We start from the raw sequence: 224,685 nt of genomic DNA, 5'->3' as shown, positions 1-224,685 counted from the left end.
TTCTCGTTGTCGACAAATACCCCGGCAGACCGGACGTTTCGAGCAGTGTGCGTCAACCCCTTACCCAAAAATGGGCCCCTGCCCATCCCCCGAACCGGTGACTAAATGTCTACATTCCATTACCCCGCGCTACCCTCACACGCGTGAAGCACTCCACTACCCAACAGACGCGACGCGGCCGGGGCGGCCCCGCCCGCCGGGTCGGCCGCACCCTCGCCTTCGTCCTGCCCCTCGTCCTGGTGCTCTCCGGGACCCTCGCGGTCAGCCGAGTCAACTGGTCGGGGAGCTCCTCCGACCCGATGCTCACCGCGGCGGACACCGCCATGTCCGCCGGCACCTCGCGTGCCGCCAAGCGGGCTCCACAGGACGTCCTGCGCGACCAGCTGCTGACCGAGCTGCAGGAGCAGAACCCGGGCGTCGCCCTCACCCACCTCCAGCAGGCCGTCGACGACCGCCCGTCGCTGGCCCGGCACTGCGCCTCCCTCGCCCGCGCCCTCGGCCAGGCCGCCGTCCGGGTCTACGGCCCGACGCGCGCCCAGTCCTACGCCCGCCCGGTCTGCGACACCGCCTTCGCCACAGGCGTCGCCGCCGCACACCGCTGAGCACACCGCCCTGCCACCGGGTGGGACGTCGATCACGGCAGACGCGGGACCCACTCGTCCGCCGCGAAACCCGGGCGGGACGCCCCGTACAGTTCGGTCTCATGAGCGATCCGAGCGCCGCGTCCCGCCCCGTTCAAGCCGTCGTTCTGGCCGGCGGCCAGGGCTCCCGGCTCCGTCCGTACACCGACGACCGGCCCAAGCCGATGGTCGAGATCCCCGGGACGGGGACGCCGATCATCGGCCATCAGCTGTCCTGGCTCGCCGAAGAGGGCGTGACGGACGTGGTGGTCTCCTGCGGCCACCTCGCCGAGGTGCTGCAGACCTGGCTGGACACGGCCGATCTGCCCGTCTCCGTCACCACGGTCGTGGAGTCGGAGCCCCTCGGCCGCGGCGGCGGCCTCAAGTACGCCGCGGCTCATCTGCCCCACCCGGACCAGCCCTGGTACGCCACCAACGGCGACATCTGGACCCGGTTCTCGCTGCGTGACATGGCCGACTTCCACACCGAGCGCGACGCCATAGCAACCCTCGCCCTGGCCCGGCCCCGCCTGCCGTGGGGCGCGGTGCGGACGGACGGCTTCGGCCACATCACCGACTTCATCGAGGCCCCGCCGTCGACCTTCGAGATCAACGCGGGTGTCTACGTCTTCTCCCCCGAGTTCGCGGGCCTGCTGCCGCAGCGCGGCGACCATGAGCGGACGACGTTCCCCCGCCTGGCCCGGGAGCAGCGCCTGGCCGGGTTCACGATCCCGCAGGGCTCCTACTGGCGTGCCATCGACACGGCGAAGGACCTGACGGAGGCGGCGAAGGAACTGGCCGCGCAGGGGCGCTGAGAGCCCCGAGCGACGAGCGAGAGAGCGCGACGAGCGAGAGAGGGCCCGCACCTGATGGTGCGGGCCCTCTCTCGCTGTCGTCGGCCGGCTAGCCCAGCAGGCCGCCCACCAGGCCCGGCTGGCCCGAGGAGGAGCCGTCGCCGGTGCCGCCGGTGGAGCCGGAGCCGCCGCCCGTGGTGGAGCCGCCGGACGTGGGGCCGGAGGTCGTGCTCGGTGCCTCGTCGGCCGGGGAGGACTGCCGGGGCGGGGTCTGGCCCGCGCTGCCCTGGGTCTGGCTGGGCGAACCGCCGGTGACGGTGCCGCTGCCCCGGGTGGCGTCCGGCCGGGTCGTGGTGCCCGCGCTGGGGCTGGCCGTGCCGGCCGTGGCGCCCTGGGTGGGCGACGTGGAGGCCGACGGGGTCTTCTTCTGCTGCCGCTTGGGTTCGCCCGGGAGCGGGGAGCCCGGCAGCTCGTTGCGCGGGGCCTCGCCGGGGCCGGGGACGACGACCCGGTCGGCGTCGCGGACGGCGCCGCCGAGCAGCGAGCCGACGAGCAGGGTGAGGCCCGCGGCGATGGCGGTGACGAGGGCGCCGCGGCGCAGTACGTAGCTGCGCAGGTCCCAGATGTCGGCGCGGGGTCCGAGGCGGCGCCAGGCGCTGCCGGCCAGTCGGCCGTCGACGGAGTAGACGGGGGCGCCGGCGATGATCAGCGGGGACCAGGCGGCGAGGTAGATGATGTCGGGCGTCTCGTAGGCGGGGACGCTCTTCCAGCTCACGGTGACGAGCAGCGCGGCCGAGAGCAGGGCGCCGAAGAAGGCGGCGACGCGCTGCCAGCAGCCGAGGACCGTCAGGACACCGACGATGACCTGGGCGAAGGCGATGACCAGCCCGGAGCCGACCGGGTGCTGCAGGGCGAACTGGCGCAGCGGCTCGGCGACTTCCCAGGGGTGCAGGGTGTTGAGCCACGTGACCATGGAGCCGCGCTTGCCGCCGTCGAAGTAGACGGGGTCGCACAGCTTGCCCATGCCGGCGTAGATGGAGATGAAGCCGAGGAACACGCGCAGCGGGAGCAGGACGACGCCGAGGTTCATCCGGCGGCCCGGGTAGTAGGCGTGCCGCGCCGGGTCGTCGGCGTGGCGCCTGGCGGCCCGCCCGGTCTCGTCCGCGCCGTCGTCGAGGTTCTCGAAGTCCTCGTCCACGTAGGCGGGTTCGTCGTAGGCGCTGCCGACCGTACGCATGGGGGGCAGCAGCCGGGTGTCGTCTGAGTGGGTGCGCTGAGGGCCGACGACGGGGGTCTCGACCGTCTGCTCGAGGTCGTCCTCGTATCCGGCGCCGTAGCCCTCGCCCTGGTATCCGGTGCCGCCGTAACCCGTGGTGCCGTAGCCCGTGTTGCCGTGGCCGGTGCCCGGGCGGGCGATGACCTGGGTGGCTCCGGCGTCGGCGACGGGCTCCTCGGTGTGGCGGACGCTTTCGTGCCGCACGGCCTGGAGGAGCCGGTGGGCGCCGGTGTCGTCGGGCGCTGACTTGCCGCTCCAGACGACGGGCCGGCGACGGGCGGTGGCCCCGTCCGCCCCGCCCCCGGCGGTGGCGACGGGGAAGCGGGCGGTGTCCTCGCTGGCGGTCAGGTGCCGTGCGACCCGTGGGGACTGGACGCGACGCGTCGAGACGCCCAACTGCACGCGGAAAGACGCGTGATTGACGATGACCTGAGCCGGGTCGCTCGGCACCTTCACCATGCTCAGCGCGGGAGCGTCGTCGAGTCCCGACGAGCGGTCCCCCGTGGGAGTGCGGGGTGTTCTGGTGTCCACACTCATCTAACCGAGTGACGTCGCGATAGGACACTGCTTTGACCGGCCGGATCTGTCCGGACCCCGTCAAGCTTGCCCTTGTCGCCCCGACACCTCCGGAATTACCCCGTACGGGTGAAGTTCCGGATGCCTGTTCAGCGACGTCGGCGCGCCGCCTCGTAGAGCACGATCCCCGCCGCCACACCGGCGTTGAGCGACTCGGTGCCGCCCGGCATGGGGATCCGCACCAGGTGGTCGCACGTCTCGCCGACGAGCCGGCCCAGGCCCTTGCCCTCGCTGCCGACGACGATGGCGACGGGCCCGCCGAGGGCCTCCAGATCGCCGAGCTCGGCCTCACCGTCGGCGGCGAGGCCGACGACCACGATGCCGGCCTTCTTGTACTGCTCCAGCGTGCGCGTCAGGTTGGTGGCGCGGGCGACGGGCGTACGGGCGGCGGCGCCGGCGGACGTCTTCCAGGCACCGGCGGTCATCCCGGCGGCACGCCGCTCGGGTACGACGACGCCGTGCCCGCCGAAGGCCGAGACGGACCGGACGACCGCGCCGAGGTTGCGCGGGTCGGTCACCCCGTCGAGCGCGACGATCAGCGGGTCCACGCCCTCGTCGGCGGCGGCAGCGGCCAGGTCCTCGGGGTGGGCGTACTCGTACGGCGGGACCTGGAGCACCAGGCCCTGGTGGTTCAGCCCGTTCGTCATCCGGTCGAGCTCGGGGCGCGGCGCCTCCATGAGGTTGATGCCCCCGCGCTCGGCGGCGAGTTGCAGAGCCTCGCGCACCCGCTCGTCGCTGTCGACGAACTGCTGCACGTACAGCGTGGAGGCCGGTACGCCCTCGCGCAGCGCCTCGACGACGGAGTTGCGTCCGACGACCAGCTCCGAGGTGCCCTTGGCGCGCGGGCCCTTGGTGCGGCTCTGGGCGCGGCGCGACTTGGCCTGGGCGGCGCGCTGCTTGGCGTGCCCCTTGCGCGCCTCGGCGGGCGGCGTCGGCCCCTTGCCTTCCAGGCCCCGGCGCCGCTTGCCGCCACTGCCGACCTGCGCGCCCTTCTTGCCGGACATGCGGCGGTTGTTCGCGGCCATGAGCTACCCGTCTCCGTGAAGTGGTTCGTACGTACGTCTGCGTACGTCTGTTGCGTCTGTGCTTGTTATGTCTCTGCAGTGTGCCGCCCGGAGGCCCGGGCGGCACAGTCGATCAGCCGTGGGCCTTGTCTCAGCGGGGGCCGAGGCTCCAGCGCGGGCCCTGCGGGCTGTCCTCGATGACCAGGCCGGACTGGCCGAGCTGGTCGCGGATGGCGTCCGCGGTGGGCCAGTCCTTGCGGGCCCGGGCGGCCTCGCGCTGGTCGAGGACCATGCGGACCAGCGTGTCGACCACGCCGTGCAGGTCTTCGCCGCGGTCGCCTTCCCCGGCCCAGTGCTCGTCGAGCGGGTCGAGGCCGAGGACGCCGAGCATCGCGCGGACCTCGGCGAGCCGGGCCACGGCGGCTTCCTTGTCGTCGGCGGCCAGCGCGCTGTTGCCCTGGCGGACGGTGGTGTGCACCACGGCGAGCGCCTGGGGCACGCCCAGGTCGTCGTCCATGGCCTCGGCGAAGGCGAGCGGCACCTCGGGGGCGGGCTCGACGACGCCGGCCTTCTCCACCACGCGCTGCACGAAGCCCTCGATCCGCGCGAACGCCGACTCGGCCTCGCGCAGTGCCTCCTCGCTGTACTCGATCATCGAGCGGTAGTGCGGGGTGCCGAGGTAGTAGCGCAGCACGATGGGACGCCAGCGCTTGACCATCTCGCTGACCAGGACCGAGTTGCCGAGCGACTTGGACATCTTCTCGCCGCTCATGGTGACCCAGGCGTTGTGCACCCAGTACCGCGCGAATTCGTCGCCGTAGGCCTTGGCCTGGGCGATCTCGTTCTCGTGGTGCGGGAAGACCAGGTCGAGGCCGCCGCCGTGGATGTCGAAGGCGGTGCCGAGGTACTTGTGCGCCATCGCCGAGCACTCCAGGTGCCAGCCCGGGCGGCCGCGGCCCCACGGCGTCTCCCAGCTGGGCTCGCCCGGCTTCGCCGCCTTCCACATGGCGAAGTCGCGCGGGTCGCGCTTGCCGGTCTCGCCGGCGCCGGACGGCTGCTGGAGGTTGTCCAGCTCCTGGTTGGACAGCTCCAGGTAGCCCGGGAAGGAGCGCACGTCGAAGTAGACGTTGCCGTCGGCCTCGTAGGCGTGCCCGCGCTCGATGAGGCCGCGCATCATCTCGACCATCTCGGTGATGTGGCCGGTGGCACGCGGCTCGTAGGTCGGCGGGAGGCAGCCGAGGGCGTCGTAGCCGTCGTTGAACGCGCGCTCGTTCTCGTAGCCGATGGACCACCAGGGGCGGTTCTGGTCGGCCGACTTGGCGATGATCTTGTCGTCGATGTCGGTGACGTTCCGCACGAACGTGACGTCGTAGCCGCGGTAGGCGAACCAGCGGCGCAGGATGTCGAAGTTCAGGCCGGAGCGGATGTGGCCGATGTGCGGGGCGGCCTGCACGGTGGCACCACACAGGTAGATCGAGACGCAACCCGGCGTGAGCGGGGTGAAGTCACGGATCTGCCGGGCGCTGGTGTCGTACAGGCGAATAGTCACGACACCAGGGTAGTAGGCCGTGGCGTATGTACGGCACCGTTCCCGCGTGCGGGTGCGTGGGGGCTTGTCGCGCAGTTCCCCGCGCCCCTAAGAGTCGGACCGGTCATCCCCGTTTCACGACCAGGGCCGTTGCCACCGCCATCAGGCCCTCGTCGCGTCCGGGGAAGCCCAAACCGTCTGTTGTTGCCCCCGACACCGATACCGGTGCTCCGGCCGCCTCCGAAAGGATCTTCTGCGCCTCGTCCCGCCGCTTCCCGATCTTCGGTCGCGGGCCCACCACCTGTACGGCGATGTTGCCGATGCGGAAACCGGCCTCGCGGACGATGCGGGACGCCTCCGTCAGGAGGGCGACGCCCGATGCGCCGGACCACTCCGGGCGGCCCGTGCCGAAGTGCTGACCCAGATCGCCGAGGCCCGCCGCGGAGAAGAGGGCGTTGCAGGCGGCGTGGGCTACGACGTCCGCGTCGGAGTGGCCTGCCAGGCCAGGGCCCTCGCCCTCCCACTTCAGGCCGGCGCACCACAGCTCGCGGCCGTCCTCGAAGGCGTGGATGTCGGTGCCGATGCCGACCTGGGGCAGCGGGAAGTCGTCAGAAGCCATCGTTGAGCCTCCTGCGGGCCAGGACCGCCTCCGCGAGGACCAGGTCGAGGGGGCGGGTGACCTTGAAGGCCTCCTCGTGGCCGGGCACGGCGACGACGGTGAGGCCGAGCTGCTCGACCATGCCTGCGTCGTCGGTGACCTCGCCGGTCACGGTCTCGTGCGCCCGGACCAGCGTGGCCCGGTCGAAGCCCTGCGGGGTCTGCACGGCGCGCAGCAGCGCGCGCTCCGGCGTGGCGACGACCGGCTCCGGCTCGCCGGGGGTCCGCGCGGGCTCGACCTGCTTGACGGTGTCGGCGAGCGGCAGCGCCGGGACCACGGCCGGGGCACCGTCCCGTACGGCCTCGATCACGGCGTCGACGGTGTCCACCGGCACCAGCGGGCGGGCCGCGTCGTGCACCAGGACGATGTCGTGGCCGGACGGCAGCGCGTCCAGGCCGAGCTTCACGGACTCCTGGCGGGTCTGCCCGCCCGGGACGACGAGGAAGTCCGTCCGCTCGGGCAGCGCGTGCGCGTCGAGCAGCGACCTGACCTCGGCGGCACCGTCGGGCGGGGCCACCACGACGACCAGGGAGACGGCACGGGAGGCGGCCAGCGCGCGGACCGCGTGGATGAGCATGGGCGTGCCGCTCAGCGCGCGCAGCGCCTTGGGGGCGCCGGGGCCGAGCCGTACACCGCGGCCGGCGGCCGGGATCACGGCCGCCGTACGGGCTGCCGCGGGGGCGGCCGGCGGCGCAGGGCGTGATTCGTCAGACATCGGTTCCTGTCAGGTTTGTGTTCTGGCCTGGCGTGGGTATGGCCTGGAGGAGTGCCGGGCGCGACGCGCTCGACCGGACCCTTCCGTGACGCTGGTCGAGCCGGCTGCCCGGGCCCGGCACGCCAAACAACCGGGGCGTGAGTGATAACACATCCCGGAGTGGCGGTGCACCGGCATCCGAGTACGAACATGCCGCAGCGCCCGGCGACAGGAAATTCGTCATCGGGCACCGCGGCATTTCGATGTGCAGCGTGGATCAAGCATCAAGCAGAGTGCTGATCGACGGGTTTCGCCTCAGGAGGCGAGCACCTCGTCGAGCAGGGCCTCGGCCTTGTCCTCGTTGGTGTTCTCCGCGAGGGCGAGTTCGCTCACCAGAATCTGGCGGGCCTTGGCGAGCATGCGCTTCTCGCCCGCGGAGAGTCCGCGCTCGCGCTCACGACGCCACAGGTCACGCACGACTTCCGCGACCTTGATGACATCGCCGGAGGCGAGCTTCTCCAGGTTTGCCTTGTATCGACGGGACCAGTTCGTGGGCTCCTCGGCGTACGGTGCGCGCAGCACCTCGAAGACCCGGTCCAGCCCGTCCTGACCGACCACATCACGCACGCCGACGAACTCCGCATTGTCCGCTGGCACACGCACCGTCAGGTCGCCCTGGGCGACCTTCAGCACCAAGTAGGTCTTGTCCACGCCTTTGATCTGACGAGTTTCGATAGCCTCGATCAGCGCGGCCCCGTGATGGGGATAGACCACGGTGTCGCCAACCTTGAACGTCATGTGACAGGTACCCCTTCCGTGGCTATCCAGGGTAACACGGAAACTGCGGGTTCTGAATGGCGTTTTCGCAGGTCAGGGCATATCTCGGGGCTTGACAAGTCCGACAGGAACGTGCTTCGACAAGGGGATGGAAGAAGGTATTCGCAGGTGGGAGCGGCTGTCCGGGGCGAGCGAAACGCGTACGTTACACGCATCCGAAGCACCCTCCAGACGGCTGAACATCCCGATATGTCCCGTTCCGTATGATCGACTTCCGCTACTCCGTTCGGACGGCCGAGCGGGGTTCAGGTCGAATCCGGAATTGATCACAGGGCCTCCGGAGGAGCCGTCGGTGATCAATTCCGAGGTGGTCCGCGCATTCCTTCACGGAAGTTTTGCGGTACCGCGCGGGGCTCTTATGTGAATGCCGGACGAGCACTCCGCCAATGTGACCCAGGAGTCACATGTGATGCGGGAGTCAGTTGTGACAGAGGTGGGATCAGAGGTGCCGGGGGGTCGGGTGCGGCCGCGCGGGAACGGCTCGGTAACCTGAGGCCTGCTGACACACACTTAGGGCGGCTTTATCGGCCGCCCTGCTCGAGTCAAGGAGTTGCCGCCGCCGTGAGCAGCAGCCTTCGACGTGGCGCCCTCGCCGCTGCCGCCGTCGCGTTCTCGATCGCCTCGCTCGCCGCGTGCGGCGCCGGCAACAGCGCCCAGACGCTGGAGATCAAGCCGGACAACGCGGCGACCAGCGTCGGCGACATCAAGATCCAGAACGCGATCGTGATCACCCAGCCCGACCTGGAGTCGACCGGCCCGGCCGCGATCTCCGCGACCTTCTTCAACTCCGGCAAGTCCGCCGAGACGCTGGAGTCCATCACCCTCCCCGGCACCGGCAAGACCGCCGAGCTCAAGCCCGCCAAGGGCGGCAGCCTCAGCATCCCGGCCGGCGGTTCGCTGATCCTGGGCGGCAAGGGCAACGCCACGGCCAGCCTGGCGAGCAGCCGTGAGGCCGTCCAGGACGGCAACGCCCAGAAGGTCACCTTCACCTTCAGCAAGACCGGTGACGTGAGCCTGCGCGCGTTCGTCGTCCCCGCCGAGCACTACTTCGCCGAGTGGGGCCCGAGCGAGGTCCCGGCCGCGCCGGGCGCGTCGGGTGCCCCGTCCGGTTCGCCGTCCGGTTCGCCGTCGGGTTCGCCCGCCGAGGGCGAGTCGGGCGCGCCGGCCGGTACGGAGAGCCCCGCCGGTGGTGAGACGCCGGGCGGTCACGAGTCGCCGGGCACGCCGACCGACGCGGCCTCGGCGAGCGCGACGGGTGGCGCGGGCGCCGGGCACTGAGCGGCCGTAGACGCCGTCAGAGACGGAGAAGGGGCGGGACCTCCTGGAGGTCCCGCCCCTTCTGTTTCCGTCTGTCTCCGCCCGCTTCCGCCGCCGGCGTGCGGCTCACGGCTCGGACCGTGCGGCGGCTTACGGCTCGAACTTGTAGCCGAGGCCGCGGACCGTCACCAGGTAACGCGGGGCGCCCGGGTCCGGCTCGATCTTGGCGCGCAGGCGCTTGACGTGGACGTCGAGGGTCTTGGTGTCACCGACGTAGTCGGCGCCCCAGACCCGGTCGATGAGCTGCATGCGGGTCAGGACACGCCCGGCGTTGCGCAGCAGCATCTCCAGCAGGTCGAACTCCTTCAGCGGCAGGTCGATCTTGGTGCCGCCGACGGTGACCACGTGCCGGTCGACGTCCATACGGACCGGGCCGGCCTCCAGCGCGGCCGGGGTGACCTCCTCGGGCTCGCCGCGGCGGCGCAGCACGGCCCGGATACGGGCGACCAGCTCGCGCGAGGAGAAGGGCTTGGTGACGTAGTCGTCGGCTCCTATCTCCAGGCCGACCACCTTGTCGATCTCGCTGTCCTTGGCGGTCACCATGATGACGGGGACGTTGGAGCGGCCGCGCAGCTGGCGGCACACCTCGGTGCCCGGCAGGCCGGGCAGCATCAGGTCGAGGAGGACGAGGTCGGCGCCGTTGCGCTCGAACTCGTCGAGTCCGTCGGGGCCCGTGGTCGCGACCGCGACCTCGAAGCCCTCCTTGCGGAGCATGTACGACAGGGCGTCGGAGAAGGACTCCTCGTCCTCGACGACGAGCACTCGGGTCACGGAAGGACCTCCGGGGCGGGAAGCGTTTCGTACGCGGTTGATTCGGGGGATGTGGGGGTGGACCGCCCGGCCTCCTCGTCGAGGCCCGCGCCTCCTGCGCGTATCTCTCGGGCGGGCTGCTGTGCGCGGTCGCGGGCCACGCCCGCCTCCGGCAGCCGCAGCGTGAAGGTGGAGCCCTGGTTCTCGGCGCTCCACACGGAGACCTCCCCGCCGTGCGAGGCGGCCACGTGCTTCACGATCGCCAGCCCCAGTCCCGTACCACCGGTGGCACGGGAGCGGGCGGGATCGACGCGGTAGAAGCGCTCGAAGATGCGCTCCTTGTCCTTGTCGGAGATGCCGATGCCCTGGTCGGTGACGGCGATCTCGATGTGTTCCCCGCCGGACGCGTTCACCCTGCGGGCGGCTATGCCGACGCGGGTCCGGGCGGGCGAGTAGTTGACCGCGTTCTCGACGAGGTTGCCGAGGGCGGCGGCGAGCTGGCCGCGGTTTCCCCATACGTGCAGGTCGGCGGTGCCGCCCGCGGCCATGGTGATCTGTTTGGTGCCGGCCTGGTGCCGGCAGCGGTCGATGGCCTCGGCGACGAGTTCGTCGACGCGGACCGGCTCGGCGTCCTCCAGCGGGTCGTCGTTCTGCACCCGGGAGAGGTCGATGAGCTCCTGCACCAGGCTGGTCAGCCGGGTGGCCTCGATCTGCATGCGTCCGGCGAAGCGCTCCACGGCCTCGGGGTCGTCGGAGGCGTCCATGACGGCCTCGGAGAGCAGGGAGAGGGCGCCGACCGGGGTCTTCAGCTCATGGCTCACGTTGGCGACGAAGTCGCGCCGGACCGCCTCGATCCGGCGGGCCTCGGTGAGGTCCTCCACGAGCAGCAGCACCAGCCGGGACCCGAGCGGCGCGACCCGCGCGGAGACGGCCAGGGCCTCTCCGCGTCCGGTACCGCGCCGCGGCAGGTCCAGCTCCACCTGGCGTATCTCCCCGTCGCGCCGGGTGTCCCGGGCCATCTGCAGCATCGGCTCGACGGCGAGCTTGCCGCCGCGGACCAGCCCGAGGGCGTACGCCGCCGAGCTCGCCTTGACCACCGCGTCCGCCTCGTCGAGGACGACGGCGGAGGACCTCAGGACCGACAGGACGGTGTCCACGCCCGGCGGAAGCACCGGGTCCGTGTGCAGGGAGGTACGGGTGGGGCGCTTCTGCTCGCGCTCGCTCCACCGGAACGCCAGCATGGCGATGACACCGGTGAGCACCCCGGCGATCGCAGCCACTGCGGCGACCGCCGCGTTCACGTCCATGCACCCAGGTTAGGCATGGCACGGGCACGGGCCACAGCCGTCGGACTGCGACCTCGAACACTCGTCGCCCAGAGTTCACCTTGGAGCCAGTATTGGTTCATTTGGGATGACGGAAACGGACGCGTACGGGCCGGAACGTGGGAGCGTGGGGTTCGGGCCGTCGGTCATACGACGGTCGTACCGCCGGTTGTTCGGTGGGCCCTGGCTCGATGGGTGGGCCACGGCTCGTTCGGTGGGTCTGGCTCGCTCCGTGGGCCACCGCCCTCGAACCCCCGACACAGACGCACGAGAGGGAAGCCTGATGCGGGACGCGTACCACGAGGAACTGGACTCGATCAGCGACAGTCTGGTGGAAATGGCCCGGCTGGTCGGATCGGCGATCGGGCGCGCCACCACCGCCATGCTCGACTCCGACCTGAAGCTGGCCGAGGCCGTCATCGAGGCCGACCAGAAGGTCGACGAGCTCCAGCACGACCTGGAGGCCCGGGCCATAGCCCTGCTGGCCCGCCAGCAGCCCGTCGCCACGGACCTGCGCATCGTCGTCACGTCGCTGCGGATGTCGGCCGACCTGGAGCGCTCGGGCGACCTCGCCCAGCACGTCGCGAAGCTCGCGCGCCTGCGCTACCCGGACCGCGCGGTCCCGAGCGACCTGCACGCCACGATCCTGGAGATGGGCCAGCTCGCGCAGCGCCTGATGGCCAAGGCCGCGGAGGTCATCATCACCAAGGACGTCGACCTGGCGCTCCAGCTGGAGCAGGACGACGACGAGATGGACCTGCTGCACCGCACCCTCTTCCAGCACCTGATGGACGACCGCTGGAAGCACGGCATCGAGACGGCCGTCGACGTCACGCTGCTGGGCCGTTACTACGAGCGCTTCGCCGACCACGCGGTCTCGGTCGCCAAGCGCGTGGTGTACCTGGTGACGGGTGAGCACGCGGATGAGCTTCAGACGGATGTGCAGCCGGAGATTCAGGCGGTGGCTTCGGAGGCGGAGAGCGCCTGAGGCCTGGCCGGGGGGCGGGTGAGGATCGGCTCGGGGGGCGGGTGAGGATCGGCCGGGGCGCGCGGAAGCCTCAGTGCGCCGTTGATGCGCCCAACGGAACGGGCATCCAATGGGCACAGGCACCAGCCTCGAGGAGGATCCCATGGCCGATTCCCCCAGCACCACGCCCGACCCCACGCAGGAGCGCGAGACCGAGCAGCCCGCCGAGATCAGGAAACTGACCCTGATCGCCGCGTGCGGCTGCGGCTCGGGCTGCGGCTGCGGGTGCCAGTCGGGCAGCCCCTGCCAGTGCGGCTGAATTCCGTAGGGCCCCGGTGGTTCGCCTCCGGGGCCCTACGGCGTTCAGGTCGCGGTCGCCTGCGTGCTCGTACGGGCGGAGCATGGACGTAGGGAGGTCACGGCCGCGCAATGAGAAGGAGGCGCGAGGTCATGGCGAAGTTCATGGACGTCCACCACAGCATGAAGGGCATCACGGAAGAGCAGCTGCGGGAGGCCCACAACGCGGACCTCGCCATCGAGGGCGAGGAGCGCGTCCACTTCGAGAGGGCCTGGGCCGACCCGGAGTCCGGCCTGGTCTACTGCCTCTCCGAGGCCCCCTCGGCCGAAGCGATCCAGCGCGTTCACGAGCGCGCCGGGCACAAGGCCGACGAGATCCATCCGGTGCCGTTGTCGATCCAGTGAGGTGAGCTGAGCGACCGGCCGCCGTGTGCGCCCTGCCGGTCGCGCAGCCATGCCGGACGAGGATCAGAGGCTTGCCGCGGGACCCTCCGGGACCGGTTCCAGGTTCTTCGCAGCAGGCTCCCCCGGCTTCTCCGCCGCAGCCTCCACCACCGGCTCCTCCGTCGGCTCCTCCACGGGCTCCTCCTCCGGCAGCCGCCGCATCAGCACCCCGTACCCGAGCCCGGCCACCGTCCCGACGACCGCGCACAGCCCCCACAGCCACTCCGCACCGACCCGGTCGATGACGAAGCCGGAGAGCAGCGGGGCGACGAGGCCGGCCACGGACCAGGACATCGTGTACATGCCCTGGTAACGGCCGCGTCCGTGCAGCGGGGAGAGCCGGACGACCAGGCCGGTCTGGGTCGGGGCGTTGACGATCTCGGCGAGCGTCCACACGCACACCGTGAGGGCGATGACGCCGACCGACCCGGCGAAGGCGGTGAGCGCGAAGCCGTACCCCGCGAGGAGCGAGGAGAGGACGAGCAGCCGGCGCGGGTCGCGGTGCTCGATGAACCGGGTGACGGGGATCTGCAGGACGACGATCAGCACGCCGTTGACGGCGATCGCCGTGCCGTACTCGGCCGGCGTGAACCCGGCCGCGCCCATCGCCACCGGCAGCCCCACCGACCCCTGCTGGAAGATCAGCGCGATGAGGAACGACAGCCCGACGACGCTCATGAAGCGCCCGTCGCGCAGCACGGTGCCGAGACTGACGGAGTCGTCGTCCTGGACCGCCTTCGCACCCACCGCCTTCGCACCCACCGCCTTCGCACCCACCGCCTTCACCGTCTCTGCCGGCTTCGATTCCGGCAGCCTCAGGAAGACGAGGATCGCGCAGGCCATCGTCATACCGGCCTCGATCAGGAACCCGGCGCGGTAGCTGACCTCGGCGATGAACCCCGCGGCCATGGAGGACACGGCGAAGCCGAGGTTGATGGCCCAGTAGTTCAAGGAGAAGGCGCGGATCCGGTCCTCGGGCCGCACGATGTCCGCCATCATCGCCTGCACGGCCGGCCGGGAGGCGTTGCTCGCCATGCCGACGAGGAAGGCGACCCCGGCGATCGCGACCGGGTCGCGCACGAACCCGAGGAGCGCGACGGACACGGCGGTCGAGGCCTGCGCGATGAGCAGCGTCGGCCGCCGGCCCAGCCGGTCGGTCATCACCCCGCCGCCCAGCGAGGAGATCACTCCGCCGAGCCCGTGCAGGGCGGCGACCAGACCGGCGTACGTGGCGGAGTAGCCGCGGTCGAGCGTCAGGTACAGCGCCATGAAGGTGGCGACGAAGGCGCCGAGCCGGTTGACCAGCGTGCTGGTCCACAGCCACCAGAACTCGCGGGGCAGCCCCGAGACGGTCTCCTGGACGGCGCGTCTGGCACGGACGGCGTACGGCATGGACTCCCCCGGAGGTAAGCGGCGCAGGATGCAAGCGGCACAGGTGGGTAAGCGGCGCAAGCAGCAAGCACAAATTACGAACGGGGGTGGGCGGCGGGCCACTCAATTAACAGGTCCGGTCAAACGTCCGCCTGCCGGGCAGCCACGCGAACGGGCGAATGCGTGGATTACGCTCTGGGGCATGGCCGACGCACCGTACAAGCTGATCCTCCTCCGCCACGGCGAGAGCGAGTGGAACGAGAAGAACCTGTTCACCGGCTGGGTGGACGTCAACCTCACCGCGAAGGGCGAGAAGGAGGCGACGCGCGGCGGCGAGCTGCTCAAGGACGCCGGCCTGCTCCCCGACGTCGTGCACACGTCCCTCCAGAAGCGCGCCATCCGCACGGCGCAGCTCTCCCTGGAGTCCGCCGACCGCCTCTGGATCCCGGTCCACCGCAGCTGGCGCCTGAACGAGCGCCACTACGGCGCCCTGCAGGGCAAGGACAAGGCGCAGACGCTCGCCGAGTTCGGCGAGGAGCAGTTCATGCTGTGGCGCCGGTCCTACGACACCCCGCCCCCGGCGCTGGACATCGACGCCGAGTACTCCCAGTTCTCCGACCCGCGCTACGCGACCCTCCCTCCGGAGCTGCGCCCGCAGACGGAGTGCCTCAAGGACGTCGTCAACCGCATGCTCCCGTACTGGTTCGACGCGATCGTCCCGGACCTGCTGACGGGCAAGACGGTCCTGGTCGCGGCCCACGGAAACTCCCTGCGCGCCCTGGTCAAGCACCTCGACGGCATCTCCGACGGTGACATCGCGGGCCTCAACATCCCGACGGGCATCCCGCTGTCGTACGAGCTCGACGCGGACTTCAAGCCGGTGAAACCGGGCGGGACGTACCTGGACCCTGAGGCGGCTGCGGCTGCGATTGAGGCGGTCAAGAACCAGGGGAAGAAGAAGTAGTTCGAACCTTCCTTAGGCCCCCGACCTGCGGTTCTTTTGCGGGCGGGGGCTTTCTGGCTTGGGGCGGTCTGTTACTGGGCGGTCGGAGGCCGCTCCCGAGGGCCTGGCCCACCGCGCCGGGCCTGCCGGTACTCCTCGTAGAGCCGGTCGCCGGTCACGCAGCTGCCGATGGCCTCGCCGTCGTCATCCACGGCCCGGCAGTCCGGGCACGCGGGGCAGTGCAGCAGCATGCACAGGTACGCGGCCCGCTCGGGGGCGGTCGGGCACTCGTGGTCCTCGTTCTCGTAGTGGTCGCAGAGGGTGCGGACGGAACGGGCGAGGCGTTGCGCGTGGGCGCCCCGGGCGGAAGCGCTGAGGCGCAGCCGGGCTTCACCGATGCAGAACGACGCACAGGCTCTCGCCGCGCTGTCTTCGGGCAGCGCCAGCGCGGCCGTCTCGACCTCGGGGACGACGAGCATGAGGCGCCCGCGCAGATGGAGCGTCAGCGTCTCCAGGCTGCCCGGCCGGGGTGCGTCGGTGTCGTTCGCGAGGAGGCGGTCCGCGCAGGCGCGCATGGTCTCGAGGTCAAGCGGCAGCGCGGTTCTGCTGACGGGCGCGGTCATGACTCGTCGTTTTCCTCGCTCGGGCATCGGCCGGCCATCGCGAGAGCCAGCACATCGACCACCATGCCCAGCCGCCCGGGCCGGAGGAGGGGCACGGCCCAGAAGGACGCCCGTGTCTGCTCGTCGAATGCGGTGCGGTCGGCTCGCGGTACTCCGAGGTACGTGCCCTCGCCCAGGCACTCCGCGACCGGCGCGCACCACATCTGTGCGGTGCCGGGCGGTACGAGGGCGTAGTAGCGGCGGAAGCCCGGGTCGTGAATGACCGGGGCACCGCTGAGGCACCGGGCCAGCCGGTCGCTCACGGTGTCCCGATCGGCGCTCGCGACCGCCCGGTGCACGACCCGCTCAGGCAGACGAACCGCCTCGAAGACCCTCCCCAACGGAATCACGGCGAGCTTCGCGGCACCGTTCCACTCTCCACGCGCGGTGTCCGGTGACGGATGGGCCGATGCCAACCACCGCTCGACCGTCCCGCAGCCCGGCGCACTCGCCGTGGATGGGCAGGAGACCCCCGGGAACCTAATCTCTGTCATGTCGACGCTCCTCAGCAGCGTTGGCCACGCCCCGGGACCGGTCGCACGGTCGCCGGGGTCCTCGCAGGTAGACCCTTGCGCCAGACGCCGATTGCTCCCATCCGAAGCCCCATAGGAGCGCCCTATATTGGAGCTATGGGGGAATTCCGTACGGACCTCTGGTCCCATCCCGCACTCGCCTCAGCGGTCACGGTTGAAGACTGGGGCCAGGTCTTCCGCACCTACCGCAAGCTCACCGGCCTGAGCCAGACCAAGCTCGGTGAACTCGTCGGACTGGTCCAACCCGACGTCTCCGACATCGAACGCGGACGATGTCGGGTGACCTCGCTCGAAGTACGACAGCGCATCACGGCCGGGCTCGAAATCCCGCCGTCCCTGCACACTCCACCAGAGCACCCGGACACCGCACCGGTCCCCGCACTCTCCCTCGTCGGCCCAGGCCCCGACGAAGACCTCCTGGCCCGCGTCACCAGCGTCGTCGGCACAACACACCGCGTCGACGCCCCCACCCTGGACTGGCTGGACCGCTTGCTCGCCGAACACCGCCGCGCGGAGGACGTGATCGGCTCCCGCCCCCTCGTCGAAGTGATGCGCCGACAACTCCGCACCGTCGTCGACCTCTACGCCGCCGCCCGCGGACCACTCGCCGACCGCGTCGTCCGCCTCGCCTCCGAACACGCCCAATTCCTCGCCTGGATGGCCCAGGACCAAGGCCAGACAGCCGCCGCACTGGCCTGGTACGACCGCAGCCACGAATGGGCCCTGGAAGCCGGCGACGCCAACATGGCGGCGACCACCCTCAGCATGAAGGCCCACATGGCCTGGTCCGGCGGACGCGGAACCCGCTGCGTACGACTCGCCGAAGCCGCCCGCTGGTCCGCCCCCGGCACCTCCCTCGGCGTCCAGGGCATGGCCGCCCAGATGACCGCCCGCGGCCACGCCCTCAACGGCGACGCCGCCGAACGCCACCTGGACGACGCCCAGATCCTCATCAGCCGCGCCGCCGAACACCCCGAGGATGAGCCCCCGTGGATGTACTTCTACGGCGAAACCTGGTTCACCCTGCAACGCGGCATGGCCGCACTGCACCTACGGAACTGGCAGACAGCCATCGCCCACCTCACCACCGGCCTGAACGCCCTGCCGGACGACTACCGACGCGACAGAACCTGGTACCGGTCCTGCCTCGCCCACGCCCTCGCCGGCGCCGGTGAAGCGCCTCAGTCCCTCGCGGTAGCCACGACAGCCGTCCCCGACGCCTCAGCTGTCGGCCGTCCTCACTCCTGGAACGAACTCCACACCACAGCGGCGGTTCTCCTGCGACGCGGAGCCAGGGAAGGACACCAACTGGTTGCCGCACTACGGGAACACGACTGAACGGCCCCCGCGACGCACTGAGTTACAACCTTCTCTCCACTGGCTTGCGCGAATGATCAGTTCTTGGTCAACGTGCACTTGTTCGGCGTGAACGCCTGCCGTGCTTCGGTGTGGCGACGGTGGCATGTTCGGCACGTACGCCGACGGCTTCAACGACGTGTGGGAGACCGCCCGGCCTGCAAAGGGGACCTAGTGGCCCGGACCGAGTACTACGACGACCCCGCTGCTCCGATCCCCAACAGCCTCGTCGTGGCCGCGTCGGCGGTGGTCATCGACGACCAGGGCCGCATTCTGCTCCAGCGCCGGCGGGACAATGACCTGTGGGCGCTGCCCGGCGGGGGCATGGAGATGGACGACTCTCTGCCCGGCTGCGCCGTACGCGAGGTCAAGGAAGAGACCGGCTACGACGTCGAGATCACAGGGCTGGTCGGTACCTACACCGACCCCCGGCACGTCATCGCCTACACCGACGGCGAAGTCCGCCGCCAGTTCAACATCTGCTTCACCGCCCGCATCATCGGAGGAGATCTGACCGTCTCCGACGAATCCACCGAGGTCCCATTCATCGCTCCCGCAGAGGCGGACGCCCTACCTATGCACCACACCCAGCGCCTACGGCTACACCACTTCCTGGAAAGTCGCCCGACGCCGTATCTGGGGTAGGCCCGGCGCTCGACTCTTCCTGGTCGCCAGCACGCAGTCGTCGGTGGTGGCTACCTTCCGTGAGGAGTCGCACCGCGCCTGCGTGTCGGACGGTGCTGGGCACTCTCGTCAGCGAAAGCGCAGAGAAGCTCGATGAACTCTCGGTACTCGTCGGGGTCGGCGGGATCCTTTCTGGGCGACTGGGCGATCCACTGCTGCCAGAGTCCGTCCGGGGCGAGGTACCGGGCCGCATGGTCGGTGCCGGCCTTGGCGTCGAGCAGCAGGAGCGCGCCAAGGGCGTCCGTCTGGTCATAGACGAGGTCAGGGCGAGGCAGATAGCGGTCGAGGTAGGCAATCAGGAGGTCGGCGTCGGCCGAGGTGCCGAAGGAGGCCAGGGCGATGCAGTACGCCTGCCCCGCGTAGGGCCATTTACTGGCGAGCAGGAGTTCACCGAGGCGCTCCCGGAACTCGGTCCTGCCGGCAACAGCGATGAGCCAGGCTGCCGTTCCGCTCTCGCGCCAACCTCGGTCGAGCAGCAGGTCCAGTTCACGAGGAGCGATCCGATAGGCAGCCTTCCCCAGCTTTCGCATGAACTTGGCCCGGTCGCGTCCGCTCATGCCGAGAAGGAAGCCGCCGAGTTTGAGGTACCGACGGTCGGTTGTGACGTAGCGGCGGGTCAACTTCAGCAGTTCGAACTCTTCAGCGGTGAGACGCATGGGCAGCATCGTCGTACGGCCGACGCTTTCGGACCAGCCCTTGGGAAGGGCACGCGCCTCAGCCCTGCGTGTCCCTTCTTCTCAGCCTCCGTCTCGTTCAGCCCGTTCACGGCCGTTCAGGAGGATCACCGTGGGGGGGCCTGGCCTGCCAGAGCTTTGGCGGAGCGCTACGAGTCCTCAGCCGTCGTGGTGCGTCGGGGCGGCTGTCCCTGAGGGCTCGTGATCGGCATGAGGGATTGCTACGACCTGGTACTCGTCCTCGTAGACGATCCTTCCGGGGTCGGAGGACTCCAGCCGTCGGCATTCGACCCCGTGCGCGGCAAGCAGTTCCAGGTAGCCGTCCACCCTCGTGACGAATTCTGTGGAGGACGTCTTGAACCAGGCGACGGCACCGGGGTGGGTCTCGTGGTCGTAGACGAGGGGGTCGGCGTCCGAGGGGTTGGGGCAGTTGGCGTCGTACCAGTCGTTGCCGGCACGCCAGAACCTGTACTGCTCGGCGTCCAACTTGCCCTCGCGGGCGAGTCGGTTGGCCAGGCCGAAGACGCCAGGAAAGGAGCCCCGATCGTTGGGGAGCGTTCCTTGGAACCTCACGTACGGTCCCTTCATCGTCGCCTCACCCTGTCTCTCCCTGTAACGGCTCGTCGTGCTTGCGCAGCCCGCGAGTGATCCGGCGTGGCACAGGCGCACGGCCTGAGTCTCGTGTGCCAGGCGCTTGGGCCGGGTTGTCCTCCGGGGCCGGGGAGTACGCACAGCAGGATCGGTCTTGGCCTGCGGCCCGTTCTTCAGCCGTGGGTCTGGATGCCCGGTTGAAGCCCGATATTCGGTGGCGGAGGTGTTCCGGAGCGGTTCACCATGCCCCATGGTCTCGGATGAGCACACCGATGAACGAGCTGTGGCTCGGTGGACGCAGTCGACCGTTTACCCCGATATGTGGGTTGATCCGGATGATGATCCTCGTGAGACAGAGACTGAAAGCGTTGATGAGCGCAGCGTCCTGCTCGAGAATCTGCGGCACTATCGGCTGACCCTGGAGATGAAGTGCGCCGGGCTGGACGCCGAGCAGATGGCTCTGCGGTCTGTGCCGCCGTCGACGATGTCTCTGCTCGGGCTGGTGCGGCACATGGCTGAGGAGGAGCGGCATTTTCGGCGGGTGATGGCCGGGGAGGACGCGCCGAAGCTGTATCGGACCGAGGAGGATCGGGACGGGGACTGGAACGGGGCGGTCGCTGATCCGGGGGTCGTGGAGGATGCCTGGCGGCAGTGGCGGATCGAGGTGGAGCTCACCGATCGGTATCTGGGTGGCGTCACCGACCTCGCCAGTACGAACGCCGGGTTTTCCGACCTCGGGCCCGAGCCCGGTGGGCGGCTTCAGTTGCGGGATGTCCTGGTGGCGCAGATCGCGGAGTACGCGCGGCACTGCGGTCATGCCGATCTTCTGCGTGAGTTGATCGACGGGCGTGTCGGGCAGTAGTGACGACCAGGCCCAGCGTGTGGTCATGACCTCTCGGGTAATCGACCGCTCCTTTCCCTCCCGGCAGGATCGGACCTGTCCAGACGGTAGAGGAGCGAGGAGAGCGCCATGTTCGTCAAGTCCAGTCCCGCGGGGTTCGATTGCGCCGCATCCACCCGCGCCGTCGTCGAGGAATTTCTCGCCGCGCGGCTTGCCGGGGACACCGGGCGGCTGACGGAGATCTTCGCCGACGAGGTCGACTGGGTGCTCGCCGAGAATCCCGGGGTGCCGTGGATTCGGCCCCGGTCCACTGGCGCCGAGTGTGCTGCGCAGGGTGCGGAGTTGATGGAGCACACCGTGCCCGAGGATGCCCGGGCCTCTGTCGATGCCCTTCTCGTGGACGGCGCCGACGCCGTGCTGACGGGGTATTTGGCAGGGACCGTACGGGCTACCGGGAAGTCCTTCGAGGGGCCGTTCGCGCTGCGGCTCACCGTCGAGGGCGGGCGGATCACTCGGCACCATCTTTATGAGAACAGCTTGTCGATCGCCGAGGCCTGCGCCCCGTGATTCCTGCGCCCCGTGATCAGTCCCTTGCCACCAGCCGCCAGTACTGCCGTTTCTCCTCGTCCCGTACGACCACGCCGAGCCGGAGCAGTTCGCCGCGCAGCTCCCGGGCATCGCCCGCGTCGTCCGAGTTCTTTCGGGCCTGGGCGCGTGCCCTGAGCAGGGCGTCCGCGCCCTCGGGGAGGCCCGGGGTGCCGGGGACCCAGCGGCGGTAGTCGGCTCGGTGCGGGTCCTCTGCCGCCCAGGGGTAGCCGTACGCCGTGAGAGTGCCGGTCAGGCGGTGCCAGGGCAGGCCGCAGTGCTCGCGGGCCAGTTCCATGCCGTCCGGGGCCAGCGCCACCAGGTGCTTGCCGTCCCGGAACAGCGTCGCGATCTCCTCTCGGGCCAACGACTGGGCGCTGTCCCTGATGGTCAGGGTCACGTGCGTGTCGGAGATGTTCACCGACAGGGACTCATGCACGGCCATGAAGCCCAGCAGCAGGCCGGCGAGTGCGCCCACCGCGACCGTGCCCAGGGTGAGGGCGGGTTCCGGGATCGAGGTCAGCAGTTCGGCCGGGCCCTCCAGTGGTGCCCACGGCAGGCTCAACAGCCAGCGGGCGAGGAGTGGGAGCAGGGCGCCGGCCACTGCACCGCAGGCGACGCAGAAGAGCACGATGGCCCAGGTCGATTCCGCGAGTTCGACTCCCATGCGGACCTTCTTGGCTTCCTCCATGAGACAGAGTCTCGGGACGGGCCCTCCGTCCTGTCATCAGCCGTTGGTCTACGGACCCCCGACTTTGGTCTCACGGATGCATCCGGGCGCCCTTCACCACCTTGTCCACCGCGTTCTTCGGGCCGTAGACCAAGAGGCCGACCAGGTCCAGGTCCGCCGTCGGGACCGCACGGACGGCCGCGCGGTTGTCGCGGTCGTTGCCCGTGGCGAACAGGTCGGACGTGAAGACCGCGCGGGGGAGGGAGCGGGAAAGGGCCTTGGTGTGGGCCGTGGTCAGGGTTTCCTTCGTGGCCTCGAAGACCATGACCGGCTGGCGGAACATCGGCAGGTAGGGCACGCCGTCCGCGTCCTCGTACAGTTCGCCGATCACCTCGGGAAGCTGCGTGCCCAAGCCGCTGACCAGGAATGACGTGACGTTCAGGCGCTGCCACTGCTCCAGGTCCTCGCGCAGCAGCACAGCGATCTTCGTGTCGAAGCGGATCGGCTCGGTCGGCGCGGTCGGCTCCGGGGATGCTTCGGTGTTCATGATGCGAGCGTGCCCGGCAGCCCCCGCCACGGTCTTGTACGTTTTTTGCATGGCCTCCGAGCCCTCCCGGACCTCCCCGACGTCCCGGTCCACCCGGACCGTCTCCGCCTGGCGTCCCCCCGTCGCCGGTGTCGTCGAGGTCTTCCACGCGCGGTTCACCGAGTACGCGTATCCGATGCACGTCCACGAGGCCTGGACGCTGCTGATCGTCGACACCGGTGCCGTGCGGTACGACCTCGACCGGCACGAGCACGGCACGCCGCACGACACCGTGTCGCTGCTGCCTCCGCATGTGCCGCACAACGGCTCCCCCGTCACCGCGGAGGGCTTCCGCAAGCGGGTGTTGTATCTCGACGGGACGTATCTCGGGGACGAGCTCATCGGGGCCGCCGTCGACCACCCCGATCTGCGCGATCCGCTGTTGCGGCGGCGCGTCGGGCAGTTGCACGGCACGCTGACGCGGCCCGGTGAGGAGCTGGAGGCCGAGAGCAGGCTGATGTTCGTCGGGGAGCGGCTGCGCGGGCATCTGCGGGGTGACCTCGCCGCGCCCCGGCCGGCCGATCCCGTACTGGCGCGGCGGCTGCGCGAGTTGCTGGACGAGCGGGTCGTCGAGGGGATCGGGCTGAACGAGGCCGCCGGTCTTGTCGGGGCCCATCCGGCCCATCTCGTACGGGCGTTCAGCGCCGCTTACGGCATCGCCCCGCACCAGTATCTGACGTCGCTGCGCGTGGGCCGCGCCCGGCGGCTGCTGCTCGACGGGCGGACGCCGAGCGAGGTGGCGGTGGCGACCGGGTTCTACGACCAGTCGCATCTCACGCGGCACTTCCGGAAGCTGGTGGGGGTGCCGCCCGGGCGCTTCCGAGCCGGGTGATCAGCGCTCCGGGCGCTGCGTCAGATGCACGAACGCGTCCAGGTTGCGCGTCGACTCGCCCCGGGACACCCGCCACTCGTACTCCTTGCGGATGGCGGAGGCGAAGCCCAGCTCCAGGAGGGTGTTGAAGCTGCCGTCCGCCGCTTCGAGGACTTGGCCGAGCAGACGGTCCAGTTCGTCGGCGGTGACGGCGGTGAGGGAGAGCCGGCCGGTGACGTAGACGTCGCCGTGCTGGTCGACGGCGTAACTCACGCCGTAGAGCTTGAGGTTGCGCTCCAGGAGCCAGCGGTGGACGGCCGGTTCGTTCTCGTCGGGGTGGCGGATGACGAAGGCGTTCAGGGAGAGGGAGTGGCGGCCGACGAGCAGGGAGACCGTGGTCTTGAGCTTGCGGGTGCCGGGGAGCTGCGCGACGTACGTGCCGGGCTCGGGGTGCTCCCACTCCAGGTCGGCGTCCTTCAGCACTCCCTCGATGACCTGTGCCGCACGCTGTTGCTGACCGGTTTCACCCATGGTGCGAGCGTACGCGACGGCGGTGCGCCTGCATCGCGGCCGTGTAGACGTCCGCCGTGGCGGCGGCCGCGGTGTCCCAGCCGAAGGACTGGGCGTGGCGGGCCGCCTGGGCGCCCAGGCGGGGCGCGAGCCCCGGGTCGTCGGCGAAGTCGCGCAGCACGCGCGCGTAGTCGGCGGGGTTGTGGCCGCGTACGAGGAAGCCGGTGCGTCCGTCGTCCACGGCCACCGGCAGGCCGCCGACCGCCGCCGCGAGGACCGGGGTGCCCGCCGCCTGGGCCTCTATGGCGACCAGGCCGAAGGACTCGCTGTAGGAGGGCATGACCAGGAGGGAGGCGGCGCGGAACCAGTCGGCGAGCTGTTCCTGGCCGACGGGCGGGCGGAACCGTACGACGTCCGCGATGCCGAGGCGGGCGGCGAGCTTCTGCAGGCCCTCGGGTTTGGCGAGGCCGCTGCCGCTGGGGCCGCCGACGACGGGGACGAGGATGCGCGAGCGCAGGTCGGGGCGCTCGTCGAGGAGGACGGCTACGGCCCTCAGCAGCACGTCGGGGGCCTTCAGGGGCTGGATGCGGCCCGCGAAGAGCGGGATCAGCGCGTCCTGGGGCAGGCCGAGACGGGCGCGGGCGGCGGCGCGGCCGTCGGCGGGCGAGAAGCGGGTGAGGTTGACGCCGGGGTGGACCACGGCGAGCTTGTCGGGGTCGGCCGCGTAGTGCCGGGCCAGTTCGTCGGCCTCTTCGGTGGTGTTGGCGATGAGGCGGTCGGCGGCGGCGACGATCTGGGTCTCGCCGATGACGCGGGCGGCCGGCTCGGGGCTGTCGCCGTCGGCCAGGTTGGCGTTCTTGACCTTGGCCATGGTGTGCATGGCGTGCACGAGGGGGACGCCCCAGCGCTGGGCGGCGAGCCAGCCGACGTGGCCGGAGAGCCAGTAGTGCGAGTGGACCAGGTCGTAGTGGCCGGGGCGGTGACCGGCCCAGGCCTGCATGACGCCGTGGGTGAAGGCGCACAGCTGGGCGGGGAGGTCCTCCTTGTTGAGTCCCTCGTAGGGGCCGGCGTCGATGTGCCGGACGAGGACGCCGGGGGCCAGTTCGACGGTCGGCGGGAGGGCGGCCGCGGTCGCGCGCGTGAAGATCTCGACCTCGACGCCCTGCGCGGCGAGGCGCTGCGCGAGCTCCACGATGTAGACGTTCATGCCGCCGGCGTCGCCGGTGCCCGGCTGGTGGAGCGGGGAGGTGTGCACGGAGAGCATGGCGACCCGGCGGGGCCTGCGGTGCAGCCTGAGGCGCGCGGGGGCCGACGCGGAGCGCCGCCCGAGCCTGCCGATGTACTGGCTCACGTGGCGTTCCTCCTCGCTTTGGGCATGCCTCGCGCAGGACTCGCTGTGCCCTGCACGGGGGTGAACACCGGAAGAGTGCGCTCCATTTCCGCGTTCGATTCCCTGTTCGCGACTTTTACCGAATCATTACCGCTCGCCGCTCAACCGTTCGAGAATGTGGAGCGCCTGAAGGGCCCGCTTGTGCGCCGGGACCGGGAGCGTGACGGGCGGGTGAACTGGATCGGAAATCGCAGGTCACGGGCGTTGTCCCCGTCATGAAAAGGCTGTCGATCCCGGTTCCGCGGACAACCGGGTTCCCGCCCCACCGGTCACAACCAGCGAAAGGACCGACCACTGCCTCACGGAGGTTATGCAATGCCCTCTCGCCTCATCGGCCGCCGGATGTTACGCACGGCGACGGTTCTCACGCCCCTTCTCGGTATCGGTCTGGCCGTCCCGGCCGCCCTGGCGGGCCCGGCCGGGGCCGCGGAGCCGACGGCCGCCACCGCCTCGGTGAACGAGTACGGCTGGCACCTCACCTACGCGGCCGCCCCCGGGCAGGCCAACAAGGTCGCCATCACCCAGTCCTTCACCGGCGACCGCTCCCGGTTCACCTTTGTGATCGACGATGTCGTCCCGATCAGCACCGGGGCCGGGTGCGGCCATCCCGACAGCGCGGACCGGACCAGGATCTCCTGCACGGTCGAGGCCCCCGAGAGCCAGTCCCCGCTCAACTCCCTGGAAATGGACCTCGGCGACGGCGCCGACACCGCCTCCTTCGACAACGCCACCGACCAGGTCTATTACTTCAACACCGTCGAGCTGGGCGACGGCGACGACCGGTGGACCGGCTCTACCGGCGGCCGCGTCGACGGCGCGTCGGTGCGGGGCGGCGCGGGCGCCGACACCATCAGGGCGGGCGCCCTGGGGTACGCCGGCGGCGGGGCCGGCGACGACACCCTCTACGCGGGCACCGAGGGCGAGATCCTGCGCGCCGACGACGGTGACGACACGGTGTACGGCGGGGCCGGCGACGACGAGATCTACGGCGGCAGGGGCGACGACATCCTGCGCGGGAACGGCGGCGCCGACCGGATCTGGGGCAACAGCGGCGACGACGAGCTGTACGGCGGACCCGGCGCGGACACGCTCTCCGGCGGGCCGGGCAGGAACATCGTCCGGCAGGACTGACGCGGTTCTCGCGGCCTCGCGATCTCGCCATTTCCCCGTTCGGGGGCCGATGAGTTCCCCGTTCGGGAGCCGATGAGTTTCCCCGTTCGGGGGCCGATGAGTTTCCGCGTCCCGGGGCGTCTGACTCACTGATCTGACTCACTGAGGAGAGGAGAGGGTCACGATGAAGCTCGTGGTGCAGGAGTTCCTGACGCTCGACGGTGTCTCCCAGGGGCCGGGCGCCCCGGACGAGGACACCAGCGACGGTTTCGAGCGGGGCGGCTGGTTCGTGCCGCATCTCGACGAGGAGTTCGAGCGGCTGGTCGGCACCTGGCTCGCTGAGGCGGACGCGCTGCTGCTCGGCCGCCGTACGTACCAGAACTTCGCCCGGGACTGGCCGACGATGACCGACCATCCCGCCGCCGCCGTACTGAACGGCCTGCCGAAGTACGTCGCCTCCCACAGCCTGACCACGGCCGGCTGGAACCCGACCACGATCCTGTCCGGCGACGTCCCCGCCCAGGTGGCGGAGCTGAAGCGGCTGCCCGGCCGGGAGATCCAGATCCACGGCAGCGCCCGGCTCGCGCAGTCCCTGCTGGCCGCCGGGCTGGTCGACACGCTGCGGCTGGCGATCGCCCCGGTCGTGGTGGGGCAGGGCCGTCGCCTCTTCCCTGACGGCGGGGCACCGGCCGGGCTGCGGCTCACGGACCATCGGACGACGCCGGGCGGGCTGTCGGTGCATGTCTTCGAAGCGACGGGGGTTCCGGAGTTCGGGACGTACGGGGGCGGTGCCTGAGGAAACCCGGGGGGCTACCTCTGAGGACACTCGGGGGCGGCGCCTGATCACACCCGAGGGCTACCCCTGAAGGCCGCATACCCTCATACGCATGACATCCCGCGCGGCGACCCGCCCCCGCATCGTGGGCACGGTGACGCGCGGGACGACCAACCCCAACCGCCTGCGCCGTATGGACCGCTGGATCGCGGCCACGCACGGCGCGGAGCTGCGGCGCGCCGCCGACCCCGTGGCGGTCGACCTCGGGTACGGCGCCGCCCCCTGGACGGCCGTCGAACTGCTGCACCGTCTGCGTACGGTCGCGCCGCACGCGCGCGTGGTGGGCGTCGAGATCGAGCCCGCCCGGGTCGCGGCGGCGCTGCCGTACGAGCGGGCCGGGCTCACCTTCCGGCACGGCGGCTTCGAGATCCCCCTCCCGCAGCGGCCCCTGCTCGTCCGCGCGGCGAACGTGCTGCGGCAGTACGAGGAGGGCGAGGTCGCCGCCGTGTGGGAGCGGCTGTGCGGGCGGCTCGCACCGGCCGACCCGGCCACCGGCGCGCGCGGCGGGCTGCTGGTCGAGGGGACCTGCGACGAGATCGGGCGGCGGCACGTGTGGGTCGCGCTCGGTCCGGAGGGGCCGCGCACGGTCACCTTCGCGACCCGGCTGGGCTCCCTGGAGCGTCCCTCGGACCTGGCGGAGCGCCTGCCGAAGGCGCTCATCCACCGCAACGTCCCGGGCGAGCCGGTGCACACCTTCCTGCGCGACTTCGACCGCGCCTGGGCGGCCGCCGCGCCCTACGCCTCCTACGGCGCCCGCCAGCGCTGGATCCGCGCGGTACGGGACCTGACGGCAGACTGGCCCGTTGCGGACGGGCCGGTGCGGTGGCGGCAGGGCGAAGTGACGGTGCGGTGGGAGGCGTTGGCCCCACGGGGCTGAGCTCACCGGCAGGGCCCGTCGGCAGGGCCCGGCATGATCCGGCAGGGCCTGTCGGGAACGATCTCCGTGAGTCGTTCGTCACACAGGCGGGGAGATCGTCATGCCGGGGGCATACCGGTGCGGGGACGGCGGGAAGCACTACCTCTGTCGCTTTGGGCGCCGTCATGGCAGCATCCCCAGACGAACCGGATGTTACTGACGGTTAATCAGTTGGGGGCTGAGGTATGGGAACGGGCAAGCGTGGCCTGATCGCGACGGCGGTGACCGTGGTCTGCGCGATCAGCGTGCTGGCGGCACCGGGCACGGCGTTCGCCAGTCCGGACCCCTCCCCCACCCCGAGCGCGAGCCCGACGCCCGGTCCCAGCAAGGACCTCGAGGCCGTCCGCAAGAAGCTCGACAAGCTCTACCGCGCCGCGGGCCGTGCCACCGACGAGTACAACGCCGCCGAGGAGAAGGCGGACAAGCAGTCCGCCGAGATCGTCGAACTGGCCAAGAAGATCGTCAAGGGCAAGGAGAAGCTGGCCAAGCTGAAGGACCGCGCCGGCGCCTCGGCCGCCGCGCAGTACCGCGGGGGCGGACTGCCGCCCGAGGCCCATCTGACGCTCAGCGACGACCCGCAGGAGTTCCTCGACGGAGCGGTCCGCGTCCGCCAGGGCCAACACGCGGCCAAGGGCCTGATCGGCGAACTGGCACGCACCCAGGAGGACTTGGAGCAGTACGCCAAGGACGCCTCGGCGCAGTGGAAGAAGCTGGAGGCGGGCCGCAAGGCCAAGGCCGCCGCGCAGAAGAAGATCGAGAAGCAGATCGAGCAGGCGGAGAAGGTCGAGTCCGAGCTGCAGAAGGACGAGCAGAAGCGCCTCGCCGAGCTGGAGAAGGCGGCCGCGGCCAAGGCCCAGTCCGCCTGGCTCGGCTCCGGCGTCCTCGACGAGATCAGCGGCAAGGCCACCGAGCAGGGCAAGAAAGCCGTCGAGTACGCCACGGCCCAGATCGGCAAGCCCTACCAGTGGGGCGCCGAGGGTCCGAAGACGTACGACTGCTCCGGGCTGACCTCGCAGGCCTGGATATCCGCCGGCCGCGGCATACCGCGCACCTCGCAGGAGCAGTGGAAGCAGCTCCGGCACATCGACGTCCAGGACATGCGGCCCGGCGACCTCATCATCTACTTCGACGACGCCAGCCATGTCGCGATGTACATCGGCGACGGCGCGATGGTGCACGCCCCGCGCCCCGGGCGGGACATCACCGTCGCGGGAGCGGGATCCATGCCTATCCTCGGGGTCGTACGGCCTGATCCCGGCACCGACGCCGGGTGAACATATCGGGCATCGGGCACCTTTGGTGACCCGGCCCACGTGACCCACCGCACGCCGGACCCCCCGGCAGACGAGGTGTCGGCGTGACGTTCGTCATCTCCACAGCATCTCCGGGCTGTCCAACTGCGGTACATATCGCGGCATATGACACTGGCCGATGGCGCGGCGGCGTGGCTCACACCATTCCAATGCGGCGCCGACACCCGCTATGGTCCCCGTCGGTGGGTCGAGGTCCCTCGCCCCCGCCATGCCCTCGGGGGGAGGGAAGGAACCCAAGACAATGCCCGTACCCATACCGCGGCAGAGAGCGATCCCGGCCGTGGAAAGTGGTCAGGCGCAGGCCGCGTCCCCGCGTGGGGGCTCCGCCGAGGACTCCGTCAAGGACGCCTCGGCCGCTGCCCCGCGCACACCGGACACCGCCGGGAACAGCACGGAGAAGGTGGAGAACCACACCGCCCACACCAATCTGACCCTGCTGCTGATCGAGGACGACCCGGCCGGTTCGCCGATCGTGCCGGACATGCTCGACCAGGCAGGCAAGCCGATCCGCGTCCGCACGGCCCGCAATCTGACCGAGGCCGGGCGGCTGCTGACCGACGACGTCCACTGCATCCTGCTGGACCTCGCGCTGCCGGCGCCCGGCCACAGCGACTCCGAGGACGAGCTCGCCGTGCTCAGGCACGTGCTGGAGCTCGCGCCCCGGCATGCCGTCCTGGCGCTGACCGCGTCGGGCGACGCCGAGCGCGGCGCGGAGGCGGTGCGCGTGGGCGCCCAGGACTATCTGTTCCGCGACGAGCTGGACGGCCGGCTGCTGAGCCGCGCGATCCGCTACGCGGTGGAGCGCAAGCGTTCCGAGTCGGCCGAGCGCCGGCTCGCCGAGGGCCGTCTGCGGGCCCAGGAGAACCGCCGCCTGGAGCGCGGTCTGCTGCCGACGCCGCTGCTGGAGGGCTCTCCGCTGCGGTTCGCCGCCCGCTACCGCCCGGGCCGCTCGCGCGCCCTGCTCGGCGGTGACTTCTACGACGTCGTCCGCACCCCGGACGGCACCGTGCACGCGATGATCGGTGACGTGTGCGGCCACGGCCCGGACGAGGCCGCCCTCGGGGTGGAGCTGCGGATCGCGTGGCGCGCGCTGACGCTGGCGGGCCTGTGCGGCGACCAGCTGCTGGGCACGCTCCAGCAGGTGCTGGAGCACGAGCGGGCCGACGACGAGATCTTCGCGACGCTGTGCACGGTGGACATCGCTCCGGACGGCCGCCGCGCCGGCCTGTGCCTGGCGGGTCACCCCTCGCCGCTGCTGGCCCGCCCGGGCAAACCGGCCCGGCTGCTGCCGTACGACAACAACGGCCCGGCCCTCGGGCTGCTGCCGGGTGCCCGCTGGCCGCGGATGCAGGTGGAGCTGGGGGCCGAGTGGAGCCTGATGCTCTACACCGACGGTCTGATCGAGGGCCATATCGGCCAGGGCCGGGAGCGGCTCGGCCAGGACGGCATGACCGAGATGATCCGCCGCCAGTTCGCCGAGGGGCTGCGGGGCGAGCGGCTGCTGCGGGCCGCGGTGAACGAGGTGCGCGCGCTCAACGGTGGCGAGCTGACGGACGACGTGGCGGTACTGCTGCTGGACCGGGTGCCGTAGCCCCGGGCTGGCCGTGCGCCGCAGCCGCGGGCCGCGGCGCTGCCGGGAGGGCGGCTTACCGGCCGCCGTTCCAGGGGCCGTACGGGCCGTCGCTGCTGGAGCCGCGCTGGCTGCGGCCCCCGCCGGGGAGCGCGCGGATGGCCGGGCGGACGTCGACCATGTACACGATCGTCGCGATGAGCCCGATGATCGGCAGGAACGACAGGATCGGGAAGAGCAGGTTCACCACGAAGGCCAGACCGAGGATGATCAGCCAGAACGGCTTGGTCTTCTTGTCGGCCGCGCGGTACGCGTCCTCCCGCCGCACGGCGGCGTCGAGCAGAGCGAAGCCACTGAAAATGATCAGGGCCATGCTCAGCAGCCACATAAACCCTGTGAAGCCCTGAATCAGCACAACGTCCACCACCAGACTCGGCTCGTCCCTACGCGGTCACCGTACCCGTACAACGGGCCGGACACCCTCAGGGTGCCCGGCCCGCGTCCGTCTGCGACTCCGTCGCCGTCGCCGTGCCTACTTGGCCGGCGGCGTCTTCTTGGCGACGGGCTTGCGCGCCGGAGCCTTCTTGGCGGCGGGCGCCTTCTTCGCCGCGGTGGCCGGTGTGGCCGGGGCGGCCTGGGCCTTCGTGGCGGCGGGCTTCGCCGGCTCGTCCTTGACCTCGACCGGCTCGGCCTTCGGCTCGACGGCCACGGCCAGCTCCTCGACGCCCTCGGCGACGTCCTCGATGCCCTCGGCGGCCTCGCCGCGCCAGGTGCGCACGGCCTGCTCACCGTGCTCGGCGACCTTCTCGTAGGTCTCCCGGGCCTTGACGGCGTACTCGGCGGCCACGCCGACCCCGCGCAGCGCGAAGTCCTGGGCGTTCTCGCCGAACTTCTTCAGGTCGGCGTCGAGGTTGGAACCGAGCTTCTTGAAGTCGGCGTCGAGGGAGCCGATGAAGCCCGTGACCTTGGTCTGCAGGGTCTCCTGCGTCTCCTTGACGCGGGCCGAGGCCTCCTTGGCCCGGGCGGACGCCTTCTCCTGGACGGCCTTGGTGTCGGTGTTGCGTACGGCGTCGATCCGCGCCGGAGCCTCGGCCCGCAGCTGCTCCACGAGGGCGGGCACCTTCTTGGCCTGCTGGAGGGCGAGGTCGGCGGTGCCGGCGGCGAAGTAGAGCGGAGTCGGGTCGCTGAGGGTCTTGCGCAGGTCGTCGGTGATGGCCATGGTGAGGATCCTCCCGGATTCTTTCTCGCTTGAGGGTTCGGCTGAGGGTGGTGTGATCCGCAGCGGAGCGGCCGGGCCCTGGTCCGGCTAGCCGGCCGTCTGCTGCGGGTCGGTGTCACTGCCGCCGGTGGCCTTGCGGGCCCGGCGGGCGGCGGGGGTACCGCCGGTGTTCTTGCGGGTACGGCGGGTGGCGGACGTACCGCCGGTGGTCTTACGGGTCCGGCGGGTCTCGGACGTGCCGCCCGACCCCTCGCCGGTACGGTCCTCGGCGGGCCTGCCGCCGTCGGCCGTACGGGTCCGTCTGCGTATCCCGGTGCCGCCGTCCGGGACGTCCTCGTCCGCGTCCCCATCCGCACCCGGGTCCGCCGCGCCTTCGGCGACCACGACCTCGACGACATCGGTGTCGTTGCCGGAGCCGTCGCCGGTCCCGAATCCGTTCTCCTTGCGGAAGGACTCGTAGATCTGCAGCAGCACCTGCTTCTGCCGCTCGTTCAGCGTCGGGTCCGCGAGGATGACGGCGCGCGTCTCCACCTCGTCCCGGTCCCGCTCGGCGTCGAGGATGCCGGCCCGGACGTACAGCGTCTCGGCGGAGATCCGCAGGGCCTTGGCGACCTGCTGCAGCACCTCCGCGCTCGGCTTGCGCAGCCCGCGCTCGATCTGGCTCAGATACGGATTGGACACCCCGGCGGCATCGGCGAGCTGCCGCAACGACAGCTGCGCGTTGCGCCGCTGCTCGCGCAGGTAGTCACCGAGATTGCCGACGTTGAGCGATGCCATGCCCTCCACGGTGCCGCACCTCGCTAACTATTGCAAGCACCCGCTTGCAAAAGTGCGCCATGCCACCCGGTTAGGCCCATACGGATCAGCCCGTCCTGCCCTGCCGGCCAAGGCCGCAGACCTGGCCGCGTCTGGGCAAACCACGTCGCCGGCGCTGACCCAGAGGATGCGGCGCCGTTTCGAGGACGAGGGGGTACCGGTCTGGTCGACCCGACCTCTTACAGCGCGTAGAGGCAGCTCAGGAGCATCGGCGCCCCATCTTCGCCGACCGGCGGTTGTGCCCCTTGGTGTCCCACCACTCTTCCAAGAGGCCGCGCACCAGCTGAACCAGTTGGCGAAGGCGCTCAGAATCAGGGGCAGACGAGGTGAGCACGTCCGCGAAGGACTTGTCGCCCCATGGCAGTGTGACGACCCAGCACTCGTCGGCGTGCCCCTCCCGCTCGACGATGAGGCCGTGGGCCAATGTGACGCTGCGGTCTGGTTGGTCGTCTACCGTCAGGTCGGTGACGTTGAACCTGGTGGCGCCATCATCGGTGGTGAACGAGCGAGCCAGGGCGCGCTCAGCTGGTGTGCGAGTCGCCATGGCACCTCTCACCTCGTCGACGAGTAACCCGAATTAGTCGCCGGCACGGCCCTCACCGACACGGCCGGTTCGCTCGAAGAAGCCCTGGCGGATCCAGCCGTCGGAATGAGATCCGGTTCAGCCCTGCCGCGTCCCGCCCAGCACCGCCTCGCAGTCCGACCAGGCGGGCTCGCTCAGCAGAGGCCGAAAGCGGGTGAACAGGGTGAGGAGTTGCGGGCCCCACTTCTCGCGGAAGGCGGGGTCGAGGCGGGCGAGGTCGAGTTCGTTGGCGGCGGAGAGTTCCGCGAAGTCTCGTCGGTGCCGGGGATCCGGTGTGTGGAGGCGGCCGGTGAAGCGGTCCCGGAACGGCCCGTCGGCGTCCGCGAGCGTCGGGTAGGTGGCCTGGCGGTCGCAGGACGCGTAGAGGTACACGATCGCCTCGGCCTCGGCACCGATCACCGCCGCGAGGTCGGAGCGGCGGTCCGAGGGCAGCAGGGCGGTAGGGAAGCCGTCGGTGCCGTAGAAGGCGTGGCACAGGCCCGCGAGTTGGAGGGCCGGGCGGGCGTCCCAGGCGGCGAGCCGGCTGCGGACGCGCTGGAGGTGGGCGACGAGCGTGCCGCCCGGATGGACGATCTCGGCGGCACCGAGCCCGTGCAGCAGCGCGGCGGCCCGGTCGGTGGCGTCAGGAGGAGGGGAGGCAGACACGGTGTCCTTCCGTCACGGGAGGGGTCGGCACCCGTCCGCGCCTTCGCCTGTGGTCCGGACCCGCGAAAGCGCCGGACGGGTTGCCGCCTGGGCCCTGCCTTGATCCTCGTAGGCCCCGACACCTCAGTCAATCCTATGGATTTCTCCCAACACCCAAGCTGTAGCTTGGGGTTGTGACTCTGGAGGATCTGCGCGTCTTCGTGGCCGTGTGCCGGGCGGGAAGCCTCAGTGCCGTCGCCCGGGAGCTGGGCCGCACCCAGTCGGCGGTGAGCCAGCACGTCAAACGGCTCGAGCGCGAGACCGGTGTGAGCCTCCTGGAGCGCCGGCCCCGGGGTGTCGTGCCCACCCCCGCGGGGCATGTCCTGCGCGACGCCGCCTCGGACAGCGTCTCCGGTCTGGATCTGGCCCTGCGGCGGCTCGGGGACCTGGTCAACGGGGACGGTGGCGCCGTACGCGTCACCACGGGCGGCACCACGGTGCGGCATTTCATGGCCGAGGCCGTCGTGGACTTCCGGCGGCGCTACCCGAAGGTCAGCCTGGAGTTTCGGACGGAGACCTCCAGCCGCGGCTGCTTCGACGCCCTCGCCGCGGGCGACGTCGATCTCGCCTGGGTGACCATCGACGGGCCGGTGCGCGGTATCGAGCAGCGCCCCGTCGTCTCCCTGCCCTGGGTCCTGGCCGTCCGCTCCGACGATCCGCTCGCGGACCGGCCCTGTGTCGGCACGGCCGGGTTCAGCGACATCAGCCTCATCCGGCTTCCCGAGAACTCCACCTCGGGTGCCCTCCTCGACGCCGCGTTCGCCGAACTCGGCATCCGGAGCGGCTCCGGCACGAGCGTCGCCGACTGGGACACCGCCCTCCTGCTGGCGGAACTCGGCCTCGGCCACGCCGTCGTACCCGTCCTGCCCGGCTGGGGGATACCGGGTGACGGCCCCCTCCGCCTCGTCCCCGTCCCCGATCTGCCCCCGCTCCCGGTCGGCTGGGCCGTCCGCCGCTGGGACGCCCTCACTCCGCTCGCGCGGGTCTTCGCCGACACCGTCGCCCGCAGTTGCACGGAACGGAGCGGACCCGACGAGATGCCGTTCAACTAGCGTGCGGGCGTCGTAGCTTCGGGGAGGGCCATGCGAGTCGGCGTGGCCGCGTCGTCGGCGTGGCCGGTCACGACAAGCCCCCGACGATGCAGAAGGGATGCCCGGCCGGATCCGTGAGGACCCGCCATCTGTCCTGCTGCGGCTGATCCGGTGTGCCCGCCCCCAGCTCCAGCAGCCGGGCCTCGGCCGCGTCGACGTCCACGACCCTGAAACAGCAGTGCAGTTGCTGCGGTACGACCTGGCCGGGCCAGCTCGGAGCGCGGTAGTCGTCGACCCGCTGAAACCCGATATTGAACCCGCCCTCAACGTCCAGCGCGGCGAACTCGGCGTCCGACTCGGGGTGGAGTCCAAGTCCGGTGGCCTGCTGGTAGAACGCCGCCAGGGCGAGCGGATCAGGGCAGTCCAGGGTGATCGCGCTCAACTTCATCAGCGGGGTCATGACGCCTCCGGGCCGCTCGCTGGGGACTCTGGCCCTGCACACCCTAGAAGCGGCCGGTCGCTAAATCGTTCGACGAGTCGGGGCGGGCACCGTCATGATCCGCACTCGTGACGACGACTTCGCAGCAGTTCCTCGTCCGGGCAGCCGCCCGGAACAACGCCGAGTGGTGCGCGGTGATGTGCCGGGCGCACGGGGTGGTGGGCGGGTTCGGGGGCGACGCCTGGGCCGCCCCGGTGCGGACGCCGCTCTACTACCCCGATGCCGTGACGCTGGAGCCGGGCGCCGACGTGGGCGCGCTCGTGGCGCGGATCGACACGGTCTCGCCCGGTGCCTCGGTGAAGGACGGTTTCGCCGATCTGGAGCTGGCGGAGGCCGGGTTCCGGGTGTTGTTCGAGGCGTGGTGGATCCATCGGCCGGCCGGGGCATCCGCACCCGTTCCCGACCTCGCCTGGGAGATCGTGGACGATCCGGGCTCACTGCGTGCCTGGGCGCTGGCCTGGGACGCCGGCGGCGGGAACGCGGACCTCTTCAGGCCCGAGCTGCTCGCCGACCCGGAGACCTTCGTGATCCTGGGGCGGGCCGCCGACGGCCGTGTCGCCGCCGGGGCGGTCGCGAGCCGCAGCGAGCACGTCGTCGGTGTCTCCAACGTCTTCGCGCGGGACGGCGGACCCGACGCCGCCTGGCCGGTCGTCCTGCACGCGCTCGCCCGGCTCTTCCCCACCCTGCCCGTCGTCGGATACGAACAGGGCGACGATCTGACGGTCGCCCTCCGGTACGGCTTCGTGCCGCTCGGCCCGTTGCGGGTGTGGACGCACAGCGGCTGACCCCACCGGCCGCCGCTGCCGCTGCCGCTGCTACGGCTTGTACGCCAGGAACTTGCCCGCCTGCCTCTTCGCCCCTCCCTCCGGTTCCTGCACCACCCGCGTCATGACCACCAGCCCCGCCCGCCGGAGCAGTTCCGCGATCTCGTCCGGCGGCAGCAGGTGCCACTCGTAGGACACCGGATGGTCGCCGTACGCGCGCTTCGGGCACAGGTGCTCGCCGTTGCCCACATGGCCCGCCAGCATCAGCCGGCCGCCGGGCGCGAGGGTGCGGTGGAACTCGGCGAACACGGTCGGCAGCAGCTGCGGCGGGGTGTGGTGGACGGTGTAGTACGCGAGAATGCCGCCGAGTTCGCCGTCGCCGATCTCCAGCGCGGTCATCGAGCCGACGGTGAAACGGAGTTCCGGGTAGGCCGCGCGGGCCAGCTCGACCATCCTCGGTGACACGTCCACGCCGAACGCCCGCACGCCCAGCGCGGCCAGGTGCGCCGTCACCTTGCCCGGACCGCACCCCAGGTCGGCGACCGGCCCCAGAGGGCGTACGGATTCGGCGAAGGCGGCCAGCATCGCGCGCGACACCGGGTCCAACTCGGCCGGTTCCTTGACGAGTCGGGCGTAGTCGGCGGCGACGGTGTCGTAGGACTCGCGGACCGCGGTGAGGTGGGAGGGCTCGGTCATGCCGCGAAGCTAGACGACGGCACTGACACTCCCCCCGTAGCCGACACCCCGTACGCCGACGCCCCGAACGCCGGCACCCCGTACGCCGACGCGAGTACGCCGGTTTACTCCCGCTGCGAGACGACCTCACCCCACCGCCCCGGCAGCGTGTCCCCCATGAACCCGAAACTCAGCCGCCCCGCCCGCCGGACCGCGCTCGTCGTCCACGTCGTCGCCTCCGCGAGCTGGCTCGGGCTCACGCTCGGGCTGCTCGCGCTCGGCACCACCGCGGCCGGCACCGGGTCCGCCGTGACCGTGGAGGCGTCCGTCCGGGCCATGAAGCTCTTCGCGGACTGGCTGCTGCTCCCCGTCGCGTTCCTCACGCTGCTCAGCGGACTGGTGCTGTCGCTGGGGACCGCGTGGGGTCTGGCGCGGCACCGGTGGGTCTGGACGAAGTTCTGGCTGACCCTCGCCACGACCACCGCCACGGTGTTCGCCCTGCGCCCCGGAGTGAACTCCGCGGTCGCCACCGTCGCCGCGGGCGGTCCGCTGCCCGATGCCGGGGACGTCCTGATGGGGCCGGTCGTCTCGCTGTCCGCCTACGTCTTCATGACGGTGATCTCGATCCTGAAGCCCTGGGGCCTGACCAGGCGGGGCAGGAGGCTGAGGCAGCGTACGCCCGTCCGGCGTACCCTCCAGGATGCCTAAGGCCTCATGACGCTTGCCTAAAGGTATTAGGCAGATGCACAATCCCTTCAGGCAGAAGGGAGGTGCCGTATGGCACGCGTGGGACTCACGCCGGAGCGTCTGACCGAGGCAGGCGCGGAACTCGCCGACGAGGTCGGCTTCGACGAGGTGACCGTCTCGGCGCTCGCCCGGCGCTTCGACGTCAAGGTCGCGAGCCTGTACTCGCATGTGAGGAACTCTCAGGACCTCCGGACCAGGATCGCCCTGCTGGCGCTCGCGGACATGGCCGACCGGGCCGCCGACGCCCTGGCCGGACGGGCCGGCAAGGACGCCTTGGCGGCGCTGGCCGGCGTCTACCGCGACTACGCGCGGGAACACCCCGGCCGCTACGCGGCGGCCCAGTTGCGGCTCGACCCGCAGACGGCGGCCGCCAGCGCCGGTGTCCGGCACGCGCAGATGACCCGGGCACTGCTGCGCGGCTACGACCTGACGGAACCGGACCAGACCCACGCGGTACGGCTGCTGGGCAGCGTCTTCCACGGGTACGTCAGCCTGGAGCTGGGCGGCGGGTTCAGCCACAGCGCCCCCGACACCGACGCCACCTGGGCCCGGATCATCGACGCCCTCGACACGCTGCTGCGCAACTGGCCCGCTCCCCCTACGGATCCCCGAGGCTGACACCATGCACTCCGAGCACGACTGGATCACCACCCCGCTCACGGCGGACCTGCTGCGCGGCGCCCTCGACCTGGAGCGCACCGAGCACGGCCTGCTCCCGCACCGGCTGCCCGCCCGGGCCCGCGCCCAGAACGACAACGCCCAGCTCGCCATGGCCGAGGCCCAGCCCTCCGGCGTACGGCTGGCCTTCCGTACCGCCGCGACGGCCGTCGAACTCGACACGCTGCGCACCAAGCGCGACTACGTCGGCCTCCCGTCCCGCCCGGACGGCCTGTACGACCTGGTCGTCGACGGCCGCCCGGCCGGGCAGGCCTCGGGGACCGGCGGCAACGTCCTCACCGTCGACATGGCCACCTGGGACGGCGAGGTCGCACCGGGCCCGGTGGGCACCGTCCGCTTCACCGGTCTGGCCGCGGGCGAGAAGGACGTCGAGATCTGGCTGCCGCACAACGAGACCACCGAGCTCGTCGCCCTGCGCACCGACGCGCCCGTTGCGCCCCTGCCGGACCGGGGCCGCAGGGTGTGGCTGCACCACGGCAGTTCGATCAGCCACGGCTCCGACGCAGCGAGCCCTGCGGCCATCTGGCCCGCGATCGCCGCGTCCCTGGGCGGTGTGGACCTGGTCAACCTCGGTTTCGGCGGCAGCGCGATGCTCGACCCGTTCACCGCGCGTGCCATGCGGGACACCCCGGCCGACCTGATCAGCGTCAAGGTGGGCATCAACATCGTCAACGGGGACGTGATGCGGCTGCGCGCCTTCGGCCCGGCCGTGCACGGTTTCCTCGACACGATCCGCGACGGGCACCCCGACACCCCGCTGCTGGTCGTCTCCCCCATCCATTGCCCGATCCACGAGGACACCCCCGGCCCCACCGCCCCCGACCTCGGCGAGATCGGCGAGGGCCGGCTGCTGTTCGCGGCCATGGGCGATCCGGCGGAGAAGGCCACGGGCAAGCTCACGCTCGGCGTCATCCGGGAGGAGCTGGCCCGGATCGTGCGGCAGCGCGCGGCCGAGGACCCGAACCTCCACTACCTCGACGGCCTCGCCCTCTACGGCGAGTCCGACGCGGCCGAACTGCCCCTCCCCGACCATGTCCACCCGGACGCCGCGACCCACCGCCGCATCGGCGAACGCTTCGGCGCCCTGGCCTTCACCGAGAAGGGCCCCTTCGCGGAACGCTGAGCCCGCTCAGTCGTCGAGGCCCCCGAAGCCCTGCTCCGCCAGGGCCTTGCCGACGCGCGCGCGGTGGGACGACTCCCAGTCGTCCAGGGTCTGCGCGGCCTCCTTCGCCAGCTTGGCGCGGGCCGCGGTGAGCACCTCCTCGCGGCGGGCCCCGGGCACCACGACGACGCCCTCCTCGTCGGCGACGACCACGTCACCCGGGTCGACGGCGACGCCGCCGCAGGTCACCCGCTCGCCCAGCGGCCGGGCGGCGGCCTTGGTGCCCGGGATGGGGATGACACCGCGCGCGAACACCGGGAAGCGGGCCTCGCGCACCTCGGAGAGGTCGCGGATCAGCCCGTCGAGGACGAACGCGGCGACACCGCGGCGCTGGGCGACGGCACAGACGTTGCCACCGGCCAGCGCGTAGTCCAGGTCGCCCGACTCCACGACGACGACCGAGCCGGGCTCGGCCCGGTAGATCGCGGTGTGCAGCATCAGGTTGTCGCCGGGAGGGCACCGCACGGTGAAGGCAGGCCCGGCCACCCGCGGCACCGGCCCCCACAGGGGCCGGACCCCGATGTCCATGACCTGCCCGCGGCCCAGCAGATCGGCCAGCGTGGTGGTGGGGATGTCCGTGAACGCGTCTGTGTCAGCCATGACATGGACCCTAACCACCCCGCACGCGCGCGTGTCTAGATCGGCAGTGGCCTCCCGTGCACCACTTCCAGCCTCGTCACCGCCCGCGTCAGCACCACGTACAGCCGGTGCAGCCCCCGTTCCTCCGCCTCGGCGATCGCCGCCGGCTCGACGGCCACGACATGGTCGTACTCGAGTCCCTTGACCACGCTCGCCGGCACCAGGGACAGCCGCGCGCCGAGTTCCCCGGGCCCCGCCGCCTCGACACCGGCCGCGTCGAGCGCCGCCCGCACCCGGGGCACATCCGCGTCCGCCGCGACAACCCCGACCGAGCCCTCCTGCCCCAGGGCGTCCCGTACGGCGTCCACCACCGCCGCCGGCACCCCGTCCGTGTCCGTCTCCCGCATCCGCAACTCCCCGTCCCCGCGCAGCGAACGGGCCGCCGGCACGTCCACGTCCAGCCGCTCCAGCAGCCGGTTGGCGAGACCGACGACCGCCTGCGGCACTCGGAATCCGACGGTCAGCTCGACCACGGCCGCGTCCGCTTTCCCCAGGTGCGCCAGGACGGTCGGCCACGACCGTGCCGCCCACGGCGTCGTCCCCTGCGCCAGATCGCCCAGAACCGTCAGCGAACCGAAGGGCGCCCGGCGGGCGATGGCCCGGCACTCCATCGGGGACAGATCCTGCGCCTCGTCGACGACGACATGCCCGTACCCCTCCGGGTGCTCGATCAGCCCGGCCACCTCGTCGAGCAGCACCAGATCGGCGGCCGACCAGCGCGCCGACTTCCACGACCGGGGCGGCGTGCGCCACAGCAGTGCCCGCTGCTCGGCGCCGTCCAGCAGCCCGTCGGCCGCCTCCGCCAACGCCTCGCCGTCGGTGAGCAGTTCGGCCAGGACCTCCTCCGGACGCACCCGGGGCCAGACGGTGTCGAGGTACGCGGACACCGGCCGGGACCGCTCGACCCGGCGCACCCAGGCGTTCGTCGGCGGCCCGGCCCGCCGCTCGACCCGCTCGCGCAGACACCGCACGATCCGCGCCCGTACCCGCTCCCGCCCGACCCCGTACGGCGGTTCCTCCTGCCGTACGTCCGCGACGATCCGTGCCAGCTCCGCCTCCGGTACCCGCCAGCGGTACGAGCCGTCCGGCACGGCGAGCGAGCCCGCCCCCTCGGTGCGCACGCGCGCGTACAGCGCCCGCCGCAGTACCTCCGCCATCCGGGCGTCGTGCTTGACGACGGCGGCGCACTCGTCGTCGGTACCGCGGACCGGCCACCGGGCGATCTCCTCGGCGAGCGTCGACTGCCGCACCCCCGTCTCGCCGAGGGCGGGCAGCACCTCCGCGATGTACGACAGGAACGTGCGGTTGGGCCCGAGGATCAGCAGGCCGCCGCGCCGGATGCGCTGCGGGTGCGTGTAGAGCAGATACGCGGCCCGGTGCAGGCCGACGGCCGTCTTGCCGGTGCCCGGCGCGCCCTGCACGCACACCGACATCGCCAGGTCCCCGCGTACGAGGTCGTCCTGCTCGGGCTGGATGGTCGCGGCGATGTCCCGCATGGGCCCGACGCGGGGCCGCTCGATCTCCCGGGCGACGATCGCGCTGGCCCTGGCCTCCCCCTGCCCCAGGCTCTCGTCCTCCAGGCCGGTCAGATCGCCGGAGTCCCCGCGACTGCCGGCCGCCCACCCGAACCGTCGGCGTACGGCGACGCCCTGCGGATCACGGGCGGAGGACTGGTAGAAGGCACGCGAGACGGGTGCGCGCCAGTCGACGACGAGGGGCGGTTCGGCCGGGTGCTCGGAGATGCGCAGCCGCCCGATGTGCAGCGGCCCACCGGCCCTCTTGAACTCCAGGGCCCCGAAGAACAACGGCCCCTCGGGCAGTTCGCGCAAGGCCTTGGCCTGGCTGCGCAGCCGGTACCCGAGCACCTCCGCGTCGACCCCGGACGCCGACACGTCCTCCCCGATGACGACCTGTTCACCGGCGCCCTCGACCATCGCGGCGAGGGCGGCCCGGCAGCGCTCGTGGTGGGCGCGTTCCCGGTCGAGTACGTGCTGAAGGGCAGGCTCGGTCGACGTCATCCCACCGAGCCTAGAGCAAAAACGTAACCGAGTTAAATTTATTACTCACTCTCACCGCGAGCCCGTGAACGGCCGACGGGCGGCAACCCGGCCCCCAGCCACCCGAACGCCCGATCCGCCGCAGCCACCGCATCCGCCCGCACGTCCGCCACCCGTTCCCCCGCCGCGATCCGCCGCCAGTTCTCCAGCGCGAGCACCCGCAGCACGGCCATGATCTGCCCGGCCGCCAGCCGCGCGTCCAGATCACCCCCGAGCACCTCGGCCAGCGCCGCCTCCGACCGCTCCTGGTGCGTATGCGCACGGGCGACCAGGGAGGGCGTCCCGTAGAGCAGGGCGTGGAAGGCGAGCACCTGGGGATGGTCGTTGAGCCCGGTCACCGGATCGTTCCGCTCCAGCCCCTCCAGAAAATGCCGCCGCAACGCCTCCACCGGCGGCCCCTCCCCCTCCGCCACCACCCGCGCGGCCTCCCCCTCGTGGTCGGCGATCCGGTACAGCACCAGATCCTCCTTCGCCGGGAAGTACCGGAACAGCGTCGGCTTGGAGATCTCGGCCGCCGCCGCCACCTCGGCGACGGACACCGCGTCGAACCCCTTCTCCAGGAAGAGCCGCACCGCGACGTCCGACACGACCTCGTACATCCGCCGCTTCTTGCGCTCACGCAGCCCGGTCTCGCTCATGGGGCGAGCCTACGCAGGGGCGACAGGCCCGAGGGCCTGTCGTTTGGATCACGCCGCAGACGCGGGGTCTGGCACGCACATCTGCCGCGTTGTCGTCGGTTGCCGATTCCCCCACGCTCGGCTTCGCTCGCGCGGGAGGTGCCCCCATCGCATCGCCGCCCTCCTCCGCCTTGCAGCTGCACGCACCAGACCCCGCTCACCGGCGATGACAAGATGCTGCCGATTCCCTGCGACCTGATCCAAACGACAGGCCCTACGCCAGCGCGCGGGCGAGATACGGGTTCGCCGTGGATCTGACCGGGAGGCCGAGCGAGCCCGTGGCGACCGCCAGCGTCACCGCGTAGGAGTCCACCGCCCGCCGCACGTTCGGGGCGTCCAGGCTCGCGCCGGTCACGATGCGGTCCAGGTCGACGTACGCGGACCGCACGATCTCCAGCCAGCGGTACACCCGCCAGTCCTCGCGCCAGTCGCGGGTGTACTCCTCGGGCAGCCCGCGCTCCCAGCGGCGGAACATGCGGTCCCGGATCTCCGGCCGGGTCGGTGTGAGGTGCATGTGCCGGACGAGGTCGTAGAGGGGATCGCCGACCACGGCCATCTCCCAGTCGATGATGGTCAGCGCCCGGTCGTCGTCGCGCCGGACGAGGTTCCAGGGGTTCAGGTCCCCGTGCAGCAGGGCGGGCTTGCGCTGGCTCACCTCGTGCCGGGAGAGGATCAGCTGCAACCGGTCCGCGTCGGGCAGCCCGAGATGCCGGGCCAGTTGCTGCGACTCCTTGGGCAGGTCCCGCACCAGGGAGATGAGCTGATCCCGCAGCCAGCGATGGAAGGCCCCCTCACCGGCGGTCGGATCGATCTGCTCGTACCGCACCCGCGTCAGGTCGCAGAGCTGGTCCACCAGTCCGTCCGCCTCGTGCGGCAGCAGTCCGTGGACGGGGTGGTTGGGGGGCCGGTCGACGTCCCCCGGCCCGACGTAGGTGTGGATGGCGATGGTGTCGCTCTGGAACGTCTCGCCCAGCGCGAGCACCCGCGGCGCCGCCACCTGGGTGGAGGACTCCTCGATCGCGCGCAGCACGGTGTGCTCGCTGAGGAAGCCGCGCTCCCGGCGGCACACCTCGGGCAGCTTCCGCCGTACGACCACCGGGAAGTCGACGCCCGGCACCGACACCACCGTGTTCAGGTGCGCGGTCCCCTTGAAGACCCTGCCCGCGGGGGCGGCGCCCTCGGCCAGCAGGGCCTCCCGGACGGCTGCGGCCGGGAAGTCGGGGCGCTCCGGAACACGCCGGTCGGGCAGCCACTCGAACGCCTTCGCGATCCAGGCCCGGCCGCTGATGTCCCCGTTCATCCGCGACACCAGCCAGCGGAAGAGGGCCCGCCTGATCTCGCCCTCACGCGGCACGCTCCCGAGCCGCAGCGGCTCCGCCGCCGCGTCGAGGGCCCGTCGCACCTCGGCCGTCGCCTCGTCCAGGCTCGTCTGCGTGAACGATTCCTCCAGCGAGCGGGCGGCGCGCATCACGTCGGGGAAGACCGACTGGGCCCGCTCGAACGCCAGGTAGTGCCGCAGATCCTTGGCCAGTCCGTTGACGGCGGCCGGCCGGACCTCCTGCATGGCCTCGGCCCACGCGTCGACCACCTCGGCCCACTGATGGGCCGGATAGCGCATGCGCACCAGGTGCGTGGCCAGGTCGTGCAGCGGGTCGCCGTAGGTCGCCAGCTCCCAGTCGACGCAGATGAGGGGCGGGTCGCCCGCGTAGGACACGATCACGTTGTCCCGGTGCAGATCGGCGTGGAGCAGGCTGTACGGCCGCCGGGCCATGGCGGGGACGCGTCCGGCCAGTGAGGCGAGAGCGTCCTCCGGGATGCCCAGCGCAGCGAACAGCCCGCCGAAGGAGGCCCAGTTGGGCCGTCTGATCTGCCGGTCGGCCAGCTTGACCAGGGTCTGGAGGAAGCCCTGGCTGTCCATGTCGTTGCGGGGCCAGGCGGCCGGCAGGGCGGGCAGTGCCCCGCGCCGTACCTGGGCCATCTGGGCGAGCAGTCCGGCCAGCGCCTTGATGAGCAGGGTGTCGACGGGCTTGCCGTTGTCGCAGACGCTGGAGAGCGGTACGCCCTCCACAAAGCTGTGGATCGCGAAGTCGCTCCGCTTGACCAGGCACCGCGGCGCGTGCGGCAGGATCCCCCGGACGGCATCGAGGATCTCCGCCTCGTCCTGCCAGGTCCGGATGACCACGGGCAGCGCGTCCGGCCGCCGGATACGGACGGTCACCGACGTCCCGGCCTCACGTCCGACCAGCCGGGCCATGCCCTCCGTCAACGGCAGGACGTAATTGCGGTTGTGATGGCCGCTGCTCGCCTGGCCCAGCTCGGCGGCCAGCCTGACGAAGGCCCGGTACGCGGCGTCGTGCGAGGCGCGCTCCCCGAGGAAGGGACGGGGAAGAGGAGGTGCGCCCACTGGCCGCTCCGGAAGTACGAGAAGGGGAGGACGGTATGGCAAACGGTAGGTTCGCGGCCGGTTCCACGCCTGGCGGGTGAGCCAATGAGAGTGGATTTGCCACCCATCCGCACGAGACGGCGTGGACTCGTTCTATGGTGGCCGGTTGCCCCTTCGGATACGAACGAGAGCGGCGTTTGACTCAATCGGTGCGCGGTGCGGGAATGCTACACCCGCCCGCCCCCTCTGCCCCCGCACGCCTCCCCGGCGCTTTTCGTCACTGGGGCCCCTCGGCCAACAGGTCCCAGACGGAGTCGTACCACCGGCGCATGGTGTCCACGAAGATGGTCCCGGCCGAGTCCGGGTCGTCGTCCTGCACATGGTGCGTCAGCGTGGCGCCGAGGCCCAGGACGTCGAGCGCCCGCACCTGGTCCCCGCTCTCCAGGACCAGGGCCCGCTCGACGACCCGGTACAGGCCGTGCAGCACCTCCGCCCCGTTGATGACGTACAGCTTGAAGGTCGGTGTGAGGGGGGCGTGCCTGATCTCGAGGTCGACGGAGGGGACCAGCTTCTCCGCCCGCAGCCCCTCCAGGACCTGGTGCAGGGACTCCGTGCTCCGCCTGGTGATGGTGCGGAAGCGGTCCCGCAGACGGTGGGCGTCCTCGTCGTTCACGGCCCGGGGGTAGGGCAGCTCCAGCGACTCCGACGGCAGCAGCATGCGCAGGGCGATGCGCTCGGGCGCGATGACGCCGGCGCGGATGCGTTCGTCCTGACGGCGGATGTGGACGTCCAGCGACTCCGAGGTCAGCGTATAGACGTCCAGGGTGACTTCGGGCTGCTCGAACGCCTCGCTGATGAGCGGGTCCAGGGTCATCGGCCGCCGGGACCGGGTGGCCCTGGCGGTCTCGGACTGGATGCGCTGGTTCTTGATGACCCGGGCCCTCGTCCCCTGCCGGTTCTCGATCCAGCTCTCGTTGCCCAGTTCCTGGATGACCCGCTGCACGGTGTCCCGGGAGACACCGAACTCCTCGGCGAGCTCGCGCTGCGAGGGCAGCAGAGCCCCCCGCGGATACGTCCCGTCCGCCATCCGCGTCCGCAGCTCCTCCGTCACACGCCGGAACGCCCTGCCGTCACCACTCCGCCTGGCCGTCACACGACGTACGTACCGCCGTCGGCCGACAAGCAAACAGGTTTGGTTCAGGCAAGCAGTCCGACCAACTTGCCGGTTAAGGGATCAAGTTGACCGGGCATGCCTGATATCAGCAGGCAACCAGGCAAGTGGACCGACGAGTTGCCTGACCCACCGGCCGGGACGGGAGGCGACGCCATGACGACGCAGTGGCGTCAGGGAGCCGGGCTACGCGGCCCGCAGCAGCTCCAGCAGCGGCTCCAGGGACGTCAGGACCAACCCGGCCCCGGCGTCCTTCAGGATCTTGGCCTTGCGTTCGTTGCGGGCGTAGCCCAGGAACGGCACCCCGGCGTGGGACGCCGCCTCGTGGTCGGAGGGGGTGTCGCCGATCATCAGGGCGTCGGACGGAGCCGCGCCCATCGCGCTCAGCGCGCGGTTGAGGCAGTGCGGGTCCGGCTTCAGATGACGCAGTTCCTGGGTGCGGCCGTAGATGTGGGGCTGGAAGCAGCCGACGAGGCCGCGGCCCGTGAGGTACTCGACGACCACGAGCGGGGAGTTGTTGGTAGTGATCGCCAGCCGGGCCCCCACCGCGGTCCAGGTGCGGATCAGCGGGTCCGCGTACGCGGTCGGCATCGCCGAAGACGCGGCCAGCCGCTCCTCCTGGGTGAGGCGCGCCTCCAGATCGGCGACCAGATCACTGCCGGGGTGCCGGCGGTCCACGGCGCGCAGCACCACGTGCGGGTCGAGGGACTCCCGCTCGGCCTCCGTCAGCAGCCCGTGCAGCCCCCGGCCCTCCAGCCAGGACACCAGGTCGCTCGCCACCCGTTCCGCCGAATGGTTGGCGAACAGCCGGCAGATGGGCCCGTCGAAGTCCCACAGCACGACACGGGCGCGTCTGCTGAGGTTCCGGAGTTCGCGCGGATCGCTTTCCGTCTGGACTGTCACCGCACCGGTCTGCGTCGTATCAGAAGTCACTAGGAGAGTGTCAGGTCCGTCGTGATGGTTTCCCAGAGGGCGTCGAACCACTTCTGGGATTCCTGGACGAACGCCGCGTCCCGCTGGCCCGCTCGCTTCAGGAAGGAGAAGAGGAGGGACTGGGAGCCGAGGACGTCGTACATGTCCAGGGTCTGGCTGCCCCACTCCTCCTCGCGCCTGGTGAGCATGTAGTAGCCGATCAGCGCCTCCTCCTGGTTGAGGAGGTACAGCTTCACCGGCGGGGTGAAGGGCAGCGCGCGGAACGTGACGTGCACGTCGATGCCGTGCGTGGAGCGCAGGGCCAGGAAGTTGTGCTGGAGGACCTGGCCCTGGGCGTTGCGCATGGACAGCCAGCGCTGGTGGACCGGGTTGTCGTCGCCGTGGGCCTCCACGGGGACGGGGAAGGCCAGCTCGATGTCCCGGGAGGGGACGAGGATGCGGACATCGATCGACTCGGGGCGGATACGGCCCTCGTGGATCAGACGGAGCGGTTCGCCGATGGCGACCATCAGGGTCTCCGCGGTGTGGCAGACGACATCGACCCTCACACGGCGGGCCGAGAACGCCTCCGTGAGGCGGGGCGCCAGGCCGACCATCGTCGGCTGGGGCTCGCCCCGGGCCGGGGCGGGCGCGGCGATCCTCGGGGGGCTGCCCTTGCTGACGTTGGTGAGGAGGCCGTCCTCCTGGAGTGCCCGCAGGGCCTGGCGGACGGCGCCGCGTTCCACGCCGAACTCCTCCGCGAGTTCGGCCTGGGTGGGCAGGCGGTCCCCGGGCTTGAGCTCGCCCGTGCGGATGCGTTCCCGCAGGCTGTCGGCGATCTCCTGGGGCGAGAGCCTTCTGCTGCCGTTCACTGCCACGTTCTCCGCCACGTTCTCCTGGGTCACGACCAAACGCTACAACTTTGATCCATCTGGCGGGAGTTGTTTGAAAGTTGTTTATGACTAGGGGCCAAGTGGGGACAACTTAATCAGAGTTGGTTGCCAACTCCTTGGAGTTGGCGGAAGTTTTGCTTCCGGACTTCCGAAGGGGGAAACCAATGCCCGCCCTCGCTCTCCTCGCAGCCATCGCAGTCTTCACCTTCGAGCAGTTCATCGAGTGGAAGTACGGCCCGGCCGGCATCGTCGGCCTGCTCCTTCTCACCGTGGGCCTCAAGGCCAACAACTCGGCGGTCAGCTCCACCGGAGCCGTCGTGATCGCGCTCCTGCTCCTGAGGACCGCCCTATGAGTTCGTGAGCACCAGCTCCGAACTGATCGTCTCCCACAGCGCGTTGAACCACAGATGCGACTGCTCGACGAAGGTCGTGTCACGCAGGCCCGGTCCCTGCCGGAAGGAGAACAGCATCGACTGGGAGCCCTGCGCGTCGAACATCTCCCGCTGCTCATGGTCGATCTCGGCCTCCCGGCGCGTCAGCGTGTAGTACGCGAACAGCGCCTCCGAGCCGTTGAGCAGATACAGCTTCACCGGCGGGGTGAAGGGCAGCGCCCGGAACGTGACGTGTACGTCGATGCCGTGCGTGGCACGCAGGGCCAGCAGATTGTGCTGGAGGACCTGCCCCTGGGCGTTGCGCATCGCCAGCCACCGCCCGTGCACCCAGTCGTCGCCGCGCCCCCCGACCGGCACCGGGAAGGCGAGGTCGATGTCCCGGCTGGGCAGCAGGACCCGGACGTCGACCTTGGCCGGTTTCAGCCGTCCGGCGTGGATCTGCCGCAGCGGCTCTCCGATCGCCAGCGTGAGGGAGATGGACGTCAGGCACACCGCGTCGATCTCGACGTGTTCCGCCGCGAACGCCGCCGCGATCCGGGGCGCGAGACCCACGGTCGTGGGCACGGGCGGGGCTTGTGGGCCGGTCAGCGCCCTGGCGGGATCGGAGGCGACGGTCGCCGGGCTCCCCTTGGACACGTTGGTGAGCAGCTGCTCGGACTGCAGGATGCGCAGCGCCTGGCGCACGGCACCGCGCTCGACGCCGAACTCGTCGGCGAGCTGCGCCTGCGTCGGCATGCGCTCACCGGACCGCAGCGCCCCTGACCTGATCCGGGCGCGCAGTTCGTCGGCCACCTGTTGATGTGTTCTCTGTGGCCGTTGCGACCTCTTCGGCCCATGGGCGGAGGTGTGTTCCGGGTCCACAACCAAACACTACAACTTCCCGCCATCTTCCGGCAGTTCAGCGCAGGGTGGTTATGAGACGCGTCCAAGCGGCTATAAGTACAGTGAAGTTGGTCGCCAACTTTGCCATCCACCTTCCACCGACGGGCCTCCCTTCCGGAGGGGAGCCGGGAGCCCGGTCGGTGTGTACAGAAGGGAGCGGCTCAGAACATGTCCGGGCACCAAGGCCGCCTGGACGTACGCAGCAGGGCGTCGGCCTTCCGGGCGGCGCCCGCTCGTTCTTCCCGCACCCGCCCCAGCGCCGCCAGCCGCACCGCCGACTCGTCCCCCAGCCACAGCGCCCCCAGCTCGCCGATCTCCAGGGCGAGTTCCGCGCTCTCGGTGGTCGGCTCGCAGGACGCCCCCGCGGCGGAGGCCTCCAGCCGGTACCGCCCGCCGGTCAGCCCGTCCACACCGGCGACCTCCAGCACCAGCGACCCCTCCCCCTCATACGTCCGCGCCTCCAGCGCCCGTACGACGTCCAGGATCCGCACCCACAGGAAGTCCGCCTGCGAGGTGATCCTGGCCGCCCGCGGATCCGGCAGGAAGTGCGGGAGCAGGTCGTCGGGCGCCCGCCAGCCGCTCTTCACCTTCACGACCCAGTCGATCGAGCAGAGGTACTGCCACAGGGCGCGCTCCGCGGCCGGACTCACCCCGATCAGCCATTGCACGGTCGCCGTGTTCAACGGCTGCTTGGCCTCGCCCCAGTGGTCGTCGACCGCGTAGGCGGCCATGCCCTCGACCTCGCCGGACGCCGAGCGGTACACGGCGAAGAAGGGCGTCTTCCCCGCCGGGTCGAGCCGCAGGGCGCCGGTGTTCAGCTGCCACCACCACTCGTCGCGGTCGATGGCGCCGGGCTGGGTACGCCGCACCCGCTCGTGCAGTTCGGGGCCGAGCTTGCGGACGTCGTCGCCGTCCACCAGGTCGATCCGCCCGCCGTCCGCCGGGCCCGCCCAGCGCGCGTCGAGACCGGCACGCGGCACATCGACCGTCCACTCGGACATCCAGGTCGCCGGCCCGAAGCCGTACCGGCCGTAGATCGGGTACTCGGCGGCGATCAGCGTCGCGACGACGTCCCCGCGCTCCTTCGCGGCCGCCAGGTCCCGCGCCATCATCCGGCTGAGCAGCCCGCGGCGGCGGTGGGTCGCGGTGACGGTGACTCCCGTGACGGCGTCGGCCGGGACGCTCGCCCCGCCCACGACCGTGAGCTGCTGCTCGAAGGACCGGAAGGTCGCCACGCACCGGCCGCCGTCGAAGGCACCGAGGAAGCGACCCGGGACGAACTTCCGGCGACGGGCCTCCAGCTCCTCCGCGGGCACGACGGGCCCTCGCAGGAAGCCGGTGTGCACGGCACGCATCCATTCGGCGTGTTCGGCTTCGGCGACGGGGCGTATGTCGATGTCGGCTTCGCGGGTCATGGGCTCACGCTAGGGGGAGGGCCGGTCGGTGTCGCGCGGATTTTCCGGGCACCGGCCCTCCCCCCGCCGGGTGCGGCTCAGACCAGCAGGTCGTCGACCTGCGCCTCCCCCTCGCGGTACCGGCGGGCGATCTCCGTGCTGCACTCGTCGGCCCTGCGCTGGAGCCGCTGCCGTCGCCGGGAGACCTGCTGCTCGTAGCGCACGAGCCGGCCCATCGCCGTGGTCAGCTCCTGGTCGGTGCGCGCGCCGAGGTCGGACAGCTCGACCTCGCCGAGCATCTCCGCGGCCAGCCGCCGGGACTCCTCGCCCTGCGGGGTGGAGAGGGTCACATGGCGGGCCGAGGAGCGGTGCCGGGCCGGGGCGTCCCGCAGGATCTCCGCCAGCCGCTCCACGACGGACACCTCCGCGGGGGCGGCGACGGCGGCCGCGTCCGCCGGTGCGCGCCGCGCCAACTCCGCGCGCAGGATGTCGATCCGCCCCTGGAGCAGCCGCCGTACATAGCTGAGATCGGCCTCGTCGCGCTGGGCCTCGCGGCGCAGGGTGCGCAGCTCGGTCAGGCTCAGCGCGGTCCGATCGGGCTCGGGAGCGTCCGAGGGCAGCCGCGGGCTGTCCGTGCGCTGGGTGGGCGGCCGGTGGTACTCCGTCGCGCCGATCCCCGTGTACGTCGACCAGACAGCCCCCGACTGCTGCCCGGTGCTTGATGTGCTCATGTGCCTCAACCGTCCCCTCGACCGGTGTGTGCATGCATCGTGCCACCCCAAGTGGCCGCTATGGGAACGAGTGCCCCCGATAGACCCCAGATGGGCGGTTAAGCAGCAAAATACGGCCGGGCAGGGCCCGTTGGCGCCCGGCGCAAACCACCCGTTCGTGCCATGCGCACACCACCCGCGGCGTGACGTTCACCGCCCTGCATGATGGACGTATGCGAGCAGTGGTGCAGAGGGTGGACGGCGCGAGCGTCGTCGTGGACGGCGAGACCGTGGGCGCGATCGAGGGCGAGGGGCTGTGCGTCCTCGTCGGAGTCACCCACGAGGACACCAAGGAGAAGGCGGCCCAGCTCGCCCGCAAGCTGTGGTCGATCCGCATGCTGCACGACGAGAAGTCGTGCAGCGACATCGACGCCCCGCTCCTGGTGATCAGCCAGTTCACGCTCTACGGCGACGCCCGCAAGGGCCGCCGCCCCACCTGGAACGCCGCCGCCCCCGGCGATGTCGCCGAGCCCCTGGTCGACGAGGTGGTCGCCCAGCTGCGCTCGCTCGGCGCGACGGTGGCCACGGGCCGCTTCGGGGCGGCGATGCGTGTATCACTGACGAACGACGGCCCGTTCACCGTGCAGATCGAAATCTGACCCGAAAGATCTACAAGTCGTACGGCGCGACGACGACTTGCGGCACGAAGGCCTCTGAGGCCTACGGCTCGACGACGGCTTCCTGGGCCGCGGCCGTGTCCCCGGCCACCAGCCGGGCGTCCAGGGCCACGTTCCGCTTCACCAGCGCGAGGGCGACCGGCCCCAGCTCGTGGTGGCGTACGGAGGTCGTGATGAAGCCGATCTTCCGGCCGTCGGGGCCGTCGTCCGCGAGCCGGACCTCGGTGCCCGCCACCGGCAGATGGACCTCGCTGCCGTCCAGGTGCAGGAAGACCAGCCGGCGCGGCGGCTTGCCCAGGTTCTGCACGCGGGCGACCGTCTCCTGCCCCCGGTAGCAGCCCTTCTGCAGATGCACCGCCGAGCCGATCCAGCCCAGCTCGTGCGGGATGGTGCGGTGGTCGGTCTCGAAACCGAGCCGGGGCCGGTGCTGCTCCACGCGCAGCGCCTCGTAGGCCAGGATCCCGGCAGGCGGCCCGGCCTGCCCGGCGAACGCCTCCAGGTCGGCGCGCGGCAGGAACAGATCCCGGCCGTGCGGCGTCTCGCGTACGACGGCGCCCTCGGGCACCTCGGCGATGGAGCCGGCCGGCAGATGCACCACGGCGGTGTCGGCCGTGCGGTCGGCGACCTCGACCCGGTAGAAGAACTTCATCGACTCCAGGTACGCGATCAGCGCCTCCTGGGTGCCCGGCTCCACATGGGCCCAGACCGTCTCGCCGTCGTCGACGAGATACAGGGCGTGCTCGATGTGGCCGTTCGCGGAGAGGATCAGCGCCTCGGTGGCCCGGCCCACGGGCAGCTCGCTCATGTGCTGGGTGAGCAGCAGGTGCAGCCAGGCCAGCCGGTCGTCGCCGGTGACGGCGACGACGCCCCGGTGGGAGAGGTCCACGAATCCGGTGCCGTCGGCGAGGGCACGCTGCTCGCGGAACAGGTCGCCGTAGTGGGCGGCGACGCCTTCGTCCACGCCCTCGGCGGGGACGGCGCCGGGCAGGGTCAGCAGGGGGCTCTTCATATACGTAAGCCTACGACTCGGTAGTTGAAGCCTTGAGCGTGCAGTCCCGGCATCGGCCGAAGATCGCGAAGTGCTTCATGTCGGTGTCGAAGCCGAAGGTCTGCCGCAGCTTGTCGGTGAACTCGGCGGCCACGGAGACGTCCGCCTCGATGACGTTCTGGCAGTCACGGCAGACCAGGTGGAGATGGTGGTGCCGATCCGCGAGGTGGTAGGTCGGCGCCCCGTGTCCCAGATGGGCGTGGCTGACCAGCCCGAGCTCCTCCAGGAGCTCCAGGGTCCGGTAGACGGTGGAGACGTTGACCCCCGACGCGGTTTTCCTCACTTCCACGAGGATGTCGTCGGGGGTCGCGTGCTCCAGGGTGTCCACGGCTTCGAGCACGAGTTGCCGCTGCGGGGTCAGCCGGTAGCCGCGCTGCCGCAGATCGCTCTTCCAGTCGGTGCTCACCACACCTCGAGTCTAGAACTACTTGAAGAAGGCGATGCCGTCGTCCGGCATGTCGTCGGGCAGGGCCTTGGCCCAGCGCTCGACCTCTTCCGGGGTGACGACCTTCTTCAGATGGGCGGACATGTAGGGGCGCAGTTCGACCTCGGGGGTCTGCTTCTCGCCGACCCACATCAGGTCGCTCTTGACGTAGCCGTAGAGCCGCTTGCCGCCGGTGTACGGCTGGGAGGCGGCCGTGCGGGCGACGGCGTCGGTGACCAGGTCGATCTGGGGCTTCTGGTCGGCCAGCTCGCCGTACCAGATCTCGATGACGCCGTCGTCGCGGGTCATCGTCACCTCGACCTTGCGGTTCGGGTCGATGCGCCAGAAGCCGTGCTCGGACTCCAGGGGACGGACCTTGTTGCCGTCGTTGTCGAGCACCCAGGAGTGCGAGTGGTACTCCAGGAAGTCCCGGCCGTCGTGGGTGAAGGTGACCTCCTGCCCGAAGTTGCACTTCTCGGAGCCGGGGAAGTCGTGCACACCGGCACCCGCCCAGTTGCCCAGCAGGAAGGCGAGCGGGACGAGGTCCTTGTGGAGGTCGGACGGGATCTCGATCATGGGAACTTCCTAGACGGGGGTCAGCGCTGGCCCTGGTACAGCTTCTTCACGGTCAGCCCGGCGAAGGCGAGGACGCCGACGGCGACCAGGACCAGCAGGATTTCGAAGAAAAGCTCCACGGGGTGCTCCTTGAGCGGGGTGCGAATGGGTGCACAGGGCCGAGGCCAGCTTACGCGGGCGCCTTCGGCACTTCGATTCCGGACTACGCTTCCGGCTATGGCGAAGAAGCTGGTGATCAAGGTGACGGCGGGGGCCGATGCCCCCGAGCGGTGCTCGCAGGCGTTCACGGTGGCGGCGGTCGCCGTGGCCAGCGGCGTCGAGGTCTCCCTGTGGCTGACCGGTGAGTCCGCCTGGTTCGCCCTGCCCGGCCGGGCCGCCGACTTCGACCTCCCGCACGCGGCCCCGCTGCCCGACCTGCTCGACTCGATCCTCGCGGCCGGCCGCGTCACGCTGTGCACGCAGTGCGCGGCCCGCCGGGAGATCACGGAGAAGGACGTCATCGAGGGGGTCCGCATCGCGGGCGCGCAGGTCTTCGTCCAGGAGGCCATGGCGGACGAGGCACAGGCGCTCGTGTACTGAGCCGCGCGGGACCGGGGGGCTCCTACCGGCGCTTCTTGCCGTCCAGCTCGTCCCACCACTCGTCGGACTGGGGATCCCCGGACGGGTCGTCCCACCAGCGGTCGTCGGGCCCCCGGCGGTTCGCGACCATCGCGGCGACGGGCGGGATGACCATGGCCACGACGCACATGCCGACGGCCACGGGAATCGACCAGAGGCGCACGACGCCCCAGGCCAGGACGAAGAGCGCGATGCAGCCGCCCATCATCAGGAAGTACGTGCGCCGCCGTCGTGCGTACATACCTCCAGCGTAGATCCGGGCAGCCCGAAGGGCCGCACCCCAGGCGTCCAACCCGGGGGGTGCGGCCCTTGAGAACCTGCTCGCCGTCAGACGGCGATCGCGACCTCCGCCAGTCCGCCCTGCTGGGCGACGACCGTGCGGTCGGCGGTGGCGCCGGGCACGAGGGCACGAACGGTCCAGGTGCCCTCGGCCGCGTAGAAGCGGAACTGTCCGGTCGCCGAGGTCGGCACCTCGGCCGTGAACTCGCCGGTGGAGTCCAGCAGACGGACGTAGCCCACCACGGGCTCGCCGTCCTTGGTCACCTGACCCTGGATCGTGGTCTCACCGGGCTTGATCGTCGAGGCGTCGGGGCCGCCGGCCTTCGCACCACACATGTCGTACTCCTGAAGAGGTCTGGAAAGGTCGGTCCGGTTCTTTACTTGTTGGCGCCGAGCTCGATCGGCACGCCCACCAGGGAGCCGTACTCGGTCCAGGAGCCGTCGTAGTTCTTGACGTTCTCCACACCGAGCAGCTCGTGCAGCACGAACCAGGTCAGCGCGGAGCGCTCACCGATGCGGCAGTAGGCGATGGTGTCCTTGGCCAGGTCGACCTGCTCCTCGGCGTAGAGCTCCTTGAGCTCGTCGTCCGACTTGAAGGTGCCGTCGTCGTTGGCGTTCTTGGACCACGGGATGTTCCGGGCGCTCGGCACGTGGCCGGGGCGCTGGGACTGCTCCTGCGGCAGGTGGGCCGGGGCGAGCAGCTTGCCGGAGAACTCGTCGGGCGAACGCACGTCGACCAGGTTCTGCGAGCCGATGGCCGCCACGACGTCGTCGCGGAAGGCGCGGATGGACGTGTTCTGGGCCTTGGCCTTGTAGTCCGTCTTCGGACGCTCCGGCACCTCGTCGCCGGCGACGAGCTCGCGGGCGTCGAGCTCCCACTTCTTGCGGCCGCCGTCGAGGAGCTTGACGTTGTCGTGGCCGTACAGCTTGAAGTACCAGTACGCGTACGAGGCGAACCAGTTGTTGTTGCCGCCGTACAGGACCACCGTGTGGTCGTTGCCGATGCCCTTCTCCGACAGGAGCTTCTCGAAGCCCTCCTGCGTCACGAAGTCACGGCGGACCGGGTCCTGGAGGTCCTTGGTCCAGTCGATGCGGATCGCGTTCTTGATGTGGTTCTTGTCGTACGCGGACGTGTCCTCGTCGACCTCCACGATCGCGAGGCTCGGGTTGTCCAGGTTCTCCTGAAGCCAGTCGGCGTCGACCAGGACGTCGCTGCGGCTCATGCTCTTTCTCCTCCGGGGCAGTTACGGCGGGGCGTGCGAGGTATGCGGGCGCGCGCCCTGACGAGGGCGGCGCACGGGTGCCCTTGCTGCAGGGCGGCGGGGATGCGCGCGTCGGAACAGGCCGACGCGGTCGCTCAGAAGGTGCGACAGAGCATGGCGGCGACGCGGCACAGGTCTACTGCCCGCCGCTTCGTGAGATCCGCCTGTCGCTTCATGCCGTCGATCGTAGGGACGGTCGGGTGCGCATGTCACCGGTGTGTCGCATATTGAGACGCAAAGATCCGCCATATGGGATCAGCGACCTGTCCGTGCGGTCCCCGCACGGTTTCCGGCCGCCTGTATTCGCCATCACATCTACGCTGCGGACTCCGCCGTCTCGCCCACCGGACAGCCCTGGTCGGCGCCGCCTCGCGCCTTGCCTACCCGGCGAGTCGGACGTTGGAACCCTTCACGGTGATCTCCACCCCGTTCGGCGCCGCCTGGACCTTGTCCAGCTGGATGCCGCCGGGCAGGCCGTCGATCTTCTGCTGGAAGTCGGTGATGGCCCGGACGCGGGACTCGGCGATGTCGACGCCGCCGAACGTGGGCAGGCCGTCGGCCTTCACCCGCACCTCGCCGTCGACCACCGTCACCGAGCTGAGCACGGAGACCGGCTCGGGCAGCTTGGTGCCGAGGACGGTGGCCTCGACGGTGACCTTGATCTTGCCGTTGCCGCCGTCGGAGAGGCCGACGACGTTGGCGGTGACGCCCGGGGCGACCTGGGTCGGTTCGGACTTCGCCGTCTTCAGCAGCTCGTCGTAGGCGATGGTCGCGGTGCCGGTGGCGCTGGTGGCCGTGGCGGAGCTGTAGTCGCCGGAGAACTCGACGCCCTGCATGTCGGCCTTGAGGTCGTCGATCCGGATCTTCTGGGCGCCGTTGCCCGCGGCGGCCTCGTAGTCCTGGATGCCGACCTCGATGTCGTCCAGGGAACCGCCGGCGACCTGGGTGAGGAACGGGAAGCCCTTGATGGAGACATCGGGGTTCGCCGAGAGGTTCTCCGTCGTCTTCAGACGGTCGGCGGCCTCGTCCTCGGCGAAGTTCACCGCGACGCGGTCGGCGATCACGAAGAGCCCGCCCAGGATCACGACGACGATCAGCAGTATTCGCAGTGCGCGCATACGGTGTTTCCCCCACCTCGGCGGTTGGACGGCGGTCCGGTCCCTGACGACCGGGTGGCCGCCCAAGCGTGAGGGTAACTCCGTGGGATGTGAGCGCCCGGGATTTGTCGATCATCTGTGACAGGCGCTCAGGGAACCGCGCGTCAGGCCAGGGCCCGCCCCAGGACGTACACCGCCGGGGCCGCGGCCGACAGGGGCAGGGCGACTCCCGCGGTGAAGTGGACGAAGCGGGAGGGGTAGTCGTAGCTCGCGACCCGGTGGCCGATCAGGGCGCAGGCGCCCGCGCCCGCCCCGAGGAAGGCGCCGTGCGTGCCCAGGTCCGTCAGGGTGCCGACCGCGCTGCCCGCCCCGGCCGCCGCGAGCAGCGCCACCACCACGGACGCCACCGTGCGCGGCGGCGGTACGAGAGCCCGGGCCAGGACCGCGACGGCCACCGCCACCGCGCCCACCGTCACCGCGTCCGCGTCGGCCGCGAGATAGCCGCCCGCGACGATCGCCAGCGCCGCCGCCGCGACCGTCGCCATCAGGCCGTACATCCGCTCGTCCGGGTCGGCGTGCGAGCGCAGTTGCAGGACGAGGGAGAGCAGCACCCAGACACCGAGCGTGCCGAGGATCGCCGACGGCGAGCGGCCCGACACCAGCAGCGCCGCGTCCGCGGCCAGCGCGCCCGCGAAGCCCAGCGCGATGCCCTGCCGGGCCGGCCACATGCCGTTCAGCCGGAACCAGCCGGCGGCGGTGACGGCCTGGAGGGCGACGAGCGGCACCAGGAGCGCGTACGTGCCGATGGCCGCGGCACCCGCCAGCAGCAGCCCGAGCAGTGCCGTCAGCGCGGCCGGCTGCATCCCCGGCTCGATGATCGGCGACCGCCCCTCCGCCCGCGCCCGCTGCGCGTCGGTGACGCGGGTGTTCCCAGCGACGGTGGCGGGGCCGTACCCGGAATCGGGAGCGGGAGCCTCAGGGGCCGCCGCCTCGGGGGCGGGCGCCGCGTACCCCTGCGGGGGCAGATACGCCGTCTCCTCCGCCGCCGCCGTCACCGGCTGGTGCGTCTGCGTCTCCCAGGTCTGCCCCTGCCACTGCTGCGTGTACTGGGTGTGCTGCGGGTGCTGCGGCTGCTGGGGGTGCTGCTGGTACTGCTGGTGCTGGGGGTACTGCTGGGCGGCGTACGGATCGTCGTACGGCTGCTGCTGGCCGGGCCACGCCTGCGGCTGCTGCTGCGGCTGCCCGTAGGGGTCGTAGCCCTCGTGCGGCTGGTTGCTCATCGTCATCCTCCTGCGAACGGCGGGAGCACCTCGACCGTGCCGCCGTCGGCCAGCCGTACCGTCTCATGTCCGCGGGTGCCCACGGGGTCACCGTCGACGAGGAACGAGCATCGCAGCAGGACACGCTCGAGTTCGCCGGGGTGTCGCTCGCGCACCCCGTCGAGCGCCTCGGCGAGCGTGACCGCCTCGTACGGCTCCTCGGCCACCCCGGCCGCGGCCTTGGCGGCGGCCCAGTAGCGCACCGTGACCTTTGGCATCTGCTTCCTCAATCGCTCGTCGGTGAACTCCGTCAGGCTAGCCCGCCCGGCCGACGGCCCAGTCCCCGATACGCCCCAGCAACGCCTCGCTCACGGCGTGCTCGGCATGCCCCATGCCGGGCTCCACCCACAGTTCGCCCTGGTCACCCGCGGCCGCGGCCAGCATGCGGGGGTGGTCGAGGGGGAAGTAGCCGTCGGCGTCGCCGTGCACGATCAGCAGGGGCGTGGGCGCGATCCTCGCCGCCGCCTCCACCGGGGAGAGGGGGACCGGGTCCCAGTCCCGGTGGTGGATGCGCGTACCGAATCCGTACCGGCTCACCGCCCGGCCCTCGGGCCGCGTCACCAGCCAGTGCAGCCGGCGCATCGGCGCCGTCCCCCGGTAGTACCAGCGCGCGGGCGCGCTCACGGACACCACCGCGTCCGTGCCCGCCTCGTACAGCGCCGCGTGCCGCAGCACCACCGACCCGCCCATGGAGAACCCCACCGTCACCACGCGCGCGTGCCCGAGCTCCCGGGCCCACTCCACGGCCACCGCCAGGTCGAGCACCTCCCGGTCCCCGACCGTGGACCGCCCGCCGGACGCCCCGTGGCCCCGGAAGGAGAAGGTGACGACGGCCCCGTGCCGGGCGAACGCCTCGGCCACCCGTCGCACATGCGGCCGGTCCACGGCACCGGTGAAGCCATGGGCGACGACGAACACGGGATGAGCGGAAGGCGTCCGGGAAGCGTCGTATACAGCGGTACCCGGGTCGTATACGGCGTCGATCGTCACACCGTCGGCAGCGCGCAAAAAGGTGCGCAGCGGAGTCCGCACAGGCGTTCTGGCATCCGTCTCGGAGTTCGGACGAACGATGGAACGCGCCACATGACCTGCCGGACCAGAGCTCATGTGGGCTATTCTGCTGGGCAGAGGACTCGGGCAGCGTTGCCCCCGGGTCCTTTTGTGCTTTCGGAAGCGTTGTATACGAAGCGGGAAACCGCAGGTGTACGGGGCCTTCGGGATCGCAGAGCGGTGCTGTTGCCAACAAACGTCCTCGCAGGGACCGAGGAGGAACCAGACGTATGAGTTCTCTGCTGCTCCTGACCAACGCCCTCCAGCCGTCGACGGAGGTGCTCCCCGCCCTCGGCCTGCTTCTGCACAACGTGCGAGTGGCCCCCGCGGAGGGCCCCGCCCTCGTCGACACCCCGGGTGCCGATGTCATCCTCGTCGACGGCCGGCGCGATCTGCCGCAGGTCCGCAGCCTGTGCCAGCTGCTGCGCTCGACCGGACCGGGCTGCCCGCTGATCCTCGTCGTCACCGAGGGCGGTCTCGCCGCCGTCACCGCCGACTGGGGCATCGACGACGTCCTGCTCGACACCGCCGGACCGGCGGAGGTCGAGGCCCGGCTGCGGCTGTCCATGGGACGCCAGCAGATCGTCAGCGACGACTCCCCGATGGAGATCCGCAACGGCGACCTGTCGGTCGACGAGGCGACCTACTCCGCCAAGCTCAAGGGCCGCGTCCTCGACCTCACCTTCAAGGAGTTCGAGCTCCTGAAGTACCTCGCCCAGCACCCCGGCCGCGTCTTCACCCGCGCCCAGCTCCTGCAAGAGGTGTGGGGCTACGACTACTTCGGCGGTACGCGCACGGTCGACGTCCACGTACGACGACTGCGCGCCAAGCTCGGGCCGGAGCACGAGTCGCTGATCGGCACCGTCCGCAACGTCGGTTATCGATTCGTTACGCCGGAGAAGGTGGAGCGCGCCGCCGAGGAGGCAAAGGCGAAAGCGGCCAAAGCAAAGCAGGACAGTGCGGACAAGTCGGCCGCCCTGGAAGCCGCCGAGGCACGCGCCAAGGCGTAAAGAGGCGTATTGCGGTGCCCGCCTGGGCATCGCTTTCCGCAGGGTCCGCGAACAGCTACCGAACGGTAGTCGGGATATCGCACGGAAGCCCCTTTACGCCCTGCCCAGAGCCGGTATATCCGCGTAGACTCCGCGCGTGGCCAAGGTGACTCGGGATGATGTGGCGCGGCTGGCAGGGACTTCCACTGCCGTGGTCAGCTATGTCATCAACAACGGACCCCGGCCGGTCGCCCCGGCCACGCGCGAGCGTGTACTCGCCGCGATCAAGGAACTGGGGTACCGGCCCGACCGCGTGGCCCAGGCCATGGCGTCCCGGCGTACGGATCTCATAGGCCTGATCGTGCCGGACGCGCGCCAGCCCTTCTTCGGGGAGATGGCGCACGCGGTGGAACAGGCCGCGTCCGAGCGCGGAAAGATGGTGCTCGTCGGGAACTCCGACTACATCGGCGAGCGCGAGGTCCACTACCTGCGCGCCTTCCTCGGCATGCGCGTCTCGGGGCTCATCCTCGTCAGCCACGCGCTCAACGACCTGGCCGCGGCCGAGATCGAGGCCTGGGACGCCCGGGTCGTCCTGCTGCACGAGCGGCCCGAGGCCATAGACGACGTCGCCGTCGTCACGGACGACCTGGGCGGCGCCCAGCTCGCCGTACGCCACCTCCTGGAGCACGGCTACGAGTACGTGGCCTGTATGGGCGGCATCGCGGAGACCCCCGCGGTCGGCGACCCGGTCTCCGACCACGTCGAGGGCTGGCGGCGCGCGATGGACGAGGCCGGCATCTCCACGGAGGGCCGCCTCTTCGAGGCCCTCTACAACCGCTACGACGCCTACCAGGCCGCCCTGAAGATCCTCTCCGGCCCCGAGCGTCCGCCCGCGATCTTCTGCTCCACCGACGACCAGGCCCTCGGCCTGCTGCGGGCTGCGCGCGAGCTGCGGATCGACGTCCCGGGCGAGCTGGCCGTGGCCGGCTTCGACGACATCAAGGAAGCGGCGCTCGCCGACCCGCCCCTGACGACGATCGCCTCCGACCGCTCGGCGATGGCCCGCGCGGCGGTGGACCTCGTCCTCGACGACGGCCTGCGGGTCGCGGGGGCCCGGCGGGAGCGGCTGAAGGTGTTCCCGTCGAGGCTGGTGACGCGGCAGTCCTGCGGCTGCGCGTAGCCTCCGGCGGCTCTGCGGCAGGGCGTCTTTATATCGGGCATACGAGGTTCTGTCGGGCTTCTCAGGGAGCACTCAGGTAGCTCTCATGGTCGGGCGACAAGCTCAGTTCCATGACCGAGAGCTTCCACCGCAGTGGCGAGTACCAGAACCCTTACGAGGGTCAGCAGCAGGCCCCGGTGAACCCCGAGTGGCCGCCCCCGCCGGCGCACGCCCCGGCTCCCGCTCCGCACGCTCCGAAGAAGCGCCGCCGTGGCCCGGTCGCCCTGCTCGCCGCCGTGGCGATCGTCGCCGCGGCGATAGGCGGCGGCACCGCCTACGGCATCCAGGAGCTGACCGGCAACGACACCGTCACCTCCAGCTCCACCAGCACCAACGTGGTCCCGTCCAGCCAGAAGGGCACGGTCTCCGGGGTCGCCAAGGCGGTCAGCCCGAGCATCGTCGAGATCAGCGCCGACTCCAACGCCGGTTCCTCCACCGGCTCCGGCGTGATCATCACCAGTGACGGCGAGATCATCACCAACAACCACGTCGTCGCCGGCGCCTCGCAGATCAAGGTGACGACCAACGACGGCAAGTCCTACACCGCCAAGGTCGTCGGCACCGACAGCAAGAAGGACCTGGCCCTGATCAAGCTGGAGAACGCCTCCGGCCTGAAGGCCGCGACACTCGGCGACTCGACCGGGGTGGGCGTCGGCGACCAGGTCGTCGCGATCGGCTCCCCCGAAGGCCTGACCGGCACCGTCACCAGCGGCATCATCTCCGCCCTCGACCGGGACGTCACCGTCTCCACCGACGAGAGCCAGGGCCAGGAACAGGGCCAGGGCCAGGGCCAGCAGGGCGGCGAGTGGCCGTTCGAGTTCGGCGGCCGGGAGTTCAACGGCGACACCGGCTCGGACACCACCACGTACAAGGCGCTCCAGACCGACGCGTCCCTCAACCCGGGCAACTCCGGCGGCGCGCTGATCGACATGAACGGCAACATCATCGGGATCAACTCCGCGATGTACTCGGCGGCGGGCGCGTCCTCCTCCGCGGCCGCGGGCAGCGTCGGCCTGGGCTTCGCGATACCGATCAACACCGTCAAGGCCGACCTCGCCACGCTGCGGGCCGGTTCCACCGAATAAGTTCCCGAGGAGTACGGCGATGATCCAGCAGATCGCGCACACGGAGTCCGGCGGCGATCCGGCCGGGGTCGGGCTGGCCCTGGCGGTGGCGTACGCACTGCACGCGCCGACTGCGGCGGCGCGTGCGCCCGAGGTGGCGGCCAAGGCGGCCCGTCGGGCGGGACGGGCAGCCGCCCGACGCCGCACCGCACGGGCCTGACGCCCGGTGCTCGTGCGAGTCTGAGAGCGTCAGACAGCCCCCGCCCGCCCTTCACACCCGAGGACCCCGAGCCCATGAGCCCCGCAGACGGCGACCGTGACCCCCAGCGCATCCTGATCGTCGACGACGAGCCGGCGGTACGCGAAGCACTTCAGCGCAGTCTCGCCTTCGAGGGGTACGGGACCGAGGTCGCCGTCGACGGCGCGGACGCGCTGGTGAAGGCCGAGGCGTACCGGCCCGACCTGGTCGTCCTCGACATCCAGATGCCCCGCATGGACGGCCTGACCGCCGCGCGCCGCATCCGCGCCACCGGCGACACGACGCCCATCCTGATGCTCACGGCCCGCGACACCGTCGGCGACCGGGTCACGGGCCTCGACGCGGGCGCCGACGACTACCTGGTCAAGCCCTTCGAACTGGACGAACTCTTCGCCCGCATCCGCGCCCTGCTGCGCCGCAGTTCCTACGCGGCGGCCGTGGGCGCGGGCGACCCGGCCGACGAGGACGCCCTGACCTTCGCCGACCTGCGCATGGACCTCGCCACGCGCGAGGTCACCCGGGCCGGCCGCCAGGTGGAGCTGACCCGCACGGAGTTCACGCTCCTGGAGATGTTCATGGCCCACCCGCGCCAGGTCCTCACGCGGGAGCAGATCCTCAAGGCCGTCTGGGGCTTCGACTTCGAGCCGTCGTCGAACTCCCTCGACGTCTACGTCATGTACCTGCGCCGCAAGACCGAGGCGGGCGGCGAACCCCGCCTCGTCCACACGGTGCGCGGCGTCGGATACGTACTGCGGCCGGGCGGCGCGGAGTGAACAAGGTCGTACGCCGCTTCCGCTCCCTGCCGATCCGGTCCCGACTGGCGCTGCTGGTGGCGGCGGCGGTGGCGTTCGCGGTGGCGGCGGTGTCGGTGACGTGCTGGTTCATCGTGCAGGGGAAGTTGTACGCCCAGGTGGACGAAGACCTGAAGTCGTCGTTCCGCACGATTCAGGCGGACGAGTTCGACGCGCTGACGAAGACGTGCCCCCAGAACCCTTCCAACACGCTCGGGGGAGCGCCGCGCCCGCAGACCTACGCGCAGGTGGTCAGGTCGGACGGCAAGGTCTGCCGCTTCAGCAGCCTCATGCCCCAGGTGAAGATCACGAGCGGCGACGAGGACGTGGCCAAGAATCCCGACCCAGAGGTTGCCAAGCTGCGCAATGGCACCGACAGCGAGGGCAATTCGGTACGCGTGATGACCACGGCCGTGTTCGTCAAGAACGGCCCGTTCCAGCAGGGCGTGGCCGCAGACTACGCGCTGGTCATCGCGGTCCCCCTCAAGGGAACGGAGTCCACGCTCAACGAACTGGCGCTGATCCTGCTGCTGGTCTCGGGCGTAGGGGTGTTCGGCGCGGGGGCGGCAGGCCTCACGGTCGCGAGGGCGGGCCTGCGCCCGGTCGACAAACTCACCGAGGCTGTCGAGCACGTGGCCCGCACGGAGGACCTGGACATCCGCATCCCGGTGGACGAAGACAGCGACGACGAGGTGGCCCGCCTCTCCCGCTCCTTCAACTCGATGACATCGGCCCTGGCCAGCTCCCGAGAACTCCAACAACAGCTGATCGCGGACGCGGGCCACGAGCTACGCACCCCCCTCACGTCACTCCGCACCAACATCGAACTCCTCACCCGCAGCGAGGAAACGGGCCGCCCCATCCCCGAGGCAGACCGCAAGGCACTCCTCGCCTCAGTGAAGGCCCAGATGACGGAACTGGCCGCACTCATCGGCGACCTCCAGGAACTCTCCCGCCCGGACACGGGCCAGCACTCGGGCCGTACCCAGATCGTCGCCTGGCACGACACGGTCGAGTCGGCGCTACGGCGAGCGCGACTACGCGGCCGTGAACTGACGATCACGGCGGACGTCCAGCCCTGGTTCGTCCGAGCGGAACCCTCCTCCCTGGAACGGGCGGTGGTCAACATCCTTGACAACGCCGTGAAGTTCAGCCCGGAGGCCGGAACGGTCGAGGTACGGCTGGTGGCCGGCGTGCTGTCGGTCCGCGACCACGGCCCGGGCATCCCCGCCGACGAACTCCCCCACGTCTTCGACCGCTTCTGGCGCTCCCCGAGCGCACGAGCACTGCCGGGATCAGGCCTGGGCCTGTCGATCGTGGCCCGCACGGTCCAACAGGCGGGCGGCGAGGTAACGCTGTCCCACGCGGAAGGGGGAGGCACGGTGGCGACGGTACGACTCCCCGGGGCGTCGGTACCTCCACCAGAGGATCTGCCTCTTCCCTGAGGTCGGGGCCGCCCGCTTCTTGCCAGTGTCGTGCTTCCACGAGCCGAGTAAAGGGCGCTCCGCGTCGCCTCCGGCGATGGCCCTCCGGGCCACCCTTGACTCACCTCGCTCCAGCACGGGAGAGAAGCGAGCGAACGGCCCGGAAAGGCGGGTGGCCAGGGCAGATGCCCCCTTAAGTCGGCTGGCCAGCCGCTCGGCGACGGGGGCGCATCGGGCGAGTGGCGGCACGCCGGGCGGGCTCAGCGACTTTCGGTGGTGTGAGGTGGTGGCGAGAACCGAGCCCGGGCCACTAGCAGGTGCAGTCCCCTCTTCAGCTGGCCACTCGGCGCGGGCATCGCAAGCAAGTGGAGCACCTGCGCCACCACTGTCCCTGCTGACCTGGCTCAACCACTTCCCAGCAGGCCAAGACGCTCCACTCACTGCCCCAAGCCCCTCCCAGCGCCCACCCACCCACTCACCGATCGCCGCTAAGCCCACCCGGCGTCCATGCGAGGCGCGACCGCGCACGTCAACGCCGGTCAGCGAAGCAACGGGCCGAAGATCGCAGACGCCGCTTGGCCACCCGCCTTTCCGGGCCGCTCGCTCGCTTCTCTCCCGTGCTGGAACGGCCTGGGTCAAGGGTGACCCGAAGGGTCATCGCCGAAGGCGACGCGAAGCGCCCTTGATGCAGGCCGTGGAAGCACGACACTGCAAAGAAGCGGGCGGCCCCGACAGTTACTTGGTGACGTGCGCGAGGAACAACGCCCAGGGGCTCGCGCCGAACACGAGAACCGGGCTGTAGGGCAGCTTGCTGTCTCGGACCGGGACTACGCCAGGGCAGCTGCCGGCGACCTCGAGGCAGTTGTTGGCTCCCCCGTCGCAGTAGGACGACTTACGCCACACCGCGGTACGGAGGTCGAAGGCGGGCTTCATACCTGTTCCCTCCTTTCGGCAGCCAGGCTGTAGAGGTTGACGAGCACGTCCGGCGTCCTCTCGAACTCTTCGTCGCTGATGTCGCCGCCGATCACCTCACGGGCAGCTTTCCGCTCTGCCGCTACGCGTTCGGCGATCTGCGCCGCAGTCCGCTGCTGAGAAGCCAACTGCTCGACGAGTTGCCCCACAGTCAGGCCCCTTTCCTGGGCAACCTGAGCGAGAGGGTCTCGGGCTCGTCGGGGCACCTTGATGGTCACGCGCTCTGCCATGGCCCCACCATGGCCGGGCCCCAACCCCATCCAGGCCGTTTGCCTTCCGAGTCACCCAGAGATGTGCGCCGAGTTGTCGTCCTTGACGCCGACCAGGAACGACTCCCAGCAAGTCGCGCCGAACACGAGTATCGGGCTGTGGGGGAGCTTGCTGTCACGGACGGGGACCATGCCAGGACTGTTGTCCGCGACCTCGACACAGTTCGTCTGTCCCCCGTCGCTGTAGGACGACTTACGCCATACAGCGATGCTGAGGTCGAGGGTGGGCTTCATACCTGTGCTCCCCTCAGCGGCGGGCTGTCGTTCTTGACGCTGACGAGGAACAACGCCCAGGGGCTCGCGCCGAACACCAGTACCGGGCTGTGGGGGAGCTTGCTGTCAAGGACAGGGACTACACCAAGGCAGTTGTCAGCGACCTCAAGGCAGTTGTTGTCGCCGCCGTCGCTGTGGCTCGACTTACGCCAAGCAGGCTTCACGATCTGTGCTCCGCGCCCTTGACCTGCGAAAGGAACGACGCCCAGGGGCTCGCGCCGAACACCAGTATCGGGCTGTGCGGCAGCTTGCTGTCACGAACAGGGACTATGCCGGGGTAGTTGTCGGCGATCTCGACACAGTTGTTGGCTCCCCCGTCGCTGTAGCTCGACTTGCGCCAGGTGGGCTTCATGATCTGTGCTCCTCCAGTACGTCCCGGATGAACGTCAGCGAGTCCGACGGGGACAGCGCCAGATCCCGCAGCAGATCGTAGGACAAACGGTGGCGCAGGACAGCTCCCGGATCATCCGTCAATAGACCGCTGCTGTCTCCTTCTGTTTAGGCTGCGGCGCTTCCGTCCTCCTGCCAGAGCACGGTCAGAGACCCCTTACCCATGAGGGGATGTACCCCAGCGGAGAAGGGCAGTACCTGCACGGCGACGTTGGGCCACTGGGCCACGTCCTCGATGTGCAGCAACTGGCCTGTCCAGATCTCCGCGTTGGCTGAGGGCCGACGGAATGCGGGCTCGTCGATGATGAATCGGGCACTGGGCGCTGGGTTCTTGCGCAGCAGGAGCTGCCGCCCAAGCGCGCGGCCACCTGTTCTTCGACGTCATCGCTGTTGTCTGCCGTTGCCTGGGGCCCAGACAACACCTCACGGGCGAAGTCCTCTGTCTGCAGCAGTCCAGGCACGTCCGGCGTGTACACGCGCAGGATCCGAGCTGTCGCTTCCAGCTCCATGTACCTCTTGTACTTGTTCTTGAAGGCGTCGAGCTGCGCCATCCTCCATAGGGTCACTAGCAGGTCAGCGCACCCGTAGTAGCTGTCCAGGTCCTCCATGACCGCCCGCTTGGAGAGCCGTTCTCCCTTCTCCAAGCGGCTCAGGTAGCTCTTGTCATACCCGGTCTCGTCGGCCACCTGCCCCAGCGACTTGCCCTCCTTCTCCCGCAAGAACTTCAGTGTCCTGCCAAGAACTCCCCGCCCCGACTCCCGCTCCCCGTCAACCACTTCGCCCACGTCACCCCTCACCGTTGCCTGGAGCGCCAGGCAACACCTGGCCCCTTCCGCAGCGTACGCATGGGCCGTAATCATCAGGGCACGAACGGTAATCACCGCTCGTCAAACCCCTGAGTGCTGCCTGGAAGGGTCACACCGCCATGCGCTTACGCCTGCGTCTCGCCGAACTCTGCGAGTCCCTACTCCTCACCCTCGTACGACTCCTCCTCCCCACCCAAGGCCGCCACCGAGCCACCCCCAGGCAACGGCCACTCCCCCATCCCCCTCCACGCCCCCTCACCCCGGAGCCCCTCGTCATGGACACCCCGCTGGTGCGCCCGTACCTCCACGACCTGGAGATCTACGCATGAGGCTGCTCCCCTGGACCGGCGACGACGGCAAGCCCTGTTATCTCTCCACCGACAATCCCCACAGCCGGCTCTCGCAGCTCGCGGACGATGTTGAGGCGGCCCAGCTCGGCTCTGCCGAAGAGGTGCTCGCGGGTGCCAGGGCCGTCCTTGCCGATCCGAAGGCCGGTGAGCGGGCTGTTCGTTTCGCGCTCAGCAGGGCGGTCGAGTCGCTGGGGGACGTGCTGCGCATCGCGGGCAAGCACAGCGCGTAGCACGTAGCGTGCGGCAACCTTTCCGCCCGTGGCGGCGACCCACCCCGGACCATCCCCCCGCACGGAACGGACCCGCCGATGAGTGAGCAGCCGCGCAGCAACCCCCCGCTCCACCCCGGGCCGCGGCACCGGCGCCGCAGAAGCCACAAGGCGCTGGCCGTCACGGTGCCCCTGGCTCTGACCGCCGCCGGTGCCCTCGCGTACGGCAATGACCTCGGTGTGCTCGGTGGCAGCGGCCGGGAGGCCTCCGCCGCCGCCCCGGCCTGGGCGACGGCCACCGCCGACGGGTTCGCCTCCGTCAACTCGCTCGGGCAGAACGGGACGTACGGCGGGCGGGACGGCAAGACCGTCACCGTGAAGACGCAGGCGGAGCTGGAGAAGTACGCGACCGCCGCCGAGCCGTACGTGATCGTCGTCGCCGGGACCATCGCCATGAACCCGGTCGGCAAAGAGATCAAGGTGCAGTCCGACAAGACCATCGTGGGTCAGGGGACCTCCGGGCACATCGTCGGCGGCGGGTTCTTCCTCGGGTCAGGCGTGCACAACGTGATCATCCGGAACCTGACCATCCGGGACGCGTACCAGGGCGTGTGGAACGACAAGGACCACGACTTCGACGCCATCCAGATGGACGGCGCCCATCACGTCTGGATCGATCACAACGATCTGCGGCACATGGCCGACGGGCTGATCGACGTCCGCAAGGACTCGACGAACGTCACCGTCTCCTGGAACAAGCTGAGCGACAACAACAAGACCTTCGGCATCGGCTGGACCGAGAACGTCAAGACCGACATCACGATCCACCACAACTGGATCCGCGAGACCGAGCAGCGCAACCCCTCCACCGACAACGCCGCCCACGCCCACCTCTACAACAACTTCCTCGAGGACGCCGCCGGCACCGACATCAAGTCGTCGTACGGCAACTACTCGCGCGGCGCGACGAAGATGGTCCTGGAGAACTCCTACTTCCAGGGCATCAAGAACCCCGTCATCAAGGACAGCGGCGCCGCGATCGTGCAGCGCGGGAGTGTCTTCTCCGGGACCAGTGGGAGGAACGAGAGCGGCGGAAGCGCCTTCGATCCGAAGGTCTACTACCCGTACACCCTCGATCAGGCCTCCGACATCCCCGCCATCCTGCGGTCCGGGGTCGGGCCCCGTGCCTCCATCGGTACGACAGCCGCCGCCTCCACCAAGGCCGCCGCCGCGACCACCCTCACCGTCGCCGCCGACGGCAGCGGGCAGTACCGGACCGTGCAGGCCGCCGTGAACGCCGTACCGGCGAACAATCCCGCCCGGGTCGTCATCGCCGTCAAGCCGGGGACGTACCGGGAACTCGTGAAGGTGCCGGCCAACAAGCCGCACGTCACCATCCAGGGCACCGGCGGCAGCCGCAAGGACACGACGATCGTCTACAACAACGCGGCCGGTACGCCCAAGCCGGGCGGCGGTACGTACGGCACCGGCGGGAGCGCCACCGTCGCCGTCGAGGCCGATGACTTCCAGGCGCGGAACCTGACCATCTCCAACGACTTCGACGAGAAGGCCAACCAGAGCCTCAGCGGGCATCAGGCCGTCGCCCTGCGGACCGCCGCCGACAAGGTGTTCCTGGACGGGATCATCGTCGACGGCGACCAGGACACACTGCTGCTCGACACCGCAGCCAAGGACAAGCTCGGGCGGGTCTACGTCAGCAACTCCTACGTCACCGGCAACGTCGACTTCATCTTCGGGCGGGCCACGGCCGTCGTCGACAAGTCCGTCATCACGCTGAAGAAGCGCTGGGACGGGACCTCGGCCGGTTACGTCACGGCTCCGAGCACGGCCGCCAACCGCAAGGGCATCCTGATCGCCAACTCCACGGTGAGCGGCGACGTCTCGAACGGCAGCTTCTTCCTCGGACGGCCCTGGCACGCGGGCGGTGACGCCTCGCTCGACCCGCAGACCACCGTCCGCAACACCAGCCTCAGTGCCGCCGTGAAGTCCACGCCGTGGACCGACATGAGCGGCTTCTCGTGGAAGGACGACCGGTTCGCCGAGTACAAGAACTCGGGTGCCGGGGCGGGCAACGCCAACAGCAACCGTCCTCACCTCACCGACGCGCAGGCCGCTGACCAGGAGGTCGCGGACTGGCTCTCGGGCTGGACGCCCTCGGCGTCCTGACGGCTCCCTTCCGGGCCCGGCTGACAAGCGGCGCCGGGCCCGGAAGGGTCACCATGCCCTGGGGGGGGTGGCCTACTGCTTCCAGGCGTGGTGCAGTCGGTCCAGGCCGCTCTGGTTGTTCACCTTCAGGCTGAGCTTCGTGCCCGTGCCCTGGAGTGTGGTGAGGGAGTACGTGTCGCCGTTGCGCAGGCCGGGCCAGTAGACCGAGCCGAGGCCCAGCTCCCGGATGGTGTCGGTCGCGGCCTGGATGTAGGCGATCTCGTTGGAGGTGCCGACCGGGCCGTTGTAGTCCAGGCCGGTGGTCATGGAGGCGCCGAACTCGTCGAGGATCGTGCGCGAGGCGCAGTCGCCGATGCGCTCCTTGAAGTCGGCCTTCCACTGGTCGACGCTGGTCCAGTCGGTGTGCCAGAAGCCGTAGTTGTGCAGGGCGAGGCGCGTGCCCTTGAGGCGCGGGTCGGCGCAGACCGGTTTGACGTCCTCGCTGTACTTGTAGCCGCCGATCAGGATCCGGTCGCGGGGTATGAAGCGGTGGGTGTTCACCCACTGCGCGGCGATGTCGGTCCACTCCTGGGCGGTGTAGCCGAACGGTTCGTTCATCGGCTCGAAGTACACCTTGGAGTTGAGGGCGTAGGAGGTGGTGATCCGCGCCCACATGCGGTCCCAGGAGGCCTGGTCGTCGATCTTGCCGTCCTTGGCGTTGTCGGCCTCCCAGTAGCCCAGGATGACCTTGAAGCCCTTGGCGGTGGCGGCGTCGATCGCGGCCCGGTACGACTTCCAGAACGGGCCGTTCACCGAGGTCGGGTTGACCGGGAGGCGGACGGTGTTGGCGCCGAGCTTGGAGAAGCCGGTGATGATCGCCTTCGACTTGGCGTACGTGGTGGCGTAGCTGTCGGTGGTGGACAGGCCCGAGGGCACGACCGCGTCGTCGGCGTAGTTGTCGCGCGGGTCGGCCCAGTTGACGCCCTTGAAGTCGCTGACCGGCGGCGGCGTGGCCGGGCGGTGGGCGGGTGAGGCGGCAGCGGGGGAGGCGAGCGCTCCGCCGAATGCCGTGACGCAGGCCAGCAGCGCCCCCACGCACGCTGTCCCGCGATGGTTCCTTTGAGACACGACATCCCCATTCTGAGCATGTGCGAAGACGAGCAGCCCACAGCAGGACCGCTCAGTGGAGCACGAAACTAGAAGGAGACTCGAACAGAGGTCAACACATCTGCACACAAAGTTTCACCCAGGGATCAGCGCCTGGGCTTTCTGAGGACTTCCCGCGGCCTCAGGAAGACCTCTCCCCGTCCGAAGACGACGAGGACATGTCCTCCAGGTTCTTGCGGGCCTTGTCCGAGAGCTGCTTCTTCCCGGCCAGCACCTCACGGTAGTACTGCGCGCCCTTCTCCTTGGCCATCGGGAAGTCCTCGTCGAACTCCTCGGCCTCGTGGTAGGGGTCGCCCTGCTTGGCCAGGGCACTGCGCATGGCCTTGCCGGCCCCCGGGAACCTGCGTTCCTCGGACTGCGTCATGATCCCGTAGAGCATGGTGGCGGCTCGCCGTTGCGTCGCGTCCATGCTGCCGAGGATCTCCTCGTCCAGTTCCGCGCCACTGCGCGCGGCCTGCGCCACCAGCGGCAGATGCTCGGCGTCGAGAGCCCGGACCAGCTCCTCGTAGGTGGTTCCGAGGCTCTCGCTCCCCGGGTGCTGGTGCTTCACGTTCGACGTGATGTAGGGACCGGCACCCCGCCCCTTGTTCACCGTGTAGGCGCCGAAGGGGCTCTCGGCCTGCCCGAGCGTGGGCGCCGCCTGACCGCGCTTCTCCGCCCGCGCGTTCGCCCTGCGCAACCGGCTCAGCCCGTCCATGGGCTTCTCCTCGGCCGGACCTTCGCCGTTGCCACCCTGGGGCATGCGCTGCACGGCCACGAACGCGGCGTTCCCGGCGGTGCGCTGGAGGGACATCGCCGCGTCCGGCGTCAACTGCCCGCCAGCCGCCAGTTGGGCCGCCTGAGAGCCGTCCTCATGAGGCTTGAGCAGGGGCCGGTGGGGGTGTCCGGCCCGCGCGTCCGCCTCGGATTCCGGCGACCTACCGTGCCTGTGCATCCGCATCATCCTCGTCTCGGTCCGGTACGCCCGGCCCAGTCTCCCGACGATCGCGGAGTGCGGACAGCGCCCGTGGGCCAGACTTCCGGGCACATTCCGCTGCGCGAAAGGCCCCCCGGCCCCGGCTCCGGCCCCGGCCCCGGCCTCTGAGTGGCTCAGCTGCCCACCGACAGCCCCGAGCCCGACAGCCGCACCTTGATGCCGTCCTTCTCCACCCGTACGTCCTCCAGCTTCACGTCCCCCTGCTCCGGCTTGGGCAGTTCGAACGCCAGGGCGAGGCGGTCGGCAAGGACCGGGCGGGTCAGGCCCGAGAGCTCGCCGAGGAGGTCGGGGTCGAGGCCGAGGCGCTTGAGGACGTCGGGGTTGTTCAGGGCGAGGTCGATGAGGTTGAGGCGTTCGGCCTGGCGGGCGAAGCGCGGGGAGCCGGTCAGCTCGGCGAGCTTGCCGTCGTCGGCCAGGGCGTCGTTCACGGTCGCCTCGGGGACGCCCATGCGCTTCACGATGGCGGGGACCGACAGCAGCGCCTTGGCCTTCTGGGTCTCCCGGGCCAGGTCGGCGGAGGCCTTGGGCGTCAGATGCAGCCCTTCCGAGGCGCGCTTGCCGGGGCGGTAGGTGGCGAGATCCCCGATGTCCAGGCGCATGCCGCCGATCTCCGTGGCGATGCCCCGCTCCCCCTGCCGCTGGATCCGGGCCTCGGCCCGCAGCTTCAGGTTGTGCCCGGCGACCGGCAGGGTGCCGCGCGCCCGCACGCGGTCCCGGCCCTCGCCGGTGAACGTCACCTGGGAGGCGCCGAGTTCGCGGTTGAGGTCCTCGAAGGACAGCATGACGTCGCCGTCGAACCGGGGGACGTCGGCGCCGCGCACGGAGGTCAGGCCGTCGGCGTTCAGCCGTACGTCATGGGCCGTTGCCGACACCTTGGCCAGCGAGACCCGGTCGGCGGCGACGTCCGGGACGGTCACCTTCACCGACTCCAGCCGCTTGTCGGCGAGCTGGGTGAGGAAGGGGAAGCCGCCGATCTCCACCTCGGGCGCGGCGGCCAGGTCGAGGCGGTCCTTGAGGGTGCCCGCGGCCTTGTGCTCGGCGTACAGCACCGCCCAGCGGTCACCGAGGGCGGCGAACGAGGCGAGAACGACCAGGCCCACCACCGCCTTCACCGCGAACGGCAGCCCGGCGAAACGATTCTTTTTTCGTCGGCCGCCGCGACGGTGATCGGGCGGCGACCACTCCGGCTCCTGCTCGTCACGCCGCTCCGCGTCCTCGCCGAGGAAGTCCTGCAGAGGGGTCGCCTCCAGAGGCCCGTCATCGAGGGCGCCGAGCTCGTCGTAAGGGTTGTGGGGCTGTTCGGAGCGGTCGTCGGGATGATGCGTGTCTATGCGGTGGGGGGTGCGCATCGTCTCATCCGACCATGCGCACCGCCCCACCCCGCAACCTGAACCCCAGGTATGCGATTTACTTCACGATGGTGATCCGGTCCGCCTTCGGCGGCGCGAGCGGGTTCGACGCCGAGGAGTTGGCCGTCAAGTACTGCTCCAGAGCGGCCAGATCGTCGAGGCCGACGAGGTCGTTCGTGCCCTGGCCCAGCGTCGGGAATCCGTCGCCGCCGCCCGCGAGGAAGCTGTTCGTCGCGACACGGTAGGTGGCCGCCGGGTCGATGGCCTTGCCGTCCAGCTTGACCGAGTCGGTGACGACGCGGTCGGCGCCGGACTTGGTGAGGTCCAGCGTGTAGGTCAGGCCCGACGACACCTGGAGGACCTTCGGCGCCGCCGCGTTCGCGCCGGTGACCTGCTCCTTGAGAACCTGGATCAGCTGCGCGCCCGTGAAGTTCTGCAGGTTCACGGTGTTGGCGAACGGCTGGACCGTGAAGCCCTCCGCGTATGTCACGACACCGTCGCCTTCACCGGCTTTGGCCGCATACGTCAGGGGTGCCCGGATACCTCCCGGGTTCATCAACGCCAGGTCGGTCTCCGCATCGAGCTTCTTGCCGTGGGCGAGCTGGGCGTCGGCGATCAGGTCGCCGAGCGGGGACTCGCTGCCGGTGTTGCCGATGTCGCCGGAGATGTAGCCGATCGGCTTGTTGCCGATGGGCGCGGCCAGGGTGTTCCACTTGCTGATCAGCCGCGTCATGTCGGGCGCCTTGGGGACGTCCCGGGTGACCACGCGGTTCGCCGACTTCACTGCCGTACGGGCGATGTCGCCGGTCTTGCGGTCGTAGGTCAGCGTGGTGTCGGTGTAGAGGCGGCCGAAGGACGCGGCCGAGGTGACCATGCGGGGCTTGCCCGCCGGGTCGTCGATGCTGCACACGTACGCGTTGTGGGTGTGGCCGGTGACCAGCGCGTCCACCTGCGGCGTGACGTTCTTGGCGATGTCGACGATCGGCCCGGAGATGCCGTCGCCCGCGCCCGGGGAGTCACAGTCGTAGTTGTACGACGTCGACGCCGGGAAGCCGCCCTCGTGGATGAGGGCGACGATGGACTTCACGCCCTTCTTCCGCAGCTCCTTGGCGTACTTGTTGATCGTCTCGACCTCGTCCTTGAAGGAGAGGCCCTTGACGCCCTCGGCGGAGACGATGTCCGGGGTGCCCTCCAGGGTCACGCCGATGAAGCCGACCTTGACGTCCTTCTTCTTCCACACCCAGTAAGGCTTGAGGATCGGCTTCTTCGTCTTCTCGTCGAGGACGTTGGCGGCCAGGTAGGGGAAGTCGGCGCCCTTGAACTTCTTGTCCGTGTAGCACCCTTCCTTCGGGTGGCAGCCGCCCTTCTGCAGACGGCCCAGCTCCTTGGCGCCCTCGTCGAACTCGTGGTTGCCGACGGAGGTGACGTCGAGGTCGAGCTTGTTCAGCGCCTCGATCGTCGGCTCGTCGTGGAAGAGCCCGGAGATCAGCGGGGAGGCGCCGACCATGTCGCCGCCGGCGGCGGTGACGGAGTACTTCTCACCCTTGCGGGCCTCACGCAGATGCGTGGCCAGGTACTCGACGCCACCCGCGTCGATGGTCTTCGTCGTACCGTCCGCCTGCTGCTCGGTGACCCGGCCGGACGAACCGGCCGGCGGCTCCAGGTTGCCGTGCAGGTCGTTGAACGACAGCAGCTGGACATCCTGGTAGCGGCCGGGCCAGTGACCGCCCTTGCGGTGGTCCTCGCCCGCGGTCGCCGACCCCGGCAGCCCGGCGGCGGCCAGCGCACCGACGGTGACGACACCGGCGGCGACTGCGGCGAAACGATTCGTACGACGTCTACGGCGCTCCTGGTGCACCGATGCCGGTGAAGTGGCTGGCATTCGCCCCCCTGTGGGTCTGCTGCTGATTGTTCAGACGGTGATGTCGTCCGGCGCAGCCTAGAGTCAACGCGCGTAGCGCGACAGGTGTTTCGTGGTTACATCCTGGTTGCTTCTTTGCCGCCGTTTTCCCGGTGGGTCCCCGTACCCTCGTACGCATGACCAGCGACGACACCGTACGGCCCGGACGCCCCCGCTCGATCGAGACCCTTGCCGCGCTCTCCCCCGAGCAGACCGAGGCCGTGCTCGGGCTGCTCGCCGAGGCCGCCCGGACCGACGGGCAGCAGGCGGTGTCCGAACAGGGCCGGTTGCAGTTGCGCGGCGGCGAGCGGGAGGGCGTGGCGCATCTGCTGCTCACCGTCGACGGCGAACTCGTCGGCTATGCCCAGCTCGAGGACACCGACCCGGTGGAGCCTCCGGCCGCCGAGCTGGTCGTCCACCCCGGGCATCGCGGGCACGGGCACGGGCGGGCGCTCGGCTCCGCCCTGCTGGCCGCCTCCGGCAAGCGGCTGCGGGTCTGGGCGCACGGCGGCCACTCCGCCGCCCGGCATCTCGCGCAGGTCCTGGGCCTGACCCTGTTCCGTGAACTGCGTCAGATGCGCCGCCCGTTGAGCGACTTCGACGCGCCCTACCCGAGGCTCCCCGAGGGCGTCAGCGTCCGCGCCTTCGTCCCAGGCCGGGACGACGCGGCCTGGCTCGCCGTGAACGCCGCCGCCTTCGCCCACCACCCCGAGCAGGGCTCCCTCACCCAGCGGGACCTCGACGACCGCAAGTCCGAGCCGTGGTTCGACCCCGCCGGTTTCTTCCTCGCCTTCCGCGGCGACGAACTCGTCGGCTTCCACTGGACCAAGGTCCACGCCCAGGAGGGCCTCGGCGAGGTCTACGTCCTCGGCGTCGGCCCCGGCGCCCAGGGCGGCGGCCTCGGCAAGTCCCTCACCACCATCGGCCTGCGGCATCTGGCACGGCAGGGCCTGCCGACGGCGATGCTCTACGTCGACGCCGACAACAAGGCGGCGGTGACGGTGTACGAGCGGCTGGGGTTCGAGACGCACGAGGTGGATCTGATGTACCGGACGGAGACCTGATCGGCCCGTTGCCCGTTAGCCGGGTTGCGCCCACGTCGGGCGCCACGTCTCCCCCTCGGACGGGTGCGGGCGTCTCGCCAGCAGGTGGTCGCGGAGGGCGGCGAGGCCCGGATGCGGGTTGTCCGTGCGCCACAGCAGTGCGTGCGGGTAGACCGGGGTCGGGTCGCGCAGGGGGACGAGGCGCAGGTCGTGGCCGGTCGGCCAGACCAGCGGGGTGCGTTCGCTGAGGAAGGTCGCCAGCGTCGGGGTGCCCGCGATGGTGTCGAGGAGGGCCTCGATGCCGAAGTTGGGGCCGATGGTGTCGATGGTCGGGCCGAAGGTCGCGGCGAGTTCGTCGTAGTACGCGGCCCACTCCGTGCCAGGCTCGTTGCCCGGCATCCAGATCCGGTGCCCGGCCAGTTGCGCGGGTGTCACCGAGGCGGCCCGGGCGAACTCGTGGTCGGGCCCGACGCACAACCGCAGCGGCTCGTCGAGGACCGGGACGGCTTCGACGCCCTCGGGCAGCCGGTGCCCGGGCATCGTGACGGCACGGAATGTGGCGTCGACGGCCCCGTCCCGCACAGCGGCCAGTGCCGTGTCCGCGCCGAACAGCGTGACGACGTCCAGGGCGATCTCCGGGTGCGCCAGGTGGAAGTCCCGTACCAGCCCGGCCGTGGCGACCCGGCGCCCCACGACGTCCACCCTCAGCGCACGGTCCCCGGGGCGCACGGCGGCCACCGCCCGCTCCTCGGCTTGGAGCAGGGCCCGGGCGTGCGGCAGGAGCGCCTGCCCGTCGATGGTGAGCTCCGCTCCCCGTGCCGTGCGCACGAGCAGCCGCACCCCGAGGTCCTTCTCCAGCGCGGCGATCCGCTTGGACACGGCCTGCTGGGTGAGGGCCAGATCCACGGCGGCCAACTGGAACTGCCCCGAGTCGGCGATCGCCACAAAGGCTCGTACGGCTTTGAGGTCCACGACCGCACTCTAGGAGTACGACCTGCGGCCCGGGCCCCCGCGCCAGGACCACCGCCGCACCGGCTCCCCCACCCCCAGCACCCCCACCAGCAGGGCCACGGCCAACACCACCGCCCACCGGTCATGCGCCGCCGCCCATCGGTCGTCCTGCACGGGCACGAACAGCGCCCACCGGTCGGGCCAGAACAGCAGGGTCAGTACCGCCGAGGTCAGCAGGCCGGCCGCGAGGCGGGGGCCGGGGTGGGTGAGGTCGGTGTGGCGTACCGCGATCACCGCGGCGGTCAGCGCCAGGGCGAAGGCCGACGCGGCCTCCAGGGTGATGTCGGCGACCGGCGGCCGTATGTCGCGCGGTACGAGCAGCAGCGCCACCGTCCACCAGGCCGTCATGAGGGGGAGGACGAGTGCCACCCGCAGTCCGGTGCGGACCGGGCGCGGGGTCGGCACGGTGGAGGTGGTGTGCCGGGCCGGGTCGTCCAGGAGGAACACCAGGCCCACTGCGAAGGCCAGGATCGCCGCCCGGAGGAGGGGGAGCGCGAGCCACTCGCCCGCCTCGCCCGTGGTCCGGGTCAGCGCTGCCATCAGCAGCCCTGCCGCACCGGCCGACCCCACCATCCCCAACGGCAGGGTCCGGCAGACGGCGCCGACCAACTCCCCTCTCAGTACGCGCACTTGTCGTCCCCTTCGGGTGCGGCCACGCCCAGCAGCTCCGCGGCCCGGGCCGCCGTCACCTTCGGCTCGGTCAGCTCGGCCCAGTTGTCCTTCACGCGTGCCGTGACCTCGCCCCGGGGCCGCGCCAGCAGTTCGCGCACCACCTCCGTCTGGGCCTCGGTCATGGACAGGCCGTCCGTCGGCTGGAGCACGACGGCCGAGCCGGTGTCGCTGTCGTCGAGTCGGACGCGCCGCAGCGCGGCCATCGGGTCGGACTCCCAGCCCAGGGCCAGCCACATGACGGTGACGATGCGGCCGTCGCATATCGAGGTCGCGGCCTTCTCCTCGCCCGCGACCAGCACTCCGGCGACGGCGGCCGAGAACTCGGGGACGCGGTTGCCGCCCCACTGGGTGCCCACCGTCACCTCGTGCGGACGCTCCAGCGGCGTCAGCGCGCTGTCACTGGAGAGGCCGTAGCGGGCCTCGATCCGCTGCCGTACGACGATCTTCTGGTCCTGGGCGCGGCCCCCGGCCAGGGACCGCACCCGGTCCACCACCCCGGCCCAGTCCCCGACCCGCGGCCCCCACTCGGGGAACGCGCAGTACATCGATCCGTCCCGCCGGACGCAGGACTGCAACTGCCCGGGGGTGTCCGAGGCGCGTTCGCGGGCGCGGACCAGCTCGGGGGATTCGCCGCCCGTCTGGGTCACCCCGCCCACCAGGGTCATGGCCAGCGCCCCGGCGATCCCCGTCAGGAGAACCGGCTTGCGGCCACCGGCGACCAGGACCGCCGTCAGGCCCGCGCACAGCGCCAGCCCGGCCAGGTACAGGGCGTGCCATCCCGCGGGCCGGCCCAGCAGGTCGGAGGGCAGGGTGTTGCTGGTGGCCTCGACGACGACCGGCAGCAGCCAGCGGCTTGCGTCGTCGCTGGTGCCCCAGAGGAAGAGGAACAGGAACAGGGCGAACACGACCAGCAGCGGCGCGGCCAGCGACGATCGCACGAGTCCTGCCAGGAGGAGCCCGAACAGCCCGGCGAGCAGCACGGTCAGCGGTCCCACGAGCAGTTCGCTCACCGAACCCTGCCCGATCGCGCCGGGCCGGAGTACCTCCCGGCCGAACTGCGCAGCCACGCACACGGCGGTGAGCAGCGCCACGGCCAGGGCCGACAGCGCGTGGGCGACCGCACGCCGCCAGGGCGGCATGACCAGCGTCCCGAAGTACGGCTCCGTCCCGTGCCGCCGGGAGCGCAGCGCGGCGCGATTGACGCACAGCAGCACCGTGAGCCCGACGAGCATGGGCGCGCCCTGGGTGGCGCGGTCGGCGTCCTGGAGGGCCGGATAGGCGCCCCAGTCCTTCCCCGTGCGCCACACGGTCCAGCCGATGTAGACGAGGAAGGCGATGAGCATCGGCAGCATCGTCAGCAGCCGACGGGTCTCGAAGCCGGCCAGGGCGATCACGGCGGCCCACGGCCGGGATCCGTCGGCCCGCTCGTCGGACGCGAGGGGCTTGTCCATCACCGCGGTCATGCCGCCACCTCCACAGCGTCGCCGTCGAGGGTGAGCAGATAGCCGTCCTCCAGGGTGGGTTCGAGGAGCTCGGCGCCGTCCGGCGGGTCCCCCACGTTCCGGAAGGTTCCGGTTCCCGTGCGCCAGCCTGCCTTCGCGCCCGGGTCCCGTTCCGTGCTGCTCCACACCCGCCCCGCGGCCCGGGCGGTCAGCTCGGCGGGGGTGCCGTCGAACCGCAGCCGGCCGCCGGCCATGACCAGCACGCGGTGGCAGAGCATCGCCACGTCCTCCGTCTGGTGGGTGGACAGCAGCACCGTGCGCCCCTCACCGGCTCCCGCGATCAACTCCCGGAAGCGCATGCGCTGTTCGGGGTCGAGCCCGACGGTGGGCTCGTCGAGGACCAGGAAGCCGGGGTCTCCGACCAGGGCGGCCCCGAGGGCGACGCGTTGCCGCATCCCGCCGGACAGCTTCCGGATCCGCTTCCCGCGTACGTCGGCGAGTCCGACCTCGTCCAGCACCCGCCGCACCTCCCGGTGCCGGGCGGACCGGTCGGTCATCTCCTTCAGGATCGCCACGTAGTCGACGAACTCGAAGGCCGTGAAGTCCGGGTGGAATCCCGGCGTCTGCGGCAGATAGCCCAGCCGGCGCCGCACGTCCTGCCGGCCCCGCGCGGTGCCCGGGTCGTGCCCGAGCACGGTGAAGGCGCCCCGGTCGGCGGGCAGGGCCGTGGCGAGGACCCGCAGCAGGGTGGTCTTGCCGGCGCCGTTGGGTCCGAGCAGTCCGGTGACGCCCGGGGACAGCCGCAGCGAGACGTCGTCGAGGGCGCGGGTGCCGCCGTAGCGGAGGCTGAGCCCGGAGGCGGACACGGTCGGGGTCATGCGGCACGTCCCTGGAAGAGGTCGAATCGGTCACGGAGGAGAAAGAGCAGCCCGGCGGCGAGCGCGGCGACCACCGCCGCGACGCTCTGCCCGGCCACGGTGAACGGGGCGAGGGGCGTCTGCGCGCCCGCTTGCAGCGCGTCGGCCAGCACCAGCAGCCCGACCCAGGCCCCGCCGACCAGCGACGGCGCGAGCACCGGCCCCAGCCGGGGCGTCAGCGCGAGCCCCGTGGCGGTGAGCGCCAGCGCGGGCAGCAGCCAGGCCAGCGCGCGCAGCCCGTACGCGGGCAGGGCGAGGGTCGCCAGTCCGTTCATGCCCAGCACCACGCCCAGCACGGCCACGGTCCGGATCATCAGCAGCCTGAACCCGTGCATCGGCGCGACGACGGCCATCTCGTACGTCGGATCCAGCGCGGGTCCGTACGACAGCGCCACCCCGGCCAGCGGCAGCAGCGGCGCGAGCGCGAGGAACAGTGTGAGGGACTCGCCGCCCCTCACGAGGTGCCCCGCAGCCACGCTCAGCAGCAGCACGGCGACGACGGCTCCCAGCCAGGACCTTCGCAGTACGGGCGCCGCCGCCAGCAGCCGCGCGATGTGCCCGGGCACTCCGAGCCGCACGAGCAGGGACTCCAGCACTCCCGTCCGGGGCGCGTCCAGCTCGGCGTCGAGCCGCTCCCACCCCGCGTCGAGGGCGACCGGGTCACTGACCTCGCCCAGCGCCGCCCGGCACGGGGCGCAGGCCGCCAGGTGCGCGTCGGCGGACCACAGAGCCGGTGCCGCCAACTCTCCCCGTGCGTAGGCGCGCAGGTCCTCTTCCGGCACGTGCCACCTCATGCCAATGCCTCCCGCAACTGCTTGCGGGCCCGCATGGCCCGCGTCTTGACCGTCCCCGGCGGAATGCCGAGCAGTACGGCCGCCTCCCGGGTGGTGAGTCCGTCGATGACCGTCGCCTGCAGCACCGCCCGCAACTCCGGCGACAGCCGGACGAGGGCGCCGGCGAGATCTCCGTGCTCCACCCCCGCGAGCACGCGTTCCTCCGCCGACGCCTCGTCCCGGTGCCGCAGCCGCGCCAGGGCCTGGCGCAACCGCCCCCGTGCCCCGTCACCGCGCAGCGCGTCCACCAGCCGCCGCGACCCGACGCGCCACAGCCACCCGGCCACGTCGACGTCCTCCCGGTAGCGGGCCTTGCCGCGCCACACCGCGAGGAACGTCTCCTGCACGACGTCGTCGACGACCCCCACATCGGCGCACCGCCCCCGCAACCGGGCCCGGAGCCACGGCGCGTACCGCCGGTACAGCTCCTCGAAGGCACGCCGGTCGGCATCCGCGGCGATGGCTCGCAGCAGCTCCCCGTCGCTTCTCGTTTCGCTCACATCTCCTCATCGGACCGGCCCGCGCGATCGGTTCACGAAAGCACGCTTGACTTTCCGACCCGCCCTGCACCACCCTTTCACTACTCAATTAGTGAAAGGGTGGTGCAGGGCAAGTGGTCGACTACCGCATCGACCGGCGCAGTGGCGTGGCCACCTATCTCCAGATCGTCCAGCAGACCAAACGGGCCCTGCGCCTCGGCCTGTTGGAGCCGGGCGACAAGCTGCCCACGGCTCGCGAGGTGGTGGAGGCCACCGCCATCAACCCGAACACCGTTCTCAAGGCCTATCGGGAGCTGGAGCGCGAGGGCCTGGTCGAGGCGCGCCGCGGACTCGGCACGTTCGTCCGCAGGTCCCTCGGCACCGCTCCCGCCGACTCCCCGCTCCGCGCGGAGCTGGAGGCATGGGCGACCCGGGCCCGCGAGGCCGGACTGGAGCGCGACGACGTGGACGCCCTTTTCACTTCCGTACTCGATACGCACTTCGCGCGACTCAAGGGGGACGCATGACCGACACCGCCATCGAGGCGGCGGCGCTGGGCAGGAGCTTCGGGCGGCGCCGCAGGAAGGCCCTGGACGGCTGCGCCTTCCGGCTCCCAGCGGGCCGCGTGTGCGCCGTCGTCGGCCCTAACGGCGCCGGCAAATCCACTCTGCTCGCCCTCGCGGCCGGGTTACTGAGACCCACCGAGGGCTCGATCACCGTCCTCGGCCGGACCCCGGCCGCGGCCCGCGAGCACCTCGCCCACGTCGCCCAGAACAAGCCCCTCCACCCCCAGCTCACCGTGGCGGGCACCCTGCGCATGGGCCGCGACCTCAACCCCCGCCGCTGGGACGCCCGGACCGCCGAGCGGATCATCGCGGAGGGCGACCTCGACCCGGATGCCAAGGTCCGCACGCTCTCGGGCGGCCAGCGCACCCGCGTCGCGCTCGCCCTGGCCCTCGGCAAGCGCCCGGAGCTGCTGCTTCTGGACGAGCCGATGGCCGACCTCGACCCCCTCGCCCGGCACCAGTTGATGGCGACCCTCATGGCCGACGCCGCCGACCGCGGCACCACGGTTGTCATGTCCTCGCACGTGGTGGCGGAGCTGGAGGGCTCCTGCGACCATCTGCTGCTGCTCGGCGGCGGGCGGGTCCGGCTGGCCGGGCCGCTGGAAGACCTGCTCGCCGCGCACACCCTGGTCACGGGCCGCGCGGGTGACACCCTGGACCCGCACACCGTGGTCGAGTCCCGCACCACCGGCCGCCAGCTCACCGCACTGGTCCGGCCCGCGGGCCCGCTCGGCGACGAACGGCACACCGACCGCCCCTCCCTGGAGGAACTGGTCCTCGCGCATCTGCGCTCCCCGGAGGCCCCGCCGCTCGTCTGCGACGCGCAGGAGGCCGCCGCATGACCGCCGTGACCGCAGTCCCGCCCGTCGCCGCCAAGGGCCTCTCGGCACCGCGCGGCCTGGTCCTGGCGACGCTGCGCGTGCACCGCTCGGCGCTGCTGTTCTGGCTGATGCTGACGGCCGTGGGCATCGGCACCCTGCTGTGGGCCGCAGGCCCCGGCACCGACGCCGCGCTGGCCGAATACCGGGCGCTCGGCTGCGAAGTGCCGAACCCGGTCCAGGCCTGCGCCTACCCCGGAGCCGCAAGCGCCCGCTACCAGACAGCCATGGCGATCGCCTCCGGCCTCCTCACCCTGCTGCCGGTGCTCACCGCGGCCTGGGCGGGAGGCGCCCTGACGGGGCGTGAACTGGAGAGCGGTACGGCCGAGCTGGCCTGGACCCAGTCGGTCAGCCCTGCCCGCTGGCTGGCCGCCAGACTCGCGATCCCGGCCCTGCTGCTCATGGCGGGCACGCTCGCGATCACCCTGTTTCTGCGCATGCTGTGGTCGTCGTCCCAGAATTCCGTGAGCCGCCTCCAGAGCGGATACGAGTGGCACGACAGCGGCGTCTTCGAGGTCAACGGCCCCGTCGCCACCGCCCACGTCCTCGCCGCCCTGGCCCTCGGCGTCCTGGCCGGCCTGCTGCTGCGCCGCGCCCTGCCCGCCCTCGGCGTCGCGGCCCTGGCCACCGTGTCCCTGGTCTACGTGCTCGACGAGCTGCGTCCGCACCTGTGGCCCACGACCACGATGGTGACGTCCGTCGAGAACACCCCGGACCTACCCGGCTTTGTCGTCGAAGGGGGCGTCCTCACCGCCACCGGCGCCCGGGTGCCCGTACCGGACTGCTGGGGAGAACCCGCCTGCTCCGCCGAGTCCGGCATCACCGGCCTCTACGCCGCCTACCACCCGTCCTCCCACTTCTGGCCCCTCCAGCTCATGGAGAGCGGCATCGCCCTCGCCGTCGCCGCCCTGGCCGTCGCCGCCGCCTTCTGGCTGCTGCGCCGCCGCACGGGAGCCGCCGTATGACCGCTCTCAGCGCGACGACCGAGCCAGGGACCCGTCCCACCGCCCCGCCCGCCGCCCGGCACACCGGCCCGGGCGGCCTGTTCCGGGCGCTGTCGCGGACCCACCGCACGGCCCTGCTCCTGTCCGGCCTCGCCCTGACCGCGGTGGCGGCCGCCCTGGTCTGGCTGCACTCCCTGGGCGACGAGGCCCGCGCGGGTGTGAGCGCCTGCGCGACACCCCCGGCCGACGGGCTCCCCTCCTGCGCGGCGGTCGACGCGATCACCGCCGACGAGATTTACTCAACCGGTCTGTCCGTGATCGCGACGGTGCTGTCCTGGGCGCTGTTCCCCGTGGCCGCCTGGGCGGGCGGCACGCTCATCGGCCGCGAGCTGGAGCAGGGCACCGCTCAGCTGGCCTGGACCCAGTCGGTCGGCCCGCTGCGCTGGCTCGCGGCGAAACTGGCGCTCCCGGCCGCGCTGCTCACCGCCGGCACGAGCGGGCTCGTCCTGCTGAACCTCTGGGCCCGCGGAGACGGCGACCCGGACCTGGCCGGCGACTGGTACGAGGCGGACGTCTTCGTGTCGACGGGCCCGACGGCCGTGGCGTACGTCCTGGCAGGTCTCGCCCTCGGCGCCCTCGCCGGTCTGGTGTGGCGCCGGGCGCTGCCGGCCGCGGGAGTGGCCCTCGGCGCGTCCCTGCTCCTCCACAGTTTCCTGGAGCGCCACCGCGAGGATCTCTGGCCCACCATCACGCGCATCGCGCCGAACAGCATCGAACTCCCCCGCTCGGCCTACCAGGTCTCCTGGAACACCCCGGCGCCGAACGGCGCGCAGACCACCCACACCACCTTCCACCCCCAGTCCCACTTCTGGCCCCTGCAATATGTGGAAACAGGCCTGCTCCTGGCCTTGGCCGCAGCCGCGACAGCCACCGCCTTCGTCGTCCTGGCCCGTCGCCTCCCCTGAACCCGGTCCGCGCGTCCTCCCACGGGGGGCGGACGCGCGGACCAGCCGGCGACATCGTCCACAGCCTGTGGGCAACTCCCCACCCCCGCGAGCCTCCCCCCGCTATCCCGCACGTCATGTCTCCGTAACCATCGATTCAGACGAGCTTGCGAAGCTCGGCCAATGAATCCCGCCGTGCCAGAGCCTTCGCCACCCCGTCAGGGGCCTGCGGGGAACGGGAACACTCATGTGACACCCCCGATCCCTCCCGCGCTGTCCGACGCGCCCGTGATGCTCGCGGCGCGGAAGAATGGGTCCATGAGCCAGCCGAACACCCAGGCACAGGTCCAGCACGCGCAGCCCTCCGTGGGCTCCATCGCGGCGCACCGCCCGCACACCATCGCGGCGGCCGTCTCCGACCTCGAACCCGATATCGACGCCGATCTCGACGCGTACGAGGAGTCGCCGGCCGACGGCGCCCCCGCGCTGCCGCAGGGCCGGTTCCTCGACCGGGAACGCAGCTGGCTCGCGTTCAACGAGCGCGTTCTCGAACTCGCCGAGGATCCGAACACCCCCCTGCTGGAGCGGGCCAACTTCCTCGCGATCTTCGCCAGCAACCTGGACGAGTTCTTCATGGTCCGGGTGGCCGGTCTGAAGCGCCGTATCGCCACCGGCGTGGCCACCCGCTCCGCCTCGGGCCTCCAGCCCCGCGAGGTGCTGGAGATGATCTGGGCCCGCTCCCGCGAGCTCATGGCCCGGCACGCCGCCTGCTACCACGAGGACGTCGCCCCCGCCCTCGCGGAGGAGGGCATCCACCTGGTCCGCTGGAGCGAGCTGCAGGAGAAGGAGCAGGCCCGCCTGTTCACCCTGTTCCGGCACCAGATCTTCCCCGTGCTGACGCCGCTGGCGGTCGACCCGGCGCACCCCTTCCCGTACATCTCCGGCCTGTCTTTGAACCTGGCCGTCGTCGTACGGAACCCGGTCACGGGCCACAAGCACTTCGCCCGGGTGAAGGTGCCGCCGCTGCTGTCGAGGTTCCTGGAGAGCTCCCCGGGCCGCTACGTCCCCATCGAGGACGTCATCGCCGCCCATCTGGAGGAGCTGTTCCCGGGCATGGAGGTCCTGGAGCACCACGCCTTCCGCCTGACCAGGAACGAGGACCTGGAGGTCGAGGAGGACGACGCGGAGAACCTGCTCCAGGCCCTGGAGAAGGAGCTCATGCGGCGCCGCTTCGGGCCCCCGGTGCGCCTGGAGGTCGAGGAGTCCATCGACCGCGAGGTCCTGGACCTGCTGGTGCGCGAGCTGAAGATCAGCGAGGCCGAGGTGTACCCGCTGCCGGGCCCGCTGGACCTCACGGGCCTCTTCCGCATCGCCTCCCTGGACCGGCCCGAGCTGAAGTACCGCAAGTTCGTCGCCGGCACCCACCGCGACCTCGCCGAGGTCGAGTCGGCGTCCGCGCCGGACATCTTCGCCGCGCTGCGGGAGCGGGACGTCCTGCTGCACCACCCGTACGACTCGTTCTCCACGTCCGTGCAGGCGTTCCTGGAGCAGGCGGCCGGCGACCCGGACGTCCTCGCGATCAAGCAGACCCTGTACCGGACCTCGGGCGACTCCCCCATAGTCGACGCCCTCATCGAGGCCGCCGAGTCCGGCAAGCAGGTCCTGGTCCTGGTCGAGATCAAGGCCCGTTTCGACGAGCACGCCAACATCAAGTGGGCGCGCAAGCTGGAGGAGTCCGGCTGCCACGTGGTCTACGGCCTGGTCGGTCTGAAGACCCACTGCAAGCTGTCGCTGGTGGTCCGCCAGGAGGGCGACACGCTGCGCCGCTACAGCCACGTCGGCACCGGCAACTACCACCCGAAGACGGCCCGCCTCTACGAGGACCTCGGTCTGCTCACGGCCGACCCGCAGGTCGGCGCGGACCTCTCGGACCTCTTCAACCGGCTCTCCGGCTACTCCCGCCGCGAGACCTACCGCCGTCTCCTGGTCGCCCCCAAGTCGCTGCGCGACGGCCTGGTCGCGCGGATCACCAAGGAGATACAGCACCACCGCGCGGGACGCCCCGCGCACGTCCGTATCAAGGTCAACTCGATGGTCGACGAGGCCGTCATCGACGCCTGCTACCGCGCGGCCCAGGCGGGCGTGCCGGTGGACGTGTGGGTGCGCGGCATCTGCGCGCTGCGCCCGGGCGTGGCCGGCCTGTCGGAGAACATCCGGGTCCGCTCGATCCTCGGCCGCTTCCTGGAACACTCCCGGGTGTTCGGCTTCGGCAACGGCGGCGAGCCCGAGGTGTGGATCGGCAGCGCCGACATGATGCACCGCAACCTCGACCGCCGGATAGAGGCCCTGGTCAGGGTCACCGACCCGGCCCACCGGGCGGCCCTGAACCGGCTGCTGGAGACCGGTATGTCCGACGGCACCGCCTCCTGGCACCTCGGCCCGGACGGTGACTGGACCCGGCATGCGACCGACGCGGACGGCCAGCCTCTGCGCAACGTCCAGGAGATGCTCATAGACGCGCGGAGGCGCCGGCGTGGCACAGCGACACCTTGACCCGACGACCCCCCTGGCGTCCCCCCTGGAGGGCCCAGCCCCCACCGGGGACGCCCTCGCGGACTATCTGCGGGCCCAGGCCACGGAGTTCCTCCGGGCGCTGCGCCTGCACCGCGAGACGGGGTCGGGCGCGGGCGCCTCGGAGGGATCGGCCGACGCGGCGCGCGCCCTGCGCCGCTCGGCGCGCCGTATCAGCTCCAGCCTGCACACGTTCCAGTCCCTCCTGGACACGGACTGGTGCGAGGGCATGCGCCCGGAGCTGGCCTGGGTCTCGGGAACCCTGGCCATGGAGCACGCGTACACCTCCCGTCTGGAGCGCCTGCTGAACGCGCTGCACCGCCTGTCGGGCTCCACGGCGTTCCCGGCCCAGCCGGCGGGCGCGACGGCATCCGCCAAGGCCGGAGCCCCGGGCCAGACGCCCTCCGCGCCGGACCGCCCGACAGCACCTGCCAAGGCCGGTACTCCGGGCCACACACCCTCGACGGCACCCGCCAAGACCGGCACCCCGGCGCACACGGCCTCCGCACCGGAGCGCGGCAATCTCACCGTCGGCGCGGCCAAGGCGGGCGCCCTGCTCGACCGCCAGCTCAACCTGGCCCGCACCCGGGCCCACTCCACGGCCCTGCAGGCCCTGGGCAGCAGCCGCTTCCACGCCATCGCGGACAAGGTCGCGGTCCTGGCCAGCGAGGTCCCCCTCACCAAGGCCGCCGGCACCACCGACCTGCGCCCCCTCGCCACGGCGGCCGAGGGCCGTCTCACGGACGCCGTGGCCGCCCTCCCCCTGCTCACCGCGGGAAACCCGTACAACGCCTCGGCCCTCGTCCACGGCCTGTCCCCGGACACCGTCCCGCACCCGCAGGACGCCCCCTGGCACCAGGTCCGTCTGCTGCTGCGCCTGCACCGCTACGCCCGCGAGGCCCTGCGCGGCGAGCCCAACGGCAACGCCGTGGTCGATCTGCGCCTGCTCTCCGCCGGCCAGGCCCTGAACCGCCACCGTGACGCCTCGGAGGCGGCGGCAGCGGCGGCCCAGGCGGCGCGTACCCCGCGCATCGCCCCGGCGACGGCGTACGCCCTCGGCGTGCTCCATGCCGACCAGCGCCATGAGGTCGAGGCGGCGCGTTTCGCGTTCCAGCAGTGCTGGCAGAAGGAAACCGTCGGCACGTCATGACCGGCCACGCCACCGAGGAGGCGGTCAGGTGAGCTCCCCCGACGACACCACTGTTCAGGCGGCGGGCTGCGTTCTGTGGCGCCGCTCCCCCGTCACGGGCGAGCTGGAGGTCTGCCTCGTCCACCGGCCGAAATACGACGACTGGTCCTGGCCGAAGGGCAAGCTCAAGCGCGGTGAGGAGGCACTCGCCGGTGCCCTGCGCGAGGTGGCCGAGGAGACGGGCTGCCGGGCCGTGCCGGGCACCGAGCTGCCCACCCAGCACTACCTCGCGAACGGCCGCCCCAAGCAGGTCCGCTACTGGGCGGCCGAGGCGATATCCTGCGCGTTCTCCCCGTCGGACGAGGTCGACCGGGTGCTGTGGCTGACACCCGCCGCCGCCCGTGCCCGGCTGACGCAGCCCCACGACCGGCCCTTGGTCGACGCGCTGCTCGCGTTACCCGCCCCGGAAAGCGGAACCCGGACGTTCTCTCCCCGTAAGCGTTCCGTGACCTAACCACACCTTCGGCAGGGGTTCACCCCTCGTTCATTTATGGCCATAGGCGCCTTCACCTGATCTGCCTAATTTCAGCCTTACCCGACGCGAACCGCGCCTGCCGCGCTTCAGCGTCCCGCGTCACCCAGACTTCGCACGCCGCCGGATCAGGACGGCGGCTCCCGGAAGGAACTCAAGTGAAGCTTCAGCGCATGAACCGGCGGGCCCTCGCTCTCGGTGCTCTCGCCGTCTCCGGCGCCCTGGCCCTCACGGCGTGCGGCTCCGACGACACGGGCACCAGCAGCGGCGGCTCGTCCGCGGCCGCCAAGCCCGGCAGCATCAAGTGCGACGACGCCAAGGGCCAGCTCCTGGCCGACGGCTCGTCCGCCCAGAAGAACGCGATCGACGCGTGGGTCAAGCAGTTCACGGCCGCCTGCCAGGGCACGCAGATCAACTACAAGGGCGGCGGCTCCGGCGCCGGTGTCACGGCGTTCACGCAGGGCCAGGTCGCCTTCGCCGGCTCCGACTCCGCGCTGAAGCCCGACGAGGTCACGGCCTCCAAGAAGGTCTGCTCCGGCGGCCAGGGCATCAACCTGCCGATGGTCGGCGGCCCGATCGCGGTCGGTTACAACGTCAACGGCGTCGACAACCTCGTCCTGGACGCCGCGACGCTGGCGAAGATCTTCAACAACGAGATCACCAACTGGAACGACCCGCAGATCAAGAAGCTGAACCCCGACGCGAAGCTTCCGGACCTCAAGATCCAGGCGTTCCACCGCTCGGACGACTCCGGCACCACGGACAACTTCACCAAGTACCTGATCGACACCGCCAAGAAGGACTGGCCCTACGACGGCGGCAAGACCTGGCAGGCCAAGGGCGGCCAGTCCGCCTCCGGCTCCTCCGGTGTCGCCCAGCAGGTGAAGCAGACCAACGGCGCCATCGGCTACTTCGAGCTGTCGTACGCCAAGGACGGCCTGAAGACCGTCGACCTCGACACGGGCGCCGCCCAGCCGGTCAAGGCCACCGTCGACAACGCCACCAAGGCCATCTCCGAGGCCAAGGTCGTCGGCACGGGCAAGGACCTCGCGCTGCAGCTCAACTACGGCACCAAGGCCGAGGGCGCCTACCCGATGGTCCTCGTCACCTACGAGATCGTCTGCGACAAGGGCAACAAGGCCGAGACGCTGCCCGCCACCAAGGCGTTCCTGCGCTACATCGCCTCCGAGGAAGGCCAGAAGATCCTCGCCGAGGCCGACTACGCGCCGATCCCCGCCGACATCATCTCCCAGGTCCGCACCACCGTCGATGGCCTGAGCTGACCCGAGTGCGGCCCGGCCCCCTCCCCGGGACCGGGCCGCACCGTCCGGTGCACCGCCGCCAGTGGCCGTACCCCCGGTACGGCTCCGCAGAGCCACCGCCCACCGGGCACGGCTCCGCAGACCGGAGAACCTGATGGACACATCCACACAGATAACCGACGCACCTCCCCCCGCTCCGCAGCCGGCCACCGACAAGCGCGCGGCGCGCGGGGCCACCCGGCCCGGAGACCGCATCTTCCTCGGTCTCTCCCGCGGCTCGGGCATCCTGCTGCTGGTGATCATGGCCGCGATCGCGGTCTTCCTCACCTACCGCGCCACCCTCGCGATCAGCAAGGACCAGGGCAACTTCCTCACCACCTTCGAGTGGGACACCAACCTCGTCCCGCCGAACTTCGGCATCGCCGTCCTGGCCTTCGGCACGGTGATCTCCTCGATCATCGCCATGGTCATCGCGGTCCCGATCGCCGTCGCCATCGCGCTGTTCCTGACGCACTACGCCCCGCGCCGGCTCAGGGGCCCGATCGCTTATGTGATCGACCTGCTCGCCGCCGTGCCGTCGATCGTCTACGGCCTCTGGGGCGCGCTGGTCCTGGTGCCGAACATGACCGGCCTCTTCGGCTGGCTGAACGACTACCTCGGCTGGACCGGCATCTTCTCCTGGCAGGGCGGCGCGCCCCGCTCGATGCTGACCGTCGGCATCCTGCTCGCGATCATGATCCTGCCGATCATCACCAACGTGAGCCGCGAGGTCTTCCGCCAGGTCCCGCAGATGCACGAGGAAGCGGCCCTGGCGCTCGGCGCCACCCGCTGGGAAGTGATCCGCATGGCGGTCCTGCCCTTCGGCCGCTCCGGCGTCATCTCCGCCTCGATGCTCGGCCTCGGCCGCGCCCTCGGCGAGACCATGGCCGTCGCCACCGTGCTCTCCCCGAGCTTCCTGATCGAGACCAGCCTGCTCGACCCGGGCGGCGGCACGTTCGCGCAGAACATCGCCAGCAAGTTCGGTGAGGCCACCGAGTTCGGCCGGGACGCGCTGATCGCCTCCGGTCTGGTCCTGTTCGTCATCACCCTGCTGGTCAACGGCGCGGCCCGCGCGATCATCGCCCGCCGCAAGGAGTACTCGGGGGCCAACGCATGAGCACCGCAACCATCGCCCCCAAGGGCCCCAGCTCCCTGCGCGGCGCCCGGCTGCCCAAGTGGGCCCCGTACGGCATCGCCGCCGGCTCCGTCGCCGTCGCGATCGGCATCGGCCTCGCGGGCGGCCTGCACAGCCGGATCCAGTGGGGCCTGATCGCCGCGCTCCTCTACCTCGTCGGCACGTACGGCATCGCCACGGCCGTCGAGGGCAAGCGCCAGGCCAAGGACCGCATCGCGACCTCCTTCGTCTGGGTCGCCTTCCTGCTCGCCGTCGTACCGCTGGCCTCGCTGATCTGGTCGACGGTCGTGCGCGGCGTCAAGGTCCTCGACATCTACTTCCTGACGCACTCCATGGGCGTCGTCGCCGACACCGAGCCGGGCGGCGGTATCTACCACGCCATCCTCGGCACCCTGGAGCAGGTCGGCCTCGCCACGGTGATCGCCGCGCCGATCGGCGTGCTCACCGCGATCTACCTGGTGGAGTACGGCAAGGGCAGCCTGTCCAAGGCCATCACGTTCTTCGTCGACGTCATGACCGGCATCCCGTCGATCGTCGCGGGTCTGTTCATCCTCAGCCTCATGCTGATGTTCGACATGCAGCCCTTCGGCTTCGCCGGCTCGCTGGCCCTGGCCATCCTGATGATGCCGGTCGTCGTCCGCTCCACGGAGGAGATGCTCAAGCTCGTCCCGAACGAGCTGCGCGAGGCCTCACTGGCGCTCGGCATCCCGAAGTGGCGCACCATCCTGAAGGTGGTCCTGCCGACCTCCATCGGCGGCATCACCACGGGCATCATGCTGTCGATCGCCCGCATCACCGGCGAGACCGCCCCGGTCCTGCTGCTGGTGTGGGGCAACGCGTTCATCAACGCCAACCCCTTCGAGGGTGCGCAGGCGTCGCTGCCGCTGTACATCTATCAGCAGTACGCGAACAGCGCCGGCTCCGGTGCGGCCTACGACCGTGCCTGGGCGGCGTCGCTCACCCTCATCGCCTTCGTGATGCTCCTGAACCTGGTGGCCCGCGGGATCGCCCGCTGGAAGGCCCCGAAGACCGGTCGCTGACGCGGCCATACAGCGACTGTCTGAGTCTGGAAGTGACGTACTAAATGGCCAAGCGAATCGACGTGAGCGGACTCACCGCCTACTACGGCTCCCACAAGGCGATCGAGGACATCTCGATGACCGTCGAGCCGCGCTCGGTGACGGCGTTCATCGGCCCGTCCGGCTGCGGCAAGTCGACGTTCCTGCGCACGCTGAACCGGATGCACGAGGTGACGTCCGGCGGCCGTGTCGAGGGCAAGGTGCTGCTGGACGACGAGGACCTCTACGGCTCGGGCATCGACCCGGTGTCCGTGCGCCGTGAGGTCGGCATGGTGTTCCAGCGCCCGAACCCGTTCCCCACGATGTCGATCTTCGACAACGTCGCGGCGGGGCTGCGCCTGAACGGCAGCTACAAGAAGAGCGAGCTCTCCGACATCGTCGAGCGGTCCCTCAAGGGCGCGAACCTCTGGAACGAGGTCAAGGACCGCCTGAACAAGCCCGGCTCGGGCCTCTCCGGCGGCCAGCAGCAGCGTCTGTGCATCGCGCGGGCGATCGCGGTCGAGCCGAACGTGCTCCTGATGGACGAGCCCTGCTCGGCGCTCGACCCGATCTCCACCCTCGCCATCGAGGACCTGATCGGCGAGCTGAAGGAGCGCTTCACGATCGTCATCGTGACGCACAACATGCAGCAGGCGGCGCGCGTCTCCGACCGCACGGCGTTCTTCAACCTCGCGGCGGTCGGCCAGCCCGGCAAGCTCATCGAGATCGACGAGACGGAGCGCATCTTCTCCAACCCGTCGGTCCAGGCCACCGAGGACTACATCTCCGGCCGCTTCGGCTGATCCGGCCCCGCGAAGACTCCTCGCGGTGCTGCATGGCGGTGCCACCGCGAGGCCGAAAAAGGGCCCGCCCCTACTCCCAGGGGCGGGCCTTTTCGCGCACTCGCGCGGCTGACTGCGGGACGGCTACAGGAACGCCAGGTTCACGATCCCGAACGAGGCGGCGGCGACCAGCGCGGCCGCCGGCATGGTGATGAACCAGCCGAGAATGATGTTCTTGGCGACGCCCCACCGCACGGCGTTCACACGCTTCGTCGCGCCCACGCCCATGATCGCGGAGGTGATGACGTGCGTCGTGGAGATCGGCGCCTTGAAGAGGAACGCCGTGGTGAACATGATCGACGCGCCCGTGGTCTCCGCCGCGAAGCCCTGCGGCGGGTCCAGCTCGATGATCTTCCGTCCGAGCGTCCGCATGATCCGCCAGCCACCGGCGTACGTGCCGAGCGACAGCATCACGGCACAGGCGATCTTCACCCACACCGGAATGGGGTCGCCGTAGTCCTCGACATCGGCGATGACGAGCGCCATCACCACGATGCCCATCGTCTTCTGGGCGTCCTGCAGACCGTGCCCCAGCGCCATACCGGCGGCCGAGACGGTCTGGGCTATGCGGAAACCCCTCTTGGCCTTGTGCGGGTTGGCCTTGCGGAAGATCCACATGATGGCGGTCATCACCAGATAGCCGGCCAGCAGACCGACCACGGGGGAGATGAACATCGGGATGACGACCTTCTCCAGCACCCCGCTCCAGTAGACCGTCGTCCCGCCGGCCAGTGCCGCGCCCACCATGCCGCCGAACAGCGCGTGCGAGGAGGACGAGGGAAGACCGAAGTACCAGGTGATGAGGTTCCAGACGATCGCGCCCACCAGCGCGGCGAAGAGGATCCCCATCCCCTTGGAGCCGACGGGCGTCTGGATCAGGCCCTCGCTGACGGTCTTGGCGACCCCGGAGCCCATGAACGCGCCGGCGAGGTTCATCACCGCGGCCATGGCCAGGGCGGCCTTGGGCGTCAGAGCCCGCGTCGACACGGAGGTGGCGATCGCGTTCGCCGAGTCGTGGAAGCCGTTGGTGTACGTGAAGAAGAGCGCGACCCCGATGGTCACGACCAGAGCGAAGGTGTCCATGAAGGGCTCAGGACTCCTTGACGGCGATGGTCTCCACCGTGTTCGCCACGTGCTCGAACGCGTCCGCCGCCTCTTCCAGCACGTCCACGATCTGCTTCAGCTTGAGGACCTCCATGGCGTCGTACTTGCCGTTGAAGAGGTGCGCGAGCAGCTTGCGGTGGATCTGGTCGGCCTGGTTCTCCAGGCGGTTGACCTCGATCCAGTACTCGGTGAGGTTCTCCATCGTCCGCAGATGCGGCATGGCCTCGGCCGTCAGTTCGGCGGCGCGCGCCAGTACCTCGATCTGCTGGTCGACGCCCTTGGGCAGTTCCTCGACGTTGTAGAGGACGACCAGGTCGACGGCCTCCTCCATGAAGTCCATGATGTCGTCGAGGGACGAGGCGAGGGAGTAGATGTCCTCGCGGTCGAACGGCGTGATGAACGAGGAGTTCAGCTGGTGGAAGATCGCGTGCGTGGCATCGTCACCTGCGTGTTCCGCTGCCCGCATACGCTCTGCGATCTCGGCCCGGGCGGATGCGTCCGCCCCGAGCAGTTCCATCAGGAGCTTCGAGCCCGTGACGATGTTGTCCGCGGAGGCGGCGAACATGTCGTAGAAGCTCGTCTCCCTGGGGGTCAGACGAAAGCGCACGTGGGGTCCTCGGGGTGCTTCGGTTTCGGTCAGGCCGATGCTAGGCGCATCATCCGGCCACGGCTATCGGGCCGCCCCCCAGTGTCGCCCATCATGCACAGTGGTGAGCACGGGGGCGGTCCGAGGGGCCGTATACCCGGCAAAGTTCGGTACCATATACCCACTAGGGGTATATGTCGGCTCACTGCCCACCAGGAGGACCCGATGACGGACGTGACCGACACCACCGATGTCGGAAATGTCACCGACGCCGGTGTTCACGGGTACCACAAGCAGAAGGACGAACACCTCAAACGCCTGCGCCGCATCGAGGGCCAGATCCGCGGACTGCAGCGCATGGTCGACGAGGACGTCTACTGCATCGACATACTCACGCAGGTCTCCGCCTCCACCAAGGCCCTGCAGTCCTTCGCCCTGCAGCTGCTGGAGGAGCACCTGCGGCACTGCGTCGCGGACGCGGCCCTCAAGGGCGGCGACGAGATCGACGCGAAGGTCAAGGAGGCGACCCAGGCGATCGCCCGCATGATGCGGACCTGAGTCGGTTGCCGCGGACCCATCCGGTCGCCGCGGATCCTGAGCCGCCTACCTCCTGGATGCCGAGGCGTCCCGCTCCTCGGCCACCCTCAGCACCTCGTCGATGCTCTGCAGACTGAGCCGCTCCTCGTGCGCGGCCGAGGCCGCGATGATCAGCTCCCCGCACAACTCGATCTCGGCGAGGGCCACGTAGTCCTGAACTGCCGTACCGCCGACCGGAGCCACGTGCATCACCTCGTCTCTGCCGTTACCGACTTCCTAGAGTAGGGAGCGGCCTACACACCGCGCATGGCACGGACGGGCTAGTTCACGCCGGTCACCTCTCGGCGATCTTGCCCGCGTAGATGTCGTCGTCGTCCGGCAACCGTACGCGCACCGAAGCCCCGAAAGCGTAGAGCAGTGTGGTCGAGGCGACGGCGACGGGGCTCTTCTGCTGCCCGCCGACGAAGCTGAACCGGTGCCTGACCTTGCGGATGCGGCCCTCGTCGTCGAGGTAGGCGTCGAACGGCACCTCGGCCGTGGCGAACCCTTTCGCCGCCGCGGCCAGTGCCCCCTTGTTGCCGCCGGAGGCCCGCCGCGCGGCGGCGGCGAGATCCGCCGTCCCCCGGTAGTGCCGCACCCCGGTGCCCGCGACCTCGGTCCTGCCCACGTATCTCGCCGTCCGCGTCCCGCGCAGCACCTCGGCCGCCGCGAACGGATCGGTGGCCCCGCCGGTGACGAGGTTCCCGTCGGACAGGGTCCGGGTGTCCACCCGCACCCACTTGTCCGGCGGCACACCGGCGCCCCGGTTCTTCATGAACAGCGCCCCGGGCGCGAGCAGTTCGGTGATGGGCCGGTGCTCCGTGGCCCCCGCGGGATCCTGCGGAAGCAGCACCTTCAGCCGCCCCATCCGCTTCCGGTAGTCGTAGACCCCGGCGCCCCGGATGGTGACCCGGGTCCCGCCGGACGCCATCTCCATCGACGTACGGGCCTTCGAACTCCCCGCGTCCACCAGCCGGTCGGCGGCCCGGTGCAGCACGGCGACCGCGTCACCGCCCCGGGAGTCCCCGGCGGCCGCGTCACCGCCCGAACACCCACCGGCCCCCAGCCCCACCCCGGCCACGATCACGGCCGCGACGACCGCCGCGCCCGTCCGCCTGTGCCACCGTTCCCGCTGCCGCCCAGTCATCGCCTGCCTACCCCCAGCCGGTACGTCCGTCACGGGCCCCCTCGTTGTTCCGGATAACGACGGGTATGTGCCCCCCGTCACGCGAGCCCGCGGCCGCCGCCATGCGAACCCTTTACCCGGGGTGGGTAACGTGGTCCTCGTGGCGCAGCAGGACGGGCCGGAACACCTCACGAGCACAACGGAGAAGGGTCGCTTCTGCATGGCCCACTGCACCTGCGGCTGGCGCGGCCCGGCGAGAAGAGCGAGAAGCCAGGCGCGCACGGACGCGGAGAAGCACGCGGCGGGCTGACAAGGCCGAACACCATGGAACCCCCACCCCCTACGGCCCCGTCTCCCACGACGGAACCACCGGGAGGCCCCATGGAACGGCGTACATTCCTCGCAGCCGGCACGGCAGGCATAGCCGCGGCCGCAACCCCCTTCACCACCGCGTGCACGAAGTCGGACACGGACGCCGGGGCCAGAGCCACCGCCAGGACCGCGGCCACCGGCACGAAGTCGAACGTCACCGCCGCGAACTGGTCCGCCCTCGCCCGCGACCTCGACGGCGCCCTCGTCCGACCCGGCGACTCCGCCTGGACCACGGCCCGGCAGCTCTACAACACCCGCTTCGACAGCCTCAAGCCCGCCGCGGTCGCCTACGTGGACCACCCGGACGACATCCGCACGGCCCTGGCCTACGCCCGCGCCCACTCCTTGCGCGTGGCGATCCGCAACGGCGGCCACTCCTACGCCGGCTGGTCCTCCGGTGACGGCCGCCTGATCGTCGACGTCTCCAAGCTCAACCGCGTACGGGCCTCGGGCAGCACCGCCGTGGTCGGCGCCGGCGCCAAACTCATCGACGTCTACCGCGCCCTGGCCGCGAAGGGCGTCACGATCCCCGCCGGCTCCTGCCCCACGGTCGGCGTCTCCGGCCTCACCCTCGGCGGCGGACACGGCGTGGTCTCCCGCGCGTACGGCCTGACCTGCGACAGCCTCACCCAGGCCACGCTGATCACCGCGGACGGCAAGCAGCTCACCGCCAACGCCCGCGAGAACAAGGACCTCTTCTGGGCCCTGCGCGGAGCGGGCAACGGCAACTTCGGCGTCGTGACGGAACTGCGTTTCAAGACCCACCCGGCACCGCAGGGCGTCTCGGCGTATCTGTCCTGGCCCTCGACGAAGGCCGCAGCGGTCGTGAAGGCCTGGCAGGAGTGGGGCCCGTCACAGCCCGACGAGATCTGGTCGTCCCTCCACCTGGCGAGCGCCGCCGGCGGCAGGCCGACCGTCTCCGTCGCGGCCTTCTCCCTCGGCACCTACGGCGAACTGAAGAACGCCGTCGACCGCCTGGCCGACCGCGTCGGCGCCCCGGCGAGCAGCGTCTCCCTGAAGCGACGTTCCTACGAGGAGTCGATGGAGGTGTACGCCGGCTGCTCCTCGTTCCCGACGGACGCGCAGTGCCATCTGCCCGGCTCGACTCCGGGCCGTTCCCCGAAGGGCGCGCTGGGCCGCGAGACGTACGCCGCCGCATCGGACTTCTTCGACCGCTCCCTCTCCGCGGCCGGCATCCGCACGCTGCTGGCCCAGATCGGCTCGGTACGCGGCGGCACGGGCAGCATCGCCCTCACGGCCCTCGGCGGAGCGGTCAACCGCGTCTCCCCCACCTCGACGGCCTTCGTCCACCGCCGCTCGCGCATGCTCGCCCAGTACATCGCCGCCTGGCGCCCGGGCACGACGGGCACCACGGCCCGCGACTGGCTGGCCTCGGCCCACAAGTCCATGCGCCCCCACGCCTCGGGCGCGGCCTACCAGAACTACACGGACCCGACCCTGACGAACTGGCGCAAGGCGTATTACGGAGACGCGGCCGCCCGCTTGAAGAAAGTGAAGAACGAGTACGACCCGACCCGCTTCTTCACGTACCCGCAGGCGCTGTAGGTAGGACTGAACTGCGGGCAATCGTGCCGCTAAGGGCGGCACGGGTGGGCGCAGCGACGCCGGTCACTACGCAGCAAGGTCCCGCTCAGAAGCCGACTCCCGCCGAGCCCCGGGAATCACCGCACCTTCCCCGTCAACACCGTTACGCCCACGAGCCCGCACCAGCCACCCCACCCGAGGCGACCGCTCCACAGCCCGCACCACCGGCGTCAGCAACGCCATGGCCACCGGCGACAACAGCAACGCCACAGCCGTACCCAGCGCGAACCCGCCCACGACATCCGTCGGATAGTGCACACCCATGTAGACGCGGATGAACCCCCCGAACACCGCCAGCACCAACGCGACGAGCCCGAACCGCCGGTTCGCGACGAACAGCCCCACCGCCATCGCCATGACGATCGTCGCGTGGTCACTCACGAACGAGTAGTCGGTCTTGCCGGAGACCAGCACCTCAAGCCCCTGATGGTCGAGGAACGGCCGAGGCCGCTCCACGAACCCCCGTATCGGGACGTTCACCAGGACGGCGATCCCCGCCGCCAGCGGCGCCCAGACCAGCGCCGCGACAGAGGACGCCGCGTCCTCGTCCCCTCGGCGCCGCACGGTCCACCAGCACCAGACCACGAGCAGGACGATGGCGAGCAGCAGCCCGTATTCGCCCACGTACTCCATGACCCGGTCGAACCACCCCGGCGCGTCCTTGGCCAGGCCATTGATGTCGTACAGCAGGTCGACGTCAGGGTTCGACCCGGATTCGGCGAGTCCAGCCATGGTGCTGCGGGCCCCTTCGTCGTCTCTCCCGGCGCACCTGTGCGTACGCCGCTCCTGCCACCCCCGTGGTTGTAGATCCGCTTCCGCACTGACGTCCGCTCGGCTACGTCATCAGGAACGCATGGTCCCCGTTGATACGTTCCACACTCCACCGAATGATCACGCAGACGTTATCGAAGAGAGATACGTCTTCGCAGCTCAGGGGGTGGGTTCACGCTCGGCTCACACCGTCGTGGGCAGTGCTTTCGCGCCATCTTCGGTGACTCGGGTGGCGCCGAAGTAGTCAGGAGTGTCGATCGGGTCGAAACGGATGACAGCCCCCGTACGCGGCGCGTCGATCATGTACCCGCCTCCGACATAAATACCGACATGCCGGATGGCCCGTGAATTGGTGGGGTCGTCCGAGAAGAACACGAGGTCGCCGGGGAGCAGTTCGTCCCGGCTCGGGTGCGGTCCCGCGTTGTACTGGTCGTTGGCGACGCGCGGGAGCTTGATGCCCACGGTCTCGTAGGCGGCCTGGGTCAGCCCCGAGCAGTCGAAGCGTCCGCCCTGCTCAGCGGTACCGGTGCCGCCCCACAGATAGGGCGTGCCGAGCTTCTTCTGCGCGTACTCGATCGCGCCGGCGGCCTGCTCGGAGGGGTCGACCCGACCGACGGGCGCCGCGAAGCTCTCCGAGAGCGTCGTGATCCGCTTCACGTAGTTCCGGGTCTCGCTGTACGGCGGCACGCCCCCGTACTTGATCACCGCGTACGCCCCGGCGTTGTAAGCGGCCAGCATGTTTTCAGTCAGATTCCCGCCGACCTTCTTCACGTACGAGGCGAGTTCGCAGTCGTACGACGCGGCGGAGGGAATCGCGTCCTTCGGGTCCCATACGTCCCGGTCCCCGTCCTTGTCCCCGTCGATGCCGTGCGAGGCCCAGGTGCCGGGGATGAACTGCGCTATCCCCTGCGCGGCGGCATGGCTCTGCGCCCTCGGGTTGAACCCGCTCTCCTGGTAGAGCTGAGCGGCGAGCAGGGCCGGGCTGATGGCGGGGCAGAGGTTGCCCCACTTCTGCACCAGGTCCGAGTACGCGGCGGGCACCGCCCCCTTGGCCAACGCCTTCGCCCCACCGCCCACGCCATTGGCCAGGTTCCCGGCGACGATGTACACCCCGACGACCAGCAGCATCACGAAGGCCAGGGCGGAGCTGATCGCAACACTCGCCACGATCCATGCCTTACGCACCGTCAACCGCCCCTCACCGCACGCGAGTCCGTCGCCTGGCCAGTGTAGAGGGGGCCGCCGCACTCAGGAATGATCACAAAGAGGAGAGTCGGGGGCGGAACGAAGAACCGGCCACGCGCACGCGCGGCACGCCGGAAGCACGCTCAACGGCACCGGCGCACGGGGGTCGTCACGGGATCGGACGGGCTCCCCCCTCTTACGCCGGTTCCCCCACGGTCAGCGGGAACAGCGTGCCCGTCAGCTCCTCCGACACCCGCCACAGCCGGCGTGCCGTCTGGGGGTCGCTGGCCGCACGGGAGCGGCCGACCAGGGTCGGGGCGCCGCGCATCTCGCCGAGGCCGTCGGGGCCGACGTAGCTCGCGCCGGGCAGATCCTGGGTGGCGGCATAGAGGGTGGGGAGTGCGCCGGCCCGGTCGTCCTGCGCGAAGAACCGGTTGCCGAGGCGCATGAAGGCGCGCGCCGCCGGGTTGGCCGCGTGGCTCTGGAGGTTGGTGGCCGCGTAACCGGGGTGGGCGGCCAGGGCGCGGACGGGGGAGCCCGACTCCTCCAGCCGGCGCTGGAGTTCCAGGGTGAACAGGAGGTTGGCCAGCTTGGACTGGGCGTAGGCGCGCTGCGGGGTGTAGCCCGTCGTCAGATCCAGGTCGTCGAAGCCGATCCGCGCGCCGCCCCAGCGGTGGGCGCCCGAGGAGACCGTGACGACGCGGTCGGTGATGTGCGGGAGCAGCAGGTTGGTCAGGGCGAAGTGACCGAGATGGTTCGTGCCGAACTGCATCTCGAAGCCGTCCTTGGTGTGCTGCCTGGGGAGCATCATCACGCCGGCGTTGTTGATCAGCGTGTGCAGCGGCTCCCGCCAGGCCTCGGCGAACTCCCGTACGGAGGAGAGATCCGCCAGGTCAAGGCGCCGCACCTCGGTGCTGCCGCGCACGGTCGCCGCTGCGGCCCGCCCCCGCTCCGGGTCCCGTACGGCGAGGACGACATGCGCCCCCGCCCGGGCCAGCGCGTCGGTCGCGGTGAGACCGATGCCGCTGTTGGCGCCGGTGACGACGACGGTCCGGCCGGTGAGATCGGGCAGACGGCGCGCGTCCGATGCCTCATTGCTCTTCGTCTTCTTCTCAGCCATACCTCGAATGTAGGCGCCGACAACAATGCTGTCAATGACAACAATGATGGCGGTATCAACATCGGGATACGATGGTGCCCATGCCCGAGAGCCGCCCCTACCACCACGGAGACCTGCGCTCCACCCTGCTCGCAGGCGCCGAGCGCACCCTGCGGGAGAAGGGGGCCGGCGCGCTCTCCCTGCGCGAACTGGCCCGCGAGGCCGGCGTCAGCCATGCCGCCCCCGGCCGCCACTTCAAGGACAAGCAGGCCCTGCTCAACGCCCTGGCGCTCGCCGGGTACGACCGGCTGGGCCAGGCCCTGGACGGCGCCGACGACGCCACCCTCCCGCTGGAGCGGCGGCTCACCGCCCTCGCCCGGAGCTATCTCGCCTTCGCGATCGACAACGCCGAGCTGCTGGAGCTCATGTACGCCCGCAAGCACGAGCCGGACGCCTCGGAGCAGATGGCCGCGGCCGTCGACCGGACGGTGGGCTCCCTGGAGCGGGTCATCGCCGACGCCCAGGAGCGCGGCGAGATCATCGCCGGCGACCCGCAGCACCTCACCCTGCTGACCGGCGCCACCCTCCAGGGCATCGCCTCCTTCGCGGCGGGCGGCATGCTCGCCCCCGAGGCGGCCCTCGACGGCATCGAGGAGCTCGTCCACCTCCTCCTGCACGGCCTCAAGCCCCGCTGATCCCGGGCCCCTTGGTCAAGCCGCGCCCATCCCCCGGCCATCGAGCCGCCATCGACCGGCAAGCCCGGCCTCCCCTTCAGCACGACCCGACCGCCGAGTCGGACCTCGCCACGTACCGCTCGCACTACGGCCTGCCCGCAGATGGCGCCGCACCGGCTCCGCCGTCACCGCCACCGCCGCGCTCCTGCTGCTGGGCCGGCGAGATCTCCCTCGACCTCGACATGGCGAGCGCGATCTGCCCGAACTGCCACATCACGCTCGTCGAGGCCAAGTCCGCCTCCATGACCAACCTGGGCACCGCCGTCAACGAGGCCGTCGCCCTGGGCGCCAAGTACGTCTCCAACAGCTACGGCGGCGGCGAGTCCTCCTACTTCAACCACCCGGGCGGCGCCATCACCGTCAGCGCGGGCGACGCGGGCTACGGCGCCGAGTGCCCGGCGGCCTCCAAATACGTGACGGCCGTCGGCGGCACCAAGCTCACCTCCTCCTCCACCACCCGCGGCTGGACCGAGAGCCTCTGGAGGACCAGCAGCACCGAAGGCACCGGCTCCGGCTGAACGACGTCACCGGCGGCTCCAACGGAAGCTGCACCACCAGCTACCTCTGCACCGCCCGGACGGGCTACGACGGACCGACCGGCTGGGGCACTCCCGAGGGACTCGGCGCCTTCACCGGCTGACCCCTCCCATCCCGTGACAGAACGTCACCGGCGAACGGGCCGCGGCATCCCAGCCGCGGCCCGTTCCTCGCATTCGGTAGCCTTCACCCGGAGAACACGGGCGCGACCACTCACCCGACCGACCGTCAAAAACGGTCCATAAAGGTGACGCAGGACGTAAAAAGGAACAACGACGGAACCTCACGACAGGTTTCGCTCAGGCCTCATTGCCCGTCGTGACCTGCCGTGATACACAGAGTGACCATACGATCCTTCGCGCACCGTCCGTCGCCTCCTTCAGGGGCCGGCGCGGAACGGTGGCAAGGTATTCGTACGAAACCTGCCAATCAATGACGCCAAGTCGACATCCGACAGCGTCATTGTCGGCGAGAATGAGGCCTGACCTCTGCACGACCGCAGAGGGTGCGGAACTACCCAACAGGGGCGGTGACTTACATGCTCTTTGCGGCCGACAAGGGAGACATCAACACGATCATCGGCGGGATCGCTCCGGACTGGGGCCCCTTCGGCAGCCTGGGCAACGAGGCCAAGGTGATGATCGAGGTCGTGATGGCGGTCGCCATCCTGCTCTGCCTCGGCATCGCCATCTGGGGCGCGGCGAAGCAGCGCATCGGTGCGACGGCCCTCCGGGACACCTTCAGCGCCGAGCAGGGCAAGGGCCTCATCGTGGCCGGCCTCACCGGAGTCTTCATCATCGGCTCCCTCGGCACGCTGTTCACCATCGTGTACGGCATGGCCGTGTAGCCCGGGCACCGTCCGCCCGGCCGGGCACGCCCGGCTCCCTCTCCATCCCACCCGCCCGTCGTGCCCACCGGCTGAGGTTGCGTTTCCCTGATGTCGAGTCACCACACCGCGCCCGCGCGGGAACCAGCACGGCTACCGTCGTACGAGGAGTATGAGAAGTACGACCGGTACCAAGTGTTTCCGCACGACGTCGAGGGGGCGGACGCGGCATGAGTCTCGGTGACGAGCGCGAGGCCTCCGGCGGCTACGGCGGCACGGGCCAGACCCGAACCCGCCTGCCCGACACCGACCCCGACGCCTACGGCACCCCCCGCCGCACCCCCCGCTCCTCGCCCCGCAGCCTGGTCACGGTGGTCGGCGTAGTGGTCCTCCTCCTCGCAGCCATCGCCTTCGCGAACCGCGGCGGCGACGATGCCGACAAGACCGACTCGACGGGCAACAAACCGGAGACGGCGGCCACGGCACCCTCGGGAGAGAAGCCGGTGGAGTCGAAGACGGGCGAGATCCCCACGGGCTACCCCCAGAGCGAGCAGGGCGCCCAGTCCGCGGCCACCAACTACGGCATCGCCCTCGGGTCGGCCGACATGTTCGACGCCGGGAAGCGGCGCGCGATCGTCAACACCGTGTACCCATCCGACGTCGCCGCCACCCAGATGCCCGCCTTCGACCAGGTGTACTCGAAGGAGAGCTTCCTCGAGAAGATCGGCCTGACGAAGGACGGCACAGCGCCGAGCGGTCAGACCTTCATCTCGCGCGTCATCCCGGTAGGCACCAAGGTCACGGCCTTCAACCACGGCACCGCCACGGTCGCCCTCTGGTACACCTCCCTCTTCGGCCTGTCGGGCGAGGCGTCCAAGAACCCCGTGACCGAGAGCTGGTACACGACGACCTACGAGTTGAAGTGGGTCGACGGCGACTGGAAGGTCACCGACTCCACCCAGAGCGACGGCCCGGTCCCGGTCGGGCGCGACCAAAGAGCCTCCACCGCAGAAGACATGACCAAGGCTGTCGAGGAGTACGGAGGGTTCACCTATGCCCGCTAGGCACCACGTACTCAAGCTGGCCGCCGCGGTCACAGCGGTGCAGACGGCCGCGGTCCTGCTGGCCACCCGTGCCGTCGCCGCGCCCACTCCCTCACCGTCGCCGAGCAACAACGCCTGCGACCTCCTGAGGGGCGAGGCCAGAGAGATCTGCGAAGGCGACACCGGCAGCGGCGGTGGCGGCGGAGGCGGTTCCTCCCGCCTCGACCCCACCTCCACCCTCGACCCCCTCTCCTCCCTCGCCAAGGGCTGCGCCGAAGCCGCCTCCTGGACCGTCGACAAGCTCAGCGAAGCCGTGAAGGAGACGGCCAACGTCGACTTCACCAACCCCAAGTTCCTCCAGCAGTACGCCGTCGTCTTCGCCGCCTCGACGGTCCTCACGCTCCTGCTCTGGCTCCTGGCCGTCGCCAAGCGCGCGGTGCGCGGCGTCCCCCTCGCCACCGCCATCGGCGAAGCCATCGGCTTCCTCTGGCTGACCGTCCTGGCCTCCGCCTTCACCCCCCTGATCCTCTACACCGTCGTATCGGCCACGGACGGCATCACCGAGGTCCTCGCGAAAGGCACCGGCGACCAGACCGACGCCTTCTTCGGCACGTTCTCCGAGGCCCTCAAGAAGGGCGAGGACATCGGCGGCGGCCCGATCATGCTGATCGTCGTCTCCCTGGTCAGCATCCTCGCCGCCGGCGTCCTCTGGCTGGAGCTCGTCATCCGCGCCGCCCTGCTCTACGTCGGCGCCCTCCTCGGCACCGTCGTCTACGCCGGCCTCGTCGACAAGAACCTCTGGGGCCACGTCCGCCGCTGGGCGGGCATCATGATCGCGGTGATCCTGATCAAGCCCGTCATCGTCATCGTGCTCGGCCTCGCCGGCGCGCTCTCGGCCGACGACGGCCCGGACGCCTTCTCCGCCGTCGTCTCCGGCCTCGCCATCATCCTGCTCGCCATCTTCGCCAGCGCGATGATCTACCGCTTCGTCCCCGGCTTCGGCGACGAGATCGCCGGCTCCCGCAACAACCGCCTCATGCAGGGCGCCGAAGGCAAGGCGGCAGCAGTGATCAGCTCCCCCGCGACCCTGGTCGCGCAGGGCATCAAGACCCACAGCTCCCGCGCGGACAACCAGGGCGGCTCAGGCGGCCAGTCCTCCGCCGCCCGCCCGAGCAACCCCGCCTCCGGAGGAGTCGCCGCGCACAGCTCGCGCCCCTCGAACGGCGGCGGCGGATCTGTCCCCTCCGCCGCACCCGCACCCCGTTCGAGCAGCCCCGTCAACACTCCCCACGCCAGCAACACCCGCAACAGCAGCAGCAACCGCACGGGAGGTGAAGGGCGTTGACGACCGAGTCCCACGTGTCCCATCCGGTCACGCCCCGCCGTACATATCTGATCGGCCGCGCCCGGCCGAACGCGATCATCGGCCGCAACCGCGAGACCGGCGAGATCGCCCTGATCGTCGTGGGCGCGTTCCTCGGCATGATGTCCGGACTCCTCGTCCCCCTGCTGCCCCTGCGCATCGCGCTGCTGGCCGGGTTCCCGATGCTGGCGCTGGCCGCGGTGTACGTGCCGTTCAAGCACCGCACGTTCTACAAGTGGTTCGAGATCAACCGCAGCTTCAAGCGGACCCTCAAGCAGGGCACCACCTACCGCTCGAGCGCCGTCGAGGCCGGCACCCGGCTCGACGGCCGCGAGGTCGAGGTCGGCCCGCCCCCGGGCATCGGCCGCGTCACCTGGCTGGCCGCCCCCTTCGGCCCCGACGAGATCGCCGTACTGCTGCACGCCGACCGCAAGACCGTCACCGCCGCCATCGAGATCGAGGGCCCCGGCGTCGGCCTGCGCGACTCCGAGGACCAGGAAGCCCTGGTCGACCGCTTCGGCACCCTGCTCAAGCACGTGGCCAACGGCGACGGCTTCGTCACCCGCCTGCAGATGCTCGCCCGCACCCTCCCCGCCGACCCGGACGCGCACGCCAAGGACGTCTCCGTCCGCGGCGACGAGAAGGCACCGCCGTGGCTGCAGCAGTCGTACGACCAGCTCCAGTCGATGGTGTCGACCAGCAGTGAGCAGCACCGCGCCTATCTCGTCGCCTGCATGCACTACACGCGCGACCTCGCCGCCGAGGCGGGCGCCATGGCCCGCGCGGCCCGCAGCCACGGCGGCAAGGTCGACCGGGACGCCGGACTCGCCGTCGTCATGGCCCGCGAGCTGACCGACATCTGCTCGCGTCTGCAGGAGGCCGACATCCGCGTACGGCAGCCGCTCGGTCAGGGGCGGCTGTCCTCACTGGTCCACTCCATGTACGACCCGGACCACCCGATCGACCACATCCAGGCGATGTCCAAGCGCAATGCCTGGCCGGCCGAGCTGGACGCCATGGAGCCCACGTATCTCCAGGCCAAGACCCGGGAGTCCAGCACCCGCGCCCCCTGGTGCCACGCCACCGCCTGGGTGAAGGAGTGGCCGATGACGCCCGTCGGCGTCAACTTCCTCGCCCCGCTCCTCGTCCACACCCCGGACGTCATCCGCACGGTCGCCGTCACGATGGACCTCGAACCCACCGAGGTCGCCATCGAGCGCATGCTCACCGAGAAGACCAACGACGAGGCCGAGGCGTCCCGCGCCGCCAAGATGAACCGCACCCTCGACCCGCGCGACGTCGCCGCGAACTCCCGGCTCGACCAGCGCGGCGAGGACCTCGCCAGCGGCGCGGCCGGCGTCAATCTCGTCGGCTACATCACCGTCTCCTCCCGCTCCCCCGACGCCCTCGCCCGCGACAAGCGGACGATAAGGGCCTCGGCAGGAAAGTCGTACCTGAAGCTGGAATGGTGCGACCGCGAGCACCACCGCGCCTTCGTGAACACCCTTCCCTTCGCCACCGGCATTCGGAGGTAGGACCTGATGCGGGACCCGCTGTCCGTCCTCACCGACGCCTTCACGTCCTTCCTCTTCGGAAAGGTCGAGACGACCAGGCTCCCGGTGCGCACGTCCACGGGCCAGGCCCAGGCGGTCTACCTCCCGACCGCCGCCCCCGGCCTCGGCGACTCCGGCGTCATCATCGGCCGCGAGGTGTACTCCGGAAAGGGCTACATCTACGACCCCTTCCAGCTCTACGGCCAGCAGCTCCCCGCCCCCCACTGGCTGGTCCTCGGCGAGTCCGGCAACGGCAAGTCGGCGCTGGAGAAGACGTACGTCCTGCGCCAGCTCCGCTTCCGCGACCGCCAGGTCGTCGTCCTGGACGCCCAGGGCGAGGACGGCGTGGGTGAATGGAACCTCATCGCCCAGGAGCTGGGTATAACCCCCATCCGCCTGGACCCCATGGCCGCCCTGGACATGGGCATCCGCCTCAACCCCCTCGACCCCGCGATCACGACGACGGGCCAGCTCGCGCTGCTCCGCACGATCATCGAGGTCGCGATGGGCCACGGCCTGGACGAACGCTCCGGCTTCGCCCTGAAGGTCGCGCACGCCTACGTCAACGAGACCATCGTCGAACGCCAGCCGGTCCTCACCGACATCGTCGAGCAGCTCCGCCACCCCGAGCCGGAGTCCGCGGAGGCGATGAACGTCGCCATAGACGACGTACGCGCCTGGGGCCTGGACGTCGCGCTGGTCCTGGACCGCCTGGTCGACGGTGACCTCCGAGGCATGTTCGACGGCCCGACGACGGTCGGCATCGACCTCGACGCGCCCCTCATCGTCTTCGACCTGTCCCACATCGACCGCAACTCCATCGCCATGCCCATCCTCATGGCGATCGTCGGCGTATGGCTGGAGCACACCTGGATCCGCCCCGACCGGAAGAAGCGCATCTTCCTGGTCGAGGAGGCCTGGCACATCATCAACAGCCCCTTCGTGGCCCAGCTGTTCCAGCGCCTGCTGAAGTTCGGCCGGCGCCTCGGCCTGTCCTTCGTCGCGGTCGTCCACCACCTTTCGGACGTCGTCGACGGCGCGGCGGCGAGAGAGGCGGCGGCCATCCTGAAGATGGCGTCGACAAGGACGATCTACGCCCAGAAGGCGGACGAGGCACGCGCGACGGGCAGAGTGCTGGGCCTCCCCCGCTGGGCGGTCGAGATCATCCCGACCCTCACCCCCGGCATCGCCGTCTGGGACGTCAACGGCAACGTCCAGGTCGTCAAACACCTGATCACGGAGACCGAACGCCCGCTGGTCTTCACCGACCGCGCGATGACCGAGTCCTCCGCCGACCTCGCGGACGACGAAGCCCTGCGCGCCGCCGAACTGGAGGCGGAGGAACGGGCCGCGGCCTTCGTGGAACACCACCTGGGCGACTCCGAATCGACGGTGGCGTAGAGGGAGAACGCGTGAGACCGGACGACCGCCGCACCCAGCGGGACAGCCAGGGAGGCATCCCCGACGGCCTGCTGATCGGCATACTCGCGTTCCTCCTCGGCATGACCCTGCTGGTGTGGACGGCCACCGGCCTCGCCGCCCTGTTCGCCCACGGCTCCTGGCCGTCCGGCGTCACCTTCACCCGCACGCCCCTCGCCATGCGCGCCCTCGTCGCCCAGCCCCACGACATCCCCGCCGCCTGGCCGGACACACCCCCCGGCGAACTCTCGGGCTACGGCCTGTTCTGGGGCTTGTTCATCGGCCAGCTGATGATCCTGGTCGTCCTGACGGTCTTCGTGATGGGCACGCTGGCCCGCTGGAGAGCGGTCCGGGCGAGACGCCGGGAGGAGAGCGCGACGGCTGCGGGACGAGGTCCGGCGGACGCGGCGTACGAGGCACACACACCACCGCGGCACGAGACCCGGGGAGCGGCCCACGAGCCCACATCTCCGACGGTGCGGCACGAGGCGCCGGGAGCGGTGCGGAAGGATTTCCCGACTGCGGCGCAGGGGCAGGCATCCGCGGCGGTGCAGCACGAGTTCCCGACAGGGGCGCCGGGCCAGACATCCGCGTGGGTGCAGCACGAGTTCCCGGCAGCCGCGCAGCACGAGACCCCGGCAGCGGCACACGAGCGGACCTCCCCAGCCGTGCAGCACGAGTTCCCGGCAGCCGCGCAGGGGCACGCACCCCCGACCGCGCAGCACGAGTTCCCGACACCGGCCCAGGACCACGGACCCGCCTCGACACCGCACGAGGTCCCGACCCCCCGCCGCTCGCCCTCAGACCCCACCGGCCCCACCAGCCCCCTGGCTCCGACGGCGGACCCTCCCACCACCCCCGCGACCCCGGCATCCCTGTTCGCCCAGGAACGGGTGGGCAGGTGGGAGAAAATCCTCGTAGCCCCAAGGGAATCCCGCCAGACCACCGCCACCCAGGCGATCCGCGACGCCGCAGGCCCAGCCCTGGTCGTCACATCGAACCCCACCCTCTGGCAGAACACCAAGGACGCCAGAGCCAAACTGGGCCCCACCCACCTCTACGACCCCACCCACCTCTGCGACACCCCGTCCCGCCTCCACTGGTCCCCCACCACCGGCTGCGAGGACAAGGCAACGGCAACCCGACGAGCCACCGCCCTCCTCACCCCCGTACGCCCCACCTCCAAACTCGACCAAGCCCTCAGCGACACAGCCGAGATACTCCTGCGGAGCTACCTGCACGCCGCAGCCATCGACGGCCGCACCATCCGCCACGTCCACCGCTGGTCCCAGGGCACGCAGATCCAGGACGCCGTACGCATCCTCCGTACGAATCCCAAGGCCGCCCCCGGCGCGGCAGGCGAACTCGAAGGCACTCTCACCGCGCACCCCGAACGCCGGGACATGGCCCAGCAGTTGACCACCCGAGCCCTCGCGGCCCTCTCCACGGTCAACATCCGCGAGGCCTGCACTCCCAACCGAAGTGATGCCCTCGCCTTGGATTCCTTCGTCCACGAAGGGGGCACGCTTTATGTGGTGGGGGAATCCATCGAGGACCCCAGGACCCAGCCGGGCGCGATGCCCCTCCTGACGGCCCTCGTCTCCAGCGTGGTCGAGCGCGGCCGGCACATGGCCGAACGGTCATCCTCCGGTCGCCTCGACCCACCAATGACGCTCGTCCTGGACGACGTCGCGGCCGTGGCTCCGCTTCCCCAGCTGCCGGAGCTCCTGGCCACCGGAGCGGACCGGGGCATGCCGACCCTGGCCCTGCTCCGGTCCCGCGAACAGGCCCGCGCCCGCTGGCCGCACGACGAGCTGCCCGTCTAGCCTCGCTCACTCCCGCTCGAGCACGAACTCCAACTCCCGCTCCCCCGCGTCCCCGAGCGGCACCGTCACCCCGCTCGGCACGAACCCCGCCCGCCGATAGAACCGCTGCGCCCGCCCGTTGTCCTCGTGCACGATGAGCCGCACCCGCTCGAGCCCCTGCGCCCACGACCACTCCAGGGCCGCGTCGAACAGCACCTCGGTCAGCCCGCTGCCGCGCTCCTCGGGCCGTACGAACACCGCGACGATGTGTCCCTGCTTGCGCTGCACCTCGAACCCGGCCCAGTCCGTCGTCCCGGGCTCCTCCACGAGCACGGTCAGCGTCCCCACCCACCGCCCGTCGGGCCCCTCGGCGATGATCTGCTGCACCGCGTCCGCCCCTTCGGAGCCCTGCGCGGTCCGCTCCTGCCAGAAGGAGTCCGGCTTGGCCGCGGCCTCCTCGTACGTCTCCAGGAAGGCGAGGTGCGCCACCGGGTCCCGCAGCGCCGCGAGCCGCAGCTCCTTCGCCGCGGGCCACTCATCAGCACGGACGGACCGGATCACATAGCTCATGCGGGCCACGGTAGTACCCGGGTACGACACCCCTCACCCCGATTCCCCCACCGGTCCGACGCCCGCCGCCCCCGCGCGCACGAGCATCGAAGCATGCTGACCGCACACGAACTGACCAAACGCTACGGCGACCGGACGGTCGTCACGGACCTGTCCTTCACCGTCCGCCCCGGCACCGTCACCGGCTTCCTCGGCCCGAACGGCGCCGGCAAGTCCACGACCATGCGGATGATCCTCGGCCTGGACGCCCCCACCCGCGGCCACGCCACCGTGGGCCAACGCTCCTACGCCGCCCATCCCGCGCCCCTCACCGAAGTCGGCGCCCTGCTGGAGGCCCGCTCGGTCCACCCCGGCCGCACCGCCTACCACCACCTGCGCGCCCTCGCCCACACCCACGGCATCCCCCGCGCACGCGTCGAACAGGTCCTCGCCCTCACCGGCCTCACGGACGTCGCCCACCGCCGCGTCAAGGGCTTCTCCCTCGGCATGGGCCAACGCCTCGGCATCGCCGCGGCCCTCCTGGGCGACCCGGCCACCGTCGTCCTCGACGAACCGGTCAACGGCCTCGACCCCGAGGGCGTCCTGTGGATCCGCACCCTCCTCAAGTCCCTCGCCGCCGAGGGCCGCACGGTGTTCGTCTCCTCCCACCTGATGAGCGAGATGGCCCTGACCGCCGAGCACCTGGTCATCATCGGCCGCGGCCGCCTCCTCGCCGACACCACGGTCACCGACTTCGTACGCGACTCCGGCGCGGGCACCACCAAGGTCGTCACCCCGGAGGCCGCCACCCTCGCCGGCCTCCTCACCGCCCCCGGCGTCGGCATCACCACCGACACCCCCGGCACCCTCCAGATCCGCGGCACGGACGCCGAACACATCGGCCGCACGGCAGCCGCCCACGGCATCCCGCTCTACGAACTCACCCCGAGCACCGCCTCCCTGGAGGAGGCCTTCATGGACCTCACCCGCGACGCGGTCGAGTACACGGCGACCCTGGAAGGAGCGGCAGCATGACCACGACGGCCCTACCCCACCGCGTGACCCCGGCCCGCGTCCTGCGCTCCGAGTGGCACAAGCTCTGGACCCTGCGCTCCACCTGGGTCACCCTCGCCGTGACCAGCGCCCTCACCGCCGCCATGGGCGCGGGCCTGGGCGCCGCCTACGACGGCGGCGGCGAGGGCGAGATGGACACGGTCCTCTTCGTCCTCCTCGGCACCCAGTTCGCCCAGATCAACCTCGGCGTCCTCGGCATCCTGGCCACCGCCGGCGAGTACTCCACGGGCCAGATCCGCGCCACGATGACGGCCGTCCCCCGCCGCCTGCCCGTGCTCTGGTCCAAGGCAGCCGTGCTGGCCGCGATCGCCTTCCCCCTCACCCTGGCGACGAACCTCCTCACCTTCCCCCTCGCCCAGTCCCTCCTCTCCGGCACCGACCAGTCCGCCGCCCTCGGCGACCCGGGCGTCCTGCGCGCCCTCACCGGCAACGCGGCCGGGCTCACCCTGCTCGCCGTCCTCGCCCTCGGCATCGGCGCCCTGCTCCGCTCGGTCCCGATGGCCATCGGCGCCTTCATCGGACTCGTCATGATCCTCCCGGAGATCCTGGCCATGCTTCCGTACGACTTCGTCGACGACGCCGTCCGCCACTTCCCCGGCAAGGCCCTCGAAGCCCTCACCACCGCCCAGCCCCTGCCCGGCGCGACCTCCCCGAGCACGGCCCTGCTGGCCATGTTCCTGTGGACTACGGCGACTCTGGCGCTTGCCGCTACGGTCCTGCGCCACCGAGACGTCTGACACGCGGCATCGGAACCCTCACGATGGACCCCGTGACGGAACACAGGGCGCCGGAGCCCCTCACCGACTACACCCACCGCCTCACCCGCAAGGTGCGCGCCTTCGACCGACGCCACCCGCTGCTGTGGGACCTGCACTTCACCGGCTTCTGGGTGACGGCGGCCCTGATCGACTACGGCGGCGGCTGGCGCCACAACGCGCACAACCTGGACGTCCCCGGCTGGCTGGTCCTCACCCTGAGCCTCGGCCTCTCGCTGCCCCTGCTCCGACGCCGCACCCACCCGGGCACCGTCCTGGCCGCGATGATGCCCTTCGCCCTCGTCAACGCCTGGACGGGCACCGCACTCCAAGCAGCCCTGCTCCAGCTGGTCGTGATCTACCACATCGCCCTGCGCCGCGCCCTGCGCGACCTGTGGTGGGCCACGGCACTGGTGATGGCCCCGGTCCTCGTCTCGGTCGTCCGCTACGGCGAGGGCACCTGGGACCAGCAGATCGGCTCCCAGCTGATGTCCATCACCGTGGCCGCCCTCATCGGCATCACGGTCCGCACCCGCCGCACCTACACCGAGGCCCTGGAGGACCGCGCCCGCCGCCTGGAGACCGAACGCGACCAGCAGGCACAACTCGCCACCGCCGCCGAACGCGCCCGCATCGCCCGCGAGATGCACGACATCATCGGCCACAACCTCTCCGTCATCACCGGCCTCGCCGACGGCGGCCGATACGCCGCCGCCAAGTCCCCCGAGCGCGCGGGCCAGGCCCTCGACGCCATCGCCACCACCAGCCGCCAGGCCCTGACCGAACTCCGCCGCCTCCTCGACGTCCTACGCGAGGAGGAGAAGAACCAGGCAGAACTGACCCCCCAACCCGGCCTCACCGACCTCGACCAACTCCTCGACGGCGTACGCTCCGCAGGCCTCCCCGTCCGCACCACCACCCACGGCACCCCCACACTCCCCCCGGGCCGCCAACTCACCGTCTACCGCGTCATCCAGGAAGCCCTCACCAACACCCTCAAACACGCCGGCCCCGGCGCCACCGCGGAGATAGAGCTGTCCTACGAGGAGAAAGCCGCCGTCACCGTCCAGATCACGGACACGGGCACCGCCCGCAGAACGGACGCCCCTCCCCGAGCCGGTCGAGGACTCCCCGGAATGCGCGAGCGAACGGCCCTCTACGACGGCACACTTGAGGCCGGCCCTCGCCCCCACCCGGAGCAGGGCTGGCACGTCCGTCTCCATCTCCCGGAGGAAACCCCGCAGTGACCACGGTCCTCATCGCCGACGACCAGCCCCTCCAGCGCTTCGGCTCCCGCATGCTCCTGGAGAGCCAGGACGACATGACGGTCGTCGGCGAGGCCGCGAACGGCAGCGAAGCGGTCCGCATGACGGCGGAGCTCCACCCCGACGTCGTCCTCATGGACATCCGCATGCCCGGCCTGGACGGCATCGAGGCGACCCGCCGCATCACCGCCGCCGGCGACCGCACCCGCATCCTGATCGTCACGACCTTCGACCTGGACGAATACGCCTACGCGGGCCTCCGCGCCGGCGCCTCCGGCTTCCTGGTCAAGGACGCCCAGCCCGAGGAACTCCTCTCCGGCATCCGCGCGGTGGCCACCGGCGACGCGGTCGTCGCCCCCAGCCTGACCCGCCGCCTCCTGGACGCCTACGTCCACCACCTGCCGACCGATTCCTCGACCGAGAACCTGCCCCAAGAGGACGCCCGCCTCGCCTCCCTCACCGACCGGGAACGGGAAATCCTCACGGTCATCGGCCAGGGCTGGACGAACACGGAGATAGCCACCCGCTTCCACCTGGCCGAGTCGACGGTGAAAACCCATGTGGGCCGCATCCTCGCGAAAACGGGCTCTCGAGACCGCATTCAGGCGGTCATCCTGGCGTACGACACGAAGCTGGTGGAGCCCTCGTAAACGACCCTGAAACGCAGAAAACCCCCGTATCCGAAGATACGGGGGTTTCCTTGAATGATTGTTCGGCGGCGTCCTACTCTCCCACAGGGTCCCCCCTGCAGTACCATCGGCGCTGAAAGGCTTAGCTTCCGGGTTCGGAATGTAACCGGGCGTTTCCCTAACGCTAAAACCACCGAAACACTATGAAACTGTAAACTGCCGCACCATACCGTGACCTGGGTATGGGGCTGTTCGTGGTTTCAGAACCAACACAGTGGACGCGAGCAACTGAGGACAAGCCCTCGGCCTATTAGTACCGGTCAACTCCACACGTTACCGTGCTTCCATATCCGGCCTATCAACCCAGTCGTCTACTGGGAGCCTTACCCTCTCAAGGAGGTGGGAATACTCATCTCGAAGCAGGCTTCCCGCTTAGATGCTTTCAGCGGTTATCCCTCCCGAACGTAGCCAACCAGCCATGCCCTTGGCAGAACAACTGGCACACCAGAGGTTCGTCCGTCCCGGTCCTCTCGTACTAGGGACAGCCCTTCTCAATATTCCTACGCGCACAGCGGATAGGGACCGAACTGTCTCACGACGTTCTAAACCCAGCTCGCGTACCGCTTTAATGGGCGAACAGCCCAACCCTTGGGACCGACTCCAGCCCCAGGATGCGACGAGCCGACATCGAGGTGCCAAACCATCCCGTCGATATGGACTCTTGGGGAAGATCAGCCTGTTATCCCCGGGGTACCTTTTATCCGTTGAGCGACGGCGCTTCCACAAGCCACCGCCGGATCACTAGTCCCGACTTTCGTCCCTGCTCGACCCGTCGGTCTCACAGTCAAGCTCCCTTGTGCACTTACACTCAACACCTGATTGCCAACCAGGCTGAGGGAACCTTTGGGCGCCTCCGTTACTCTTTAGGAGGCAACCGCCCCAGTTAAACTACCCATCAGACACTGTCCCTGATCCGGATCACGGACCCAGGTTAGACATCCAGCACGACCAGACTGGTATTTCAACGACGACTCCACCCACACTGGCGTGCGAGTTTCAAAGTCTCCCAGCTATCCTACACAAGCCGAACCGAACACCAATATCAAACTGTAGTAAAGGTCCCGGGGTCTTTCCGTCCTGCTGCGCGAAACGAGCATCTTTACTCGTAGTGCAATTTCACCGGGCCTATGGTTGAGACAGTCGAGAAGTCGTTACGCCATTCGTGCAGGTCGGAACTTACCCGACAAGGAATTTCGCTACCTTAGGATGGTTATAGTTACCACCGCCGTTTACTGGCGCTTAAGTTCTCAGCTTCGCCACCCCGAAGAGTGACTAACCGGTCCCCTTAACGTTCCAGCACCGGGCAGGCGTCAGTCCGTATACATCGCCTTACGGCTTCGCACGGACCTGTGTTTTTAGTAAACAGTCGCTTCTCGCTGGTCTCTGCGGCCACCCCCAGCTCAGAGCGCAAAGCTCATCACCGGATGTGGCCCCCCTTCTCCCGAAGTTACGGGGGCATTTTGCCGAGTTCCTTAACCATAGTTCACCCGAACGCCTCGGTATTCTCTACCTGACCACCTGAGTCGGTTTAGGGTACGGGCCGCCATGAAACTCGCTAGAGGCTTTTCTCGACAGCATAGGATCATCCACTTCACCACAATCGGCTCGGCATCAGGTCTCAGCCACGTGTGCGACGGATTTACCTATCGCACGGCCTACACCCTTACCCCGGGACAACCACCGCCCGGGATGGACTACCTTCCTGCGTCACCCCATCACTCACCTACTACCAACTTGGGTCACCGGCTCCACCACTTTCCTTTCCCCGAAGGGTCCGGAACGGCTTCACGGGCTTAGCATCACTGGATTCGATGTTTGACGCTTCACAGCGGGTACCGGAATATCAACCGGTTATCCATCGACTACGCCTGTCGGCCTCGCCTTAGGTCCCGACTTACCCTGGGCAGATCAGCTTGACCCAGGAACCCTTAGTCAATCGGCGCACACGTTTCTCACGTGTGAATCGCTACTCATGCCTGCATTCTCACTCGTCAACCGTCCACAACTCGCTTACGCGGCTGCTTCACCCGGCAGACGACGCTCCCCTACCCATCACAGCGGGCGTTGGCCCTGTTGCTGCAATGACACGACTTCGGCGGTACGCTTGAGCCCCGCTACATTGTCGGCGCGGAATCACTAGACCAGTGAGCTATTACGCACTCTTTCAAGGGTGGCTGCTTCTAAGCCAACCTCCTGGTTGTCTCTGCGACTCCACATCCTTTCCCACTTAGCGTACGCTTAGGGGCCTTAGTCGATGCTCTGGGCTGTTTCCCTCTCGACCATGGAGCTTATCCCCCACAGTCTCACTGCCGCGCTCTCACTTACCGGCATTCGGAGTTTGGCTAAGGTCAGTAACCCGGTAGGGCCCATCGCCTATCCAGTGCTCTACCTCCGGCAAGAAACACACGACGCTGCACCTAAATGCATTTCGGGGAGAACCAGCTATCACGGAGTTTGATTGGCCTTTCACCCCTAACCACAGGTCATCCCCCAGGTTTTCAACCCTGGTGGGTTCGGTCCTCCACGAAGTCTTACCTCCGCTTCAACCTGCCCATGGCTAGATCACTCCGCTTCGGGTCTTGAGCGTGCTACTAAAATCGCCCTGTTCGGACTCGCTTTCGCTACGGCTTCCCCACCCGGGTTAACCTCGCAACACACCGCAAACTCGCAGGCTCATTCTTCAAAAGGCACGCAGTCACGAGGCAAGCACAAGTGCTTGCCCGACGCTCCCACGGCTTGTAGGCACACGGTTTCAGGTACTATTTCACTCCGCTCCCGCGGTACTTTTCACCATTCCCTCACGGTACTATCCGCTATCGGTCACCAGGGAATATTTAGGCTTAGCGGGTGGTCCCGCCAGATTCACACGGGATTTCTCGGGCCCCGTGCTACTTGGGTGTCTCTCAAACGAGCCGCTGACGTTTCGACTACGGGGGTCTTACCCTCTACGCCGGACCTTTCGCATGTCCTTCGCCTACATCAACGGTTTCTGACTCGTCTCACAGCCGGCAGACTGTGAAAGAGAGATCCCACAACCCCGTATACGCAACCCCTGCCGGGTCTCACACGCATACGGTTTGGCCTCATCCGGTTTCGCTCGCCACTACTCCCGGAATCACGGTTGTTTTCTCTTCCTGCGGGTACTGAGATGTTTCACTTCCCCGCGTTCCCTCCACACTGCCTATGTGTTCAGCAGCGGGTGACAGCCCATGACGACTGCCGGGTTTCCCCATTCGGAAACCCCCGGATCAAAGCCTGGTTGACGACTCCCCGGGGACTATCGTGGCCTCCCACGTCCTTCATCGGTTCCTGGTGCCAAGGCATCCACCGTGCGCCCTTAAAAACTTGGCCACAGATGCTCGCGTCCACTGTGCAGTTCTCAAACAACGACCAGCCACCCGTCACACACCACTTACGCGATGCTTCACCGGGGCCGGCGACTGAGGAAGTTCATTCCCTCAGACACCCAACAGCGTGCCCGACACACTCCCCGCTCCCCTCAACGTTCCACGCTCCGAAGAGCAGTACTAGAAGGAGAAGACGATCGAGTGTGCCGAATAGTCAACGTTCCACCCATGAGCAACCAGCATCAGACGTTCGCTGATGTACTGGCCTCTGAACCAGGCAAGCCTGGCTTAGAAGTGCTCCTTAGAAAGGAGGTGATCCAGCCGCACCTTCCGGTACGGCTACCTTGTTACGACTTCGTCCCAATCGCCAGTCCCACCTTCGACAGCTCCCTCCCACAAGGGGTTGGGCCACCGGCTTCGGGTGTTACCGACTTTCGTGACGTGACGGGCGGTGTGTACAAGGCCCGGGAACGTATTCACCGCAGCAATGCTGATCTGCGATTACTAGCGACTCCGACTTCATGGGGTCGAGTTGCAGACCCCAATCCGAACTGAGACCGGCTTTTTGAGATTCGCTCCACCTCGCGGTATCGCAGCTCATTGTACCGGCCATTGTAGCACGTGTGCAGCCCAAGACATAAGGGGCATGATGACTTGACGTCGTCCCCACCTTCCTCCGAGTTGACCCCGGCGGTCTCCCGTGAGTCCCCAGCACCACAAGGGCCTGCTGGCAACACGGGACAAGGGTTGCGCTCGTTGCGGGACTTAACCCAACATCTCACGACACGAGCTGACGACAGCCATGCACCACCTGTACACCGACCACAAGGGGGCGCCTGTCTCCAGACGTTTCCGGTGTATGTCAAGCCTTGGTAAGGTTCTTCGCGTTGCGTCGAATTAAGCCACATGCTCCGCCGCTTGTGCGGGCCCCCGTCAATTCCTTTGAGTTTTAGCCTTGCGGCCGTACTCCCCAGGCGGGGCACTTAATGCGTTAGCTGCGGCACGGACAACGTGGAATGTTGCCCACACCTAGTGCCCACCGTTTACGGCGTGGACTACCAGGGTATCTAATCCTGTTCGCTCCCCACGCTTTCGCTCCTCAGCGTCAGTATCGGCCCAGAGATCCGCCTTCGCCACCGGTGTTCCTCCTGATATCTGCGCATTTCACCGCTACACCAGGAATTCCGATCTCCCCTACCGAACTCTAGCCTGCCCGTATCGACTGCAGACCCGGGGTTAAGCCCCGGGCTTTCACAACCGACGTGACAAGCCGCCTACGAGCTCTTTACGCCCAATAATTCCGGACAACGCTCGCGCCCTACGTATTACCGCGGCTGCTGGCACGTAGTTAGCCGGCGCTTCTTCTGCAGGTACCGTCACTTTCGCTTCTTCCCTGCTGAAAGAGGTTTACAACCCGAAGGCCGTCATCCCTCACGCGGCGTCGCTGCATCAGGCTTTCGCCCATTGTGCAATATTCCCCACTGCTGCCTCCCGTAGGAGTCTGGGCCGTGTCTCAGTCCCAGTGTGGCCGGTCGCCCTCTCAGGCCGGCTACCCGTCGTCGCCTTGGTGAGCCATTACCTCACCAACAAGCTGATAGGCCGCGGGCTCATCCTTCACCGCCGGAGCTTTTAACCTCCACTCAGGAGAGTGGAGGTGTTATCCGGTATTAGACCCCGTTTCCAGGGCTTGTCCCAGAGTGAAGGGCAGATTGCCCACGTGTTACTCACCCGTTCGCCACTAATCCACCCCGAAGAGCTTCATCGTTCGACTTGCATGTGTTAAGCACGCCGCCAGCGTTCGTCCTGAGCCAGGATCAAACTCTCCGTGAATGTGTACCGGTAATCCGGTGCTACACCACGAGAGCGGAACAGTCAGGCGGAATAGGCCCGACCGTTCACAGCGTCCTCGCTGTGTTTTTTCAAAGGAACCTCGTCCCAGCGAATGCTGGAGACGGGGTATCAACATATCTGGCGTTGACTTTTGGCACGCTGTTGAGTTCTCAAGGAACGGTCGCTTCCTTTGTACTCACCCTCTCGGGCTTTCCTCCGGGCGCTTCCCTTCGGTCTTGCGTTTCCGACTCTATCAGATCTTTCCGATCCGATTTCCTCGGTGCTTTCCAGGTTCCCGCTTCCGCGTTTCCCTTTCCGGCGGTTCCGACTCTATCAGATCCTTTCGGGCCTGACTCCCAGTCAGAGGGGGTTGTCTTTGCGGCTGTTGGGCCGTTCCGACGTGTCCAACCTTAGCGCGGTCTCTCGCCGTTTCCCAAATCGAGCCGGTGTCGAGTCGATCAGGCCGTCGAGTCCCAATTCGAATTGAATTCGGGCACGCCGAAAACAACTCCGCTGGGAGCGATCTTGCTAGTGGTTGGGTGCCGCTTGAGCGGCGAAAGTGCTGTCGCAGAACCGTTACGGCTCCGCGGCAACCCGAAGAACTTTACGGATCGGGCAGGGGGGTGTCAAGCGGCCCTTGTCAAGATCTTTTATCGGGCCGTCAGTCCAGGTCTGAGAGGCGGCCGCCGGCGTCCGGCTGGGCGTCCTCCACCCTGCGCAGCAGGCGGGTGAGGGCACCGCCGAGCGCGGTGCGCTCCACGGGGGTCAGGTCCTGGAGCAGGTCCTCCTCGAAGACCGTCGCCAGGCGCATTGCCTCCAGCCACTTCTCACGCCCCTCGGATGTCAGCTCCACGATGACTCGTACGCGGTTGCTCTCGTCTCGCTCCCGGGTAACCAGCCCTTCGCCGACCATGCGGTCGATGCGGTGGGTCATGGCGGCCGGGGTGAGGCCGAGGCGCTTGGCGAGGTCGCTGGGGCCCAGACGGTAGGGAGCGCCGGAGAGCACGAGGGCCTTGAGGACCTCCCACTCCGCGTTGCTGATGCCGAGGGCCGAGGTCTGACGGCCGTAGGCGACGTTCATGCGGCGGTTGAGACGGGAGAGGGCCGAGACGATCTGCTCCACCTGGGGGTCGAGGTCCTGGAACTCGCGCTGGTACGCGGCGATCTGTTCTTCGAGGGTCGGCTCGCTGGGGCCGGGGGTGTCGCCCATGGCGGCAGTATGGCACGGACGTTCTTTGCCTTGAAGTCCTTGGGTATGTACTCTTTAGCTTCGAACTTTAGTTTCGAAGTCTTCACTCCTAACTTGTGGAAGAGGTGAACGTGACCAGGGCGATGGGCGCAGCGATGCGCCGGATTCACGTGGGTAACGCACTCAGCGCGTTCGGGCTGGGCTTCACGGTCCCGTACCTGTACGTCTACGTGGCGCAGGTGCGAGGTCTTGGGGCCATGACGGCGGGGCTCGTGCTCGCCGTCTTCGCTGTGGCCGCGCTGGTCGTGCTGCCGTTCGCCGGTCGGGCCATCGTCCGGCGTGGCCCGCTGCCGGTGCTGCTCGCCGCCCTGATCACCGCCGCCATAGGTGCCCTGAGTCTGGGGATCGCGAGCAGCGCGGCGGCCGTGCTGGTGTCGGCTGCCCTGCTGGGGGCCGGGCAGGCCGTGATGCAGCCGGCGCTGGCCACGATGATCGTGGACTGCTCGTCGGCGGAGACGCGGTCGCGGGCGTTCGCCATGCAGTTCTTCCTGCAGAACCTCGGGCTCGGTGTCGGTGGCCTCATCGGTGGTCATCTGGTCGACACGACCAGTGCCGCCTCCTTCACCCTTCTCTTCGCGATCGAGGCGGCGATGTTCCTGCTGCTGGTCGTGGTGATGGCGACCGTGCGGATGCCGCACGCTCCGAAGATCGAGGACGCGCCCGTGGCATCGGGGCGGGGCAGCTGGAAGCAGCTGCTGGGCAATCGGGCCATGGTGCAGCTGTGTGTGCTGGGCTTCGTGCTGTTCTTCGCCTGCTACGGGCAGTTCGAGTCGGGGCTGAGCGCGTACGGGGTGGAGGCCGCCGGGATATCGACGTCGGCGCTGGGGACGGCGCTGGCGGCGAACACGCTGGTGATCGTCATCGCGCAGTTCGCGGTGCTGCGGTTCGTGGAGCGGCGTCGGCGGTCGCGGGTGATCGCGGCCGTGGGGCTGATCTGGGCCGTGGCGTGGGCCGTCGCGGGGTACGCGGGGCTCGGGCACGGGAGCCAGGAGATGGCGACGGCCGCGTTCGTCTCGACGTACGCGCTGTTCGGGCTGGGCGAGGCGATGCTGTCGCCGACCGTGGCCCCGCTGGTCGCGGATCTCGCGCCGGAGGGCATGGCCGGGCAGTACAACTCGGCGTTCGCCCTGGTCAAGCAGCTCGCGCTGGCCGTCGGGCCGGCGGTGGGCGGGCCGCTGGGGGCCTCGCTGCACGCGCCGTACATCGTGGCGTTCCTGGTGTTCTCCCTCGGGATCACCGTCCTGGCCATGCGGCTGGGGCGGCAGCTGACCGAGGCGCAGGATCAGCCGTGGCTCGCGAAGAGCAGGGTCGTGGCGCGGGGTGGGGCGCCCGTTTCCGCTGACGTCTGATCCCGCCCGGTCATGACGGGCCGGTGCGCGGCAGGGCGAATTCGCACCACACCGCCTTGCCGCCGCCCGGGGTGCGTCTGCTACCCCAGTTAGAGGCGATCGTGGCGACGATGGCGATGCCTCGGCCCGACTCGTCGCCCGCTTCGGCGCGGCGGCGCCGGGGGAGGTGGTCGTCGCCGTCGGTGACCTCGATGATCAGGCGGCGGTCGGTGCGGCGCAGGCGCAGGCGCATCGGCGGGGTGCCGTGCTGGAGGGAGTTGGCGACCAGTTCGCTGGTGGCCAGGACGCCCAGGTCGTGCAGGTCGGCGGGGAAGCGCCAGCTGGTCAGGACGCCGGAGGCGAAGGCACGCGCGCGGGGGGCCGCTTCCACTCCGCCGAGGAGTTCCAGGGCGGCGTTGCGGAAGAGCTCGCCCTCCGCGCCTGTGCGGGCGGGGTGCTGGAGGACCAGGACGGCCACGTCGTCGTCGTGGTCGGGTGTGACGCCGGCCGAGCGGACCAGGCGGTCGCAGACGACCTGGGGTGTGCCGGTGGCGCCGGCCAGGGCGCGTTCCAGGGCGGCGATGCCTTCGTCGAGGTCTGCGTCCCGGCGCTCGACCAGGCCGTCCGTGTAGAGGACGGCCGTGGAGCCGGGGCTGAGGGGGATCGAGCCGGAGGAGTGCATCCAGCCGCCGGTGCCGAGCGGGGGGCCGGTGGGTTCCTCGGCGCGCAGGACCGTGCCGGTCTCGTCGCGGACCAGGATGGGGAGGTGGCCGGCCGAGGCGTAGACCAGCTTGCCCTCGTTCGGGTCGTGGACCGCGTACGCGCAGGTGGCGATCTGGTTGGCGTCGATCTCGGCCGCCAGGCCGTCGAGGAGTTGAAGGACCTCGTGCGGGGGCAGGTCGAGGCGGGCGTAGGCGCGGACCGCGGTGCGGAGCTGGCCCATGACCGCGGCCGCGCGGACGCCGCGGCCCATGACGTCGCCGATGACGAGGGCCGTGCGGCCGCCGCCCAGGGTGATGACGTCGTACCAGTCGCCGCCAACCGCGGCCTCGGTGCCGCCGGGGTGGTAGGTGGCGGCGATGCGCAGGTCGTCGGGTTCTTCTAGTTCCTGGGGGAGCAGGGATCTCTGGAGGGTCACCGCTGTTTCGCGCTGGCGACGTTCGCTGGCGCGCAGGCGTTCGGCGGCTTCGGCGTGGTCGGTGACGTCGGTGGCGAAGACCAGGACGCCGCGGCCTTCGCTGCCGCCGTCGCCCTGGGCGACCGGGGTGCAGGTGAAGGTGTAGGAGCGGCCGTCGGGGGCCTTGCGGGACTTCACCGTGCGGGGCTTGCCGCTGCGCTGCACCTGGTCCAGGAGGGGGAACAGGCCGAGGGCGTCCAGCTCCGGGAGGACCTCGCGGGCGCGTTCGCCCAGGGGACGTACGCCGAACGCCGTCGTGTAGGCGTCGTTGACGTAGGCGATGCGGTGGTCGGGGCCGTGGACGAGGGCGACGAGGGACGGGACGCGGTCGAGGACCTCGCGCACCCGCAGTTCGTCGACGGCGGGGACGGACGGGGTCTCGTCGGTCAGGTGTTCGGCGCGGGCGGCGGGTACGGAGCCGTCCCCCCGCCGGTCCGGGGAGGCCGTCTGCTCGGTCCGCGCTGCGGCGCGGCGCTGCGTTCCGGGGAGCCGGGCGCTCCAGCGCGTGAAGTTCACGAATCCTTGCCTCGTGTAGTCGTCGGCGGCCGGCACCGGAACCGGCCGGGGCCCCGGGGGCCCGCACCGGGGCGAGCGGTGGCGCGCCCGCGGTGGTGGACCAGTCTGGCAGTGTGCGGACCGGACCGGCATCCGTCAGACGCCGGGCCGGCCGGAGGAGTTCCTGAGTCCGGTCAGGACGACCCCTTCGGGTTGTGCGGGGGGTCTTGAGAAGGCTTTCCACCGGCCGCGAGTTCGAACTCCGCCCGGGGGTGTTCGAGTGAACCCAGCGAGACGATCTCCCGTTTGAACAGGCCGGACAGCATCCACTCGGCCAGCACGCGCGCCTTGCGGTTGAAGGTGGGGACGCGGCTGAGGTGGTAGGCGCGGTGCATGAACCAGGCGGGGTAGCCCTTGAGCTTGCGTCCGTAGACGTGGGCGACGCCCTGGTGCAGGCCCAGGGAGGCGACCGAGCCGACGTACTTGTGGGTGTAGGTGGTGAGGGGTTCGCCGCGCAGGGAGCGCACGATGTTGTCGCCGAGGACCCGGGCCTGGCGGACGGCGTGCTGGGCGTTGGGGGCGCAGGTGATGCCGGGTGCGCCGGCTGTGACGTCGGGGACGGCCGCGGCGTCTCCGGCCGCCCACGCGTGCGTGGTGCCCTCGATCGTCAGCTCAGGGGTGCAGATGAGCCGTCCGCGGTCGTTGCGGGGCAGGTCGGTGGCGGCGAGGACCGGGTGGGGTTTCACGCCGGCCGTCCAGACGACCGTGCGGGTGGGGAAGCGGGCGCCGTCGCTGAGGGCCGCCACCCGGTCCGCGCAGGAGTCCAGGCGGGTCCGCAGGCGTACGTCGATGTTGCGGCGGCGCAGCTCGGTGACGGTGTAGCGGCCCATCTCCTCGCCGACCTCGGGCAGGATGCGGTCCGAGGCCTCGACGAGGATCCACTTCATGTCCTCGGGCCGGATGTTGTGGTAGTAACGCGCGGCGTAGCGGGCCATGTCCTGCAGTTCGCCGAGTGCCTCCACACCGGCGAAGCCGCCGCCGACGAAGACGAAGGTGAGGGCCGCGTCGCGGATCGCGGGGTCGCGGGTGGAGGAGGCGATGTCCATCTGTTCGATGACGTGGTTGCGCAGGCCGATGGCCTCCTCGACGGTCTTGAAGCCGATGCCGTGGTCGGCGAGGCCGGGGACCGGCAGGGTGCGCGAGACGGAGCCGGGGGCGAGGACGAGTTCGTCGTAGGCCAGCCGCTGTCCGCCCGTGCCCTCCTCCTCGGTGGCGAGGGTGCTGATGGTGGCGGTGCGTTTCGCGTGATCGACGGCGGTCGCCTCGCCGATGACGACGCGGCACCGGTCGAGGACGCGGCGCAGCGGTACGACGACGTGGCGGGGCGAGATGGCGCCGGCTGCGGCCTCGGGGAGGAAGGGCTGGTACGTCATGTACGGGTCGGGGGTGACGACCGTGATCTCGACCTCGCCCCGGTCCAGTTCCCGTTTCAGTCTGCGCTGCAGGCGCAGGGCCGTGTACATCCCGACGTAGCCACCACCGACAACGAGAATGCGCGCACGTTCCTTCACCATCCCATGACGCACCCGCCGCTTGCGTTTGTCCACAGCCTCGACCAATTGTGTGACCGGAGCGGGAGAGCGCGCGGAGTTGGCCGGATTATCGGGCTGTACTGGATACGTGCAGGTCAGTGGGGGTGGCACGGGGGGCGCGCGGGGGCACATTCAGGACGTATACGACCCGTACTCCGATCGGTGGGCGCTCCGTGCGGAACCTGCCCCTTCTGAATTGACTCCCTCTCAACTATGTTCGTGTGTCGACGGGGTGTAGGGGGATGTGCTCACCGGGTCCGCGACGGGCGGGTCCGCGGACCAGGGCCTGTTCCCTCGCCCCGGCATCGAATGGCGGGGAGTGTCTCCGGGGGGAGACGTCATTACCGGGGGAATGCGTATGCATGTTCAGGATTCTCATTGGTCGTCCGCATCCGCACTGGCGGGTGGCGCGACGTTGAGCGCGGCGGTGGGCGGCGGACGCGGTGACGGTCCGCGCACGACACCGCTGCGCGTGGACGCACAGCGCAATCTGGAGCACGTGCTGCGTGCCGCGCGCGAGGTCTTCGGCGAGCTGGGGTACGGCGCGCCGATGGAGGACGTGGCGCGGCGCGCGCGCGTCGGTGTGGGCACGGTGTACCGGCGGTTCCCGAGCAAGGACGTCCTGGTGCGGCGGATAGCCGAGGAGGAGACCTCCCGGCTGACCGACCAGGCGCGTGCGGCGCTCGGGCAGGAGGACGAGCCGTGGTCGGCTCTGTCGCGCTTCCTGCGGACGTCGGTGGCCTCCGGTGCCGGGCGGCTGCTGCCGCCGCAGGTGCTGCGGGTCTCGGTCGAGGAGGACCGTGCCGGTCAGGCGCGGGTGCCGCAGCAGCGGACGCAGCCGGGCACGACGGAGCTGAGGCTGGTTCCGGAGGAGCCGGTGGCGGTCGCCGCGGTACCGGCGGTCGCCGCGGAGGACGACGCCGGGGCGGCGGCGCTGCTCGAGGTCGTGGGCCAGCTCGTGGAGCGGGCGCGTGCGGCGGGTGAGCTGCGGCCGGATGTGTCGGTGTCGGACGTGCTGCTGGTGATCGCTACGGCCGCGCCCTCGCTGCCGGACGCGGCACAGCAGGCGGCCGCCTCGGCCCGGCTGCTGGACATCCTGCTGGAGGGGCTGCGCTCGCGGCCGTGAGTGACCATGCGCGGCCGCGAGGAACCGTGCGCGGCCGTGCGTGGAGGGGCCTGAGGGACCCGGAGTAAAAGGGGAGCCTTCCCCGAATGGGTGATGGCTAGTACCGACGTGCGATAAATCCCCACGGATGAGTGATGGTCCGAACTCCGGGGTCCAGGCCTGGAGCCCCTGTGGCACTCTGACCCGGTGGTCTGGACGGGTTGGGCGGCTGGCGGGGGCTTTCCGCGATGAACGTTGACGGGCGGGACGAGCAGGTACCGAGCCAGGGCGGACGCGCGAGCGTCCCGCCGGGCGGGCACCCCGCCGACGGCACGGTCCCGGCACAGCGCGACCGGCACGAGGACAGCGTCCTGCCACCGCCCCGCGAGGTCCCGCCGGCCGACGCCGAGCTCATCGACCGGATGCGTGCGGGCGACGACACGGCGTACGAGGAGCTGTACCGGCGCCATGCGCAGGCCGTGCGCCGGTACGCGCTGACCTGCTGCCGCGACGCGCACACGGCGGACGACCTGACCGCCGAGGTCTTCGCCCGCATGCTCCAGGCGGTGCGCGGCGGCTCCGGCCCCCAGCACGCCGTGCGCGCGTATCTGCTCACCTCCATCCGGCGCGTGGCCGCCTCCTGGACGAGGTCGGCGCGGCGGGAACAGCTCGTCGACGACTTCGCGGTCTTCGCCGCCCAGTCCGCGCACAAGCCCGACGTGTCCGACGGCGACACGACCGAACTGGGCGCGGACGTCCGGGCAATGCACCAGGCCGAGCGGTCCATGGCCATGCAGGCCTTCCGGTCGCTGCCCGAGCGGTGGCAGGCCGTGCTGTGGCACACCGAGGTCGAGGACGAGTCGCCCAGCGAGGTCGCCACGCTCTTCGGCCTGGACGCCAACGGCACCCGGGTACTCGCCAGCCGGGCCCGTGAGGGCCTCAAGCAGGCCTACCTCCAGGCCCACGTCAGCGCCACGCTCACCGGTGACGAGGAGTGCGCGCGCTACGCCGACCAGCTCGGCACCTACGCCCGCGGCCGGCTGCGCACCCGTGCCGAGCGAGGGCTGCGCAAGCACCTGGACGAGTGCGCGAAGTGCCGGCTGGCCGCGAGCCAGATCGCGGAAGTGGCCGGTGGCATCCCCGCGGTCGTCCCGGTCGCCGTCCTCGGCTGGTTCGGTGCCGCCGGGTACGCCAAGGTGGCCGGGCTCCTCGCCGGAGGCGCGGGGGCGGCCGGTGCCGCGGGTGCGGCCGCGACGGCGGGCGGGGGCTCGTCCGGCGCGGCGGCGGGTGCGGGAGCGGGAACAGAAGCCGGTGCTAGTGCCGGTGCCGGTGCCGGTGCTGGTGCCGGTTCGTCCGGTGGGGCGGGAAGCGGCGGAGGTGCGGCGGCTTCCGAAGGGATCGGCGCGCCGGTGAAGGCCGGTATCGCGGCCGGTGTGGTCGCCGTGGGCGTGGTGGCCGCCGTGGTGATGGCCCTGGCCGGCAACGAGAAGCCGAAGGACGAGGCGAAGACGTCTCCCCCTGCCCCGGCTTCCCCGACGTCACCGGTGGTGCGGCCCGGCGATCCCACGCCCACGCCCTCTCCCCCGGACCGGGAGCCCGGGCCGCGGCCCCCGGGGATCGTGCCCGCGCGCGCCGAGACGCCCGCGCCGACGCCGACCACCCCGGGGACCGGCCCGCGTCCCACCCGGTCCTCGGCCACCACACCGGCACCGGCGCCCGAGCCCACCCCGCCGCCCGCGTCCCCGAGGCCGACCCCGCCCCCGGCACCCACGCCCACACCGCCCCCGACCGAGGCGCCGCCCGCCCCGGTCGTCTACCCGTGGAACGAACTGTCGTACGACATCAGCGGTGACGGCACCGAGCCCGAGATGCGGATCGGGTCGAGCAGCTGGGTCTGGAAGCGGTACGGCATGTCGGTCGGGGACCAGCGGTACGCGCACGGCGTCACCGTGCACGGCCGCTCCTCCGTCACCGTCGACCTCAACCGCTCCTGCTCCTCGTACGACGCGCTCGTCGGGGTGGACGACCTGACGCTGAGGCTCGGCAAGGTGCGCTTCTCCGTCTACGCCGACGGGGTCCGGCTGTGGCGGTCCGGACTGGTCCAGGGCGGGGACCCGGCCGTCCCCGTCCATGTGAATCTCGCCGGCCGCAGCACCGTACGGCTGGTCGTGGAACCGCGCGGCGCCCTCGACAACGTGGCGCTGGCGGACTGGGCGGAGTCGAAGTTCACCTGCGCCTAGCGTGGCTCGACGGCTGCGAACCGCTCGCCTCGGCCAGCTCGCGCAGGACGTCGTCAGCGGTGAGGCCCGCGCCCAGGGCGCGCTCCGCGTCCCACCGGGCCTTGCCCAGGGCGGCGCGGGCGGCGGACGCGGTCCGTTCCACGTGGGCGTGTTCCGGCATGGGGCGGGGGCGGCCGGCCCGCCAGTGGTCACCGGCGCCGAGCAGCCGTGCCGCCCGCGGGAAGTCGCCGAGGTCGGCCAGCAGTCCTGCCGCGCTGTCCACGACCGTCGCCCGGATCACATCGGAGCACCGCCGGTCCACGGCATCGCGCAGGGCTCCGGCCAGTTTGGCCAGGGCGGGCTCCGGAGCGGTCTCGCTCGCCGTGATCACGGCGTCGATCAGATCCAGCATCACCATGAACTGGGGCGGCGGTGTGCCCCGCGCGGCCTCCGCGCGCGCCGACTCGCACAGCTCGCGCGCCCCTGCGATGTGCCCGTCCTCGTACGCGAGCTGGGCCCGCAGCAGCAGCACGAACGCCTTGGAGTCGGACACGACGTACCGGTCGGCGGCGGCGCTCGCCTCGTCCAGTGCCGCCAGCGCGGCCGGGCGGTCTCCCACGCGGTAGGAGATCTCGGCGAGCCGGGCGATGAGGAACGGCGACTCGGCGTACGCGCCCACCTCGTAGGCGAGCCGCAGAGCCTCCTCGTACTCCCCCTTGGCCTCCGCGAAACGGCCGCGCGCCATGGCGGCCTCGCCGGCCGCGCTGCAGACCTGGGCCCGCAGCCAACGGTCTCCGGCGCGGCGACTGAGGGTGCGCAGTTCCGCGAGGTCGTCGTCGACGCCCTCCAGGTCGCCGGGGGCGTCGACCACCATGTGCGTACGGAACATCAGGGCGACGGCGGTCTCCCAGTCGCCGCCGTGGGCACGGCAGTTGGCGACGGCGGAGTCCATGGCGGTCCGGACGTCGCTCAGCTCGCCGACGAAGGAGGCGATCATCGGCCAGACGAGCCCCGGGACCCGGGCCGCCTGCGGTCCGCCGCACTCGAAGTAGGACCACACGCGCGTCACATACGGGCGCCGCCCGCCCGCGAACGCGTCGATGGGCGTGTCCTCGGCCATGAAGAACAGATGCAGCATGCGCAGTTGCATCCGCAGGGCGTGCAGCGGATGCGCCGCCTCCCCGTCCGGCAGGGCGAGGAAGTGGTCGACGGGGTCGGGCGCCACGCCCGGCTCGCCACCGGAGGAGGGCCCACGGCCCGCGGCATCCCTCGCCGCTCCCAGGCACAGGGTCCGGTCGAGCCACTGCATGCCCTCGTGCCGGTAGGTGCGCAGCCACCAGAACCAGCCCATGGCCAGGGCGAGGGCACCGGCCTCCGCCTCCTCCCCGGCCTTGAGGGACCGGTCGAGGGCCGCGCGGATGTTGTCCAGCTCGGTCTCCAGGCGGGAGATCCACGGCAGTTGCCCGGCGGAGCGCAGCAGCGGGTCGGCCCGCTCGACGAGGGCGCGCACCCACGCCTGGTGCCCGCGCTCGGCCGCGACGCGCAGCGGCGGCACCTCGGCGGTCCGCTCCACCGCGTACTCGTGGATGGTCTCCAGCAGGCGGTACCGCATCCCGGCCGAGCCTTCGCCCTCGCCGGGCGCGGCCACGACGAGGGACTTGTCGACGAGCGCCCCGAGCAGCTCGGCGGCGGGCCCGGTGCACACCGCCTCGGCCGCCGCGAGGTCCCAGCCGCCCGCGAACACGGACACCTCGCACAGCATCGTCCGCTCGGCCTCGTCGAGCAGGTCCCACGACCAGTCGACGACGGCACGCAGGGTCTGCTGGCGGGGCAGGACCGTACGACTCCCGGAGGTGAGGAGGCGGAAGCGGTCGTCGAGCCGGTCGGCGATCTGCCGGGGGGTGAGCAGCCGGAGCCGGGCCGCCGCCAGTTCGATGGCGAGCGGCAGGCCGTCCAGCCGTCGGCAGATCTCCGCCACCGCCCGCTCGTCGCTGAGCACGGCGTCCGAGTCGGGACGGACGGCGGCGGCGCGCTCCGCGAACAGCCGGCGGGCCTGGTCCGGGCGCAGCGGCTCGACCGGACGCACCAACTCGCCCGGCACACCCAGGGGTTCCCGGCTGGTGGCGAGGATCGTGAGTCCGGGGCAGCGGGTCAGCAGGGTTTCGGCGAGGTGGGCGGCGGCGCCGATGACATGCTCGCAGTTGTCAAGGATCAGAATCGGGCTGCGCGGGGCGCAGTACTCCACGAGCAGGGCGACCGGGTCGTCCGGCACGGCCGTCAGCTCGCTGGTCAGCAGCACGGTCTCGCGCAGACCGAGCGCGCTGACCACCGCTCCGGGCACCGCCTCCGGCCGGTCGAGCGGGGCGAGCTCGGCCAGCCAGGCCTGCGGAAGCCCGGCGGCGGCCTCCTCGGCGAGCCGGGTCTTGCCGGAGCCGCCCGGTCCGGTGAGGGTGACGAGGCGGGCCCTGTGCACATCCGAACGGATGGCGCTGATCTCGGGTTCCCGGCCCACGAAAGAGGTCAGACGGGGACGGATGTTGCCGGTGCGCTCGGGCCGAGCGGGGGGCGTTGACGAGGGCTTGCCGTCCGGCGCGGGCCGTATGCCCAGCAGTTCGGCGTGCAGGGCGCGCAACTGCGGGCCCGGGTCGGTGCCGAGTCCCTCGGCGAGGGCTTGGCGGGCCGACTCGTAGGCGGCGAGGGCGTCGGCTTGCCGGCCGGTGTCGCGCAGGGCGCAGATGAGGAGCGCGTGCAGGGGCTCGTCGTACGGGTGTACGGCGGTCAGTTCCCGCAGTTCCGGTACGACGTCCAGGGCGCGGCCGAGCCGTAGGCGGGCCTCGGCCCGGGCCCGGGTCGCCTCCAGGCGTGTGGCCTCCGGGCGGGTGACGGCGGAGCGGTCGGGCAGGTCGGCGAGGGCGGGGCCCTGCCAGAGGGCCAGGGCGGCGTCGAGGTGTTGTTCCGCGCGGGCGGGGGCGTCGGCGGCGAGGGCGTCGGTGCCCTGCTGGACCAGCCGTTCGAAGACGAAGAGGTCGATGTCCTCACGCGTGGCCGTGAGTTGGTAGCCGCCGGACGGGGAGGTCGTGACGGCGTCCTTGCCGAGGGCGCGGCGGAGGCGGGCGATGAGGGCCTGGAGGGCGGCGGGGGCGTCCTGGGGTGGGGCGTCCGGCCACACCTCGTCGATCAGGGTGTGGGGAGGGGTGGGGTGGGAGGGGCGTAGGGCCAGGGCGGTGAGCAGGGCGCGGACGCGGGGGCCGCCGAGGGGGATGGCTGTGCCGTGGGGGTCCTCTGCCGTGGTGGTGCCCAGGATTCTGTACCGCACGGGGGTCATTGTCGCTGGGGTGGGGGTGAGGGCTGCGGGGTTCTTGAACGCGGGGTGTTGGTGCTGCTGTGCGTTTGAGGTGCTCGGCGTTGCTGCTGAAGCCGGGGCGTTGCGCAGCTCGGCGCGGCGAGGTGCCGCTGCGCCCACCCGTGCCGCCCCTAGCGGCACGCATGCCCGCAGCTAGAGCGGGACCAGCCGCCCGCAGCTCAGGCGGGGGAGGCTACGTCCGCCCTCCTCCCGCCCCCGCCCCCAACGCCCCCCGCTGCGGCGCGATCCCCGCCGGTACTGCCCGCTGCCGCGCAGGCGTGCCCGTCCAGCATGTGCCTCGGCGGGCCAGGAGGCGGCGGAGCCAGAGTTCCAGGGAGACCAGGTCGGCGAGGCCGTCCAGGGGGAGGGGGTCGCCCGCTGCCGCCGAGCGGAGGGCCTTGCGGACGACTCGGGCCTCGACCAGGCCCGCTTCTGCCAAGAGGGGGGTGTCGAACAGTGTGATCAAGGTGTCCGCCGCCACTCTCAGGCCCGTTCGGGCCGCGGTCGCCTCGGTGGCCTGGGTCGGGACGCCCCAGCCGGGCGGCAGTTCCCGTACGCCGGCGCCCTCCAGCACCGTACGGAGGATCGCCGCACGCGCCCCGGGCCGTACCCGCAGCGCCTCGGGCAGCGCGCGGGCCGCGCGCACGACCTGGTTGTCGAGGAAGGGCGCGTGCAGCCGCTGGAAGCGGATCTCGGCGGCCTGCTCCAATACCCGCAGGTCCGCCGCGTGCCGTGCCAGCGCCGCACGCGCGCGGAAGTCGCCCGGCCGCTGTCCCGGTCCCACCAGCTCCGACCGGTGTGTGGACGCCTGAAGGCGAACCGATACTTCAGCGAGTGCCTCACCGGTCAGCCAGCGCGCGGCCGGCCCGGGTCTGCCCCAGGTCAGCGCGGCGAGCGAGGCCTCCACCGCCCCACCGGGCGCGTCCAGGCCGTCGTCCGACCGGTGGTCGAGCAGCCGCTCGGCGAGGGATTCGAGGCCCGAGCGGTACGGCGTACGGGACAGCCGTCGCGCCGCCGCGTACACGCGCGCGGGGACCAGCACCGAACCGTCCGCCTTGGCCAGCGCGGCGACCGGCCGCACGAGATGACGTCGCCTGCGGTCCATCAGCAGGTCGGCCAGCCGGGCCGGGTGGGCGTCGAGGACCTGACGGGCGCCGTAGCCGGTGAAGTGGTCCGCGCTGCCGGACGCCAGCCGGGCCCGGTGCCGGGCCGCCGACACCAGGCACGGCCCGGGTTCGTCGGTCAGCGGGCCGTCCAGGTCGGCGTAGGGAAGGGTCTCCTCGCCGCCCGCCACGACCACGTGGTGCAGCCGGGGGTTCGCCGCCAGGGCGCCCGCCCGCTCCAGTTCGGCCTCCTGCCCCGCGACGGTGAGGTCGTTGAACGTGACCGCCAGCAGCCGCTCCCCCGCGCCCGTGCCGTGGCCCAGCACCGTGCCCGGCATGCCGGGAAGGCCCGAGGCCAGCAGCGCCAGCGTCCCCGAGGCCGGTCCGCCGGACAGGTCCGCCCCGATGCCCGGGACGGGCATTCCGCGCGCGGCACGCCGCTCGGCGGGTCCCATGCCGGGGACGGGTCCGGGGTCTATGTCCGCCCCGGGGACGTGGCGCGGCGCGGACAGCCGGGTCCGTACGGCCTCCACGAGCGCGTCGCGCACGGCGTCGACCGCGCTGTCGGGGTCGGCGGGAGGCGCCGCCACCGCCAGCGAGGCGACGGGCTCGTATCCGGCGATCTCCCGCGCACCGGCGCGCAGGATCAGCGCATGCCCCGGTGGAATGCGCTTCACGCCGTCGTACGGCGTGGAGTCGTGCAGCGCGGCGGGTACGTCGGGAGCGGCCAGCAGCGCGGCGAGGTGCCCGAAGTCGAGGTTGGCCTCGATGAGGTCGGCCAGCGGCAGCGCGGCCGTCGCGTATGCCGTGCCGCCGGCCCAGGGCGTGTGGAACACCGGCCGCGCGCCCGCGAGATCGCCGCAGACGGTGAGCCTCCTGCCGACCTGCACGATCGCGGTGTAGCTGCCCGGCCAGGCGGTCAGATGCCGAAGTGCCCCGCCGCGCGCGGCGAACAGCGCGACGCGCAACTGCTCGTCGGTGGCACCGCAGATGCCGAGGACGGCGATACGGGTCCGGTCGTCGGCCTTCACCACCCGCACCTCGTCGGGGCGCCAGTCGCCGACCGCCCAGAGCGGATCGGGGTCGCCCCACAGGAGTTGGGAGCCCACCGGGTGCACGGTCTCGCCGTCCGACCCCGTGGCCCCCGCCGAACCGGCAGCGAGTGCTCCCGCGGCGGTGCTGCTCCATCCCACCAACCACCGCATCGCCGCCTCCACAGGCTGTGGACAACCAGTGCACCGTACGAACCGGTTCACCATGCTGCCATGAAGGAAGCACTCCAGAGGGCCCCGACGCCGCTTGCGCTCCGTCGAATGCGCCCCGGCGGCTACGCCCGCACCGCCCCGGGCGGCCCGAACGCAGAAAAGACGCGCCGGACGCAAGGCACGTCAGCGACACGTCTTCTCCACGATTGCGGCGCGAATGCGCCCCCGATACGCGCCCCGACTACGCCCGATGCGCCCTCAACTGCCATGGTCGGAGCCCTGATACCCCATGACCGGCGGGGTCGATTTTCGGCCAAATCACTGTGCCACGGACAGCGTCGAACACGCTCCGTACAGGATCGGCGTACCACCGCCCGATCGCGCAGTCCGGGAGACGGAGCACGCCTCCCGGACCCTTCCGCCGCCCGCGGGGATGGAGGCGGCGGTGTCCCCCAGCCCACTGGATCCAGTACAGCGGGCCGACCCACGCAATGACCATGGAACCGCTCCCGCGATGGCTGGAGAAGAGCGCACGGGCGGGCGCACGGCCACACAGTGGGAGCACGCCGCAACAGCCCGTATCTGAACCGCACTTCAGTACGGACCACAATCCCGCCAACCGGAACAATGCCCCTTAACGCTTGGGATGCGGCGAACTACGCTGGGTTTACGAATGCCGCGTGGTTATGCCAGTGCCGGCAGCCGTCTGTGTCGAGGGGTGGCTCATGTCCAGGGAGCAACGCGGGCCGAACGAAAAACTCGGCGCCGTTCTCGCCCTCGCGGGAATCAGCAACGCAGGCCTCGCGCGGCGGGTCAACGACCTCGGCGCCCAGCGCGGTCTGACGCTTCGCTACGACAAGACGTCGGTGGCGCGCTGGGTGTCGAAGGGCATGGTGCCGCAGGGTGCGGCGCCGCACCTCATCGCCGCCGCCATCGGACAGAAGCTCGGCCGCCCGGTGCCGCTGCACGAGATCGGCCTGGCGGACGCGGACCCCGCGCCCGAAGTCGGCCTCGCCTTCCCACGGGACGTCGGCCAGGCGGTCCGGTCCGCGACGGAGCTGTACCGCCTCGACCTCGCGGGCCGCCGCGCCGGAACCGGCGGCATCTGGCAGTCCCTGGCCGGATCGTTCGCGGTGAGCGCGTACGCGACGCCCGCCTCACGATGGCTGATAACCCCGGCCGACAGTTCGGTCGCGCGTGACGTGGGCCCCGGCGAGGGCTCCGGCGCACCGCTCAAAGTCGGCCACAGCGATGTGCAGAAGCTGCGGGAGGCCGCCGAGGACGCGCGGCGCTGGGACTCCAAGTACGGCGGCGGCGACTGGCGTTCGTCGATGGTCCCCGAGTGCTTAAGGGTGGAGGCCGCCCCTCTCCTGCTCGGCTCCTACTCCGACGAGGTCGGCCGGGCCCTCTTCGGCGCCTCCGCGGAACTCACCCGGCTCGCCGGCTGGATGGCCTTCGACACCGGCCAGCAGGAAGCGGCCCAGCGGTACTACATCCAGGCCCTGCGCCTGGCCCGGGCGGCGGCGGACGTCCCCCTCGGGGGCTACGTCCTGGCCTCCATGTCACTCCAGGCCACCTACCGCGGCTTCGGCGACGAGGGCGTGGACCTCGCCCAGGCCGCGCTGGAGCGCAACCGGGGTCTCGCGACCGCCCGCACCATGAGCTTCTTCCGTCTCGTCGAGGCACGCGCGCATGCCCGCGCCAGTGACGCCCCGGCCGCCGGCGGCGCCCTGAAGGCGGCCGAGAGCTGGCTGGAGCGCGCCCGCCCCGGCGACAACGACCCGAGCTGGCTCGGCTTCTACTCCTACGACCGTTTCGCCGCCGACGCGGCCGAGTGCTACCGCGATCTCAAGGCGCCCCGCCAGGTCCGCCGCTTCACCGAGCAGGCGCTCTCCAAGCCGACGGAGGAGTTCGTCCGCTCGCACGGTCTGCGCCTCGTCGTCTCGGCGGTGGCCGAACTGGAGTCGGGCAATCTGGACGCGGCGTGCGAGCAGGGGGTGCGGGCGGTGGAGGTCGCCGGGCGCATCTCGTCCGCCCGGACCACGGAGTACGTGAAGGATCTTCTGCACCGGCTGGAGCCCTACGGGGACGAGCCCCGGGTGGTGGAGCTCCGCGAGCGGGCGCGGCCGCTGCTGGTGGCTCCCGCGTGAGCGTCGGACCTGCCGCCCTTCCGCGCGTTTGAAGGCGATGTCAGTGGCGCAGTGCACTATCGAGGTGGGAGGTGGTGCTCGTGCGGTTCGCCTACGACTGTGACGTGCTGGTGATCGGCGGCGGGATCGTCGGTCTGTCGACGGCGTACGCGATCACACGCGCCGCACCGGGCACACGTGTCACGGTGCTGGAGAAGGAACCGGGCCCGGCCCGGCATCAGACCGGCCGCAACAGCGGAGTCATCCACAGCGGCGTCTACTACCGCCCCGGCTCGCTCAAGGCGCGCTACGCGGTGCGGGGCGCCGCCGAGATGGTCAAGTTCTGCGCCGAGTACGGCATCGCGCACTCGGTCACCGGCAAGCTGATCGTCGCCACCGACCGCTCCGAGCTGCCCCGGCTGCACGCGCTCGTGCAGCGCGGCCGGGAGAACGGCATCCCGGTGCGGGAGCTGTGCGCGTCCCAGATCATGGAGTACGAGCCGGAGGTCCGGGGCCTCGCCGCCATACACGTCGGTACGACCGGCATCTGCGACTTCGTCGCGGTCGCCCGTCAGCTGGCCCACGGCTCGGGCGCGGAGATCCGCTACGGCACCCGGGTCGTGCGCATCGACCGCCGCCCCGAGCTGGGCGTCGCCGCGCTCACCTCGGCGGGGGACGTGGTGCGCGGCCGGGTCCTGGTGAACTGCGCGGGCCTGTACAGCGACGAGATCGCCCGGCTGACCGGGGACGACCCGGACGTCCAGATCGTGCCGTTCCGGGGCGAGTACTACGAACTGGCCCGACCGGAGCTGGTCCGGGGCCTGGTCTACCCCGTCCCCGACCCGGCGTTCCCGTTCCTCGGGGTGCATCTCACCCGTGGCATCGACGGCGGTGTCCATGTCGGGCCCAACGCGGTGCCGGCCCTGGCCCGCGAGGGGTACGGCTGGGGCACGGTCCGCTGGCGCGAGCTGGGATCGACCCTGGCCTGGCCGGGATCCTGGCGGATCGCGCGCCGGCACTGGCGGTACGGGGCGGGTGAGCTGCGGCGGTCGCTGTCCAAGGCTGCGTTCACGGACGCGGTGGGCAGACTGCTGCCCGGGGTGACCGAGGAGGACCTGGTGCCGACGGCGGCGGGGGTGCGGGCCCAGGCCGTGCTGCGGGACGGCACGCTGGTGGACGACTTCCTGATCCGCGAGGGCGCTCGTACGGTGCATGTGCTGAACGCGCCGTCTCCTGCGGCTACGGCGAGCCTGCCGATCGGGCGGGAGGTGGCGCGGAGGGCGTTGAGCGTGCTGTGACGCCGGGCCCGGGCGGGTCCGCCGCGTGGGTCCGCGACCCGGCGGAGCGGGCCGCCGCGGCCTCACCCCGCCACAGCCCCTTACCCGACGGCCGTAAAATCGGCCTCACTGTGTCTGACGTGAATACCCCCGAAAGCATCCAGCCGCCCAGCACCCCCGACGGCGAGCACCCCGACCACGCGCCCGGTGTGTCCATCCGGCATACGCGGGCCAAGGGTGAGCCGCGCTTTCCCGACGGGCCGAAGGCCGATCCCGCCGGGTCGCACTTCGAGCGGCGGATCCGGAGCTTCCAGCCGCGGCGGAGCCGGGTGACGGCAGGGCAGGCGGACGCGCTGCAGCGGCTGTGGCCCAAGTGGGGACTGGACATCGACGGGCAGCGAGGCCTCGACCTCGCCGGCCTGTTCGGCAACGACAACCCCGTCGTCCTGGAGATCGGCTTCGGCATGGGCGAGGCGACCGCGCAGATGGCCGCCGCCGACCCCCGCACCAACATCCTCGCCGTCGACGTCCACACCCCCGGCCAGGGCAACCTGCTCAATCTCGCCGACCAGGACGGCATGTCCAACATCCGGGTCGCGAACGGCGACGCGATCATCCTGCTCCGCGAGATGCTCGCCCCGGACTCCCTCGACGGCCTGCGCGTCTACTTCCCCGACCCCTGGCCCAAGAAGCGGCACCACAAGCGCAGGCTGATCCAGCCCGAGTTCCTGACCCTCGCCGCGACCCGTATCAGGCCCGGCGGGACCGTGCACTGCGCCACCGACTGGGAGCCGTACGCCGAGCAGATGCTCGAGGTCCTCACCGCACACCCCGACTTCGAGAACACGCAGGCGGACGGCGGTTTCGCGCCCCGTCCCGACTTCCGTCCCCTGACCCGTTTCGAGGGACAGGGACTGGACAAGGGTCATGTCGTGAACGACCTCCTCTTCCGTCGCGTACAGCACGTGGAGCAACCCCCCGCCGGCGCCTGACCGCCCCCGGTTTCCTCCCGCCTGCGGACAGCGCCCATCCGTCGTTAGGGTCAATGCCGTGGCCACCTGCCCCCCGTATCCGTCGTATCCCAGCGTTCCCGCCGACGGCGTGCCCTTCGCCGGCACGGCCGCCGGCCCGCTGCGGCACGCCCACTGGTGGCAGCGCGCCTGGGTGCGCTACGGCGCGCTGTCCACGCTCCTCGTGATCTCCGGCCTGGTCATCCTCGCCCTGGTCCGCGAGGAGACCGGCACGGAAGGGTTCCTGGTCGGGCTCGGGCTGGCCGTCCTCCCGGTCCCCCTGCTCATAGCCGCGTTCCGCTGGCTGGACCGGGTCGAGCCGGGGCCCTGGCGGAACCTGCTGTTCTCCTTCGCCTGGGGTGCCTGCGCGGCGGCGCTGATAGCGATCGTCGCCAACAGCTTCGCGACACAGTGGATAGCGACGGCGACCGCGGACCCGACGAGCGCGGACACGCTGGGGGCGACCGTCATCGCGCCGGTGGTCGAGGAGTGTGCCAAGGCGGCGGCCGTTTTACTGGTCTTCCTCTTCCGGCGGCGTGACTTCACCGGCATCGTCGACGGGGTCGTCATAGCCGGCGTCACGGCCACCGGCTTCGCTTTCACGGAGAACATCCTCTATCTGGGCATCGCCTTCGGCACCGACCAGCTCGCGGGGCACAGCGGCATCGCCTCCGTCACGGCGGCGACCTTCTTCGTGCGGATCGTCATGTCGCCGTTCGCGCATCCGCTCTTCACGGTCCTCACGGGCATCGGCTTCGGCATCGCCGCGCTCGCGGCGGACGGCCGCCGCCTCCGCCGCGTCGCCTTCCCGCTCTCCGGGCTGCTGCTCGCGATGGGCATGCACGCGATGTGGAACGGCTCCTCGGCGTTCGGCGAGTACGGGTTCTTCGCCGTGTACGCGGCGTTCATGGTGCCCATCTTCGGGCTGCTGACGTGGCTGGTGATCTGGACCCGGCAGCGGGAGCTGAAGACCGTACGGGCGGAGCTGCCCGCGTACGCCGTCGCCGGCTGGCTGACCCCGGCCGAGCCGTACGCGCTCGGCTCGATGCGGGCCAGGCGGATCGCCCGCCAGTACGCCCGCCGCCACGCGGGGAAGTCCGCGGCGCGGGCGGTGGCGCAGTACGAGTCCTACGCGACCTCTCTGGCGTTCCTGCGCCACCGGGGCCGCCGCGGCCGCGCCGGGCCCGACTTCGTCGTACGGGAACGGGAGCTCCTGGAGGAACTCTGGCGCCGCCGAGACGCCGCCCGCCCCGCCCTGGACCACGCGGCCCGCATCACCGCCCCACCCGTCCCGGTGGCGGCACCCCCCTGGCCGGTACACGGCGCCTACGGCTACGGCCACCCGACAGGGACATACGGCCATGCCTACGGTTACCCGACGACCCCCTACCCCGCCCCGACGACGCCGTACCCCGCGTACAAGACGACGCCGTACCCCGCGTACAACCCGTACCGCTCGTAGCCGAGGCGCGGGCCGACAGCCGCGGGCAACGGGGCCGGTCGTCGGCCGGTCCGATGCCGGTTGTCCGCCGGTCCGGTGCGGTCGCCCTCCGGTCCGGTGCGGTCGCCGTCTGCTCTGGTCCGGTGCCGGGCGCCGCGGCCGTGGCGCCCGGCACGGATTGGTCTCGGCGGCGCGTGCCCGGCGGTCTGCCCGCAGCCGCGGGCAACGAAGGCCGGGTCGTCGGCCACCAGTCCGGTGTGGTCGTCAGCCGGTCAGCCGCCGGTCCGGGCCGGGCGCTACCCACCGACGGCGCGTGCGACGGCAGTCAGGCCGCAGCCGCAGGCAAACGACAGCCGGGCCGGCCGCCAGCCCCAGCCGAGCGCCCCAGCCGGAGCGCCGCCGCACAGACCGGTAACGGAAGGGCCTGCCGACGGCGGTCAGCCCGCAGCCGTCGGCCACGAAAGCCGGGCCGCCCACCAGTCCCGTGTGGTCGTCAGCCGGTCTGGCGCCGGTCAGCTGCCGGTCCGGTACGGGCGCCACGGCCGTAGCCGCACCGACGGCGCGTGCGACGGCAGTCAAGCTGCAGCAGCAGGCAAACGAAAGCCGGGCCGGCCGCCAGCCCCAGGCCGAACGCCCCGGCCGAAGCCCCACCGCACAGGCCCTGGCCCATCGCGGCAGCGCGTGCCGGGGCGCTGTGCCCTTGGTCGTTCAGACGGCGAGCATGCTCGGCGAGCAGGACGAAACCCCGCCCCGGCGACCGCTCAGGCCGAAGCCTCCGTAAGACGCGCGATCTCCGACTCCGTCAGCGTGAGGTCACCGACTCCGACCAGGGCCGGCAGTTGTTCCACCGTGCGGGCGGACGCGATCGGGGCCGCCACCGTGGGCTGCGCGGCGAGCCAGGCCAGGGCGATCGTGGCGACGGGGGCGTCGTGGGTCGTGGCGATCTCGTCGAGGGCGGTGAGGACGCGGAGGCCACGGTCGGTCTCCAGGTGCTTGGCGGCGCCGCCGGCCCGGGCGCTGTCGACGGTCGTGCCGGGGCGGTACTTGCCGGTGAGGAAGCCGGACGCGAGCGCGAAGTAGGGGACGGCCGCCAGGCCGGAGCGCTCGGCGAGGTCCTGGAGCTCGCCCTCGTAGGTGTCGCGGGAGACCAGGTTGTAGTGGGGCTGGAGGGCGACATACCGGGCGAGGCCCTCGCGGTCGGAGAACTCCAGGGAGGCCCGCAGCCGCTCCGCCGAGATGTTGGAGGCGGCGATGTGCCGCACCTTCCCGGCCTTCACCAGCTCGTCGAGCGCCCCGATGATCTCCTCCACCGGCACATCGGGCTGGTCGAAGTGGGTGTAGTAGAGGTCGATGTAGTCGGTGCGCAGCCGGCGCAGCGAGGCGTCGGCGGCGGCCTTGATGTTGGCGGCGGACAGGCCCTGGAACTCGGGGTGCTGGCTGACCTTCGTGGCGACGACGACATCGGCGCGGTTGCCGCGCGCCTCAAGCCACTTGCCGAGGACGGTCTCGGACTCGCCGCCCTGGTTGCCGTCGACCCACGCCGAGTAGACGTCGGCGGTGTCGACGAAGTTGCCGCCGGCGGCGGTGTACGCGTCGAGCACGGCGAACGACTGCGCCTCGTCGGCGGTCCAGCCGAAGACGTTGCCACCGAGGGCGAGCGGGAAGATTTCGAGATCGGAGGAGCCGAGCTTGCGAAGAGAAGTCATGTCTCTCGTCAACGGCCCTACCGGAGCGGCTCATTCCAGGTCCGACGCAAAGGTCCTGTAAACGCCCCCGCGCGCAGCGGGTCCGCAGACACCGAAAACCGGCAGCCCTGACGTCGGGGGGTCGTCGTCAGGGCTGCCGGTGCTTCGACTGGCTTGTGGCGCTTACGGGTTCAGGCCCTTGCCCCGCAGCCACGCCATCGGGTCGATCCCGCTGCTGGAGCCACCGGAGTGCACTTCGAGGTGCAGATGGGCGCCGGTGACGTTGCCCGTGGCACCGACGCGGCCGATGACATCGCCCGTGCTGACCTTCTGGCCGACGCTGACGCCGATGGAGGACTGGTGCGCGTACCAGATCTCCGTGCCGTCATCGAGGGTGAGGACCGTCTTGTAGCCGTACGAGCCGTTCCAGCCCGCCTCGGTGATGGTGCCGCTGTGCACCGCCTTGATCGGCGTGCCCGTGGGGGCGGCGAAGTCGAGACCCGTGTGGTAGCCGGAGGACCAGTAGGCACCGGCCTGACCGAAGGTCGAGGTGAGGGTGTACGAGGAGGTCGGCAGCGTGAACTGCTTGGCGAGGGCGGCGAGCCGCTCGGCCTCGGCCTTCTTCTTGGCCTCCTCCTCCGCCTTCCGCTTGGCCTCGGCGGCCTTGTCCTTGGCTTCCTTCTCCGCCTTGGCCACGGCTTCCGCGGCCGCCTTCTCGGCGGCGTCGGCGGCGTCCTGCGCGGCCTTGGTGTCGATCTGCTCCTGCTGGTGCTCGACCTGGGCCATGATCCGGGCGCGCAGCGCCTCGCCGGCGCCGGAGGAGCCCTCCTCGGCCTTGGCCGTGGCCGTGGCCCCGAGACCGCTGAGCGGAGTCGAGGAACCCTCGGGGGTGTCGTCGTCCGAGATGAGGGAACCCACCGAGGGAAGGTCCGACACGGAGATGGACACCGGCGGCTTGCCGGTCTGGGCGCTGGCCATGCCACCCGCGCCCACGGCGGCTATGACGCCGACGCCCAGGACGGTGGAGCTGCGGGCGAGACCTCCGCCGCGCTGCTTGGTGACGCGATGCCGGCCACGGACGGGACGGATGGATTCCTCGGTGGGGTTCCACTCCTGGAACGGGCCCTCGTCGGTGCGCTGACCGCCGTAGCCGAAAGTCTCGGTGTCGCGCTGGTTCCGCGCGAACGGGGCCGCGGGGGCAGGCCGGTTGGACGCCACGTGGGCGTACTCCTTTCCTTCCTTCTCGCCTACCGGGTTAGCTGACGGGTTCGGAGCAGGAAGGTCTCCTACGCGCGTATACCGACCGTGCTTCCACGGCGGTTTACGCCCGATTCACCCCAAGTGGTGGTTCCCCGGTTCCCTTTCAGGATTCGGCGCGTGCGCACGGAGCCGCCTTCTGTGACGGCTGGGACGACCGCGCTGCGTTATCGAACGTTAATAGACCCGGGGTGTGGATTCCAGCGATTCCACTTGATCATTAACCTTTTTCGTGCGGACTTACCTGCCATGACCGGCTTAAATCGGGCGAGTTGACCGCTCCGTAAGTGACCGCCGGGTATTGACGGCGTGTCAGTTGTTGTGCGGAGTGGTGCGGTTCGCTCACTGGCAGTAATGGCGGCACGGAAACCGGAAAACACCTAGGGCCGGAACCCTTTCGGATTCCGGCCCTAGGCCTTCAGTAGCGGGGACAGGATTTGAACCTGCGACCTCTGGGTTATGAGCCCAGCGAGCTACCGAGCTGCTCCACCCCGCGTCGTTGTGATTCCAGTGTACGCCATCCGCGGGACCACTCTTGACCACCTCATGCTCAGCAGCGGAATCCGCCCTCTAGAGCAGGTGACGGTTCGGGGCTTCGGCCCGCTGCTCGTGCTCCGGGAGGACGACGACCTCCGCCCCGCCGGCCGCCAGGACTCCGCTGCCGTCGGCGCCCCGGACGAAGGTGTCCGGCTCACGCCAGGCCGTGACCACACGGCGGACGCCGGCGTCGAGGAGCAGCCGGGCGCAGGGCGCGGGGCGGGAGGCGCGGCGGGCGCAGGGCTCCAGGCTGCTGTAGACCGTGGCGCCGGCGAGGCGCGGGTCGGACGGGTCGAGCTTCGCCAGGGCAGCCTCCTCGGCGTGCGCGAGCGGGTCGCCGCCCTCGCGGGAGTGGCCGCGGGCGAGTTCCGTGCCGTCGGCCGCGACCACCACCGCGCCCACGCTGAACGCCGTGTCCGACGGCGGGCAGAGGTCCGCCAACTCGCAGGCGAGGGCCAGCCAGTGGTGATCGGCCGCGGCGGCGAGGGCGCCGGTGCCCGGGGCGGTGGGCTCGTAGCGCATGAGGACGACGTCCTCGATCCGCCGCGTCTCCAGCAGCCGGAGCCTGCCGCCCTGGTAGCCGCCGGGGCCGAAGAGGCGGGGGGCCTTGGGATCGCCCACGAAGAGCGGGGCGAGGACCAGCTGGAGTTCGTCGGCGAGGCCCTGGGTGAGGAGCTGGGTGTGGATCAGGCCGCCGCCCTCGACCATGAGCCGCCGTACGCCCCGTACGTCGTGCAGGTGGGTGAGGAGCCGACGCCAGTCGAGGTCGGCGCCGAGGGGGACCACGTCGGTGGCGAGGCCGAGGGCCCGGGCACGCTCGGCGCCCTGGTCGGTCGTGTAGAGGACCTTCTCGCCGCCCGTGTGCCAGAACCGCGCCTCGGGGTCGAGGTCGCCGGTGCCGCTGACGGTGACCTTGAGGGGGTATTCCGGCAGGCCGGCAGCCGTGCGGGCGGCCCGCCGCTCCTCCGAGTTGACCAGCAGGCGCGGGTTGTCGGCGCGGATGGTGCCGGCGCCGACCAGGATCGCGTCGACGGATGCCCGGACCTCGTCGACCCGGTCGAAATCGGCCGGGCCGGACAGCAGCAGGCGTTCGGGCCCGGTGTCGTCGAGGTAGCCGTCGAGGGAGACGGCGGCGGACAGCAGGACGTACGGGTGAGGCATCGACGCTCCCCGGTCGGGTCGGACGGCGGACCGGCGGGACTCAGGGTCTGCCGTGACCCGCCGGGTCTTGGTTCAAGTTTGAAACAAACCTACACTGGCGGCATGACGACTCGCTGGCTCACCCCCGAGGAGCAGCGCGCCTGGCGCGCGTACATCGCCTCCTCGCTGCTTCTGGAGGACGCGATCGACCGGCAGCTCCAGCAGGACGCCGGCATGCCGCACCTTTACTACTCCATCCTGTCCGTCCTGTCGGAGTCCCCCGAACAGCGCCTGCGCATGACCGATCTCGCCGAGCGGCTGAAGATCACGCGCAGCCGGCTGACGTACGCGGTGTCCCGGCTGGAGAAGGACGGCATGCTGCGGCGCGAGGCCTGCCGGTACGACAAGCGGGGCAGCATCGCCGCGCTGACCGACGCGGGGTTCGCCGTACTGGAGCGCGCGGCGCCCGGTCATGTCGAGACCGTGCGCAGCTTCGTCTTCGACCGGCTCAGCGAGGAGCAGGTGGCGCAGCTGGAGGAGATCTCCGCGGCGATCGCGCAGGGGCTCCAGGAGGACGGGGCACGGCCGACGTCGGACGACGTGCCGTGGCGGCGGAGGTCTTCCACGGCCTGTTCGTGAGGTCCTCCACGGCCTGTTCGTGAGGCGGCCGACTGCTCTTGGAGGGACTTCAGTGAGGCACGTCACAAGCGACTGAACCTCGTTGCTTCAAATTTAAAGCAAGGGTAGTGTTCCGAACCGTGGATCTGCTTCAAATCTGAAGCAGACGGCCCAGCAGACGGCCGTGCAGCCGAACAGGAACGGAATCCGGAGGCCCCGCATGCCCGACACCCCTGCCGCCCCAGCCGCCCTCGCCACCCCGCGCTCCCGCGTCCGGGTACCGCTGCGCTTTCACGACGGCTACCAGGTCGACGCCGAACTCGTCACCTTCCACGGACTGGCCGACGGCCAGGAACACGTGGCCGTCGTCCTGGGCGAGCCGGGCCCGGTCCCGCTGGTGCGGCTGCACTCCGAGTGCCTGACCGGGGACGTGTTCGGCTCGGCCCGCTGCGACTGCGGTCCGCAACTGCGCGAGGCGGTCGAGCGCATAGCCGACCGCGGCGGCGTGCTCCTCTACCTCCGCCAGGAGGGCCGGGGCATCGGCCTCTACAACAAGCTCGACGCGTACGCCCTCCAGGACGAGGGGCTCGACACGTACGAGGCGAACGCGGCCCTGGGTCTGCCGGAGGACGCCCGCGACTACACGGCGGCGGCCCAGATGCTGAAGGCCCTGGGCATCGACGAGCTGGACCTGCTCTCCAACAACCCCGACAAGGCGGACCAGTTGCGCACGCTGGGCGTCGATGTGCGCGACCGCGTCCCGACGGGCGTCTTCACCACCGCGCACAACGTCCGCTATCTGCGCGCCAAGGTGCTGCAGACCCAGCACACGCTGCCGCTGGCCGCGCTGACGGAGCTCAGCGCGGGCTGAACGGGACGCGGCCCGGACGGGTGGTGAACGGGTCTGCTTGTCCCCCGGCTCATCGGGTACAGCCTTTGCAAGAGGGCGATCTCCGCAGTGCCCGGAGCTTATGGAAAGTGACGTTTCGTGACCGATCTCGGCGCCCCCGGCGACCCCAGGGCGAGGGGGCCGGGCGATGGCCCTGAGGCCGTCGCGTCGCGGATCGCCGATGCCGTGGACAGTCTGACGGCCCTGTGGTCGGTCGCCGCCCAGGAGGCCTCCCTGCGGCTGTCCCCGCACCAGTTGCGGGCGCTGCGCACCGTGGAGGCGGGGCCCGGTCTGAACGTCACGGCCCTGGCGGACCAGATGGACATCGGCCTCCCCACGGCCAGCCGGCTCTGCGACCGGCTCGCCGCGGCCGGTCTGCTGGAGCGGGCCCCGCATCCGGGCACCCGCCGCGAGGTGCAGCTGTGGCTCACCGCGCACGGCAGGCATGTCCTGAACGACGTCGCGGACCGCCGGACCGAGGCCCTGGCCGCGGCGCTGGCGGCGATGGAACCGGCGGAACGGGCGGCTCTGAGCCGGGGGTTGCGGGGGTTTCTGGCGGCACGGGACGGGGGCGCGCCGCACCCTGACGGAACTGACGGCCGGTGAGAACGGCGGGGCGAGTCAGGCCCCTGTGCCGCTCCAGCGACCGGCACCAGCACCGACACCGGAACCGGAACCGGCCCCCAGTACGGCCACACACGTATCGTCCCGCACCGGCAGAGCCGCACTCCCCGCGTCCCGCAGCACCGCCACGGCCACCACCGCCGGGTCGCAGGACAGGAGCACGCCGTCGTCGGGCGGCGTCCAGCGGCCGGGCAGGCCGTCGCTGTGCAGGACGAGCAGGCTGTCCTCCTGCCAGGGCACGCGCTGCACGGGCACGGACGCCGGGGCCTGGGCGCCCACGATGCCGGGGTGGGACAGCAGCGGCTTCCAGGTGCCGTCGGTGCGCAGCCGGCCGCTGACGTTGCCGATCCCGGCGAAGCTCAACTGCTGGGACGTAAGGTCGAGTTGGGCCACTGCGACGGCCGCGCCCCGGGTGGGCCGCAGGGTCCTGCCCAGGTGCCGCAGTATCTCGGCGGGCGGCAGGTCGGCCACCCCGGGCAGTGCGGCCACGGCGGCGCCGGACGCCTCGGCGGCCTTGGGCCCGTGGCCGAGCCCGTCGGCGAGCAGCAGGGTCACGCGGTCGCCGCCGTACACCCGGCTCCACGCGTCGCCGGAGTACTCGGCCCGGCCGAGGGGGACGTTGACACCGCCGACGCGCGGGCCCGGCAGACGCAGCGCCCCCTGCGGTCCCTGCGCCCTCTGCGATGCCTGCGCTCCCTTGGCGGCCCGCTCGTGGCCGATGCGGGCCACGGCCACCGTGCCCCGGCCGGGGGCGCTGTGCAGATCGAAGTCGTTCGCTATGCGCCGGCACGTGCCGAGGCCCGCGCCCAGGGAGGACGCGGTGGTGTAGCCGTCGCGCATCGCCGTCGCGATGTCCGGGATGCCGGGTCCGTGGTCGAGCGAGACGATCTGCACGGACGTCTCCGGGGCGCCGTCCTGGCCGCGCTCGACGAGGTTGATGACGACGCGCCCGCCGTCGGCGTGCCGCAGCAGGTTGGTCGCCAGCTCCGTCGCCACGAGCGCGGCGGTCGCGGTGCGGGGCGCGGGAAGCCCGGCGTCGGCGCTGGCCTCCTCGGCCGCCACCCGGACGTCCCGCACCCGGGTCGAGTCGTCCACCGGCACGTCCCACACCCTGCTCATCAGGCCCCCGGCCGGGACGGCGGCACGGCGGTGGCCCAGGCGGTGACGGTGACGGTGGTCCCCTCACCGGGCCGGCTCTCCACCTCGAACTCGTGCACCAGCCGCTTGGCCCCGCTCATGCCGAGTCCGAGCCCGCCGCCGCTGGTGTAGCCGTCGGTCATCGCCTGGTCCAGGTCGCGGATGCCGGGCCCGGTGTCGACGAAGGCCAGCCGCAGCCCGCTCGACGCGGCGACGCCCAGCGGGGTGATCTCCACATGGCCGCCCCCGCCGTGGACGAGGGTGTTGCGGGCCAGTTCGCTGGCCGCCGTGACGAGCTTGGTCTGCTGCACCAGCCCGAAGCCCAGCTCGGCGGCCGCCTGCCGGACCTGCTGCCGTACCCAGGCCAGATCGGCGTCCGAGCCGATCGGCAGGCTCGCCGGCGCGGCATGGCGGGAGGCCTGCATCAGGGACTCCCCTCACTGTGAGGCTCACCGGCGGCGAGCAGCTCCATCGCGCGTTCGACGTCCAGGGCCGTACGCAGCCCCGGCAGGGTGAGCCCCAGTTCCACCAGGGTGATCGCCACCGCCGGGCGCATCCCGGCCAGTACCGTACGAGCGGCCAGCAGCCCGGCTCCGGCGGCGATCTCGGCGAGGACCCGCCCCAGGAAAGAGTCGACCATGTCGACACCCGAGATGTCGATGACCACTCCGGTCACGCGGGAGTGCGCGATCCGGGCGGTGATGTCCTGCTGGAGCTGCTCGGCCATCCCGTCGTGCAGTTCTCCCTGGAGGGTGACCAGCAGGGTGTCGCCGAGTTGGAGGACCGGCACCGTGAAGGCGTGTCCCCCCGCGGGTCCGAACGCCGCCGGCCCGAACCCGCTCACCGCACGCCCGTGTCTGCCACCGGGCCGGCCGACCGGAGCGGCGCGATCTCGACGCCCTGCCGGCTGAGCGCGTAGGCCAGCGCGTCCGCGAGGCTGGCGCGCGTGAGCACCGTGCCGAGGTCGATGCCCAGGTGGACGATGGTCTGCGCGATCGCGGGCCGGATACCGGAGACGACGCATTCGGCGCCCATCAGCCGGGCCGCCGCCACCGTCTTCATCAGATGCTGGGCGACCAGCGAGTCGACCGTGGGCACGCCGGTGATGTCGAGGATGGCGTACCGGGCGCGCTCGGCGACGATCGCGTCCAGCAGGCTCTCCATGACCACCTGGCTGCGGGCGCTGTCCAGTGTGCCGATCAGCGGTACGGCGACGATGCCGTCCCATAGCTTGATCACCGGGGTGGCGACTTCGAGAAGCTGCTCGCGCTGCCGTGCGATCACTTCCTCGCCCGCGCTCACCAGGGTCTCCATCACCACCAGGCGCAGCGTGCCCATGAGCACGGTCAGGGCCAGCACGCTGTCCTGGGCCTCGGGGGCGTACGGGTCCGGGAACTCGGCGCGCAGCAGCTCGGTCACCGGGTCGCGCAGGGCGGCCACCTCGCCGGCGACCCCGTCCGGGTCGATCCCCGTACGGGCGCGGGAGGCCGCCATCCGGCTCAACTGGTCGCGCACCGACTCGAATCCGGGCGCGCGGATGTCCTCCGTCCGCCCGGAAGCCGCCACCGCGGCCAGCGCCGCGGCCACGGACCTGCCCGCCTCCACGGCCTCGTCCCGTGAGACGGTGAAGACGGTGCGGAACAGCGCGGCGTCCGCCCATCGTTGGGCCACCTGCTCCCGGCGCCGTTCGAGGAAGGCACTCACCTGGTAATGGGCCGGCTCCTGTTCCGCGTTCCGTTCCGAATCCGACACTTGCATCGCTCCCTTGCACGGGCCGGACCGAGGGCCGGGCTACGGCACCTCAGCCGTTACTTGCCGTATGACAAACATTAGTGCCGACGGTGGGCAACACCAAACAACTGCCCGCCGTCGCCCCTGGCCTGCACCTTCCCCGTCCCCTACCGCCCACGCCAGTCCAGACACACCACCAGGGCGTCGTCGGCGGCGACGGGCCCGCCGCGATGGCCGTTCAGTTCGCGCAGGACGGCCCGGGGCACATCGGCGGCCGGAAGCAGCCGCGTCGACTGGATCGCCCGGGCCAGGGCGGTGTCGCCGTACGCCTCTCCGCCCGGGGAGGCGACGTCGTACACCCCGTCACTGACGAAGACGAGCCGGTCGCCGGGCTCGGCCCGGAACTCCTGGACCGCGTAGTCGGTCTCCTCGAACATGCCGAGCGGCAACTGGGCGTCGAAGTCGACCCGTTCCACCACTCCCTGACGCAGTCGCAGCAGTTGGGGTGAACCGGCGTCCACGGCCAGGACCCGCCCGGTGGCCAGATCGAAGTCGAGCATCAGCACGGAGAGGTAGCAGCGGCCCGAGTAGTGCGCGTACACCGCCTGGTCGGCCAGGGCGGCCTGGTCGGCGAGGGGGAGACCGGCCCGGCGGGCGTTGCGCAGGGCGTTGATCGCGAGGTTGGTCAGCAGGGAGGCCTCGATGCCCTCGCCCATGCCGTTGGTGACGTAGAGGCTGAGCCGGTCGGCCGTGGCGGACCAGTCGAAGTTGTCGCCGAAGATCGCGTACGCCGGTTCGAGCTGGGCGCCGAGGTCGTACTCGGGGCGGGCGCAGGAGCGGCCCGGCAGCAGTTGCCACTGCATCTCGGCGGCCAGGGTGAGGCGGTCCCGGCGGCGTGCCTGGAGGTAGACGTCGGTGTCCCGCTCGGCGACGACGACCTCATGGCCCAGCACCTGGGCGATCTCCGCCAGTTCGCCGAGGCAGCCGTCGGCGTGCTCGCCGCCCGGCAGGACGACGGTCAGCACACCGAGCCGGTCGCCGCGCACGGTGACGGGCAGATGCGCCCGGACGCGCTCCCCCGGCAGGTCCTCCACCCGGGGCTCCTGCGCCCCGAAGGCCCGGCCCGCCGGGCTGTTGTGCACGGACACCGGCTCGAGGGTGTGCGGCGGCACGGACACCGGCTGAAGCACCGTGAGTCCGTAGTCGGCCAGGAAAAGCTCGACGGAGTCCGCCGCGTACTGATCGGTCAGTACACGACGGACCGCGTCCAGCAGCTGATGGGGAGCCGCCGTGCGCAGGGCGCGCTCGGCGGCCACGAATCTGTTCACGATCGTCGTCACGATGGTCGACACACCAATCCTCGGTCTGTATGAGCGGTGGGCGGCTGTGAACGGCTACGACCCCGACCGGGGTCACTCCCGGCTGCCCGGGCGCCTAGTACGCTGACGGCCACCCCGGCGCCTGCGAGAGTGTGACTGTGACTTCCCTCCGACCCCGCCCCGAGCCGGCAGAGGTCGCACGTGTGACCTCCACGGCGGCGGAGTTGCTGGAGGTCCTCTGGGGCCGGGCCTCGACAGCGCCCGCCTCCGCCTCCCAGTTGCGCGTGCTGCTCATCCTCGAGCACCACGAGGGCATCAACCTGCGCACGCTCGCCGACTCCCTGGCCTCCACACCGCCCTCGACGAGCCGGCTCTGCGACCGGCTGCAGGCGACCGGGTTCGTCGAGCGCGTGGTGAGTCCGGTGGACCGGCGCGAGGTACGCCTGCGCCTCAGCGGCCGGGGCCGTACGTTCCTCGCCGATCTGCGCGTACGACGGGAGCAGGCGCTGCGCGAGGTGCTCGACCAGATGCCGGCGGCCAAGCGCGTCGCGCTGCTGCAGGGCCTCGAGGCGTTCTGCGACGCGGCGGCGGCGCGGATACAAGACGACTCCGATGTCTTGGCCCTCTCCGACGTCTCCGCCCTCTCCGATGTCTCCGGTATCCCTGACGAATCCGGCATCTCCGACGCATCCGATATCTCCGGCATCCCCGGCGCATCCGGCGCGTCCGGCATCTCCGATGACTCCCGCTCGCCCGACTCCCGGACTGCCTGAACCCCTCCCCGCCACGCCGCCCCACCCTCCGATCCCGTGCCGTCACAGACTTCTGTGGGTACCCCGGCACCGCCCCGACCTGCACCGACTGTGTTCAACGTCTCGATGGGGCATATGCGGGGCATGAGCCCGGCGGCTGCGGGTAGCGGCGCTAGAGGTGGCCTGTCGGGGGATGGGAGCGGGCCGGGACTAGAGGGAGGGCCCGTGACAGCGACCACGCGCATCGGCACGACGACGGATGCCGGCACCGAGACCAGCGAGGTGCTGCCCCTCATCGCCGAGCCGCAGAAGCTCGCCCCGCAGGACGCGCGCGGGCTGACCGGGCAGTTCCTGGAGCGGCTCGCCGTACTGGAGGAGGGCACTCCCGAATACCAGTACGCGCGCAACACCCTCATCGAGATGAACACGTCGCTCGTGCGGTTCGCGGCCCGCCGGTTCCGCGGCAGCGGCCAGGCGATGGAGGACGTCGTCCAGGTCGGCATCATCGGGCTGATCAAGGCGATCGACCGCTTCGAGGTCTCCCGCGAGGTGCAGTTCACCAGCTTCGCGGTGCCCTACATCGTGGGCGAGATCAAGCGGTTCTTCCGTGACACGTCCTGGGCCGTGCACGTTCCGCGCCGCCTCCAGGAGGCCCGTACGGAACTCGCCAAGGCCACCGAGGAACTGGCCTCCCGCCTCGGCCGCGCGCCCCGCGTCGCCGAACTGGCCGCCCTGATGAACATCACCGAGGAACAGGTCGTCGAGGCCCAGGTCGCGGCGAACGGCTACCTCTCCTCGTCCCTCGACGCGACGGTCGGCGGCGACGCGGACGAAAGCGACGCGACACTCTCGGAGTTCATCGGCGAGGAGGACCCGGCCCTCGAACTGGTCGAGGACTTCCACGCCCTGGCCCCCCTCCTCGCCGAACTCGACGAACGCCAGCGCCTCATACTCCACCTCCGCTTCGTCGAGGAACTCACCCAGGCCGACATCGGCGCCCGCCTCGGCATCTCCCAGATGCACGTCTCCCGCCTGCTCTCCCGGACGGTGGCACGGCTGCGCTCGGGAATGCTGACGACGAGCTGAGCCGCCCGGCAGTCGCAGTCGACCCGAGCCCCGGTCCGGATGCTGTCCGGACCGGGGCTCTTCGCTGCTCCCGCCCCGACCCCGCCGCTCGCGCCAACGCCCGCTCCTGGACGGCCCCTCAGGGCTGCCCGCGTCGAGATGCGACCTGGGAGGCGTCGGCGCACGCTGGAGACACCGGCACCTTGGAGGTGGTTGAGGATGCGACGAACGCACGCGATCGCTGCGGCTGTTCTCCTTTCCGCGGGCCTTGCCGCAGGTCCTGCCGCCGCGGCGCCACAGACCATCCCGGAACGCACCGAACGCCCCGAACGCGTCGTGGCCCAGGGACCGGACGACATCTGCGACTACACGAACCGCCGGCCCAACCTCCAGCAGGGCTCATCCGGGGCAGTCGTCCAGCAGGCCCAGTGCTACCTCAATGAGGCGGTGGACGCCGACCTGGACGTGGACGGAGACTTCGGCGGGCAGACGCGCAGCGCGGTGACGGCCTTCCAGCAATGCGCCGAGATCGTCGTCGACGGACGGGTCGGAGCACAGACCTGGTCCTTCCTCTCCTTCTGGGCCAACAACCCGAGCCGCCCCTTCTGCTGACGCCCTACGTGGTGGTCGACCCGGCCCCACCCGGTGTGGACAGACGCATGCCACGGGACTCGGCGACGCGCAAGGCATCGGTCAGACACTCGGCGAGCCGGAGACCGGCGTAGCGGACCTCGGTGTACGGCGACATCGGGTCGTCCAGCACGGTGCGGGCGAGACCGAGCACATCGACACCGGTGGCGAGCTGGGCCGCCTCCAAGTCGTCGGCGAGACGGGACAGACGGCTGCCGCCATCGTCGGTCACCAGGTAGCAGGGCTTGCCTTCGGTGGACGTCCAGGGGAGAAGCCGGGGTGTGAAAGTGCCGTTGACGTACTCCATCAGGCAGCCACCTCGTGCGCAGCGATCAGGTGCCGGTCGCGGACGGCGAGATACGGGCGTACGAGGGCAGAGTCGCTGCCGTCGAGAGGAGTGACGAGGCCGTACGGGGAACGGTGCTGGGGAAGCTGCGGCGCCCGGGGTACGGCGGGGTGCCGTACGACGACGAAGTGCAGACACAGGCGGGTGCGGTGGCGGAGACGGCGCCGTTTGCCCGTGCCCGGGCAGAAGAGAAGGCGCAGCCATTCGAGGGTGCGGCGGATAAGGTCGTGCATGTCGACGCTCCTGGTTCAGCGTTGGCCGTGCCCCGGGAGGTCTAGCCACCTCGCCGGGGTCTTTCCATCTTCGAAGCTACACCTAGATACAGACCTCTACAGACAAGTACAGAGGGATCCACACGATCGAGCAGGGCACTACCGCTCTACGTTGGACGTATGAGCGATACAAAAGAGCCGCCGGAAGAATCGAAGGCCACTCTGGATCCGATGAGCGCGAGACCGCTCTACGTACAGCTGGCCGACGTCATCGCCGGGAAGATCGCGTCCGGCGAACTGGCGCCGGACAGGCCCATCCCCTCGGAGAACCACCTCGCCGACGCGTACGGCGTGGCCCGGCTCACCGCACGTCGCGCCGCCCAGGAACTGCGCGAGCGCGGGCTCATCGTCACCGTGCGCGGCAAGGGATCGTTCGTCGCCGAACAGCCACCCGGTCTCTCACGCGAGCCGGGTGAACCGAACACCTGAAGGTCCGGTGGACCCGTACTGGGCATCCCGGGCCGACTGGCTCGACGTCCCTCGGCCTGCCCTGTCCGCGCGTCGCCGCGGTCGTCGCCCAAGGCCGCGACAACGCCGAGGCTCTGCGCCTCACTCAGCCGAGTCCTGGCCGCTGCGCCCAGGGCTTTCACTCCGGGCGCCCTCAGCCTGATTGCGCACAATCAGGCAGCAGGCAGACGGGTCCGCAATCCGCTGCAATGCTTGAGCGTCAGCGCGCCCTGGCGCGCATGCTGAACTCCCCACCAGCGGACACGGAGGGCGAGATGACGCTCAGGTTCCTCGGCACGACCAGCGACGACGGCGACTGCCCCACCCTGTACGAGATCCCGGAGACGGACGAGATCCTCGTGCAAGGAGACCGAGAGACTGACCCGCAGCATCTCGTACGACTACGGGACGTCAAACCGTCCGAGACGTTCGTCCGCGTCCCCCGCAGCCTCCTGACCCGATACACGCCCCGCAGCGCTGCGCCCGAGCTCCAGCCCTTCGCCTCGATCTCACACATGTTCCGCGAGTTCCGGCACACCGCGTTCCGGCTGGAGACCCGCCGTGGCTACGCCTCCGACCGCCAGTCCCCGCTCTGGCCGAAGTGGCTCGCAGGTGACGACGTCGCTGCCGAGCCGGCCAACGCCTGGCGGCAGAACGTTCGCGCCCAGGTCAGTCAAGGCAAGCGGTTCGAGCGGGTCCGCCTGGTCGACAAGCCCCTCACTCAGGGGCAGCAGTTTCTACTGGCCCGAGCCCCGAGCAACATCGAAGCCGGCGAGGACATTCGCCACCTCCCGCGCGGCGAAGCCCACGCCCTGCGGCTGCCGGACCACGACGACACCACTCTCGGTGTGTACGTCACCGAGGACCCTGCCGAGGTGCTGGCCGCCTGCCAGTCCCGGGACGCCGCCTGGCATCACGCGGTACCTACGGCCGAGTTCGCGAAACGGGTAGCTTCGACTGTGTGACCACCGACTTCCAGACCGCGCGCGAGGCCCTCGGCGCGCGGCTGCGGGAGCTGCGCACCGAGGCCGGTCTGGACGGCAAGGACATCGCCGGCAAGGCGGGCTGGCAGACATCGAAGGTATCCCGGTTACAGAACGGCAAGCAGACCCCGACCCGTGCCGATCTGACCGCCTGGGCCCACGCGGTCGGCCGCTTGGACGCCGAGCCCGAACTGCACGGCCTGCTCGCCGGTCTGGACATGAAGCAGCGGCACCGTTCATGGCGCCGGCAGCTCGCGGGCGGGCACCGCGGCCGACAGGAGATCGCCGTCCGGCAGACCGAGAACACGACGCTGATCCGGGGCCTTGAGGTCTCCCGCATCCCTGGCCTGTTCCAGACACCCGAGTACGCGCGGGTCATCTTCGACAGCAACGCCGAGTTCCGCGGCATCCCGCCCACCACCGAGGCGGCCGTCGAGACGCGCATGCGCCGTCAGGAAGCGCTGTACGACCCCGAGAAGACGTTCCGTTTCCTCGTCTGCGAAGCGGCCCTCTACCACCGCTCGTGCCCTGCCGATGTGATGGCCGAGCAACTCGACCGGTTGTACAACCTCGTCGGCCAACGCCGCATCGAGCTCGGCATCCTGCCCTTCGGCACCCAGCTGCGCCGCACCGCACCGCACGCGTTCTGGATCTACGACCGGAGACTCGTCATCGTCGAGACCATCAGCGAGGAACTGTGGCTGACCGGTGACGACGACGTACAGCTGTACGAACGCGCCTGGGATTGGCTTGCCGAGGCCGCCGAGTACGGGGCGCCGGCTCGACGCCTGATCGGCCGCGCGAGGGCCTCTCTCGACCTCACCTGAGCAACCAGGCACAAGCCTCCTACCTGTGCGCGCAACCGCGCGCAATCGCCACCCGGAGGCGCAATCGACCTACGTAGCGTCCCCGCCATGGCCCTACCGAAGTACACCGAGCGGTACCTGGCGGGGGACTCGTGGCTTGCCGGCTGCTCCCAGCACCCCGCCCTCGTGCGTGAGGCATGGAGCCTTGAGGCGCTGGCGCCGATCCGGTCCGGAAGTGCGTGGCTGGCGGCTGAGGCCCCGCTCGTCGCAAGCATCCAGGCGCGCAGTCTCATCCGCGAGGAGTTCCGCGGACCGATCCTCGCCGATCCGGACTTGGACACGGCCTGGTGGCTCGTGCCGCTCGACGCCGTAGAGGAGTTGGCCGACCTGCGGGCCGTAGCCGTACAACCGATCGGCCGGCCGCTGCACTGCCCGCCAACGGGCCGGCCGGCCTGCGGCCGCTTGTGGCTCACCCACCCGGACGGGTCGGGCCAACTCACTGCCCCTGCGGTACTCGCCGCCGCATTCGGTCCTGGCGGGTTCCGACGCCCCGCGGAGGCAACGGCATGGCCATCACCGAGTCCGAGTCCCTGATGCCGGACGCCGGACGCCGGCAACGCCGAGTTCCCGAGGCTCGGCCAGCAGTTGGTGCGCACGACGAAGTCACCCCTCGCCCGGGCCGCCGTCCGGGCGCTCGTCCCTCCGAGCGATCCTGCGGCTCGCGGACAACGACACCATCGCCGTCGGAACCCGGCTGTGAAGTTCCGGCGCGTCCTTACGCTGCACGGTCGTTGAGACACCAGCAGCACCCAGCGATCGGAGACCTATGGCAGGCATTGAGTTCGAAGCGAAGGCCCTCGACATCGACCCCGCGAAGATCGCACGGCTCATCGCAGACGTCGGCGGTACTTGCACGGCTGGGGCCCGCCTCATGCGACGGTACGTGTACGACACCATCCCGGCCGTCCCCGGCCGATGGGTGCGGCTGCGCGACACGGGGACCGACGTCACTCTGTGCGTGAAGCAGATCATCACGGACGCCGTCGACGGCACCCACGAGACCGAAGTGACCGTCGACAGCTTCGAGGAAACCGCCGCGCTGCTGCGGCTCACCGGCCTGACACCACGCGGCTACCAGGAGAACCGACGCACCTCGTACACCCTCGGCGCCGCCCGCCTGGAGGTCGACGAGTGGCCGCGTATCCCGCCGTACCTGGAGATCGAGGCCGACGACGAAACACAGGTGTGGACGGCCGCCGCCGCGCTCGGCATCAACCACGACCGGCTCACATCGATCAACACCACGAAGGTCTACCGCCTCTACGGCATCGACCTGGACTCCATCGCCGACCTGCGCTTCGAGTAGGCCGGCGCCTGCTACTCCGGCCGGGGCACCGCGCCCCGGCCCGCCCGCAGAGGGGGCACCATGCACGACCTGAGCGACGTGCCGGTGGAAGTGAAACCGGACCGCACCCTGCGCGTGAAGATCATCGATGCCTGTGGCCTAGCCTGCTCGTTCTGCCACAACGAGGGAACACCCGTCGCCGCACCCGGCAGCACCGGACGCGTCTCCATCTACCTCCGCACCAACGGCGCCGACTTCCTCCCCGGCCGGATCGCCGCTGACGCCGACTTCGCCCTGGCCCTCGCCGCCATACGCGGCGGCCTGCCGACGAACGAAGTGCATTTCACGGGCGGTGAGCCGACGCTGCACCCCGACCTGCCCGGCCTGATCACCATCGCCCGGCGCCTCGGACTCACGGTCGGACTCACCTCGAACGGCGAGAACGGCGCCGCGGTCCTGCCCGCCGCCGCGGCAGCCGGCCTCGACCGCATCAACCTGTCCGTATTCGGCACCACCCCGGCCGAGCTCGCCGCCGTACAGGCCCCGCGTCTCGCCTCGCCGAAGCTCGCCGAACGCAAGCTGGCCGCCCTCGACGCGACGATCGAGACCGCCGCCGCGCACGGCATCAAGGTCTCCGCCAACATCGTGATCCCCGACCGTGGCCACGTCGACCGCGTGCTCCGCATCGTCGAGCGACACGGCCGCTGCGTCGTGGTCCGGATGCTCGTGTCGCTGGAGGACGGGGGCGCCTCACTGGCCGCCATGCAGGATGTCCTCGGCCACCTGGGCGCCGTGCCGGTCCGCCGCATCATCACGGCAGGGGCGTCCGACCAGCGGGTGCGGTACCACCTGCCGGACGGGCGCACGCTGTACGCGAAGAGCATCCGGCCCGTGCGCCTGCCCGAGACGTGCGCCGACTGCCGGTTCAACACTCCGGACGACTGCCAGGAGGGCTACTACGGGGTCCGCTTGTACCGCGCCGCGGACGGCCCGTTCATGGTCGGTGTGTGCATCCAGCGCATGGACCTGTGCCTGTCGCTCGGCGAGTTCGTGATGAGCCGACGCTGTCACGAGGTAGCGGCCTTCCGCGACGACGAGACGGCACGGCTGACCCGGCTGCACGCCACGACGGCTACCCGGTCAAACGGACAGGACCCCAGCCCAGTTGATGTCTGAGCTGGGGTCCTTCAGGTAGGCCCTGTGGGACTCGAACCCACAACCAATGGATTAAAAGTCCACTGCTCTGCCAATTGAGCTAAGGGCCCAGGCGATGTTGCCCCCACGAGCATAGCCGCAGGACGGCGAGTCTCCGATCGGGTATCGGCTCGTGACGGCACACACCACCGTACGGGACGGACAGCAGAGCGCCGTGGTCCGCCCGTCGGGGCGGGGCCACGGCGCTCCACACTGCTATGCGTCAGCCGTTGCGCTTCCAGCGCGGCTTCTCCTCGCGGCGGCCGAAGGAGCCGCCGCCGCGGTGGTCGTCACGGCGGCCGTTCGGGCGGTCATGGCCGCCGGAGCGGTAGCCCGGACGGTCGTCACGGCGGTCACGGTTGAAGGGACGGTCGCTGCCGCGGTGCCCGCCACGCTCGTCACGGCGGAAGCCGCCACGGTCGCCGCCGCGGTCACGGTTGAAGCCGCCGCCGCGCTCGTCACGCCGCTCGAACGAACGGCCGCCGCGGTCGCCGCCACGGTCACGGTCGAAGGAACGCCCGCCACGGTCGTCACGGCGGAAGCCGCCGCGCTCACCGCGGTCGCCCCGGTCGTCGCGACGGAAGCCACGGTCGCGGTCGCGATCGAAGGAACGGCCACCGCGGTCACCGCCACGGTCACCACCGCGGTCACGGTCCCGGTCGCGGTCACGGTTGAAGCCGCCGCCACGCTCGTCACGCCGCTCGAACGAACGACCGCCACGGTCGCCACCACGGTCACGGTCGAAGGAACGCCCGCCACGGTCACCACCGCGGTCGCCGCCACGGTCACGGTCGGCGTAACGGTCACGGCCGTAGCCGCCGCCACGCTCCTCGCGCCGCTCCCGACGCTCGTACGACGGGGTGGACGCGGAGGACTCGGCGCGCTCCTCACGCTCGACGTCCTTCGCGGTCGGCTGCTCCGGCACCGACACCTCGGCGACGGCGGCGACATCCCCGGACTCGCCGGCGACCACCGCGGCAGGGTCCTCGCCCCGCTCACGCGCGACCCGCGCGAGCAGCCGGTCGGACTCCTCACGCAGCTCGTTCGCACGCCGCTGCGCCCGCTCCAGCTCCTTGGTGAGCTGGGCGACCTCACGCTCGGCCTGCTGCGCGGAGTTGCCCACGGACTCGGCCTGGACCTCGGTCATCGACCGGGCGCCGGTGATCTCGGCGACCTCCGGGTCGAAGGCCGCGCCGCCCTGGATGATGTGGCGCCCGGCGTCGACGCCGGCGTCCTCCATCAGGCGGAAGATCTGACGCCGCTGGTGCGGCAGCGAGAGGGAGACGACGGTGCCGGTGCGGCCGGCACGCGCCGTACGGCCCGCGCGGTGCAGGTAGTCCTTGTGGTCCCCGGCCGGGTCCACGTTCAGCACCAGGTCGATGCCGTCGACGTGGATGCCGCGCGCGGCGACGTCGGTGGCGACGAGGACGTTGACGTAGCCGTCCTTGAAGTCGGCCAGCGTCCGCGTCCGGGCGCCCTGGGTCATGCCGCCGTGCAGCGCGTCGGCCTTCGCACCGGCGTCACGCAGCTGCTCGGCGACGCGGTCGGCGCCCAGCTGGGTGCGGACGAAGATGATCGTGCGGCCCTTGCGGGAGGCGATGGCCGCGGTGACCGGCGCCTTGTCCTTGGGCTTCACGATGAGGATGTGGTGCGACATCGTCGTGACGGCGCCCTGGGCGGCGTCGACCTCGTGGCTGACCGGGTTGTTCAGGTACCGGTCGACGAGGGTCTTGATCTCGTTCTCCATGGTCGCGGAGAACAGCATCCGCTGGCCGCCCGCCGGGACCTGGTCCAGCAGCTCGGTGACCTCGGGCATGAAGCCCAGGTCGGACATCTGGTCGGCCTCGTCGAGAACGGCGATCTGCACGTTCTCCAGCGAGCAGGCGCCGCGGTTGATGATGTCGCGCAGCCGGCCCGGGGTGGCGACCAGGATGTCGACGCCACGCTCCAGGGCGTAGATCTGGTTGCCCATCGACGTACCGCCGCAGACGACCTTCATCTTCAGGCCCATGACGTCGCCGTAGGGCTGGAGCGCGTCGGCCACCTGCATGGCGAGCTCACGCGTCGGCGTGAGGATGACGGCGCGCGGCTTGTGCTTCTCGGTGCGGCCGCCGGCGAGCGTCGCCAGGGTCGGCAGACCGAAGGAGAGGGTCTTGCCGGAGCCGGTGCGGCCACGGCCGAGGATGTCCTTGCCGGCCAGGGCGTCCGGAATGGTCGCGGCCTGGATGGGGAAGGGGGTGGTCACGCCGTTCTGTGCGAGCTTGCGCACGACGCCCTCGGGCAGGCCGAGGTCGGCGAAGGTGACTTCGGGGGTGGTGTCGGCTGCCTCGTTCTCGGGCACGACGACGTGATCAGTACTGGCGATGGACATGCGAATGCGAAACCTTCCGGAGTCTCGATCGGCACGCGCCCGTCAACTCCGTGATTCGCGATTCGCAATACGACCGCCTCAATGCGGTCCACCACGGCAAGGGAGAGTACGCGCCACACGGCGCGCTCTGCAGTGGCGCCGGGCAAGAATGGGATCAAACGATCTGCCACCATACGCACTCCGGGCCCTGCAAGGCAAACCGGACTCCGTAGGAGACAGCAGGGACGCTCTCTGAAAGGCCAGTGGCCCGGAGAACCTCCCGTCGGCTGTCAACCGACCACCCCCAGAGTATGTTCCCGCCGCGACGAGGCTCACAGCGGGGGGCTACGCCGGCGCCCCCGCCTCCGGAGCCGGCTCCCGCTGCGCCAGTTGCGGCCCCGGCGGCTCGGGCGTCGGCTCCGGCGAGGTCGTCGGCTCCGGCGATGCCGGCGGCTCGGGCGGTGTAGGCGTGGGCTCCGGTTCGGCCGTCCGGGTGGGAGTGGGCGGCGCCGGGGGCTTCGGCGTCGGCCGGTCCGGCTTGCCCGGCTTGCCGCCTCCCGGCGCGGACGGGCTCGCCGCGGCGGACGGCGTCGCCTCGGGAGACGCCGACTCCCCCGGCTTGCCGCGCTTGCCCTTGCCGCCCTTCTTCCCCTTGCCGCGTCCGTGCTTGCCGTCGGCCGAGGTCACACCGATCCCGGTACCGCCGCCCGACACCGCCGATCCGCCCTCGGCCCCCTCCCCGCCGCGCTGTCCCGCGGAGTGCGACGGCTTGGCGCTCCCGCCCGCGCCGTCGGCGCCGACGCTCATGCAGCCGGCGGCAGCGGCGACGGCCACGACCGTGGCGGCCAGGCGGACGGGTACGTACAAGGGGCGCACGGGGCCACCTCCGGGAAGGGTGATGGAGTCAACACCTTCAACTCCCGCCGCCCGCAAGAGGACACGCGCCCCGTATTCACATCACGGCTCAGCCGTAGCCCAGGGCGTGAAGGCGCTCGTCGTCGATGCCGAAGTGGTGCGCGATCTCGTGCACCACGGTGACCTCCGTCTCCGCGACGACGTCCTCCCGCGACTCGCACATCCGCAGCGTCGGGTTCCGGTAGATCGTGATCCGGTCCGGCAGCACCCCGGCGTACCACTCCCCCCGGTCGGTCAGCGGGGTCCCCTCGTAGAGCCCGAGCAGCTCCGGGTCGTCCGCGGGCGGTTCGTCCTCGACGAACACCGCGACGTTGTCCATCAGTCGCGTCAGCTCCGGCGGGATCCGGTCGAGCGCCTCGGCCACCAGTTCCTCGAACTCCTCGCGCGTCATCTCCAGCACAGGCCCATTGTCGGCCACGACCCGGCCGCAGGAGAGCCATCCGGCGTCGCATATCAGGCCCGGGACTTGGGCATACGGGATCAATGGCCCGCGTCCCCGCCGCAGTCCTGAGTGTCCTGAACCCGATCCGCAAGCCGCCGCGCGCCCTGGCCCGCCGCTATCGCTCCCGTCAGGCGCCCACCACGATCGAGCTCGTACGGCAGCCGCACCCGTGGGCCCGGGCGGCCGGGCTGGTGACCGTCGTCCTCGTCGGTGCCTGGCTGGGGCTGCTGGTCGTGGGCAATGTCCGGGTCCCGGTCGGCCCCATGAACACCACCATGACCCTGCGCCCCTCCTTCACCGGCGGCACCAAGATCAATGTCTCGCCGCTGGGGGCCCTGGCGCTGGACAGCCACAACGCCCCCGTCCGCCTGGACGTCAACGTCGACCAGCTCGACCCCGACCGCTCCCAGGCCCTGGTCGACCACCCCGAGCGCCTCTCCGGCCTCCAGGACGAGGTCACCGAGGACGTCGGCCGCGGCACGCTCGACCTGGCCGTCCGCTCCGGCGTGGCCGTCGTCGCCGGGGCCACCACCCTCGGCCTCGCGGTCTACCGCCGCCCCCGCCGCGCCCTCGCCGCCGGCGGCCTCGCCCTCGCGCTCCTCGCCGCCTCGGGCGGCACGGCCTACGCCACCTGGCGCCCCGACTCCGTCCTGGAACCCAAGTTCTCCGGCCTGCTCACCTCGGCCCCCTCCCTGGTCGGCAACGCGCGCAGCATCGTCACCGAATTCGACGTCTACCAGAAGGAATTGGCCCGCCTGGTCACCAACGTGACCAAGCTCTACGACGCCACCTCGACGCTCCCGGCCTACGCGCCCGACCCCTCCACCCTCCGGGTCCTGCACGTCTCCGACATCCACCTCAACCCGGCGAGCTGGAAGATCATCGCCTCGCTCGTGGAGCAGTACAAGGTGGACGTGATCGTCGACTCGGGCGACACGATGGACCACGGCACGGCAGCCGAGAACGGCTTCCTGGACCCCATCGAGGACCTCGGGGCCCCCTATGTCTGGGTCCGCGGCAACCACGACTCGATGCTCACCCAGCGCTATATGGAGGACCTGAAGAACGTCCACGTCCTGGACGACGGACGGGCGACGACGATCAAGGGCCTGCGTTTCGCGGGCATCGGCGATCCGCAGTACACCCCGGACCGCTCGAAGCAGATCGGCGCCGCCCAGTCGCAGGAGCTGGCGGGTGCCCGGCTGGCCACGGCCCTGCGCGATCAGCGCGCGGCAGGCACCCCGGTGGATGTCGCCGTCGCCCATGAACCGGCGGCGGTCCGCGAGGTCGACGGCGAGGTCCCCCTGGCGCTGGCCGGCCATCTGCACCACGACGAGACGGAGGTCATGAAGTACGGCACCCGGCTCCGGATCGAGGGCTCCACCGGCGGCAGCGGTCTGCGCGCCATCGAGGGGAAGCACCCGGACCCCATCGAGGCGTCGATCCTGTACTTCGACCGGGACTCCCGCCACCTCCAGGCCTGGGACGAGATCGAGCTGGGCGGCCTCGGCCTCACGACGGCCGAGGTCAGCCGCCACCTCCCGGAGGAGAACCAGCCCGGCGCGGAACCGTCCCCGAGTACCCCTACGGAGGGCACCCCGTCGGCCTCCCCCTAAACCGTTTTGGCGATAGGTCCCGCCATCCCATATGCTTCTCACGTCCCCGACGCGCTGAGAAGCGCGCAGGCGGGCCGATAGCCCTCATCGTCTAGCGGCCTAGGACGCCGCCCTTTCAAGGCGGTAGCACGGGTTCGAATCCCGTTGGGGGCACGCACCACCCTGTGCGACACTGTCGTACGACGCTTGGTCCTGTGGAGCAGTTTGGAGTGCTCGCCACCCTGTCAAGGTGGAGGCCGCGGGTTCAAATCCCGTCAGGACCGCTGAGGTTTCACGTGAAACCTCGTGGCTGGGTAGCTCAGTTGGTACGAGCGTCCGCCTGAAAAGCGGAAGGTCGCCGGTTCGACCCCGGCCCCAGCCACCGCAGCCCGTTCAGGGCATGAGCCCCTCTCCAGCATCGCCGGAGAGGGGCTCAGTCGTGTCATGGCTCATGTCTTCGTTCATGTCGATGGCACGTCCTGCCGAGGGCCGACCCATGTGGTGAGGGCGGTCAGCAGCGTGTCGTGGTCGTGGTCGTCCGCGGCCCAGGCGATGTAGCCGTCCGGGCGGACCAGCAGTACTGCGGGGGCCTTGGAGCCGGCGGCCGGGGTGACGGTGATCGTCCGGTCCTCCCAGCCCGTCACCTCGGGGAACCGGCTGACGAGCACGAAACGGCAGGCGCGCAGGGCCTCGTACAGCCGCTTCGGGGAGCTGGTGCCGGGGCCGGCGCTCGGGGCGAGTTCCAGGTCGGGAGCGCGGCGGCCGGTGCCGGGGTGGGTGCCGGAGGGGGCCGGATAGGAGATGGCGATACCCGTCGCCTTGGCCGAGAGGCGGTCGGCCACCGGGGGAATGGCGGCGGCAGCGCGTGAGAGCAGGTTCATGGCGGTGCTCAGTACCGGCGAGTGGATCAGCGCCAGCCGCATCATCCTGCCGCTGTCCCGGATCACCTCCCGCCCGATCGGATGCCGCTCGGCCTGATACCCGTCGAGCAGCTCCTCCGGTGCCCATCCGCGCACCACCGCCGCCAGCCGCCAGGCCAGATTGGCGGCGTCCTGGAGGCCGGTGTTCATGCCCTGACCGCCCGCCGGGGAGTGCACATGCGCGGCGTCTCCCGCGAGCAGCACCCGCCCGAGCCGGTACCGCGGCACCTGGCGCTCGTCGGTCTGGAAGCGGGAGAGCCAGCGCGGATCGTGCATGCCGAAGTCGGTGCCGAGGGCCTTGCGGGTGATCGTCCGCACCTCCTCCAGATCGAGAGGCGCCTCGACCGGCAGCTGCCGGTCTCGGTCCCAGGCGACGACCCGGTGCCAGCCATCGCCCAGCGGGGACACGAAGGCGATCCCCTCCCGTACCGCGTTCGCCACCGGCATGGACTGCGGCACGGTCAGCCGGACATCGGCGAGCATCACCGAACGCAGGGCGGCCCTGCCGGGGAACGGAAACCCCAGCGCCCGGCGCACCACACTGTTCATGCCGTCCGCGCCGACCAGGTAGGCAGCACGCCGCGTCCCCGATGTGCCGTCGGACCGGCGCACGGTCACGCTCACCCCCTCGGAGTCCTGCTCGACACCGGTGACATCCGCGCCCGCCACCACCTCGGCACCGAGCGTCTCGGCACGCTTCGCCAGCACGGCCTCGGTCGCGTACTGCGGGGTCAGCAGCATGTAGGGGAATCGGCTCGGCAGCCGCTTCAGATCGAGCTGGGCGTCCCCGATCATCTGGAGCTTGCCGATCCGGACACCGCCGGCGACGAGTTCGTCGGCGATGCCCCGGGCGTCCAGCAGTTCGAGCGTGCGGGCATGGACCGCGAAGGCGCGGGTGAGCTGCGACCTCTCGGTGCGGCGCTCGAGCACGGTGACGGAGACGCCCGCCGCGGCGAGGTCGCCGGCGAGCATCAGACCGGTGGGACCGGCACCCACGATCAGGACTTCGGTGGCTTCGGACATGGGACGGGAGGCCCTCCAATCGCGAGCGGCTGCCGTACGGCCTCACCGCCATGCAAGCGCCGCCCGAACGAGAAACGGTCAAACCTCACTCCGCACCCCGGGCGGTGGGACAAAACCGTTCGCCACGGATTTCCCGGGGATGAGATCCTGGGACCCGTATGTCTACGCACTCCGCCCCCGCCCTCGGCGCCCTCGCCCCCCGCCTGACCGAGCTGTCCCTGCGCGACGCGCACCGGCTCGGCCGCAGGCTCGAAGGTGCGCGCAAGATCCGTAAGCCGGAGGCCCAGGCCGCCGTGCTCGCCGAGATCGAGGCGGAGGTCGCCAAGGCCGAGGAGCGGATGGCCGGGCGGCGCGCCCGCATGCCCGAGGTCACCTACCCCGAGCAGCTTCCGGTCAGCCAGAAGAAGGACGTGATCGCCGACGCCATCCGCGACCACCAGGTCGTGATCGTCGCCGGTGAGACCGGTTCCGGGAAGACCACGCAGATCCCGAAGATCTGCATGGAGCTCGGGCGGGGCGTGCGCGGCATGATCGGGCACACCCAGCCCCGTCGTATCGCCGCCCGCACCGTCGCCGAGCGCGTGGCGGAGGAGCTGAACACCCCGCTCGGCGAGACCGTCGGCTGGAAGGTCCGCTTCACCGACCAGGTCGACCCCGAGGCCACCTTCGTCAAGCTGATGACGGACGGCATCCTGCTCGCCGAGATCCAGACGGACCGCGAGCTGCGCGCCTACGACACGATCATCATCGACGAGGCCCACGAGCGGTCCCTCAACATCGACTTCCTGCTGGGCTATCTCGCCCAGCTGCTGCCGAAGCGGCCCGACCTCAAGGTCGTCATCACCTCGGCCACCATCGACCCCGAGCGCTTCTCCCGGCACTTCGGCGACGCCCCGATCATCGAGGTCAGCGGCCGTACGTACCCCGTGGAGGTGCGCTACCGGCCGCTCCTCGAAGAGGACTCCGACGACGCCGACCGCGACCAGATCACCGCGATCACCGACGCCGTGGAGGAACTCCAGAAGGAGGGCAAGGGCGACATCCTCGTCTTCCTCTCCGGCGAGCGGGAGATCCGGGACACCGCCGACGCGCTCACGAAGAAGCAGTACAGATTCACCGAGGTCCTGCCCCTCTACGCCCGGCTGTCGCACGCCGAGCAGCACCGCGTCTTCCAGCCGCACACCGGACGCAGGATCGTTCTGGCGACCAACGTCGCCGAGACCTCCCTCACCGTCCCGGGCATCAAGTACGTCATCGACCCGGGCTTCGCGCGGATCTCCCGCTACAGCCACCGCACCAAGGTCCAGCGCCTGCCCATCGAGCCGGTCTCCCAGGCCAGCGCCAACCAGCGCAAGGGCCGCTGCGGCCGTACGTCCGACGGCATCTGCATCCGCCTCTACGCCGAGGACGACTTCGACGCCCGCCCGGAGTTCACGGACGCGGAGATCCTCCGTACGAACCTCGCCTCCGTCATCCTGCAGATGACCGCGGCCGGCCTCGGCGACATCGAGAAGTTCCCCTTCATCGACCCGCCGGACCACCGCAACATCCGCGACGGCGTGCAGCTCCTCCAGGAGCTCGGTGCCTTCGACCCGGCCCAGAAGGACATCCGCAAGCGGCTCACGCAGACCGGCCGCAAGCTCGCCCAGCTCCCCGTCGACCCGCGGCTGGCCCGCATGGTGCTGGAGGCCGACCGGAACGGCTGTGTCCGCGAGGTCATGGTCATAGCCGCCGCGCTGTCCATCCAGGATCCGCGCGAGCGCCCGTCCGACAAACAGGCGCAGGCCGACCAGCAGCACGCCCGTTTCAAGGACGAGACCAGCGACTTCCTGGCGTTCCTCAACCTCTGGCGCTACGTCCGCGAGCAGCAGAAGGAGCGGGGCTCGTCCTCCTTCCGCCGGATGTGCAAGCAGGAGTACCTCAACTTCCTTCGCATCCGCGAATGGCAGGACATCTACAGCCAGTTGCGCACGGTCGCCAAGCAGATGGGCATCCACCTCAACGAGGACGACGCCCCGGACGACCGCATCCACGTCTCCCTCCTCGCGGGCCTGCTCTCCCACGTCGGCATGAAGGACGTGAAGGAGAGCGGAGGCGAGGGCGGGAGAAGCACGGGGAAGAACGAGTACCTGGGCGCCCGCAACGCCAAGTTCGCGGTCTTCCCCGGCTCGGCCCTCTTCAAGAAGCCCCCGCGCTTCGTCATGTCCGCCGAACTCGTCGAGACGTCCCGCCTCTGGGCCCGCGTCAACGCGAAGATCGAGCCCGAGTGGGTCGAACCCCTCGCCGCCCACCTCCTCAAGCGCACCTACAGCGAACCGCACTGGGAGAAGGACCAGGCCGCGGTGATGGCGTACGAGAAGGTCACGCTGTACGGCGTACCGATCGTGGCGCAGCGGAAGGTCAACTACGGCCGGATCGACCCCGAGGTCAGCCGCGACCTGTTCATCCGGAACGCGCTCGTCGAGGGCGACTGGCGCACCCACCACAAGTTCTACTCCGACAACCGCCGCCTCCTCACCGAGGTGGAGGAGCTGGAGCACCGGGCCCGGCGCCGGGACATCCTGGTCGACGACGAGACGCTGTTCGACTTCTACGACCAGAAGATCCCCGAACATGTCGTCTCCGGCGCCCACTTCGACTCCTGGTGGAAGCGCAAGCGGCACGAGCAGCCCGACTTTCTCGACTTCGAGCGCGAGATGCTCATCAACGAGAAGGCGGGCGAGGTCAGCAAGGCCGACTACCCGGACTCCTGGCGCCAGGGGAACCTCAAGTTCCGTGTGACCTACCAGTTCGAGCCTGGCGCGGACGCCGACGGCGTGACCGTCCACATCCCGCTCCAGGTCCTCAACCAGGTCACGGACGAGGGCTTCGACTGGCAGATCCCGGGCCTGCGGGAGGAGGTGGTCACGGAACTGATCCGGTCCCTGCCGAAGCCGATCCGCCGCCACTACGTCCCCGCGCCGAACCACGCGCAGGCGTTCCTGGACAGCGCGGTACCGCTCCAGGAGCCCCTCACGACCACGATGGTCCGCGAGCTGCGGCGCAAGGTCGGCGTCCCGTTCGAGGCGGACGACTTCGACTGGTCCAAGGTCCCCGACCACCTCAAGGTCACGTTCCGGATCGTCGACGAGCGGCGTCGCAAGCTCGCGGAGGACAAGGACCTGGAGGCGCTGAAGCTGCAGTTGCGGCCGAAGGCCCGCAAGGCCCTCTCCCAGGCCGCGGCGGCCACCGCCGAGCGCCAGGGCGGCGAGTCCCTGGAGCGCAAGGGCCTCACCGACTGGACGATCGGCACGCTCACGCGTGTCTTCGAGACCAAGCGGGCCGGCCAGCCGGTGAAGGCGTACCCGGCGCTGGTCGACGACGGCGACACGGTCTCCGTACGCCTCTTCGACACGGAGGCCGAGCAGGCCCAGGCCATGTGGAAGGGCACGCGCCGCCTGATCCTGCGCAACATCCCGGTGAACCCGGCGAAGTTCGCCTCCGAGAAGCTGACGAACGCGCAGAAGCTGGCGCTGTCCGCGAATCCGCACGGCTCCATCCAGAACCTGTTCGACGACTGCGCGATGGCGGCCGCCGACAAGCTGATCGGGGACTTCGGCGGGCCGGCCTGGGACGAGGAGTCCTACCGGAAGCTGTACGACAAGGTCCGCGCGGAGATCGTCGATACGACGGTCCGTACGGTGGGCCAGGTGCAGCAGGTGCTCGCCGCCTGGCAGGCCTGTGAGCGCCGTCTGAAGGGCGTACGCAGCCCGGCGCTGCTGCCGAACCTCCAGGACGTACGCAAGCAGCTCGACGCCCTCGTGAAGCCCGGCTTCGTGACGGAGGCGGGGCTGCGGCGCCAGGCGGACCTGATGCGCTATCTGGTGGCGGCGGACCGGCGGCTGCAGCAGATGCCGGCGAACGTCCAGCGGGACACCACGCGGATGCAGAAGGTCCACGAGATGCAGGACGAGTACGCCTGGCTGCTGGAGCAGATGCCGCAGGGCCGGCCGGTGCCGTCGTCGGTCCTGGACATCCGCTGGATGATCGAGGAGCTCCGGGTCAGCTATTTCGCCCACGCGCTGGGCACGGCGTACCCCGTCTCCGACAAGCGGATCGTCAAGGCGATCGACGCCGCTGTCCCGTAATCGCCCGTGCACGTGGGGTGAGTTCGCGCAGGGCCCCACCCCTCCTGTACAGTCTCTTCTCGCAGCGCAACGCACGAATCGCACTGCGAAACCTGGTCCTGTGGAGCAGTTTGGAGTGCTCGCCACCCTGTCAAGGTGGAGGCCGCGGGTTCAAATCCCGTCAGGACCGCAGTACAAGAGCCCGGATCTTCGGATCCGGGCTCTTTTTCGTGCGTCCGGCCTCCGCAGGAGCCCCCGAGCCCCCCACGCCGTCTTGACGGCCCCTCGTTCGCTCGGTACCCAGAAACCAGGGACGTTCCCCGTGCGGCCCTCTGGAGGTGGCGTATGGCGGCATCGGCTAGGCACGAGACGCGGGCCCTGCTCCGCGCGCATCTGTCGGCCGCGTCGTCGTACCGGCACCTCACACGTCGCTGTCCGATCTGCCACCGCCTGCTGCGGCTGGCGATGGAGTCCGCTCCGGGCCGGCCTCAACACCCGTCCGAGCGTGGGGTGCTGGAGCCGGAGACTCCTCTACCGCACCGGCGTCAGAGCTAACAAGCCGCTCGGTATGTGACGGGTGTCACCGCATGAGTTTTGGAAAGTGCGGTACTTACACCCCACCTACAACAGGTCAATTTAATATGTGCAATTGCACCCCACCCGGGGCACCGCGCACAGGAGATCCGACACCCCTCCCCAGACTCCGACAAGGCCACTCACAGCAGGGCCGACGGCCCGGCGCCCGGCGCACAAAAAAGATCGCGCTGGACCCGGCGGAGTCCAACGCGATCTACGACGCACCCTGTTACATGCCTGCGAAGCTCTGACTGGCTTGGGCGTGGGACCTGTTGGGGCAGGACCCGCGTCGCTTGGAGCTAGGGTTCCGGACGCCGCGGCCAGTGGGGGACCAGCCGGTTTGTCCGGTATTCAATTGTTCAGGCCTCGCTGCGCTGCTGCGGAATGCCCGCGAGCAGAGCGCGGACCTCAGCCTCGCGGTAGCGCCGATGCCCGCCGAGCGTGCGGATCGACGTGAGCTTGCCGGCCTTCGCCCACCGCGTGACCGTCTTCGGGTCCACGCGGAACATGGTGGCGACCTCAGCCGGGGTCAGCAGCGGCTCGGCATCAGGGGTGCGAGCGGTCATGAGCGGCCTCCTCGGGAGAACCGAACCTTCTCGGTTCTTTCCTCTAAATTCTGCACCTTGACCCGCGTTGCCCGAAATGGCGGACGCGAGTCGAGTCGGTTATAGGACGAACGGCTTGTCCTCGGCACTACAACTACACCATCCGTCCAGCCTCGTCGGCCAAACCGATGGAATTGCCCCTCCAGGTGTTCATCAGCGACGGAAGCCGATGGACCATGCCATAGCGGACAGTCACGCCGCTGTGACGATCAGTCACAGCGGCGATCAGGAGTCACGAGACCCCCCAAAGCGTGCAATGCTGAGATTCCGCCCATAGTGCAGCACTACGGGACGGAAGGAGCCCCCCGGACTCCTTGTCCTATTTTGGCATGAGGAGGGGCAAGGGGCGCAAGAGCCACGTACGTGTAGTCCGTCACGCTTGGCCTACTTGGGAGGTACGCCCGGATCGGGTCGTACGTCCTTTGTTGACGAAGCCTCAGGAAACGCACAGTCCGCTTCAGGAAGTCGGTGCGAGGACAAAACCTCAAATCGGGCGGTTCGTCAAACGTCAGTTCGTGACCGTCCGCGAGCCGTCCGTAGGGTCACAAGGTCAGAGGTCAGTTGGCCGACCGCAGATCACGTACGGAACGCCACCGCTCCACCAGCCGCGCGTACGCCACCCCCGCGGCCGTGCCGTCACCCCGGCGCAGCGCGGCGATCCCCTCGGCCACGTCCGCCGCCGAGTGGTCGTCCTCCAGGGCCCCGGCCGGCAGGGCGTGCACCAGGCCGCCGTAGTCCAGCTCCACGAGCGAGCGCGGGTGGAACTCCTCCAGCCAGCGTCCGACGTCCACCAGGCCGTCGATCAGCGGCCCCTCGTCCATGGCCTCCTTCAGGGCCCTGAGGCCCCGGGCCACCCGCCGCCGGGCCTGGACCATCGGCGTGCGGTAGCGCAGCACCGGCGGGCTGTCGACCGAGTCACCCTTGTCGTACTCCCGCTCCTCGTCGGAGACCAGCACGAACCAGTTGATCGGCACCTGCCAGGTCGCCGTACGGATCCACGGCCGGGCGTCCGGGTTGATCGCGAGCCAGCGCTCGTAGTCCTGGGTGGCCTGGTCCCGCAGGAAAGGCGGCAGGACCGCGTCCAGGACGGACTGGGGGAGCTCCTCGGAGAGCTCGTCCAGGGCCTGCCAGCCGCGCAGCCGGGTGCGCCAGGGGCAGACGCAGACGACGCCGTCGACATCGAGCACGAAGGCGTCCTCGCTCTCGTGCACCGGCACCGGGACCGGCGGGGTGGGCGCCAAGTCGGCCAGGGCGCGACGGAGTTCGTCCTGGTACGAGGGGCGGTCCGTACGACGGGCGTAGCGGGCCCAGTGGCTGCGCTCCGGCTCGGCGAAGGCGGCCAGCGGTTCGTACACGCGCAGATAGGTCGCGTAGGGGACGATCACCGAGGACACCTTGGGCACGCCTGCTCCCTCCCCCGCGCTCCGTCGCGAAAACCTGCGGAACCCACTCACAAACGCACGGGAAGACTATGCAAATCGTCGCACGGCTGTACTCCGCACGGAGGGGATCCTGTGCGCGGTGCCTCCCACGGGCGCACCAGGCTCTAATCTCATGCTCGACGGCTCCCGCCACCCATACGGGAGCCCAGCCCCACCCGCCGCAACTTACTCAGGAGTCACCACAGTGACCGACGTAGCCGGCGCGCCTGCTGATGTACTGCACACCCTGTTCCACTCGGATCAGGGGGGTCATGAGCAAGTCGTGCTCTGCCAGGACCGCGCGAGCGGCCTCAAGGCCGTCATCGCCCTCCACTCCACCGCCCTGGGCCCCGCGCTCGGCGGTACGCGCTTCTACCCGTACGCGACCGAGGCCGAGGCCGTCGCCGACGCGCTGAACCTCGCGCGCGGGATGTCGTACAAGAACGCCATGGCCGGACTCGACCACGGCGGCGGCAAGGCCGTGATCATCGGCGACCCGGAGCGGATCAAGAGCGAGGAGCTGCTCCTCGCCTACGGCCGCTTCGTGGCCTCCCTCGGCGGCCGCTACGTCACCGCCTGCGACGTCGGTACGTATGTCGCCGACATGGACGTCGTGGCCCGCGAGTGCCGCTGGACGACCGGCCGCTCCCCCGAGAACGGCGGCGCCGGGGACTCCTCCGTCCTCACCGCGTACGGCGTCTACCAGGGCATGCGCGCCTCCGCCCAGCACCTGTGGGGCGACCCGACGCTGCGCGCCAGGCGGATCGGCATCGCCGGCGTCGGCAAGGTCGGCCACCACCTGGTGGAGCACCTGGTGAAGGAGGGCGCCGAGGTCTTCGTCACGGACGTGCGCGAGGACGCCGTACGGCGGATCACCGAGCGGCACCGGGACGTGATCGCCGTCAAGGACACCGCCGAGCTGATCCGGGTCGCCGGGCTGGACATCTACGCCCCCTGCGCCCTGGGCGGCGCCCTGGACGACGACACCGTGCCCGTGCTCACCGCCTCGGTGGTCTGCGGCGCCGCCAACAACCAGCTCGCCCACCCGGGTGTGGAGAAGGACCTCGCCGACCGCGGGATCCTCTACGCGCCGGACTACGTGGTGAACGCCGGCGGTGTCATCCAGGTGGCCGACGAGCTGCACGGCTTCGACTTCGAGCGGTGCAAGGCGAAGGCGTCGAAGATCTACGACACGACGCTGGCCATATTCGCACGTGCGAAGGAGGACGGTATTCCGCCGGCCGCCGCGGCCGACCGGATCGCCGAGCAGCGGATGCACGACGCGGCCATGGCGCGCCGGGCGCGCTGAACCGGAGCGGATACGGGACTGACCCGGAGGGGTCTCGTACGTTTGGCCGGTACCCGTCGGTGGGCAGTTAGAGAGAACTCTCACTTCTACCGGCGGGTCGACCGCCGATAAGTGGTTAAAATCGCGGTTGACCAGCGAGGACGGGGCGCCTCGAGGGTCCTGGGCGCGGGCACGTCATGCGGGCGACGTACCGTATGGGCGCGGGCTCAGGTACCGTGGAAGCCCTACGGACACGGTCTCTCTGCGGAGAGTCCGTGCCGGACCATGAACGCGTGTCAAGACTCTGGGGCCGTCGAGCCCCGTCGTTGAGGGGGTCGAGCCATGGGGCGCGGCCGGGCCAAGGCCAAGCAGACGAAGGTCGCCCGCCAGCTGAAGTACAACAGCGGTGGGACTGACCTCTCACGCCTGGCCGAAGAGCTGGGTGCATCGCCTTCACATCCGCAGCCGCCTAACGGCGAGCCGGTGGTCGAGGACGATGATCAGGATGAGGACCTGTACGCACGGTACGCCGACCTCTATGAGGACGACGACGAAGATGAGGACGACCAGTCCTCACAACACCGTCGCGGCGCTTGACCCTGCACTGAGCACTCACCCGGTCGGTGACTTCGGTCACCGACCGGGTTCTGTGCTGCCCGCAGGGCCCGCAGGGTTGCGGACCCCCGTGCCTCAGCTCGCGTAGTCACCGATCAGGGCGGCGCCGGTGGTGTGCTCGCCCCGGTCCGTGATCTCTCCTGCCACCCAGGCGTCCACGCCGCGGTCGGCCAGGGTCGCCAGGGCCACGTCGGTGGACTCCTGGGGCACGATCGCGATCATGCCCACGCCCATGTTCAGGGTCTTCTCCAGCTCCAGGCGCTCGACCTGGCCCGTCCGGCCGACGAGGTCGAAGATCGGGGCCGGGGTCCAGGTGGAGCGGTCGACGATGGCGTGCAGCTCGTCCGGGATCACCCGGGCGAGATTGGCCGCGAGTCCGCCGCCGGTGATGTGGCTGAAGGCGTGCACCTCGGTGGTGCGCATCAGGGCCAGGCAGTCCAGCGAGTAGATCTTCGTCGGCTCCAGCAGCTCCTCTCCGAGGGTGCGGCCGAGCTCGTCGATGTGGGCGTCCAGCGCGAGGCCCGCCTGGTTCAGCAGGACATGCCGGACGAGGGAGTACCCGTTCGAGTGAAGACCGGAGGCCGCCATGGCGATCACCGCGTCACCCGTACGGATACGATCCGCGCCGAGCAGCCGGTCGGCCTCCACGACACCCGTGCCGGCGCCGGCGACATCGAAGTCGTCCGCGCCGAGCAGGCCCGGGTGCTCGGCGGTCTCGCCGCCGACCAGGGCGCAGCCGGCCAGGACACAGCCCTCGGCGATGCCCTTGACGATGGCGGCGACGCGCTCGGGGTGGACCTTGCCGACGCAGATGTAGTCGGTCATGAACAGGGGCTCGGCGCCGCAGACCACGATGTCGTCCATGACCATGGCGACCAGGTCATGGCCGATCGTGTCGTAGATCCCGAGCTGGCGGGCGATGTCGACCTTGGTGCCGACGCCGTCCGTGGCGGAGGCCAGCAGGGGACGCTCGTAGTTCTTCAGGGCGGAGGCGTCGAAGAGGCCGGCGAAGCCGCCGAGGCCGCCGAGGACCTCGGGGCGCTGCGCCTTCTTCACCCACTCCTTCATGAGGTCTACGGCGCGGTCGCCGGCTTCGATGTCGACACCTGCTGTTTTGTAGGAAGCAGATGCGGGGCTGGCGCCGCCCTCGGCACTGTGGGTCTCAGACATGGCTGTGAGAGCTTTCGTGTCGTACGGCAGGTGATACGGGCTGACTACGGGCGGCGGATCGCGTCGGCGGCGGCCGTGGCGGCCGGGCCGGCGGCCAGCTCGGTCTCCAGGAGCTGCTTGCCGAGCAGCTCGGGGTCCGGGAGGTCCATCGGGTACTCGCCGTCGAAGCAGGCGCGGCACAGGTTCGGCTTGGCGATGGTGGTCGCCTCGATCATGCCGTCGATGGAGATGTACGCCAGGGAGTCGGCGCCCATCGAGGTGCCGATCTCGTCGACGGTCATGCCGTTGGCGATGAGCTCGGCGCGGGTGGCGAAGTCGATGCCGAAGAAGCAGGGCCACTTCACGGGCGGCGAGGAGATCCGGATGTGGACCTCGGCGGCGCCCGCCTCGCGGAGCATGCGGACCAGGGCCCGCTGCGTGTTGCCGCGCACGATCGAGTCGTCGACGACGACCAGGCGCTTGCCCTTGATGACTTCCTTCAGCGGGTTCAGCTTCAGGCGGATGCCCAGCTGGCGGATGGTCTGCGAGGGCTGGATGAACGTACGCCCGACGTAGGCGTTCTTCACCAGGCCGGAGCCGAAGGGGATGCCGGACGCCTCCGCGTAGCCGATGGCGGCGGGGGTGCCGGATTCCGGGGTCGCTATGACGAGGTCGGCGTCGGCCGGGGCTTCCTTGGCGAGCTTGCGGCCCATCTCCACGCGGGAGAGGTAGACGTTGCGGCCGGCGATGTCGGTGTCCGGGCGGGCCAGGTACACGTACTCGAAGACACAGCCCTTGGGCTTCGCATCCGCGAATCGGGAGGACCGCAGGCCGTTCTCGTCGATGGCGACGAACTCGCCCGGCTCGATCTCGCGGACGTAGGAGGCGCCGCAGATGTCGAGGGCCGCGGACTCGGAGGCCACGACCCAGCCGCGCTCCAGGCGGCCGAGGACCAGCGGGCGGATGCCCTGCGGGTCGCGGGCCGCGTACAGCGTGTGCTCGTCCATGAAGACGAGGGAGAAGGCGCCCTTGACCTGCGGGAGGATGCTGTGTGCGGCGTCCTCGATGGTCAGCGGCTTGCCGTCCTCGTCGACCTGGGCCGCGAGGAGCGCGGTGAGCAGGTCGGTGTCGTTGGTCGCCGCGACGCGCGGGGTGCGGCCGCCCTCCTGCTTGGGCAGGTCGGCGACCATCTCGGCGAGCTGGGCGGTGTTGACCAGGTTGCCGTTGTGGCCGAGCGCGATGGAGCCGTGCCCGGTGGCACGGAACGTCGGCTGGGCGTTCTCCCACACGGAGGCACCGGTGGTCGAGTAGCGGGCGTGTCCGACCGCGATGTGTCCCTGGAGCGAGCCGAGGGAGGTTTCGTCGAAGACCTGGGAGACCAGGCCCATGTCCTTGAAGACAAGGATCTGAGAGCCGTTGCTGACCGCGATTCCCGCGGATTCCTGGCCTCGATGCTGGAGGGCGTAGAGCCCGAAGTACGTGAGCTTGGCGACCTCTTCGCCCGGAGCCCAGACACCGAAGACGCCACAAGCGTCCTGGGGGCCCTTCTCACCGGGGAGCAGGTCGTGGTTGAGTCGTCCGTCACCACGTGGCACGCCACCGAGTGTAGGCGAGGTCGACCACTGGTCCGAATTGGGGATTCCGGACTTTTTGGTGGATCACTGTTCGGCGACTGCTCGCACGCTCGTACCGTTTTCGCTGGTCAGCGTAAGAGTCTGATGATCGACTCCGTACTTCAGCTTCCCGTCGAAAAGACGGAGCAGGGTCTTCTCGCCGGTCATGAGTGAGTCTTCGCACATCATTCGGGTCGTGGCCGGAGGGCCCAGGGTGATATGGCCGTCGCGCACGGTGGCCTTGGCGTTCACCTTGTTGCAGCCGAGGCTTCCGGAGACGGTGCCCTTCTTCTCGTCGAAGGTGAGGTGGGCGCGGCCGTCGGCCGCCTCCGGGGTCGTGACGGTCCACTTGGTGCCGCTCAGCTCGGCGTCCTTGGCCTTGGTGAGACGGACGGTGTCGCCCTTGTCGGTGGTGAGGGTGAGGCGGTCGCCGTCCACCTTCGCCTTGAACTCCTGGTCGGAGAGGGTGCGGGCGAGGGCCTCCTCGAAGGCCATCGGCTTGTCCTCGCAGGCCATCTCCGTGGCCATGGTCTTGCTGAGCCGGACGCGGTCACCGTCGACGGTGGCGTCGGCGCCGAAGTTGTTGCAGCCGAAGCTGCCCTCGGCCCGGCCCTTGTCGATGGTCACGTGGGCGCCGGTGGGTGCCTTCTGGGTCTTGCCGTCGGCGGTGACGCTGTCCACGCTCCACCGCATGCCGGTCATCGCCGGCTTGTCGGCACCGACCGAACCGCTGCCGCTGTCCGCCTTCTCACTGCCGCAGGCCGCCATGAGCGGGACGAGCATGGCGGCGGCCGTCAGGGTCATGCGCTGCTTCTGCCTGTCCATGCCACTTCGACGGGGCAACCGGGGGGATCGGTTCCCCTCAGCTCAGCACGGGCAGGTACGCGTCCAGGTCGGCCCGCTCGCCGCTCGCGCTGACCTGGGCGTCGTGGAGCGCCTGCTTCCAGGTCAGCCGGCCGGTCGCCAGCCGGATCCAGGTCAGCGGGTCCGTCTCGACGACGTTGGGCGGGGTGCCCCGGGTGTGCCTCGGGCCCTCGACGCACTGCACGACCGCGTACGGCGGCACCCGGACCTCCGTCGAGCCGCCGGGTGCCTTCGCGGCGAGGGCGTCGGCGAGCAGCCGGGTGCAGGCGGCCAGGGCCTGACGGTCGTAGGGGATGTCCAGGCCGGGGACGGCGGTGTTGAGGTCGTCGGTGTGGACGACGAGTTCGACCGCGCGCGTGACGACGTAGTCGGCCAGGGGCAGGGCGCCCGCGCTGGTGGGGAGGAGCCGGGCGGCGGGGTGTGCGTCGAGGTTCGCGGTGAAGCGGTGCTCGGCGGCGGCGAGGTGGGTGTCGAGGTCCGGGTGCTCCTCGGCCAGGCGGCGGGCGGTGGCGGCGATGGCGGGGGCGTCCTCGGCTATGGCGAACGGCCAGTCGAGCAGCCGGGCGTCCTGCCGTACGGGCTCGGGCTCCGCGAGCAGCCGGTCCACGGCGTCCAGGGCCATGGCGCAGTGCGCGGCCAGCTCGCGCACGGTCCAGTCGCCGAGGCGCGTGGGCAGGGCCAGCCGGTCGGGGCCGAGGGTGGCCACGGCCCGGCGTATGTGCCCGAACTGGGCGAGCACGGCGGCCCGGGTCTTGGCGGGGTCGTAGGCGCGGGGGCGCTTCTTGGCCGGGGGCATGGGGTCAGACTAAGCAGGGGCTGTGACAGTCGGGGGTGCCTCGAAGGTCTGGCCGTTGCCGGGCACGCCGATGCCGGTCCAGGTGAAGGGGACGCCGCGGGCCGCGTCCGGGTCGGGGCCGTCCATGAGCTGGAAGTGCAGATGCGGCTCGGAGGAGTTGCCGGAGTTGCCGCAGCGGGCGAGGAGCTGTCCGGCCCGGACGCGGTCGCCCTCGCGGACGGTGAGGGAGCCGCGCTGGAGGTGGGCGTAGGCGGCGTAGGTGCCGTTGCCGAGGTCCAGGACGATGTGGTTGCCGAGGATCTGGCGGATGCCGGACATCTCCCGTACCGAGCCTTCGATCAGCATCAGGTAGAGCAGGCCGGGCAGTGAGTTGCGGCTGAGGTGGTCGCGCTGCCCGTCGGCGGCCCGTACGACCGTGGCGTCGGCGACCGCGAGGATCTCGGCGCCGAAGGCCGGGAAGTCCTCGGGGCGGCGGGCGAGCGGCCACAGCGGGCGGAAGGCGGGGCGGGCGCCCGGCTCGGGCTCGGCGAGGATGTCGATGGCGTACGTCTGCCCGTGGGCGTGGATGCCGTGGCTCGGGGTGCGGTCGGCGGGGCTGTTCAGCGCGGACCAGCGGCCGGTCACGGGCGGGGCGACGTCCAGGGGCTCCCGGGCCCGGCGCGGGCTGTCGGGGGCGCCGCCCCACCGGTTGGCGACGGTCATGACGGCGTACGCGAGGAGCAGCAGCAGGCAGTTCCACAGGATGGGGTAGCCCCAGCCGAAGCAGATATGGGCGATCACCACGCCGATGAAAACCAGCTGGAGGCCTTGGAAGGCCAGTGTGCCGAGCTTGCGTGCGGACATTCTGCCCCCGGTTCGTCGTGTCTAGGGCCTGGCCGTCGCCACCGCCACCAGCAGCGGTACGACGCGCTGGTCCGGTACTTCGTAGCGGCCCCGGCCGGTCGTGTGCAGCCAGCCGGTGGCGGTGAGCTGGCGCAGGTGGTGGTAGATCTGGCCGGTCGTGCCGACCTCGTCCAGCTCGGCGAGTTCGGCCGCGGTGCGCCGGCCGCCGAGGATCTCGTGGAGCAGCCGGAGCCGCACGGGGTGGCCGAGCGCCGCGAACGACTCGGCGGCCGTCGTCCAGTCCTCCTCCAGCAGTCCTTCCGTCAGGACGCCCATCTGCCAGACGTACGGCTCGCCCGTCGGCAGGCGCACGGAGCCGGTGTAGAGGATGCCGCCGTCGGCGGCCCCCAGCTCGGCCAGCTGCTCCTTCAGCCCGTTCAGCGCCCAGAAGTCGCTGTCGTCGAGACGGGGTCCGGCGCGGTGGGCGCCTTCGAGGGCCGCCAGACGGCGCTCCAGGTCGGCTACGCGTGCTTCGAGTTCCACTCCACAGAGATTACGGAACTACGTAATCTCGTGCAACCGTCGGCCCGGGCCCGCCGGAATCGGGGGACGACGTGTGGAGACACCTGTGCCCCGCCGAGTGGGACCTCGACGGGGCACAGTACGACTGCCTCGGGTCAGGCCAGCAGCGCCGGGATCGTCGCCTCGTGCGTCTCACGCAGCTCGGACAGGGGGAGGGTGAACTCGCCCTGCAGCTCCACCGAGTCGCCGTCGACGACACCGATGCGGGTGGCCGGGAGGCCCCGCGCGCCGCACATGTCGTTGAAGCGGAGCTCCTCGGAGCGCGGCACGGCCACGACCGCGCGACCCGCCGACTCGGAGAAGAGGAAGGTGAAGGCGTCCAGACCGTCCGGGACGATCAGGCGGGCGCCCTTGCCGCCGAGCAGCGCCGACTCGACGACCGCCTGGATCAGACCGCCGTCGGACAGGTCGTGCGCGGAGTCGATCATGCCGTCGCGGGAGGCGGAGATCAGGATCTCGGCGAGCAGCCGCTCGCGCTCCAGGTCGACCTTGGGCGGCAGACCGCCGAGGTGGTCGTGGACGACCTGGGACCAGGCCGAGCCGCTGAACTCCTCACGCGTGTCGCCGAGGAGGTAGAGCAGCTGCCCCTCCTCCTGGAAGGCGACCGGCGTACGGCGGGCCACGTCGTCGATCACGCCGAGCACCGCGACCACCGGGGTCGGGTGGATGGCGGCCTCGCCCGTCTGGTTGTAGAGGGAGACGTTGCCGCCGGTCACCGGGGTGCCCAGCTGCTGACAGGCGTCCGCCAGACCGCGCACGGCCTCCGCGAACTGCCACATCACCGCCGGGTCCTCGGGCGAGCCGAAGTTCAGGCAGTCCGAGACGGCGAGCGGCTTCGCGCCGGTCGTCGCGACGTTGCGGTACGCCTCCGCCAGGGCCAGCTGGGCGCCGTGGTACGGGTCCAGCTTGGCGTAGCGGCCGTTGCCGTCGGTCGCGATGGCCACGCCGAGGCCGGACTCCTCGTCGATCCGGATCATGCCGGAGTCCTCGGGCTGGGCGAGGACCGTATTGCCCTGCACGAAGTGGTCGTACTGCGAGGTGATCCAGGACTTGGAGGCCTGGTTCGGGGAGCCGACCAGCTTCAGGACCTGGTCCTTCAGTTCCGCCGACGTCTCCGGCCGGGGCAGCTTGTTCGCGTCGTCCGCCTGGAGGGTGTCCTGCCAGGACGGGCGGGCGTAGGGGCGCTCGTAGACCGGGCCCTCGTGCGCGACCGTGCGCGGGTCGACGTCGACGATCTTGCCGCCGTGCCAGTAGATCTCCAGGCGGTCGCCGTCGGTCACCTCACCGATGACGGTGGCGATGACGTCCCACTTCTCGCAGATCTCCAGGAAGCGGTCGACCTTCTCGGGCTCGACGACCGCGCACATGCGCTCCTGCGACTCGCTCATGAGGATTTCCTCGGGCGAGAGCGTGGAGTCGCGGAGCGGTACGTCGTCCAGGGTGACGCGCATGCCGCCCGAGCCGTTCGACGCCAGCTCGCTCGTCGCGCAGGACAGGCCCGCGGCGCCGAGGTCCTGGATGCCGACGACCAGCTTCTCCTGGAAGGCCTCCAGGGTGCACTCGATGAGGAGCTTCTCCTGGAAGGGGTCACCGACCTGGACGGCCGGGCGCTTCGACGGCTTCGCGTCGTCGAAGGTCTCGGAGGCCAGGATCGAGGCGCCGCCGATGCCGTCACCGCCGGTCCGGGCCCCGTAGAGGATGACCTTGTTGCCCGCGCCGGAGGCCTTCGCGAGGTGGATGTCCTCGTGCCGCATGACGCCGATGGCACCGGCGTTGACCAGCGGGTTGCCCTGGTAGCAGGCGTCGAAGACGACCTCGCCGCCGATGTTGGGCAGGCCCAGGCAGTTGCCGTAGCCGCCGATGCCCGCGACGACGCCCGGCAGGACGCGCTTGGTGTCGGGGTGGTCGGCCGCGCCGAAGCGCAGCGGGTCGACGACGGCGACCGGGCGGGCGCCCATCGCGATGATGTCGCGGACGATGCCGCCGACACCCGTGGCCGCGCCCTGGTAGGGCTCGACGTAGGAGGGGTGGTTGTGCGACTCCACCTTGAAGGTGACCGCGTAGCCCTGGCCGACGTCCACGACACCGGCGTTCTCACCGATACCGACGAGGAGGGCGTCGCTCTGCGGGGCCTTCTCGCCGAACTGGCGCAGGTGCACCTTCGACGACTTGTACGAGCAGTGCTCGGACCACATGACCGAGTACATGGCCAGCTCGGCCCCGGTGGGCCGGCGGCCGAGGATCTCCACGACCCGCTCGTACTCGTCCTTCTTCAGGCCCAGTTCGGCCCAGGGCAGCTCGACGTCGGGGGTCTCGGCCGCGTGCTCGACCGTGTCCAGAGGCGTCCGGCTCATGCGTTGACCAGCTTCTTGAGGATCGAGGTGAAGAACGGCAGACCGTCGGTACGACCGGTACCGATCAGCGGCTCGACGGCGTGCTCGGGGTGCGGCATGAGGCCGACCACGTTCCCGGCCGCGTTGGTGACGCCGGCGATGTCCCGCTGCGAGCCGTTGGGGTTGAAGTCGAGGTAGCGGAAGGCGACGCGGCCCTCGGCCTCCAGCTGGTCGAGCGTGTACGCGTCGGCCACGTACTGCCCGTCGTTGTTCTTCAGCGGGATGTGGATCTCCTGGCCGGCCGTGTAATCGGTGGTCCAGGAGGTCTCGGCGTTCTCCACGCGCAGCTTCTGGTCACGGCAGATGAAGTGCAGGTGGTCGTTGCGCAGCATCGTGCCCGGGAGCAGATGGGCCTCGGTGAGGATCTGGAAGCCGTTGCAGATGCCGAGCACCGGCAGACCGGCCTTCGCCTGCTCCAGCAGGGGCTCCATCACCGGCGAGAAACGGGCGATGGCCCCGGCGCGCAGATAATCGCCGTAGGAGAAACCACCGCACAACACCACGGCGTCGACCTGCTTGAGGTCCTTGTCCTTGTGCCAGAGGGCGACCGGCTCGGCGCCCGCGACCCGGATCGCGCGCTGCGTGTCCCGGTCGTCCAGACTGCCGGGAAAAGTGACCACGCCAATACGAGCGGTCACTTCACGGCCTCCGCGACTTCCTCGACCCGGACGGTGAAGTCCTCGATCACGGTGTTCGCGAGGAAGGACTCCGCAAGATCGTGAATGCGGGCGAGGGCGGCCTCGTCGACCGGCCCGTCAACTTCCAGTTCGAAACGCTTTCCCTGGCGGACGTCCGAGATCCCCTCGAAACCCAGCCGCGGCAGTGCGCGCTGCACCGCCTGGCCCTGGGGGTCGAGGATCTCCGGCTTGAGCATGACGTCGACTACGACGCGTGCCACTGGCACTCCCGGTGTGTGGTGCTGAGCAGGTCCCTTCAGACTACCCGCACAAAATTTCTACGCGCGTCGACTTGTAGGAAACTACGTGACGGCCATCACGATCCCGCATCGTCGGGGCCCTGCGCGAAAATTTCCAGGAAAGATTCCGGGTCGACACCCGAAACCTATTGCGTTCGGACACGCGGAAGGATTTAGTCGAACTTCACAATGCATTGCGCGGCACTGTACAAATAAATTAGGCAAGTGCCGCAGGAAGGGACCGATATTCGTGGCGCAGAAGGTCGTGGTCACTCTCTTTGACGACATCGACGGCTCGGAAGCGGCGGAAACGATCGCTTTCGGACTGGACGGCAAGTCGTACGAGATCGACCTGAACGAAGGCAATGCCGACGAACTGCGGAAGGCGCTCGCGCCTTACGTGGAAGCCGGCCGCAAGCGGTCCCGCTCGGGCAAGGCGTACCGGCAGACGGAGGTCGCCCCCGACCCGTCCGCCGTGCGGGCCTGGGCCCAGGCCAACAAGATGGACGTCCCCGCGCGCGGGCGCATCCCCAAGAAGGTCTACGAGGCGTTCACCGCCGCGCAGTGACGGCCCGGTGAGCCCCGGCCGGCCGCCGGCCATCCGCCCCTCGCGTCAACCGACTTGCGCAGCCCCCCGGCTGATCAGTTAGAGTCTGGAGCACGCCGAGGGGCGAGGCCGAAAGGCCCAGCTCACGGAAACATGCGGGTGTAGTTCAGTAGTAGAACATCCCCCTTCCAGGGGGAAGGCGCAGTGTGCGATTCCTGTCACCCGCTCTGCAACGCGTACCGACCACTCTTGTGGATCAGGTAGGCTGGTGCACGCACCGATCGGTGAGAGCCGGTCGGGGGCAATTGCGGACGTAGCTCAGTTGGTAGAGCGCAACCTTGCCAAGGTTGAGGTCGCGAGTTCGAACCTCGTCGTCCGCTCGGGAATCAGACCCCGGTCCTTCAGGACCGGGGTCTTTTCGTGTCTCCAGTGGGACCGTCTCCAGTAGGCCCGTCTCTCCGGTGGGCCCGTCTGACATTTGTCATGCCGAGTGATGACAGCGCGCACTGCTGAAGAGCCGCCCCGGGCGGAACGCTGAAGGCATGGAAAACAACGGACACGAACACGTGATTGAGGTCACTGACCTGCGGCGTGTGTACGGGGGCGGGTTCGAGGCGGTCAGCGGAATCAGCCTTTCCGTACGACGCGGGGAGATCTTCGCGCTGCTGGGGACCAACGGCGCGGGCAAGACATCGACCGTGGAACTGCTGGAAGGGCTCGCGCCGCCGACCTCCGGGACGGTGCGGGTGCTCGGCCACGACCCGTACACCGAGCGGGCCGCCGTCCGCCCGCGCACCGGCGTCATGCTCCAGGAGGGCGGCTTCCCCTCGGAGCTGACCGTCGCGGAGACCACGCGGATGTGGGCGGGGTGCGTGAGCGGGGCCCGGCCACCCGCGGAGGTCCTCGCGCTGGTCGGCCTGGAGTCGAAGGCCGGCGTCCGGGTCAAGCAGTTGTCCGGCGGGCAGCGGCGCCGCCTGGACCTGGCGCTCGCCCTCCTCGGCCACCCCGAGGTGCTCTTCCTGGACGAGCCGACCACCGGACTCGACGTCGAAGGCCGCCGGGAAACGTGGGAGTTGGTGAGCGCGCTGCGCGACGGCGGTGCGACGGTGCTGCTGACCACGCACTATCTGGAGGAGGCCGAGAACCTCGCCGACCGGCTGGCGATCATGCACGAGGGACGCATCGCCACCACCGGGACCCCGGCCGAGGTGACCGCCGCCGAGCCGTCGCGGATCTCCTTCGAACTGCCCGACGGCTACTTCGTGGGCGATCTGCCGCCGCTCGGCGACCTGGGCGTGACCGGGCACGAGACCGACGGCCGGATCGTCCGGCTCCGCACCCATGAACTGCAGCGCGCTGCCACCGGACTGCTGCTGTGGGCCGAGCGGACCCGCGTGGAACTGCGCCGCCTGGACGTGCGGTCGGCCTCCCTGGAGGAGGCGTTCCTCGGCATCGCCAAGGAGGCCTCCGCGGGACGGGCCACGGCAACGACGACGAAGGAGTACGCGGCATGAGTGCCACCCGGACCACGCCCCGCCCGGCGCCCGGCACGAAAACCGAGGGCACCACGCCGGTGAGCCGCATGACGGCGCTCGCCCGCGCCGAACTGACCCTGCTCGGGCGGAACAGGGGCGCGCTCGTCGCCGCACTGTTCGTGCCGATCGTGATGCCGGTCAGCGTGCGGTCGGCGGCCCAGGAGATGGACCTCGCGGGAGCGGGGCTCGACGCCGGCACCCTGGTGCTGCCCGCCGCGGTCGGCTTCTCCCTGCTGTTCGCCGTCTACTCGGTGCTCGTCGGCGTCTTCGTCGTCCGGCGCGAGGAACTCGTCCTCAAGCGGCTGCGCACCGGTGAGCTGCGGGACACCGAGATCCTGGCCGGCTCCGCCATGCCCGCCGCCGTCACCGCGCTCGTGCAGTGCCTGCTGCTCGCGGCGGGCTGCACCGTGCTGCTGGACATGTCCGCGCCGTCCGCGCCCCAGCTGGCCGTCGTGGGCCTGCTGTTGGGGATCGTGCTGTGCACCGCCCTCGCCGCGGTCACCGCCGGTTTCACCCGGACCGGCGAGAGCGCCCAGGTCACGCCCATGCCGCTGCTGATCATTTCGATGATGGGCTCGGGCATGTTCTTTCCGCTGGAGCTGCTGCCGGACCGGCTCGCCTCCCTGTGCGAACTGCTGCCGCTGACGCCCGTCGTCACCCTGGTGCGCGGCGGCTGGACCGGCGACCTGTCGGCGTACGAGGCGCTGGGCGCGGTGGCGACGGCGGTGGCCTGGATCCTCGTGTCGGTGTTTGCTGTACGGCGGTGGTTCCGCTGGGAACCGCGACGCTGACCGGAGGGGGAGGGACGGGCTGATGCGGGGGCCGGGTGGGTGGTGGCGGCGGCAGACCACGCCGGAGAAGGTCGAGACGTACACGCGGTGGTCGTTCCAGTCCTTCGCGGTGACCGAGTTCGTCATGGTCGGGCTCATGGCGGTGGTCCCGCTGGGGATGTGGCTCGGGGCCGGGCTGCTGCTCATGTCGGCTGTGCACGCCGCGGTCTGCATGGTCACCGTGTCGCGGTCGCTGGACTGGACGCGCGGCAGGCGGCCGCAGCCCGTCCGGCTGCTGTGGGCGCTGGCCGCCGTGACCGCCGCGGTCTGCGCCGTCGCGATCGGCGTCGCCGACCACGGGCCGCGCGGCGAGAGCGTGGACACCGCCGCGAGCGGGGTCCTCGGCATCGTCGGCATCATCGGGATCGGCACCATCGCCCTCGGCGTCCGCGAGCGGCGGCAGGTGTTCGCGATCGTCGCGGGCTTCGCGACGATCTCCTGGCTCGTCGCTTTCACCCGGGGCGCCTCGCTGGGCGCCTCGCTCTTCACGGCGGTGGTGGCGTTGCTCGCCGGCGGGGTGCTCGCCTTCACGGCCGTCGTCTCCGTGTGGCTGCTCGACATCGTCTACCGACTCGACGAGGCCCGCGAGACCCGGGCCCGGCTCGCCGTCGCCGAGGAGCGGCTCCGGTTCGGGCGTGATCTGCACGACGTCATGGGGCGGAACCTCGCCGTGATCGCGCTCAAGAGCGAACTGGCCGTGCAACTGGCCCAGCGCGGGCGGCCGGAGGCCGTGGCCCAGATGGTCGAGGTGCAGCGGCTCGCGCACGAGTCGCAGCGGGAGGTGCGGGAGGTCGTCCGCGGCTACCGCGAGGCCGACCTCACTGTGGAACTCGCCGGGGCGCAAGGGGTGCTGGCCGCGGCCGGCATCGACTGCACGGTGAGCGGGGCGACGGCGGCCGGGCTGCCGGTCGCGGTGCAGTCCGCCCTGGGGTGGGTGGTGCGGGAGGCCGCGACGAATGTCCTGCGGCACGGGGACGCGCGGCGGTGTGCGGTGCGGTTGTGGGTGCGGGAGGGGCGCGTGGTGTTGTCGGTGGAGAACGACGGGGTGGAGAGCGACGGGGCGGAGAGCGACGGGGCGGAGAGCGACAGGGTGGAGAGCGAGGCGGGGGCCGGGGCCGGGGCGGCCGGGTCTGTCGGCTCTTCCGGCTCTTCCGGCCCTTCCGGTTCTTCCGGCCCTTCCGGCTCTTCCGGATCGGGGATTGCCGGGTTGCGGGAGCGGCTGGCGGAGATCGACGGGACGTTGCAGGCCGGACCCGCGGGGCGGGGGCTGTTCCGGCTGACGGCGGAGATTCCGCTGCCGTCGGCGGCCGGCCCTTCCGGCTCCGCCGCCCGCTCCGGCCCCGCGTCCGTCGCCGCCGCGCGACCCGTGAGCGAGGTCACCCCATGACGGCCGTAGAGCCCGTACGGCTCCTGCTCGCCGACGACGAGCACCTCATCCGTGGGGCGCTCGCCGCGTTGCTGTCGTTGGAGGAGGACCTCATGGTCGTCGCCGAGGCGGCCACCGGGCCGGAGGCGCTGGCGATGGCCCGGGCGCATGAGCCCGATGTCGCGGTGCTGGATCTTCAGATGCCCGGCGCCGACGGTGTGAAGGTCGCCACATCCCTGCGCTCCGAACTGCCCGGCTGCAAGGTCCTCATCGTCACCAGTCACGGGCGGCCCGGGCATCTGAAGCGGGCGCTGGAGGCCGGGGTGCGGGGGTTCGTGCCGAAGACCGTGAGTGCGCAGCGGCTCGCGGAGCTCATTCGTACGGTGCACGCCGGGAACCGTTACGTCGACCCGGAGTTGGCCGCCGACGCGATCGCCGCCGGGGACTCGCCGCTGACCGCGCGGGAGGCGGAGGTGCTGGAACTCGCCGCCGACGGAGCGCCCGTGGCGGAGATCGCCGAGCGGGCCGCGCTGTCGCAGGGGACCGTACGGAACTATCTGTCCTCTGCGGTGTCGAAGCTCGGGGCGGAGAACCGGCATGCGGCGGTGCGGCTCGCACGGGAGCGAGGTTGGGTATAGTGGTTCCCGCGCCACGGCGCATGCGAACGTAGCTCAGTTGGTAGAGCGCAACCTTGCCAAGGTTGAGGTCGCGAGTTCGAACCTCGTCGTTCGCTCCATTTCGAAAGGCCCCCGGTTCTCCGGGGGCCTTTCGCGTTACGCCCAGGTCAGGCCCGTCAGGCGCTCGTACGCCTCCACGTACTTGGCGCGGGTGGCGTCGACGACCTGCTGCGGCAGCGCCGGCGGGGGCTGCTCGCTCTTCCTGTCCCAGCCGGACTCCGCCGAGGTCAGCCAGTCGCGGACGAACTGCTTGTCGTAGGACGGCTGCGCGCGGCCCGGCTCCCACTGGTCGGCCGGCCAGAAACGGGAGGAGTCCGCGGTGAGGACCTCGTCCGCGAGGACCAGGTCGTCGCCGTCGAAGCCGAACTCGAACTTCGTGTCCGCGAGGATGATGCCCCGCTCCCGGGCGATGTCCCGGCCCCGGGCGTAGACGGCCAGGGTCGCCTGGCGCAGCCGGGCCGCGGTGTCCGCGCCGACCTGGCGGGCGACCTCCTCGTAGGAGACGTTCTCGTCGTGCTCGCCGACGGCGGCCTTGGTGGCCGGGGTGAAGATCGGCGCGGGCAGTTCGCTGCCGTCGACCAGGCCCTCGGGGAGGGCAAGGCCGCAGACCGTGCGGGACTCCTTGTACTCGACCAGGCCCGAGCCGGTGAGGTAGCCGCGGGCCACGCACTCCACGGGAACCATCTGCAGGGACTTGCAGACCAGCGTGCGGCCCGCCCAGTCGGCGGGGGCGCCCGCGGGCAGTTCGGTGCTCAGGACGTGGTTCGGGGCCAGGTCGGCGAGCTGGTCGAACCACCACAGGGAGAGCTGGGTGAGGACCCGGCCCTTGTCGGGGATCTCGGTCGGCAGCACCCAGTCGTACGCGGAGATGCGGTCGCTGGCGACCATCACGAGGTCGCCCGCCTCGTTGCGGTACAGCTCGCGCACCTTGCCGGTGTGCAGGTGCACCAGGCCCGGAACCTGAATCGGCTCGGGCTTTTCTACGAATCCGGACACGGTTCCTCCCCGTGGTTCTGTCCAATGGCTTGATTCTCCCGTATGCACGGGTGATCACGGACAGTGGGTCAGTCGCGTTTGCAGATGCGGTCCAGAAGATTTGCGGTGGCGCGCTGGATGCGCGGGTCGACGTGGTCGGGGCGGTCCAGGGCCGGGGTCCAGGCGAACGTCCCGGATGCGAAGACCCAGGCGCCGGAGGGAGCGCGGTAGAGGGACGTCTCCTGGTGGCGCCGGGCGCCTTCCTTGTCGGTGTACGGGGAGTGCGCGAGCAGGATGCGCTCCTCGTGGTCGGGCAGCGGGGTGCGCGGGAAGTAGCGGTCGGCCTCGCCCGCGACCAGGCCCTCGATCTCGTCGCCCTCGTGCGCGCCGGAGGCCTCCCACAGCCAGTGATCGGCGTTGCGCACGATCAGGGGCCCCGGCTCGGGGACGTGCCCCGCGTACTGGATGCCGATGAGCTGCTGCTCCGCCCGGTCGATCTCCCGCCACAGCACCGGCTTCCCCGGGCCCCTGCGTTTGCGGCAGGTCAGCAGGCGGTCGGGGACTCCGGACGGGGAGGGGCCCAGTTCCACCTGCCAGTACATGGAGTTGGCGGAAAGGAAGACGAGCGAGGTGCCGGCGTCGCGGGCGAGCTCCACACCGGCGCGCATGGCGGCCGACCAGTACTCGTCGTGGCCCGGGAAGACCAGGCCGCGGTAGTGGGTGGGGTCGACGCGGCCCGCGTGCAGGTCGCTCGCCGTGGCGTAGGCGATGTCGTAGCCGTAGCGCTCGGCCCAGCGGATGAAGTCGTAGGCGTGGCCGACGTGGAGGGGAAGGCCCGCGCCCGCGTACGGACGGTCGAAGGAGACCGTCGTGGCCGCCTCCGACTCGCCCAGCAGCCGGCCCTCCTCGTCCCAGGCGTGGTACAGGCTGGCGCCGGTGCGGCCGTCCTCCGGGTAGAGGTTGTACGCCTGCCAGGTGATGTCGGGCAGGACGAGGAGCAGATCGGCGGGCTGGTCGTGGCGGACCGTGAACGGGACGTGGGAGCGGTAGCCGCCGGCGGTGGTGAGGACGGCGACGTACGCGCCGATGTTCCAGTACGACGGGACCTGGAGCCGCCAGGAGAGCCACCAGTGGTGGCACGAGATCGTACGGTCCGCGGTGAGCGGGGCGGGCTGGACGATGCCGGAAAGTCGCGGGCTGGTGGTGATCTTGGCGGCGCCGTCACCGCCGTAGTGGCCGATGCGGTAGATGTCGACGCCGAACTCCTGGGGCGGGTCGACCGTGATGTGGAAGTCGATGGCGTCGCCGGGGGCGACCGCGCCGGTGGAGGTGAAGCCCTTGATCTGGCGGTTGACGTCGTCGGCGGCGCGGGGGCCGTTGGAGCGGGTGGATTTCCTCGGGGCGTGGGGCGCGTCCTGGTCCACGTACCAGGGGACGACCTGGCCGGTGTCGTCGAAGTACGTCACCGTGCCGCGCAGCCACGGAACGGGGCCCTGTCCGAAGGGATCCGTCACGGCGTGCGCCAGCGCTCCCGACTCCCAGCGGCGGATCTGCTCCGAAGCCATGGCTGCTTCCCCTCCCCTTCGCCCCCGTGGTGGTGCGTACTGGTGTGGTGCGTGTGGTCTGTGCGGTGAGTACGTCCCCGTGTGGCGCCGTCGCGCTTATGTGCTTGTCGTATGTCGTCAGCTCTTGCCATGTGCGCGAACGGTCCAAGCACATCACATAACGCGCGCACTTCGTCACTGTTCGTTTCGAATTGGCCAGAAGTGGAAGCGGGTGCTCCGGCGGGTCAGACGAGCCGGACCGGCTTCTCCGGGCGTATCCCCAGCTCGGCCAGCCAGGCGCGCAGGGGCGTGGGGTCGCCCTCCTCGATCAGGGTGAGGATTTTGGGCGCGAGATCGGCGGTCCGCTCGCCGTTGTGAAGGAGCGTGGGGCCGTCCAGCCAGTCCAGGCCGGGCGTCGCTCCGGCGGTGTCCATCGCGGCGCAGCAGATCATCGCCGTGAGGTGGTCCGCGAGCAGTTCACGGGCCGTGCGCGGGGGCTGGAGGGGGAAGAGGGGCAGGGCTCGGTCGTCCCAGAGGGCGAGGGGGTCCGGGGCGGCGGGGGAGCTGCCGCCGGCCGGTGAGCCGCCGGTCGACGGGCGGGGTGCCGCGGCGGCCTCTTCGCGGGCCAGCTCGGCGCTGAGGCGGGCGGCCAGGGCCGCGCTGCGGGGGGTGGTGCCGGAGAGGTCTTCTTCGTCCTCGTACGCGTCTTCGCTGTCGCTGGGGGGAGGGGCTGATTCCGGGGTTCTGGTGGGGAAGGGCGCTTCGCCGGTCGGGGCGGTGCTTCTGGGGGGCGGGGAGGCTTCGCCGGCCGGGTCCGTCAGGTGGTCCAGGACGCGGGACAGGGTCGGGCTGCCGGTGGCGGGGGCGGCGGGGCCGGTGGCGGGACGGACGCCCATCGCGTCCAGGACGCGGTGGAGCCGGGCCGCGTCGATGCGCCACCTGCGGTCCACGACCTCCTCCGGATACTCGCTCCAGTCCACCGGCGCCCAGTCAGGGCCGGGTCCGGCCGGTCCGCCGTGGAAGAGGCGGGCGGCGAGCAGGGAGGCGGACTCGTCGACCGCGCCCGGCTCCTCGAGCAGATCGCAGGCGGGCCGCTCCCCGAGCCGGGACGCGAAGCCCTCGGCCAGGCGGTCGCGCCGGGACAGCTCCGTGAGCGCCGCCACCACACCGGCGTCCAGCCGGGACGGCCAGCGGCCCATCCGCCAGGCGGGCAGCGCGACGCGGGTCAGCAGCCGGTCCCAGCCCGCGTACGCCAGGCCCACCTGCTCCTGGGCGACGATCCGCAGCCCGTAATCCACAGCCTGTGCACGCTCCGCGGCCGCGGCCGCCACGCCCCGCTCCAGCTCGGCGGCGGGAAGGCGGCAACTGCGCAGCAGCAACCGGGCCACCCAGCCGACGCCGGCCAGCACGGCTCGCGACACCGGGTCGCGGCGGGGCGCCGAGGTCACGGCCACCGCGGCGTCGAGGCCCCGGACGAAGCGCCGGGCCGCGGCTATGTCCGGGTGGGCGGAGGGGCCCGTACCGGCGACGACCGGGGCGAGGACCGCCCGCAGCTCGCCGACCCGCATCCACCACAGGAAGGGAGAGCCGATGACGAGGACCGGCGCGACCGGGTGCCGACGGTGCGCCTGCTTCCCCGCGCCCGCTATGTCGTCGTGCTCCTCGACCGGGGGCGGGCCGTGGGCCGGATGCGTACGGTCCTCCAGCCAGCTGTCGCAGTCCGGTGTGAGCGCTATCGCGGAGGGGGCCGGGACCTCGAGGCGGTCGGCCAGGTCGCGCACCATCCGGTACAGATCGGGAGCCGCCTCCTCGGCGATCGGGACGGTCGGGCTCATGGCCGGACGGGCCCGGGCGACGACCAGGGCGATCCCGGCGGCGGCGAGCAGCACCAGGACGGCGACCGGCGTCAGGACCCAGCGGGCGGCGTCCCAGCCGGGGCCGACGAGACGGCCGGAGAACGACCCCGCGAGCAGGATCACGGCGACGGCCGCGGGCAACAGGGCGACGGCCAGCGCGCGGCTGCGGATGCGCAGCACGACCAGAGCCCGTGCCCGCGCGATCTGCGCGCCTGCCTCCACACCCATACCGGTCACGACCGACCTCACCCCCTCCCCGTTGACCTGACGCTTTCCTTGCTCACTCCCCCACTGTGGCACCCGCCACTGACATCGCAATGCCGGTGGGCCAAGTGCCGGAACGCTTGCGCCGCACCCTAGTTGGGGCTCAGCCCCCCGTCAGCCGGATAGGGCATCGGTCACTCGATGGAATGGCTTTGGGGAGAGGTGGATGACGGAAAGCGAGGGTCAGGCCCTCACCTACCGAAAACTTCAGGCCCCGGATCCTGAGACGGATTCGGGGCCTGTGAGGTTCATCGGCGGTGCTACGCGCCTGCCGCCTTCGCAGCGATGTCCGTGCGGTGCTGGGAGCCGTCGAGGTTGACGCGGCCGACCGCCGTGTAGGCGCGGTCGCGGGCCTCGGCGAGGTCCTTGCCGGTGGCCGTGACGGACAGGACGCGGCCGCCGGCGCTGACGATCGCGTCACCGTCGCTCTTGGTACCGGCGTGCAGGACGTACGCGTGCGGGGCGTCCTGGGCGGCGACCTCGTCGAGGCCGGTGATCGGGTCGCCGGTGCGCGGGGTGCCGGGGTAGTTGTGCGAGGCGATGACCACGGTCACGGCCGCCTCGTCGCTCCAGCGCAGCGGCTCAAGGTGGGCGAGGTTGCCGGTGGCGGCGGCCATCAGCAGGCCGGCCAGAGGCGTCTTCAGACGGGCCAGGACGACCTGGGTCTCCGGGTCGCCGAAGCGGGCGTTGAACTCGATCACGCGGACACCGCGGGAGGTGATCGCGAGACCGGCGTAGAGCAGGCCGGAGAACGGCGTGCCGCGGCGCTTCATCTCGTCCACGGTCGGCTGCAGGACCGTCTGCAGCACCTCGTCGACCAGCTTCGGGTCGGCCCACGGCAGCGGGGAGTACGCCCCCATGCCGCCCGTGTTCGGCCCCTCGTCGCCGTCCAGCGCGCGCTTGAAGTCCTGGGCCGGCTGGAGCGGCACGACCGTCTCGCCGTCGGTGACGGCGAACAGGGAGACCTCGGGGCCGTCGAGGAACTCCTCGATGACCACGCGCTCGCAGGCCGCGGCATGCGCCTTGGCGGTTTCGATGAAGTCGGTGACGACGACGCCCTTGCCGGCGGCGAGCCCGTCGTCCTTGACGACGTACGGGGCGCCGAAGGCGTCGAGGGCCGCGTCGACCTCGTCCTCCGTCGTGCAGACGTACGAGCGTGCCGTGGGCACCTCGGCCGCCGCCATGACGTCCTTCGCGAAGGCCTTGGAGCCCTCGAGCTGCGCGGCCGGGCCGGACGGGCCGAAGACCGGGATGCCCGCCTCGCGCACGGCGTCGGCGACACCGGCGACGAGCGGCGCCTCCGGTCCGACGACCACGAGCTCCGCGCCGAGCCGGGTGGCCAGCGCGGTGACGGCGGCGCCGTCCAGGGCGTCGACCGGGTGCAGCTCGGCGACCTCGGCGATGCCGGCGTTGCCGGGGGCGCAGTGCAGCGCGGTGACGTCGGGGTCGAGGGACAGCGAGTGACACAGGGCGTGTTCGCGGGCGCCGGTGCCGATGACGAGGACCTTCACGGGGGTCAGCCTAACGGGAAGCGCCGGGTTTCCTTTGTGCGGGCTTCCGAAGGGGGTGGGGGTGTTGGGTTGGAGGTTCCTCCGAGGCGGGGACGCGGCACTGGCCGGGGGCTGGGCTCGTACGGCCGGCTAGGGCTCGTTCGTGAACTCGTCCACCACCGTTGCGCCCAGCTCCCGGACGATGAGGTCCTGGCCGGAGAGGGCCGACTCGTCGAGGTCGGGGTCGTCGTCCTCGGGGATGTCGTCCTCGACGGATACGGACCGCGGCTTCGGGGCGGCGGGCTGGGGCGCGGGGGTGGAAGACGCGGGGGCGGAGGTGGAGTGGGTGGGGGCGGAGGTGCCCGACTGCTGGGCCGAGGTGGACGGGGCCGTCGACTGGGAGGAAGCGGGGCGCTGGGCGGTTGCCGTACCGCCGCTGCCGCTACTGCCGCCGCTGCCGCCTCCGGCGTTGTAGCCGCCACCGCCGGAGTTGTAGCTGCCGCCGCCGTAGCCACTGGCGCTGCCGCCGGAGCCGCCGCCCTGGCCGCCGTTGCCTCCTCCGAAGCCGGAGGGGCCGCCCGGGGCCGGGGGCGCGGATCCCCCGGAGGGGTCGACGATCGCCTCGATCTTCCACTGGACGTTGAACTGCTCGCCCAGCGCCTGCCGCAGCACGTCCTCGCTGCCGCTGCTCAGGAAGTTGTCCCGCGCGCCCGCGTTGACGAAGCCGAGTTGGAGGGTCGTGCCGTCGAAGCCGGCCACCTGGGCGTTCTGGCTGAGCAGGATCCAGGTGAAGCGACGGCGGTTCTTGACGGCCTCCAGGATGTTCGGCCAGAGCATGCGGGGGTCGATGCCGCCGGCCGCTTGAGCGGAGGCAGGGGCGGGGACGGCCGGAGCGGGGGTCGAGGGGGCCGGGGAGGGTGCCGGTGGGGTGCTGGGGGCGGGTGCGCTCGGCGCGGGGGTGTTCGCTGCCGGGGCGTTCCCCACCGCGGGGCCTGCCGCGCCCGAGGCGGCCGTGGGCCAGCCGCCGGGGCGACGGCCGCCGCTGCCGGCGGAGGCGGCGGTGGGCCAGGCGCCGGGGGCGGGGGCGGCGGGCGTTGTGGGTGCGGGGGGCGTGGGCGCCGGGGGCGTCTGGGAGGGCTCCGGGGCCGGAGGCTGGGGTGGCTGGGCGTGCCCGCTGGAGGCGGGGCTGGGCGCTGCCGGGGCCTGCTCGGCGGGGCCGCCGGAGGAGCCCGGGGTACCGGGAGCGTCGGGGACGTACCCGGCCGCAGCCGCCGTATCAGCGCCACCGTTGCCGCCACCACTGCCGATACCGCTACCAGTGGCGGCGGCGCTCCCGCTCCCACTCGCCGGTGCTCCGGAGGCCCGTACGGCCGCGCGGGCCGCGGCCGGGCCGCCGCCGGGCGGGACCGGGGCGGCCGCTGCCGGCGCTGCCGCCGCTCCCCCATGTCCCTCGGGCCCGGGCACGTAGCCCATGGCGGGCATGCCGGCGGGTGCCGCGGAGAAGTTCACGCCGCGCTCGATGCGGTCCAGGCGGGCCATGACGGACCGCTCGTCGCCGTAGGCGGCGGGGAGCAGGACGCGGGCGCAGATCAGCTCGAGCTGGAGACGGGGCGAGTTGGCGCCGCGCATCTCCGTCAGTCCCTCGTTGACGAGGTCGGCGGCGCGGCTCAGCTCGGCGGGGCCGAAGGTGCCGGCTTGGGCCTGCATGCGCTCGACGACGTCGGCGGGGGCGTCGATGAGCCCCTTCTCCACCGCGTCGGGAACGGCGGCGAGGATCACCAAGTCGCGCAGCCGCTCCAGCAGGTCGGTGACGAAGCGACGCGGATCGTTCCCGCCCTCGATCACATGGTCGACGACCTCGAAGGCCGCGGCCCCGTCGCCGGTGGCGAAGGCCTCGACGACGGAGTCGAGGAGGGAGCCGTCGGTGTACCCCAGCAGGGCGGTCGCCATGGCATACGTCACACCGTCCGCCGCGGCGCCGGCGAGGAGCTGGTCCATGACGGACATGGAGTCACGCACGGAACCGGCACCGGCCCGCACGACGAGCGGGAGGACACCGTCGTCGACCGGGATGGTCTCCTTCTGGCACACCTCGGCGAGGTAGTCCCGCAGGGTCCCGGGGGGCACGAGCCGGAAGGGGTAGTGATGGGTCCGCGAGCGGATCGTCCCGATGACCTTCTCGGGCTCGGTGGTCGCGAAGATGAACTTGAGATGCTCCGGGGGCTCCTCGACGACCTTCAGCAGCGCGTTGAAACCGGCCGACGTGACCATGTGGGCCTCGTCGATGATGTAGATCTTGTAGCGGCTGCGTGCGGGTCCAAAGAAGGCCTTTTCGCGCAGGTCACGGGCGTCGTCCACGCCACCGTGCGACGCGGCGTCGATCTCGATGACGTCGATGGAACCGGGGCCGTTGCGGGCGAGGTCCTGACACGAGTGGCACTCACCACACGGCGTGGGCGTCGGGCCCTGCTCGCAGTTCAGGCAGCGCGCCAGGATCCGCGCACTGGTCGTCTTGCCACAGCCGCGCGGCCCGCTGAACAGGTACGCGTGGTTGACCCGGTTGTTGCGCAGCGCCTGCTGCAACGGGTCGGTGACGTGCTGCTGCCCGATGACCTCGGCGAAGGTCTCCGGGCGATAGCGGCGGTACAGAGCGAGAGACGACACGCATACGAGGTTATAGGCGCCCACTGACAACGAGCCCCGCCCCGGGAACCCGGGAACGCAAACGCCCCCCACGCACCCGCCAGAGCCAACCTACCCTTGCTGCCTTCCGGCCCTGGGGGAGTTCAGTCAGATAGCGCCGCGTGAGGGGCTGCGCCAAGGCTACCTGATGTCAGGGGCAGGGAACGAGTTCGCGAGCACTCCTCCCAGTCATGTAATGTCTTCGACGGAGGATTCGCCTAGAGGCCTAGGGCGCACGCTTGGAAAGCGTGTTGGGGGCAACCCCTCACGAGTTCGAATCTCGTATCCTCCGCCAGTGCCTCACCGGGCACGATGTCGAAGGGCCCCACCGTTCGCGGTGGGGCCCTTCGGCGTTGTCCGTCCCGGTCGGTCTCAAGGACCGGGCTGAGCGGCTGAGTGCCCGTGGTCAGTTCGTCGGAGCGATCTCGGCGACCAGGCTGCGGATGAGTTTCTCGATGTGGTCGCGGATCGGGCGGACCGCTGCCACGCCCTGGCCGGCGGGGTCGGGGAGTTGCCAGTCGAGGTAGCGCTTGCCGGGGAAGACGGGGCAGGTGTCCCCGCAGCCCATGGTGATGACAATGTCGGACGCCTGGACCGCTTCCGCCGTGAGCACCTTGGGGACCTCGGCGGTGATGTCGATGCCCGCCTCCGCCATGGCCTCGACGACGGCCGGGTTGACGGTGTCGGCGGGGGCGGAGCCTGCGGAGCGGACCTGGACGCGGTCGCCTGCGAGGTGGGTGAGGAAGGCGGCGGCCATTTGTGAGCGTCCGGCGTTGTGGACGCAGACGAACAGAACGGACGGGGTGGTTGTGTCAGGCATGGGCTGCGGGTTCCTGGGGTGCGGTGGCGGCGGCTGGGGCGGTGAAGTAGCGGCGTGCGTACAGGGCGACGTACACCAAGCCGATGAGTGCGGGCACTTCGATGAGGGGGCCCACGACGCCTGCGAGTGCCTGGCCGGAGGTGGCTCCGAAGGTGGCGATGGCGACGGCGATGGCCAGTTCGAAGTTGTTGCCCGCAGCGGTGAAGGCCAGCGTCGTGGCGCGCGAGTGGTCCAGACCGACAGCGCGGCCCAGGGCCATGGACCCGGCCCACATGACGGCGAAGTAGACCAGCAGCGGCAGGGCGATGCGGGCGACGTCCAGCGGCTGTGAGGTGATCGCGTCGCCTTGCAGGGCGAAGAGGATGACGATGGTGAAGAGCAGGCCGTAGAGGGCGAAGGGGCCGATGCGCGGGATGAGTTCGGCTTCGTACCAGGTGCGGCCCTTGGCCTTCTCGCCGATGCGGCGGGTGAGGTAGCCGGCCGCGAGCGGGATGCCGAGGAAGATGAGCACGCTGCGGGCGATCTCCCACACCGGCACATCCAGGCCGGTCTGTTCCAGACCGAGCAGACCGGGCAGGGCCGAGAGGTAGAACCAGCCCAGCGCCGAGAAGGCGATCACCTGGAAGACGGAATTCAGGGCGACCAGGACGGCGGCGGCTTCGCGGTGTCCGCAGGCCAGGTCGTTCCAGATGACGACCATGGCGATGCAGCGGGCGATGCCGACGATGATCAGGCCCGTGCGGTAGGCGGGCAGGTCCGGCAGGAACAGCCAGGCCAGGGCGAACATGAGCGCCGGGCCGACGACCCAGTTCAACAACAGGGACGGCAGCAACAGGCGGCGGTCGCGGGTGACGGTGCCGAGGCGGTCGTAGCGGACCTTGGCCAGCACCGGGTACATCATCACGAGCAAGCCCAGGGCGATCGGCAGGGACACGCCCGTCACCGTCACCTCGGCCAGCGCGTCACCCAGGCCCGGGACCAGGCGCCCCAGGCCGAGCCCCACGGCCATGGCCGCGAGGATCCAGACAGCCAGGTAGCGGTCGACGAACGACAAGCGTCCCGCCACGTTCCCCTCGGTGGCCGCAGTGCTCACGAGGCGGCCGCGGCAGGCGCCGTCCGCTCGGGCAGCGGTTCTCCCGCCGGACGGGTCAGGATCGCGGCGAGCCGGTCGGTCATCTCCGGGACCAGCCAGTAGTAGACCCAGGTGCCACGCCGCTCGCAGTCGATCAGACCAGCCTGCCGGAGCAGCTTCAGGTGGTGCGAGATCGTCGGCTGGGACAGGTCGAAGGCCGGGGTCAGGTCACAGACACAGACCTCGCCGCCCGCACGGGACGCGATCATCGACAGCAGACGCAACCGCACCGGGTCACCCAAGGCCTTGAACACCTTGGCCAGTTCCACCGCCTGCCCCTCGTCCAAGGGGGTGGTGAGCAGCGCCGGGCAACAGCCGTCGGCCGCATCGTCCTGACCCAGCACCACGAACTCTTGATTCGACATTTCTCTATGTTGACACTCTTCGATTCAGGGCGCAATGTTGTATCGACAGGCATCAATGCAACCCGTTGGGAGTCGTGCCATGTCTCGCGCTCAGCTCGCCCTTCGCGTCAGCGACCTCGAAGCGTCGATCACCTTCTACTCGAAGCTGTTCGGCACCGAACCGGCCAAGCTTCGCGAGGGCTACGCCAATTTCGCCATCACGGAGCCCCCGCTCAAGCTCGTCCTGATCGAGGGGCGGCCCGGCGAGGAAACGCGCCTGGACCACCTCGGCGTCGAGGTCGAGTCCACCGACCAGGTCGACGCCGCCACCACCCGGCTCAAGGACGCCGGCCTGGCCACCTTCGAGGAGAACGACACCTCGTGCTGCTACGCCCTCCAGGACAAGGTGTGGGTCCACGGTCCCGGCAAGGAACCCTGGGAGGTCTACGTCGTGAAGGCCGACGCCGACAACCTCGGCAAGAGCGCCGATCCCGACGCCGCCGGGGACGCCTGCTGCACCGGTCAGGCGACCGAGGAGGCCCCGGCGGTCGCCGGATGCGCGTGCGGCCAGTGATGCGAACGGCCTGATCGGCCAAGTGCCCTCGAAGGGCCCCACCGCTCGCGGTGGGGCCTTCGGCGTGTGGCGTCAGTCGCGGTCGTAGGCGTAGGCGCGCTCCACGCGGGCGACTTCCACGCTGTACGAGGAGTACCAGCGTTCCCGTCCGAGCCGTTGGGCCTGGAGGTGTTCGGGGTGGGCCTTCCAGGCCGTGATCGAGGCCTCGTCGGCGTAGTAGATGACTACGAGGTCTCTGCCGTCCTCGCCCGTCTGCGACTCGCGGCCCAGGTAACCGGGTTGCGCCTCGCCGAGTTCGGCCATGCGCGCGCTCATCGCCTCGTAGCCTTCGAGGTCCGCGGCCGGACGGGTGGTGATGATCACTGCGTAGTACGGCGGTTCGGGGCGGATGAACGAGGTGGTCATGCGGGAAGCCCTCCGTCTGCACGTCTGTAAGGAGCGTAGTCCGTGAAGGCTAATTACATTCTCCCTCGGTGGCCACCGCTTCACGGCGTCGTGCTCGGGATCACGCAGTTCTTCGGCTGGGGCTTGCCCGTCGGCCAGCCGAGGCCGACGAATTTGAGGGTGCCCTCGCCTTTTCGGCCCGGGTCGAGTTCGACGACGGCGGCCGGTTTGTCGTAGGCGTTGCCGCCCGTGGTGAGGCAGATCAGGCCGCTGGTGGCCTGGACTCGGTGGCGGGACTGGAGGAGGGACCACTGGCGGCCCACGTCCTCGCGGGTGGGGGCGGTGGTCTCGGGGGCGCCTCGTTGGGCCTGGTGGAGGGCCTTGCCGATGGTGATGAGGCCGTCGTAGACGAGCATCGTGCGGGAGTCGTCCAGGTTCGGGGTGGAGCCGAGTGCCGTGCCCTCGCGCCGGGTGGCGGTGATCTGGTTCCTGAGGGTGTCCAGGGCCGCCTTCGGTTCGGTGAGGTACTGGGGGAGGTCCTGGGTGGGGGGCTTCTTGGCGTGCTTCGCCGTGTAGGCCTTCGTCCACTTCGTCAGTTCCGTGGTCCAGGCGTCCGGGTGGGCGGGGGCCGCGTACTGCACCGTCACCTTCGGTCTGCCGTCCTCGCCGCGGAGCCGGGCCCAGTCCTTCTCCGTCATGGCCTGGCGCAGCGAGGCCGCGTCGGAGCCGCTGACGATCGTGTAGTGGCGGTTCTCGCAGCCCACCTGGGCGAGCTTGAGGGCGAAGATGCGCAGGTGGAGCGTGCGGCCCGCGAAGTAGATCGTGTCGGCCTCGGAGTCGCAGATGTTGTTGGCCGTCTGGGTGAACTGGTTGCCGGTCGAGCCCGGCTCGTCGATGGACGGGGACTCGAAGGACATCGCGGCGGGGCCGGCCGGGCCCTTCTCCTCGATCCTGCTGAACGCCCGGGCCAGGGACTCGTTGTAGCCGTCGGGGCGTTTGTCGTAGACCAGGACCGTTCTGAGGTTGCGGCGGCCGCGTTCGCCGTTGAAGTTGGCCAGGGCCTGGGCCGCGTCGTTGTTGGTGGGGAGGATGCGGGCCAGACCGGGGAACTTCAGGGCGGCCATGCCGTCGGGCCGGTCCTCGTTCGCGATTCTGTCGCCGCTGATTCTGGCCGCCAGGACCGGGATCTTGTTCTCCGTCAGGCGTTTCACCGCCGCCTCGGTGGCGGCGAGGCTCAGGTTGAAGCCGGTGACCGCGCGCAGCCGGTCCTCGGGGGAGGCGGCCATCCCGAGCAGGGTGTCGACGACCTTCGCCTGATGGCCGTAGGCCTGACCGGGGTTGGCGAGGACCAGGCGGATTCTCGGGGGTTCGCCCTCGCCCTCGTTGGCCTGGCGCTGGCCCAGGTAGGCGCCCTGGAGGTCGCTGCGCATCTGCCGGCGCAGGGCCTCGCGGTCCGACTGGAGCGGCAGCATCATCGCCACCGTGACATGCGGCTGGTTCGCGATCCGCTGGTTCTCGCGGGCGATGGCCCGGGCGACGTCGGCGATCTCCGGGGTGCCGAAGTCGTAGCCCTCGCCGTTGACGCCGACGCACTCGCCCTCGATCCGCTCGACGCCGTCTGCGCAGGTGTCCGGCCTGCCGAGGAGGGAGGTGGTGAGGGCGACGCCCGCCACGATCGCCCCTACGAGCAACACCGCGTAGAGGATCTTGCGCCATCTGGGCATGCCGTCATCTCCTTCGCCGGAGCTGTTCGGTGCAGGTGCAGCGCAGCAGGGGCTGCTCGTTCTCCGCCAGGCCGCTCCAGTCCGTCGCCGTCCTGCTGAGGCGGCCCGCGCCCTCGAAGTCCATGATCGAGAGCAGGTCCAGCAGCTTCGCCAGCGTGCGGGCGGTCTCCTTGCCGGTCGGCCTGGTGCGCTCCTCGCACAGCCACACCGCGTGCAGCAGCTGGTCGACCGTGCGGCGCAGCGGCGGGCCGTCCGCCCCCACCAGGCCCTGGGCGCGCTCGCGTCGGGCGTCCGCCCCGCCCGGATAGGGGGCCTGGGCGATCTCCAGAAGGTCCGCGCACCAGGCGCCGGGGCGGCCGGGGAGGGTGGCGGCGAGATGGCTGACCACGTCGTCCGCGCCGCCGGACACCAGGTGATGGTTCATCCGGTGGGCGGTGAGCGAGCGGAACGCCCCGTCGCCCTGGGTGCCCTGCGCCTCCCCCACCGCGCGCTCGGCGTAGTGGTCGCGCAGCAGATGGTGGTCGGCGTACCAGGCGGCGCCGCCGGGGCGCAGTCCGTAGAGCCGGTGCACCAGGAGCTGGCGGAGGCCGAAGTCGCCGATGAAGTGGCGTTCGCAGGTGGGCCATCCGGTGTCGGTGAGGAGCCGGGACACGTGATGGGCGGTCAGGTGGTGGACGTGGCCCGACTGGTGGTGGCGGAGCAGGACGTCCGCGCATTCCGTGTCGTGGGCCACCGAGAGGTGGGTGAGGAGGTCGAGCCACTGGGCGCGGTGCTCGGTGGGGAGCCGTACGGGTAACTGGTCCAGGATCAGTTCGCGGAGCAGGACGTCCGCGACGGGGCGTTCGGGGGTGTCGTCGCCGGGGAGCCTCAGCGGGGCGTCCAGGATGTCGCGGTCGTTGGCGTCCTCCGGCATCCGGAAGGCGGCCGCGGCGGCGGACAGCCGGATCACCGTGTGCGGGCGGCCGCCGCTCAGCCGCGCCACGGCGGCGTCGATCCGGCGGCGGTTCGTGCCGCCCTCCGGCTCGGCGCGCTGCTGTCTTCGTACGGTCTCGCGGCGCAGCTGGTCGCCGGTGAGCAGCGGCATCCGCAGCAGGACCACGCCGTCGGCGAGGGGTGCCCGGTCCGCGGCCTCGTCCGTACGGCGGGACCAGGCGGGCGGGGCGCCGTCGGCCGGCCGGTACTCCGCCGGGGGCGCCACCTCCGCGGACGGCAGCCCGCCGTGCAGGAAGGCGCCGCCGTCCGTACGGCGTGCCGTGCCGACGATCACCACGCGGTCGCGCTGCCCGGCCCGGCGGTCGGTGAGGACGGCCCGCAGCAGCCGTTCGCCCAAGGGCGACTCGGCGTGGTCCAGCAGGATCGCCGGGCGGCCGACCCGGCGGAGCCAGCCCGAGGGCGAGGCGTACGCCGCCTCCAGGTCCTCGCGCAGGGCCCGGAAGAGGAAGCTCTCCGCCACGTCCCGTGCCTCGCCGCCGGCCCGGAAGTCGGCGGCGAGGATGCGCAGCCCGATCCTGGGCTGGCCGGCCGCGCCGGGATAGGCGCCGTAGAGCCGCGCCAGTTCCGCCCTGCCCCGGGGGGCCAGGCCCTGGAAGAGGGCGTCCAGCAGGGCGTTGCTGACGGCCGCCGAGTACGGGTCGAGCGCCTGCCCGTACAGCGTCATCAGCAGGTTGCGGATGCCGCCGCGCAGCACGCCCCGCCAGAAGTCGCCGGTGCCCAGGCCCCGCAGGCGCTGCTTCTGGGCCAGGCCCTCGTAGCGTTCGGCCTCGGTCGCCACCGCCTCGGGCGTGCCCTCGCTGACGCCGGTCGCGATCATGGCGAGGCCGGGGAAGAGCCGGGGGAAGGCGAACGAGCCGCCCGTGCCCTGCCAGGTGCTCAGCCGGCGGGCGACCTCGACCAGGGCCTCGGTCGTGGCGGAGCGGGCGCCGGGTTCCGGGTCCGCGCGGTCCGCGTACACCGGTGAGGCGCAGTCCAGGTGGATCACCGGCACCTTGGCGGCGAAGCGGTCCCGTACGGCGCGCAGCAGCCGGCCCTTGCCCATGCCCGGCCCGCCGGTGAGCAGGACCACGGGCAGGTCGGGGCCGTACAGCAGGTCCCGGCCGGTCCCGGACGGCGTCCGTCCGAGCAGCCGGGCGAAGAAGCCCTCCTCGCCGAGGAGTTTCTCGAAGCCCAGTTCTTCACACACGGACCCCCCATGGAGTGCCTTCCCGCCCGGGGGCGGGTGACCCGTGACCGATGTGCCAGAAAAGATTCAGTGGAACACGGAACCTCTGGCCGGACAACGGGGTCCGCACGGAAGGAAGTTGACGGTGTCTGTGTGAACTTCGGCGAGGGCGGGCCGGGCCGGGGGCCTAGGGGGCGATACGTATCCGCTTCGAGACCGTCACCTGGTCGACGTCCGACACCCGCACGGTCGTCTTCATCGTCCAGGTCCCGGGGAGGGGCAGGGTGAGGGAATTGGTGCTCCAGTAGCCGACGTCTCTGAGTTCGGCGTCGATCGGGCCGACCTTGCGGGACGGCAGGGTGAAGGTGATACGGACCTCGGGGACGACGATCGGGCCCCCGTCGGCGCCGTGGACCACGGCCTGGATGCCGTTCTCGCCGACCCGCGCGGGGTCGACGGTGACCAGAACCTTGCCCCGGCCGTCCAGGGTGTCCAGGCCCGTGTCGTAGGGCACCGTGACGAGCGTCGTGGGCGGCAGCGTTCCCGCCGGGGCCTGCTGGGCGGCCTCGGCCTGGGCGCGGCCCGGCAGTGTGGTGGTGAGCAGGGTCGTGATCAGCAGCACCACGGCGGCGACGGCGACCTCGATGAGGACGGAGCGGCGCAGGCCTCGCCGTTGCAGGTCCGTGTCCGTCTCCCCTGGCGTGTCCCTGTCCCCGTCTTCCGGCTCGGGGGATGGGGGCTTCGGCTCTCCGGTCGCCTCCGGTGGTGGCGGGGCGCCGACCGGCTGCGCGACCCGTTCGCGTACGGCGACGGCCGGGGCTGTCGCCGACGCGGTCGCCCGTGCGGTCGTCTGTGCCGTCGCCTCTGCGGTCGCCGGGGCCGCGATGGCGGCCGTCCAGCGGCGTGAGTACGCGGCGGCCATGACCAGCACGGTCACCGCGACCAGTTTCGCGAGCAGCAGCCGGCCGTACGACGTGCCGCTCAGCGCGGAGACGGAGCCGAGGCCGCGCCAGGACTGGTAGACGCCGGTGACGACCAGGACCGTCACCGAGGCGAAGGCGATACGGGAGAAGCGGGGCACGACCTCCGTCAGGTCCTCGCCGGACGAGCGGCGCAGGGTCAGGAGCAGGGCCACGAGGCCGCCCAGCCAGACCCCGGTCGCCAGCAGATGCAGCACGGACGACGTCATCGCCAGCGGCACCTGGATCCCGGCGGAGGCGTGCTCGGCCGCCGCCCAGGTCAGGGCCAGTGCGACGGCCAGGGCCGTGCCCACCGCAAGCGGCACGGTCTCCGGGCGGTCGTGGCCGGCCTGGACGTCCTCGCTGTCCCGGCTGTCCTCGCTGTCGCGGCTGTTCCAGCGCCTGGAGAGCCACACCAGGAACACGGCGGTCAGCAGCAGAACGGCCAGCCTGGCGAGCAGGGCCAGGCCCGGGCGGCTGGTCAGGGTGCGGCCGAGGGCGGAGGCGTCGAAGGCCGCGGCCGGGCCGGAGCCCGCCTCGTACGGGGCGCGCAGCAGGAGCAGGACGACCGTCGAGCCCAGCAGCGTCCACCAGGCCGTCACCAGCGGTATGCGCAGCGGGGACCTGTTCGCGGGACGGCACAGCAGCGCGAACGCCGCCGCTCCGACGAGCAGTGCGGCGGCGAGGTAGGCGAGGTAGCGGGCGGCGTCGTAGAGGCCGCCGGTCAGCGGGTCCTCGTCCGGGCCGGTGTCGATCTGCGTGGATGTGGCGGACCGTTTGCCGACGGAGAAGGTGAAGGCGCCGGAGACGGGGTGGCTGTCGGCGGAGACCACCCGCCAGGCCACCGTGTAGGTGCCCTGGGCGAGCTTCCCGGGCAGTCCGACCCGGGCCGTGTCGGAGCGGCCGTCCGCGTGTGTGGCCTCGCCGGTGGGGACGCGGCGCTGGTCGGGGCCGAAGACCCGGAAGGAGTCGTCGAGCAGGCCTACGGATTCGGTGAAGGTCAGGGTGACACTGCGGGGGGCCTGTTTGACGACGGATCCATCGTCAGGGTCGGTGCTGCGGAGGGCCGCGTGGGCGGAGGCGGGGGTTCCGCTGAGGAAGAGCAGGACCAGCACGGTGCCGAGCAGCACCAGGGCTTGGATTCGCCGGGGGTGTCCGACATTGCGCTCCTCGTTCCGCCGTGGGTCCACGTGGTTCTCCGGGGTCGGGGCTGTGCGGCTTCCGGATACGTACGGATGAGAAGGGTGTAGTGCTCATCGGGGTGGTTGCGTGTGTAGTGAGGCGGCCGCGGGCCGGTGGGGGTTGTTCGCGCAGTTCCCCGCGCCCCTAGGTGGCTGACAGTCCTGCGATCTTTTCCGCCTCTGTCGGATAGCTCGCCGTCAGCTCCGCCTCGTCCCCGTGTTCATAGCCCTCGAACGTGAAGCCGGGCGCCATCGTGCAGCCGAACAAGGTCCACTCCCCCTGGGACCTCCCGCCCATCCACGTACCTGCCGGGACGGTGAACTGGACGTGCTGGCCACCCAGGACATCCGGCCCGAGCACCACCGTCCGCGTGCTCCTGTCCGGGGCGAGCAGAAGGAGCTCCAGGGGATCGCCGAGGTAGAAGTGCCAGACCTCGTCGGTCGGGAGGCGGTGGAGGGCGGAGAAGGCGTCGGCTGTGAGGAGGGCGACGATCGCCGTGCCCTCGGGGCGGCCGTCGGGGCGTTGGGGGCCGGCCCAGGTCTGGCGGAACAGGCCGCCTTCGCGGGGGATCGGTTCCAGGGCGTAGTGCGCGATGAGGTCCTCGGGCGTCACGCGGGGAAGAGTACTTCCCGGTCGAGGAAGGCGAGCTGTGCCTTCTTCTCCGGGAGGTACACGTCGGGCAGGTCGATCTCGGGCAGGACGACGACCGGCCCCGCCGTGAAGCCCAGTTTGAGGAAGCGGGTGACCGCCTTCTCGTTGCGTACGTCCGGGTCGACCACGACCCGCCGTCGGTCCAGGCCCAGCAGGACGTACCCGGCGATGGACGCCACGAGGAGGGCCGTCCAGCCGGAGCGGGTGCCGCCCGGGCCGACGGGGGCGAGGAGCAGGTGGACGCCGATGTCGCCGGGGCGGACGTCGTAGGCCTCGCTGACGCGGTCGGCCTCGGGCTCGTAGGTCTGGAGGACGGCGACGGGCTCGCCGTCGCGGACGACGAGGTGGGCGTGGTGGGTGGTGAGGGTGTCCAGGTGGGCGTAGGTCTCGGCCACCTGACGCTCGGTGAGGTCGTTCATGCCCCAGAAGGCGGCCCGGTCCTCGTTCACCCAGCGGTGGATCACGGCGGCGTCGGACTCCGGGTCCAGCGGCAGGACGCGAACGGTGCCGAAGCCGTCGGTCACCTGCTCGTGGACGGCCGTGCGGGAGGCGTAGGGGATGTGGGGGTCAGACATCGGTTTCCTTCTTCAGCAGGGTCCAGTCGGTGACGACCGGGACGAGGTCTCCCGCGAGCCACAGGGTGAGCTGGTCGCGGTGGTGGGGTGAGCCGGGGACGCCCGAGGCGCCGAGCGGGACCACCCAGCGGCTGTCGTCGCGCCGGGCCAGGTCCCAGATGTAACGGGCCGCCGGGCCACGGGCGGCGCGGTCGGTGAGGCCCGGCACCCCCGAGGTGCACAGCACGCAGTCGTGGTCGCCGGACAGCGCCGGTTCGTCGTACGGCGTCTCGGGGTGCAGCGGGCGCCAGGGGGTGAGGCGGTGGGTGTCGCCCCAGACGCCGGCCGGGGGCCGCTCGGCGACCTCCTCGATCGCCGAGCGGACGGCCGCCGGGCGGTCGATTCCGTACAGGTCCTCGGCGCGCAGCAGGTGTTCGAGGGCGAAGCCGACGCGCGGGAGGAGGGCCAGCCAGGGCTGGAACACCTCCGGGTAGGCCGGGGGTACGGCGAGCGCGGCGAAGGCCGGGTGTGCCGCCAGCTGTCGTACGACCGCTCCGCGCACCGCCGCGTAGAGCGCCGCGTCGGCGCTGCCGGCGTCCATGCGGCGGTCCCAGGAGAGGAGGCGGTCGCGGAGGGCGGCGGCCTCGGGGGTGAGGTCGGGGAGGGCCCGGAGGTGGTCCAGCAGGGGGCCGGCCGAGGCGAGGTGGGTGTCCGTGTGGATCGCGGGCATGTCGGCGGCGGACCAGCGCTCCTTGCCGGAGAGCAGCTCGGCGATGCGGCCGGAGCGGTGCGGCGGGGCGAACTCGACGCCGAGGGGTTCGGCCGGGCCGCGCTGGTTGGCCATGACGGCGACGCCGTCGGTGAGCCCGGCGCGGGGCGTTTCCTGCCGGCCCCGCCACTCATGGCCGGGTTCCCAGGCGGGCACCAGGCGCAGGCGGTTGGACTCGGCGCGCAGCGGCACCCATCCGGCGACGCGGTGCAGGACACCGCCCTCGGTGTCGGCGGCCTGGACGACGTTGACCGGCTCGGCCCACCGGTCGAAGGCCTGGTCGACGTCGGCGACGCGGCGGGCCCGCAGCAGCGGCAGCAGGGCGCCGAAGCCGAGGTCGCCGGTGACGCGGGGCGGGTAGCGGAGGCTGATCGCCACCGGCACGTCCAAGGGGTCGGCCGGGTCGCCGTCGAGGCCTTCGGGGCCGCCGATGACGAGCGGGCCCCGGTCGGTCTCGATCACCTCGACCTCGACCGGCTCCTCGCCCGCCACCTCGACGACCTCGGTGTGCCGGGCCGCCCGGTGCCAGACCCCGTCCGGGCCGAGGGCCTCCACTCCGGCCCCGGTGCGCCGCAGCCGCTCCCGGTAGAGGTCCTGGTAGTCGGACATGGCGTTGGTGATGGCCCAGGCGACGGTGCCGGTGTGCCCGAAGTGGGCGATGCCGGGGACACCGGGGACGGCGAGGCCCACGACGTCGAACTCGGGGCAGGACAGATGGATCTGCTGGTAGACGCCCGGGTCCTCGATCCAGCGGTGGGGGTCGCCGGCGATGACGGCGTGCCCGGTGACGGTCCGCTCCCCGCTCACCAGCCAGCCGTTGGAGCCGGAGGTGCCGGGGCCGTCGGTGGCGAACAGGCCGATGGCGTCCTCGTCCAGGTGGTTCAGGGCCTGCTCGCGCCAGAGCTTGGCCGGGAACCCGGCGAAGAGGATGTGCGTGGCGAGCCAGACGCCGAGCGGGGTCCAGGGGTGCCAGGGGCCGGGGGTGAGGCCGGTGCGGGCGAACTCGGGGGCGGACCCGGCTCCCTCCGCCAGCCCCGCGTTGACCCCGTCGACGTACGTCCGCACCCACTGGGCCGTCTCCGGATCCTGTCTCTCCAGCTCCTCAAAGCAGCGTCTGGCCGTGTCGTCGAGTCTGGCCCGTCTGGCGAACCGGTCCCAGGCCAGGGCGCTCTCGCCGAGGAAGGACGCCGAGGTGCCCTGGGCCCGGTGCCGTTCGACCTCCAGCTGCCAGGCGCGGTCGCGGGCGGTGACGCGGCCCTGGGCGTGGGCGAGTTCGGCCGCGCTGCCGGCGCGCAGATGCGGAATGCCCCAGGCATCGCGGTAGATCTCGGTGGCCACGCTGTGCTCCTTCTGTTCTTTAGGTTAGGCTTGCCTAAGTCGATCGTGGCGGAATAGTACGTGAAGGGTGAAGAAGCGATGGGGCAGGGGCGGGGTTGGGAAGGCGCGGTCCTCAAGCTGCTGCGCGCGAAGGATTTCGTGTTCACGGTGACGGGCTCGGAGGACGTCACTCCGGACTACCGGCGGCTCTCCTTCACCGACGGCGGTCTGCTGGCGGCGGCCGGTGTCCATCCGACCATGTGGGTCCGGCTGTGGTTCGACAACGCGGGCAAGCCCCACCAGCGGGCCTACACCCTGGTCGACCCGGACCCGGAGGCCGGCACCTTCAGCCTGGAGTTCGCGCTGCACGAGGGGTGCGCCAGCGACTGGGCCAGGGCGGCGAAGCCCGGTGACACCGTCGAGGCGACCGTCCAGGGCACCGGCTTCGAACACCCGAGCCCCGCGCCCTCGCACGTCTTCGCCGTCGGCGACCCGGCCTCGCTGCCGGCCATCAACTCCCTGCTGGACGCGCTGGGCTCCGCCCCGGCCACCGTCTGGTTCGAGGGCGGCGGCGAGGACCTGCCGTTCCGCACCGACCCGGACCGGCACGAGCTGCGCCATGTGCCGCGCCAGGACTCCGGCGCCCAGCTCGTCGACCGAGTGAAGACGGACCTGCCCGGGCTGCTCCAGGACGCCTCCGACCCGTACGTCTGGATCGCCTGCGACACGGCGACGACCCGGACCCTGGCGGCGTACGTACGCAAGGAACTGGGCCTGCCCAAGCAGCGGGTGCACGCGCTGGGGTACTGGCGGGCGTCCTAGAGGGCTGCGGACGCGGCCCGGCCCGGACCGGGGGATGATCGGGGCATGGACGTCACCCTTCACCTCGCCCAGGACCCCGAGGCCGACGCGCTGCTCGGCCGCAGTCCGCTCGCCGCACTGGTCGGGATGCTGCTGGACCAGCAAGTCCCGATGGAGTGGGCGTTCAAGGGTCCGGCGACGATCGCCCAGCGGCTCGGCGCGGACGACCTGGACGCGCACGAGATCGCCGCGCACGAACCGGAGGCCTTCGCCGCGCTGCTCTCCCAGAAGCCGGCCGTGCACCGCTACCCGGGCTCCATGGCCAAGCGGATCCAGCAGCTCTGCCAGTACCTCGTCGAGCACTACGACGGTGACGCCGAGGCCGTCTGGAAGGACGCCGGCACCGGCAAGGAACTGCTCAAGCGACTGGCCGGCCTCCCGGGCTTCGGCAAGCAGAAGGCCCAGATCTTCCTCGCCCTCCTCGGCAAGCAACTCGGCGTGCGACCGGAGGGCTGGCGGGAGGCCGCGGGCGCGTACGGCGAGCCGCAGTCCTTCCGTTCCGTCGCCGACATCACCGGCCCCGAGTCGCTGGTCAAGGTGCGCGCGCACAAGCAGGAGATGAAGGCAGCGGCGAAGGCGGCGAAGGCCGCCGGCAAGTAACGCCCAGCAGGCATCAGCCACGTGGCCCGCCCCAGGTGGCGGGCCCTTCCGGCCGGGTCCAAGCATGGACCATGACGGTCCCGTGCGGCACCCGCCGGAACTCATGGCCGCGGGTGCTCGTCCTGTTGCTCGCCCTGCTTCTGCCGGGCGCGCACGCCGAGGCCTGTACCGGGCCGGCGGTCGCCGTCTCCGGGGAGGGCACGGTCGTCGAGTGCGATGTCCTCGACACGGTCCTGCGCCCCTCGGCCCGGGGAGCCCGGCGCGCCGCCGTACCGCCCCGTCCCGCCCCGCGCCCGGCCCCCGGGCCCGTGTACACCGCACCGCGCCCCGTGCCCGTGCCGCCGAGCCCGACGCACGGCTCTCGCCACCTCCGCTCCGAAGTCCTGCGCTGCTGACCGGACCGGCCACCGGCCATCCCACAGCCCCGCACGGAACAGGAACGACGAGGAACGACGAGGAACAGCCATGCTTCAAGACCCCTACGCGGTCATGCGCGCCCTGCTGCGCGCCGAGGCCGCCCGCAACGCCCCCAAGCCGCCCCAGCCGCCCCAGCCCAAGCCGGACACCCGGGAGCCGCAGCGGCCCCCGAAGGAACACGAACGCGACTGATCGAGCCGCGGCGGCGGAGACGGACGAACGAACGCCGGACTAGCGCCTCCGCCGCCCCGAACGCCGGGCCGTTCCGAACAGCGACCGTGTGATCTCCCGGCCGATCTGCGTCCCCACCGACCGGGCCAGGGACTTGAACACCCCGCTGCCGACCACCTGCTCCACAGCGGAGGGGCGTTCCTCCTCCACCGGAGGGGCCGCGTCCCGCATCTCGTCCGGCCCCTTCGCCCCACGGCCGCGCCGGTCACCCTGGCCGGCCTTGTCGGCCGTCAGCCGCTCGTACGCCGACTCCCGGTCCACGGCCCGGGCGTACCGCTCGTACAGCGGCGACTCCTCCACCGCCCGGTCCAGGGCCTCCTGCCCGACCGGCCCCATCAAGGACTCGGGCGCGCGCAGCCGGGTCGCGGCGACCGGCGTGGGGGCGCCCTTCTCGCTGAGCACCGTCACCACCGCCTCGCCCGTCCCCAGGTTGGTCAGCACCTCTTCGAGGTCGTAGGGCGACTTCGGGAAGGTCTTCACCGTGGCGTTGAGGGCCTTCTGGTCGTCGGGCGTGAAGGCGCGCAACGCGTGCTGGACGCGGTTGCCGAGCTGGGCGAGGACATCGGCCGGGACGTCCCTCGGGGTCTGCGTCACGAAGAAGACGCCGACCCCTTTCGAGCGAATCAGGCGCACGGTCTGCGTGATGGACTCCAGAAACGCCTCGGAGGCGTCGTCGAAGAGCAGATGCGCCTCGTCGAGGAAGAAGACCAGCCGGGGCTTGTCCACGTCGCCGAGCTCGGGCAGATCGTGGAAGAGGTCGGCGAGCAGCCACATCAGGAACGTCGAGAACAGCTGCGGCCGGTCCTGTACGGCGTTCAGCTCCAGTACTGAGACGATGCCGCGTCCGTCCTCACCCGTCCGGAGCAACTCGGCGGTGTCGAACTCCGGCTCCCCGAAGAAACCGGACGCGCCCTGCGCCTCGAAGGCCGTCAGGGACCGCAGGATCACCCCGGCCGTGGCGGCCGACAGACCACCGATCGTCTTCAGCTCCTGGCGGCCCTCGTCCGAGGTCAGGAAGGTCACGACCGCCCTGAGGTCCTTGAGGTCGATCAGCTCCAGGCCCTTGCCGTCGGCGTAGTGGAAGATCAGCGCGAGGGACTGCTCCTGGGTCCGGTTCAGCCGCAGCACCTTGGACAGCAGCACCGGCCCGAAGCCGGTGACCGTGGCCCGGACGGGGATACCGCGGCCGATGCCGCCGAGGGCGAAGTACTCGGCCGGGAAACCCGTCCCCGTCCACCGCTGATGGACGTCCTTGGCCCGGCCCTCGACCCGGGCGTCCGCGCGGCCCGGGGCCGCGATCCCGGAGAGGTCGCCCTTGATGTCGGCGAGGAAGACGGGCACGCCCTGGGCGGACAGTTGCTCGGCGATGAGCTGGAGCGTCTTGGTCTTGCCGGTGCCGGTGGCGCCCGCGACCAGGCCATGGCGGTTGAGCATCGCCAGCGGCACCCGGATCTGCGCGTCCGGCAGGCACGTCCCGTCCCACAACAGGGCGCCCAGATGCAGGGCCGGGCCGGAGAAGGCGTAGCCGGAGGCGATCTTCAGGGCCTCCTGGGGGAGGGCGGCGGCACGCTCCGACACTTCCGGAGCAGGGGCCGACGGCATGGTCTCGCGGTCCGGCATATTCACGCCCCTGTTCCCGGTTCGTACCGCCTTGTGGGGTTTTTTTCAGCGTCGCACTACGGCGCCATGGCTGCGCCCGGAACGTCTTGCCCGGTAGGCTTTCCGTGTGATCTTCAAGCGCATCGGAAACGGCCGGCCGTACCCCGACCACGGCCGGGAAAGCACCCGGCAGTGGGCGGACGTCGCGCCGCGCCCGGTCCGCCTCGATCAGCTCGTGACGACCAAGGGGCAGCTGGACCTGGAGACCCTCCTCGCCGAGGACTCGACGTTCTACGGCGACCTCTTCGCGCACGTCGTGAAGTGGCAGGGCGATCTGTACCTGGAGGACGGCCTGCACCGCGCGGTGCGGGCGGCGCTCCAGCAGCGCCAGGTGCTGCACGCCCGCGTACTCGAGCTGGACTGACCCACCCCCGCCGGTAACGGGCTGGCCCTTTCGGGTCCGGCTGGTCCCGCCGGTCCTTACGGTCTGTCCGGTCCGGCTGGTCCTTACGGTCTGTCCGGTCCGGCTGGTCCGTACGGTCTCTCTGGTCCGTCTGGCCGATGTCGAATGATCATCTAGTAGGCATCGTCGCCCAGGCGCACTACGCTGCGCTCATGAGCATGCTGACTCCCCCCGGCATGGGCGGCAAGTACCGCATCACGGGCAACAAGTACCCCCGGATGCGGGGCCCCCGGCGGCATGGGCGGCTTGTCGTCGTGGTCGTCGCCTCCGTAGCTGTGCTCGGCGTGGGCGGCTGGGGCACGCTGCAGCTCATCGACGTCTTCACCGGCGGCGGCAGAAAGGCTTCGGCAGCCGGCAACGGCACGGACTGCGCGCCCAGGACCAAGGCGAGCGCCTCTCCCGTCGCCAAGGCGCTGCCCGAGCCGCGCACGATCACGGTCAACGTCTTCAACGCCACCACCCGCAGCGGCCTGGCGAAGAAGACCGCCGACGAGCTGAAGAAGCGCGGCTTCAAGATCGGCGACGTGGGCAACGCGACCAAGCAGTACGACAAGAAGGTCAAGGGCACCGGCGTACTGCTCGGCCCCGCCGCCGCCCTCGACACCTCGCTGCCGGTGCTCGGCACGCAGCTCCCGGGCGCCGAACGGCGTACCGAGGCGGCCCGCAAGGGTGCCGCCGTCGACCTCGTCATCGGCGACGGCTTCAAGGAACTGGCGAAGAAGCCCGCCGCCGACCAGGCCCTGGCCAAGCTGACCAAGCCCGAGCCGGCGGTTACGCCGAAGAAGGGCTGCTGAGAGGGGCGGTGCGTGGGGCCTCGTGGGGCCTCGTGGGGCCCCGGGGGTGTCTTACTCCGCCGCGCCGTACATCCGGTCGCCCGCGTCGCCGAGGCCCGGGACGATGTAGCCGTGCTCGTTCAGGCGCTCGTCGACCGAGGCGGTCACGACCGTCACCGGGGTGCCGGCCAGCTCGCGCTCCATGATCTCGACGCCCTCCGGGGCGGCCAGCAGCACCACGGCGGTGACGTCGTCGGCGCCGCGCTTGATCAGCTCCTGGATCGCCGCGACCAGCGTGCCGCCGGTGGCGAGCATCGGGTCCAGCACGTACACCTGGCGTCCCGACAGGTCCTCCGGCATCCGCGTCGCGTACGTGGAGGCCTCGAGCGTCTCCTCGTTGCGGATCATGCCGAGGAAGCCGACCTCGGCGGTCGGCAGCAGCCGGACCATGCCGTCGAGCATGCCGAGCCCGGCGCGCAGGATCGGCACGACCAGGGGGCGGGGGTGGGAGAGCTTGACGCCCGTGGTCGTGGCCACCGGGGTCCGGATGTCGACCTGCTCGGTGCGCACGTCGCGCGTGGCCTCGTAGGCGAGCAGGGTGACCAGCTCGTCGGCGAGACGGCGGAAGGTCGCGGAGTCGGTGCGCTGGTCGCGCAGCGTGGTGAGCTTGTGGGCGACCAGTGGGTGGTCGACGACGTGGAGACGCATGTCCACAACAGTAGCCGGGCCGGGTGACACGGGCCGCACGGCGTTCGCCGGCGTCAATCGCCCGTCCGGGGGAAGGCGAGGAAGGACGAACTGGGGGTGACGAGCCAGATGCCCGACCGGGACTACCGAGAAGATCCGTCGCCGCGCGCATGGCCCGGGGCGGACCCGGCGGCCGGCCGACCGGACGATCCGGACGTGTCGTCCGCCGAACGCCGCCGACGCCGCGCCCGCTTCCTGCGCGACCTCGCCGAGGCCCGCGAACTACGCGACCGGGTCCAGCCCCGCCGCGCCAAGACGGCCCGCCTACGACACGCCATGCGCATGCGCACGTTCCGCTGGTAACACCGACCGGCCCGACCGGGAACCACACGAGCCCACCGACGGGCCCCGAACACCTGCCCTCGACAGCCCCGCCCGTGTCCGTCCTTCGCCGGGGCGCCCGTCCGGCCTTCGGCCCCGCCCGCGTCCGACCTGGGCTCAGACGGGCCTGTCGGCGGCGCCTCGCACGCCTCCTACGGCGGGCCCGCACGCGGCCATCGGTGAGCCGCACAACTGTCATCGGCACCCCGCCCGCGTCCAGCCATCGGCCCGGAACACGCCCGACCACCGGCCCCGCACACGTCCGACCTGAACCCCGGACGGGCCTGTCGGCGGCGCCCCGCACGCCTCCCACGGCGGGCCCGCGTGCCTCTCCCCGGAGAGAACCCGGACGCGGCCAGTCGTGGGACAGACCGCCGCGTAATCCTCCGGGTAGGAAACGGGTGAGGAAACCGTTGGAGAAGATCGCGAACCGCGCGGGCGTTGTCGCGGTGAGCGTGGGTGGAGTGGGGGAAAGCCGCGTACGATCCGCAGGTGGCGGCAGCGGGCGTGCGATCAAAACTGCCGGACACAGGGTGCCGAAGACGTCCCCTGAACGCCCTTCTTCTGCCACGATTCCGAGTGGGCGGGGCTCGGACGAGCACTCCCCGCCCTCAACCTCCGCCGGGGGGACCCCCAACCGGCACGCCTCTGACCAGTGGGAGAGTCACGGTGTACTTCGCCGCACTGCTCGCGCGCACCGAAGACGGGTGGAAAGCGAGCGACACAGAGCTCGACGATGTGGAAACCCTGTCGGATCTGGCCGACCTGGCCCGTGAATCCTCCCCCGACGAGGACACGGTGCTCGTGCTCATCGAGCAGGAGGACGCCTGGTTCGGCGTCGTCCGCGTGGACGGCGAGGACGACCCTCGTATCTACGTCTCGGACGCCGCCGCCGCTGCCCGCAGCAGCTACGGCGAGATCCTGCTCACCGACGAACTGCTCGGCCGCGACCCGGACGAGGGGGACGACCTCGACGCCCTCGACCTCGACGGCACCGAGGACGGTGAACCCGACGAGGACGAGGCCGACGGCGGCGACGGAGCCACCGGAGCGGCGGACGCCGTGCCGCACGGCCCCGTCGGCGACCCCGAGATCCTCGACGACCTCGGCGTCAGCGAGAAGGAGCTGCGCCTGATGTCGACCGAGGCCGTCACCGAGATCGCCGAGTCCCTGGGCGCCTCGGAGACCCTGGAGACCGTCCGCTGACCGGTCCCACCGGGCCAGGACCGCCGGATCCGGTCCGTGACCCCTGGCGGCCCGCGATGCGACTCGCCCTGGACGAGGCCGCCGAGGCCGTCCGGGGCGGGGACGTCCCCGTCGGCGCCGTCGTACTGGCCCCGGACGGCACGACCGTCCTCGCCGCCGGGCACAACGAACGCGAGGCCGGCGGCGACCCGACGGCCCACGCGGAGCTCCTCGCCATCCGCCGGGCCGCCGCCGAACTGGGCGAGTGGCGGCTCTCCGGCTGCACCCTCGTGGTGACGCTGGAGCCCTGCACGATGTGCGCGGGCGCCATCCAGCAGTCCCGCGTCGACCGTCTCGTCTACGGCGCCCGTGACGAGAAGGCCGGCGCGGCCGGCTCCCTCTGGGACCTGGTCCGCGACCGGCGGCTCAACCACCGGCCCGAGGTGATCGAGGGCGTGCTCGCCGGGGAGTGCTCCGAGCTGCTCACCGCGTTCTTCCGGGCCCGCTGAATACCGATTTCAAAGCACGCCGCACCTTGCTGTAAGGTCTCCCTCGGTAGCGTGTCCGAGCGGCCGAAGGAGCTCGCCTCGAAAGCGAGTGTGGCGCAAGTCACCGAGGGTTCAAATCCCTCCGCTACCGCTTGAGAAGGGCCCCGTCCGAGGACGGGGCCCTTCGTGCGTTCCGCCCCTTCGGGTGCTCGGACCCTTCGTGCGATCATGTGCGCTGCATGGGACACCAGTGACTGGGGAGGCCGCGATGGCGGTGAACGCGAAGAAGGTCGCCGTCTACGTCGTCGTGGTCTTCGTGGCGTACGTGATCATCACGGATCCGGAGAAGGCCGCCGACTACGTCCAGGTAGGGTTCCAGGGCATATCGGACGCCGCCAAGGCCCTCGGCGACTTCGCCACGTGGGTCGCCGACGGAGGAAAGTGATGATCCGCCACCTGGTCCTCTTCAAGCTCAACGAGGGCGTCGAGCGCGACGACCCGCGCGTCGTGCGGGGCGTCGAGGCCTTCCGCGCGCTCGACGGCGCGATCCCCGAGCTCCGCTTCTGGGAGCTCGGCTGGAACATCAGCGACCGCCCCATCGCCCACGACTTCGCCATCAACTCGGCCTTCGACGACGCGGACGCGCTGCGGCGGTACGTCGAGCATCCCGACCACCAGGCGGGTGTCGCGCTGTGGCGCGAGTTCGCCACGTGGGTGATCGCCGACTACGAGTTCTGAGACGAGTTCCGAGGCGCCCGGCCGCCGGTACTTCGAGCCCCCCGTCGTCCTGACGGGGGGCTCTTCCGTGCGGTGGGGCGATGGATAGGCGGTTTTCAACCCTCAACACGTAGTTATGGGGTGCTTGCACACAGTGGACATGTCTTGTGATGCTATGACCGCTTTTGATGGAAGAGGTCACTGATGGGTTGACGGATGACGAGGTGGAGTTGACCGTGCTGGCCAGTACTGCGCCTCAGGCACCCTCCCCAGCCCCGGAAGCCTCCTCGGAAGCGACTCCCCAAGCGACTCCACAGCCGACTCCCCAACCGACCCCCCAGCGGAGCCGTGGTGCGGACACCCGCGCCCTCACACAGGTCCTCTTCGGGCAGCTCAAGGAGCTCCAGCCGGGCACGCCGGAGCACGACCGGGTGCGCGGGGCGCTCATCGAGGCCAACCTCCCGCTGGTGCGGTACGCCGCGGCGCGGTTCCGGTCGCGGAACGAGCCGATGGAGGACGTCGTCCAGGTCGGCACCATCGGGCTCATCAACGCCATCGACCGCTTCGACCCCGACCGGGGCGTGCAGTTCCCGACCTTCGCGATGCCGACGGTCGTGGGCGAGATCAAGCGGTACTTCCGCGACAACGTCCGTACGGTCCACGTACCGCGCCGGCTGCACGAACTGTGGGTGCAGGTCAACAGCGCGACCGAGGACCTGACCACCTCCTTCGGGCGCACCCCGACGACCTCGGAGATCGCCGAGCGGCTGCGCATCACCGAGGACGAGGTGCTCTCCTGCATCGAGGCCGGTCGGTCGTACCACGCGACCTCGCTGGAGGCCGCGCAGGAGGGCGACGGGCTGCCGGGGCTGCTGGACCGGCTCGGCTACGAGGATCCCGCGCTGGACGGTGTGGAGCACCGGGATCTCGTACGGCATCTGCTCGTACAACTGCCTGAGCGGGAGCAGCGGATTCTGCTGCTGCGGTACTACAGCAACCTCACGCAGTCTCAGATCAGCGCGGAGCTCGGTGTCTCGCAGATGCATGTCTCGCGCCTACTCGCGCGTAGCTTCCAGCGATTGCGGTCTGCGAACAGGATCGACGCGTAACCGCAAACGCGAGCGAGAGGTCACCGGGGCGAGGGAATCGCTCATCAGGGCCGTTCTTGGCAGTTACGGGCCTACAGGCCGTCAGACCCCTTGTTTGCAGGGCTTATTCGCGTCTCAGATGTCGACATGTCACTACAGCGTGTTGCCGACATGTGACATTCTGCGTGAAGCGCGTTTGCCGGGGCTTCGGCTCCGGTATTCAGGTGAAGGCTGCGTTCCTCAGACGGGAGCGTTCGCCGCGACCGTCCCGCGACCCAAAGGGGGTGGCATGTCCGCAGAACAGGGCAGCTCGAAGGTGCTCACGCTCGCGGAGAGCGAGACAGCTCCCCATGCTCTCGACTCACTCGGCCCCATCGATGATGCTCCGGCCGTCCTGGCGGCCGAGCCCGCCCCGGTTGTTCCGACCGCGGGCGCCATCGACACCCGCACCCTGTCCCGCTCCCTGTTCCTGCGGCTGGCCGCGCTCGACGAGGACAGCCCCGAGCGTGCGTATGTCCGTGACACTCTGATCGAGCTCAACCTGCCGCTGGTGAGGTACGCCGCGGCGCGGTTCCGGTCGCGGAACGAGCCGATGGAGGACATCGTCCAGGTCGGCACGATCGGGCTGATCAAGGCGATCGACCGGTTCGACTGCGAACGCGGGGTGGAGTTCCCGACGTTCGCGATGCCGACGGTGGTCGGGGAGATCAAGCGGTTCTTCCGTGACACGTCGTGGTCGGTGCGGGTGCCGCGGCGGCTGCAGGAGTTGCGGCTGGCGCTGACGAAGGCGAGCGACGAGCTTTCGCAGAAGCTGGACCGGTCTCCTACGGTCACCGAACTCGCGGCCGTGCTCGGGGTGTCCGAGGAGGACGTCGTCGACGGGCTGGCGGTGGGGAACGCGTACACGGCGTCCTCGCTGGACTCGCCGGCGCCCGAGGACGACGGCGGCGAGGGGTCGCTGGCGGACCGGCTGGGGTACGAGGACACCGCGCTGGAGGGCGTGGAGTACCGCGAGTCCCTGAAGCCGCTGCTGGCGAAGCTGCCGCCTCGTGAGCGGCGGATCATCATGCTTCGCTTCTTCGCGAACATGACCCAGTCGCAGATCGGCGAGGAGGTCGGCATCTCGCAGATGCACGTCTCCCGGCTGCTGACGCGCACGCTGGCGCAGCTGCGGGAAGGCCTGATCTCGGACTGACGTGGTGGGGCTCGGGCCGTCGTGGGATGCCTGCGGCGGCCTGTGGCTGCTTCGGTGGGGGTGCGGGTAGCGCCTATCGCCGGGTGGTGGGTCGGGGCCGCGTCGGGGGGTGTCCGTCCTCGGAACGGCGCGATGGGGTCGGGGACCAACTAACTGTCCGTTGACGCGCCAACCGCTGCGGGCGGACACCCCCCGACACGTCCCCTTCTCGCCGTACGCGGGTGCGGGCACGTCCCGGCTCCCGCCAGCCGCCGCGGGCTTCGGCCCTCCGCGCCGCCGGCCACGGGCTTCCGCCCCTGCCCCAGCCGCGGGGCGCCGCACCCGCCCTGGCTGCCGCAGGCCGCCGCTGCGGGCGCCGCTCCATCCCGCCCAGCTGCGGGCATGCGTGCCGCTAGGGGCGGCACGGGTGGGCGCAGCGGCACGCCGTTCCGCCGGGTTGCGGACCCACCCGGCCCGGGCACAGACGCCGAGCACCCTGCGATGCCGAGTTGCGGACCATCTGGCCTCCGCACAGACGTCCGGCACCTCATCGCGCCGAGTCGCGGACCACCCGGTCTCAGAAACGCCTGGTACTCGGCGACTTACTTCAGTGCCAGCCAAGCCACCGCCGCGACGATCGCCACGGCGACGACGACGCCGAGGATGAGGCCGATGCGCGGGCCGCCGCCGGCGGCTGCCGTGGCCTGACGCCCCTGCGGCGCCTCGTCGACGAACGCGCGGAACATCTGGGTGTTGCCGGCAGGGTCGTGATTGCCCTGGGGGGCCTGGTTGTTAGCCATGGCCCGA

Annotated in this window: 216 protein-coding genes, 11 tRNA genes, 3 rRNA genes, 1 other RNA gene, 3 pseudogenes and 1 riboswitch; of the genes and pseudogenes, 111 read left to right on the top strand and 123 right to left on the bottom strand. The window is 70.7% G+C overall.

Annotated features, from left to right (window positions below):
- The first annotated feature begins 143 nt into the window (after positions 1-143).
- Both NNW99_RS20720 and NNW99_RS20715 read left to right on the top strand, forming a co-directional pair.
- A complete protein-coding gene (locus NNW99_RS20720) occupies positions 144-602 on the top strand; it encodes a hypothetical protein (protein ID WP_215120624.1) in 459 nt (152 codons plus the stop codon).
- A 101-nt stretch (positions 603-703) separates the two neighbouring features.
- Positions 704-1,435, top strand: a complete 732-nt coding sequence (locus NNW99_RS20715; protein ID WP_215120623.1) for a nucleotidyltransferase family protein — start codon at positions 704-706, stop codon at positions 1,433-1,435.
- A gap of 88 nt (positions 1,436-1,523) precedes the next feature.
- Here NNW99_RS20715 and NNW99_RS20710 read toward each other — a convergent pair whose 3' ends face one another.
- From NNW99_RS20710 to NNW99_RS20685, 6 genes are all read right to left on the bottom strand, one after another.
- Positions 1,524-3,227 (bottom strand): DoxX family protein, encoded by a 1,704-nt coding sequence (locus tag NNW99_RS20710; protein WP_215120622.1) that lies wholly within the window; start codon positions 3,225-3,227, stop codon positions 1,524-1,526.
- A 128-nt stretch (positions 3,228-3,355) separates the two neighbouring features.
- Entirely contained in the window at positions 3,356-4,291 is a 936-nt protein-coding gene (gene rlmB, locus NNW99_RS20705) for a 23S rRNA (guanosine(2251)-2'-O)-methyltransferase RlmB (protein ID WP_215120621.1), read from the bottom strand.
- A gap of 130 nt (positions 4,292-4,421) precedes the next feature.
- Entirely contained in the window at positions 4,422-5,819 is a 1,398-nt protein-coding gene (gene cysS, locus NNW99_RS20700) for a cysteine--tRNA ligase (protein WP_215120620.1), read from the bottom strand.
- A 103-nt stretch (positions 5,820-5,922) separates the two neighbouring features.
- Positions 5,923-6,417, bottom strand: coding sequence for a 2-C-methyl-D-erythritol 2,4-cyclodiphosphate synthase (ispF, locus tag NNW99_RS20695; RefSeq protein WP_215120619.1), 495 nt, complete (start codon positions 6,415-6,417; stop codon positions 5,923-5,925).
- Positions 6,407-7,171, bottom strand: a complete 765-nt coding sequence (gene ispD / locus NNW99_RS20690) for a 2-C-methyl-D-erythritol 4-phosphate cytidylyltransferase (protein ID WP_215120618.1) — start codon at positions 7,169-7,171, stop codon at positions 6,407-6,409. The genes ispF and ispD overlap by 11 nt, the downstream gene beginning before the upstream one ends.
- A gap of 294 nt (positions 7,172-7,465) precedes the next feature.
- Positions 7,466-7,948: a CarD family transcriptional regulator gene (locus NNW99_RS20685; protein WP_003953493.1), complete on the bottom strand. Its 483-nt coding sequence runs from the start codon at positions 7,946-7,948 to the stop codon at positions 7,466-7,468.
- A gap of 600 nt (positions 7,949-8,548) precedes the next feature.
- Here NNW99_RS20685 and NNW99_RS20680 point away from each other — a divergent pair.
- Positions 8,549-9,265 (top strand): DUF461 domain-containing protein, encoded by a 717-nt coding sequence (locus NNW99_RS20680; RefSeq protein ID WP_215120617.1) that lies wholly within the window; start codon positions 8,549-8,551, stop codon positions 9,263-9,265.
- Between the two features lie 129 nt (positions 9,266-9,394).
- Here NNW99_RS20680 and NNW99_RS20675 read toward each other — a convergent pair whose 3' ends face one another.
- Together NNW99_RS20675 and NNW99_RS20670 are read right to left on the bottom strand one after the other, a co-directional pair.
- The gene (locus tag NNW99_RS20675) at positions 9,395-10,075 is read right to left on the bottom strand and encodes a response regulator transcription factor (protein WP_030243122.1); all 681 of its coding nucleotides are present in this window, start codon (positions 10,073-10,075) and stop codon (positions 9,395-9,397) included.
- Positions 10,072-11,361 carry a cell wall metabolism sensor histidine kinase WalK gene (locus NNW99_RS20670; RefSeq protein WP_215120616.1) on the bottom strand — a complete coding sequence of 430 codons (1,290 nt, stop codon included), beginning with the start codon at positions 11,359-11,361 and terminating at the stop codon, positions 10,072-10,074. The genes NNW99_RS20675 and NNW99_RS20670 overlap by 4 nt, the downstream gene beginning before the upstream one ends.
- A 301-nt stretch (positions 11,362-11,662) precedes the next feature.
- On the opposite strand from NNW99_RS20670, the gene phoU reads away from it, so the two are divergent.
- The 3 genes from phoU (at position 11,663) to NNW99_RS20655 (ending at position 13,048) form a co-directional block, all read left to right on the top strand.
- On the top strand, positions 11,663-12,367 hold the full coding sequence (phoU, locus tag NNW99_RS20665; RefSeq protein WP_215120615.1) for a phosphate signaling complex protein PhoU: 705 nt from the start codon (positions 11,663-11,665) through the stop codon (positions 12,365-12,367).
- Between the two features lie 142 nt (positions 12,368-12,509).
- Positions 12,510-12,665 (top strand): hypothetical protein, encoded by a 156-nt coding sequence (locus NNW99_RS20660; RefSeq protein ID WP_215120614.1) that lies wholly within the window; start codon positions 12,510-12,512, stop codon positions 12,663-12,665.
- Positions 12,666-12,796: 131 nt separating this feature from the next.
- A complete protein-coding gene (locus NNW99_RS20655; protein WP_215120613.1) occupies positions 12,797-13,048 on the top strand; it encodes an SCO4226 family nickel-binding protein in 252 nt (83 codons plus the stop codon).
- A 63-nt stretch (positions 13,049-13,111) separates the two neighbouring features.
- Here the strand turns inward: NNW99_RS20655 and NNW99_RS20650 are convergent, their stop codons facing one another.
- The gene (locus NNW99_RS20650; RefSeq protein ID WP_215120612.1) at positions 13,112-14,479 is read right to left on the bottom strand and encodes an MFS transporter; all 1,368 of its coding nucleotides are present in this window, start codon (positions 14,477-14,479) and stop codon (positions 13,112-13,114) included.
- Between the two features lie 181 nt (positions 14,480-14,660).
- Between NNW99_RS20650 and NNW99_RS20645 the strand changes: the two genes are divergently transcribed.
- Complete coding sequence (locus NNW99_RS20645; RefSeq protein WP_215120611.1) at positions 14,661-15,422, top strand: phosphoglyceromutase; 762 nt, start codon at positions 14,661-14,663, stop codon at positions 15,420-15,422.
- Positions 15,423-15,493: 71 nt separating this feature from the next.
- Here the strand turns inward: NNW99_RS20645 and NNW99_RS20640 are convergent, their stop codons facing one another.
- The gene (locus NNW99_RS20640) at positions 15,494-16,024 is read right to left on the bottom strand and encodes a DUF6415 family natural product biosynthesis protein (RefSeq protein WP_215120610.1); all 531 of its coding nucleotides are present in this window, start codon (positions 16,022-16,024) and stop codon (positions 15,494-15,496) included.
- Positions 16,021-16,557 (bottom strand): hypothetical protein, encoded by a 537-nt coding sequence (locus tag NNW99_RS20635; RefSeq protein ID WP_251057877.1) that lies wholly within the window; start codon positions 16,555-16,557, stop codon positions 16,021-16,023. Before NNW99_RS20635 ends, NNW99_RS20640 begins: the two co-directional genes overlap by 4 nt.
- A 135-nt stretch (positions 16,558-16,692) precedes the next feature.
- Here NNW99_RS20635 and NNW99_RS20630 point away from each other — a divergent pair, with 135 nt between their 5' ends.
- Both NNW99_RS20630 and NNW99_RS20625 read left to right on the top strand, forming a co-directional pair.
- Positions 16,693-17,934 carry a helix-turn-helix domain-containing protein gene (locus NNW99_RS20630; protein WP_215120609.1) on the top strand — a complete coding sequence of 414 codons (1,242 nt, stop codon included), beginning with the start codon at positions 16,693-16,695 and terminating at the stop codon, positions 17,932-17,934.
- A gap of 192 nt (positions 17,935-18,126) precedes the next feature.
- Positions 18,127-18,597, top strand: coding sequence for an NUDIX hydrolase (locus NNW99_RS20625; protein ID WP_215120608.1), 471 nt, complete (start codon positions 18,127-18,129; stop codon positions 18,595-18,597).
- 50 nt (positions 18,598-18,647) lie between these two features.
- Here NNW99_RS20625 and NNW99_RS20620 read toward each other — a convergent pair whose 3' ends face one another.
- Both NNW99_RS20620 and NNW99_RS20615 read right to left on the bottom strand, forming a co-directional pair.
- Positions 18,648-19,292, bottom strand: coding sequence for a DUF6000 family protein (locus NNW99_RS20620; protein ID WP_215120607.1), 645 nt, complete (start codon positions 19,290-19,292; stop codon positions 18,648-18,650).
- Positions 19,293-19,469: 177 nt separating this feature from the next.
- The gene (locus NNW99_RS20615) at positions 19,470-19,883 is read right to left on the bottom strand and encodes a hypothetical protein (RefSeq protein WP_370869147.1); all 414 of its coding nucleotides are present in this window, start codon (positions 19,881-19,883) and stop codon (positions 19,470-19,472) included.
- 268 nt (positions 19,884-20,151) lie between these two features.
- Here NNW99_RS20615 and NNW99_RS20610 point away from each other — a divergent pair, with 268 nt between their 5' ends.
- Positions 20,152-20,763 carry a DinB family protein gene (locus tag NNW99_RS20610; RefSeq protein ID WP_215120605.1) on the top strand — a complete coding sequence of 204 codons (612 nt, stop codon included), beginning with the start codon at positions 20,152-20,154 and terminating at the stop codon, positions 20,761-20,763.
- A gap of 108 nt (positions 20,764-20,871) precedes the next feature.
- On the top strand, positions 20,872-21,309 hold the full coding sequence (locus NNW99_RS20605; RefSeq protein ID WP_215120604.1) for a nuclear transport factor 2 family protein: 438 nt from the start codon (positions 20,872-20,874) through the stop codon (positions 21,307-21,309).
- A 16-nt stretch (positions 21,310-21,325) separates the two neighbouring features.
- On the opposite strand, the gene NNW99_RS20600 is transcribed toward NNW99_RS20605, so the two are convergent.
- Both NNW99_RS20600 and NNW99_RS20595 read right to left on the bottom strand, forming a co-directional pair.
- Positions 21,326-22,018, bottom strand: coding sequence for a hypothetical protein (locus NNW99_RS20600; RefSeq protein WP_215120603.1), 693 nt, complete (start codon positions 22,016-22,018; stop codon positions 21,326-21,328).
- Positions 22,019-22,088: 70 nt separating this feature from the next.
- On the bottom strand, positions 22,089-22,544 hold the full coding sequence (locus NNW99_RS20595) for a DUF2000 domain-containing protein (RefSeq protein ID WP_215120602.1): 456 nt from the start codon (positions 22,542-22,544) through the stop codon (positions 22,089-22,091).
- A 49-nt stretch (positions 22,545-22,593) separates the two neighbouring features.
- On the opposite strand from NNW99_RS20595, the gene NNW99_RS20590 reads away from it, so the two are divergent.
- Complete coding sequence (locus NNW99_RS20590; RefSeq protein WP_215120601.1) at positions 22,594-23,415, top strand: AraC family transcriptional regulator; 822 nt, start codon at positions 22,594-22,596, stop codon at positions 23,413-23,415.
- Here NNW99_RS20590 and NNW99_RS20585 read toward each other — a convergent pair whose 3' ends face one another.
- Positions 23,416-23,925: a YbjN domain-containing protein gene (locus tag NNW99_RS20585; RefSeq protein WP_215120600.1), complete on the bottom strand. Its 510-nt coding sequence runs from the start codon at positions 23,923-23,925 to the stop codon at positions 23,416-23,418. It abuts the gene before it with no gap.
- On the bottom strand, positions 23,918-25,255 hold the full coding sequence (gene mshA, locus NNW99_RS20580) for a D-inositol-3-phosphate glycosyltransferase (protein WP_215120599.1): 1,338 nt from the start codon (positions 25,253-25,255) through the stop codon (positions 23,918-23,920). Before mshA ends, NNW99_RS20585 begins: the two co-directional genes overlap by 8 nt.
- A gap of 381 nt (positions 25,256-25,636) precedes the next feature.
- Here mshA and NNW99_RS20575 point away from each other — a divergent pair, with 381 nt between their 5' ends.
- The 5 genes from NNW99_RS20575 to NNW99_RS20555 all read left to right on the top strand — a co-directional run bounded on the left by NNW99_RS20575 (position 25,637) and on the right by NNW99_RS20555 (position 31,059).
- On the top strand, positions 25,637-26,425 hold the full coding sequence (locus NNW99_RS20575; protein WP_251057876.1) for a calcium-binding protein: 789 nt from the start codon (positions 25,637-25,639) through the stop codon (positions 26,423-26,425).
- A gap of 163 nt (positions 26,426-26,588) precedes the next feature.
- Complete coding sequence (locus NNW99_RS20570) at positions 26,589-27,200, top strand: dihydrofolate reductase family protein (RefSeq protein WP_215120598.1); 612 nt, start codon at positions 26,589-26,591, stop codon at positions 27,198-27,200.
- 91 nt (positions 27,201-27,291) lie between these two features.
- On the top strand, positions 27,292-28,116 hold the full coding sequence (locus NNW99_RS20565) for a class I SAM-dependent methyltransferase (RefSeq protein ID WP_251057875.1): 825 nt from the start codon (positions 27,292-27,294) through the stop codon (positions 28,114-28,116).
- A 224-nt stretch (positions 28,117-28,340) separates the two neighbouring features.
- Positions 28,341-29,429 (top strand): C40 family peptidase, encoded by a 1,089-nt coding sequence (locus tag NNW99_RS20560; protein ID WP_215120597.1) that lies wholly within the window; start codon positions 28,341-28,343, stop codon positions 29,427-29,429.
- 280 nt (positions 29,430-29,709) lie between these two features.
- A complete protein-coding gene (locus NNW99_RS20555) occupies positions 29,710-31,059 on the top strand; it encodes a PP2C family protein-serine/threonine phosphatase (RefSeq protein ID WP_215120596.1) in 1,350 nt (449 codons plus the stop codon).
- 55 nt (positions 31,060-31,114) lie between these two features.
- Here NNW99_RS20555 and NNW99_RS20550 read toward each other — a convergent pair whose 3' ends face one another.
- The 5 genes from NNW99_RS20550 to NNW99_RS20530 form a co-directional block, all read right to left on the bottom strand.
- The gene (locus NNW99_RS20550; RefSeq protein WP_215124371.1) at positions 31,115-31,453 is read right to left on the bottom strand and encodes a DUF2516 family protein; all 339 of its coding nucleotides are present in this window, start codon (positions 31,451-31,453) and stop codon (positions 31,115-31,117) included.
- A gap of 117 nt (positions 31,454-31,570) precedes the next feature.
- A complete protein-coding gene (locus tag NNW99_RS20545) occupies positions 31,571-32,257 on the bottom strand; it encodes a hypothetical protein (protein WP_215120595.1) in 687 nt (228 codons plus the stop codon).
- Positions 32,258-32,344: 87 nt separating this feature from the next.
- Positions 32,345-33,034: a helix-turn-helix domain-containing protein gene (locus tag NNW99_RS20540; RefSeq protein ID WP_215120594.1), complete on the bottom strand. Its 690-nt coding sequence runs from the start codon at positions 33,032-33,034 to the stop codon at positions 32,345-32,347.
- A gap of 238 nt (positions 33,035-33,272) precedes the next feature.
- On the bottom strand, positions 33,273-33,617 hold the full coding sequence (locus tag NNW99_RS20535) for a hypothetical protein (protein WP_215120593.1): 345 nt from the start codon (positions 33,615-33,617) through the stop codon (positions 33,273-33,275).
- 117 nt (positions 33,618-33,734) lie between these two features.
- Positions 33,735-34,301 carry a DUF6817 domain-containing protein gene (locus tag NNW99_RS20530; RefSeq protein ID WP_215120592.1) on the bottom strand — a complete coding sequence of 189 codons (567 nt, stop codon included), beginning with the start codon at positions 34,299-34,301 and terminating at the stop codon, positions 33,735-33,737.
- A 173-nt stretch (positions 34,302-34,474) separates the two neighbouring features.
- On the opposite strand from NNW99_RS20530, the gene NNW99_RS20525 reads away from it, so the two are divergent.
- Positions 34,475-35,392, top strand: a complete 918-nt coding sequence (locus NNW99_RS20525; protein ID WP_215120591.1) for a LysR family transcriptional regulator — start codon at positions 34,475-34,477, stop codon at positions 35,390-35,392.
- Between the two features lie 67 nt (positions 35,393-35,459).
- On the opposite strand, the gene NNW99_RS20520 is transcribed toward NNW99_RS20525, so the two are convergent.
- Positions 35,460-35,831, bottom strand: coding sequence for a VOC family protein (locus NNW99_RS20520; RefSeq protein WP_215120590.1), 372 nt, complete (start codon positions 35,829-35,831; stop codon positions 35,460-35,462).
- Positions 35,832-36,007: 176 nt separating this feature from the next.
- On the opposite strand from NNW99_RS20520, the gene NNW99_RS20515 reads away from it, so the two are divergent.
- Positions 36,008-36,655: a hypothetical protein gene (locus tag NNW99_RS20515; RefSeq protein WP_251058117.1), complete on the top strand. Its 648-nt coding sequence runs from the start codon at positions 36,008-36,010 to the stop codon at positions 36,653-36,655.
- A 30-nt stretch (positions 36,656-36,685) separates the two neighbouring features.
- Here NNW99_RS20515 and NNW99_RS20510 read toward each other — a convergent pair whose 3' ends face one another.
- Positions 36,686-37,330: a class I SAM-dependent methyltransferase gene (locus NNW99_RS20510; RefSeq protein WP_215120588.1), complete on the bottom strand. Its 645-nt coding sequence runs from the start codon at positions 37,328-37,330 to the stop codon at positions 36,686-36,688.
- Between the two features lie 156 nt (positions 37,331-37,486).
- On the opposite strand from NNW99_RS20510, the gene NNW99_RS20505 reads away from it, so the two are divergent.
- From NNW99_RS20505 to NNW99_RS20495, 3 genes are all read left to right on the top strand, one after another.
- A complete protein-coding gene (locus NNW99_RS20505; protein ID WP_215120587.1) occupies positions 37,487-38,017 on the top strand; it encodes a DUF2269 domain-containing protein in 531 nt (176 codons plus the stop codon).
- A gap of 69 nt (positions 38,018-38,086) precedes the next feature.
- Complete coding sequence (locus tag NNW99_RS20500; protein WP_215120586.1) at positions 38,087-38,674, top strand: TetR/AcrR family transcriptional regulator; 588 nt, start codon at positions 38,087-38,089, stop codon at positions 38,672-38,674.
- A gap of 4 nt (positions 38,675-38,678) precedes the next feature.
- Positions 38,679-39,857, top strand: a complete 1,179-nt coding sequence (locus NNW99_RS20495) for a GDSL-type esterase/lipase family protein (protein ID WP_215120585.1) — start codon at positions 38,679-38,681, stop codon at positions 39,855-39,857.
- Positions 39,858-39,863: 6 nt separating this feature from the next.
- Here the strand turns inward: NNW99_RS20495 and NNW99_RS20490 are convergent, their stop codons facing one another.
- The 7 genes from NNW99_RS20490 to NNW99_RS20460 form a co-directional block, all read right to left on the bottom strand.
- Positions 39,864-40,496 (bottom strand): RraA family protein, encoded by a 633-nt coding sequence (locus NNW99_RS20490; protein WP_215120584.1) that lies wholly within the window; start codon positions 40,494-40,496, stop codon positions 39,864-39,866.
- 35 nt (positions 40,497-40,531) lie between these two features.
- Positions 40,532-42,553, bottom strand: coding sequence for an AAA family ATPase (locus tag NNW99_RS20485; RefSeq protein WP_215120583.1), 2,022 nt, complete (start codon positions 42,551-42,553; stop codon positions 40,532-40,534).
- A gap of 41 nt (positions 42,554-42,594) precedes the next feature.
- On the bottom strand, positions 42,595-43,230 hold the full coding sequence (locus NNW99_RS20480) for a TetR family transcriptional regulator (protein ID WP_215120582.1): 636 nt from the start codon (positions 43,228-43,230) through the stop codon (positions 42,595-42,597).
- Positions 43,231-43,483: 253 nt separating this feature from the next.
- Positions 43,484-45,673: a phosphotransferase family protein gene (locus NNW99_RS20475; RefSeq protein WP_215120581.1), complete on the bottom strand. Its 2,190-nt coding sequence runs from the start codon at positions 45,671-45,673 to the stop codon at positions 43,484-43,486.
- A gap of 256 nt (positions 45,674-45,929) precedes the next feature.
- Positions 45,930-46,805: a winged helix-turn-helix domain-containing protein gene (locus NNW99_RS20470; protein WP_215120580.1), complete on the bottom strand. Its 876-nt coding sequence runs from the start codon at positions 46,803-46,805 to the stop codon at positions 45,930-45,932.
- Between the two features lie 204 nt (positions 46,806-47,009).
- Positions 47,010-47,726 carry an HAD family hydrolase gene (locus tag NNW99_RS20465; protein ID WP_251057872.1) on the bottom strand — a complete coding sequence of 239 codons (717 nt, stop codon included), beginning with the start codon at positions 47,724-47,726 and terminating at the stop codon, positions 47,010-47,012.
- Positions 47,727-47,755: 29 nt separating this feature from the next.
- Positions 47,756-48,646, bottom strand: a complete 891-nt coding sequence (locus tag NNW99_RS20460) for a winged helix-turn-helix domain-containing protein (RefSeq protein ID WP_251057871.1) — start codon at positions 48,644-48,646, stop codon at positions 47,756-47,758.
- A gap of 146 nt (positions 48,647-48,792) precedes the next feature.
- Here NNW99_RS20460 and NNW99_RS20455 point away from each other — a divergent pair, with 146 nt between their 5' ends.
- The gene (locus tag NNW99_RS20455; RefSeq protein ID WP_215120578.1) at positions 48,793-48,981 is read left to right on the top strand and encodes a hypothetical protein; all 189 of its coding nucleotides are present in this window, start codon (positions 48,793-48,795) and stop codon (positions 48,979-48,981) included.
- Here NNW99_RS20455 and NNW99_RS20450 read toward each other — a convergent pair.
- From NNW99_RS20450 to NNW99_RS20440, 3 genes are all read right to left on the bottom strand, one after another.
- Entirely contained in the window at positions 48,976-49,887 is a 912-nt protein-coding gene (locus NNW99_RS20450) for a FadR/GntR family transcriptional regulator (RefSeq protein ID WP_215120577.1), read from the bottom strand. The genes NNW99_RS20455 and NNW99_RS20450 overlap by 6 nt on opposite strands.
- Before the next feature lie 176 nt (positions 49,888-50,063).
- Positions 50,064-51,317, bottom strand: coding sequence for a GNAT family N-acetyltransferase (locus NNW99_RS20445; protein ID WP_215120576.1), 1,254 nt, complete (start codon positions 51,315-51,317; stop codon positions 50,064-50,066).
- Positions 51,318-51,394: 77 nt separating this feature from the next.
- Positions 51,395-52,027, bottom strand: a complete 633-nt coding sequence (locus tag NNW99_RS20440; protein ID WP_215120575.1) for an aerial mycelium formation protein — start codon at positions 52,025-52,027, stop codon at positions 51,395-51,397.
- Positions 52,028-52,239: 212 nt separating this feature from the next.
- Between NNW99_RS20440 and dtd the strand changes: the two genes are divergently transcribed.
- Positions 52,240-52,665 (top strand): D-aminoacyl-tRNA deacylase, encoded by a 426-nt coding sequence (gene dtd / locus NNW99_RS20435; protein WP_030242984.1) that lies wholly within the window; start codon positions 52,240-52,242, stop codon positions 52,663-52,665.
- 61 nt (positions 52,666-52,726) lie between these two features.
- Here the strand turns inward: dtd and NNW99_RS20430 are convergent, their stop codons facing one another.
- From NNW99_RS20430 to NNW99_RS20420, 3 genes are read right to left on the bottom strand one after another with little or no spacing between them, the layout of a single operon-like run.
- Entirely contained in the window at positions 52,727-53,692 is a 966-nt protein-coding gene (locus NNW99_RS20430; protein ID WP_215120574.1) for a folate-binding protein YgfZ, read from the bottom strand.
- A 10-nt stretch (positions 53,693-53,702) separates the two neighbouring features.
- A complete protein-coding gene (locus NNW99_RS20425) occupies positions 53,703-54,140 on the bottom strand; it encodes a Fur family transcriptional regulator (RefSeq protein WP_215120573.1) in 438 nt (145 codons plus the stop codon).
- Positions 54,141-54,155: 15 nt separating this feature from the next.
- Positions 54,156-54,731, bottom strand: coding sequence for an FABP family protein (locus tag NNW99_RS20420; RefSeq protein ID WP_215120572.1), 576 nt, complete (start codon positions 54,729-54,731; stop codon positions 54,156-54,158).
- Between the two features lie 216 nt (positions 54,732-54,947).
- Here NNW99_RS20420 and NNW99_RS20415 point away from each other — a divergent pair, with 216 nt between their 5' ends.
- Positions 54,948-55,310, top strand: a complete 363-nt coding sequence (locus tag NNW99_RS20415) for a DsrE family protein (protein WP_215120571.1) — start codon at positions 54,948-54,950, stop codon at positions 55,308-55,310.
- Between the two features lie 22 nt (positions 55,311-55,332).
- Here the strand turns inward: NNW99_RS20415 and NNW99_RS20410 are convergent, their stop codons facing one another.
- The 8 genes from NNW99_RS20410 to NNW99_RS20380 form a co-directional block, all read right to left on the bottom strand.
- A complete protein-coding gene (locus tag NNW99_RS20410; protein ID WP_215120570.1) occupies positions 55,333-55,590 on the bottom strand; it encodes a DUF3099 domain-containing protein in 258 nt (85 codons plus the stop codon).
- An 86-nt stretch (positions 55,591-55,676) separates the two neighbouring features.
- Entirely contained in the window at positions 55,677-55,964 is a 288-nt protein-coding gene (locus tag NNW99_RS20405; RefSeq protein ID WP_003991226.1) for a DUF1416 domain-containing protein, read from the bottom strand.
- A gap of 41 nt (positions 55,965-56,005) precedes the next feature.
- A complete protein-coding gene (locus tag NNW99_RS20400; RefSeq protein WP_215120569.1) occupies positions 56,006-56,851 on the bottom strand; it encodes a sulfurtransferase in 846 nt (281 codons plus the stop codon).
- A gap of 134 nt (positions 56,852-56,985) precedes the next feature.
- The gene (locus tag NNW99_RS39155) at positions 56,986-57,066 is read right to left on the bottom strand and encodes a putative leader peptide (protein ID WP_350310325.1); all 81 of its coding nucleotides are present in this window, start codon (positions 57,064-57,066) and stop codon (positions 56,986-56,988) included.
- A gap of 204 nt (positions 57,067-57,270) precedes the next feature.
- Positions 57,271-58,008: a DUF2993 domain-containing protein gene (locus NNW99_RS20395; protein ID WP_215120568.1), complete on the bottom strand. Its 738-nt coding sequence runs from the start codon at positions 58,006-58,008 to the stop codon at positions 57,271-57,273.
- A gap of 143 nt (positions 58,009-58,151) precedes the next feature.
- The gene (locus NNW99_RS20390) at positions 58,152-59,267 is read right to left on the bottom strand and encodes a hypothetical protein (protein WP_215120567.1); all 1,116 of its coding nucleotides are present in this window, start codon (positions 59,265-59,267) and stop codon (positions 58,152-58,154) included.
- A gap of 2 nt (positions 59,268-59,269) precedes the next feature.
- Positions 59,270-59,524, bottom strand: coding sequence for a MoaD/ThiS family protein (locus NNW99_RS20385; protein WP_215120566.1), 255 nt, complete (start codon positions 59,522-59,524; stop codon positions 59,270-59,272).
- 37 nt (positions 59,525-59,561) lie between these two features.
- Positions 59,562-60,413 (bottom strand): alpha/beta hydrolase, encoded by an 852-nt coding sequence (locus NNW99_RS20380; RefSeq protein WP_215120565.1) that lies wholly within the window; start codon positions 60,411-60,413, stop codon positions 59,562-59,564.
- A gap of 173 nt (positions 60,414-60,586) precedes the next feature.
- On the opposite strand from NNW99_RS20380, the gene NNW99_RS20375 reads away from it, so the two are divergent.
- The 6 genes from NNW99_RS20375 to NNW99_RS20350 all read left to right on the top strand — a co-directional run bounded on the left by NNW99_RS20375 (position 60,587) and on the right by NNW99_RS20350 (position 66,123).
- Positions 60,587-61,366 (top strand): response regulator transcription factor, encoded by a 780-nt coding sequence (locus NNW99_RS20375; protein WP_215120564.1) that lies wholly within the window; start codon positions 60,587-60,589, stop codon positions 61,364-61,366.
- Positions 61,367-61,502: 136 nt separating this feature from the next.
- Positions 61,503-62,525 carry a LacI family DNA-binding transcriptional regulator gene (locus tag NNW99_RS20370; protein ID WP_215120563.1) on the top strand — a complete coding sequence of 341 codons (1,023 nt, stop codon included), beginning with the start codon at positions 61,503-61,505 and terminating at the stop codon, positions 62,523-62,525.
- Between the two features lie 110 nt (positions 62,526-62,635).
- The gene (locus NNW99_RS20365; protein WP_215120562.1) at positions 62,636-63,649 is read left to right on the top strand and encodes a S1C family serine protease; all 1,014 of its coding nucleotides are present in this window, start codon (positions 62,636-62,638) and stop codon (positions 63,647-63,649) included.
- Positions 63,650-63,668: 19 nt separating this feature from the next.
- Positions 63,669-63,848 (top strand): hypothetical protein, encoded by a 180-nt coding sequence (locus tag NNW99_RS20360; RefSeq protein WP_215120561.1) that lies wholly within the window; start codon positions 63,669-63,671, stop codon positions 63,846-63,848.
- 74 nt (positions 63,849-63,922) lie between these two features.
- The gene (locus NNW99_RS20355; RefSeq protein ID WP_215120560.1) at positions 63,923-64,660 is read left to right on the top strand and encodes a response regulator transcription factor; all 738 of its coding nucleotides are present in this window, start codon (positions 63,923-63,925) and stop codon (positions 64,658-64,660) included.
- On the top strand, positions 64,657-66,123 hold the full coding sequence (locus tag NNW99_RS20350; RefSeq protein ID WP_215120559.1) for a cell wall metabolism sensor histidine kinase WalK: 1,467 nt from the start codon (positions 64,657-64,659) through the stop codon (positions 66,121-66,123). Before NNW99_RS20355 ends, NNW99_RS20350 begins: the two co-directional genes overlap by 4 nt.
- Before the next feature lie 714 nt (positions 66,124-66,837).
- Here NNW99_RS20350 and NNW99_RS20345 read toward each other — a convergent pair.
- The 6 genes and pseudogenes from NNW99_RS20345 to NNW99_RS20320 form a co-directional block, all read right to left on the bottom strand.
- Complete coding sequence (locus NNW99_RS20345; protein ID WP_215120558.1) at positions 66,838-67,035, bottom strand: DUF397 domain-containing protein; 198 nt, start codon at positions 67,033-67,035, stop codon at positions 66,838-66,840.
- Positions 67,032-67,304: a hypothetical protein gene (locus NNW99_RS20340; RefSeq protein ID WP_215120557.1), complete on the bottom strand. Its 273-nt coding sequence runs from the start codon at positions 67,302-67,304 to the stop codon at positions 67,032-67,034. Before NNW99_RS20340 ends, NNW99_RS20345 begins: the two co-directional genes overlap by 4 nt.
- Before the next feature lie 51 nt (positions 67,305-67,355).
- Positions 67,356-67,577: a DUF397 domain-containing protein gene (locus tag NNW99_RS20335; protein WP_215120556.1), complete on the bottom strand. Its 222-nt coding sequence runs from the start codon at positions 67,575-67,577 to the stop codon at positions 67,356-67,358.
- Entirely contained in the window at positions 67,574-67,780 is a 207-nt protein-coding gene (locus tag NNW99_RS20330) for a DUF397 domain-containing protein (RefSeq protein ID WP_215120555.1), read from the bottom strand. Before NNW99_RS20330 ends, NNW99_RS20335 begins: the two co-directional genes overlap by 4 nt.
- A complete protein-coding gene (locus NNW99_RS20325; RefSeq protein ID WP_215120554.1) occupies positions 67,777-67,968 on the bottom strand; it encodes a DUF397 domain-containing protein in 192 nt (63 codons plus the stop codon). Before NNW99_RS20325 ends, NNW99_RS20330 begins: the two co-directional genes overlap by 4 nt.
- Positions 67,965-68,791, bottom strand: a pseudogene (locus tag NNW99_RS20320) (helix-turn-helix domain-containing protein). The gene NNW99_RS20325 and the pseudogene NNW99_RS20320 overlap by 4 nt, the downstream one beginning before the upstream one ends.
- A 140-nt stretch (positions 68,792-68,931) precedes the next feature.
- Between NNW99_RS20320 and NNW99_RS20315 the strand changes: the two are divergent.
- The 3 genes from NNW99_RS20315 (at position 68,932) to NNW99_RS20305 (ending at position 71,558) form a co-directional block, all read left to right on the top strand.
- Positions 68,932-69,141, top strand: a complete 210-nt coding sequence (locus NNW99_RS20315; protein ID WP_215120553.1) for a hypothetical protein — start codon at positions 68,932-68,934, stop codon at positions 69,139-69,141.
- A complete protein-coding gene (locus NNW99_RS20310) occupies positions 69,138-69,392 on the top strand; it encodes a hypothetical protein (RefSeq protein ID WP_215120552.1) in 255 nt (84 codons plus the stop codon). Before NNW99_RS20315 ends, NNW99_RS20310 begins: the two co-directional genes overlap by 4 nt.
- 78 nt (positions 69,393-69,470) lie before the next feature.
- Entirely contained in the window at positions 69,471-71,558 is a 2,088-nt protein-coding gene (locus NNW99_RS20305) for a pectinesterase family protein (RefSeq protein WP_215120551.1), read from the top strand.
- A gap of 72 nt (positions 71,559-71,630) precedes the next feature.
- Here NNW99_RS20305 and NNW99_RS20300 read toward each other — a convergent pair whose 3' ends face one another.
- The 4 genes from NNW99_RS20300 to NNW99_RS20285 form a co-directional block, all read right to left on the bottom strand.
- Positions 71,631-72,665 carry a glycoside hydrolase family 5 protein gene (locus NNW99_RS20300; RefSeq protein WP_215120550.1) on the bottom strand — a complete coding sequence of 345 codons (1,035 nt, stop codon included), beginning with the start codon at positions 72,663-72,665 and terminating at the stop codon, positions 71,631-71,633.
- 160 nt (positions 72,666-72,825) lie between these two features.
- The gene (locus tag NNW99_RS20295; RefSeq protein ID WP_215120549.1) at positions 72,826-73,638 is read right to left on the bottom strand and encodes a hypothetical protein; all 813 of its coding nucleotides are present in this window, start codon (positions 73,636-73,638) and stop codon (positions 72,826-72,828) included.
- A gap of 155 nt (positions 73,639-73,793) precedes the next feature.
- A complete protein-coding gene (locus NNW99_RS20290; protein WP_215120548.1) occupies positions 73,794-75,029 on the bottom strand; it encodes a DUF2993 domain-containing protein in 1,236 nt (411 codons plus the stop codon).
- A 58-nt stretch (positions 75,030-75,087) separates the two neighbouring features.
- On the bottom strand, positions 75,088-76,911 hold the full coding sequence (locus NNW99_RS20285; RefSeq protein WP_215120547.1) for a bifunctional UDP-sugar hydrolase/5'-nucleotidase: 1,824 nt from the start codon (positions 76,909-76,911) through the stop codon (positions 75,088-75,090).
- Between the two features lie 155 nt (positions 76,912-77,066).
- Between NNW99_RS20285 and mshD the strand changes: the two genes are divergently transcribed.
- Positions 77,067-77,993, top strand: coding sequence for a mycothiol synthase (mshD, locus tag NNW99_RS20280; RefSeq protein WP_215120546.1), 927 nt, complete (start codon positions 77,067-77,069; stop codon positions 77,991-77,993).
- Positions 77,994-78,008: 15 nt separating this feature from the next.
- On the opposite strand, the gene NNW99_RS20275 is transcribed toward mshD, so the two are convergent.
- Genes NNW99_RS20275 through NNW99_RS20250 form a run of 6 tightly spaced genes read right to left on the bottom strand, consistent with a single transcriptional unit; the run spans position 78,009 to position 83,347 of the window.
- The gene (locus NNW99_RS20275) at positions 78,009-78,944 is read right to left on the bottom strand and encodes a LysR family transcriptional regulator (RefSeq protein WP_215120545.1); all 936 of its coding nucleotides are present in this window, start codon (positions 78,942-78,944) and stop codon (positions 78,009-78,011) included.
- Positions 78,945-78,953: 9 nt separating this feature from the next.
- Positions 78,954-79,613 carry an ABC transporter gene (locus NNW99_RS20270; RefSeq protein ID WP_321170436.1) on the bottom strand — a complete coding sequence of 220 codons (660 nt, stop codon included), beginning with the start codon at positions 79,611-79,613 and terminating at the stop codon, positions 78,954-78,956.
- Positions 79,601-81,118, bottom strand: a complete 1,518-nt coding sequence (locus NNW99_RS20265) for an ABC transporter permease (protein ID WP_215120544.1) — start codon at positions 81,116-81,118, stop codon at positions 79,601-79,603. Before NNW99_RS20265 ends, NNW99_RS20270 begins: the two co-directional genes overlap by 13 nt.
- Positions 81,115-81,975, bottom strand: coding sequence for an ABC transporter ATP-binding protein (locus NNW99_RS20260; RefSeq protein WP_215120543.1), 861 nt, complete (start codon positions 81,973-81,975; stop codon positions 81,115-81,117). The genes NNW99_RS20265 and NNW99_RS20260 overlap by 4 nt, the downstream gene beginning before the upstream one ends.
- Complete coding sequence (locus NNW99_RS20255) at positions 81,972-82,808, bottom strand: zf-HC2 domain-containing protein (protein WP_215120542.1); 837 nt, start codon at positions 82,806-82,808, stop codon at positions 81,972-81,974. The genes NNW99_RS20260 and NNW99_RS20255 overlap by 4 nt, the downstream gene beginning before the upstream one ends.
- Complete coding sequence (locus NNW99_RS20250) at positions 82,805-83,347, bottom strand: RNA polymerase sigma factor (RefSeq protein ID WP_215120541.1); 543 nt, start codon at positions 83,345-83,347, stop codon at positions 82,805-82,807. Before NNW99_RS20250 ends, NNW99_RS20255 begins: the two co-directional genes overlap by 4 nt.
- A gap of 113 nt (positions 83,348-83,460) precedes the next feature.
- Here NNW99_RS20250 and NNW99_RS20245 point away from each other — a divergent pair, with 113 nt between their 5' ends.
- The 11 genes from NNW99_RS20245 to pstB all read left to right on the top strand — a co-directional run bounded on the left by NNW99_RS20245 (position 83,461) and on the right by pstB (position 95,187).
- On the top strand, positions 83,461-83,853 hold the full coding sequence (locus tag NNW99_RS20245; protein ID WP_215120540.1) for a GntR family transcriptional regulator: 393 nt from the start codon (positions 83,461-83,463) through the stop codon (positions 83,851-83,853).
- On the top strand, positions 83,850-84,734 hold the full coding sequence (locus tag NNW99_RS20240) for an ABC transporter ATP-binding protein (protein WP_215120539.1): 885 nt from the start codon (positions 83,850-83,852) through the stop codon (positions 84,732-84,734). Before NNW99_RS20245 ends, NNW99_RS20240 begins: the two co-directional genes overlap by 4 nt.
- Positions 84,731-85,735, top strand: a complete 1,005-nt coding sequence (locus tag NNW99_RS20235) for an ABC transporter permease (protein WP_215120538.1) — start codon at positions 84,731-84,733, stop codon at positions 85,733-85,735. The genes NNW99_RS20240 and NNW99_RS20235 overlap by 4 nt, the downstream gene beginning before the upstream one ends.
- Entirely contained in the window at positions 85,732-86,679 is a 948-nt protein-coding gene (locus tag NNW99_RS20230; protein WP_215120537.1) for a hypothetical protein, read from the top strand. The genes NNW99_RS20235 and NNW99_RS20230 overlap by 4 nt, the downstream gene beginning before the upstream one ends.
- Before the next feature lie 162 nt (positions 86,680-86,841).
- Complete coding sequence (locus tag NNW99_RS20225; protein ID WP_215120536.1) at positions 86,842-89,211, top strand: RNA degradosome polyphosphate kinase; 2,370 nt, start codon at positions 86,842-86,844, stop codon at positions 89,209-89,211.
- Positions 89,192-90,379 (top strand): CHAD domain-containing protein, encoded by a 1,188-nt coding sequence (locus NNW99_RS20220; RefSeq protein ID WP_215120535.1) that lies wholly within the window; start codon positions 89,192-89,194, stop codon positions 90,377-90,379. The genes NNW99_RS20225 and NNW99_RS20220 overlap by 20 nt, the downstream gene beginning before the upstream one ends.
- Before the next feature lie 28 nt (positions 90,380-90,407).
- Positions 90,408-90,872 carry an NUDIX hydrolase gene (locus NNW99_RS20215; protein WP_215120534.1) on the top strand — a complete coding sequence of 155 codons (465 nt, stop codon included), beginning with the start codon at positions 90,408-90,410 and terminating at the stop codon, positions 90,870-90,872.
- Positions 90,873-91,048: 176 nt separating this feature from the next.
- A complete protein-coding gene (gene pstS / locus NNW99_RS20210) occupies positions 91,049-92,173 on the top strand; it encodes a phosphate ABC transporter substrate-binding protein PstS (RefSeq protein WP_215120533.1) in 1,125 nt (374 codons plus the stop codon).
- A gap of 133 nt (positions 92,174-92,306) precedes the next feature.
- Positions 92,307-93,308 (top strand): phosphate ABC transporter permease subunit PstC, encoded by a 1,002-nt coding sequence (gene pstC, locus NNW99_RS20205; RefSeq protein ID WP_215120532.1) that lies wholly within the window; start codon positions 92,307-92,309, stop codon positions 93,306-93,308.
- Positions 93,305-94,366: a phosphate ABC transporter permease PstA gene (gene pstA, locus NNW99_RS20200; protein ID WP_215120531.1), complete on the top strand. Its 1,062-nt coding sequence runs from the start codon at positions 93,305-93,307 to the stop codon at positions 94,364-94,366. Before pstC ends, pstA begins: the two co-directional genes overlap by 4 nt.
- Before the next feature lie 44 nt (positions 94,367-94,410).
- A complete protein-coding gene (gene pstB, locus NNW99_RS20195; RefSeq protein ID WP_215120530.1) occupies positions 94,411-95,187 on the top strand; it encodes a phosphate ABC transporter ATP-binding protein PstB in 777 nt (258 codons plus the stop codon).
- Positions 95,188-95,310: 123 nt separating this feature from the next.
- Here pstB and NNW99_RS20190 read toward each other — a convergent pair whose 3' ends face one another.
- Both NNW99_RS20190 and NNW99_RS20185 read right to left on the bottom strand, forming a co-directional pair.
- The gene (locus NNW99_RS20190) at positions 95,311-96,309 is read right to left on the bottom strand and encodes an inorganic phosphate transporter (RefSeq protein WP_215120529.1); all 999 of its coding nucleotides are present in this window, start codon (positions 96,307-96,309) and stop codon (positions 95,311-95,313) included.
- Positions 96,310-96,316: 7 nt separating this feature from the next.
- Entirely contained in the window at positions 96,317-96,937 is a 621-nt protein-coding gene (locus NNW99_RS20185; RefSeq protein ID WP_059418711.1) for a DUF47 domain-containing protein, read from the bottom strand.
- Positions 96,938-97,141: 204 nt separating this feature from the next.
- Here NNW99_RS20185 and NNW99_RS20180 point away from each other — a divergent pair, with 204 nt between their 5' ends.
- On the top strand, positions 97,142-97,474 hold the full coding sequence (locus NNW99_RS20180) for a metal-sensitive transcriptional regulator (protein ID WP_251057869.1): 333 nt from the start codon (positions 97,142-97,144) through the stop codon (positions 97,472-97,474).
- A 45-nt stretch (positions 97,475-97,519) separates the two neighbouring features.
- Here NNW99_RS20180 and NNW99_RS20175 read toward each other — a convergent pair whose 3' ends face one another.
- Complete coding sequence (locus NNW99_RS20175) at positions 97,520-97,702, bottom strand: hypothetical protein (RefSeq protein ID WP_215120528.1); 183 nt, start codon at positions 97,700-97,702, stop codon at positions 97,520-97,522.
- Between the two features lie 85 nt (positions 97,703-97,787).
- The gene (locus tag NNW99_RS20170) at positions 97,788-98,639 is read right to left on the bottom strand and encodes a hypothetical protein (protein WP_215120527.1); all 852 of its coding nucleotides are present in this window, start codon (positions 98,637-98,639) and stop codon (positions 97,788-97,790) included.
- Between the two features lie 360 nt (positions 98,640-98,999).
- Between NNW99_RS20170 and NNW99_RS20165 the strand changes: the two genes are divergently transcribed.
- Positions 99,000-100,556 (top strand): FAD-binding oxidoreductase, encoded by a 1,557-nt coding sequence (locus NNW99_RS20165; RefSeq protein ID WP_215120526.1) that lies wholly within the window; start codon positions 99,000-99,002, stop codon positions 100,554-100,556.
- A gap of 66 nt (positions 100,557-100,622) precedes the next feature.
- On the opposite strand, the gene NNW99_RS20160 is transcribed toward NNW99_RS20165, so the two are convergent.
- From NNW99_RS20160 to NNW99_RS20150, 3 genes are all read right to left on the bottom strand, one after another.
- Positions 100,623-101,327, bottom strand: coding sequence for a phosphatase PAP2 family protein (locus NNW99_RS20160; RefSeq protein WP_215120525.1), 705 nt, complete (start codon positions 101,325-101,327; stop codon positions 100,623-100,625).
- 222 nt (positions 101,328-101,549) lie between these two features.
- A complete protein-coding gene (locus NNW99_RS20155; RefSeq protein WP_251057868.1) occupies positions 101,550-102,557 on the bottom strand; it encodes a bifunctional lytic transglycosylase/C40 family peptidase in 1,008 nt (335 codons plus the stop codon).
- 190 nt (positions 102,558-102,747) lie between these two features.
- On the bottom strand, positions 102,748-103,671 hold the full coding sequence (locus tag NNW99_RS20150; RefSeq protein ID WP_215120523.1) for an oxidoreductase: 924 nt from the start codon (positions 103,669-103,671) through the stop codon (positions 102,748-102,750).
- A 71-nt stretch (positions 103,672-103,742) separates the two neighbouring features.
- Between NNW99_RS20150 and NNW99_RS20145 the strand changes: the two genes are divergently transcribed.
- The 8 genes and pseudogenes from NNW99_RS20145 to NNW99_RS20110 all read left to right on the top strand — a co-directional run bounded on the left by NNW99_RS20145 (position 103,743) and on the right by NNW99_RS20110 (position 112,951).
- Positions 103,743-104,345, top strand: coding sequence for a TetR/AcrR family transcriptional regulator (locus NNW99_RS20145; protein WP_215120522.1), 603 nt, complete (start codon positions 103,743-103,745; stop codon positions 104,343-104,345).
- Positions 104,346-104,428: 83 nt separating this feature from the next.
- A pseudogene (locus tag NNW99_RS20140) lies at positions 104,429-105,024 on the top strand (peptidase S8); the annotation flags it as partial.
- A 435-nt stretch (positions 105,025-105,459) separates the two neighbouring features.
- Positions 105,460-105,768, top strand: a complete 309-nt coding sequence (locus NNW99_RS20135) for a hypothetical protein (protein WP_210876544.1) — start codon at positions 105,460-105,462, stop codon at positions 105,766-105,768.
- 209 nt (positions 105,769-105,977) lie between these two features.
- Positions 105,978-106,811, top strand: coding sequence for a hypothetical protein (locus tag NNW99_RS20130; RefSeq protein WP_215120521.1), 834 nt, complete (start codon positions 105,978-105,980; stop codon positions 106,809-106,811).
- The gene (locus NNW99_RS20125; RefSeq protein WP_215120520.1) at positions 106,801-108,135 is read left to right on the top strand and encodes a hypothetical protein; all 1,335 of its coding nucleotides are present in this window, start codon (positions 106,801-106,803) and stop codon (positions 108,133-108,135) included. Before NNW99_RS20130 ends, NNW99_RS20125 begins: the two co-directional genes overlap by 11 nt.
- Complete coding sequence (locus NNW99_RS20120) at positions 108,132-109,688, top strand: SCO6880 family protein (RefSeq protein WP_215120519.1); 1,557 nt, start codon at positions 108,132-108,134, stop codon at positions 109,686-109,688. The genes NNW99_RS20125 and NNW99_RS20120 overlap by 4 nt, the downstream gene beginning before the upstream one ends.
- Positions 109,689-109,694: 6 nt before the next feature.
- Positions 109,695-111,107: an ATP-binding protein gene (locus NNW99_RS20115; protein ID WP_215120518.1), complete on the top strand. Its 1,413-nt coding sequence runs from the start codon at positions 109,695-109,697 to the stop codon at positions 111,105-111,107.
- A gap of 11 nt (positions 111,108-111,118) precedes the next feature.
- Positions 111,119-112,951: a type IV secretory system conjugative DNA transfer family protein gene (locus NNW99_RS20110; protein WP_215120517.1), complete on the top strand. Its 1,833-nt coding sequence runs from the start codon at positions 111,119-111,121 to the stop codon at positions 112,949-112,951.
- A gap of 6 nt (positions 112,952-112,957) precedes the next feature.
- Here the strand turns inward: NNW99_RS20110 and NNW99_RS20105 are convergent, their stop codons facing one another.
- Complete coding sequence (locus NNW99_RS20105; RefSeq protein ID WP_215120516.1) at positions 112,958-113,500, bottom strand: GNAT family N-acetyltransferase; 543 nt, start codon at positions 113,498-113,500, stop codon at positions 112,958-112,960.
- Positions 113,501-113,593: 93 nt separating this feature from the next.
- On the opposite strand from NNW99_RS20105, the gene NNW99_RS20100 reads away from it, so the two are divergent.
- Genes NNW99_RS20100 through NNW99_RS20085 form a run of 4 tightly spaced genes read left to right on the top strand, consistent with a single transcriptional unit; the run spans position 113,594 to position 117,223 of the window.
- Positions 113,594-114,514, top strand: a complete 921-nt coding sequence (locus tag NNW99_RS20100; RefSeq protein ID WP_215120515.1) for an ATP-binding cassette domain-containing protein — start codon at positions 113,594-113,596, stop codon at positions 114,512-114,514.
- Positions 114,511-115,290 (top strand): ABC transporter permease, encoded by a 780-nt coding sequence (locus NNW99_RS20095; RefSeq protein ID WP_215120514.1) that lies wholly within the window; start codon positions 114,511-114,513, stop codon positions 115,288-115,290. Before NNW99_RS20100 ends, NNW99_RS20095 begins: the two co-directional genes overlap by 4 nt.
- Before the next feature lie 23 nt (positions 115,291-115,313).
- Positions 115,314-116,555, top strand: a complete 1,242-nt coding sequence (locus tag NNW99_RS20090; RefSeq protein WP_215120513.1) for a sensor histidine kinase — start codon at positions 115,314-115,316, stop codon at positions 116,553-116,555.
- Entirely contained in the window at positions 116,552-117,223 is a 672-nt protein-coding gene (locus NNW99_RS20085) for a response regulator transcription factor (RefSeq protein WP_215120512.1), read from the top strand. Before NNW99_RS20090 ends, NNW99_RS20085 begins: the two co-directional genes overlap by 4 nt.
- Positions 117,224-117,283: 60 nt before the next feature.
- Here NNW99_RS20085 and rrf read toward each other — a convergent pair.
- The 4 genes from rrf to NNW99_RS20065 all read right to left on the bottom strand — a co-directional run bounded on the left by rrf (position 117,284) and on the right by NNW99_RS20065 (position 123,649).
- A 5S ribosomal RNA gene (rrf, locus tag NNW99_RS20080) occupies positions 117,284-117,400 on the bottom strand.
- A gap of 92 nt (positions 117,401-117,492) precedes the next feature.
- Positions 117,493-120,613, bottom strand: a 23S ribosomal RNA gene (locus NNW99_RS20075).
- A 301-nt stretch (positions 120,614-120,914) separates the two neighbouring features.
- Positions 120,915-122,439: ribosomal RNA gene (locus NNW99_RS20070) — 16S ribosomal RNA — on the bottom strand.
- The 16S, 23S and 5S rRNA genes sit together here, the layout of an rRNA operon.
- A 661-nt stretch (positions 122,440-123,100) precedes the next feature.
- Positions 123,101-123,649 (bottom strand): MarR family winged helix-turn-helix transcriptional regulator, encoded by a 549-nt coding sequence (locus tag NNW99_RS20065; RefSeq protein WP_215120511.1) that lies wholly within the window; start codon positions 123,647-123,649, stop codon positions 123,101-123,103.
- Between the two features lie 122 nt (positions 123,650-123,771).
- Between NNW99_RS20065 and NNW99_RS20060 the strand changes: the two genes are divergently transcribed.
- Complete coding sequence (locus NNW99_RS20060; RefSeq protein WP_215124367.1) at positions 123,772-125,037, top strand: MFS transporter; 1,266 nt, start codon at positions 123,772-123,774, stop codon at positions 125,035-125,037.
- Positions 125,038-125,047: 10 nt separating this feature from the next.
- Here the strand turns inward: NNW99_RS20060 and NNW99_RS20055 are convergent, their stop codons facing one another.
- Entirely contained in the window at positions 125,048-126,709 is a 1,662-nt protein-coding gene (locus tag NNW99_RS20055) for a SpoIIE family protein phosphatase (protein WP_215120510.1), read from the bottom strand.
- Positions 126,710-126,882: 173 nt separating this feature from the next.
- Complete coding sequence (locus NNW99_RS20050; protein ID WP_215120509.1) at positions 126,883-128,262, bottom strand: NAD(P)/FAD-dependent oxidoreductase; 1,380 nt, start codon at positions 128,260-128,262, stop codon at positions 126,883-126,885.
- Positions 128,263-128,638: 376 nt separating this feature from the next.
- On the opposite strand from NNW99_RS20050, the gene NNW99_RS20045 reads away from it, so the two are divergent.
- Positions 128,639-129,406, top strand: a complete 768-nt coding sequence (locus NNW99_RS20045; protein WP_215120508.1) for a TetR/AcrR family transcriptional regulator — start codon at positions 128,639-128,641, stop codon at positions 129,404-129,406.
- Between the two features lie 227 nt (positions 129,407-129,633).
- Positions 129,634-131,625: a sigma-70 family RNA polymerase sigma factor gene (locus NNW99_RS20040; protein WP_215120507.1), complete on the top strand. Its 1,992-nt coding sequence runs from the start codon at positions 129,634-129,636 to the stop codon at positions 131,623-131,625.
- On the opposite strand, the gene NNW99_RS20035 is transcribed toward NNW99_RS20040, so the two are convergent.
- Positions 131,612-134,920: a BTAD domain-containing putative transcriptional regulator gene (locus NNW99_RS20035; RefSeq protein ID WP_215120506.1), complete on the bottom strand. Its 3,309-nt coding sequence runs from the start codon at positions 134,918-134,920 to the stop codon at positions 131,612-131,614. The genes NNW99_RS20040 and NNW99_RS20035 overlap by 14 nt on opposite strands.
- Positions 134,921-135,140: 220 nt before the next feature.
- Entirely contained in the window at positions 135,141-137,255 is a 2,115-nt protein-coding gene (locus NNW99_RS20030; RefSeq protein ID WP_215120505.1) for an asparagine synthase-related protein, read from the bottom strand.
- Positions 137,256-137,980: 725 nt separating this feature from the next.
- Here NNW99_RS20030 and NNW99_RS20025 point away from each other — a divergent pair.
- The 4 genes from NNW99_RS20025 (at position 137,981) to NNW99_RS20010 (ending at position 143,133) form a co-directional block, all read left to right on the top strand.
- A complete protein-coding gene (locus NNW99_RS20025; protein ID WP_215120504.1) occupies positions 137,981-139,405 on the top strand; it encodes an MFS transporter in 1,425 nt (474 codons plus the stop codon).
- A gap of 71 nt (positions 139,406-139,476) precedes the next feature.
- Positions 139,477-140,682, top strand: a complete 1,206-nt coding sequence (lhgO, locus tag NNW99_RS20020) for an L-2-hydroxyglutarate oxidase (RefSeq protein ID WP_370869146.1) — start codon at positions 139,477-139,479, stop codon at positions 140,680-140,682.
- Between the two features lie 110 nt (positions 140,683-140,792).
- Positions 140,793-141,653, top strand: coding sequence for a tRNA (guanosine(46)-N7)-methyltransferase TrmB (gene trmB / locus NNW99_RS20015; protein WP_215120503.1), 861 nt, complete (start codon positions 140,793-140,795; stop codon positions 141,651-141,653).
- A gap of 58 nt (positions 141,654-141,711) precedes the next feature.
- Entirely contained in the window at positions 141,712-143,133 is a 1,422-nt protein-coding gene (locus tag NNW99_RS20010; protein ID WP_370869145.1) for a PrsW family intramembrane metalloprotease, read from the top strand.
- 740 nt (positions 143,134-143,873) lie between these two features.
- Here NNW99_RS20010 and NNW99_RS20005 read toward each other — a convergent pair.
- The 4 genes from NNW99_RS20005 to NNW99_RS19990 all read right to left on the bottom strand — a co-directional run bounded on the left by NNW99_RS20005 (position 143,874) and on the right by NNW99_RS19990 (position 147,752).
- Positions 143,874-144,818: an aldo/keto reductase gene (locus NNW99_RS20005; protein ID WP_215120502.1), complete on the bottom strand. Its 945-nt coding sequence runs from the start codon at positions 144,816-144,818 to the stop codon at positions 143,874-143,876.
- Positions 144,819-144,980: 162 nt separating this feature from the next.
- Positions 144,981-146,015: a M23 family metallopeptidase gene (locus NNW99_RS20000; protein ID WP_215120501.1), complete on the bottom strand. Its 1,035-nt coding sequence runs from the start codon at positions 146,013-146,015 to the stop codon at positions 144,981-144,983.
- An 11-nt stretch (positions 146,016-146,026) separates the two neighbouring features.
- Positions 146,027-146,183: riboswitch (cyclic di-AMP (ydaO/yuaA leader) on the bottom strand.
- 293 nt (positions 146,184-146,476) lie between these two features.
- Positions 146,477-146,550, bottom strand: a tRNA-Met gene (locus NNW99_RS19995).
- A 74-nt stretch (positions 146,551-146,624) separates the two neighbouring features.
- Positions 146,625-147,752, bottom strand: a complete 1,128-nt coding sequence (locus NNW99_RS19990) for a dihydrofolate reductase family protein (protein ID WP_215120500.1) — start codon at positions 147,750-147,752, stop codon at positions 146,625-146,627.
- 102 nt (positions 147,753-147,854) lie between these two features.
- On the opposite strand from NNW99_RS19990, the gene NNW99_RS19985 reads away from it, so the two are divergent.
- From NNW99_RS19985 to NNW99_RS19975, 3 genes are all read left to right on the top strand, one after another.
- The gene (locus NNW99_RS19985) at positions 147,855-148,370 is read left to right on the top strand and encodes a MarR family winged helix-turn-helix transcriptional regulator (protein WP_215120498.1); all 516 of its coding nucleotides are present in this window, start codon (positions 147,855-147,857) and stop codon (positions 148,368-148,370) included.
- A 199-nt stretch (positions 148,371-148,569) separates the two neighbouring features.
- Positions 148,570-149,220: a GTP cyclohydrolase II gene (gene ribA / locus NNW99_RS19980; protein ID WP_215120496.1), complete on the top strand. Its 651-nt coding sequence runs from the start codon at positions 148,570-148,572 to the stop codon at positions 149,218-149,220.
- A gap of 117 nt (positions 149,221-149,337) precedes the next feature.
- Entirely contained in the window at positions 149,338-149,844 is a 507-nt protein-coding gene (locus NNW99_RS19975; RefSeq protein ID WP_215120494.1) for a MarR family winged helix-turn-helix transcriptional regulator, read from the top strand.
- 15 nt (positions 149,845-149,859) lie between these two features.
- On the opposite strand, the gene NNW99_RS19970 is transcribed toward NNW99_RS19975, so the two are convergent.
- The 5 genes from NNW99_RS19970 to NNW99_RS19950 form a co-directional block, all read right to left on the bottom strand.
- Positions 149,860-150,981 carry an ATP-binding SpoIIE family protein phosphatase gene (locus tag NNW99_RS19970; RefSeq protein WP_215120492.1) on the bottom strand — a complete coding sequence of 374 codons (1,122 nt, stop codon included), beginning with the start codon at positions 150,979-150,981 and terminating at the stop codon, positions 149,860-149,862.
- Entirely contained in the window at positions 150,981-151,424 is a 444-nt protein-coding gene (locus tag NNW99_RS19965; RefSeq protein ID WP_215120490.1) for an anti-sigma regulatory factor, read from the bottom strand. Before NNW99_RS19965 ends, NNW99_RS19970 begins: the two co-directional genes overlap by 1 nt.
- Positions 151,424-151,843, bottom strand: a complete 420-nt coding sequence (locus tag NNW99_RS19960; RefSeq protein WP_215120489.1) for an STAS domain-containing protein — start codon at positions 151,841-151,843, stop codon at positions 151,424-151,426. The genes NNW99_RS19965 and NNW99_RS19960 overlap by 1 nt, the downstream gene beginning before the upstream one ends.
- A complete protein-coding gene (locus tag NNW99_RS19955; RefSeq protein ID WP_215120487.1) occupies positions 151,840-152,757 on the bottom strand; it encodes an STAS domain-containing protein in 918 nt (305 codons plus the stop codon). The genes NNW99_RS19960 and NNW99_RS19955 overlap by 4 nt, the downstream gene beginning before the upstream one ends.
- A 140-nt stretch (positions 152,758-152,897) precedes the next feature.
- Positions 152,898-154,058, bottom strand: a complete 1,161-nt coding sequence (locus tag NNW99_RS19950; RefSeq protein WP_215124364.1) for a PP2C family protein-serine/threonine phosphatase — start codon at positions 154,056-154,058, stop codon at positions 152,898-152,900.
- A 194-nt stretch (positions 154,059-154,252) separates the two neighbouring features.
- Here NNW99_RS19950 and NNW99_RS19945 point away from each other — a divergent pair.
- The 3 genes and pseudogenes from NNW99_RS19945 to NNW99_RS19935 all read left to right on the top strand — a co-directional run.
- Positions 154,253-154,663 (top strand): annotated as a pseudogene (locus tag NNW99_RS19945) (MarR family transcriptional regulator); the annotation flags it as partial.
- Between the two features lie 363 nt (positions 154,664-155,026).
- Entirely contained in the window at positions 155,027-155,887 is an 861-nt protein-coding gene (locus NNW99_RS19940) for an RNA polymerase sigma factor SigF (RefSeq protein WP_215120486.1), read from the top strand.
- Between the two features lie 198 nt (positions 155,888-156,085).
- Positions 156,086-156,478 (top strand): peptidoglycan-binding protein, encoded by a 393-nt coding sequence (locus NNW99_RS19935; protein WP_215120485.1) that lies wholly within the window; start codon positions 156,086-156,088, stop codon positions 156,476-156,478.
- A 4-nt stretch (positions 156,479-156,482) separates the two neighbouring features.
- Here the strand turns inward: NNW99_RS19935 and NNW99_RS19930 are convergent, their stop codons facing one another.
- Together NNW99_RS19930 and NNW99_RS19925 are read right to left on the bottom strand one after the other, a co-directional pair.
- Entirely contained in the window at positions 156,483-156,803 is a 321-nt protein-coding gene (locus NNW99_RS19930) for a hypothetical protein (RefSeq protein ID WP_215120484.1), read from the bottom strand.
- On the bottom strand, positions 156,803-157,075 hold the full coding sequence (locus tag NNW99_RS19925; protein ID WP_215120483.1) for a hypothetical protein: 273 nt from the start codon (positions 157,073-157,075) through the stop codon (positions 156,803-156,805). The genes NNW99_RS19930 and NNW99_RS19925 overlap by 1 nt, the downstream gene beginning before the upstream one ends.
- 210 nt (positions 157,076-157,285) lie before the next feature.
- On the opposite strand from NNW99_RS19925, the gene NNW99_RS19920 reads away from it, so the two are divergent.
- The 5 genes from NNW99_RS19920 (at position 157,286) to NNW99_RS19895 (ending at position 161,871) form a co-directional block, all read left to right on the top strand.
- Positions 157,286-157,543, top strand: coding sequence for a GntR family transcriptional regulator (locus NNW99_RS19920; RefSeq protein ID WP_215120482.1), 258 nt, complete (start codon positions 157,286-157,288; stop codon positions 157,541-157,543).
- A 293-nt stretch (positions 157,544-157,836) separates the two neighbouring features.
- Complete coding sequence (locus NNW99_RS19915; RefSeq protein ID WP_215124363.1) at positions 157,837-158,526, top strand: DUF6879 family protein; 690 nt, start codon at positions 157,837-157,839, stop codon at positions 158,524-158,526.
- The gene (locus tag NNW99_RS19910; RefSeq protein ID WP_215120481.1) at positions 158,523-159,371 is read left to right on the top strand and encodes a helix-turn-helix transcriptional regulator; all 849 of its coding nucleotides are present in this window, start codon (positions 158,523-158,525) and stop codon (positions 159,369-159,371) included. The genes NNW99_RS19915 and NNW99_RS19910 overlap by 4 nt, the downstream gene beginning before the upstream one ends.
- Before the next feature lie 805 nt (positions 159,372-160,176).
- The gene (locus tag NNW99_RS19900) at positions 160,177-160,716 is read left to right on the top strand and encodes a class IV adenylate cyclase (RefSeq protein ID WP_215120480.1); all 540 of its coding nucleotides are present in this window, start codon (positions 160,177-160,179) and stop codon (positions 160,714-160,716) included.
- A gap of 60 nt (positions 160,717-160,776) precedes the next feature.
- Positions 160,777-161,871, top strand: coding sequence for a radical SAM protein (locus NNW99_RS19895; RefSeq protein ID WP_215120478.1), 1,095 nt, complete (start codon positions 160,777-160,779; stop codon positions 161,869-161,871).
- 16 nt (positions 161,872-161,887) lie between these two features.
- On the opposite strand, the gene NNW99_RS19890 is transcribed toward NNW99_RS19895, so the two are convergent.
- The 4 genes from NNW99_RS19890 to NNW99_RS19875 all read right to left on the bottom strand — a co-directional run bounded on the left by NNW99_RS19890 (position 161,888) and on the right by NNW99_RS19875 (position 165,554).
- Positions 161,888-161,960: transfer RNA gene (locus NNW99_RS19890), tRNA-Lys, on the bottom strand.
- A gap of 152 nt (positions 161,961-162,112) precedes the next feature.
- Complete coding sequence (locus NNW99_RS19885) at positions 162,113-164,260, bottom strand: DEAD/DEAH box helicase (RefSeq protein WP_215120477.1); 2,148 nt, start codon at positions 164,258-164,260, stop codon at positions 162,113-162,115.
- Positions 164,261-164,584: 324 nt separating this feature from the next.
- Positions 164,585-165,115 carry a hypothetical protein gene (locus NNW99_RS19880; protein WP_215120475.1) on the bottom strand — a complete coding sequence of 177 codons (531 nt, stop codon included), beginning with the start codon at positions 165,113-165,115 and terminating at the stop codon, positions 164,585-164,587.
- Positions 165,116-165,203: 88 nt separating this feature from the next.
- Positions 165,204-165,554 (bottom strand): metallopeptidase family protein, encoded by a 351-nt coding sequence (locus NNW99_RS19875; RefSeq protein ID WP_184593542.1) that lies wholly within the window; start codon positions 165,552-165,554, stop codon positions 165,204-165,206.
- Positions 165,555-165,637: 83 nt separating this feature from the next.
- Here NNW99_RS19875 and NNW99_RS19870 point away from each other — a divergent pair, with 83 nt between their 5' ends.
- From NNW99_RS19870 to NNW99_RS19855, 4 genes are all read left to right on the top strand, one after another.
- The gene (locus NNW99_RS19870) at positions 165,638-167,212 is read left to right on the top strand and encodes a metallophosphoesterase (RefSeq protein ID WP_215120474.1); all 1,575 of its coding nucleotides are present in this window, start codon (positions 165,638-165,640) and stop codon (positions 167,210-167,212) included.
- A gap of 80 nt (positions 167,213-167,292) precedes the next feature.
- Positions 167,293-167,365, top strand: a tRNA-Glu gene (locus NNW99_RS19865).
- A gap of 35 nt (positions 167,366-167,400) precedes the next feature.
- Positions 167,401-167,475, top strand: a tRNA-Asp gene (locus NNW99_RS19860).
- 24 nt (positions 167,476-167,499) lie between these two features.
- A tRNA-Phe gene (locus NNW99_RS19855) sits at positions 167,500-167,573 on the top strand.
- 79 nt (positions 167,574-167,652) lie between these two features.
- Here NNW99_RS19855 and NNW99_RS19850 read toward each other — a convergent pair.
- Positions 167,653-169,134 (bottom strand): FAD-dependent monooxygenase, encoded by a 1,482-nt coding sequence (locus NNW99_RS19850; RefSeq protein WP_215120472.1) that lies wholly within the window; start codon positions 169,132-169,134, stop codon positions 167,653-167,655.
- 158 nt (positions 169,135-169,292) lie between these two features.
- Between NNW99_RS19850 and hrpA the strand changes: the two genes are divergently transcribed.
- From hrpA to NNW99_RS19835, 3 genes are all read left to right on the top strand, one after another.
- Positions 169,293-173,261, top strand: coding sequence for an ATP-dependent RNA helicase HrpA (gene hrpA, locus NNW99_RS19845; protein ID WP_215120471.1), 3,969 nt, complete (start codon positions 169,293-169,295; stop codon positions 173,259-173,261).
- Positions 173,262-173,355: 94 nt separating this feature from the next.
- Positions 173,356-173,430: transfer RNA gene (locus tag NNW99_RS19840), tRNA-Asp, on the top strand.
- A 155-nt stretch (positions 173,431-173,585) separates the two neighbouring features.
- Positions 173,586-173,795 (top strand): DUF6274 family protein, encoded by a 210-nt coding sequence (locus tag NNW99_RS19835; RefSeq protein WP_251057866.1) that lies wholly within the window; start codon positions 173,586-173,588, stop codon positions 173,793-173,795.
- Between the two features lie 380 nt (positions 173,796-174,175).
- On the opposite strand, the gene bldC is transcribed toward NNW99_RS19835, so the two are convergent.
- Entirely contained in the window at positions 174,176-174,382 is a 207-nt protein-coding gene (bldC, locus tag NNW99_RS19830) for a developmental transcriptional regulator BldC (RefSeq protein WP_003949541.1), read from the bottom strand.
- 596 nt (positions 174,383-174,978) lie between these two features.
- Positions 174,979-175,824 carry a hypothetical protein gene (locus tag NNW99_RS19825; RefSeq protein ID WP_215120468.1) on the bottom strand — a complete coding sequence of 282 codons (846 nt, stop codon included), beginning with the start codon at positions 175,822-175,824 and terminating at the stop codon, positions 174,979-174,981.
- A gap of 223 nt (positions 175,825-176,047) precedes the next feature.
- Between NNW99_RS19825 and NNW99_RS19820 the strand changes: the two genes are divergently transcribed.
- On the top strand, positions 176,048-177,151 hold the full coding sequence (locus NNW99_RS19820) for a Glu/Leu/Phe/Val dehydrogenase dimerization domain-containing protein (protein ID WP_215120466.1): 1,104 nt from the start codon (positions 176,048-176,050) through the stop codon (positions 177,149-177,151).
- Between the two features lie 321 nt (positions 177,152-177,472).
- Entirely contained in the window at positions 177,473-177,727 is a 255-nt protein-coding gene (locus NNW99_RS19815) for a DUF3073 domain-containing protein (RefSeq protein ID WP_184593562.1), read from the top strand.
- Positions 177,728-177,820: 93 nt separating this feature from the next.
- On the opposite strand, the gene purM is transcribed toward NNW99_RS19815, so the two are convergent.
- The 9 genes from purM to purS form a co-directional block, all read right to left on the bottom strand.
- On the bottom strand, positions 177,821-178,915 hold the full coding sequence (gene purM / locus NNW99_RS19810) for a phosphoribosylformylglycinamidine cyclo-ligase (protein ID WP_215120465.1): 1,095 nt from the start codon (positions 178,913-178,915) through the stop codon (positions 177,821-177,823).
- Between the two features lie 44 nt (positions 178,916-178,959).
- The gene (purF, locus tag NNW99_RS19805; protein WP_215120463.1) at positions 178,960-180,489 is read right to left on the bottom strand and encodes an amidophosphoribosyltransferase; all 1,530 of its coding nucleotides are present in this window, start codon (positions 180,487-180,489) and stop codon (positions 178,960-178,962) included.
- A gap of 63 nt (positions 180,490-180,552) precedes the next feature.
- The gene (locus NNW99_RS19800; protein ID WP_215120461.1) at positions 180,553-181,332 is read right to left on the bottom strand and encodes an META domain-containing protein; all 780 of its coding nucleotides are present in this window, start codon (positions 181,330-181,332) and stop codon (positions 180,553-180,555) included.
- 37 nt (positions 181,333-181,369) lie between these two features.
- On the bottom strand, positions 181,370-182,167 hold the full coding sequence (locus NNW99_RS19795; protein WP_215120459.1) for a maleylpyruvate isomerase family mycothiol-dependent enzyme: 798 nt from the start codon (positions 182,165-182,167) through the stop codon (positions 181,370-181,372).
- Between the two features lie 9 nt (positions 182,168-182,176).
- Positions 182,177-183,010, bottom strand: coding sequence for a M23 family metallopeptidase (locus tag NNW99_RS19790; protein ID WP_215120458.1), 834 nt, complete (start codon positions 183,008-183,010; stop codon positions 182,177-182,179).
- Positions 183,011-183,031: 21 nt separating this feature from the next.
- Positions 183,032-183,532 (bottom strand): helix-turn-helix transcriptional regulator, encoded by a 501-nt coding sequence (locus NNW99_RS19785; protein ID WP_215120457.1) that lies wholly within the window; start codon positions 183,530-183,532, stop codon positions 183,032-183,034.
- A 134-nt stretch (positions 183,533-183,666) separates the two neighbouring features.
- Positions 183,667-185,925, bottom strand: a complete 2,259-nt coding sequence (purL, locus tag NNW99_RS19780; RefSeq protein ID WP_215120455.1) for a phosphoribosylformylglycinamidine synthase subunit PurL — start codon at positions 185,923-185,925, stop codon at positions 183,667-183,669.
- Positions 185,922-186,602 (bottom strand): phosphoribosylformylglycinamidine synthase subunit PurQ, encoded by a 681-nt coding sequence (purQ, locus tag NNW99_RS19775; RefSeq protein ID WP_215120454.1) that lies wholly within the window; start codon positions 186,600-186,602, stop codon positions 185,922-185,924. Before purQ ends, purL begins: the two co-directional genes overlap by 4 nt.
- On the bottom strand, positions 186,599-186,862 hold the full coding sequence (gene purS / locus NNW99_RS19770) for a phosphoribosylformylglycinamidine synthase subunit PurS (RefSeq protein ID WP_010045045.1): 264 nt from the start codon (positions 186,860-186,862) through the stop codon (positions 186,599-186,601). The genes purQ and purS overlap by 4 nt, the downstream gene beginning before the upstream one ends.
- 268 nt (positions 186,863-187,130) lie before the next feature.
- Here purS and NNW99_RS19765 point away from each other — a divergent pair, with 268 nt between their 5' ends.
- The 8 genes from NNW99_RS19765 to NNW99_RS19730 all read left to right on the top strand — a co-directional run bounded on the left by NNW99_RS19765 (position 187,131) and on the right by NNW99_RS19730 (position 191,894).
- The gene (locus tag NNW99_RS19765; RefSeq protein ID WP_215120453.1) at positions 187,131-187,448 is read left to right on the top strand and encodes an Lsr2 family protein; all 318 of its coding nucleotides are present in this window, start codon (positions 187,131-187,133) and stop codon (positions 187,446-187,448) included.
- Between the two features lie 134 nt (positions 187,449-187,582).
- A tRNA-Gly gene (locus NNW99_RS19760) sits at positions 187,583-187,654 on the top strand.
- Positions 187,655-187,734: 80 nt separating this feature from the next.
- Positions 187,735-187,807 (top strand) — tRNA-Gly (locus tag NNW99_RS19755).
- A 162-nt stretch (positions 187,808-187,969) separates the two neighbouring features.
- Positions 187,970-188,941 carry an ABC transporter ATP-binding protein gene (locus NNW99_RS19750; RefSeq protein ID WP_215120452.1) on the top strand — a complete coding sequence of 324 codons (972 nt, stop codon included), beginning with the start codon at positions 187,970-187,972 and terminating at the stop codon, positions 188,939-188,941.
- Positions 188,938-189,753 carry an ABC transporter permease gene (locus NNW99_RS19745; RefSeq protein WP_215120451.1) on the top strand — a complete coding sequence of 272 codons (816 nt, stop codon included), beginning with the start codon at positions 188,938-188,940 and terminating at the stop codon, positions 189,751-189,753. The genes NNW99_RS19750 and NNW99_RS19745 overlap by 4 nt, the downstream gene beginning before the upstream one ends.
- Positions 189,754-189,775: 22 nt before the next feature.
- Positions 189,776-191,179 (top strand): sensor histidine kinase, encoded by a 1,404-nt coding sequence (locus NNW99_RS19740; RefSeq protein WP_215120450.1) that lies wholly within the window; start codon positions 189,776-189,778, stop codon positions 191,177-191,179.
- A complete protein-coding gene (locus tag NNW99_RS19735; protein ID WP_215120449.1) occupies positions 191,176-191,796 on the top strand; it encodes a response regulator transcription factor in 621 nt (206 codons plus the stop codon). Before NNW99_RS19740 ends, NNW99_RS19735 begins: the two co-directional genes overlap by 4 nt.
- 22 nt (positions 191,797-191,818) lie before the next feature.
- Positions 191,819-191,894, top strand: a tRNA-Gly gene (locus tag NNW99_RS19730).
- Positions 191,895-191,931: 37 nt separating this feature from the next.
- Here the strand turns inward: NNW99_RS19730 and NNW99_RS19725 are convergent.
- The 6 genes from NNW99_RS19725 to ffs all read right to left on the bottom strand — a co-directional run bounded on the left by NNW99_RS19725 (position 191,932) and on the right by ffs (position 200,781).
- Positions 191,932-192,831, bottom strand: coding sequence for a phosphoribosylaminoimidazolesuccinocarboxamide synthase (locus NNW99_RS19725; RefSeq protein WP_215120448.1), 900 nt, complete (start codon positions 192,829-192,831; stop codon positions 191,932-191,934).
- 68 nt (positions 192,832-192,899) lie between these two features.
- A complete protein-coding gene (locus tag NNW99_RS19720; RefSeq protein WP_215120447.1) occupies positions 192,900-194,375 on the bottom strand; it encodes a N,N-dimethylformamidase beta subunit family domain-containing protein in 1,476 nt (491 codons plus the stop codon).
- A gap of 224 nt (positions 194,376-194,599) precedes the next feature.
- Positions 194,600-196,438 carry a hypothetical protein gene (locus tag NNW99_RS19715; RefSeq protein ID WP_215124362.1) on the bottom strand — a complete coding sequence of 613 codons (1,839 nt, stop codon included), beginning with the start codon at positions 196,436-196,438 and terminating at the stop codon, positions 194,600-194,602.
- A 296-nt stretch (positions 196,439-196,734) separates the two neighbouring features.
- The gene (gene purD, locus NNW99_RS19710; RefSeq protein ID WP_215120446.1) at positions 196,735-197,985 is read right to left on the bottom strand and encodes a phosphoribosylamine--glycine ligase; all 1,251 of its coding nucleotides are present in this window, start codon (positions 197,983-197,985) and stop codon (positions 196,735-196,737) included.
- Between the two features lie 129 nt (positions 197,986-198,114).
- Positions 198,115-200,628, bottom strand: a complete 2,514-nt coding sequence (locus NNW99_RS19705) for a DNA polymerase III subunit gamma and tau (protein ID WP_215120445.1) — start codon at positions 200,626-200,628, stop codon at positions 198,115-198,117.
- Between the two features lie 54 nt (positions 200,629-200,682).
- An RNA gene (ffs, locus tag NNW99_RS19700) (signal recognition particle sRNA small type) lies at positions 200,683-200,781 on the bottom strand.
- A gap of 72 nt (positions 200,782-200,853) precedes the next feature.
- Between ffs and NNW99_RS19695 the strand changes: the two genes are divergently transcribed.
- Positions 200,854-200,941, top strand: a tRNA-Ser gene (locus NNW99_RS19695).
- A 111-nt stretch (positions 200,942-201,052) separates the two neighbouring features.
- Here the strand turns inward: NNW99_RS19695 and NNW99_RS19690 are convergent.
- The 3 genes from NNW99_RS19690 to NNW99_RS19680 are packed head-to-tail and all read right to left on the bottom strand — an operon-like array spanning position 201,053 to position 202,963.
- Positions 201,053-201,466, bottom strand: coding sequence for an arsenate reductase ArsC (locus NNW99_RS19690; RefSeq protein WP_215120444.1), 414 nt, complete (start codon positions 201,464-201,466; stop codon positions 201,053-201,055).
- Positions 201,459-202,532, bottom strand: a complete 1,074-nt coding sequence (arsB, locus tag NNW99_RS19685; protein ID WP_255961293.1) for an ACR3 family arsenite efflux transporter — start codon at positions 202,530-202,532, stop codon at positions 201,459-201,461. Before arsB ends, NNW99_RS19690 begins: the two co-directional genes overlap by 8 nt.
- Before the next feature lie 23 nt (positions 202,533-202,555).
- Positions 202,556-202,963, bottom strand: coding sequence for a helix-turn-helix transcriptional regulator (locus NNW99_RS19680; RefSeq protein ID WP_215120442.1), 408 nt, complete (start codon positions 202,961-202,963; stop codon positions 202,556-202,558).
- A gap of 79 nt (positions 202,964-203,042) precedes the next feature.
- Between NNW99_RS19680 and NNW99_RS19675 the strand changes: the two genes are divergently transcribed.
- Positions 203,043-203,516, top strand: coding sequence for an ArsI/CadI family heavy metal resistance metalloenzyme (locus NNW99_RS19675; protein WP_215120441.1), 474 nt, complete (start codon positions 203,043-203,045; stop codon positions 203,514-203,516).
- 72 nt (positions 203,517-203,588) lie between these two features.
- On the opposite strand, the gene NNW99_RS19670 is transcribed toward NNW99_RS19675, so the two are convergent.
- The 7 genes from NNW99_RS19670 to NNW99_RS19640 form a co-directional block, all read right to left on the bottom strand.
- On the bottom strand, positions 203,589-203,921 hold the full coding sequence (locus tag NNW99_RS19670) for an antibiotic biosynthesis monooxygenase (protein ID WP_215120440.1): 333 nt from the start codon (positions 203,919-203,921) through the stop codon (positions 203,589-203,591).
- Between the two features lie 80 nt (positions 203,922-204,001).
- Positions 204,002-205,624, bottom strand: coding sequence for an amino acid ABC transporter substrate-binding protein (locus NNW99_RS19665; RefSeq protein WP_215120439.1), 1,623 nt, complete (start codon positions 205,622-205,624; stop codon positions 204,002-204,004).
- A 4-nt stretch (positions 205,625-205,628) separates the two neighbouring features.
- Positions 205,629-207,803, bottom strand: coding sequence for a hypothetical protein (locus tag NNW99_RS19660; protein WP_215120438.1), 2,175 nt, complete (start codon positions 207,801-207,803; stop codon positions 205,629-205,631).
- Between the two features lie 166 nt (positions 207,804-207,969).
- Complete coding sequence (locus tag NNW99_RS19655; protein ID WP_215124361.1) at positions 207,970-209,871, bottom strand: copper resistance protein CopC; 1,902 nt, start codon at positions 209,869-209,871, stop codon at positions 207,970-207,972.
- Positions 209,872-210,067: 196 nt separating this feature from the next.
- On the bottom strand, positions 210,068-210,535 hold the full coding sequence (locus tag NNW99_RS19650; RefSeq protein ID WP_215120437.1) for a cupin domain-containing protein: 468 nt from the start codon (positions 210,533-210,535) through the stop codon (positions 210,068-210,070).
- A complete protein-coding gene (locus NNW99_RS19645) occupies positions 210,532-211,149 on the bottom strand; it encodes a GNAT family N-acetyltransferase (RefSeq protein WP_215120436.1) in 618 nt (205 codons plus the stop codon). Before NNW99_RS19645 ends, NNW99_RS19650 begins: the two co-directional genes overlap by 4 nt.
- Entirely contained in the window at positions 211,142-213,235 is a 2,094-nt protein-coding gene (locus NNW99_RS19640) for a penicillin acylase family protein (RefSeq protein ID WP_215120435.1), read from the bottom strand. The genes NNW99_RS19645 and NNW99_RS19640 overlap by 8 nt, the downstream gene beginning before the upstream one ends.
- A gap of 78 nt (positions 213,236-213,313) precedes the next feature.
- Between NNW99_RS19640 and NNW99_RS19635 the strand changes: the two genes are divergently transcribed.
- From NNW99_RS19635 to NNW99_RS19620, 4 genes are all read left to right on the top strand, one after another.
- Positions 213,314-214,036 (top strand): siderophore-interacting protein, encoded by a 723-nt coding sequence (locus NNW99_RS19635; RefSeq protein ID WP_215124360.1) that lies wholly within the window; start codon positions 213,314-213,316, stop codon positions 214,034-214,036.
- A gap of 45 nt (positions 214,037-214,081) precedes the next feature.
- A complete protein-coding gene (locus tag NNW99_RS19630; protein WP_215120434.1) occupies positions 214,082-214,675 on the top strand; it encodes an HhH-GPD-type base excision DNA repair protein in 594 nt (197 codons plus the stop codon).
- A 71-nt stretch (positions 214,676-214,746) separates the two neighbouring features.
- Entirely contained in the window at positions 214,747-215,070 is a 324-nt protein-coding gene (locus NNW99_RS19625) for a hypothetical protein (protein WP_215120433.1), read from the top strand.
- A 70-nt stretch (positions 215,071-215,140) separates the two neighbouring features.
- Positions 215,141-215,284: a hypothetical protein gene (locus NNW99_RS19620; protein WP_215120432.1), complete on the top strand. Its 144-nt coding sequence runs from the start codon at positions 215,141-215,143 to the stop codon at positions 215,282-215,284.
- A 39-nt stretch (positions 215,285-215,323) separates the two neighbouring features.
- On the opposite strand, the gene NNW99_RS19615 is transcribed toward NNW99_RS19620, so the two are convergent.
- Positions 215,324-216,943: a helicase HerA-like domain-containing protein gene (locus NNW99_RS19615; protein ID WP_215120431.1), complete on the bottom strand. Its 1,620-nt coding sequence runs from the start codon at positions 216,941-216,943 to the stop codon at positions 215,324-215,326.
- Between the two features lie 106 nt (positions 216,944-217,049).
- On the opposite strand from NNW99_RS19615, the gene NNW99_RS19610 reads away from it, so the two are divergent.
- Together NNW99_RS19610 and NNW99_RS19605 are read left to right on the top strand one after the other, a co-directional pair.
- Positions 217,050-217,346 carry a type II toxin-antitoxin system VapB family antitoxin gene (locus tag NNW99_RS19610; protein WP_003999914.1) on the top strand — a complete coding sequence of 99 codons (297 nt, stop codon included), beginning with the start codon at positions 217,050-217,052 and terminating at the stop codon, positions 217,344-217,346.
- Positions 217,347-217,561: 215 nt separating this feature from the next.
- Positions 217,562-218,179 (top strand): LytR C-terminal domain-containing protein, encoded by a 618-nt coding sequence (locus NNW99_RS19605; RefSeq protein ID WP_215124359.1) that lies wholly within the window; start codon positions 217,562-217,564, stop codon positions 218,177-218,179.
- 51 nt (positions 218,180-218,230) lie between these two features.
- Here NNW99_RS19605 and upp read toward each other — a convergent pair whose 3' ends face one another.
- Positions 218,231-218,866: a uracil phosphoribosyltransferase gene (gene upp / locus NNW99_RS19600; protein ID WP_189727300.1), complete on the bottom strand. Its 636-nt coding sequence runs from the start codon at positions 218,864-218,866 to the stop codon at positions 218,231-218,233.
- A 108-nt stretch (positions 218,867-218,974) separates the two neighbouring features.
- Here upp and NNW99_RS19595 point away from each other — a divergent pair, with 108 nt between their 5' ends.
- The 8 genes from NNW99_RS19595 (at position 218,975) to NNW99_RS19560 (ending at position 223,899) form a co-directional block, all read left to right on the top strand.
- Positions 218,975-219,208: a hypothetical protein gene (locus tag NNW99_RS19595; RefSeq protein ID WP_215124358.1), complete on the top strand. Its 234-nt coding sequence runs from the start codon at positions 218,975-218,977 to the stop codon at positions 219,206-219,208.
- 687 nt (positions 219,209-219,895) lie between these two features.
- Positions 219,896-220,432 carry a hypothetical protein gene (locus NNW99_RS19590; protein ID WP_215120430.1) on the top strand — a complete coding sequence of 179 codons (537 nt, stop codon included), beginning with the start codon at positions 219,896-219,898 and terminating at the stop codon, positions 220,430-220,432.
- A gap of 56 nt (positions 220,433-220,488) precedes the next feature.
- Entirely contained in the window at positions 220,489-220,920 is a 432-nt protein-coding gene (gene tadA / locus NNW99_RS19585) for a tRNA adenosine(34) deaminase TadA (RefSeq protein ID WP_215120429.1), read from the top strand.
- A gap of 45 nt (positions 220,921-220,965) precedes the next feature.
- Positions 220,966-221,050 (top strand) — tRNA-Ser (locus NNW99_RS19580).
- Positions 221,051-221,167: 117 nt separating this feature from the next.
- On the top strand, positions 221,168-221,344 hold the full coding sequence (locus NNW99_RS19575) for a hypothetical protein (protein WP_215120428.1): 177 nt from the start codon (positions 221,168-221,170) through the stop codon (positions 221,342-221,344).
- Positions 221,344-221,637, top strand: coding sequence for a Dabb family protein (locus tag NNW99_RS19570; RefSeq protein WP_215120427.1), 294 nt, complete (start codon positions 221,344-221,346; stop codon positions 221,635-221,637). The genes NNW99_RS19575 and NNW99_RS19570 overlap by 1 nt, the downstream gene beginning before the upstream one ends.
- Positions 221,638-221,804: 167 nt before the next feature.
- Positions 221,805-222,725, top strand: coding sequence for an RNA polymerase sigma factor SigF (locus NNW99_RS19565; RefSeq protein WP_215120426.1), 921 nt, complete (start codon positions 221,805-221,807; stop codon positions 222,723-222,725).
- Positions 222,726-222,993: 268 nt separating this feature from the next.
- Positions 222,994-223,899, top strand: a complete 906-nt coding sequence (locus NNW99_RS19560) for an RNA polymerase sigma factor SigF (RefSeq protein WP_215120425.1) — start codon at positions 222,994-222,996, stop codon at positions 223,897-223,899.
- 581 nt (positions 223,900-224,480) lie between these two features.
- Here NNW99_RS19560 and NNW99_RS19555 read toward each other — a convergent pair.
- Positions 224,481-224,678, bottom strand: coding sequence for a hypothetical protein (locus tag NNW99_RS19555; protein ID WP_215120424.1), 198 nt, complete (start codon positions 224,676-224,678; stop codon positions 224,481-224,483).
- Positions 224,679-224,685: the final 7 nt, after the last annotated feature.

It is taken from the genome of Streptomyces sp. CRCS-T-1 (assembly GCF_024442335.1).
GTDB classification, from domain to species: Bacteria; Actinomycetota; Actinomycetes; order Streptomycetales; family Streptomycetaceae; genus Streptomyces; species Streptomyces koelreuteriae.
The sequence above is the reverse complement of the archived record's forward strand: the minus strand, read 5'-3'. Positions and strand labels throughout refer to the sequence as shown.

Coding starts and splice junctions, on each gene's coding strand:
- NNW99_RS20385 (WP_215120566.1), bottom strand. CDS start 59,524: ATGCCAAAGGTCACGGTGCGCTACTGGGCCGCCGCCAAGGCCGCGGCC.
- NNW99_RS19575 (WP_215120428.1), top strand. CDS start 221,168: ATGGCGGTGAACGCGAAGAAGGTCGCCGTCTACGTCGTCGTGGTCTTC.
- NNW99_RS20240 (WP_215120539.1), top strand. CDS start 83,850: ATGACCGACACCGCCATCGAGGCGGCGGCGCTGGGCAGGAGCTTCGGG.
- NNW99_RS20510 (WP_215120588.1), bottom strand. CDS start 37,330: ATGACCGAGCCCTCCCACCTCACCGCGGTCCGCGAGTCCTACGACACC.
- NNW99_RS20090 (WP_215120513.1), top strand. CDS start 115,314: ATGGACCCCGTGACGGAACACAGGGCGCCGGAGCCCCTCACCGACTAC.
- NNW99_RS19740 (WP_215120450.1), top strand. CDS start 189,776: ATGCGGGGGCCGGGTGGGTGGTGGCGGCGGCAGACCACGCCGGAGAAG.
- rlmB (WP_215120621.1), bottom strand. CDS start 4,291: ATGGCCGCGAACAACCGCCGCATGTCCGGCAAGAAGGGCGCGCAGGTC.
- NNW99_RS20660 (WP_215120614.1), top strand. CDS start 12,510: ATGGCCGATTCCCCCAGCACCACGCCCGACCCCACGCAGGAGCGCGAG.
- NNW99_RS19930 (WP_215120484.1), bottom strand. CDS start 156,803: ATGGAGTACGTCAACGGCACTTTCACACCCCGGCTTCTCCCCTGGACG.
- ribA (WP_215120496.1), top strand. CDS start 148,570: ATGCCCGACACCCCTGCCGCCCCAGCCGCCCTCGCCACCCCGCGCTCC.
- NNW99_RS20005 (WP_215120502.1), bottom strand. CDS start 144,818: ATGACTTCTCTTCGCAAGCTCGGCTCCTCCGATCTCGAAATCTTCCCG.
- NNW99_RS20485 (WP_215120583.1), bottom strand. CDS start 42,553: ATGACGTCGACCGAGCCTGCCCTTCAGCACGTACTCGACCGGGAACGC.
- NNW99_RS20095 (WP_215120514.1), top strand. CDS start 114,511: ATGACCACGACGGCCCTACCCCACCGCGTGACCCCGGCCCGCGTCCTG.
- NNW99_RS20115 (WP_215120518.1), top strand. CDS start 109,695: ATGCGGGACCCGCTGTCCGTCCTCACCGACGCCTTCACGTCCTTCCTC.
- NNW99_RS20440 (WP_215120575.1), bottom strand. CDS start 52,027: ATGAGCACATCAAGCACCGGGCAGCAGTCGGGGGCTGTCTGGTCGACG.
- NNW99_RS19795 (WP_215120459.1), bottom strand. CDS start 182,167: ATGCCCCCGGCCAAGAAGCGCCCCCGCGCCTACGACCCCGCCAAGACC.
- NNW99_RS20605 (WP_215120604.1), top strand. CDS start 20,872: ATGTTCGTCAAGTCCAGTCCCGCGGGGTTCGATTGCGCCGCATCCACC.
- NNW99_RS20025 (WP_215120504.1), top strand. CDS start 137,981: ATGTCCAGGGAGCAACGCGGGCCGAACGAAAAACTCGGCGCCGTTCTC.
- NNW99_RS20500 (WP_215120586.1), top strand. CDS start 38,087: ATGGCACGCGTGGGACTCACGCCGGAGCGTCTGACCGAGGCAGGCGCG.
- NNW99_RS19990 (WP_215120500.1), bottom strand. CDS start 147,752: ATGCCTCACCCGTACGTCCTGCTGTCCGCCGCCGTCTCCCTCGACGGC.
- NNW99_RS20030 (WP_215120505.1), bottom strand. CDS start 137,255: ATGCGGTGGTTGGTGGGATGGAGCAGCACCGCCGCGGGAGCACTCGCT.
- ispD (WP_215120618.1), bottom strand. CDS start 7,171: ATGTCTGACGAATCACGCCCTGCGCCGCCGGCCGCCCCCGCGGCAGCC.
- NNW99_RS20190 (WP_215120529.1), bottom strand. CDS start 96,309: ATGGACACCTTCGCTCTGGTCGTGACCATCGGGGTCGCGCTCTTCTTC.
- NNW99_RS20145 (WP_215120522.1), top strand. CDS start 103,743: ATGGTGCCCATGCCCGAGAGCCGCCCCTACCACCACGGAGACCTGCGC.
- bldC (WP_003949541.1), bottom strand. CDS start 174,382: ATGACCGCTCGCACCCCTGATGCCGAGCCGCTGCTGACCCCGGCTGAG.
- NNW99_RS19815 (WP_184593562.1), top strand. CDS start 177,473: ATGGGGCGCGGCCGGGCCAAGGCCAAGCAGACGAAGGTCGCCCGCCAG.
- NNW99_RS19915 (WP_215124363.1), top strand. CDS start 157,837: ATGACGCTCAGGTTCCTCGGCACGACCAGCGACGACGGCGACTGCCCC.
- mshD (WP_215120546.1), top strand. CDS start 77,067: ATGACCAGCGACGACACCGTACGGCCCGGACGCCCCCGCTCGATCGAG.
- NNW99_RS20150 (WP_215120523.1), bottom strand. CDS start 103,671: ATGGCTGAGAAGAAGACGAAGAGCAATGAGGCATCGGACGCGCGCCGT.
- NNW99_RS19675 (WP_215120441.1), top strand. CDS start 203,043: ATGTCTCGCGCTCAGCTCGCCCTTCGCGTCAGCGACCTCGAAGCGTCG.
- NNW99_RS19900 (WP_215120480.1), top strand. CDS start 160,177: ATGGCAGGCATTGAGTTCGAAGCGAAGGCCCTCGACATCGACCCCGCG.
- NNW99_RS20630 (WP_215120609.1), top strand. CDS start 16,693: ATGGGGGAATTCCGTACGGACCTCTGGTCCCATCCCGCACTCGCCTCA.
- NNW99_RS19985 (WP_215120498.1), top strand. CDS start 147,855: ATGACGACTCGCTGGCTCACCCCCGAGGAGCAGCGCGCCTGGCGCGCG.
- NNW99_RS20345 (WP_215120558.1), bottom strand. CDS start 67,035: ATGAAGCCCGCCTTCGACCTCCGTACCGCGGTGTGGCGTAAGTCGTCC.
- NNW99_RS20050 (WP_215120509.1), bottom strand. CDS start 128,262: ATGGTGAAGGAACGTGCGCGCATTCTCGTTGTCGGTGGTGGCTACGTC.
- NNW99_RS19895 (WP_215120478.1), top strand. CDS start 160,777: ATGCACGACCTGAGCGACGTGCCGGTGGAAGTGAAACCGGACCGCACC.
- NNW99_RS20570 (WP_215120598.1), top strand. CDS start 26,589: ATGAAGCTCGTGGTGCAGGAGTTCCTGACGCTCGACGGTGTCTCCCAG.
- pstB (WP_215120530.1), top strand. CDS start 94,411: ATGGCCAAGCGAATCGACGTGAGCGGACTCACCGCCTACTACGGCTCC.
- NNW99_RS19615 (WP_215120431.1), bottom strand. CDS start 216,943: ATGCCGGACCGCGAGACCATGCCGTCGGCCCCTGCTCCGGAAGTGTCG.
- purL (WP_215120455.1), bottom strand. CDS start 185,925: ATGAGCCGGACGCCTCTGGACACGGTCGAGCACGCGGCCGAGACCCCC.
- NNW99_RS20380 (WP_215120565.1), bottom strand. CDS start 60,413: ATGAGCTCTGGTCCGGCAGGTCATGTGGCGCGTTCCATCGTTCGTCCG.
- NNW99_RS20100 (WP_215120515.1), top strand. CDS start 113,594: ATGCTGACCGCACACGAACTGACCAAACGCTACGGCGACCGGACGGTC.
- NNW99_RS20495 (WP_215120585.1), top strand. CDS start 38,679: ATGCACTCCGAGCACGACTGGATCACCACCCCGCTCACGGCGGACCTG.
- NNW99_RS20715 (WP_215120623.1), top strand. CDS start 704: ATGAGCGATCCGAGCGCCGCGTCCCGCCCCGTTCAAGCCGTCGTTCTG.
- NNW99_RS19800 (WP_215120461.1), bottom strand. CDS start 181,332: ATGGACAGGCAGAAGCAGCGCATGACCCTGACGGCCGCCGCCATGCTC.
- NNW99_RS19965 (WP_215120490.1), bottom strand. CDS start 151,424: ATGCAGGCCTCCCGCCATGCCGCGCCGGCGAGCCTGCCGATCGGCTCG.
- NNW99_RS20255 (WP_215120542.1), bottom strand. CDS start 82,808: ATGAGGTGGCACGTGCCGGAAGAGGACCTGCGCGCCTACGCACGGGGA.
- NNW99_RS20635 (WP_251057877.1), bottom strand. CDS start 16,557: ATGACAGAGATTAGGTTCCCGGGGGTCTCCTGCCCATCCACGGCGAGT.
- NNW99_RS20420 (WP_215120572.1), bottom strand. CDS start 54,731: ATGATCGAGATCCCGTCCGACCTCCACAAGGACCTCGTCCCGCTCGCC.
- phoU (WP_215120615.1), top strand. CDS start 11,663: ATGCGGGACGCGTACCACGAGGAACTGGACTCGATCAGCGACAGTCTG.
- NNW99_RS20360 (WP_215120561.1), top strand. CDS start 63,669: ATGATCCAGCAGATCGCGCACACGGAGTCCGGCGGCGATCCGGCCGGG.
- NNW99_RS19715 (WP_215124362.1), bottom strand. CDS start 196,438: ATGGGTGTGGAGGCAGGCGCGCAGATCGCGCGGGCACGGGCTCTGGTC.
- NNW99_RS19745 (WP_215120451.1), top strand. CDS start 188,938: ATGAGTGCCACCCGGACCACGCCCCGCCCGGCGCCCGGCACGAAAACC.
- NNW99_RS19870 (WP_215120474.1), top strand. CDS start 165,638: ATGGCCCGCGTCCCCGCCGCAGTCCTGAGTGTCCTGAACCCGATCCGC.
- hrpA (WP_215120471.1), top strand. CDS start 169,293: ATGTCTACGCACTCCGCCCCCGCCCTCGGCGCCCTCGCCCCCCGCCTG.
- NNW99_RS20125 (WP_215120520.1), top strand. CDS start 106,801: ATGCCCGCTAGGCACCACGTACTCAAGCTGGCCGCCGCGGTCACAGCG.
- pstA (WP_215120531.1), top strand. CDS start 93,305: ATGAGCACCGCAACCATCGCCCCCAAGGGCCCCAGCTCCCTGCGCGGC.
- NNW99_RS19885 (WP_215120477.1), bottom strand. CDS start 164,260: ATGTCCATCGCCAGTACTGATCACGTCGTCGTGCCCGAGAACGAGGCA.
- NNW99_RS20620 (WP_215120607.1), bottom strand. CDS start 19,292: ATGCGTCTCACCGCTGAAGAGTTCGAACTGCTGAAGTTGACCCGCCGC.
- NNW99_RS20560 (WP_215120597.1), top strand. CDS start 28,341: ATGGGAACGGGCAAGCGTGGCCTGATCGCGACGGCGGTGACCGTGGTC.
- NNW99_RS19565 (WP_215120426.1), top strand. CDS start 221,805: ATGGAAGAGGTCACTGATGGGTTGACGGATGACGAGGTGGAGTTGACC.
- ispF (WP_215120619.1), bottom strand. CDS start 6,417: ATGGCTTCTGACGACTTCCCGCTGCCCCAGGTCGGCATCGGCACCGAC.
- NNW99_RS19970 (WP_215120492.1), bottom strand. CDS start 150,981: ATGAGCAGGGTGTGGGACGTGCCGGTGGACGACTCGACCCGGGTGCGG.
- tadA (WP_215120429.1), top strand. CDS start 220,489: ATGCGACTCGCCCTGGACGAGGCCGCCGAGGCCGTCCGGGGCGGGGAC.
- NNW99_RS19560 (WP_215120425.1), top strand. CDS start 222,994: ATGTCCGCAGAACAGGGCAGCTCGAAGGTGCTCACGCTCGCGGAGAGC.
- NNW99_RS20585 (WP_215120600.1), bottom strand. CDS start 23,925: ATGGGTGAAACCGGTCAGCAACAGCGTGCGGCACAGGTCATCGAGGGA.
- NNW99_RS20540 (WP_215120594.1), bottom strand. CDS start 33,034: ATGGCATCGCTCAACGTCGGCAATCTCGGTGACTACCTGCGCGAGCAG.
- NNW99_RS20310 (WP_215120552.1), top strand. CDS start 69,138: ATGAGGCTGCTCCCCTGGACCGGCGACGACGGCAAGCCCTGTTATCTC.
- NNW99_RS20165 (WP_215120526.1), top strand. CDS start 99,000: ATGGAACGGCGTACATTCCTCGCAGCCGGCACGGCAGGCATAGCCGCG.
- NNW99_RS20295 (WP_215120549.1), bottom strand. CDS start 73,638: ATGCACAGGCACGGTAGGTCGCCGGAATCCGAGGCGGACGCGCGGGCC.
- NNW99_RS20260 (WP_215120543.1), bottom strand. CDS start 81,975: ATGACCCCGACCGTGTCCGCCTCCGGGCTCAGCCTCCGCTACGGCGGC.
- NNW99_RS19630 (WP_215120434.1), top strand. CDS start 214,082: ATGGACGTCACCCTTCACCTCGCCCAGGACCCCGAGGCCGACGCGCTG.
- NNW99_RS19925 (WP_215120483.1), bottom strand. CDS start 157,075: ATGCACGACCTTATCCGCCGCACCCTCGAATGGCTGCGCCTTCTCTTC.
- NNW99_RS20355 (WP_215120560.1), top strand. CDS start 63,923: ATGAGCCCCGCAGACGGCGACCGTGACCCCCAGCGCATCCTGATCGTC.
- NNW99_RS19570 (WP_215120427.1), top strand. CDS start 221,344: ATGATCCGCCACCTGGTCCTCTTCAAGCTCAACGAGGGCGTCGAGCGC.
- NNW99_RS19935 (WP_215120485.1), top strand. CDS start 156,086: ATGCGACGAACGCACGCGATCGCTGCGGCTGTTCTCCTTTCCGCGGGC.
- NNW99_RS20135 (WP_210876544.1), top strand. CDS start 105,460: ATGCTCTTTGCGGCCGACAAGGGAGACATCAACACGATCATCGGCGGG.
- NNW99_RS20180 (WP_251057869.1), top strand. CDS start 97,142: ATGACGGACGTGACCGACACCACCGATGTCGGAAATGTCACCGACGCC.
- NNW99_RS20305 (WP_215120551.1), top strand. CDS start 69,471: ATGAGTGAGCAGCCGCGCAGCAACCCCCCGCTCCACCCCGGGCCGCGG.
- NNW99_RS39155 (WP_350310325.1), bottom strand. CDS start 57,066: ATGAAGCGACAGGCGGATCTCACGAAGCGGCGGGCAGTAGACCTGTGC.
- NNW99_RS19605 (WP_215124359.1), top strand. CDS start 217,562: ATGGGCGGCAAGTACCGCATCACGGGCAACAAGTACCCCCGGATGCGG.
- NNW99_RS19750 (WP_215120452.1), top strand. CDS start 187,970: ATGGAAAACAACGGACACGAACACGTGATTGAGGTCACTGACCTGCGG.
- NNW99_RS19720 (WP_215120447.1), bottom strand. CDS start 194,375: ATGGCTTCGGAGCAGATCCGCCGCTGGGAGTCGGGAGCGCTGGCGCAC.
- NNW99_RS20415 (WP_215120571.1), top strand. CDS start 54,948: ATGGCGAAGAAGCTGGTGATCAAGGTGACGGCGGGGGCCGATGCCCCC.
- NNW99_RS20600 (WP_215120603.1), bottom strand. CDS start 22,018: ATGGAGGAAGCCAAGAAGGTCCGCATGGGAGTCGAACTCGCGGAATCG.
- NNW99_RS19555 (WP_215120424.1), bottom strand. CDS start 224,678: ATGGCTAACAACCAGGCCCCCCAGGGCAATCACGACCCTGCCGGCAAC.
- NNW99_RS19625 (WP_215120433.1), top strand. CDS start 214,747: ATGACGGTCCCGTGCGGCACCCGCCGGAACTCATGGCCGCGGGTGCTC.
- NNW99_RS20265 (WP_215120544.1), bottom strand. CDS start 81,118: ATGACCGCGGTGATGGACAAGCCCCTCGCGTCCGACGAGCGGGCCGAC.
- NNW99_RS20040 (WP_215120507.1), top strand. CDS start 129,634: ATGAACGTTGACGGGCGGGACGAGCAGGTACCGAGCCAGGGCGGACGC.
- NNW99_RS20410 (WP_215120570.1), bottom strand. CDS start 55,590: ATGTACGCACGACGGCGGCGCACGTACTTCCTGATGATGGGCGGCTGC.
- NNW99_RS20565 (WP_251057875.1), top strand. CDS start 27,292: ATGACATCCCGCGCGGCGACCCGCCCCCGCATCGTGGGCACGGTGACG.
- NNW99_RS20390 (WP_215120567.1), bottom strand. CDS start 59,267: ATGAGCAACCAGCCGCACGAGGGCTACGACCCCTACGGGCAGCCGCAG.
- NNW99_RS20490 (WP_215120584.1), bottom strand. CDS start 40,496: ATGGCTGACACAGACGCGTTCACGGACATCCCCACCACCACGCTGGCC.
- NNW99_RS20375 (WP_215120564.1), top strand. CDS start 60,587: ATGAGTTCTCTGCTGCTCCTGACCAACGCCCTCCAGCCGTCGACGGAG.
- NNW99_RS19620 (WP_215120432.1), top strand. CDS start 215,141: ATGCTTCAAGACCCCTACGCGGTCATGCGCGCCCTGCTGCGCGCCGAG.
- NNW99_RS20575 (WP_251057876.1), top strand. CDS start 25,637: ATGTTACGCACGGCGACGGTTCTCACGCCCCTTCTCGGTATCGGTCTG.
- upp (WP_189727300.1), bottom strand. CDS start 218,866: ATGCGTCTCCACGTCGTCGACCACCCACTGGTCGCCCACAAGCTCACC.
- NNW99_RS20520 (WP_215120590.1), bottom strand. CDS start 35,831: ATGACCCCGCTGATGAAGTTGAGCGCGATCACCCTGGACTGCCCTGAT.
- NNW99_RS20515 (WP_251058117.1), top strand. CDS start 36,008: ATGTGCCGGGCGCACGGGGTGGTGGGCGGGTTCGGGGGCGACGCCTGG.
- NNW99_RS19955 (WP_215120487.1), bottom strand. CDS start 152,757: ATGCAAGTGTCGGATTCGGAACGGAACGCGGAACAGGAGCCGGCCCAT.
- NNW99_RS20365 (WP_215120562.1), top strand. CDS start 62,636: ATGACCGAGAGCTTCCACCGCAGTGGCGAGTACCAGAACCCTTACGAG.
- NNW99_RS20235 (WP_215120538.1), top strand. CDS start 84,731: ATGACCGCCGTGACCGCAGTCCCGCCCGTCGCCGCCAAGGGCCTCTCG.
- NNW99_RS20325 (WP_215120554.1), bottom strand. CDS start 67,968: ATGAAGCCCACCTGGCGCAAGTCGAGCTACAGCGACGGGGGAGCCAAC.
- NNW99_RS20595 (WP_215120602.1), bottom strand. CDS start 22,544: ATGAACACCGAAGCATCCCCGGAGCCGACCGCGCCGACCGAGCCGATC.
- NNW99_RS20545 (WP_215120595.1), bottom strand. CDS start 32,257: ATGGCCATCACCGACGACCTGCGCAAGACCCTCAGCGACCCGACTCCG.
- NNW99_RS20640 (WP_215120610.1), bottom strand. CDS start 16,024: ATGACCGCGCCCGTCAGCAGAACCGCGCTGCCGCTTGACCTCGAGACC.
- NNW99_RS20160 (WP_215120525.1), bottom strand. CDS start 101,327: ATGGCTGGACTCGCCGAATCCGGGTCGAACCCTGACGTCGACCTGCTG.
- NNW99_RS20610 (WP_215120605.1), top strand. CDS start 20,152: ATGGTCTCGGATGAGCACACCGATGAACGAGCTGTGGCTCGGTGGACG.
- pstC (WP_215120532.1), top strand. CDS start 92,307: ATGGACACATCCACACAGATAACCGACGCACCTCCCCCCGCTCCGCAG.
- NNW99_RS19920 (WP_215120482.1), top strand. CDS start 157,286: ATGAGCGCGAGACCGCTCTACGTACAGCTGGCCGACGTCATCGCCGGG.
- NNW99_RS19595 (WP_215124358.1), top strand. CDS start 218,975: ATGCCCGACCGGGACTACCGAGAAGATCCGTCGCCGCGCGCATGGCCC.
- NNW99_RS20175 (WP_215120528.1), bottom strand. CDS start 97,702: ATGCACGTGGCTCCGGTCGGCGGTACGGCAGTTCAGGACTACGTGGCC.
- NNW99_RS19735 (WP_215120449.1), top strand. CDS start 191,176: ATGACGGCCGTAGAGCCCGTACGGCTCCTGCTCGCCGACGACGAGCAC.
- NNW99_RS20445 (WP_215120576.1), bottom strand. CDS start 51,317: ATGACCCGCGAAGCCGACATCGACATACGCCCCGTCGCCGAAGCCGAA.
- NNW99_RS19690 (WP_215120444.1), bottom strand. CDS start 201,466: ATGCCTGACACAACCACCCCGTCCGTTCTGTTCGTCTGCGTCCACAAC.
- NNW99_RS19645 (WP_215120436.1), bottom strand. CDS start 211,149: ATGTCTGACCCCCACATCCCCTACGCCTCCCGCACGGCCGTCCACGAG.
- NNW99_RS20335 (WP_215120556.1), bottom strand. CDS start 67,577: ATGAAGCCCACCCTCGACCTCAGCATCGCTGTATGGCGTAAGTCGTCC.
- NNW99_RS20045 (WP_215120508.1), top strand. CDS start 128,639: ATGCATGTTCAGGATTCTCATTGGTCGTCCGCATCCGCACTGGCGGGT.
- NNW99_RS20655 (WP_215120613.1), top strand. CDS start 12,797: ATGGCGAAGTTCATGGACGTCCACCACAGCATGAAGGGCATCACGGAA.
- NNW99_RS19665 (WP_215120439.1), bottom strand. CDS start 205,624: ATGCCCAGATGGCGCAAGATCCTCTACGCGGTGTTGCTCGTAGGGGCG.
- NNW99_RS19790 (WP_215120458.1), bottom strand. CDS start 183,010: ATGTCCGCACGCAAGCTCGGCACACTGGCCTTCCAAGGCCTCCAGCTG.
- NNW99_RS20230 (WP_215120537.1), top strand. CDS start 85,732: ATGACCGCTCTCAGCGCGACGACCGAGCCAGGGACCCGTCCCACCGCC.
- NNW99_RS20225 (WP_215120536.1), top strand. CDS start 86,842: ATGAATCCCGCCGTGCCAGAGCCTTCGCCACCCCGTCAGGGGCCTGCG.
- NNW99_RS19670 (WP_215120440.1), bottom strand. CDS start 203,921: ATGACCACCTCGTTCATCCGCCCCGAACCGCCGTACTACGCAGTGATC.
- NNW99_RS20285 (WP_215120547.1), bottom strand. CDS start 76,911: ATGCCAGCCACTTCACCGGCATCGGTGCACCAGGAGCGCCGTAGACGT.
- NNW99_RS20685 (WP_003953493.1), bottom strand. CDS start 7,948: ATGACGTTCAAGGTTGGCGACACCGTGGTCTATCCCCATCACGGGGCC.
- NNW99_RS20590 (WP_215120601.1), top strand. CDS start 22,594: ATGGCCTCCGAGCCCTCCCGGACCTCCCCGACGTCCCGGTCCACCCGG.
- NNW99_RS20400 (WP_215120569.1), bottom strand. CDS start 56,851: ATGAGCCGCAGCGACGTCCTGGTCGACGCCGACTGGCTTCAGGAGAAC.
- NNW99_RS20555 (WP_215120596.1), top strand. CDS start 29,710: ATGCCCGTACCCATACCGCGGCAGAGAGCGATCCCGGCCGTGGAAAGT.
- NNW99_RS20290 (WP_215120548.1), bottom strand. CDS start 75,029: ATGCGCACCCCCCACCGCATAGACACGCATCATCCCGACGACCGCTCC.
- NNW99_RS20430 (WP_215120574.1), bottom strand. CDS start 53,692: ATGAAGAGCCCCCTGCTGACCCTGCCCGGCGCCGTCCCCGCCGAGGGC.
- dtd (WP_030242984.1), top strand. CDS start 52,240: ATGCGAGCAGTGGTGCAGAGGGTGGACGGCGCGAGCGTCGTCGTGGAC.
- NNW99_RS20065 (WP_215120511.1), bottom strand. CDS start 123,649: ATGGGCGACACCCCCGGCCCCAGCGAGCCGACCCTCGAAGAACAGATC.
- NNW99_RS20340 (WP_215120557.1), bottom strand. CDS start 67,304: ATGGCAGAGCGCGTGACCATCAAGGTGCCCCGACGAGCCCGAGACCCT.
- NNW99_RS20670 (WP_215120616.1), bottom strand. CDS start 11,361: ATGGACGTGAACGCGGCGGTCGCCGCAGTGGCTGCGATCGCCGGGGTG.
- NNW99_RS20455 (WP_215120578.1), top strand. CDS start 48,793: ATGCCCGCCCTCGCTCTCCTCGCAGCCATCGCAGTCTTCACCTTCGAG.
- NNW99_RS20405 (WP_003991226.1), bottom strand. CDS start 55,964: ATGTGTGGTGCGAAGGCCGGCGGCCCCGACGCCTCGACGATCAAGCCC.
- NNW99_RS20315 (WP_215120553.1), top strand. CDS start 68,932: ATGCGCTTACGCCTGCGTCTCGCCGAACTCTGCGAGTCCCTACTCCTC.
- NNW99_RS20505 (WP_215120587.1), top strand. CDS start 37,487: ATGAACCCGAAACTCAGCCGCCCCGCCCGCCGGACCGCGCTCGTCGTC.
- NNW99_RS20170 (WP_215120527.1), bottom strand. CDS start 98,639: ATGACTGGGCGGCAGCGGGAACGGTGGCACAGGCGGACGGGCGCGGCG.
- NNW99_RS20480 (WP_215120582.1), bottom strand. CDS start 43,230: ATGAGCGAGACCGGGCTGCGTGAGCGCAAGAAGCGGCGGATGTACGAG.
- NNW99_RS20105 (WP_215120516.1), bottom strand. CDS start 113,500: ATGAGCTATGTGATCCGGTCCGTCCGTGCTGATGAGTGGCCCGCGGCG.
- NNW99_RS20535 (WP_215120593.1), bottom strand. CDS start 33,617: ATGGCGACTCGCACACCAGCTGAGCGCGCCCTGGCTCGCTCGTTCACC.
- NNW99_RS20130 (WP_215120521.1), top strand. CDS start 105,978: ATGAGTCTCGGTGACGAGCGCGAGGCCTCCGGCGGCTACGGCGGCACG.
- NNW99_RS20650 (WP_215120612.1), bottom strand. CDS start 14,479: ATGCCGTACGCCGTCCGTGCCAGACGCGCCGTCCAGGAGACCGTCTCG.
- NNW99_RS20645 (WP_215120611.1), top strand. CDS start 14,661: ATGGCCGACGCACCGTACAAGCTGATCCTCCTCCGCCACGGCGAGAGC.
- NNW99_RS19835 (WP_251057866.1), top strand. CDS start 173,586: ATGGCGGCATCGGCTAGGCACGAGACGCGGGCCCTGCTCCGCGCGCAT.
- NNW99_RS19680 (WP_215120442.1), bottom strand. CDS start 202,963: ATGTCGAATCAAGAGTTCGTGGTGCTGGGTCAGGACGATGCGGCCGAC.
- purM (WP_215120465.1), bottom strand. CDS start 178,915: ATGTCTGAGACCCACAGTGCCGAGGGCGGCGCCAGCCCCGCATCTGCT.
- NNW99_RS20395 (WP_215120568.1), bottom strand. CDS start 58,008: ATGCGCGCACTGCGAATACTGCTGATCGTCGTCGTGATCCTGGGCGGG.
- NNW99_RS19850 (WP_215120472.1), bottom strand. CDS start 169,134: ATGTCCGAAGCCACCGAAGTCCTGATCGTGGGTGCCGGTCCCACCGGT.
- NNW99_RS19635 (WP_215124360.1), top strand. CDS start 213,314: ATGGGGCAGGGGCGGGGTTGGGAAGGCGCGGTCCTCAAGCTGCTGCGC.
- NNW99_RS20710 (WP_215120622.1), bottom strand. CDS start 3,227: ATGAGTGTGGACACCAGAACACCCCGCACTCCCACGGGGGACCGCTCG.
- NNW99_RS20060 (WP_215124367.1), top strand. CDS start 123,772: ATGGGCGCAGCGATGCGCCGGATTCACGTGGGTAACGCACTCAGCGCG.